The sequence below is a fragment of the Chitinophaga rhizophila genome (assembly GCF_019492185.1).
GTDB classification, from domain to species: domain Bacteria; phylum Bacteroidota; class Bacteroidia; order Chitinophagales; family Chitinophagaceae; genus Chitinophaga; species Chitinophaga rhizophila.
Genome location: NZ_JAICCF010000003.1, coordinates 807,403 through 1,038,088 on the forward strand (window position 1 = coordinate 807,403; position 230,686 = coordinate 1,038,088).

General features: G+C 44.0%; 195 protein-coding genes (2 of these 195 running past the window's edge). 109 read left to right on the plus strand and 86 right to left on the minus strand.

What is annotated here, in order from left to right:
• The 3 genes from rpoN to recA form a co-directional block, all read left to right on the plus strand.
• A protein-coding gene (gene rpoN / locus K1Y79_RS17830) for an RNA polymerase factor sigma-54 (protein ID WP_220251519.1) crosses the window boundary here: on the plus strand, positions 1-1,208 show its 3' portion. 283 nt of this gene lie to the left of the window's left edge; 1,208 of the gene's 1,491 nt are visible here — the last part of the coding sequence; its start codon lies beyond the left edge, outside the window; the stop codon is at positions 1,206-1,208.
• A 45-nt stretch (positions 1,209-1,253) separates the two neighbouring features.
• Entirely contained in the window at positions 1,254-1,946 is a 693-nt protein-coding gene (locus tag K1Y79_RS17835) for a hypothetical protein (protein WP_220251520.1), read from the plus strand.
• A gap of 277 nt (positions 1,947-2,223) precedes the next feature.
• Positions 2,224-3,234, plus strand: a complete 1,011-nt coding sequence (recA, locus tag K1Y79_RS17840; protein WP_220251521.1) for a recombinase RecA — start codon at positions 2,224-2,226, stop codon at positions 3,232-3,234.
• A gap of 497 nt (positions 3,235-3,731) precedes the next feature.
• On the opposite strand, the gene K1Y79_RS17845 is transcribed toward recA, so the two are convergent.
• From K1Y79_RS17845 to rlmD, 8 genes are all read right to left on the minus strand, one after another.
• Positions 3,732-4,349, minus strand: coding sequence for a DNA-3-methyladenine glycosylase family protein (locus K1Y79_RS17845; RefSeq protein ID WP_220251522.1), 618 nt, complete (start codon positions 4,347-4,349; stop codon positions 3,732-3,734).
• 93 nt (positions 4,350-4,442) lie between these two features.
• The gene (locus tag K1Y79_RS17850) at positions 4,443-5,420 is read right to left on the minus strand and encodes a M28 family peptidase (RefSeq protein ID WP_220251523.1); all 978 of its coding nucleotides are present in this window, start codon (positions 5,418-5,420) and stop codon (positions 4,443-4,445) included.
• Positions 5,421-5,460: 40 nt separating this feature from the next.
• The gene (gene cysS / locus K1Y79_RS17855; protein ID WP_220251524.1) at positions 5,461-6,960 is read right to left on the minus strand and encodes a cysteine--tRNA ligase; all 1,500 of its coding nucleotides are present in this window, start codon (positions 6,958-6,960) and stop codon (positions 5,461-5,463) included.
• Between the two features lie 77 nt (positions 6,961-7,037).
• Complete coding sequence (locus K1Y79_RS17860) at positions 7,038-8,111, minus strand: endonuclease/exonuclease/phosphatase family protein (protein WP_220251525.1); 1,074 nt, start codon at positions 8,109-8,111, stop codon at positions 7,038-7,040.
• 93 nt (positions 8,112-8,204) lie between these two features.
• Positions 8,205-9,314 (minus strand): endonuclease/exonuclease/phosphatase family protein, encoded by a 1,110-nt coding sequence (locus K1Y79_RS17865; RefSeq protein WP_220251526.1) that lies wholly within the window; start codon positions 9,312-9,314, stop codon positions 8,205-8,207.
• A gap of 100 nt (positions 9,315-9,414) precedes the next feature.
• Entirely contained in the window at positions 9,415-10,167 is a 753-nt protein-coding gene (locus K1Y79_RS17870) for a rhomboid family intramembrane serine protease (RefSeq protein ID WP_220251527.1), read from the minus strand.
• 19 nt (positions 10,168-10,186) lie between these two features.
• Positions 10,187-11,020, minus strand: coding sequence for a rhomboid family intramembrane serine protease (locus K1Y79_RS17875; RefSeq protein ID WP_220251528.1), 834 nt, complete (start codon positions 11,018-11,020; stop codon positions 10,187-10,189).
• A 13-nt stretch (positions 11,021-11,033) separates the two neighbouring features.
• Positions 11,034-12,452, minus strand: coding sequence for a 23S rRNA (uracil(1939)-C(5))-methyltransferase RlmD (rlmD, locus tag K1Y79_RS17880; RefSeq protein WP_220251529.1), 1,419 nt, complete (start codon positions 12,450-12,452; stop codon positions 11,034-11,036).
• A gap of 81 nt (positions 12,453-12,533) precedes the next feature.
• Between rlmD and K1Y79_RS17885 the strand changes: the two genes are divergently transcribed.
• The 4 genes from K1Y79_RS17885 to K1Y79_RS17900 all read left to right on the plus strand — a co-directional run bounded on the left by K1Y79_RS17885 (position 12,534) and on the right by K1Y79_RS17900 (position 16,733).
• Positions 12,534-13,937 carry a redoxin domain-containing protein gene (locus K1Y79_RS17885; RefSeq protein ID WP_220251530.1) on the plus strand — a complete coding sequence of 468 codons (1,404 nt, stop codon included), beginning with the start codon at positions 12,534-12,536 and terminating at the stop codon, positions 13,935-13,937.
• A 408-nt stretch (positions 13,938-14,345) separates the two neighbouring features.
• Positions 14,346-15,044 (plus strand): porin family protein, encoded by a 699-nt coding sequence (locus tag K1Y79_RS17890; RefSeq protein ID WP_220251531.1) that lies wholly within the window; start codon positions 14,346-14,348, stop codon positions 15,042-15,044.
• A gap of 125 nt (positions 15,045-15,169) precedes the next feature.
• Complete coding sequence (locus tag K1Y79_RS17895; protein WP_220251532.1) at positions 15,170-15,799, plus strand: porin family protein; 630 nt, start codon at positions 15,170-15,172, stop codon at positions 15,797-15,799.
• A 232-nt stretch (positions 15,800-16,031) separates the two neighbouring features.
• Entirely contained in the window at positions 16,032-16,733 is a 702-nt protein-coding gene (locus K1Y79_RS17900; protein WP_220251533.1) for an outer membrane beta-barrel protein, read from the plus strand.
• A gap of 279 nt (positions 16,734-17,012) precedes the next feature.
• Here K1Y79_RS17900 and K1Y79_RS17905 read toward each other — a convergent pair whose 3' ends face one another.
• The gene (locus K1Y79_RS17905; RefSeq protein WP_220251534.1) at positions 17,013-17,966 is read right to left on the minus strand and encodes a methylenetetrahydrofolate reductase; all 954 of its coding nucleotides are present in this window, start codon (positions 17,964-17,966) and stop codon (positions 17,013-17,015) included.
• A gap of 212 nt (positions 17,967-18,178) precedes the next feature.
• Between K1Y79_RS17905 and lptB the strand changes: the two genes are divergently transcribed.
• The 3 genes from lptB to fabG are packed head-to-tail and all read left to right on the plus strand — an operon-like array spanning position 18,179 to position 21,288.
• Entirely contained in the window at positions 18,179-18,943 is a 765-nt protein-coding gene (lptB, locus tag K1Y79_RS17910) for an LPS export ABC transporter ATP-binding protein (protein ID WP_220251535.1), read from the plus strand.
• 23 nt (positions 18,944-18,966) lie between these two features.
• Positions 18,967-20,499 carry a GH3 auxin-responsive promoter family protein gene (locus K1Y79_RS17915; RefSeq protein ID WP_220251536.1) on the plus strand — a complete coding sequence of 511 codons (1,533 nt, stop codon included), beginning with the start codon at positions 18,967-18,969 and terminating at the stop codon, positions 20,497-20,499.
• A 39-nt stretch (positions 20,500-20,538) separates the two neighbouring features.
• Positions 20,539-21,288 (plus strand): 3-oxoacyl-[acyl-carrier-protein] reductase, encoded by a 750-nt coding sequence (gene fabG / locus K1Y79_RS17920; protein ID WP_220251537.1) that lies wholly within the window; start codon positions 20,539-20,541, stop codon positions 21,286-21,288.
• 78 nt (positions 21,289-21,366) lie between these two features.
• Here fabG and K1Y79_RS17925 read toward each other — a convergent pair whose 3' ends face one another.
• On the minus strand, positions 21,367-22,257 hold the full coding sequence (locus K1Y79_RS17925; RefSeq protein ID WP_220251538.1) for an SMP-30/gluconolactonase/LRE family protein: 891 nt from the start codon (positions 22,255-22,257) through the stop codon (positions 21,367-21,369).
• Between the two features lie 184 nt (positions 22,258-22,441).
• Here K1Y79_RS17925 and K1Y79_RS17930 point away from each other — a divergent pair, with 184 nt between their 5' ends.
• Both K1Y79_RS17930 and K1Y79_RS17935 read left to right on the plus strand, forming a co-directional pair.
• The gene (locus K1Y79_RS17930; RefSeq protein ID WP_220251539.1) at positions 22,442-23,914 is read left to right on the plus strand and encodes a hypothetical protein; all 1,473 of its coding nucleotides are present in this window, start codon (positions 22,442-22,444) and stop codon (positions 23,912-23,914) included.
• A 22-nt stretch (positions 23,915-23,936) separates the two neighbouring features.
• Positions 23,937-24,989 carry a nucleoid-associated protein gene (locus tag K1Y79_RS17935; protein ID WP_220251540.1) on the plus strand — a complete coding sequence of 351 codons (1,053 nt, stop codon included), beginning with the start codon at positions 23,937-23,939 and terminating at the stop codon, positions 24,987-24,989.
• 587 nt (positions 24,990-25,576) lie between these two features.
• Here K1Y79_RS17935 and K1Y79_RS17940 read toward each other — a convergent pair.
• The 5 genes from K1Y79_RS17940 to radA form a co-directional block, all read right to left on the minus strand.
• Complete coding sequence (locus tag K1Y79_RS17940) at positions 25,577-27,025, minus strand: PSP1 domain-containing protein (RefSeq protein WP_220251541.1); 1,449 nt, start codon at positions 27,023-27,025, stop codon at positions 25,577-25,579.
• A 127-nt stretch (positions 27,026-27,152) separates the two neighbouring features.
• The gene (locus tag K1Y79_RS17945) at positions 27,153-28,292 is read right to left on the minus strand and encodes a DNA polymerase III subunit (protein WP_220251542.1); all 1,140 of its coding nucleotides are present in this window, start codon (positions 28,290-28,292) and stop codon (positions 27,153-27,155) included.
• 9 nt (positions 28,293-28,301) lie between these two features.
• On the minus strand, positions 28,302-28,835 hold the full coding sequence (locus K1Y79_RS17950; protein WP_220251543.1) for a glutathione peroxidase: 534 nt from the start codon (positions 28,833-28,835) through the stop codon (positions 28,302-28,304).
• Positions 28,836-28,937: 102 nt separating this feature from the next.
• Entirely contained in the window at positions 28,938-29,654 is a 717-nt protein-coding gene (locus tag K1Y79_RS17955; protein WP_220251544.1) for a ComF family protein, read from the minus strand.
• 33 nt (positions 29,655-29,687) lie between these two features.
• Positions 29,688-31,058, minus strand: a complete 1,371-nt coding sequence (gene radA / locus K1Y79_RS17960; protein WP_220251545.1) for a DNA repair protein RadA — start codon at positions 31,056-31,058, stop codon at positions 29,688-29,690.
• A gap of 703 nt (positions 31,059-31,761) precedes the next feature.
• Between radA and K1Y79_RS17965 the strand changes: the two genes are divergently transcribed.
• The 6 genes from K1Y79_RS17965 (at position 31,762) to pyrH (ending at position 36,629) form a co-directional block, all read left to right on the plus strand.
• Entirely contained in the window at positions 31,762-32,451 is a 690-nt protein-coding gene (locus K1Y79_RS17965; RefSeq protein ID WP_220251546.1) for a zinc metallopeptidase, read from the plus strand.
• Between the two features lie 398 nt (positions 32,452-32,849).
• Complete coding sequence (rplM, locus tag K1Y79_RS17970) at positions 32,850-33,293, plus strand: 50S ribosomal protein L13 (protein WP_220251547.1); 444 nt, start codon at positions 32,850-32,852, stop codon at positions 33,291-33,293.
• Positions 33,294-33,307: 14 nt separating this feature from the next.
• Entirely contained in the window at positions 33,308-33,697 is a 390-nt protein-coding gene (gene rpsI, locus K1Y79_RS17975) for a 30S ribosomal protein S9 (RefSeq protein ID WP_220251548.1), read from the plus strand.
• Positions 33,698-33,771: 74 nt separating this feature from the next.
• Positions 33,772-34,785 carry a 30S ribosomal protein S2 gene (rpsB, locus tag K1Y79_RS17980; protein ID WP_220251549.1) on the plus strand — a complete coding sequence of 338 codons (1,014 nt, stop codon included), beginning with the start codon at positions 33,772-33,774 and terminating at the stop codon, positions 34,783-34,785.
• Positions 34,786-34,910: 125 nt separating this feature from the next.
• Positions 34,911-35,738 carry a translation elongation factor Ts gene (gene tsf, locus K1Y79_RS17985; protein WP_220251550.1) on the plus strand — a complete coding sequence of 276 codons (828 nt, stop codon included), beginning with the start codon at positions 34,911-34,913 and terminating at the stop codon, positions 35,736-35,738.
• A gap of 177 nt (positions 35,739-35,915) precedes the next feature.
• A complete protein-coding gene (pyrH, locus tag K1Y79_RS17990) occupies positions 35,916-36,629 on the plus strand; it encodes a UMP kinase (protein ID WP_146303196.1) in 714 nt (237 codons plus the stop codon).
• Between the two features lie 159 nt (positions 36,630-36,788).
• On the opposite strand, the gene K1Y79_RS17995 is transcribed toward pyrH, so the two are convergent.
• Complete coding sequence (locus K1Y79_RS17995) at positions 36,789-37,874, minus strand: DUF3298 and DUF4163 domain-containing protein (protein WP_220251551.1); 1,086 nt, start codon at positions 37,872-37,874, stop codon at positions 36,789-36,791.
• Between the two features lie 128 nt (positions 37,875-38,002).
• On the opposite strand from K1Y79_RS17995, the gene pdxH reads away from it, so the two are divergent.
• Complete coding sequence (pdxH, locus tag K1Y79_RS18000; RefSeq protein WP_220251552.1) at positions 38,003-38,647, plus strand: pyridoxamine 5'-phosphate oxidase; 645 nt, start codon at positions 38,003-38,005, stop codon at positions 38,645-38,647.
• 152 nt (positions 38,648-38,799) lie between these two features.
• On the opposite strand, the gene K1Y79_RS18005 is transcribed toward pdxH, so the two are convergent.
• The 6 genes from K1Y79_RS18005 to K1Y79_RS18030 form a co-directional block, all read right to left on the minus strand.
• Positions 38,800-38,916 (minus strand): 30S ribosomal protein THX, encoded by a 117-nt coding sequence (locus K1Y79_RS18005; protein WP_220251553.1) that lies wholly within the window; start codon positions 38,914-38,916, stop codon positions 38,800-38,802.
• A 154-nt stretch (positions 38,917-39,070) separates the two neighbouring features.
• A complete protein-coding gene (locus tag K1Y79_RS18010; RefSeq protein WP_012788562.1) occupies positions 39,071-39,340 on the minus strand; it encodes an HU family DNA-binding protein in 270 nt (89 codons plus the stop codon).
• A 306-nt stretch (positions 39,341-39,646) separates the two neighbouring features.
• Complete coding sequence (locus K1Y79_RS18015; protein WP_220251554.1) at positions 39,647-39,949, minus strand: DUF4286 family protein; 303 nt, start codon at positions 39,947-39,949, stop codon at positions 39,647-39,649.
• A gap of 13 nt (positions 39,950-39,962) precedes the next feature.
• Positions 39,963-40,727 (minus strand): exodeoxyribonuclease III, encoded by a 765-nt coding sequence (locus tag K1Y79_RS18020; RefSeq protein ID WP_220251555.1) that lies wholly within the window; start codon positions 40,725-40,727, stop codon positions 39,963-39,965.
• Positions 40,728-40,822: 95 nt separating this feature from the next.
• Positions 40,823-43,579 (minus strand): methionine synthase, encoded by a 2,757-nt coding sequence (gene metH, locus K1Y79_RS18025; protein ID WP_220251556.1) that lies wholly within the window; start codon positions 43,577-43,579, stop codon positions 40,823-40,825.
• 44 nt (positions 43,580-43,623) lie between these two features.
• A complete protein-coding gene (locus K1Y79_RS18030) occupies positions 43,624-44,640 on the minus strand; it encodes a homocysteine S-methyltransferase family protein (protein ID WP_220251557.1) in 1,017 nt (338 codons plus the stop codon).
• A gap of 520 nt (positions 44,641-45,160) precedes the next feature.
• Here K1Y79_RS18030 and K1Y79_RS18035 point away from each other — a divergent pair.
• Complete coding sequence (locus K1Y79_RS18035; RefSeq protein WP_220251558.1) at positions 45,161-45,358, plus strand: hypothetical protein; 198 nt, start codon at positions 45,161-45,163, stop codon at positions 45,356-45,358.
• Positions 45,359-45,651: 293 nt separating this feature from the next.
• On the opposite strand, the gene recR is transcribed toward K1Y79_RS18035, so the two are convergent.
• The 3 genes from recR to K1Y79_RS18050 form a co-directional block, all read right to left on the minus strand.
• Positions 45,652-46,269: a recombination mediator RecR gene (gene recR / locus K1Y79_RS18040; RefSeq protein ID WP_220251559.1), complete on the minus strand. Its 618-nt coding sequence runs from the start codon at positions 46,267-46,269 to the stop codon at positions 45,652-45,654.
• 70 nt (positions 46,270-46,339) lie between these two features.
• Positions 46,340-47,827 (minus strand): Ig-like domain-containing protein, encoded by a 1,488-nt coding sequence (locus K1Y79_RS18045; protein ID WP_220251560.1) that lies wholly within the window; start codon positions 47,825-47,827, stop codon positions 46,340-46,342.
• 117 nt (positions 47,828-47,944) lie between these two features.
• Positions 47,945-51,148: an ATP-dependent helicase gene (locus tag K1Y79_RS18050; protein WP_220251561.1), complete on the minus strand. Its 3,204-nt coding sequence runs from the start codon at positions 51,146-51,148 to the stop codon at positions 47,945-47,947.
• 51 nt (positions 51,149-51,199) lie between these two features.
• On the opposite strand from K1Y79_RS18050, the gene K1Y79_RS18055 reads away from it, so the two are divergent.
• The 5 genes from K1Y79_RS18055 to K1Y79_RS18075 all read left to right on the plus strand — a co-directional run bounded on the left by K1Y79_RS18055 (position 51,200) and on the right by K1Y79_RS18075 (position 54,003).
• Positions 51,200-51,670: an SRPBCC family protein gene (locus tag K1Y79_RS18055; protein WP_220251562.1), complete on the plus strand. Its 471-nt coding sequence runs from the start codon at positions 51,200-51,202 to the stop codon at positions 51,668-51,670.
• 76 nt (positions 51,671-51,746) lie between these two features.
• Positions 51,747-52,253 (plus strand): RNA polymerase sigma factor, encoded by a 507-nt coding sequence (locus K1Y79_RS18060; protein ID WP_220251563.1) that lies wholly within the window; start codon positions 51,747-51,749, stop codon positions 52,251-52,253.
• Positions 52,254-52,724 (plus strand): hypothetical protein, encoded by a 471-nt coding sequence (locus K1Y79_RS18065; protein ID WP_220251564.1) that lies wholly within the window; start codon positions 52,254-52,256, stop codon positions 52,722-52,724.
• Positions 52,725-52,888: 164 nt separating this feature from the next.
• Positions 52,889-53,413, plus strand: coding sequence for a hypothetical protein (locus tag K1Y79_RS18070; RefSeq protein ID WP_220251565.1), 525 nt, complete (start codon positions 52,889-52,891; stop codon positions 53,411-53,413).
• Positions 53,414-53,502: 89 nt separating this feature from the next.
• Positions 53,503-54,003 carry a lipocalin family protein gene (locus K1Y79_RS18075; RefSeq protein WP_220251566.1) on the plus strand — a complete coding sequence of 167 codons (501 nt, stop codon included), beginning with the start codon at positions 53,503-53,505 and terminating at the stop codon, positions 54,001-54,003.
• 107 nt (positions 54,004-54,110) lie between these two features.
• Here K1Y79_RS18075 and K1Y79_RS18080 read toward each other — a convergent pair whose 3' ends face one another.
• The 8 genes from K1Y79_RS18080 to kbl all read right to left on the minus strand — a co-directional run bounded on the left by K1Y79_RS18080 (position 54,111) and on the right by kbl (position 63,050).
• Complete coding sequence (locus tag K1Y79_RS18080; RefSeq protein WP_220251567.1) at positions 54,111-55,025, minus strand: LysR substrate-binding domain-containing protein; 915 nt, start codon at positions 55,023-55,025, stop codon at positions 54,111-54,113.
• Positions 55,026-55,103: 78 nt separating this feature from the next.
• Complete coding sequence (locus tag K1Y79_RS18085; RefSeq protein WP_220251568.1) at positions 55,104-55,493, minus strand: hypothetical protein; 390 nt, start codon at positions 55,491-55,493, stop codon at positions 55,104-55,106.
• 379 nt (positions 55,494-55,872) lie between these two features.
• Complete coding sequence (gene ispG, locus K1Y79_RS18090; protein WP_220251569.1) at positions 55,873-57,813, minus strand: (E)-4-hydroxy-3-methylbut-2-enyl-diphosphate synthase; 1,941 nt, start codon at positions 57,811-57,813, stop codon at positions 55,873-55,875.
• A 50-nt stretch (positions 57,814-57,863) separates the two neighbouring features.
• Complete coding sequence (gene def, locus K1Y79_RS18095; protein ID WP_220251570.1) at positions 57,864-58,406, minus strand: peptide deformylase; 543 nt, start codon at positions 58,404-58,406, stop codon at positions 57,864-57,866.
• Positions 58,407-58,624: 218 nt separating this feature from the next.
• Positions 58,625-59,386 (minus strand): tetratricopeptide repeat protein, encoded by a 762-nt coding sequence (locus K1Y79_RS18100; RefSeq protein WP_220251571.1) that lies wholly within the window; start codon positions 59,384-59,386, stop codon positions 58,625-58,627.
• Positions 59,383-60,420 carry a VWA domain-containing protein gene (locus tag K1Y79_RS18105; RefSeq protein WP_220251572.1) on the minus strand — a complete coding sequence of 346 codons (1,038 nt, stop codon included), beginning with the start codon at positions 60,418-60,420 and terminating at the stop codon, positions 59,383-59,385. Before K1Y79_RS18105 ends, K1Y79_RS18100 begins: the two co-directional genes overlap by 4 nt.
• Positions 60,421-60,954: 534 nt before the next feature.
• Positions 60,955-61,758, minus strand: a complete 804-nt coding sequence (gene blaOXA / locus K1Y79_RS18110; protein ID WP_220251573.1) for a class D beta-lactamase — start codon at positions 61,756-61,758, stop codon at positions 60,955-60,957.
• Positions 61,759-61,862: 104 nt separating this feature from the next.
• Positions 61,863-63,050: a glycine C-acetyltransferase gene (gene kbl, locus K1Y79_RS18115; protein WP_220251574.1), complete on the minus strand. Its 1,188-nt coding sequence runs from the start codon at positions 63,048-63,050 to the stop codon at positions 61,863-61,865.
• 372 nt (positions 63,051-63,422) lie between these two features.
• Between kbl and K1Y79_RS18120 the strand changes: the two genes are divergently transcribed.
• From K1Y79_RS18120 to K1Y79_RS18145, 6 genes are all read left to right on the plus strand, one after another.
• The gene (locus K1Y79_RS18120; RefSeq protein ID WP_220251575.1) at positions 63,423-63,908 is read left to right on the plus strand and encodes an RNA polymerase sigma factor; all 486 of its coding nucleotides are present in this window, start codon (positions 63,423-63,425) and stop codon (positions 63,906-63,908) included.
• 50 nt (positions 63,909-63,958) lie between these two features.
• Complete coding sequence (locus K1Y79_RS18125; protein WP_220251576.1) at positions 63,959-65,107, plus strand: anti-sigma factor; 1,149 nt, start codon at positions 63,959-63,961, stop codon at positions 65,105-65,107.
• Positions 65,108-65,134: 27 nt separating this feature from the next.
• Positions 65,135-66,052: an outer membrane beta-barrel protein gene (locus tag K1Y79_RS18130; RefSeq protein ID WP_220251577.1), complete on the plus strand. Its 918-nt coding sequence runs from the start codon at positions 65,135-65,137 to the stop codon at positions 66,050-66,052.
• Between the two features lie 30 nt (positions 66,053-66,082).
• Entirely contained in the window at positions 66,083-66,337 is a 255-nt protein-coding gene (locus tag K1Y79_RS18135; RefSeq protein ID WP_220251578.1) for a hypothetical protein, read from the plus strand.
• A 108-nt stretch (positions 66,338-66,445) separates the two neighbouring features.
• Positions 66,446-69,394: a M16 family metallopeptidase gene (locus K1Y79_RS18140; RefSeq protein ID WP_220251579.1), complete on the plus strand. Its 2,949-nt coding sequence runs from the start codon at positions 66,446-66,448 to the stop codon at positions 69,392-69,394.
• A gap of 163 nt (positions 69,395-69,557) precedes the next feature.
• Complete coding sequence (locus K1Y79_RS18145) at positions 69,558-70,127, plus strand: L,D-transpeptidase family protein (RefSeq protein WP_220251580.1); 570 nt, start codon at positions 69,558-69,560, stop codon at positions 70,125-70,127.
• A 226-nt stretch (positions 70,128-70,353) separates the two neighbouring features.
• Here K1Y79_RS18145 and K1Y79_RS18150 read toward each other — a convergent pair whose 3' ends face one another.
• The 3 genes from K1Y79_RS18150 to K1Y79_RS18160 form a co-directional block, all read right to left on the minus strand.
• Positions 70,354-71,298, minus strand: coding sequence for an alpha/beta hydrolase (locus K1Y79_RS18150; protein ID WP_220251581.1), 945 nt, complete (start codon positions 71,296-71,298; stop codon positions 70,354-70,356).
• A 191-nt stretch (positions 71,299-71,489) separates the two neighbouring features.
• Positions 71,490-73,403 (minus strand): acetate--CoA ligase, encoded by a 1,914-nt coding sequence (acs, locus tag K1Y79_RS18155; protein WP_220251582.1) that lies wholly within the window; start codon positions 73,401-73,403, stop codon positions 71,490-71,492.
• Positions 73,404-73,609: 206 nt separating this feature from the next.
• Positions 73,610-73,909, minus strand: coding sequence for a hypothetical protein (locus K1Y79_RS18160; RefSeq protein WP_220251583.1), 300 nt, complete (start codon positions 73,907-73,909; stop codon positions 73,610-73,612).
• A 395-nt stretch (positions 73,910-74,304) separates the two neighbouring features.
• Here K1Y79_RS18160 and K1Y79_RS18165 point away from each other — a divergent pair, with 395 nt between their 5' ends.
• Both K1Y79_RS18165 and K1Y79_RS18170 read left to right on the plus strand, forming a co-directional pair.
• Positions 74,305-74,928 (plus strand): helix-turn-helix transcriptional regulator, encoded by a 624-nt coding sequence (locus K1Y79_RS18165; protein WP_220251584.1) that lies wholly within the window; start codon positions 74,305-74,307, stop codon positions 74,926-74,928.
• Between the two features lie 165 nt (positions 74,929-75,093).
• Positions 75,094-75,540 carry a hypothetical protein gene (locus K1Y79_RS18170; protein WP_220251585.1) on the plus strand — a complete coding sequence of 149 codons (447 nt, stop codon included), beginning with the start codon at positions 75,094-75,096 and terminating at the stop codon, positions 75,538-75,540.
• Here the strand turns inward: K1Y79_RS18170 and K1Y79_RS18175 are convergent.
• Positions 75,535-76,056 (minus strand): 5' nucleotidase, NT5C type, encoded by a 522-nt coding sequence (locus tag K1Y79_RS18175; RefSeq protein ID WP_220251586.1) that lies wholly within the window; start codon positions 76,054-76,056, stop codon positions 75,535-75,537. The two genes, K1Y79_RS18170 and K1Y79_RS18175, sit on opposite strands and share 6 nt — an antisense overlap.
• Positions 76,057-76,150: 94 nt before the next feature.
• On the opposite strand from K1Y79_RS18175, the gene K1Y79_RS18180 reads away from it, so the two are divergent.
• Both K1Y79_RS18180 and K1Y79_RS18185 read left to right on the plus strand, forming a co-directional pair.
• Positions 76,151-76,897, plus strand: coding sequence for a DeoR/GlpR family DNA-binding transcription regulator (locus K1Y79_RS18180; protein ID WP_220251587.1), 747 nt, complete (start codon positions 76,151-76,153; stop codon positions 76,895-76,897).
• A 43-nt stretch (positions 76,898-76,940) separates the two neighbouring features.
• Positions 76,941-78,098: an MFS transporter gene (locus K1Y79_RS18185; protein ID WP_220251588.1), complete on the plus strand. Its 1,158-nt coding sequence runs from the start codon at positions 76,941-76,943 to the stop codon at positions 78,096-78,098.
• Positions 78,099-78,188: 90 nt separating this feature from the next.
• Here the strand turns inward: K1Y79_RS18185 and K1Y79_RS18190 are convergent, their stop codons facing one another.
• Positions 78,189-79,259: a hypothetical protein gene (locus K1Y79_RS18190; protein ID WP_220251589.1), complete on the minus strand. Its 1,071-nt coding sequence runs from the start codon at positions 79,257-79,259 to the stop codon at positions 78,189-78,191.
• Between the two features lie 615 nt (positions 79,260-79,874).
• Here K1Y79_RS18190 and carB point away from each other — a divergent pair.
• On the plus strand, positions 79,875-82,694 hold the full coding sequence (carB, locus tag K1Y79_RS18195) for a carbamoyl-phosphate synthase large subunit (RefSeq protein WP_220251590.1): 2,820 nt from the start codon (positions 79,875-79,877) through the stop codon (positions 82,692-82,694).
• Positions 82,695-82,793: 99 nt separating this feature from the next.
• Here the strand turns inward: carB and K1Y79_RS18200 are convergent, their stop codons facing one another.
• Positions 82,794-85,994 (minus strand): S41 family peptidase, encoded by a 3,201-nt coding sequence (locus tag K1Y79_RS18200; protein ID WP_220251591.1) that lies wholly within the window; start codon positions 85,992-85,994, stop codon positions 82,794-82,796.
• 502 nt (positions 85,995-86,496) lie between these two features.
• Here K1Y79_RS18200 and K1Y79_RS18205 point away from each other — a divergent pair.
• The 5 genes from K1Y79_RS18205 (at position 86,497) to K1Y79_RS18225 (ending at position 92,640) form a co-directional block, all read left to right on the plus strand.
• Positions 86,497-86,640: a hypothetical protein gene (locus K1Y79_RS18205; RefSeq protein WP_220251592.1), complete on the plus strand. Its 144-nt coding sequence runs from the start codon at positions 86,497-86,499 to the stop codon at positions 86,638-86,640.
• Between the two features lie 360 nt (positions 86,641-87,000).
• A complete protein-coding gene (locus K1Y79_RS18210) occupies positions 87,001-89,094 on the plus strand; it encodes a ComEC/Rec2 family competence protein (RefSeq protein ID WP_236059689.1) in 2,094 nt (697 codons plus the stop codon).
• 12 nt (positions 89,095-89,106) lie between these two features.
• Positions 89,107-90,621 carry a bifunctional phosphoribosylaminoimidazolecarboxamide formyltransferase/IMP cyclohydrolase gene (purH, locus tag K1Y79_RS18215; RefSeq protein WP_220251594.1) on the plus strand — a complete coding sequence of 505 codons (1,515 nt, stop codon included), beginning with the start codon at positions 89,107-89,109 and terminating at the stop codon, positions 90,619-90,621.
• A gap of 92 nt (positions 90,622-90,713) precedes the next feature.
• On the plus strand, positions 90,714-91,292 hold the full coding sequence (locus tag K1Y79_RS18220) for an RNA polymerase sigma factor (protein ID WP_220251595.1): 579 nt from the start codon (positions 90,714-90,716) through the stop codon (positions 91,290-91,292).
• Between the two features lie 13 nt (positions 91,293-91,305).
• Positions 91,306-92,640: a TonB family protein gene (locus K1Y79_RS18225; protein WP_220251596.1), complete on the plus strand. Its 1,335-nt coding sequence runs from the start codon at positions 91,306-91,308 to the stop codon at positions 92,638-92,640.
• Position 92,641: 1 nt separating this feature from the next.
• Here K1Y79_RS18225 and K1Y79_RS18230 read toward each other — a convergent pair whose 3' ends face one another.
• The 7 genes from K1Y79_RS18230 to mutY form a co-directional block, all read right to left on the minus strand.
• Complete coding sequence (locus tag K1Y79_RS18230) at positions 92,642-92,842, minus strand: YqaE/Pmp3 family membrane protein (RefSeq protein WP_220251597.1); 201 nt, start codon at positions 92,840-92,842, stop codon at positions 92,642-92,644.
• A 12-nt stretch (positions 92,843-92,854) separates the two neighbouring features.
• Positions 92,855-94,231 carry a LutB/LldF family L-lactate oxidation iron-sulfur protein gene (locus K1Y79_RS18235; RefSeq protein WP_220251598.1) on the minus strand — a complete coding sequence of 459 codons (1,377 nt, stop codon included), beginning with the start codon at positions 94,229-94,231 and terminating at the stop codon, positions 92,855-92,857.
• A 135-nt stretch (positions 94,232-94,366) separates the two neighbouring features.
• A complete protein-coding gene (locus K1Y79_RS18240) occupies positions 94,367-94,978 on the minus strand; it encodes a DUF3109 family protein (RefSeq protein ID WP_236059690.1) in 612 nt (203 codons plus the stop codon).
• 54 nt (positions 94,979-95,032) lie between these two features.
• Positions 95,033-95,629: a gliding motility lipoprotein GldD gene (gene gldD / locus K1Y79_RS18245; RefSeq protein WP_220251599.1), complete on the minus strand. Its 597-nt coding sequence runs from the start codon at positions 95,627-95,629 to the stop codon at positions 95,033-95,035.
• Between the two features lie 27 nt (positions 95,630-95,656).
• Positions 95,657-97,018: a gliding motility-associated protein GldE gene (gene gldE, locus K1Y79_RS18250; RefSeq protein WP_236059692.1), complete on the minus strand. Its 1,362-nt coding sequence runs from the start codon at positions 97,016-97,018 to the stop codon at positions 95,657-95,659.
• 167 nt (positions 97,019-97,185) lie between these two features.
• Positions 97,186-97,641, minus strand: a complete 456-nt coding sequence (locus K1Y79_RS18255; protein WP_162333509.1) for a single-stranded DNA-binding protein — start codon at positions 97,639-97,641, stop codon at positions 97,186-97,188.
• A 181-nt stretch (positions 97,642-97,822) separates the two neighbouring features.
• The gene (gene mutY / locus K1Y79_RS18260; protein WP_220251600.1) at positions 97,823-98,887 is read right to left on the minus strand and encodes an A/G-specific adenine glycosylase; all 1,065 of its coding nucleotides are present in this window, start codon (positions 98,885-98,887) and stop codon (positions 97,823-97,825) included.
• 571 nt (positions 98,888-99,458) lie between these two features.
• On the opposite strand from mutY, the gene K1Y79_RS18265 reads away from it, so the two are divergent.
• The 4 genes from K1Y79_RS18265 to K1Y79_RS18280 all read left to right on the plus strand — a co-directional run bounded on the left by K1Y79_RS18265 (position 99,459) and on the right by K1Y79_RS18280 (position 104,400).
• Positions 99,459-99,746: an HU family DNA-binding protein gene (locus K1Y79_RS18265; RefSeq protein ID WP_073084475.1), complete on the plus strand. Its 288-nt coding sequence runs from the start codon at positions 99,459-99,461 to the stop codon at positions 99,744-99,746.
• 23 nt (positions 99,747-99,769) lie between these two features.
• On the plus strand, positions 99,770-100,612 hold the full coding sequence (locus K1Y79_RS29425; protein ID WP_220251601.1) for a tetratricopeptide repeat protein: 843 nt from the start codon (positions 99,770-99,772) through the stop codon (positions 100,610-100,612).
• Positions 100,613-101,047: 435 nt separating this feature from the next.
• Positions 101,048-102,598 (plus strand): Rne/Rng family ribonuclease, encoded by a 1,551-nt coding sequence (locus K1Y79_RS18275; protein ID WP_220251602.1) that lies wholly within the window; start codon positions 101,048-101,050, stop codon positions 102,596-102,598.
• A 152-nt stretch (positions 102,599-102,750) separates the two neighbouring features.
• Positions 102,751-104,400: a L,D-transpeptidase family protein gene (locus tag K1Y79_RS18280; RefSeq protein ID WP_220251603.1), complete on the plus strand. Its 1,650-nt coding sequence runs from the start codon at positions 102,751-102,753 to the stop codon at positions 104,398-104,400.
• A gap of 40 nt (positions 104,401-104,440) precedes the next feature.
• Here K1Y79_RS18280 and K1Y79_RS18285 read toward each other — a convergent pair whose 3' ends face one another.
• Entirely contained in the window at positions 104,441-104,821 is a 381-nt protein-coding gene (locus K1Y79_RS18285; protein WP_220251604.1) for a RidA family protein, read from the minus strand.
• Positions 104,822-104,882: 61 nt separating this feature from the next.
• Here K1Y79_RS18285 and K1Y79_RS18290 point away from each other — a divergent pair, with 61 nt between their 5' ends.
• The 6 genes from K1Y79_RS18290 (at position 104,883) to K1Y79_RS18315 (ending at position 109,865) form a co-directional block, all read left to right on the plus strand.
• Entirely contained in the window at positions 104,883-105,560 is a 678-nt protein-coding gene (locus tag K1Y79_RS18290) for a 3-hydroxyacyl-CoA dehydrogenase family protein (RefSeq protein ID WP_220251605.1), read from the plus strand.
• Positions 105,561-105,580: 20 nt separating this feature from the next.
• Positions 105,581-106,258 carry a tRNA (adenosine(37)-N6)-threonylcarbamoyltransferase complex dimerization subunit type 1 TsaB gene (gene tsaB / locus K1Y79_RS18295; protein ID WP_220251606.1) on the plus strand — a complete coding sequence of 226 codons (678 nt, stop codon included), beginning with the start codon at positions 105,581-105,583 and terminating at the stop codon, positions 106,256-106,258.
• Between the two features lie 293 nt (positions 106,259-106,551).
• On the plus strand, positions 106,552-106,911 hold the full coding sequence (locus tag K1Y79_RS18300; RefSeq protein ID WP_012788619.1) for an ArsR/SmtB family transcription factor: 360 nt from the start codon (positions 106,552-106,554) through the stop codon (positions 106,909-106,911).
• A gap of 241 nt (positions 106,912-107,152) precedes the next feature.
• The gene (locus K1Y79_RS18305; RefSeq protein ID WP_220251607.1) at positions 107,153-108,556 is read left to right on the plus strand and encodes an MBL fold metallo-hydrolase; all 1,404 of its coding nucleotides are present in this window, start codon (positions 107,153-107,155) and stop codon (positions 108,554-108,556) included.
• Positions 108,557-108,652: 96 nt separating this feature from the next.
• Positions 108,653-109,462, plus strand: coding sequence for an SDR family oxidoreductase (locus K1Y79_RS18310; RefSeq protein WP_220251608.1), 810 nt, complete (start codon positions 108,653-108,655; stop codon positions 109,460-109,462).
• Positions 109,463-109,535: 73 nt separating this feature from the next.
• A complete protein-coding gene (locus tag K1Y79_RS18315; RefSeq protein WP_220251609.1) occupies positions 109,536-109,865 on the plus strand; it encodes a BON domain-containing protein in 330 nt (109 codons plus the stop codon).
• A 58-nt stretch (positions 109,866-109,923) separates the two neighbouring features.
• Here the strand turns inward: K1Y79_RS18315 and K1Y79_RS18320 are convergent, their stop codons facing one another.
• The 5 genes from K1Y79_RS18320 to K1Y79_RS18340 form a co-directional block, all read right to left on the minus strand.
• Positions 109,924-110,781, minus strand: a complete 858-nt coding sequence (locus K1Y79_RS18320) for a lysophospholipid acyltransferase family protein (RefSeq protein WP_220251610.1) — start codon at positions 110,779-110,781, stop codon at positions 109,924-109,926.
• Positions 110,782-110,792: 11 nt separating this feature from the next.
• On the minus strand, positions 110,793-112,391 hold the full coding sequence (gene nadB, locus K1Y79_RS18325; RefSeq protein WP_220251611.1) for an L-aspartate oxidase: 1,599 nt from the start codon (positions 112,389-112,391) through the stop codon (positions 110,793-110,795).
• Positions 112,392-112,453: 62 nt separating this feature from the next.
• Positions 112,454-113,152 (minus strand): lysoplasmalogenase, encoded by a 699-nt coding sequence (locus K1Y79_RS18330; protein WP_220251612.1) that lies wholly within the window; start codon positions 113,150-113,152, stop codon positions 112,454-112,456.
• A gap of 47 nt (positions 113,153-113,199) precedes the next feature.
• The gene (locus K1Y79_RS18335; protein WP_220251613.1) at positions 113,200-114,537 is read right to left on the minus strand and encodes a sensor histidine kinase; all 1,338 of its coding nucleotides are present in this window, start codon (positions 114,535-114,537) and stop codon (positions 113,200-113,202) included.
• Positions 114,538-114,547: 10 nt separating this feature from the next.
• On the minus strand, positions 114,548-115,900 hold the full coding sequence (locus tag K1Y79_RS18340; protein ID WP_220251614.1) for a sigma-54-dependent transcriptional regulator: 1,353 nt from the start codon (positions 115,898-115,900) through the stop codon (positions 114,548-114,550).
• A 286-nt stretch (positions 115,901-116,186) separates the two neighbouring features.
• Between K1Y79_RS18340 and K1Y79_RS18345 the strand changes: the two genes are divergently transcribed.
• The 8 genes from K1Y79_RS18345 (at position 116,187) to K1Y79_RS18380 (ending at position 128,053) form a co-directional block, all read left to right on the plus strand.
• Positions 116,187-117,434: an efflux RND transporter periplasmic adaptor subunit gene (locus tag K1Y79_RS18345; protein ID WP_220251615.1), complete on the plus strand. Its 1,248-nt coding sequence runs from the start codon at positions 116,187-116,189 to the stop codon at positions 117,432-117,434.
• A gap of 92 nt (positions 117,435-117,526) precedes the next feature.
• Entirely contained in the window at positions 117,527-119,926 is a 2,400-nt protein-coding gene (locus K1Y79_RS18350; RefSeq protein WP_220251616.1) for an ABC transporter permease, read from the plus strand.
• Positions 119,927-119,961: 35 nt separating this feature from the next.
• Positions 119,962-120,651: an ABC transporter ATP-binding protein gene (locus tag K1Y79_RS18355; protein WP_220251617.1), complete on the plus strand. Its 690-nt coding sequence runs from the start codon at positions 119,962-119,964 to the stop codon at positions 120,649-120,651.
• A gap of 738 nt (positions 120,652-121,389) precedes the next feature.
• A complete protein-coding gene (locus K1Y79_RS18360; protein ID WP_220251618.1) occupies positions 121,390-123,780 on the plus strand; it encodes an ABC transporter permease in 2,391 nt (796 codons plus the stop codon).
• Positions 123,781-123,875: 95 nt separating this feature from the next.
• Positions 123,876-124,400: a hypothetical protein gene (locus K1Y79_RS18365; protein WP_220251619.1), complete on the plus strand. Its 525-nt coding sequence runs from the start codon at positions 123,876-123,878 to the stop codon at positions 124,398-124,400.
• A gap of 78 nt (positions 124,401-124,478) precedes the next feature.
• The gene (locus K1Y79_RS18370) at positions 124,479-125,141 is read left to right on the plus strand and encodes an ABC transporter ATP-binding protein (RefSeq protein WP_220251620.1); all 663 of its coding nucleotides are present in this window, start codon (positions 124,479-124,481) and stop codon (positions 125,139-125,141) included.
• Positions 125,142-125,309: 168 nt separating this feature from the next.
• Positions 125,310-126,665: a TolC family protein gene (locus K1Y79_RS18375; RefSeq protein WP_220251621.1), complete on the plus strand. Its 1,356-nt coding sequence runs from the start codon at positions 125,310-125,312 to the stop codon at positions 126,663-126,665.
• 32 nt (positions 126,666-126,697) lie between these two features.
• Positions 126,698-128,053 (plus strand): efflux RND transporter periplasmic adaptor subunit, encoded by a 1,356-nt coding sequence (locus K1Y79_RS18380; RefSeq protein ID WP_220251622.1) that lies wholly within the window; start codon positions 126,698-126,700, stop codon positions 128,051-128,053.
• 71 nt (positions 128,054-128,124) lie between these two features.
• On the opposite strand, the gene K1Y79_RS18385 is transcribed toward K1Y79_RS18380, so the two are convergent.
• From K1Y79_RS18385 to K1Y79_RS18400, 4 genes are all read right to left on the minus strand, one after another.
• Positions 128,125-129,699, minus strand: a complete 1,575-nt coding sequence (locus K1Y79_RS18385) for a RagB/SusD family nutrient uptake outer membrane protein (protein WP_220251623.1) — start codon at positions 129,697-129,699, stop codon at positions 128,125-128,127.
• Positions 129,700-129,727: 28 nt separating this feature from the next.
• Entirely contained in the window at positions 129,728-132,952 is a 3,225-nt protein-coding gene (locus tag K1Y79_RS18390) for a TonB-dependent receptor (protein ID WP_220251624.1), read from the minus strand.
• 37 nt (positions 132,953-132,989) lie between these two features.
• Positions 132,990-133,934 (minus strand): FecR family protein, encoded by a 945-nt coding sequence (locus tag K1Y79_RS18395; RefSeq protein ID WP_220251625.1) that lies wholly within the window; start codon positions 133,932-133,934, stop codon positions 132,990-132,992.
• 83 nt (positions 133,935-134,017) lie between these two features.
• Positions 134,018-134,572: an RNA polymerase sigma factor gene (locus K1Y79_RS18400; RefSeq protein WP_220251626.1), complete on the minus strand. Its 555-nt coding sequence runs from the start codon at positions 134,570-134,572 to the stop codon at positions 134,018-134,020.
• Positions 134,573-134,869: 297 nt separating this feature from the next.
• On the opposite strand from K1Y79_RS18400, the gene K1Y79_RS18405 reads away from it, so the two are divergent.
• The 5 genes from K1Y79_RS18405 (at position 134,870) to K1Y79_RS18425 (ending at position 143,540) form a co-directional block, all read left to right on the plus strand.
• Positions 134,870-135,175, plus strand: a complete 306-nt coding sequence (locus tag K1Y79_RS18405) for a hypothetical protein (RefSeq protein WP_220251627.1) — start codon at positions 134,870-134,872, stop codon at positions 135,173-135,175.
• A 121-nt stretch (positions 135,176-135,296) separates the two neighbouring features.
• Positions 135,297-137,339 (plus strand): GH92 family glycosyl hydrolase, encoded by a 2,043-nt coding sequence (locus tag K1Y79_RS18410; RefSeq protein ID WP_220251628.1) that lies wholly within the window; start codon positions 135,297-135,299, stop codon positions 137,337-137,339.
• Positions 137,340-137,630: 291 nt separating this feature from the next.
• Positions 137,631-138,632 (plus strand): NAD(P)H-dependent glycerol-3-phosphate dehydrogenase, encoded by a 1,002-nt coding sequence (locus K1Y79_RS18415; protein WP_220251629.1) that lies wholly within the window; start codon positions 137,631-137,633, stop codon positions 138,630-138,632.
• Positions 138,633-138,723: 91 nt separating this feature from the next.
• Positions 138,724-142,005: a SusC/RagA family TonB-linked outer membrane protein gene (locus K1Y79_RS18420; protein ID WP_220251630.1), complete on the plus strand. Its 3,282-nt coding sequence runs from the start codon at positions 138,724-138,726 to the stop codon at positions 142,003-142,005.
• Between the two features lie 20 nt (positions 142,006-142,025).
• A complete protein-coding gene (locus K1Y79_RS18425; RefSeq protein ID WP_220251631.1) occupies positions 142,026-143,540 on the plus strand; it encodes a SusD/RagB family nutrient-binding outer membrane lipoprotein in 1,515 nt (504 codons plus the stop codon).
• Between the two features lie 53 nt (positions 143,541-143,593).
• On the opposite strand, the gene K1Y79_RS18430 is transcribed toward K1Y79_RS18425, so the two are convergent.
• The 4 genes from K1Y79_RS18430 to K1Y79_RS18445 form a co-directional block, all read right to left on the minus strand.
• Positions 143,594-143,923 (minus strand): DoxX family protein, encoded by a 330-nt coding sequence (locus K1Y79_RS18430; RefSeq protein WP_236059693.1) that lies wholly within the window; start codon positions 143,921-143,923, stop codon positions 143,594-143,596.
• A gap of 58 nt (positions 143,924-143,981) precedes the next feature.
• Positions 143,982-145,292, minus strand: a complete 1,311-nt coding sequence (locus tag K1Y79_RS18435) for a DEAD/DEAH box helicase (protein ID WP_220251633.1) — start codon at positions 145,290-145,292, stop codon at positions 143,982-143,984.
• A gap of 35 nt (positions 145,293-145,327) precedes the next feature.
• Positions 145,328-146,467, minus strand: coding sequence for a FecR domain-containing protein (locus tag K1Y79_RS18440; protein WP_220251634.1), 1,140 nt, complete (start codon positions 146,465-146,467; stop codon positions 145,328-145,330).
• A 66-nt stretch (positions 146,468-146,533) separates the two neighbouring features.
• On the minus strand, positions 146,534-147,082 hold the full coding sequence (locus K1Y79_RS18445; protein ID WP_220251635.1) for an RNA polymerase sigma factor: 549 nt from the start codon (positions 147,080-147,082) through the stop codon (positions 146,534-146,536).
• Positions 147,083-147,508: 426 nt separating this feature from the next.
• Between K1Y79_RS18445 and K1Y79_RS18450 the strand changes: the two genes are divergently transcribed.
• The 7 genes from K1Y79_RS18450 to K1Y79_RS18480 all read left to right on the plus strand — a co-directional run bounded on the left by K1Y79_RS18450 (position 147,509) and on the right by K1Y79_RS18480 (position 159,865).
• Complete coding sequence (locus K1Y79_RS18450; protein ID WP_220251636.1) at positions 147,509-150,859, plus strand: SusC/RagA family TonB-linked outer membrane protein; 3,351 nt, start codon at positions 147,509-147,511, stop codon at positions 150,857-150,859.
• Positions 150,860-150,877: 18 nt separating this feature from the next.
• Positions 150,878-152,350 (plus strand): RagB/SusD family nutrient uptake outer membrane protein, encoded by a 1,473-nt coding sequence (locus K1Y79_RS18455; protein ID WP_220251637.1) that lies wholly within the window; start codon positions 150,878-150,880, stop codon positions 152,348-152,350.
• Between the two features lie 15 nt (positions 152,351-152,365).
• Complete coding sequence (locus K1Y79_RS18460; RefSeq protein ID WP_220251638.1) at positions 152,366-154,966, plus strand: thioredoxin-like domain-containing protein; 2,601 nt, start codon at positions 152,366-152,368, stop codon at positions 154,964-154,966.
• A gap of 184 nt (positions 154,967-155,150) precedes the next feature.
• Positions 155,151-155,435: a hypothetical protein gene (locus tag K1Y79_RS18465; protein ID WP_220251639.1), complete on the plus strand. Its 285-nt coding sequence runs from the start codon at positions 155,151-155,153 to the stop codon at positions 155,433-155,435.
• 425 nt (positions 155,436-155,860) lie between these two features.
• Positions 155,861-157,018, plus strand: a complete 1,158-nt coding sequence (locus tag K1Y79_RS18470) for a DUF4221 family protein (RefSeq protein ID WP_220251640.1) — start codon at positions 155,861-155,863, stop codon at positions 157,016-157,018.
• A gap of 556 nt (positions 157,019-157,574) precedes the next feature.
• On the plus strand, positions 157,575-158,921 hold the full coding sequence (locus K1Y79_RS18475; protein ID WP_220251641.1) for a serine/threonine protein kinase: 1,347 nt from the start codon (positions 157,575-157,577) through the stop codon (positions 158,919-158,921).
• Between the two features lie 17 nt (positions 158,922-158,938).
• Positions 158,939-159,865: a metallophosphoesterase family protein gene (locus tag K1Y79_RS18480; RefSeq protein WP_220251642.1), complete on the plus strand. Its 927-nt coding sequence runs from the start codon at positions 158,939-158,941 to the stop codon at positions 159,863-159,865.
• Here the strand turns inward: K1Y79_RS18480 and K1Y79_RS18485 are convergent.
• The 4 genes from K1Y79_RS18485 to K1Y79_RS18500 all read right to left on the minus strand — a co-directional run bounded on the left by K1Y79_RS18485 (position 159,858) and on the right by K1Y79_RS18500 (position 164,519).
• A complete protein-coding gene (locus tag K1Y79_RS18485) occupies positions 159,858-160,637 on the minus strand; it encodes a hypothetical protein (protein ID WP_220251643.1) in 780 nt (259 codons plus the stop codon). The two genes, K1Y79_RS18480 and K1Y79_RS18485, sit on opposite strands and share 8 nt — an antisense overlap.
• Positions 160,634-162,820, minus strand: coding sequence for a lanthionine synthetase LanC family protein (locus K1Y79_RS18490; protein WP_220251644.1), 2,187 nt, complete (start codon positions 162,818-162,820; stop codon positions 160,634-160,636). Before K1Y79_RS18490 ends, K1Y79_RS18485 begins: the two co-directional genes overlap by 4 nt.
• 14 nt (positions 162,821-162,834) lie before the next feature.
• Positions 162,835-163,089, minus strand: coding sequence for a helix-turn-helix domain-containing protein (locus K1Y79_RS18495; protein WP_220251645.1), 255 nt, complete (start codon positions 163,087-163,089; stop codon positions 162,835-162,837).
• 446 nt (positions 163,090-163,535) lie between these two features.
• Positions 163,536-164,519, minus strand: a complete 984-nt coding sequence (locus tag K1Y79_RS18500) for a helix-turn-helix transcriptional regulator (protein ID WP_220251646.1) — start codon at positions 164,517-164,519, stop codon at positions 163,536-163,538.
• Between the two features lie 652 nt (positions 164,520-165,171).
• Between K1Y79_RS18500 and K1Y79_RS18505 the strand changes: the two genes are divergently transcribed.
• The 3 genes from K1Y79_RS18505 (at position 165,172) to K1Y79_RS18515 (ending at position 167,731) form a co-directional block, all read left to right on the plus strand.
• Positions 165,172-165,603, plus strand: a complete 432-nt coding sequence (locus K1Y79_RS18505) for a response regulator transcription factor (protein ID WP_146306333.1) — start codon at positions 165,172-165,174, stop codon at positions 165,601-165,603.
• Positions 165,604-165,662: 59 nt separating this feature from the next.
• Entirely contained in the window at positions 165,663-167,129 is a 1,467-nt protein-coding gene (locus K1Y79_RS18510) for a sigma-54-dependent transcriptional regulator (RefSeq protein WP_220251647.1), read from the plus strand.
• A gap of 119 nt (positions 167,130-167,248) precedes the next feature.
• The gene (locus tag K1Y79_RS18515; RefSeq protein WP_220251648.1) at positions 167,249-167,731 is read left to right on the plus strand and encodes a low affinity iron permease family protein; all 483 of its coding nucleotides are present in this window, start codon (positions 167,249-167,251) and stop codon (positions 167,729-167,731) included.
• A 92-nt stretch (positions 167,732-167,823) separates the two neighbouring features.
• Here the strand turns inward: K1Y79_RS18515 and K1Y79_RS18520 are convergent, their stop codons facing one another.
• Genes K1Y79_RS18520 through K1Y79_RS18530 form a run of 3 tightly spaced genes read right to left on the minus strand, consistent with a single transcriptional unit; the run spans position 167,824 to position 171,097 of the window.
• The gene (locus K1Y79_RS18520; protein WP_220251649.1) at positions 167,824-169,257 is read right to left on the minus strand and encodes a hybrid sensor histidine kinase/response regulator; all 1,434 of its coding nucleotides are present in this window, start codon (positions 169,255-169,257) and stop codon (positions 167,824-167,826) included.
• A gap of 3 nt (positions 169,258-169,260) precedes the next feature.
• The gene (locus K1Y79_RS18525; RefSeq protein WP_220251650.1) at positions 169,261-169,716 is read right to left on the minus strand and encodes a response regulator; all 456 of its coding nucleotides are present in this window, start codon (positions 169,714-169,716) and stop codon (positions 169,261-169,263) included.
• Positions 169,709-171,097 carry a sensor histidine kinase gene (locus K1Y79_RS18530; RefSeq protein ID WP_220251651.1) on the minus strand — a complete coding sequence of 463 codons (1,389 nt, stop codon included), beginning with the start codon at positions 171,095-171,097 and terminating at the stop codon, positions 169,709-169,711. The genes K1Y79_RS18525 and K1Y79_RS18530 overlap by 8 nt, the downstream gene beginning before the upstream one ends.
• A 451-nt stretch (positions 171,098-171,548) precedes the next feature.
• On the opposite strand from K1Y79_RS18530, the gene K1Y79_RS18535 reads away from it, so the two are divergent.
• The 4 genes from K1Y79_RS18535 to K1Y79_RS18550 all read left to right on the plus strand — a co-directional run bounded on the left by K1Y79_RS18535 (position 171,549) and on the right by K1Y79_RS18550 (position 174,624).
• The gene (locus K1Y79_RS18535) at positions 171,549-171,905 is read left to right on the plus strand and encodes a hypothetical protein (RefSeq protein WP_220251652.1); all 357 of its coding nucleotides are present in this window, start codon (positions 171,549-171,551) and stop codon (positions 171,903-171,905) included.
• A 31-nt stretch (positions 171,906-171,936) separates the two neighbouring features.
• Positions 171,937-172,590 carry a YciE/YciF ferroxidase family protein gene (locus tag K1Y79_RS18540; protein WP_220251653.1) on the plus strand — a complete coding sequence of 218 codons (654 nt, stop codon included), beginning with the start codon at positions 171,937-171,939 and terminating at the stop codon, positions 172,588-172,590.
• 74 nt (positions 172,591-172,664) lie between these two features.
• Complete coding sequence (locus K1Y79_RS18545) at positions 172,665-173,531, plus strand: SDR family oxidoreductase (RefSeq protein ID WP_220251654.1); 867 nt, start codon at positions 172,665-172,667, stop codon at positions 173,529-173,531.
• Between the two features lie 19 nt (positions 173,532-173,550).
• Positions 173,551-174,624, plus strand: coding sequence for a DNA topoisomerase IB (locus K1Y79_RS18550; protein WP_220251655.1), 1,074 nt, complete (start codon positions 173,551-173,553; stop codon positions 174,622-174,624).
• Positions 174,625-174,791: 167 nt separating this feature from the next.
• Here the strand turns inward: K1Y79_RS18550 and K1Y79_RS18555 are convergent, their stop codons facing one another.
• On the minus strand, positions 174,792-175,139 hold the full coding sequence (locus tag K1Y79_RS18555; RefSeq protein ID WP_220251656.1) for a hypothetical protein: 348 nt from the start codon (positions 175,137-175,139) through the stop codon (positions 174,792-174,794).
• Between the two features lie 93 nt (positions 175,140-175,232).
• Here K1Y79_RS18555 and ku point away from each other — a divergent pair, with 93 nt between their 5' ends.
• Genes ku through K1Y79_RS18570 form a run of 3 tightly spaced genes read left to right on the plus strand, consistent with a single transcriptional unit; the run spans position 175,233 to position 179,110 of the window.
• The gene (gene ku, locus K1Y79_RS18560) at positions 175,233-176,015 is read left to right on the plus strand and encodes a non-homologous end joining protein Ku (RefSeq protein WP_220251657.1); all 783 of its coding nucleotides are present in this window, start codon (positions 175,233-175,235) and stop codon (positions 176,013-176,015) included.
• Positions 176,012-178,615, plus strand: coding sequence for a DNA ligase D (ligD, locus tag K1Y79_RS18565; RefSeq protein ID WP_220251658.1), 2,604 nt, complete (start codon positions 176,012-176,014; stop codon positions 178,613-178,615). The genes ku and ligD overlap by 4 nt, the downstream gene beginning before the upstream one ends.
• Before the next feature lie 54 nt (positions 178,616-178,669).
• On the plus strand, positions 178,670-179,110 hold the full coding sequence (locus K1Y79_RS18570; protein ID WP_220251659.1) for a hypothetical protein: 441 nt from the start codon (positions 178,670-178,672) through the stop codon (positions 179,108-179,110).
• A gap of 4 nt (positions 179,111-179,114) precedes the next feature.
• On the opposite strand, the gene chrA is transcribed toward K1Y79_RS18570, so the two are convergent.
• Entirely contained in the window at positions 179,115-180,269 is a 1,155-nt protein-coding gene (chrA, locus tag K1Y79_RS18575; RefSeq protein ID WP_236059694.1) for a chromate efflux transporter, read from the minus strand.
• 259 nt (positions 180,270-180,528) lie between these two features.
• Between chrA and K1Y79_RS18580 the strand changes: the two genes are divergently transcribed.
• Positions 180,529-181,569 (plus strand): alpha/beta hydrolase, encoded by a 1,041-nt coding sequence (locus tag K1Y79_RS18580; protein WP_220251661.1) that lies wholly within the window; start codon positions 180,529-180,531, stop codon positions 181,567-181,569.
• Positions 181,570-181,635: 66 nt separating this feature from the next.
• Here the strand turns inward: K1Y79_RS18580 and K1Y79_RS18585 are convergent, their stop codons facing one another.
• The 3 genes from K1Y79_RS18585 to asnS all read right to left on the minus strand — a co-directional run bounded on the left by K1Y79_RS18585 (position 181,636) and on the right by asnS (position 184,932).
• A complete protein-coding gene (locus K1Y79_RS18585; RefSeq protein ID WP_220251662.1) occupies positions 181,636-182,592 on the minus strand; it encodes an isopenicillin N synthase family dioxygenase in 957 nt (318 codons plus the stop codon).
• A gap of 152 nt (positions 182,593-182,744) precedes the next feature.
• On the minus strand, positions 182,745-183,278 hold the full coding sequence (locus tag K1Y79_RS18590) for an ExbD/TolR family protein (RefSeq protein ID WP_220251663.1): 534 nt from the start codon (positions 183,276-183,278) through the stop codon (positions 182,745-182,747).
• Between the two features lie 214 nt (positions 183,279-183,492).
• On the minus strand, positions 183,493-184,932 hold the full coding sequence (asnS, locus tag K1Y79_RS18595) for an asparagine--tRNA ligase (protein WP_220251664.1): 1,440 nt from the start codon (positions 184,930-184,932) through the stop codon (positions 183,493-183,495).
• A 477-nt stretch (positions 184,933-185,409) separates the two neighbouring features.
• Between asnS and rho the strand changes: the two genes are divergently transcribed.
• Positions 185,410-187,122: a transcription termination factor Rho gene (gene rho, locus K1Y79_RS18600; RefSeq protein WP_220251994.1), complete on the plus strand. Its 1,713-nt coding sequence runs from the start codon at positions 185,410-185,412 to the stop codon at positions 187,120-187,122.
• A gap of 83 nt (positions 187,123-187,205) precedes the next feature.
• Here rho and K1Y79_RS18605 read toward each other — a convergent pair whose 3' ends face one another.
• From K1Y79_RS18605 to trmB, 7 genes are all read right to left on the minus strand, one after another.
• Positions 187,206-187,961 (minus strand): LytR/AlgR family response regulator transcription factor, encoded by a 756-nt coding sequence (locus tag K1Y79_RS18605; RefSeq protein ID WP_220251665.1) that lies wholly within the window; start codon positions 187,959-187,961, stop codon positions 187,206-187,208.
• 21 nt (positions 187,962-187,982) lie between these two features.
• Positions 187,983-190,067: a histidine kinase gene (locus K1Y79_RS18610; RefSeq protein ID WP_220251666.1), complete on the minus strand. Its 2,085-nt coding sequence runs from the start codon at positions 190,065-190,067 to the stop codon at positions 187,983-187,985.
• Positions 190,068-190,084: 17 nt separating this feature from the next.
• A complete protein-coding gene (locus tag K1Y79_RS18615) occupies positions 190,085-190,315 on the minus strand; it encodes a 4a-hydroxytetrahydrobiopterin dehydratase (protein WP_220251667.1) in 231 nt (76 codons plus the stop codon).
• Between the two features lie 73 nt (positions 190,316-190,388).
• Positions 190,389-190,832, minus strand: coding sequence for an IPExxxVDY family protein (locus K1Y79_RS18620; RefSeq protein WP_220251668.1), 444 nt, complete (start codon positions 190,830-190,832; stop codon positions 190,389-190,391).
• A 31-nt stretch (positions 190,833-190,863) separates the two neighbouring features.
• Complete coding sequence (locus K1Y79_RS18625; RefSeq protein ID WP_220251669.1) at positions 190,864-191,265, minus strand: MGMT family protein; 402 nt, start codon at positions 191,263-191,265, stop codon at positions 190,864-190,866.
• Complete coding sequence (locus K1Y79_RS18630) at positions 191,195-191,395, minus strand: DUF5522 domain-containing protein (protein ID WP_220251670.1); 201 nt, start codon at positions 191,393-191,395, stop codon at positions 191,195-191,197. The genes K1Y79_RS18625 and K1Y79_RS18630 overlap by 71 nt, the downstream gene beginning before the upstream one ends.
• On the minus strand, positions 191,367-192,074 hold the full coding sequence (gene trmB, locus K1Y79_RS18635; RefSeq protein WP_220251671.1) for a tRNA (guanosine(46)-N7)-methyltransferase TrmB: 708 nt from the start codon (positions 192,072-192,074) through the stop codon (positions 191,367-191,369). Before trmB ends, K1Y79_RS18630 begins: the two co-directional genes overlap by 29 nt.
• Positions 192,075-193,169: 1,095 nt before the next feature.
• Here trmB and K1Y79_RS18640 point away from each other — a divergent pair.
• The 15 genes from K1Y79_RS18640 (at position 193,170) to K1Y79_RS18710 (ending at position 209,446) form a co-directional block, all read left to right on the plus strand.
• On the plus strand, positions 193,170-193,637 hold the full coding sequence (locus K1Y79_RS18640; RefSeq protein ID WP_110053192.1) for an Lrp/AsnC ligand binding domain-containing protein: 468 nt from the start codon (positions 193,170-193,172) through the stop codon (positions 193,635-193,637).
• Positions 193,638-193,726: 89 nt separating this feature from the next.
• On the plus strand, positions 193,727-194,653 hold the full coding sequence (locus K1Y79_RS18645; RefSeq protein WP_220251672.1) for a tryptophan 2,3-dioxygenase family protein: 927 nt from the start codon (positions 193,727-193,729) through the stop codon (positions 194,651-194,653).
• A gap of 177 nt (positions 194,654-194,830) precedes the next feature.
• Positions 194,831-195,553: a DUF4290 domain-containing protein gene (locus tag K1Y79_RS18650; protein WP_220251673.1), complete on the plus strand. Its 723-nt coding sequence runs from the start codon at positions 194,831-194,833 to the stop codon at positions 195,551-195,553.
• Complete coding sequence (gene murA, locus K1Y79_RS18655) at positions 195,550-196,863, plus strand: UDP-N-acetylglucosamine 1-carboxyvinyltransferase (RefSeq protein ID WP_220251674.1); 1,314 nt, start codon at positions 195,550-195,552, stop codon at positions 196,861-196,863. Before K1Y79_RS18650 ends, murA begins: the two co-directional genes overlap by 4 nt.
• Positions 196,864-196,992: 129 nt before the next feature.
• Complete coding sequence (gmk, locus tag K1Y79_RS18660) at positions 196,993-197,559, plus strand: guanylate kinase (RefSeq protein ID WP_220251675.1); 567 nt, start codon at positions 196,993-196,995, stop codon at positions 197,557-197,559.
• A gap of 81 nt (positions 197,560-197,640) precedes the next feature.
• Positions 197,641-198,906, plus strand: coding sequence for a hemolysin family protein (locus K1Y79_RS18665; protein ID WP_220251676.1), 1,266 nt, complete (start codon positions 197,641-197,643; stop codon positions 198,904-198,906).
• Positions 198,907-199,648: 742 nt separating this feature from the next.
• Positions 199,649-200,500 carry a twin-arginine translocase subunit TatC gene (tatC, locus tag K1Y79_RS18670; protein ID WP_220251677.1) on the plus strand — a complete coding sequence of 284 codons (852 nt, stop codon included), beginning with the start codon at positions 199,649-199,651 and terminating at the stop codon, positions 200,498-200,500.
• A 109-nt stretch (positions 200,501-200,609) separates the two neighbouring features.
• Positions 200,610-201,071 (plus strand): ribose 5-phosphate isomerase B, encoded by a 462-nt coding sequence (gene rpiB, locus K1Y79_RS18675; RefSeq protein ID WP_220251678.1) that lies wholly within the window; start codon positions 200,610-200,612, stop codon positions 201,069-201,071.
• Between the two features lie 712 nt (positions 201,072-201,783).
• Positions 201,784-202,284, plus strand: a complete 501-nt coding sequence (locus K1Y79_RS18680) for an RNA polymerase sigma factor (RefSeq protein WP_012788694.1) — start codon at positions 201,784-201,786, stop codon at positions 202,282-202,284.
• Positions 202,285-202,420: 136 nt separating this feature from the next.
• Positions 202,421-204,769: an ATP-dependent helicase gene (locus K1Y79_RS18685; RefSeq protein ID WP_220251679.1), complete on the plus strand. Its 2,349-nt coding sequence runs from the start codon at positions 202,421-202,423 to the stop codon at positions 204,767-204,769.
• Positions 204,770-204,837: 68 nt separating this feature from the next.
• On the plus strand, positions 204,838-205,296 hold the full coding sequence (locus K1Y79_RS18690) for a regulatory protein RecX (RefSeq protein ID WP_236059696.1): 459 nt from the start codon (positions 204,838-204,840) through the stop codon (positions 205,294-205,296).
• A 93-nt stretch (positions 205,297-205,389) separates the two neighbouring features.
• On the plus strand, positions 205,390-206,184 hold the full coding sequence (locus K1Y79_RS18695) for an amidohydrolase (RefSeq protein ID WP_220251680.1): 795 nt from the start codon (positions 205,390-205,392) through the stop codon (positions 206,182-206,184).
• Complete coding sequence (gene gloA2 / locus K1Y79_RS18700) at positions 206,184-206,567, plus strand: SMU1112c/YaeR family gloxylase I-like metalloprotein (RefSeq protein ID WP_220251681.1); 384 nt, start codon at positions 206,184-206,186, stop codon at positions 206,565-206,567. Before K1Y79_RS18695 ends, gloA2 begins: the two co-directional genes overlap by 1 nt.
• Positions 206,568-206,638: 71 nt before the next feature.
• Complete coding sequence (gene nagA, locus K1Y79_RS18705; RefSeq protein ID WP_220251682.1) at positions 206,639-207,745, plus strand: N-acetylglucosamine-6-phosphate deacetylase; 1,107 nt, start codon at positions 206,639-206,641, stop codon at positions 207,743-207,745.
• Between the two features lie 21 nt (positions 207,746-207,766).
• Positions 207,767-209,446 (plus strand): ArnT family glycosyltransferase, encoded by a 1,680-nt coding sequence (locus tag K1Y79_RS18710; protein ID WP_220251683.1) that lies wholly within the window; start codon positions 207,767-207,769, stop codon positions 209,444-209,446.
• 174 nt (positions 209,447-209,620) lie between these two features.
• On the opposite strand, the gene thiL is transcribed toward K1Y79_RS18710, so the two are convergent.
• Positions 209,621-210,658 carry a thiamine-phosphate kinase gene (gene thiL / locus K1Y79_RS18715; protein ID WP_220251684.1) on the minus strand — a complete coding sequence of 346 codons (1,038 nt, stop codon included), beginning with the start codon at positions 210,656-210,658 and terminating at the stop codon, positions 209,621-209,623.
• Between the two features lie 16 nt (positions 210,659-210,674).
• Entirely contained in the window at positions 210,675-211,448 is a 774-nt protein-coding gene (locus tag K1Y79_RS18720) for an inositol monophosphatase family protein (protein WP_220251685.1), read from the minus strand.
• A gap of 157 nt (positions 211,449-211,605) precedes the next feature.
• Between K1Y79_RS18720 and K1Y79_RS18725 the strand changes: the two genes are divergently transcribed.
• The gene (locus K1Y79_RS18725; RefSeq protein ID WP_220251686.1) at positions 211,606-213,138 is read left to right on the plus strand and encodes a GH3 family domain-containing protein; all 1,533 of its coding nucleotides are present in this window, start codon (positions 211,606-211,608) and stop codon (positions 213,136-213,138) included.
• A 110-nt stretch (positions 213,139-213,248) separates the two neighbouring features.
• Positions 213,249-213,890 carry a LysE family translocator gene (locus K1Y79_RS18730; RefSeq protein WP_220251687.1) on the plus strand — a complete coding sequence of 214 codons (642 nt, stop codon included), beginning with the start codon at positions 213,249-213,251 and terminating at the stop codon, positions 213,888-213,890.
• Positions 213,891-213,966: 76 nt separating this feature from the next.
• Here K1Y79_RS18730 and K1Y79_RS18735 read toward each other — a convergent pair whose 3' ends face one another.
• Positions 213,967-215,001 (minus strand): 2-oxoacid:ferredoxin oxidoreductase subunit beta, encoded by a 1,035-nt coding sequence (locus tag K1Y79_RS18735; RefSeq protein WP_220251688.1) that lies wholly within the window; start codon positions 214,999-215,001, stop codon positions 213,967-213,969.
• A 98-nt stretch (positions 215,002-215,099) separates the two neighbouring features.
• Positions 215,100-215,453 (minus strand): carboxymuconolactone decarboxylase family protein, encoded by a 354-nt coding sequence (locus K1Y79_RS18740; protein WP_012788706.1) that lies wholly within the window; start codon positions 215,451-215,453, stop codon positions 215,100-215,102.
• A 280-nt stretch (positions 215,454-215,733) separates the two neighbouring features.
• Between K1Y79_RS18740 and K1Y79_RS18745 the strand changes: the two genes are divergently transcribed.
• The 6 genes from K1Y79_RS18745 to K1Y79_RS18770 all read left to right on the plus strand — a co-directional run bounded on the left by K1Y79_RS18745 (position 215,734) and on the right by K1Y79_RS18770 (position 224,869).
• Positions 215,734-217,371 carry a tetratricopeptide repeat protein gene (locus K1Y79_RS18745; protein ID WP_220251689.1) on the plus strand — a complete coding sequence of 546 codons (1,638 nt, stop codon included), beginning with the start codon at positions 215,734-215,736 and terminating at the stop codon, positions 217,369-217,371.
• Positions 217,372-217,971: 600 nt separating this feature from the next.
• Positions 217,972-220,788 carry a TonB-dependent receptor gene (locus K1Y79_RS18750; RefSeq protein WP_220251690.1) on the plus strand — a complete coding sequence of 939 codons (2,817 nt, stop codon included), beginning with the start codon at positions 217,972-217,974 and terminating at the stop codon, positions 220,786-220,788.
• A 30-nt stretch (positions 220,789-220,818) separates the two neighbouring features.
• Positions 220,819-221,871 (plus strand): phytase, encoded by a 1,053-nt coding sequence (locus tag K1Y79_RS18755; protein ID WP_220251691.1) that lies wholly within the window; start codon positions 220,819-220,821, stop codon positions 221,869-221,871.
• Between the two features lie 274 nt (positions 221,872-222,145).
• Positions 222,146-222,742, plus strand: a complete 597-nt coding sequence (locus tag K1Y79_RS18760) for a hypothetical protein (RefSeq protein ID WP_220251692.1) — start codon at positions 222,146-222,148, stop codon at positions 222,740-222,742.
• Between the two features lie 27 nt (positions 222,743-222,769).
• Positions 222,770-222,946, plus strand: a complete 177-nt coding sequence (locus K1Y79_RS18765) for a hypothetical protein (protein ID WP_220251693.1) — start codon at positions 222,770-222,772, stop codon at positions 222,944-222,946.
• Positions 222,947-223,075: 129 nt separating this feature from the next.
• The gene (locus tag K1Y79_RS18770; RefSeq protein WP_220251694.1) at positions 223,076-224,869 is read left to right on the plus strand and encodes an O-antigen ligase family protein; all 1,794 of its coding nucleotides are present in this window, start codon (positions 223,076-223,078) and stop codon (positions 224,867-224,869) included.
• Here the strand turns inward: K1Y79_RS18770 and K1Y79_RS18775 are convergent.
• Positions 224,861-225,193 carry an SdpI family protein gene (locus tag K1Y79_RS18775; RefSeq protein ID WP_220251695.1) on the minus strand — a complete coding sequence of 111 codons (333 nt, stop codon included), beginning with the start codon at positions 225,191-225,193 and terminating at the stop codon, positions 224,861-224,863. The two genes, K1Y79_RS18770 and K1Y79_RS18775, sit on opposite strands and share 9 nt — an antisense overlap.
• Positions 225,194-225,283: 90 nt before the next feature.
• Here K1Y79_RS18775 and K1Y79_RS18780 point away from each other — a divergent pair, with 90 nt between their 5' ends.
• Together K1Y79_RS18780 and K1Y79_RS18785 are read left to right on the plus strand one after the other, a co-directional pair.
• Positions 225,284-225,850 (plus strand): SdpA family antimicrobial peptide system protein, encoded by a 567-nt coding sequence (locus K1Y79_RS18780; RefSeq protein ID WP_220251696.1) that lies wholly within the window; start codon positions 225,284-225,286, stop codon positions 225,848-225,850.
• Entirely contained in the window at positions 225,822-226,871 is a 1,050-nt protein-coding gene (locus K1Y79_RS18785) for a sporulation-delaying protein SdpB family protein (RefSeq protein WP_220251697.1), read from the plus strand. Before K1Y79_RS18780 ends, K1Y79_RS18785 begins: the two co-directional genes overlap by 29 nt.
• Here K1Y79_RS18785 and K1Y79_RS18790 read toward each other — a convergent pair.
• Both K1Y79_RS18790 and K1Y79_RS18795 read right to left on the minus strand, forming a co-directional pair.
• Positions 226,762-228,498 (minus strand): N-acetylmuramoyl-L-alanine amidase, encoded by a 1,737-nt coding sequence (locus K1Y79_RS18790; RefSeq protein ID WP_220251698.1) that lies wholly within the window; start codon positions 228,496-228,498, stop codon positions 226,762-226,764. The genes K1Y79_RS18785 and K1Y79_RS18790 overlap by 110 nt on opposite strands.
• Positions 228,499-228,584: 86 nt before the next feature.
• Positions 228,585-230,378, minus strand: a complete 1,794-nt coding sequence (locus K1Y79_RS18795) for an acyl-CoA dehydrogenase family protein (RefSeq protein WP_220251699.1) — start codon at positions 230,376-230,378, stop codon at positions 228,585-228,587.
• A 72-nt stretch (positions 230,379-230,450) separates the two neighbouring features.
• Between K1Y79_RS18795 and K1Y79_RS18800 the strand changes: the two genes are divergently transcribed.
• Positions 230,451-230,686: the beginning of an alpha/beta fold hydrolase gene (locus tag K1Y79_RS18800; protein WP_220251700.1), read on the plus strand. It continues 568 nt past the right edge of the window; the window shows 236 of its 804 coding nt (coding positions 1-236); the start codon lies at positions 230,451-230,453; its stop codon lies beyond the right edge, outside the window.

Here is a 230,686-nt window from a genome sequence, read left to right on the forward strand (position 1 = left end):
GAGATGATGACATCGCTGACTATAAGCTCAGGGATGACAACTATCCTGATCAGGATGAAAATAAGACCATTCCTGTCAGGGTGGAAACTTCTTTTCATGAGCACCTGCTCGAGCAATTGGGCATGTTGGAACTGGATGAGCGGCAGAATGCAATTGCCGAGCAGATCATAGGCAGCATTGACGATGACGGATATCTTCGCAGAGAAGTGACCGCTATCGTGGATGACCTGTCATTTTCCCAGAATGTGGCGACAGACGAGGATGAAATTAAAGAACTGATTCGCATGATTCAGGAATTTGATCCGCCGGGAATCTGTGCAACAGATCTGAAAGAATGCCTGTTATTGCAGTTGAAACGTAAACCGCAGGATGATCCGGGCGTGTTGGGCGCATACCTGATACTGGAGAATTACTTTGACGAATTTACGAAGAAGCACTACGAGAAGATCCAGAAAGGGTTGAATATGAATGACGAAGTGCTGAAAGAGGCAATTAGTCAGATTATCAGGCTTACGCCAAAACCGGGTGGCAATTTTGCCACGCTGAATAAGGCGGAGAGCTATGTAGTGCCGGATTTCTTTATTCTGAATAATAACGGTAAACTGGAGCTGACGCTGAACTCTAAAAATGCACCGGACCTGCGTATATCGGAAGGATACCGGGACATGCTGAAGGAGTACGACAGAGGGGATAAGAAGGATAAACGCCAGAAAGAGGCCGTGTTGTTTATCAAGCAGAAGATTGATGCAGCGAAGTGGTTTATTGATGCTATCAAGCAGCGTCAACATACCCTGTTATCTACCATGGAGTCTATTATGGGATATCAGCGGGAGTTTTTCCTTACCGGGGATGAAACTACTATGCGTCCGATGATCCTGAAAGATATTGCGGATATTACTCAACTGGATATTTCTACTGTAAGCCGAGTGGCGAATAGTAAGTATGTACAGACAGAGTTCGGTACCTTTAAGCTGAAATTCTTTTTCAGTGAGTCATTGTCAACAGATAGTGGGGAAGAGGTATCTACCCGTGAGGTGAAGAAGATCCTTTCAGACCTGATAGAGGGAGAAAATAAGCGTAAACCACTGAGCGACGAAAACCTGACCAAGATGCTGCAGGACAAGGGGTATAACATTGCCCGCCGTACTGTGGCGAAATACCGTGAGCAGTTAAATATTCCGGTAGCGAGGTTAAGGAAGGAGCTTTAATGAATGGGGCGTCCGTTCCGCCTTAAATGAGACGGAAATCTGTGAATGGAACAAGTTACTATACCCACAACTGATAATTCCCGGCAGGAGAAGCCGGTGTTTTCAAATGCTTTACGCAGTATTGCGGAGGCTATTTCGTATGCGTCACATCCGCTGTTTCTGCCGTTTCTGGTAACGGTATTTTTGGTGAATGCATTGCCTGAGTACTTTGTATGGTTTAAGGAGGATAGTATTCGCTATCCGTTTGACCTGTTGTATATCAGGGTATTGTTTACGACCCTGTTTCTGCCTGTTTTTGTGGTAATGCTTTGCAGGGCGCTGGGTTTTGTTACGTCTTTCCAATTGCGGTCACAGAAGGACCGCATTATTCCTTATATAGCCTGCACTATTTTCTATTTCTGGACTTATTTTGCCTTCAAACGTCAGGGCGTAGCGCCACCTTTCTTTAATGCATTCTTTCTAGGAGTATTTATTGCCATTGTCATGGGCATGGTAGCGAATACTTATGTGAAGATCAGTATGCATACGATAGGTTGGGGCGGCGTGTTAGGTTTTCTGCTGATGCTGATGCTGGGTATGAACATGAACATCAGTCTGGTACTGATGGTATGTATGTTGATGGCTGGTATTGTAGCAACAGCGCGTCTGATTCTGGGCGCGCATACGCCGGCAGAGGTCTATATCGGTTTCGCGATGGGGATATTGGCACAGCTGATCGCATATGCAATTGTAGGATAATCACGGTTTCAAAAAATCTTTTTTTGCTACGCACATCCAGTGCGTAAAGCCGTGTCATCTTTGTAGTGTTATTTGAACATTGACATTGATATATGCATCTGTTGTGCGTTAGCCCCTAAATTTATTATTTATAACAATAACAATAAGCGTGACAGGTTGATCCTATTTACTACACTATTTAGCATTGTATGGCCAAAATGCTAAAATTTTTAGGATAATAGGAAATTAGATCATAACTTAGCACACACCGTTAAATTTGCAAAAAACACTAACTAATATGTCTACAGCCAATACTGACAAACTCAAGGCGCTTCGCCTTACGATGGACAAGATTGAGAAAGATTTCGGAAAGGGATCTGTGATGATGATGGGTGAGAAAGGCACAGAACCGATGGAGGTAATATCAACCGGTTCTCTGGGTCTGGATATTGCGCTTGGTATCGGTGGCTTCCCTAAAGGAAGGATCATCGAGATATATGGACCAGAATCTTCCGGTAAAACTACCGTTGCTATTCATACAATTGCAGAAGCCCAGAAAAAGGGTGGTATCTGCGCAATCATAGATGCGGAGCACGCATTTGACAGTGCTTATGCTCAGCGACTGGGCGTAGATGTGGATGCATTGCTGATTTCCCAGCCAGACCATGGTGAGCAGGCGCTGGAAATCGCTGACCGTCTGATCCTTTCAGGTGCAGTTGACGTGGTGGTAATTGACTCCGTTGCGGCGCTGGTGCCAAAAGGTGAGCTGGAAGGTGAAATGGGAGAAAGCAAAATGGGTTTACAGGCTCGTCTGATGTCTCAGGCACTGCGTAAACTGACTGCCACCATATCAAAAACAAATTGCTGCTGCATATTTATTAACCAGCTGCGTGAAAAGATCGGAGTGATGTTTGGTAATCCGGAGACTACAACCGGTGGTAACGCGCTCAAATTCTACGCTTCTGTACGTCTGGACATCCGTCGTATGACACAGCTGAAAGATGGCGATGAAGCTGTTGGTAACCGCGTTAAAGTAAAAGTAGTTAAAAACAAAGTTGCACCTCCCTTCCGCCAGGCTGAATTCGATATCATCTTCGGACTTGGTATTTCCAAGATGGGTGAGATTATCGATATGGGTGTTGAATACGGCGTTATTCAGAAAAGCGGCAGCTGGTTCAGTTATGAATCAAACAAGCTGGGCCAGGGCCGCGATGCCGTGAAACAGTTATTGAATGACAACCCTGAGGTAGCTATAGAAATAGAAGGAAAGATCAAAGCGAAGTTGGCTGAACAACAGGCATCCGCTTAAGCTTCTTTATCAGAGAAAGTTTTCATATCAGTGACCGTAACAGGTCACTGATAATATACACCAGTACCGCAGCTGATAAATACTGGTATTGCAGGTAGTACTGACTGGTACCGCAGGTAATATACACAGGTACCGCAAAAAATACACACTAGAAAATAAGTATCATTTATGCAGTATTAAATGATTATTGAGATAGCACTAATGTTGTTATCCTGGTGTTCCTATGCTGTTATCCAAACGGCGTTACAGCTGAGTGCTGTTTGACAATGTGCAGTCCTAAATAATGTGATAGATAAGGTCAAACAGACAGCTACAACCGGTAGCATGCCTCAATAAGGCCGCTGCCAATTACAGTTAATAAGTTGTTTTAGTTTTAGATATAAGCATTGGGTTAGTTAGTATTAACGTACATCCCTGCCTTTTCCAGGCGGGGATTAACTTTTTATATACTGTATATCCCGGCAGTTCCTTTTCTGCTCATGTCGGGCACATTTGCGCTATTCCTGTTTAGTATCTTTCCACGCCCATAGATACCTGCTTGCATAGGACCGGTAGGGAGCCCATTTCTTTGACAGCTTTAGCAGCTTTTCCCTGAAAGCTTTCTTATCCGTATTATCCAATTTATATAACCTCATCATGGCCTGTTGTAACCCCAGGTCATCAACCGCAAACACGTCTTCCCGGCACAGGTCAAACATCAGCAACATTTCAACCGTCCAGCGGCCAACACCCTTGATCTGCGTAAGGTATCTGATCACTTCTTCATCATCCATCTTAATAAGCTTCTTATCTGTCAGTTTTTCGTCTACTGTAAAGCGTGCCACATTGTGCACATAACCCACTTTCGCATTGGATAATCCGATACTGCGTAGCGTAGCGGCAGGTGTATCCAGGATTTGTTGGGCAGTAGGTTGTTTGCCATCGTATAGGGCAAGGAAACGGGTATAAATAACAGTGGCAACTTTTACGCTTAACTGCTGACTCATAATAGAGCCAATCAGCTTAAGCGCTATATTCTTTTGTATAGCGAGGGTCGGTAATGGGTTTGTCATAATGCCCGCCAGCTTCTTGTCTTTACTGAGGTGTAACAGGTGAGGTTCGGGTGATTGTCTCATACAATAGGATTAAACGAAAAATGCTCCTGGTACGGCAATGTATCAAATTTTGCCTGACCAGGAGCATTCTCCTTAAGGTTCTTCCGGTAATATTTAGTACTCGAAAGGTTGCCTGTATATAACTTCCAGGAGCGTCTGACCTACCACTTGTAAAGTGCGTTTGTCAATTACACTCATGTTATCATTGGTAGTATGCCAGTGAGGAACGAAGTTTCCGTTCTGTTGCAGCGCAATGATGTCAAATGTTGGGATATGCGCCATTGTATTCACATACACGTGATCGTCAGTGATGCTGGTACCGATATTCTCATAGCGGAAGTAGTCAGAGTAACCGAGGCGGTTGGCTACATCCCAGAACATCTTCATCGGTCCGTAAGCATATTGCTGAGAACCACCTTCCATAAAGAAGCGAGATCCTCTTCCGCCTACCATGTCCAGCAGGATGCCATAGTTAGCTTTGTAGCCCCTTATATGTGGGTTTTTAGCCCAGTACTGCGTACCCAGGCAATAGCTGTTTTCTTCTTCACTTACGCCATAATCTTCCACGTCAGTCAGCAGAATATCGATACCGGCAGTAGGCTTCTGCGCATGCAGCTGACGCGCTACTTCGAGTAATACGCCTACGCCGCTTGCTCCGTCGTCAGCGCCGTCCAGCTGTTTAGTTCTGTTAAAGGCATCCTGATCGGCCGTAGGGCGTGTATCCCAGTGGGAGAGCAGCAGGATACGCTGCGTTGCTGCCGGATTAAAGGCTGCTATGATATTTATACAAGGCAGTGACACATTCTTAGGACCAATTACAGTAGTACGTTGTATGTATACAGTATCGGCAAGTGGCTTCAGCTGAGCGATAAGCCAGGCGGCACATTTCTCCTGAGCCGGCGTCTTTGGTATACGCGGACCGAAGCTTACCTGTTTAGCGGTATAATTGTAAGCACTGTCAGCCTGAAACACAGGCACATTCACGTTCTGGACGGTGGTCTTCGGCGTGCTGGACTCTTCCGGCTGATTGGTTTTTGTTGATGGCTGACAGGCACTTATGCAAAGTGCAACACCTGCAGCTATAGCTAGCATTTTATACATATTAACAAATGGCTGTTTGGTCATAATGGCGTTACTGTATGGAGTAGGTCATACTACCATCTTTCTCGTCTTTCAATTGAATACCTACTGCTAACAGCTGGTTGCGGATTTTATCAGAGGCAGCATAATCTTTGCGGCTCTTCGCTTCTTTACGCATTTCCATCAGCAGCTTTATCACACCATCCAGTTTACTGTCGTCTGTTATCAAGGTTTCCGGTTCCAGGCCCAGTATTTCAATCAGGTATGTCTTCCAGGTTTTCTGCAGGAGGGCAAATGTGTCTTCGCTGATTTCATGCATTTTCACCTGACCACCCTTGATAGAGTTGATAACCGGAGTTAGCTCGAACAGGTTAGCCAGCACTTTGGCAGTATTGAAGTCATCGTTGATGAACTCCTGGCATTCTTCACACAACTGTCTTACTTGTTTGTCCAGCTCTTCATTCAGTGGCTGGCCGTCGTTGGTGTAGGTCAGTTTTTGTAACAGTTCGTAAGCTGCCCAAAGGCGTTGCAGGCCTTTTTCAGCAGCTTGCAGGGCCTCGTTAGAGAAATCCAGCGTACTACGGTAGTGGGTCTGTAAGATGAAGAAACGGATGGTCATCGGGCTGTAGGCTTTTTCCAGCAGGTGGTGGTTGCCGGAGAAGAGTTCCGTCAGCTTAATGGTATTGTTATAGGCCTTACCCATTTTACGGCCATTGATCGTAATCATGTTGTTGTGCATCCAGTAGCGGGCCATCAGTTCACCATGTGCAATTTCGCTTTGAGCGATCTCACATTCGTGGTGAGGGAACTGCAGGTCCATACCGCCGCCATGGATATCAAACTGTTTACCAAGGTATTTGCTACTCATGGCAGAACATTCGATATGCCATCCCGGGAAGCCTTCTCCCCATGGACTAGGCCAGCGCATAATATGTTCCGGAGGTGCATTTTTCCACAGGGCAAAGTCTACATTGTTGATCTTTTCGTCCTGGTTTTCCAGTTCGCGGTTGGATGCATCTAGCATATCTTCCAGCACACGTCCGCTGAGTATGCCATAGTCATGCGACTCAGCATATTTCTTTACATCAAAATATACAGAGCCGTTTCTTTCGTAGGCATAGCCTTTTTCGATGATCGTTTTGATCATTTCGATCTGCTCAACAATGTGTCCCGTAGCAGTAGGTTCTATACTTGGCTCCAGGCAATTAAAGCGCAGGAATGCCCAATGAAAGAGGTTAGTATATTTTTGAACCAGTTCCATAGGCTCCAGCTTTTCCAGCTGGGCGCGTTTGGCAATTTTATCTTCTGCTTCACGGCCTTCTTCTTCAAAGTGACCTGCGTCTGTGATGTTCCTTACATAGCGGACTTTGTACCCCAGGGACTGGAGATATCTGTATACTACGTCAAACGTGATATAAGGTCGGGCGTGGCCAAGGTGCGACTCACCAGAAACGGTTGGGCCGCATACATACATACCAACATGTCCGGGATAGAGAGATGTGAATACTTCCTTTTGCCGATGTAGCGAATTGTATATTTTAAGCTCAGACATATCAGATATTTTCAGAGAGTGTAAGCTACTCTTAGTTTGTTTGGATTGCAAAGATAGTTATTGTTTTGTGAGTGGCCTTACCGTACAGCACTAAGATTGGCTATTACCGGGTAGTGGTCAGAGAGGCCAGAGTTGATCTTGCGGTATGAGTTGACTTTGAATGTTTTATCCGCAAATATATAGTCTATCCGCAGGGTAGGTGCCAGGCCGGCATAGGTCCTGCCGATGCCACTGCCTTTTTGCAGGAAAGCGTCCTGCAGGTTACCCCGGATAGTAAAATAGGTGTATGATGCGGGGGTATCATTAAAGTCTCCACATACGATAACCGGGTATGGGCTGGTGCTGATAAATGAAGCCACAATATCCGCCTGTTTACTGCGGCCGACATAGGCGTCGCGCATTTTGTCAACAATATTGCGGGTAGCTACCAGCCCCGTATCTTCCTGTTTCTTAATTTTCTCAATAGAGCGGTAATCCCTTTCGTTGAACCGGTAGGAGGCCAGGTGCATATTAACAATACGGATAGTGTCGCTGCCTTTCAGGATATCCACATAGATCAGGCTTTCACTGCGCGGACCGATGGACATTTTCAGTTTGTCTGACTTGATAATAGGGTAGCGGGAATAGATAATAGAACCCCAGTGCTGCATACCATCACGGTTGAAGTCACTAGAGAAAAACCGGTAGGGCAGTTTCATTTCGCGGGATATATCTTCCCTGTTATTGAAATCGTTCTTTTTCTCGGATGTATAGAAGTCCTGCATACAAACGATATCCAGCTCCTGCTTTTTGATCAGGGCAAACATTGCCTCGCGGTTATATTTGCTGTCTTTCTCACGGTACAGGCCGAACTGGGCAACGTTATAGCTCATGACATTGAGGCTGCCTGGCGGATCAGCAAACTGTCTTCCGGCAGTAGGATAGTTGAATGCTATAAAAGCGGAAATAGATTTCCAGCCTATAACTATGGGTAGCATAGGTAGCAGGCAGTACTTGTAGTCAAACAACAGCCAGCAAATGAAGAATAACACCAATGCCAGCAGTAATAACGGGAACAACAGTGTGATAAAACTAATAGGCCACCATCGCTCAGGAGATACATATGGTGCCAGGCAAGCCACCATGAACAGCAGGACGACAATGGTGTTCACCGTTAAAAAGAAACCTTTTGTGAATAACCTCAGAAATCTCAACGCCTATCGCTTTTAGGTTAAAGATAGGAGAAATGATGAACTCATGCATGATTATAATGATAAGCTGGTCATGACCGGCACATGTTGAAAACCCTCTTTATAGAACGTATTGTAGCTACGAATCTTTATGGGTCGCTGTGCAAGGATGTAGTCAATCCGCAGCGTAGGAGCCAGGAAAGAAAGTGTACGGCCAATACCGCGTCCTTTGTGCAAAAATGCGTCCTGCATATTCATGCTGATCGTATTATAGGTATACGAAACAGGAGTATCATTAAAATCGCCGCAGACGATCACCTTGTAAGGACTTTGGGTAATAAGGCCGGCCAGCTGTTGCGATTGGGCAGCCCGTTTATGAATAGTATGTTTCATTTTAGCTGCCAGTGAGCGGATAGCAGAAAAAGAGCCATTTCCCTTTTCCAGCAGGTCGTAATCGCGGCCTTTAAACATATAGGACTTGAGCTGTACTGTAATCACCCGCACCGTGTCTCCGGCTACTAACAGATCGGCCTGTAGAAAGCTGCTACCGCTGCCGGCTGAGCTATAGCCACAAGGTATCCTGCTGGCCCTCAGTATGGGGAGCCGGGAAAAGAGAATGATGCCATATTGCCAATAATCCCAGTGGCCCATATCGTTGGTAAAGAAGTGATATGGATAATGCAGGGTATTTCTGATGGAATCAATATGATTAGTGAAACCAGGACCTTTATTGGTATAAAATTCCTGCATGCAGAGAATATCCGGCGAGGCTTCCTGTAGCATCTGATAGATAGCTCCCTGAAGGAAAGGGTTTTCCTGGTAGTCGTCCAGCCCCATATTACTGGCATTAAAAGTCATGAGGGTGAACTGCTTATCTGTTTTGCCTTCCGGCAGTGGCGTGCTGCGCAGGTTAGTACCTATGCTGGTATACAGCGCATTGAGCGAAAATAGGATGCCTGCCAAAGATATGAAGGCATACCGCCTCCTGTTTTTGAGTACTAGCCAAAGGATGAGGAAGGCCAGATTGATACCCCAGCAAATGAGAAAGGTCAGGCCGGCGAAGCCGCTGAGCCAGTATTGTTGCGGATTGAGGTAGGGTAACCAGGCAGAAAGCAACAGACTGATGGTAATCAGCACGTTGCCGAATATGAGCAATCGGGGTAAGAATTTGGAGACAAACAGCACAATATAGGGGTTTGTCTAAAAATAGCTATAAATGCGGGAAACAAAAAGCCCTCCGGAGTATATTACGCTGGAGGGCTGGTAAGTTATAAATATCTATGTCCTATTTGACCACGTGCAGGTGGGATTTAGGATGAAACATGTGCGTGATGCGGTAAACGACCTTGTTGAAGCCTGCGCCAAGGTCATTGCCTTTTTTCCATTGCTGCATGTAGAAGAAGCCGGTAAGACCGCCACCGATCAGGGCAGGTACCGTGGTCAGGTCATGGCTGTTAACAATGTGCGTAACAACGTTAACAATCAGGAATACCAGGGTGATGATCCAGAAGGGGATAGGCAAGTTAGGCAGCAGCCTATAGCCAGGGGCTACCACTGTTGCACCTATAGCCATTGCCATTATACTAGCGGATGCACCAGTCATGGTGGCATATGGCTGTAACGCCTGGAAGGCCGGTATGAAATGCATGCCGAGCATATAGCAAACAGCGCCTACAACGCCACTCAGTAAATACAGGGGCAGGATGCGATCACGGCCTGCATGATTTTGCAGCATAGTACCAAAGCAGGTCAGCCATATCATGTTGCTGGTGATCAGCCAGAAGCTGTCATGTGTAAACATGCTGCTGAAGAGCGTCCATGGATTTTTAAGCAGTCCGTCAAATGTTGAAGGCAGCAGTACATGTGAGAGTACGTCGCCTTTGAACCTTGCCGGCGGATTACCTTCAATGCCATAGATAATTTCAGTAAAAAACAACAGAATGAATACGGTAATATTGATCAGCAGCAGCTGTGTAACCATATTCTTTTCTTCTCCCAGGGATAGCGGAGTTTTATTTCTTTCCTCAACGTACATCATGTCACAATATCTTTTTAGTTTAATAAAAATGACCGCGGTTTTTTCTGTTCCACAGCTTGAGCAGCAGGTAGCTAAAGAGTACCCCGCCAAGGTGGGCAAAGTGCGCTACATTGTCGCCGGCAGAGTTCTGGATACCTGATATCAGTTCCAGTACTATGAGAAAGCCGACAAAGTATTTTGCTTTAAGCGGAAACAGGAAGTAAAGGTAAATGAGATTATTGGGAAACAGGTATCCGAATGCGAACAGCAGGCCGAATACAGCGCCGGAAGCACCTAGCGTTGCTGAATCAGGATAATCCTGGGCGAATTGGCTGATGAATGCCCGGGCCGCGTTGACAGCATCCGGATGTTCAGGAGCAGAATAGAACAGGTTTCTGATACCATCAGCCATAAAGCGGCCTGAGTCCAGGTCATAGCGGTCGTCCAGTATGCGGAAGTTAGCCAGTGATGGCGTATTCAGGAACTGTTGTGCATCGTGTGCCAGCCGTACATTCTCATATGTTAGTACCCCCATATGGCAGAATGCAGCGCCAAGGCCGCAGACCATATAGAATATCAGGAAACGTTTAGGACCCCAGACATTTTCCAGAGTAGCGCCAAACATCCAGAGGGTGAACATATTCATGAACAGATGCCCGAGGGTAGCATGCATGAACAGATGGGTGACTAGCTGGTGAGGTTTGAAGAGATCCGACCCCCAGTAATGCAATGCGAATGTATCTTCTATAAACCTCGGATTACCGAGAAATCCTCCAAGCGTATTTTGTGCTAGGAACACCAATCCATTGATGATCAGTAGGTTTTTGATCACCATAGGAAGTATCTCAAATCTGCCGGGCCTAAATTCGCTCATTTCTACCTATTCTTTAATGATTAATTCTTTTCTCCAATAATACCACATTCTCAATATGATGAGTGTGGGGGAACATATCCACTGGTTGTATCCTTTTCACACTATACATTACATCCAGCAGCGCCAGGTCTCTTGCCTGGGTAGCAGGGTTACAGCTTACGTAAACTATACGGGGAGCAGCGATTTCCAGCAGCTTGTTCACCAGTTTTTCGTGCATACCTGCCCTGGGTGGGTCAGTGATGACTACATCCGGTTGCCCGTGATGGGCAAAGAAAGCGTCGTTACAGATATCAACTACATCTCCGGCAAAGAATTGCGCATTGTTCACATTATTGCGGGCGGCATTTTCAATCGCATCGTCAATTGCCTCTTTTATCAGCTCAATTCCCACAACTTTACCTGCCTGCCGGGATACAAAAATACCAATACTGCCTGTACCACAATATAGGTCATAAACAATTTCTGTTCCTGTTAATCCTGCAAATTCTCTGGTAACCTGGTACAATGCCTCACCCTGGTAGGTATTAGTCTGAAAAAAGGACTTCGGACCTATTTTAAAGGTGAAGTCTTCCAGTTTTTCCTCCACGTAACCTTTACCAAAATAGGTTTTCGGTTCCAGGTCAAAGATGGTATCATTCAGCTTAGGATTGATTGTATACAATACGGAAGTGATGCCAGGTACAGTAGCCAGGAGGTGATCCAGCAGGGCCTCTCTGTCTTTTTTGTTTTCGTGATGAATAACAAGATTGACCATTACTTCGCCAGTAGTACAGATCCTGATGACCAGGTTACGCAGCCAGCCTTCTTTAGCACGGATATCGTAAAAAGAGAGGTTATTAGCCAGCGCATAGGCACGAATGGTGTTGCGGATTGCGTTCACCGGTTCTGCCTGCAAGTAACAGGTATTGATGTCCAGTACTTTATCAAACAGCTTAGGAACGTGGAAACCAAGGGCGTTTTTACGGGCTATATTGCCGTCTTCATCCAGTTCCATCTCGTCCGCCGGAAGATATGCCTTGTTACTGAAGGTAAATTCAAGCTTATTGCGGTAGTGAGTAATATACCGGGAGCCCATAATAGGCTGCATAGGCGGAAGCTCCAGTTTACCGATACGCTGGAGGTTGTCGGCGACCTGTTGTTGTTTATATGCAAGTTGCTGTTCATATGGCAGCATCTGCCACTTACAGCCTCCACAGTTACCGAAATGTTCACAGAAGGGCTCTACGCGGTCAGCGGAATAAGAGTGGAAATGAACAGCTTTACCTTCAGCCCAGTCTTTTTTGTTCTTGCCAAGGCGAACGTCCACAACATCGCCGGGAACTACGCCCCCTTCTATAAAGATCACTTTGCCGTCAATCCGGGCCAGTGCTTTTCCCTCTGCGGCATAAGCGCTTACAGGGACTTTTTCAAGAATAACATTTTTTTTCCTCACGGGTGCAAAGGTAGGATTTTAGCTGATCACTGATTTTTGAAATTCCCTTTTCCTTGCTACTTTTACAGGAACCGATATCCTATGCGTAAACTGATGATATTACTGGCCTGTATTTTATGCCATTGGCAGTTACAGGCACAGGGCTACGAGCTTACCTTCCAGTTAAAACAATACACAGGAGGGCAACTTGCGCTCGCTCATTATATGGGGAAAAGCTTTTACATGGCTGATTCCGCACAGATCAATGCACAGGGCATGGCGGTTATGAAGAACAAAGAAGCTTTGCCCGGCGGGATCTATATTGTATTGCTACCCGGTAGACAGCGTTACTTTGAGATGCTGCTGGATAATAAAGATCAGCAGTTTTCTATCTCAATAGACACGACAGATCTTATCAATAAGACTGTTTTCAAGACTTCCAAAGAAAACGAGATCTTCCAGTCATATAATAAATTTCTGCAAAAAGAGGTTGCTATTCCTGATAAGCAACTCAGCACCCTGTTTACTAAACGCACAGCAGCAGACAGTGCAACTGCCCGGACTATGCAGCAGGAACTGGGTAAAAAGCTACAGAACTTCCGTAATGGTATAGTGGTTAACCATCCTAAAAGCCTGTTGTCCAGTATATTCAGGGCTATGAAAGAACCTGAAGTGCCGGCCATACCTGCAGGAGAAGACTCAACCTTCCCTTACCGGTACTACAAGGCGCACTATTGGGATAGTATTGACCTTACTGACGGCAGGTTGGTAAGAACAGACATTATCGATAAAAAGCTGAACAGATACTTTACCCAGCTGGTAGCTATGGATCCGGATTCCATTATTGTGGAAGCTGACAAGATCATTGCAAAAACCAGGAAAGATAAAGAGATGTTCAAGTTTGTGGTGTGGTGGCTGACATATACCTACGAAACTTCCAAGTACATGGGCATGGACGCTGTATTCGTGCACATGGTTGAGAAGTATTACGTATCAGGAGATGCTTACTGGCTGAAAGAAGAACAACTGAATAAAATCATTTCAAGGGCATACTCTATGGCCCCTAACCTGATAGGACAACAGGCCCCCCCGCTGGAGGTAAAAGATTCCTCATTGAAACCTGTATCACTCTATACTACGAAAGGAAAATATACCGTCCTGGTTTTCTGGGACCCCACCTGTGGGCACTGTAAGGTTGAATTGCCCCGACTTGATTCTGCCTATAACGCAAGTTGGAAAAATAAGGGGGTAACAATGATCGGTTTTAAAACCGAAGGTACCCAGGAAGAATGGAAAAACTTCATCAAAGAACACCACATGAAAGGCTGGATACATGCCTGGGATCCGGATGCACAAAGTAACTTCAGACGCCTATACGACGTATACAGTACTCCGGTAGTATATCTCCTGGATGAAAAGAAAAAGATTCTTGCCAAAAGACTAGGTGTTGACCAGTTAAGCGAGTTTCTTGAAAAGGTAGAAATGAGGAGCAGCGCCAAAAACTAAATATCATTTATTGTAAAGTAGCTATTGACGTGCGGCAGATGGCTTGCATGAATGTGCAACGTGTGCAATAGTGTGGAATTATGCGGTATGATATGGTGTGGATGTGTGTTGAAAATCTTCAGCGTAGAAGTACTGTGTAGATGTATTTCGTATACTAATATTGTGGAGGAGAAGTGACGATTTTTACCATGTATATAGTATGGTTTATTCTTGTGAAGTACTACGTGAACTGATCAAGCTTCATAGATTACTATCAATGATCGATGTGAATGGTTGGTTCGCGCATGCTTTAGAGATATAGTTTTTATTTTATGTTGTAACTCACTTACTTGCAGTCAGATAAGGTTGCTGCATATACCTTTGGCATAGTCTTTGGAATTTCGTAGTCAAAATCAAAACTCTACGGTTATGACTAAGAAGATTATCCTTTCGTTTGCTGCCCTGGCAATTTCTTTTGGAGCGATGTCTCAGGTGCGGGTAGGTATTAAAGGTGGCTGGAACCTCTCCACTATTTCAGTTGACAATGACGGTGATGTAGACAAAGATCAGTCATTATCAGGTTATCACATTGGTGCTATCGTTGACTTCCCATTGGTGCCAAAGATCCTGTCTTTCCAACCAGGAGTATTTTACACCACAAAAGGTGCAAAGCTGGAATCAGGTGATAAGGACAACAGCACAACAGCACCTTATGTCAAATACACAACCAGACCTCAGTACATTGAAGTTCCTTTGAACTTTATCGGTAAGATTCCTGTGGGTACAAACTCCCGTCTGTTTGCAGGTGTGGGTCCATACTTCGCGTTTGGTGTTGCCGGTAAAAATAAGGTAAGCTCTACACTGGCAGGTGTTACTACCAGTACAGACTCGAATATCAAATGGGATGACGATACCCCATTTAACGATGGCGATCCTGACAGAGGTTTAAACAAATACAAAAGATTTGATTGGGGTGGTAACCTGCAGGTAGGTGCTGAAATTCACAACTTCCTGATTTCTGCACAGTATGGTCTTGGTTTAGGTAAGATCAACTCCGGTGGTGATGATAGCAGAAACGAGAAAAACAAGAACCGTGTATTTGCAGTATCTGTAGGTTATTTGTTCTAATCTGGAATTTATGTTTAAAACAGGGCATAAACAGGCCATGCTCCACTAATAACAACAATAGCTATGAAAAAGGTATAGTATCCGCAATGCCTGTTGGATACTATACCGAAAATTAAAACACCTATATGAAAAAGGTATTATTATCTGTTGCTGCACTGATGATTGCAGGTATTACTTTCGGCCAGACAAAATTCGGTATTGTGGCAGGTCCAAACTTCTCTAGTGCAACCGTAAAAGGAGCTAATGATAGCAAGGAAACCGGTGACCTCCTGGTAGGTGTAAGGGCTGGTTTCACCGCTGATCTGCAGCTCGCTGACGAATTTTACATTGGTACCGGTCTGCTATACGCTGGTAAAGGAACCAAGCATAAAGACAACAACAATTTCAAAACTACCCTGTCTTACCTGCAGGTACCTGTTAACTTCCTGTTCAAACCAGAAGTTGGTTCAGGTAAATTGAATCTGGGTGTAGGCCCATACTTAGCTTATGGTGTAGCAGGTAAACACAAAGGTACACTTGATTTGCCAGGCGGTAACATCAATAGCGAGCTTAAAGCATTTGATGATGAAGCAGAGCTGTGGCAGCTGAAACGCTTTGACGCAGGCTTAGGTGTAGTAATTGGCTACGAAATGGCCCAGGGTTTATATTTCGGCCTGAATGCTGATCTGGGTCTGATAAACGCTTATAATAATACTGACAATGACCGTAGCTGGAGAAACACCTCCTTCGGTGTGTCTTTAGGTTATAAATTCTAAGGCAAGCAATATTTATCGGAAGGTCCCCTTCGCCGCTGGCGGAGGGGACTTTTTCTTTGTATAATCCCCGGGTTTAAATTTTTGATATGAAAACAAAAATTTAAAACCAATAAGTGTACAATTACGTTATTTTTATGCCCGTATTTCATTCGGGATAATTCCCGCATTGTTGCCCTAGATTACCCTATGAAGAAGGACAATACCGCACACATTACAACACAACATGTAACGCATGATGAAAACTTTTACACTTATCTCTTTAGTGTTTCTAGCATCCCTTTCACCGCTGCATGCACAGGTGAGTATAGGTATCAGAGGTGGTTATACCTTATCCGCAACGCAGATTAAAAATGCGCAGGGATATAAGAGTAACAGCATTGGTACCAGTAGCCAGTTAAAAAATCTGCATGCAGACCTGATGATTAATGTACCCGTGTACAAAGCCATTTATTTTCAGCCCCTGGTAAGGTACATTACCAAGGGTGCCTATCTTCGCCCGCTGCCTACCAAACCAGGCACACTTGTGGAATCAGCCAATCAGCTGACATTACGTTACCTGGAAGTGCCCATGAACCTGGTAGTTAAGTTTCCCCTGCGAATGGGTAAAATCGTAGCAGGTATGGGCCCTTATGTAGCATATGGTCTGGGTGGTTCTTATGACCTGGATCTGATGTACAATGGCGACGTACTCAGTACTAATTCCCACAGTGTGAAATTCAATTACAAAGACAGAGGTATTGCGCCGGGCACCCAGTTAAACAGGTTTGATGCCGGCGCTAATATCAGTCTGGGCATTGAGTTCAACAATACGATGGTATTGGGGGCAAATTTAAGCAGGGGGTTCGCCAATCTGGACCGTACCTCTTCTGCGAAGATTACCAATAGTTATTTTTCTGTCAGCCTGGGTTTCCTGTTTGACAGAGAAGACTACTAAAAGCACATACAAACGCGTTATTGTCAAGGGAGTTCCTGTCCGGGGACTCCCTAAATTTTTTTTAGGGGGTTATAGGGGTGCGGCCCCTGGCATCCGTCTTAGAGGTAACAATCCCATAGAAGTATCTATATACAGACAAAACAAAAAGTGTGACAGTTATTCGGACATGCCACGACGTTTCCACGTGTTGGCATTTTAATCAGTAAAAACGGTTACCATCTAATAAAAAGCGGTCTCGTCTTAGACGGGACCGCTTCATTTATAGCACATTATATAAGATTATACCACCGCTGATACTGCTTTGCGTATTACCTGAGGCTTGCCTAAGGTGTAGTAATGCAGTACTGGTACACCAAATGCTTTCAGCTCTCTGGACTGCTGGATCAGCCACTCAGTACCAACTTCTTCAACTTCCTTATCCGTCTTACACTTAATAATCTCATTAGCCAGATCCAGCGGAATATCCACATGAAAGGTACGTGGCAGCACCGTAAGCTGCTTACGCGTTGTGATAGGCTTCAGTCCTGGAATGATGGGTACTGTAATGCCTGCCTCGCGGCATTTACCAACAAAGTCAATAAATTTCTGATTATCGAAGAACATCTGGGTAACAATATAATCAGCGCCATTTTCCACCTTCTTTTTCAGATAGGTCATGTCGGTCTGCATGTTCGGTGCTTCAAAGTGCTTCTCAGGGTAACCGGCCACTCCGATACAGAACTTGGTTTTTACACCGCCCTGCAGGTCTTCTTCCAGATAAATACCATTATTCATGTGGACCACCTGTTGCAGCAGTTCATCCGCAAATCGGTGACCATTAGGCTCAGGTTCAAAAAATGTTTCATTCTTTGGAGCATCTCCACGTAATACCAGCACATTGTCTACCCCAAGGAAATTCAGGTCTATCAGCGCGTTTTCTGTTTCCTCCCTGGTAAAGCCTCCGCAGATCAGATGGGGTACTGCGTCAACATTGTAATGGTTCATCAGCGCGGCACATATTGCTACTGTACCAGGGCGCTTACGGATCTCTACCTTCTCGAAAGAACCGTCTGCACGCTTTTTGAACATATGCTCACTTCTGTGATAAGTTACATTGATGAACGCTGGCTTAAATTCCATCAAAGGATCCAGGTGATCATATATTGACTCAATACTTTTACCTTTAAGAGGTGGCAGAATCTCAAAAGAGATCAGGGTATCTTTCGCCTGCGCGATGTGTTCTGTAACTTTCATGGTAAAATAGAAGTGGGCTTAAGTTAGTGACGGGCAAAAATAAGACATCTGTCAGTATTATCATCTGTTTTTTGACGAAAAGACCGAATATTTTAATAGATTGTACTCTGTTTTATAGATAAAATTCCAGCGGGAAGACAGAAAGTACGTGAGTGCCAACAGTTAACCGTTGAATGCTAAATGAAAAGTGTATTTTTGCTAAGTTTGAACATATGGCATTAAAAATACATACAGATCAGCTGGTAAAGCGCTATGGTAACAGAACCGTAGCCAACCATGTATCTGTAGAAGTGACACAAGGGGAGATCGTAGGTTTACTTGGACCTAACGGTGCCGGTAAGACAACCACATTCTACATGGTAGTGGGCCTTATCAAGCCCGATGAAGGACAGGTATACCTGGACGAGATCAATATCACCAAACTGCCAATGTATAAAAGGGCCAAGATGGGGATCGGTTATCTGCCACAGGAGGCTTCCGTATTTCGTAAGCTGAGCGTGGAAGATAATATTTCCGCTATACTGGAGATGACGGGACTAAAGAAAGCAGCGCAGAAAGAAAAGCTCGAAAGCCTGCTCGAAGAATTTCGGCTTACCCACGTACGTAAAAGCCCAGGTGATGTATTGAGTGGCGGAGAACGCAGGCGTACCGAAATAGCCCGTGCTCTTGCGGTAGATCCTAAGTTTATCCTCCTGGACGAACCATTCGCGGGTATTGATCCTATTGCCGTAGAAGACATACAGTCAATTGTTGCCCGCCTCAAATACAAAAACATCGGGATCCTCATAACAGACCATAACGTACAGGAAACACTTTCCATCACCGACCGGGCCTACCTGCTTTTTGAAGGTAAAATCCTGAAAGCCGGTACTGCGGAAGAGTTGGCCGAAGACGAACAGGTTAGAAAAGTGTATCTTGGCCAGAATTTCATTTTACGTCGTAAAAATTACCTGGACGAAGCAGCTAAGCAACAATAAACTACTACGTTCCTGATCCTATTATGAGAATATTAAGTCCTGCAATATCACAGTTGGCGCGTCTGCGCATGGGGCGTATAGAATACTTCATGCAATACCCCGTGCAGGTGCAGCAACAGGTGTTCCAGAACCTTATCAGTGCCGCTCAGTATACTGAGTTCGGCAAGCAGTACGGCTTTTCAGACATTTATAAGATAGAGGAATTTAAGCAGCGGGTACCCATTCATAATTATGATACCCTCAAGCCCTACATCCAGCGTCTGATGGAAGGACAACAGAATATTCTGTGGAACACGCCAATCAAATGGTTTGCTAAATCCAGCGGTACGACCGCCGATAAAAGCAAATTCATACCCGTATCTGTAGAAAGCCTGGACGAATGCCACTACCGCGCCGGTCGCGACGTACTATCACTCTACTATAATAACTTTCCAGACTCCCGCCTGCTGACAGGAAAAGCCCTCGTCATCGGTGGTAGCCACCAGGTTAATAAACTCGACGCAGAAAGTGATTCCTACTTTGGTGACCTCAGTGCCGTAATGCTGCAAAACATGCCATTCTACGGTAACATGATGCGTACTCCAGATCTTTCCATCGCCCTCATGGACGAATGGGAAGAGAAAATAGAGCGTATGGCAAATGTTGTCATACACGAAAACGTTACCTCTATTGCTGGTGTACCCACCTGGACACTCGTCCTCATCAAACGTATCTTCGAGATCACCGGGAAAGATAATCTGGCGGATGTATGGCCTAATCTGGAACTCTATATGCACGGTGGCGTTAGCTTTACCCCATACCGTGAACAGTTTAAAAAACTGATCCGTAAGCCGGATATGTACTACCAGGAAACCTACAATGCCTCCGAAGGTTTCTTCGCCGCACAGGATATTGTCGGACAGGAAGGCCTGCTCTTATTCCTTAATCATGGCATCTTCTATGAATTTATGCCTATGGAGGAATATGGTAAGGAATCCCCACAGACACTACAGCTCCAGGACGTAGAAATGGGTAAAAACTACGCACTCATAATAAGCACCAACGGTGGGCTGTGGCGCTACCTCGTAGGCGATACCATTCAGTTCACTTCCCTGGCTCCCTACAGAGTTAGAGTAAGCGGTCGTACTAAATCCTTCATCAATGCATTCGGTGAAGAACTGATTGTTGAGAACTCAGATATCGCCATAGCAAAAGCATGTGAAGTAACAGGCGCTGTTATGAATGATTATACTGCTGCTCCAATCTACTTCAGCGATAACGAAGCCGGCGGACATGAATGGTTACTGGACTTTGATAAAGCTCCTGAAAATATCAATCAGTTCATCGACATACTCGATACTACTCTCAAAGCCATCAACTCAGACTACGAAGCCAAAAGGCATAAAGATATGGCCCTCCGCCGCCCGGTTGTACATGTACTGCCTAAAGGTACCTTTACCGAATGGCTAAAAAGTAAAGGCAAACTCGGAGGACAGCATAAAGTGCCCCGTCTCAATAACGAACGGCAACATGTAGAAGAAATCCTTAAATTCACCGGTATCACCGGGAAAATCTAACCTGATTCAATTATTTAAACTAACAACTATTACGTCTATATGAAATTACTGGAGAACAAAGTAGCTATTGTAACAGGCGCCAGCAGAGGTATAGGTGAAGCTATTGCAATCAAATTTGCAGAAGAAGGTGCACACGTTGCATTCACATATCTCAGCTCTGACGAGAAAGCCAAAGCGCTGGAACAAAAGTTACAGGCAATGGGTGTAAAGGCTAAAGCCTATAAATCCAATGCCGGTGTTTACGAAGAAACCGAAGCGCTGGTAAACGACGTGCTGAAAGAATTTGGTAGCATCGATATCTGCGTGAACAACGCTGGTATTTCTAAAGATAATCTGTTACTGCGTATGAGCCCAGACCAATGGGACGATGTAATGGATATTAACCTGAAAAGTGTATATAACATGACTAAACAGGTTATTCGCCCCATGATGAAAGCAAAGACAGGTTCTATCATAAACATGAGCTCTATCATAGGTATGAAAGGTAACGCCGGTCAGAGTAGCTATGCTGCTTCTAAAGCGGGTATCATCGGTTTCACCAAATCCATCGCTGCAGAACTGGGTAGCCGCAACATCCGTGTAAATGCGGTAGCTCCGGGCTTTGTGGAAACTGATATGACCCACTACCTGAAAGATGGTGATGGCGCTAAGTCTTACATGGAGAAAATTCCTTTAGGCCGTTTCGGTAGCCCTGAAGATATCGCTAACGTATGCGTATTCCTTGCTTCCGGTATGAGTAACTACGTAACCGGTCAGGTAATCAGCGCCTGCGGTGGTCTCAATATGTAAGTTCGACCAACAATAACTAACTATAATAAAGCAGATCGGGCGTTTCATTTGAAACGCCCGATCTGCTTTTATCTTCAGCTATCTGCCCTTGCCAGGTACTTCCACCCGGAACATCTCCATACATTTCCTGTCCTGTAACGTTACAAAAACGGTCTTCCCATCCTTGCCTCCGAAAGTCAGGTTACTGCAATGTTTGCCCTTCAGCGGAATCTCCCTGATCTCTTTGCCTTCAGGAGATAAAACCACAATAGTGCCTTTTCCCCAGCGGGCAATATATAGGTTGCCGGCTCTGTCGCATTTCATGCCATCAAAACCATGATCGGGGAAAGATGCAAAAAGTGTCTTATTACTGATATTGCCATCTTTATCCACATCGTACTTCCAGACATTGCGCTGCACACTCTCATTGACATACAGCGTTCCTTCATCCGGACTAAGCTCTATCCCGTTTGTCGTACCCATATTGGCTTCCAGCAGTACTGCCTTACCACCTTTGTCTATCCGCCATAACTGACCGCCTGAGTTTTTCCAGTCAGGATCTGATGCAAATAGCTGATCCTTTTTATTGATACAGAGATCGTTAGGCTGGAACATCTTATCAGAATGCACATATACACTCACCTTACGGGTTTTCATGTTGACTTCCAACACATTATGACCCTTGAAATCGGGCAGATACATGTTGCCATGACTGTTAAACCGGATACTATTGGCAACACTGCTGTCAGGCAATGTGACAAATACCTCTCCACTGCCATCCCTGGTATTGATCTTACCAATAGTCCCATCTTTCTGAAAATTTACCACATACAGATTGCCTGCTTTGTCTACATTCGGCCCCTCAATATTGACAGAGAACATGTTCTCTTTCGTAAGATCCTGCGCCTGATATAATTCCGTGGATTTTTGCTGGGCTATCACCGTGGAACCGGTAGCCATGGCCAGCAATAAGCAGATCTGCTGTTTCATTATAACATATTTACGTTGAAGTCTTAAGTTAAGAAAGATTACTGGTAATCAATGCATATGCCTTACTACACGTCAAATACCGACACCGGGACTCAGGTTCAAAAATTTGGTAATCAAACTATTAATATATTAGAGAAGTACTTATATATTTGTAGCGTTATTAGTCCTGTGTAAATGTCCTATTATGTTCAGAGCTATACCTATTGTGTGCCTCATATGGCTGACCTTCAACTCATCGTGTAACAATAGTCCGAAACCCGCTGTTGTTAAAGAAACTAAAAGTATTAACATAGGGCCTATTGTACCGGATAGCGTCATGCAATTCTATGACTTCATCAATGGGCTGGCACAATTGAAACTGCCCTATCCGAATGCTTATGAACTGAAAGAGGTAAAAGATTATGCACATTACCTGGGGAATGTAACCTATCAGCAGGTAAAGGCAGGACGCTTCTCCACAACAAATGGTATTACGCCAGTCATCTATGAATGTGAGATCAGTAACTATGAAAAACGCACCTGGTTGGTCATGTACAATGATAACGCGCAGGAAGTGTCCAGGTTACAGATAGCCGCTGATGTACGCCCTGCGCCTGGACAGGCAGATGCCGACAGGTCAACTGCTGTAAAAGATACTACCTCGACACAGTTTACCAGCCAGTGGTATGCTATCAGTCAGGATTCACTGATAGAAGTTAAGGGTCGCCATTCTACCTATGTTGCAACCAGTCAGCAGGTAAGTACAACCATCCACTTTTATAGAATAGGTGCAACCGGTGAGATAAAGGAAGTGTCACGCGAGAAGGAATCTTTTGAAACATATGCCGGCCATTTCCCGGAAAAGAAATTACCAGCCACTATAGATACGGTTAATATCCTTGAGCTGACGGCCATCTCTCACCAGACGCCTTACTACGATTTCAGGTCAGAAAGCCAGGACCCGCTGTATGCAATGGCTCGACTGGAAATTCCCGGTAGGGCTACCGCATTATTGTACGCCAGAGATACGATCTACCTGGACGAAGGGCTGAACTATCCGGAAGTAAAACTGATTACCTATAAGAAAGACAAGGAAGTAGACAAAATGGTCATCTACGGAGGTACACTGGGAGATCATAAGGAAACAGTATACCGCAAGTGTACGGTGGAGAAGGATGCCAGTATTAACTTGCAGGAGGAAGATAATAGGGTAGTAGACAAAAACTTCCGATTCAGGACCGTCTATAATATGCAATACGAGATTTTGCCAGGAGGAAAGATCGTGGGGCGTCAGGCTACATCTATCGTACACAGCTCAAAACTGTACAACGAGAAGGCACTGATGAAATACTTTAAGGCAAAGCGTAGTGGTCATCATTATATTTCGTTGTTCAACATACGTGCAAAAGCCAACATACTTGTCGGCTTACATGCATTCACTAAAGGGGAGGAGAGCTTTCTTGAGTTTGTTACAGTAAATAAGGACAACAAAATTATTGACAGGCATACAGTATACGATCATCTCAAGAAACAGAAGACTGCAGATATCAAGGCTAAGAAGATGGAAAATACAGAAGCGGACTATAATGACAGGAGAGGCCGGCTGACATGCGACGCTATTATCAAACTGACAGGCAGGGAACTGCACATTACACCGGGTGGTAAGTTTGTGAAATAGTTTTCACTATTTTCGCCTGGCCATGATACATGTTTCAGAATTTAAAGATTTAGAGCGCCTTTCCATCCATAAAGTGGGGAATGCCTCACAGGAGGAAGCATTGATATGTTCTCAGGAACCACTGGAATTGAAGGATGAAGCGATCAGCCAACTGCTGCTGACATACTTTATACAGCCCTTTACAAACAGTGCAGAATACTTCCGTTTCTTTCACGAAGCAGAGCTCCAATTAAATGAGATATTTCAATATTGCCGCCGTATCTTTGAAAACAGGGACAATTTTCACGAGCAATCAGTCAATATTGCCAAACATCTGTACAAGCATTCCACTCATCCGAAGATCAAGGGAGGAGAACTGTATATAGCCTACTTTAGTAAGTGCCAGGTTGATGGAGAGGACGTCGAGGCAATCGGTATTTTTAAATCAGAAAGCAGGGATACCTATCTTAAAGTTTTCCTGGCCAACGACAACTATCATGTGGATTATGAAGATGGCATCAATATCAACAAGCTTGATAAGGGATGCCTGGTCTTCAACACAGAAGAAGAGAACGGGTACAAAGTCAGCATCATAGATAGCATCAGCAAACAGAATGAAGCAGTTTACTGGAAAGACGCTTTCCTGCAGGTACAACGCCGTGAGGACAGTTATCACCAGACAGAACTGGCAGTGAACATGTGTAAGAAGTTTATCCATGATAAACTCCCTGATCAATATGAGATCAGCAGAGTGGATCAGGTGGACTTACTCAATAAGTCGGCTGCTTATTTTAAAGAAAAAGAGCAGTTTGACATGGAGGAGTTTGCCCAGGAGGTATTAGGGCATCCCGACGCTATTCAGTCATTTAAGGAATATAAAGATGAGTTCCAGCAGGAGTTCCATCAAGAATTTCCTGATGAGTTTGATATATCCTCTCCAGCAGTTAAGAAGCAACAAAAGGTCTTTAAGACTGTACTGAAGCTGGATAAGAATTTTCATATTTACATACATGGTAACAGAGAGATGATTGAGCGGGGATTTGACGAATCGACCAATCTGTCTTATTATAAGCTCATGTTTGAGAACGAAACCTGATTAAACTTTTTTTCATAAGCAAAAACCAATTGTTAAACAAAGGCTGTTCTTCCGGGCGGCCTTTTATCATTTCAGGACGTTTCTCTGTTTTCACTCCCTCATTTCTTAAGTTGTTCATTTTCAATCAATTTATTTTGATGCACCGGTGCTGTATGTGCTGGGGGTGAATGCCGGTTCTCCAATTTTCCCTGGTTAAAATTGCGGGTGCGGATCCGGGTACTCTGCCAGATTCGTTTACTAATGTTCGACTAATGTTTCATATTATTCCTGCACCAAAAGGGCACTAAAAGGTCACCTCAATATCCCCGGGATATTGAGGTGACCTTTTGGTGCCCTTTTGGAACCGGGAGGAAGTAAGACATTAAGCGGCTTCAGGTAGCACATTTAACTACCATTATTCTATGCCAATAATCATTTTAGCAACCTGCAGGCTGCCGGCAACCGGGTAGGGCAGGGCTGGTTAACAAGGCTTCAATGCCGGAAGAGGTGAGTTATTGCAGTCAGAAGGCGCGGGGGGTAGGGTAAATGCATAAAAAAAGGGTACATCCTGTTACAGATGTACCCTTTGAATGGTATTTAACTGATGATTATTTCTGCTTTTCGCGCGGCTTTGGCGGCTTGTTTTGTCCACCGCCACCAGGCTGTTTAGGCGTATTCTGAGGATTACGCTCTTGCTGCTGAGGCTTAGGTCCCTGAGCTGGCTGGCGTTGCTCTTGCTTCTGCTTAGGCTGCTGTTGCTGACGCTGTTCCTGCTTGGGTTTGTTTTGTTGCGGACGGCCTTCCTGCGCTTTCTGCGGGCGGTTTTCCTGCTGCTTTTGTTGCTGAGGAGGGCGGTTTTCCTGTTTAGGTTCCGCTTTTTTACCTGCCGGCTGTTGTTGCGTTTGTTCCTTCTGCTGTTTATGTTTTTGTTTCTCCTTGTCTTTATGTTTACGCTTCTGAGAAGTTTTCTCCAGTGAGCGCAGGCTTATCTGGCCTACTACATCTGCAAAGCCAAGGTCTGTTTCTTTAGGTTTGGCAGCTACAACTTCTACAGCTTTCAGATCATCAGGTCTGATATTCTGTTTATTGAGCTGGCGTATTTCCTTCACGCGTAAGATGGTGAGAGGATATTGTTTGTTACTGTCGCCATAGGAGTACCACATCAGGTTTTTGAAGATATCTCTTTTCTGAAGGGTTGCTACGCCATTGGCGGTCTCTATGGTATCTGCATCTTCTGGGAACTCCTTGAGTGCATCCAGGTAAGTATCCAGTTCATAGTTCAGGCAGCATTTCAGGCGGCCACATTGGCCGGAGAGTTTTGCCTGATTGATGGACAGGTTCTGGTAACGGGCAGCGGTGGTATTCACGCTTTTGAAGTCAGTCAACCAGGTAGAGCAGCAAAGTTCTCTTCCGCAGCTACCGATACCGCCTACTTTTCCGGCTTCCTGGCGGGCACCTATCTGGCGCATTTCCACCTTAACGCGAAATTCGCCGGCGTAGAGTTTAATCAGTTCACGGAAATCCACCCTATCGTCAGCTGTATAAAAGAAGGTGGCTTTACGGCCATCAGCCTGGATTTCTACTTCTGCAAGTTTCATTTCCAGACCTATACTGCGGGCAATTGCTCTTGCTTTGATGAGGGCATCCTTTTCACGGGCTTTATTATCCTGCATCCTTGCAAGGTCTTCGTTAGTGGCGCGGCGAAGTACTTTCTTTACTTCAGGAGTATCTTCCACGCGTCTTTTCTTCATCTGTAATTTAACCAGTTCGCCGGTAAGGCTGATCTGTCCGATGTCGAAACCACTTACACCCTCTACAGTTACCATTTCTCCTTTATCCAGGATCTGTTTGGTGGTGTTACGGTAAAAATCCTTTCTGCTACCGTTATTGAAGCTAACTTCTATAATATCAAATGGTGCTAAGCTATCACTTAAGGGAATATTGGCCAGCCAGTCAAATACGTTCAGCCTGTTACAGCCTCCGCTACTGCATCCTCCATTACTCTTACATCCTGACGGCTTTCCCTCTGCACCTGTACCACATCCGGCACAAGCCATATAAATCGGTTTAAATTATTAAATGAAACACACCCGGGCATTGGTCCGGGCGCTTAAATATATATAAAAGCCCTTATTCCGTAAGGGCCGGAATAAACAAAGATAACGGAAAATGCCCTTGTTCGCGTCACACGGCTGGAATAGGCCGCTTTTTAAAGATATACTGCAGTTTTAAAGAAAGTGCGTGGAACAATAGTTTTGCATTCGCATTACGTTCAATGTAGTAACAGGCATTGTCCAGTTCCTGCATGATCTGCTCCATCTGCTGAAGGTCTGCGAGTTTTTGCAGTTTGAAGGCAAAGTCTGATTCCTCTTCTGAGAACGCCAGCAGTGATTTGTCTATGTACTTGAGTCTCAGGGTATGTTCCAGCAGGTTGATAAAATACCGGAGGAATTGCTTTTGGTTTTCGCGTCCCATTTTGGCGCTGGCAATACCTTCTACCCATCCCTGAAGCGCTACGCGGTTAGACGTAAATATATAGTTGAGCCAGTTGCGGAGCAGTTCGTGATAGTCATCATCCGAGTGCTGGAGCATGTACAGGGCTTCCCTGTAATTGCCGGCAGCGATAGTTGCCGCTTGTCTTGCTTTGGCTGCGGGTATATGCGCCCGGTTTACCAGTGCATCTACCACCACTTCTTTTGGTAGCGGATTTACTTTGATAAGATGTGTACGAGACAGGATAGTGGCCAGGATCTGTTCCTGGTTTTCGGCCACGAGCAGAAAAATGGTATTGTCTGGCGGTTCCTCTATCAATTTCAGCAGCCTGTTTCCCTCATTGCCGAGGTATTCAGGCATCCACATCAATAATATCTTGTAACTGCTTTCAAAGCTTTTAAGACTCAGCTTACGGATAATGTCCTGACACTCCATCGCTGTAATATTACCCTGTTTATTCTCTGCACCAATAAACTGCAGCCAGTCATATGCGTTGCCATAAGGGTGCGTGTCTACAAACTCGCGCCATTCGGCGGCATAGTCAGCGCTGATAGGCTTATCTCCCGGCTTGCGGGGAATAACGGGATAAGAGAAATGTATATCAGGGTGTATATATTTACCTGCTTTGGTACAGGCCTGACATTGCCCGCAGGCACCATCAGGCTGTTTATTCTCGCAGACCAGGTATTGTGCAAATGCAAGACCTAACGGCAGTCCTCCTGTACCTTCAGGTGCCAGTATGATGTTGGCATGGCCTAGCCGGTTTTGTTCTGCAGATCTGATTAATTGTTGCCGTATATCTTCCTGACCTATGACATTCGAAAAAAGCATGGGCGCAAATTAGTATTTCTTTTCTATCGCCGCCGTTACTTCAGGGGAAAGAGGTTGTGTCTTCGGAGAGAATACTGCCACCAGGTTACCTTTTTCGTCCAGCAGGTATTTCTGGAAGTTCCATTGTACTTCTGCAGGTTCAAAGTGTTTTGTTTTGCTTTCGTCAGCCAGCCATTTGTAGATAGGGTGGATGTCAGCACCTTTAACAGATACTTTGGCAGCCATCGGGAAGGTTACTGCATATTTTTTAGTACAAAATTCTTTGATCTCTGCATTGGAACCAGGTTCCTGCTGACCGAAGTTATTAGCCGGGAAACCGATGATTACCAGGTTCTTTTCATATTTCTTGTACAGTTTTTCCAGTTCAGCGTACTGAGGGGTATTGCCGCACATAGAAGCTGTATTTACGATAAGGATCTTCTTTCCTTTATAATCGGCGAAGTTGATCTTACCGCCATCAACTGATTCTACTTTGTAGTCGTATATAGCGCCTCCTTTCATAAATAAGAGCATTGAAATTAATAGTGTCTTGAGCATCGTCATATCAATAAATTTAAATGTACTGTGATTGTAAATGTGTGAGCAAATAAAATTAAGTAAAATATTGTATATAAGGTGTTAATGATGGACGGGGCAGTATCACTTTCAATGGCGCGCAATAGCCAGTGTACATACACTTACCCTGGCACCGGCACTGATCAGCAGCTGGCTGCATGCTTCGATAGTAGCGCCGGTGGTAATAACATCATCTATCAGCAGCAGGTGTCTGCCTTCCAGGTTTGGCCGTTGCAGCAGTGCAAAGCTTTCTGATACATTCTGCCAGCGCAGGAGGCGGCCTTTCCGTGTTTGCGAAGCCGCCTGATTATTGCGCACAATAATATCTGTAAGCAGCGGTTTACCGGTAACCGCTGCTACGCCTGTGGCGAGTACCACTGCCTGATTGTAACCGCGTTTGCGTATCCTGTCGGGATGCATGGGGATAGCCAGAAGGCCATCTGTTTCGTATAGCCAGCTGCTTTGTGAAAGTGCGAGTCCCATTTGCCGCCCGAGATGCCCGGCAATATCTTCCCGTTGGTTGTATTTGAACTGGTAAATAAGTTGTTGCAGTAAGGAGCCTTTCCTATAGTAACAGGTTGCCATGGCATGCCGTATATCGACCCTTCCCCAGAAGAGTTTTTCCACAGGATTGTTGGAGATATGTTGGAAGCCGGTAAATGGCAGCCGCCTATGGCAGCGCAGGCAGAGAATCTTTTCAGCTGGTGATAGCTCCATCCCGCAGCCATCGCAGGCATGTGGATAGAATAAATGGAGCAGGGAGGATAACAGGCTTTTCATTATCAGCAATGGATGATCAGTTTTCATCCTGAAAATAATGAAAAGCCTGTGATGGAAAAGTTAAAAGAGGCCGCGGTATACTTCATCAACCCTGCCTACGGGTACTACCTCTATATTGAACTTGGCAATATCGGTACCTTTCTTATTGTAGCGGCTGATGAATATCTTTTCAAAGCCGAGTTTTTCTGCTTCAGCTACGCGTTGCTCAATACGGTTTACCGCGCGTATTTCTCCGCTCAGGCCTACTTCACCCGCAAAACAGATTTTACTGCTGATAGGGATGTCTTCGTAAGACGATAGCAGGGCGCATAATACTGCCAGGTCAATGGAAGGATCTTCGACACGTATGCCACCCGCGATGTTGAGGAATACATCTTTAACGCCGAAATGGAAGCCGCCACGTTTTTCAAGTACAGCAAGTAATAGCTGAAGACGGCGAAGGTCAAAGCCGGTAGCTGTACGTTGCGGAGTGCCATAAACAGATTGTGTTACCAGCGCCTGTACTTCTACCAACATAGGTCGCATGCCCTCGATAGTGGCAGCGATGGCTACGCCGCTTAGCTGATCTTCCCGTTGGGAGATGAGTATTTCTGAAGGATTGGTTACCTGCCGTAATCCACCGCCGGTCATCTCATAGATGCCCAGTTCCGCAGTAGAGCCAAAGCGGTTTTTGATAGTACGGAGGATGCGGTAGGCGTAGTGCTGGTCGCCTTCAAATTGCAGTACTGTGTCAACCATATGTTCCAGTATTTTCGGACCGGCGATAGCACCATCTTTAGTGATATGACCGATGAGGAATACGGGCGTATGGCTTTCTTTGGCAAAGCGTTGCAGTTCAGCAGTTGTTTCTCTTATCTGGGATACGCTACCGGGAGCAGATTCTATAAAAGGAGATTGCAGTGTTTGAATAGAGTCAACGATGACTAGTTGCGGACGAAGCTTTTTTATTTCCTGAAAGATGGTTTGAGTAGATGTTTCAGTCAGCAGATAGAAGAGGTCATTTTTAACCTGTAATCTGTCTGCTCTCATTTTTATTTGTTGAGCGCTTTCTTCACCACTGATATAAAGTGTAGTGATGTCTTTGAGTTGCAATGCATTCTGCAGGAATAGCGTGCTTTTACCAATACCAGGTTCACCGCCTACAAGTACCAGGGATCCTGGTACGATACCACCGCCTAATACACGGTTCAGCTCTGCATCAGGAGTGAGTAATCGTTCTTCAGCAATGCCGCTTATTTCTGAGAGGTTAACGATATTGTCTGATCTTCCGCTTTCTTTTTCAGGTGTCCAGTTTGTATTACGCAGAGGAATATCTTTTTGTACTTTTTCCTCGACGAATGTATTCCATTGACCACAACTAGGACATTTACCAGTCCATTTAGCTGATTCATATCCACAATTCTGACAGAAGAAGGCAGTTTTAATTTTCATGCAGCAAATTTAAAACGGAAATATCGGGCTTAATAAAATGAAAGATAAATATGAAAGAGCGATAAGTAGTTGAAAAGATAAAATTGAAAAGATGATCATCGATGATTTTATGGAGATGATGTATAAAATGATTTCGTGTAATGATGAAAAAGTTGGAAGTGGGGACGATGTAAACGTTAAAATTTTGGAAGAAACAGGTGGAGTCAAAAGGTATTAAAAAGAAAAGAGCCAACAGAAAATTCTGCTGACTCTTTCTACTTACTAACCCATTAAATTCACGTCTAAATTACTAAATGGCTACAGAATAAAAAAGTTTATTTAATTGATGTGAATAACTTTTGATGACTTTTCATAATGTGACAGATCTGCCACCATAGCACGTTCCAGCCGGTGCAGGCATTCAATTATACTTTCATTAAAAGGGTGTAAAAGGTTGATAAATAGGAATGATGCCGTCATAATTTATATATGAATTTCGGATCATAAAATGATTAATTGCACCTGACATATAGTCCGATTATAACATATGAAAAGACTTGTGACGCCATATTGACAGTGTTAAATTTCTTAATTGGCAGGTAATGGCAGGTAGTTGGGCGGTCAATTCTTAAGGAAATCCTAAATCGATGTACCTGGGGTGATTTGGAAGGCAATTTGATGGATAGTAACAGTAATTTTGTACTGATTAAACTACAATTTGATTATGACACCTGGCTTTTTTCTTATATCGCTAATCTTCGTTGGGATTAGCCTTTTGGTAAGCTGGAGACTGAGGAGCAAGTTTTCGGAGTATAGCGCAGTACCGACCACATCGGGGCTGACGGGCAAGCAGATTGCCGAGAAGATGTTGAAAGACAATGGAATATATGATGTGCAGGTCGTTTCAGTGGATGGTTTCTTATCCGACCACTATGATCCGACTAATAAGACGGTAAATCTTAGTCCGGAGGTATATTCAGGGGCAAATGTAGCTGCTGCGGCTGTGGCAGCCCATGAGTGCGGCCATGCGGTACAGCACGCCCGCTCTTACCAGTGGCTCACTTTGCGTTCAAAATTGGTACCGGCGGTACAATTTAGTTCTAATCTTGTGCAGTGGGTGCTGATAGGGGGTATATTATTAATTAAGGTCTTTCCGACCCTCTTACTGGCAGGTGTGATACTGTTTGGTGTGACTACAGTGTTTTCGCTGGTAACCTTACCGGTGGAGTTTGACGCTTCCCGCAGGGCGCTGGCGTGGCTGGATAATACCAGCCTGATGAGGAAGGAGGAACATGATAAAGCGAAGAATGCATTGTGGTGGGCAGCAATGACTTATGTAGTTGCCGCTGTATCTTCTGTGGTGACGTTGTTGCATTATCTGATGATATACATGGGGGCCAGTCGCCGGGATTAACGAATGTATCTGTTAATAGATATAGAAGGTCGGAAGGGTTTCTTCCGGCCTTCTTTTTTTGAAGTTAGCCATTGGAAGGCGGGAGATTGTGATATGGAGGTTATGGGTAAGGGTGGGAGAGCGTTTAAAGGAATAGAGCAGGCTATATGATTAATAGTTAGAAATACATATTCATATATAATTGATTAACAGCTGAATTATAGTCAGGCTTTAATTACGGCTGCGCATGTTAATAACTATTAGTCAAAATTATTATTGAAAATCAGTTAGTTGCAAAGGTGTCTCTCAAAAAAAGCCATGAAATGTATTGTTATTTGAAATAAGAGATTTAGTTTTGCACTCCCAATTTGTTTGGGATGTTATATCAAGACCTAAAACTTTTATTATAATATACTATAATGAATACTTTAAGCTTCAAGACTAAATCGGCCAACGACGCTACAGTTACGCGTGAGTGGCACATTGTAGACGCCACTAACCTGACTTTAGGAAGAATGAGCGCGAAGATTGCGGCCATCTTAAGAGGCAAAAACAAGCCTTATTATACTCCTCATACAGATTGTGGTGATTTCATCATCGTTATCAATGCTGAGAAGATTCAGTTCACTGGTAACAAGTGGAATGACAAAGAATATCTGACATTCTCTGGTTATCCGGGTGGTCAGAAAGCAGAGGTAGCTAAGGATCTGGTTCGTCGCAGACCAGAACTGATCATAGAAAGAGCTGTAAAAGGTATGCTGCCTAAAAACCGTCTGGGTCGCGCTATGTACAAAAAATTGTTTGTATATGCTGGCGCTGAGCATCCTCATGCTGCGCAGAAACCGAAAACATTAACTTTCTAATTTTTCTCTGATACATGGAAAAGCAAAAAAACACTATTGGTCGTCGTAAGGAAGCCGTTGCCCGTGTTTACATCAGCAAGGGTACAGGTAACATCGTAATCAACGACAAAGACTATAAAGAATACTTCACACTGGTTTACCTGCAGAATCAGGTAGAACTGTCCCTGAAGACTATCGACGCTACAGACAAATTCGATATAAAGGTAAATGCTGCTGGTGGTGGTATCAAAGGTCAGGCAGAAGCTGTAAAGCTGGGTATTGCACGTGCACTTTGCGAAGTGAACATAGAATACCGTCCGGCGTTGAAAGCTGCTGGTCTCCTGAAACGTGATCCAAGAGGCGTTGAACGTAAGAAACCAGGTAAAGCTAAAGCTAGAAGAAGCTTCCAGTTCTCTAAACGCTAATCGTGATGAATGCGTACTACTATATGTGTTGCGCAGATTATTAACATTGACCTTTTATAACAGAGTATAATAACATGGAAAATAATACCTCATTACAGCAGCAGTTACTGGAGGCAGGTGTACACTTCGGTCACCTGAAGAAAAAATGGAACCCGAAGATGCTGCCATACATCTTCGCAGAAAAGAAAGGTATTCACATCATTGATCTGAACAAAACCGTAGAAGGTTTACAGGAAGCGGCAGCTGCCCTGAAATCTATCGCTAAGAGCGGTAAGAAGATCATGTTCGTAGCCACTAAAAAGCAGGCTAAGGAAATCGTAGCAGAAGCTGCAAAACGCGTAAACATGCCTTTCGTAACTGAAAGATGGTTAGGTGGTATGCTGACAAACTTCGCTACTATCCGTAAGAGCGTTAAGAAAATGCAGAGCATTGAGAAGATGCTGACTGATGGTACTTTCGACAGTATCACCAAGAAAGAGCGTCTGACTTTGACTCGTGATAAAGATAAAATGGAGAAAGTACTGGGTGGTATCTCTCAGCTGGCTCGTGTTCCTGCTGCGCTGTTCCTGGTTGACATCAGCCATGAGCACATTGCACTGGCAGAAGCTCGTCGTCTGGGTATCTCCACTTTCGGTATGGTTGATACCAACTCCGATCCTACTAAAGTTGACTTCGCAGTTCCTGCGAACGATGACGCTACTAAGTCAATCGCAATCATCACTAACTATATCGCTGCTGCAATCGCAGAAGGTCTGGCAGAGAGAGCTAACGAGAAAACTGACGATGTAGTTGAAGAAGAAGAAGACGATAACAAGTCTCTGAAGTTCGAGCTGGAAGGCGGTGAAGATCGTGAAAGAGGTCGCAGACAAGGCGGCGGCGGTCGTGGCCAGGGTGGTCAGAACGCTGGCGGTCGTGGTCAGGGTGGCGGCAACCGTCCTGGTGGCGGTGGTAACCGTCCTGGTGGCGGTGGTGGCAACCGTCCTGGTGGCGGTGGTAACCGTCCGGGTGGTAACCGTCCAGGTGGCGGTGGCGGCGGACAGCGTCGTCCTGCTGGTTCCGGCGGTCCTAAACCAGGTGGCAACAGATAATTTCTGTTTAAACAACATAAATCAATTGCGAATTGTGGAACAGACTTAATGCTCCATGGTTCGCAATTGAGCGTTAATACTTGATAAAGAATAAACATTAATCTATAATAAACTCATTATAAGTTATGGCAGCAACAATTACAGCAGCTGATGTTAACAAACTGCGTCAGCAAACTGGTGCAGGTATGATGGATTGCAGAAAAGCATTGGTAGAAAGTGATGGCGATTTCGAGAAAGCAGTAGACTACCTGCGTAAAAAAGGACAGAAAGTAGCAGCGCTGCGTTCTGACCGTGAAACCAAAGAAGGTGTAATTATCGCTAAAACTAACGCAGAAGGTAATTCAGGCGTTGTTGTAGCACTGGGTTGCGAAACTGACTTCGTTGCTAAAAACGAAGACTTCGTAAAATTCGCACAGTCTATCGTTGATCTGGCGCTGAGCAGCGGTGTTAATACCGTAGAAGAACTGGGTGCTGCTACCCTGGATGGTGCAAGCGTTAATGATAAAGTAAACGACCAGGTTGCTAAGATTGGTGAGAAAATCACCCTGGCTAAATTTGAAAGAATTTCTGCCGCTTCTGTAACTGCTTATATCCACGGTAACTACCGTATGGGTGTACTGGTAGGTTTCTCTGCAGCTACTTCTGAAGAAGTAGGTAAAGATATCGCTATGCAGATCGCAGCTATGAACCCAATCGCAGTTGACGCTGATGGCGTTTCTCCTGAACTGATTGCTCGTGAGAAAGCTATCGCTATTGAGCAGATCGCTGCTGAAGGTAAAACTGGCGATATGGCTGAGAAAATCGCTGCTGGTAAAGTGAACAAATTCTTCAAAGAAAATACACTGTTACCTCAGGCTTTCGTAAAAGACAACAACAAATCTGTTGCAGATTACCTGAAGTCTGTAAGCGCTGATCTGAAAGTAACAGGATTCACAAGAATCGCATTAGGCTAATTAAATTGCCTGTCGAAAAGGGAGAGAATAATCATTCTCTCCTTTTTTTTGCGCTTTTGTAAGTGAATGCTCCAGGTGTACGTAAACTGGTAAAATACCCCGTTCGGCATTTTTTTATATATTCGGGGACTGTAAACTATTTACTAACTAACATTTTCATATCATTTTTCATAAGTCATGTTGCCAAAGTATAAGCGTATTTTACTCAAATTGAGCGGTGAATCCCTGATGGGAGAAGGTAATTATGGTATCGATCACAGAGTGATCACGCAGTATGCGTACGATATTAAAGCTGTGACCGACCTCGGAGTGCAGGTAGCCGTAGTAATTGGAGGTGGTAACATTTACCGTGGTATGAACGAAGCTGAAACCGGCATTGAAAGAGCCCAGGGTGACTATATGGGTATGCTGGCAACAGTGATCAACGGTATGGCCATGCAAAGTGGTCTGGAGAAAGTAGGCTTATATACCCGCCTCCAGTCTGCTATTAAAATGGAGCAGATCGCAGAACCTTACATCCGCCGCCGTGCTATACGTCACCTTGAAAAAGGCCGTGTAGTGATCTTCGGAGCCGGTACTGGTAACCCGTATTTCACAACAGATACTGCGGCTTCCCTGCGTGCTATCGAAATCCAGGCTGATGTGATCCTGAAAGGCACCCGTGTTGACGGTATCTACACTGCTGATCCTGAAAAAGATCCGACTGCTACCCGCTTTGAATCTATTACTTTTACCGAGGTATACCAGAAGTCTCTGAATGTAATGGATATGACCGCATTCACGCTCTGCCAGGAAAACAAACTGCCGATCATTGTATTCGACATGAATAAAGCAGGTAACCTGATGCAGGTAATTATGGGTAAGAATGTAGGTACGCTGGTAAAAGGATAATTCCAGTTGTAAACCCTACCCGGATGTGAAAGAGAGAAAAGAGGGGAACAGCACAATTTATTAAAACAGCTTTTTCGATTCATATATCAGGAATCCGAATAAGACAGGGAATGAATGTATCTGCATGCATTCCCTGTCTGTTATTCTGGTTCCTGATTTTTATTTCAGCAGCTTTTTAATATCCTTAAAAGGTATGAACAGGGTAATCTGCCCCATTGCATATGGCCCGATTTCATACGGGGTATAGCTGAAACCGATACCTTTATCTGTTACCAGGAAGTTGTCGTTAGGTTCAATTTCCTTTACCAGCAGCATTGTTTCAAGTCTGCGACCTGGTTCTATATTATAGATCTTCCGGATAGATTTCTCCAGTTCCGGTATCAGTGCTTCTTTGTATTCAGGTTTGAGTATATCTTCCGGCTTCAGCACTTTCTTCTTCTCAAGATCGAGTACCTGGTAGTGCGCGCCATAGTTACCATGGGCACCGCCGGTAAATTCATAGCTGAAGTACTCAAGTACCAATAGCGGATAATTATTCCATACCACTTTCATATCGGCGTCAGCGCCCCAGCTGGCAGCCGCAGGGATACCTTCAGCAGTGTCCAGATCTTTGCCGGTCACTTTATAAGTAGCCAGGAATGAGTCTATATCTCTTTTGAGGAATTTAACCGGATCTGTGATCGGCTTACCGTCAGTGATATTCTTACGTATAAAGTCTGCAACGCTTGCATCTGTACTTGCAGCGGGCCATAAAATGCAATTAGTTGCCTGTCCTATGGGGGTGTTAGGATTACCCGGGTACAGGGGGAGGGAATCAGACCCATACAGTACATCCAGGGAAACCGCATTTTCAAGGCTTGGTTTGAGCTCAAACGGATAGGAGGTACCCTTGCCCCTCCAGGTACCTTTAAAGCCTCCCAAGCTATCCAGTTTGCCCGAAAATAACCTTTCTTCATTTGGGTCTGTATTTTCTGATACAATCACCTTATCACCTTCAGGAGTTCCCCATATCATGATTGGCTCGCCGATCTTATCATAACTATAATAGCCGCGGAATACCCAAGGACCAGCTTTTATCAGATCCATGGTGATAGGTTCTGTGCCTATCTTCCCTTTCAGATGCAGATAGTAAAAAGGTGTTTTCGTAGGGTCCGGTGCTTTTGCCGCCTGGGATGACTGCTTTGTTTTGGTGCTGCATGACACCAGCACACAACAGGTAATAGCGAATAATAGTATGGTTCTCATGCAATAAAAGTAATAAATATTTGATTCGGTAAATGGCTGGTCATGCCTGGCACTGACTATGATCATAGCACCCTCGTCCGCTAGATCCTTTGTTTATAAGTATCTTTGCGTCAGTTAAAAACAGGACCATGTTGAATAAAGAAGTAGCAGATCTGCGCAAAGACTATCGCCTTGCTTCACTTGATGAGCAGGATGTGGCACCGGACCCATTACAACAATTTGAACGTTGGTGGAAGGATGCCACCACAGGACAGCTGGAAGAGCCTAATGCGATGACCCTGGCTACCAGTACACCTGATGGTTTTCCGTCTGCGCGTATTGTATTGCTGAAAAGTTTCGATGAAGAAGGCTTTGTATTCTTCACCAACTACGAAAGTCAGAAGGCACAGGATATTGCCGCTAATCCCAATGTATCATTATTATTCTTCTGGAAAGAGCTGGAAAGGCAGGTGCGTATATACGGAACAGTTAGCAGAACCTCCTCTGAAATTAGCGATGAATACTATAATAGCAGGCCTATGGGTAGCCGCGTTGGAGCAATTGCTTCTCCGCAGAGCCGTATCATACCGGGGCGTGCCTTTCTGGAAGATAGTGTAAGAATTGTTGCAGAAAGATATGTGTTGGAAGACCCTAAACGTCCTGTATACTGGGGTGGTTATGTGGTTAAACCAGTAAAGGTTGAATTTTGGCAGGGGCGTAGTAGCCGTCTGCATGACAGGATATTATACTCACAGGAGGGTGGAAAGTGGATTATTGACAGACTTGCGCCATGAGATAAGGGCAAAAAATAGGAGATAAGAATTAGGAATTAGGAATTTCAGTTGTGACAAATGCTGTTTCGCCTGAATTAAGCCAGGAAAATAAGAAGAGGATTTTAATACCCGCGTCTCTATTCCTGATTCTTAATTCCTAATTCCTAATTGAGTTAGGCTTTCTTTTCAGCCTTAGCAGCAACGGCTTTCTTTGGTTTTGCTGGTCTTGACTTACCGAAAGAACCGTTAGAAATCTTGCCTTTTTTGGTTTTGATATCACCTCTACCCATTGTGAACAGTTTGAAGTTTTATAGTTTGATGTTTGTTAACTGAGGATATTACACCCCGCTAATTAAGCCGCAAATTACGTAATAGCCGGGGTTAAATGCAAAAAAAAAGCAAGAAACAGTGCTGTTCCTTGCTTGAATAAGTTAAGCTAACAGATTAAAGCTTGTCGGACAGAGCCTTACCAGCCTTGAATTTAGCAACTTTCTTAGCTTTGATCTTGATGATCTGGCCAGTCTGTGGGTTTCTACCGTTACGAGCAGCACGTTTAGAAACAGAGAAAGTACCGAAACCTACTAAGGTTACTTTACCACCTTTTTTCAGGGTATCTGCAACAGCTTTAGTGAAAGAATCCAGTGCTTCGTTAGCTTGGGTTTTAGTGATACCGGCATCTTTTGCCAGCTTGTCGATTAATTCGGCTTTGTTCATAGCTAGTAAGATTTAACTAGTGAATAAAATGTTTGATGTGAGCAAATATAGCGCGTTTTATCAGATTACCAAATTTTTTGAATCTTTTTTAACCAAAAAAACATCGGCTGAAAGCGCCTACAGGTAACGGTTACAGCAGATTGGCACTTCTCGGGGCATCGTTAGGAAAGACGCCTCGTTTTGATGAAAACCGCTATGATAGCATGTTTGCTGTTGTATTTACTATAAACGCATCAACGTTCCAAGTATTGTACCAAAGTCTGAACCCCCGATGATCAGTGGATTTCCTGTGGATAAGTTTAACATCTACACTATCTGCATCACTGTATTGAAAGATACAAACTGATTGCTGAAAACCTCGTAGCTGCGCTGTCTTAGCTGAGGTGCATGTTCTGCAAGAAACGTCTGATAATTCTCCAGTGTATCTGTAAAGTACTGAGCTGAGTAGGTAGGACCATCCTCATCATCCTGCTCAAGTAGTCTGCAGATACGGTAATCATGAAAAAGCCCAGTAGCCATTATCGCAGGGATATGTTCTTCTTTCATCCATTGCAGCCACCGCTCATTAATGGAGTGAGTTACCTTAGTTGTTACGTTGTAAATAAGCATGTATAATATGGCTTTAGGATTCCAGTTGAAGATATATAGGGCAATGGTCTGAATGCTTTATATCCTGCCAGATCTGCGCGTCTTTCAGCCTTGTCTGCAAAGATGTAGTAACACTGATATAGTCGATACGCCAGCCCTTGTTATTGTTCCTTGCATTAGCACGGAAGCTCCACCAGCTGTATTGATGCGGCTCCGGATGATAGTGCCGGAAAGTATCTGTAAAGCCGCTGGCAAACAATTTGTCCAGCCATGCACGTTCTTCCGGCAGAAAGCCTGAAGAGTTCTTATTACCTACGGGATCATGGATGTCTATTGGCTTATGGCAGATATTATAATCACCGCAGATTATCACATTCTGACGCGTTGTTTTAAGCTGCTCTACATAGCCATAAAACTCATCCAGCCACTGGTATTTATAGGTCTGCCTTTCATCTCCACTGGTACCTGATGGCATGTAGGTATTGATCAATGTAATATCACCAAAGTCAAGGCGGATAACGCGTCCCTCAGCATCACTCTGCATGAAGCCGTTACCATATTGTACATAATCAGGCTTTATTCTGGTCAGTACGGCAACGCCGCTGTAACCTTTCTTTTGTGCAGGATACCAGTAATGTTCATAACCCAGCGCCTCAAACTGCTGATAGTCTACATTGTCTTTATGCGCCTTGATCTCTTGCAGGCAGATAATATCGGCAGGATCTGTTTTCAGCCATTCGGTAAAACCCTTAGTCATGGCAGAACGCAGTCCGTTTACATTATAAGAAACAATTCTCATGGTGTGGTAAGTCAATTATCCACGGAAATCGGGATAATAGTGTTGGTTATAAAAAAAAGCCGGCAGCCCTGAGACTACCGGCTCTATCGAATCATTTACATGTCGTATTCCAGTACGGGGCGAAGCCATTTTTCAGCTTCTTCTATTGTCCATCCCTTACGTGCTGCATAATCTTCTACCTGGTCTTTTTCGATCTTACCAAGGCCGAAGTACTTAGCTTCAGGATGGGCAAAATACCAGCCGCTAACGCTTGAAGCAGGATACATTGCCAGAGACTCTGTAAGAGTAATACCGGTATTTTCGGTTGCATTCAGCATGTCAAACAGCTTGTATTTCTCTGTGTGTTCAGGACACGCCGGGTAACCAGGAGCTGGGCGTATACCTGAATATTCCTCGCGGATCAGCTCATCATTGCTTAATTGCTCATTGTTGGCATACCCCCAGAACTCTTTTCTTACCCGCTTGTGCATCAGTTCTGCGAAGGCCTCTACAAGTCTATCTGCAAGTGCTTTTAACATGATGCTGCTATAGTCGTCAAGGTCTGTCTTGAATTGTTCCAGCCACTTCTCGATGTCACCGCCAGTTGTTACCGCAAATGCCCCCATATAATCCTGGATGCCTGATTCAACCGGCGCAATGAAATCGGCCAGTGAGAAGTTCGGCTGTCCTGGTGCTTTCTTTAGCTGCTGGCGCAAACATTCCAGCTGCACTGCGCCTTGTCCTGGTTGAGGGGATTGTACCGTGATGGTATCATCTGCTGTACGCTGTGCAGGGAACAGGCCGATTACGCCATTTGCAGTTAGCCATTTTTCTTCTACAATACGCTTCAGCATTACTTTGGCGTCTTCATACAGGCGGCTTGCTTCTACACCCACGATCTCGTCTGTAAGGATCTGAGGGAATTTCCCGTGCAGTTCCCAGGATATAAAGAATGGCTGCCAGTCAATATATTCTGCTATTTCAGCCAGGTCGTAATTGTGGAACGCCTTTACGCCCAGTTGTTTAGGTACTACTGGCTTATAGTTGCTCCAATCTTTGATAGCCTTGTGCTGGCGTGCTTCTGCAATAGGCAGATATTGTTTTACCGGTTTCTTATTCCGGAAATTTTCATTTAGTTTCTGGTATTCCAGTTTAACATCGTCCAGGAAGGTCTTTTTTAGTGCCTTGTTTAACAGGCTTCCTGTAACTGTTACGCTACGTGATGCATCCAGTACATGGATTACGCCATGTTCGTACTCCGGAGCGATTTTAACAGCTGTATGGGTACGGGAAGTAGTTGCTCCACCAATGATGAGTGGTACTTCAAACTGCTGACGTTTCATTTCCCTGGCTACATGTACCATTTCATCGAGGCTAGGTGTAATCAGACCACTCAGGCCAATGATATCTACCTGTTCCTCGCGTGCTTTCTGAAGGATCTTTTCCGCAGGTACCATTACACCCATGTCTACTATGTCATAGCCATTACAGCCAAGCACTACGCCCACAATATTCTTACCGATATCATGTACGTCGCCTTTCACGGTAGCCAGCAGAATCTTACCAGCAGATTTCACCACACCACCATTCTCAGCTACCAATCGTTGCTTCTCTTCCTCGATATATGGGGTGAGTACAGCTACTGATTTCTTCATCACACGGGCGCTTTTCACTACCTGTGGTAAGAACATTTTACCACTGCCAAACAGGTCACCCACTATATTCATACCGTCCATCAGCGGTCCTTCGATCACATCGAGCGGACGTGGATACTTCTGACGGGCTTCTTCTGTATCGGCATCAATGTAATCGGTAATACCGTTCACCAATGCATGACTAAGTCTTTCTTCTACAGTGCCATGACGCCAGGACTCATCTTTTTCGATGACTTTACCTTTACTTTTTACTGTTTCAGCAAAAGCAATCAGTCGTTCTGTTGCATCTTCGCGGCGGTTCAGAATAGCATCATCACACAGTTCACGCAATTCAGGCTCTATCTCATCATATATCTGAAGCATGCCGGCATTGACAATACCCATATTCATGCCCGCCTTAATCGCATAGTATAGAAATGCGGAGTGCATTGCTTCACGTACTACGTCGTTACCACGGAATGAGAAAGAGATATTACTAACCCCGCCGCTTACGCTGGTCAGAGGCATCAGTTCTTTAATACGGCGGGTGGCATTGATAAAGTCCACCGCATAGTTATTATGCTCTTCTATACCCGTTGCAATTGCAAAGATGTTCGGGTCAAAGATGATGTCCTGTGGATCAAAACCTACTTTTTCCGTAAGTATCTTGTAGGAGCGGTGGCAGAAGGCGACTTTTTTCTCTTCAGTATCTGCCTGGCCATATTCATCAAAAGCCATTACTACCACAGCAGCACCAAATGCTTTGCATATGCGGGCCTGTTCAATGAATTTAGCTTCTCCTTCCTTCAGGCTGATTGAGTTTACAATACACTTACCCTGCAGGCATTTAAGGCCTGCCTCGATGATGGAGAATTTACTGGAGTCAATCATCACCGGTATCTTGGAGATATCCGGTTCTGCAGCCAGCAGGTTAAGGAAAGTAGTCATTGCTTTTTCGCCATCGAGCAGGGCGTCATCCATATTCACATCCAGCACCTGGGCCCCATTTTCTACCTGCTGACGGGCTACGGAAAGCGCTTCTTCATAAAGGCCTTCCCTGATCAGGCGGGCGAATTTCTTGGAGCCGGTAACGTTGGTACGTTCCCCGATATTGATAAAGTTAGTCTCAGGCCTTACCACCAGTGGTTCCAGACCGCTCAGGCGGAGGAAGGGTTTAATGGTGCGGTTAGCAGGCGCTTCAGCTTGTATGGTATCTGTAGAAGTGATTGTATCGCTCATTTGTGTTACTGTAGTAATTGTAGGAATACCCTGTTTATATGGATTTATGCCAGTGTTTCCTCCTGTACAGGAAGGGGTCTTGGACGCATTGTCTTAACATGTTGTGCAATATGACGAATATGGTCCGGCGTTGTTCCGCAGCAACCACCCACAATATTCACAAATCCCTCCCGCGCAAAATCTTCGATGATATGTGCCGTTTGGTCAGGTGTTTCGTCATATTCGCCAAACGCATTTGGCAATCCGGCATTAGGATAACAGCTGACATTGCAGGCTGCAATCTGAGACAGTTCCTCAATATAAGGACGCATCTGATTGCCTCCCAGTGCACAGTTCAGGCCCACTGAGAATGGTTTTGCGTGCATTACAGATATGTAGAATGCCTCCAGGGTCTGACCACTCAGGGTTCTGCCAGAAGCATCGGTAATAGTACCGGATATCATTACAGGCAGTTCTGGCTGTGCTATGTCGCTGAAGTATTTCTTAATAGCAAAGATGGCCGCCTTACTGTTCAACGTATCAAAAATTGTCTCAATCAGCAGGATATCTGCACCACCTTCATGCAATCCCTTCACCTGCTCGTAATAAGCGTCAACTACCTCGTCAAAGCTAACAGAACGGAACCCCGGATTGTTTACATCAGGTGAGAGTGATAATGTTTTATTCAGAGGACCAATGGCACCGGCTACAAACCTGGGCTTATCCGGTGTCTTTGCTGTATACTCCTGGGCCGCTTTCTTAGCAATACGGGCAGCCGCAACATTCATCTCGAAAGCAAACGCCTGCATATCGTAGTCTGCCATCGCAATGGTCGTACTGCTGAAGGTATTAGTCTCAATAATATCAGCGCCGGCTTCAAGGTACTCTTTATGTATAGCTTCGATAATATGAGGCTGTGTAAGACAAAGCAGGTCATTATTGCCTTTTACATCAAGATGATAGTTCTTAAAACGCTCACCTCTGTAGTCGGCTTCTTCCAGCTTATAACGCTGGATCATAGTACCCATGGCCCCATCGATGATCAGAATGCGCTCAGCCGCACATTGGGATAATGATTTCATATTTGTAATACGTTTATTAGTTACAGTTTAATAATGTCTGAGGGTCGAACAATAAACAAATCCACCCGCAGAAACTAATAAACAAATGTACTTAATAATTACCTTATAAAATAGGCTCCGGGCTTGCATTTAAGCGTCCTGACACTAGTCATGCCGCCGCCTTCATAGAATCAGGATAACCTGACAATGCGGCGACCTGTCAGCTATTAGTTTATACAAAAACTATTTATAGCCATGGGCGCGGCTTTCAGGCTTATATACCACGTCCGTTCCGGACAGGAAAGAGAAAAAATTTGTTTTGATTTATAAAGTCTACTATATTTGTAGGGTAATAGGGAGTTCTGCTTCCATAATGAGAATTACGATGCAAAAAGAGGTTCAACAATCACCAGGGCTATTCATGCCCCTGCACACGCTTCTTCTGAACAACAGCTGTCATCACCAGCGCTGTTGTTGCTAACCGGCACATTACCACCATTGACCGCTTAGTTTCTTAACCTGCATTTAAATCATTATTGATATGAGTATTGCTGAGCATGTAAACAGCCTGCAGCAACACCTGGCACAGTATGGACTGTACCCGGTACCTGCTGACGCTGACCGACAGGGGTCAGAAGTATTTAAGATCTGCTTTCTAAACAAGTATGAGATGCAACGCTGGAAAGAATTGAGGGAAAATGAGCCGGCAGCAGAAGAGCCGAAGAAAGAAAAGCGTTGACCTGTTGCCGCTGAATAACACTCAGTAGCGCAATAACAAAGATATAACATGGGTGAATACCCGTCAATATACTGGGCAGTATGCAGCCAATCCACTGTGAGCCTGCCCCTAAAAGACGAAACCAACCATCACCTTTTTTCATAACGTGGAATTACAGGTTAAACACACACGGGTGTTATTCAGCACTCGTATCTTTTTAAGCAAAACGCTGAACACGAAATGGACATCCATTCTGTGTTCAGCGTTTTGCTTATCAGTGTATGCTGTAAAACGTTTAGTATACAGCCTGTATATTATTTCTGTACGTAGCTCTCTAATGGCAGCCTGTTGGAAATAGATCTGGCCAGCGTCATCTCATCCGCATACTCCAGTTCACCGCCAAAAGCAATACCCCGAGCTATTGTTGTGATCTTAACCGGAAACTCCTTCAGCTTCTTTGAAAGATAGTAGATGGTCGTATCACCCTCAATTGTAGGACTGAGTGCCATAATGATCTCCTCAATTCCCTGCTGTTGCACCCGCTCCACTAGTGAATAAATATTCAGCTGGTCCGGCCCGACGCCATCAATAGGAGAGATGATCCCGCCCAATACATGGTACACCCCATTGAATTGCTGGGTATTCTCAATCGCCATCACATCTCGGATGTTCTCTACCACGCATACCAATGCCTTATTACGTGACGGACTACTGCATATACTGCATACTTCCTGGTCAGATACGTTATGGCATACCTTGCAGAATTTAATCTGCTCCCGCATACGGGTTATAACCTCACCAAACAGTTTTACCTGTCCGGGGTCCTGCTTCAGCAGGTGCAGGACAAGACGTAACGCTGTTTTCTTGCCTATGCCCGGCAACCGCGCAAACTCATTAACTGCATTCTCTATCAGGGCGGAGGAAAATATCATACTGTAAAATTAACTCAATTACGGATGATGCGTACGAATTGTTATCCGGGAGGTTCCTACCATCAAGTGGCTAAATATTGACCCTTATCTTGACGCCCCAGTTGGCCTTTATATTCTCCTTCTTAGGAAAGCTGACTACCCGTTCCGGCTGTTTCTTTGGGGTGCCGTAATAAACGCCCCGATCCCATTTGCCATTATTATTTTCATCCAGCAGGATATATACTTCATACTCTGCCGGCGTAATACGCTTCTGTATCCACGTACCATTCACCACCTTTCCAGCGTACTTAATCTCTTTATTCACGACGAGCTGTGCTACATAGTGCATCGTATCGCTGATATTTGCCTTGGCACTATCGCTTAGCACGAGGGTCAGCATAGCTTTACCATAGTCAGACTCTTTCTTGGCGGCAAAGCTGATCGTATCTGACTTGGTAGGCTGCAACCCGGTAGTATCAGCTACTGACTCCTTTGGTATGATCAATCTGTAAGGTTTACCTTCCTTCCAGTCATAATTCACATATAGCTTCGTCCTGGTGGAATCCATAGATGTGGTAAACTCCACTGGGGTGAACAGCGTATCCTGTGTGAGGGTGAAGGCTGTACTATCAAACGTTTTAAGCGGTGCACTAAATGTCACCAGCAATGGCTTTCCCAGTTCCTGTCTGTTATCTGCCAGGTCTGGCGATATATTCAGAATACGTCTTTTCTTTTTATCTTTTTCCTTCTCTTTCTCTTCTTCCCGCTTATCTGCCTCTTCCTGTGCAACCTCCGCATCTGTTTGCATGTCGTCCGGCTTCTTCAACGTGCTATCCTGCTCTGTGAACAGCAGCATGGTGATATCGCTCAGGTTTTGCTCGCGCAGGTGTAACAGGCTATCATTAAAAGCAATCATTTCCTTCGGCTGATTATACTGCAGGTCCCGGTCTTCTTCCTTAAGCGCAAATAGCTTATAGTCGCCGGGTGCCATATTCCTGAACCAGAACGAGCCATTACCTTTGGAACGGGCAAAATATACAGGCTTTTCCTTCGACACTACGGAGTCAACATCACTGCGGTAGATCATTACAGATACATTACTGTCAGGTCTGCCGGTCTGTGCATCTATGATAAAGCCTCTTACCTGTAACGAATCCAGGTAATCGCCGGTAGATACCACATATTGAAAGTCCTGAATAGGATTACTTTCATTATTGTCACGCACTGCATCACTGAAGTTGAATGTATAAGTGGTATTCTCCTGCAGGGTATCCTTAATCTCCATTGTTACTGTACGTAACTTGTAGGTTACGGTAGGTGTGCGTTTTAGCGTAGGAGAGACGATGAGCTTCTCAAATACATTGTCTACCTGCACAAATTCATTGAATGTGAAGTATACCTTTTTACTATTGAAATGAAGGGTTGAATCCGCCGGACTGATATTCACTACTCTTGGTGCCAGAGTATCCTTCGGGCCACCACTTGGAGGAACGATATTGGCACAGCCCGGAATCAGATAAATACAGGCGCTTATCACTAACAGCCAGACAGCCCAGCAACGGAAATTATGAGTCATCATTTAATTGTGTTATTCCAAAAACCGGTTCCAAAGATCAAACTCCAATCAGTAATATCCAAATCTGCCACTCAGGGCAGATATTGGTGGTGCTGTATGGCTTGACGGAGTACAGTCACTTCAACTGTCAGGTAATGATTGTTGTTGTAGCAACTGTCCGGGCAGATAGGGGCGCTGATACTCCTCTTCGTCGCTGACGTCATGCAATGCTACATGTAGTTTATTGTCTTTCACGAAGTTACACCAGGCGCACTCTTTTTTGCCGCAGCCGGTATAAAACTCCCTGTTCTGTATTTTGGTCCAGGTAGACACTATCTGCGCAGTAACCAGCCGCACATCTTCAGGCGATATGACCACCTTTTCCCGGTGGTAGCGTTGTTGTTTATTAGGCTCAATAAAGTCAAATTCAGTACTGATCACCTGCCAGTTCTTCTGCCGGTAGTTGTCCAGCAATATCTTGTAAAACACCGCCTGTCGCCAATAGTCGCCTCCATTAGGGTGCTGCTGATCAGGTCTGTTAAATTTCTGGTAATCTTTGATAGCCTTCTCATAATCACCGGTTTTGTAGTCCACAACATTCACCAGATTACCGTCAAATTCAAGTTTATCGATCTTCCCCTTCAAGGGTACACCGCTAACCACCACACTGCGGATGTTCCTTTCTACGCTGACAACTTTATTCCAATGAGGCAGCCAGGTGTTATAATATTGATCAAGGATGACCTTTCCATATTCCAGCCGTCTCTCAAATGATTCCCTGGTAAAGCTCTCCCGGTTACGTAACATACTCCACGTAAAATCCCGGATGAACTCTTCCTTCGGTGGAAATTGATAATTACCGCTCTCCTGCATTTTCTGAAACAGCTTTTCCAGGGCATAGTGTACCGCGGAGCCAAATTCGGTATTCTCAGAGCGGCCCAATGGTACCCGAATGACGTTTTTATAGTAAAAGCCCAGGGGGCAATCAAGATAGTTATTCAGCGCAGTTACATTCATCACAAAACCAGCCAGCAGGGTATCAATGAAAGGTTGGTCGTTGCGGGCTATTTCCGGGGCGATGCCTCGCGTATATTGCAAGGCTTCAAACTTCAGCCTTACCTCCTCGGGGATCATGATCTTCTCCACTCCCGAGGGGTGGTGCGCAAGTATTTCTGTAACAAAAAGGCTTGGCTCCAGCGGCTTGCCATCGGTCCGGTATTCAGGATAACTGATATATAATCGTCGTTCCGCACGGGTCATAGCCACATAAAACAACCGCCTCAGTTCCTGCTCATCAGAGCTGGTAAGGGTGGTAGTGAACAGTGTATCCGGGAAAGAGAAGCCGGCATTACTCCTGACCTTATTTTCCCAAAGATGGGCATTCGCGCCTGCGATAAATACATATTCAAACTCCAGCCCCTTAGCTCCGTGAGCCGTCAGCAGATTAATGCCTGTCTCATTGCCCGACACTTGTACTACCGGTATGGTAATTCCATTATGCTGCATCAGATCAACCATGTCCATAAAAGGCACGAGTGACAGATCTGGATTGCGATGCGTTTCCGCTTTTATAAAGTCGAAGATGGCCTGCAATACCTTCATCAGCCAGGGGCTATCCGGCGCTTTCATTACGTAAGACAGTATACCGCATTCATTAATGATAGCGGCAAACAGCTGTTGCAATGGCAGGTTATGTGCATCTTTCACCAGCTTTTCCATGGTACGGGAAAAGTCTACTAATGCCTCTTCAGGCGCTGCTGTAAAGAGTGTCAGGTTACGGGTATGCGCCCATTCCTGTAGATATTGCCGGATGGAAGATTTCTCACGGTATCCTTTCTCCGCAGCACGGATGCTGATCTTAGCAACTTCAATGGCCGGTATATCGTAAAAATCATAATGTAGTATGGAAAACAGCAGGTCATCGCCACTGTAAGGTGTATCTACCTCACAGGCCAGGTAACGGAGTATGCTCAGCACCTTACGCGCAAAGGGAAGCTCAAATAAATTGATGCTGCGTTTGGAATAGAAGGGCAGTTGCTGTAACCGGCAGTATCTGGCCAGTTCCTCACCATACCTATTCTCCCGGTATATTACGGCAATTCTACCTGGTAGTATGCCGCTATCCAGTAAACCGGCAATCTGTTGTGTGATGCCTGCCATTTCATCGCCGGGGGTGCTGTAACTGTTGATCACGGGTGGCAATGATGGCTGATCTGTCACTTTTGCTGATACAAGTGTTTTGTCCAGTCCGGGTAACTGATTTACCAGCCGGGCATCGCCGTTACTCTCTATCAGCGACATGGCGGCATCCAGTATTGGCTGGTCAGACCTGTAATTGTCGGTCAGTACTATAGTACGAAGGGTATCGGCAAAAGTGTCTGCAAATGTGGCCATATTCTCAATACTGGCCCCCTGAAAGCGATATATGGATTGGTCGTCGTCCCCTACTACAAAGATATTGGGCTGTGACTGACCGCCTATCAGCTGGTAGATAAGTTTGTTTTGGATACCACTGGTATCCTGGTATTCGTCAACAAGTATATACTGGTACTTCTCCTGGTAGTCAGCCAATAGATCAGGATGGCTGTCAAAAGCGCCGGTTACCCAGTTGATCATGTCGTCAAAATCATAGCGGCCAGCGGCATGCAGTAAGGCATTGTATACAGGAAACTGCTCCACAGCTGCCTGCAGCCGGACCATCTTCTCCCTCTCCCTTGCTATTTTGTCAGTGCGTACCTCACCCCGGGTGTATACGCCGGTAGCTTTCCTGGCTATAAAGTCCTCCCGTTGGGGAAGACCTTCTATATAGTCGGTAATAGCGGTTGTTATAAATTCCACAGTCCAGCCTTCCCTTTTCATGGTAGAAAAAAGGTGGGCAAGATGTTTCATATCGAAATATACATCTCCTCTATACCGTTTCAGCGGATTGTCTTTCGTGAAGCCGTCTATCAGCCTCTTGAGCAGCTGGATCTTTTCAAGTTCGGAGGCCGGGTCGAGGCTATGTTTGTCAAATAGCCGCAGATTGTCCTGAATAACCTCATTACAGAAGGAGTGGAAGGTATGAATATTGACACGATAAGCGTCAGGACCAATGAAGTCGGTCAGGCGTTTGCGCATCGCTACGGTGCCGGCATCCGTATATGTAAGACAGAGAATGTTCTGTGGCAGGTAATCGGTATCCTGCAGTATCTTACCAATGCGGGAAGCCAGGATCTGTGTTTTACCGGTACCTGGTCCGGCTATGACCATAACAGGACCCTCCGTCTGATCAACGGCGTCACGCTGCTGCCTGTTCAGGCGGGCATACATTTCCCTGAAATGATGTTGGTACTGATCTTTGGACATTACTATATTTGAAGCTGGCTCTCCGGGCCTTACAAAATAGACTATGAAGTTATGGCAAAAATCTATCGTTTACAGTATGAACAGGTACTAAACACCAATATGGAAGAAGCCTGGAAGTTCTTTTCAAGGGCTGAAAATCTTGAAAAGATTACGCCTGCTTATATGCGGTTTGACATTACATCTCCGCAGACAGACAAGCCGGTGTATGCAGGGCAGATCATTACCTACATTATCCGCCCGGTGCTGAGCATTCCTATACGCTGGATGACAGAAATCACTCATGTGGTGGAAGGGAAGTACTTTATTGATGAACAGCGGGAAGGGCCCTACCGTATGTGGCACCACCAGCATCATTTTGAGGCTGTGCCGGAAGGGGTCAAGATGACTGATATTGTGCATTACTCACTGCCTTTCGGCGTATTAGGTACAGCGGCCCATGCGCTTTTTGTGCAGCGGCAGCTGAGGGATATCTTTCTGTTCAGGAAGGAAGCCGTGGAACGTATGTTTGCCAGCCGGACATAACAAGAATATGTTATAACAAGAAATTGATCGTTACTGATTAATAGTTTATCTTAGTTTCCTCTTAAACCTATAACATTTGCAGCAGACAGCTGTCCATATCGACGAGTTTATCATCACAGAACGCTTAATAGCTGGAGATCCCGGTGCGCAGGAGCTGGTTTATGACCACTATGGTCCGGCATTGTACAGCATTATTTTACAGGTAGTGGGGGATACCCGCAAAGCTGAAGAAGTGCTCACCAAGACGTTCGTGAAGGTTTTCAAGAACATCCATAACTATAAGGAATCCGGTAATACTACGCTATTCGGCTGGCTGATGCGAATGGCCAGGGAAATGGCAGTACTGGAAGCGGTTTACAAGGATGAGAATGAACCAGGTACAGAAATGGTCAGGCCTGACAGCAGCCTGCTACAACGGTTTTCTAATAAATTGCCGGCCCAGAGGAGAACTATTTTTCATTTATGTTACTATAAGGGACTACCAAAAGAGGCTGTAGCTCGTATATTAGGTATACAACCAGAGGAAGTAATGTCCCAGCTAAGGGAAACAATGGTTGAGTTCAGAAAATTTTTAGGGGAATAATTGGATCTTAATCATTACATACAAAGCGGCATCATCGAGAGTTACGTGCTCGGTATCGCCACTGCCAGTGAAGTGGAAGAACTGCATCATATGCGGCGGATATACCCTGCATTGAACCTGGAGATTATGGCGGTAGAACGTCGAATAGAACGAACCGCCCTCAAAGAAGCCGTATTACCCTCGCCCTATCTCAAAGAAAGAATCTTCCAGCGCATCAACTGGCGCGATGAAATACCCCCTCCTCCGGGTGATGATCACTCCAGATACACTTTCATTAATATTCAGTCTAAAGATGGACAGCACATCACTGTACACAGATGGTGGCGTCTGTTCTTTATCATCACCTTCCTACTTTCCAAGGTGTGCCTCTTCTTCGCTATCTACTACTTCCTGAAATACCAGCAGGCACAGGAGAAAAAAGAAGAAGAAAAACAAAGATTGCACACTGAACAAGTCTCTTCTCTAAAATAAATCGGATATTTGTGGTAAAATGGGTAGCAGCACCTATGCCGTTTAAAATAACCGGCTCATTATCAATTTAATGTGCCTTTCGTGCAGCCTCCAGCGTGATTTTAATTTGGAAAAGAATTAGGTTATTTTGACATTTGAAGGCTGTATCGCCTTAGAAGACACGTTTGACCAAGATAATCGCAGACCATAACCATTCACCTAATACTGGCCTTTTGGACCTTCATGACTACATAGAAAGTGGCATTATTGAGAGTTACCTGCTCGGATTGGCATCTGCCGACGAGGCAGCACTGTTTGAACGCATGCGTAATTTATACCCTGAACTAAATACAGAAATAGTAGCTGCAGAGTATAAACTACAGAAACTCATGCAGGAAGATGGTGTGACGCCACCCGCTAAAGTATGGAACAAGATCTCTGAAAGGCTGACCCCCCATCATCACGAAAGTTACTACTCCCGGGCGGGCAAACAAGATACTGCCGCAGACCCATTCACTTACGTACTGCAACCACGCAATAATACCATTACCGTCAGTATCTGGTGGCGTTGTGCATTCATCGCCCTCGTTGTTGTCATAATGGCACTGATAGCCAGTACCGTATACTTCTATCAGCAGTTCCGTACGGTCGAAGAACGCTTAATGCACTTACATCCAGCCTCAACTCAACAGCCAGCCCGGACACACTAACAGCGATTTGGTACGTTTCTTGTTTTTTCCCACCTTGCGTCCCGTAATGCACTGCATTACCGACAATTTAAACATAAAATTATTTAAACATGAAACACCTTACACTTGCAGTATTATGCCTGGTCGCATCTGTATTTGCCATATCCTGTAAAACACAGTCAGGCGCAGCAACCAACACAGAAAAAAGCGCCAGTGAAAGCTCCGTGAAAGGAAACTGGGTTATAACAGATATCACGTTTGATGGTATTCCAAGAGGCTCTAAGGTGACAGTTTTCGACGAAGCCTCCGTTAACTGCTTTAAGGGCAGCCAGTGGATACTGCCTTCCAACAACAACGGTTCCTACACCCTGTCCTCTACCGAAGATGGCTGCAGCACTGCTACGCAGTCTATCGTATGGTCTCTCTACAAACAAGGCGGTGTTAACATGTTCCAGTTTAAAAAAGTAGGTACTGGTCTGAAGGCTAAAAACGTTACCGAAGGTTACCGCGTGGAAGTATCTTCGCTCACCAATACAACAATGGTTTGGAGAGCCACCGTTAACTTTGAAAACAAAACCGCTTATATCGTATATACCCTGCAACGTACTTAGTAGGTAACGGAATATACGCTCTTATAAAACGAAACGCTTAACATGTTATATCGCCAATGAGCCTGTAACATGTTAAGCGTTCATATTTTCAAGTGTATCAACCCCGCTTATCTGATTCCGGTATCTCCCGTTTGCTCGCCTGCATGCTGTTTGGCATAACGCATAAATAGCTGGGCAAGTTTGTCCTGTTGCCCCTGCAGGTATATAAAATGAAACTTCCTGACCAGCCTGAAGTTCTTTACCGGCAATATTTTAAACTCTCCTGCTTCCAGCTCCCTTTTTACTGCATGCAGGGATAGGAAAGCCGCACATGGCGCATGATGCAGATAAGACTTTATACTCTCCGTACTTCCCATGTACATGGCTATCTGCAGATCGGTTAGTTTCAGCTTCAGCCTTTTAAGCTCGTCAGTGATAACCTCCAACGTACCTGAACCTTGTTCCCGCATCAGCAGGGGAATAGACTTCAGTTCGTTTGCGCCCAGCGGCCCATCTCCATAGTTATGCTTTACATTACCAATCAGCGCAATCTCATCCTTCGCAAATTCAACATACTTCAACACCGGGTTTTTAGAACGGCCTTCTATTAATCCAAGCTGTATCGTTTTGTCCAGAATTGCCTGCTCTATCTGTTCTGTATTGCCTGATATCAGCGAGGAAGCTACTTCCGGATAGCGCTGATTGAACTGGGCCAGCAAAGGGGGAATGAAGTATTGTGCTATCGTACTGCTGGCTCCCAGCGACAGTAAGCCTCCCTGTTCATGTTTCAGTTGATTAATCTCATATTCCAGGTTGCGGTAGCTGGTAAAAATATCATCTGCATGTTTCAGCATAATCTGCCCGGCCCGGGTAATCTTGATCTTATTACCAATACGCTCAAACAGCGCCATACCCAATTGCTGCTCAAGTTCATGTATATGCTTGGTAACAGCAGGTTGAGAGATGAATAATTCCTCTGCAGCTTTAGTAAAACTAAGACGCCTGGCTACTGTGTAGAATACTTTTAACCTGAAATCCAACATTGGCTAAATGTACGAATAAATAAAGCGGTTATCCTACCTGGGTAAGATAACCGCCTATCAAAAGTGTATAGCCGCTAATTAAGCTTTTTTATCTGCTGCAGGCTTCTCTTTATTTTCTTTGAAACGTTTGTCCGGAGTACCATCCTTCTTCTGCGGACCTTCCGGCTTAGCTTCCTTAGTCTCCTTGTTGCCCTTGAAACGCTTGTCCGGCGTTCCGTCCTTTTTCATTGGCCCCTGTGCTTTCTCATTTTTGTTCTCCTGGTTGTCCTTAAAACGCTTGTCCGGAGTACCATCTTTTTTCATTGGTCTGCCACTGCTGTCTAACGCAGGTTTCTGGGATTTCTGCCCTGGTTTTTCAGCTCTGTGTGCTGCTTTTTGTTTGTCCTGGCTGGAGGATGCCGGCGTTTGTGCAATAGCAATGCTTGCACACATCAGAAATGCCAATACGCCTGTAACGATCTTTTTCATCTTAAATGTTTGGTTCAGAATTAGACCGAGAAATTAATAAAATGTTTAATAAGTAGCTGCAGACATCAATAATATTTATTCCAATGTATTAACGTAGTGATTTGCAGTTTATTGAAACGTATTTCCCGCAACATATTGCGTATTGATACGCTTGACAAACCATCCCTCATCATAGTACCTTTGTGTCACCTGACAAAGTACAGTTAACCCCGAAAGTTTGATAACCCCATAAATCATTGAAGTGGATAAAGAGTGAGGAGGTAAGGAAACGTATGATTCGATTGTCTGACTAACATACAGTAACCCCCTTTATTGATTTCTAAGTCATCCTGTTAACCTCAAGTAAAAAGGTCTCGCAAACTGCGAGACCTTTTCGATATTAGTTAGCTTCTACCCACATGCCGTTATCCTTGATCAGCGAGATGAGTTCATCAACAGCTACGTCACTATTGAGGCCTCGTTTTACAACCTCCTTACCTCTGTAAAGGGTTATCTTACCAACGCCGCTGCCAACATACCCGAAGTCAGCATCTGCCATTTCTCCGGGACCATTTACAATACAGCCCATGATAGCGATCTTAACGCCTTTCAGATGATTGGTCACCGCCCTGATCTTAGCCGTGGTCTCCTGCAGGTCAAATAACGTACGACCGCAGGATGGGCATGAGATATATTCAGTTTTCGAGATACGGGTCCTGGTGGCCTGTAATATTCCGAACGCAATATTATTTAATAGTGCATGCCCCGGCGCTTCTGCCCCGGTAGCATTACTTACTACCCACATACCGTCTCCGAAGCCATCCAGCAATAATGCACCAGTCTCCGTAGCATAATGTATCAGATGTTCATCTGGTGTATTGGCTGCCGCAAAACACTTCAGTATCACCGGCTGCTGTATCTGCCTGTCCAGCAATGTTACAAAGGTGCGTCTTACTTCCGGCATAGCATGCGTGTTGGAAGAATGCAGGCAAAGTACCGCTGTTTGGTCACCGGTCAGTTGTGCCAGTAATGCTTCCGGCAACTCAGTACCAGTATTATGATCGACGAAGTTGATAAAAGAAGACTTCTCTGAGGCAGTAAGATACGTCTCCGCATTGAACAGCGGCATGTACTTTTCCTTATCAGTTGCATCTTTCCAGATATTATAAGGAACAATCACTTTCAGTGTGCCCGGCAAAGCGAAGTCCAGCAGTTCATTACTGAAAATGTAATCTGCCGCAGCATCTGCAATGTTCCATTTATCAGTATCTGCATTGTAATTATAACCGGCAGGCAATAGCTGTGCAGGTGTGATACCGCTGGTGGTGCTGAAATCTGCCACAACAACCGGTACCTGTTTGCCGCCAATATTATTTACCGCCATACTTTCACGGCGTTTATATTCAAAAGGAGAGTAGGGGGCCAGGCTGATAGGCTGAATAGGTGTATGACCTGCACGATGTTGATAACGTTTTACCAGATCACGGCATACCGGCAGTTCAAATTCAGGGTCTTCTGTCAGTGATACACGGATTGTATCTCCTATACCGTCTTCCAGCAGTGTGCCGATACCTACGGCGGATTTGATACGGCCGTCTTCTCCGTCACCGGCTTCTGTTACTCCCAGGTGCAGCGGGTAGCAATGGCCCAGCTGGTCCTGCATGGTATGCACCAGCAGGCGGTAAGCCTGCACCATTACCTGCGGATTGCTGGATTTCATACTCAGCACAATATTCCTGAAATTCAGGTCTTCTGCAATACGGAGAAATTCCATGGCGCTTTCCACCATTCCCATTGGCGTATCGCCATAGCGACTCATAATACGGTCACTCAGGGAACCATGGTTAGTACCAATACGCATAGCAGTACCATGCTCCTGGCATATCTTAACCAGCGGCGTGAATTGCTTGCGGATGCGGTCTATCTCTTCCTCGTATTCAGCATCGGTATATGTAAGTGTTTCAAACTTCTTTTTGTCCACATAGTTGCCGGGATTGATACGTACCTTCTCTACAATGCGTGCAGCAATTTCGGCTGCATTCGGAGTAAAATGTATATCGGCAACGAGCGGAGTTGTATATCCTCTTTTGCGCAGCTCATTACGAATAGGCAGCAGGTTTTCTGCCTCCTTCCTACTGGGAGCGGTAATACGTACCAGCTCAGCGCCCGCTTCGATACAACGGATGGCCTGTTCCACGGTACCTAATGTATTCATGGTATCTGTAGTGGTCATCGTTTGAATACGTATCGGATTGTTATTTCCAATCAGCAGGTCTCCAACCTTTACTTCCAAAGTGGCCAGTCGCTTATATTCCGTCAGTGAATTAGTATATAGCTGCATAAATTAATTCCAAATATGAGGCAAAGGTAATGAATAGAACGGCGAATGGATCAACTACGGAGCGGGAATTGCATGGGGTATCCGGGCCGGAATCTGCCTTTGCTGACTGCCCGGAGTTTGTGCTTAAGCAAAGTGCGGCTGAGCGGGGAGAGCAGGTCTGTATACAAACGTCCCTCTATATGGTCATATTCATGCTGTATAATACGCGCGTCCATACCGCTGAATGTCCTGGTATGCTCCTGGAATGACGCGTCCTCGTACCGGATGGTGATCGTCTCTGGGCGGGTTACCATTGCTGTCAGCCCGGGAATGCTGAGGCAACCTTCCTCGTCGGTACTGACGGCGGCACTACGCATGATAATCAATGGGTTCAGAAAAGCCTGCCTCAAAGGCGCATCTTCCAGCCGGTTATCTACCAGGAATAACCTAACCGGCACGTTTACCTGCGGGGCTGCCAGTCCTACGCCGCCGGCATTATCCAGCGTATGCCACATATCGGCAATAAGCTGCGCCAGTCCAGGCGTGTCACGGCTAATCTGCTGTGTAGCTTCCCGCAAAACGGGCGATCCGTATGCGATGATAGGTCTGATCATGCGTTTTTGTGCAAAGAAAGGCCCTGCCGCAAAACAAGAATAGTAGGTTTTAGACATATACCTGCCATACGCCCGGAATAAGACACTTTTATCTGCTTATCAGGGGATGCTGAAAATAGCAATGGGTCTGACCGGAATAATACCTAAAGGTAGTTATTACGTTCAGACCCATTTTATCGTAGATGACAGCAACGATACCGGGCATGCGCCCTTTTATATTACCAGTCTTTATCTACAGGAACAACCTGGCCTTTAGCCTTCTTCATTTTGTCCTGCAGTTTATTTTCTTCCTGCCCCAGTGCCTGCAGTAACCGTTCTGCTTCCTGTTTACTCATCTTGCTTGGCTGTGGTTCAGGCTTCTGGTCCTGCTGTTCTTTATTCTTATTCTTATCTTCTTTGTCTTTGTTTTCGTCCTGTTTGTTCTTCTGCTGATCTTTATTCTGCTGGTCCTTGTTTTGCTGGTCCTGCTGCTGCTTGTCTTTATTCTTGTCCTTGTTATCCTTCTTATCCTTATTGTCGCCGCCGCCGCCCTGGTCTTTCTTCAGCATGGCCTGGGCATAAGCCAGGTTATAACGTGCCTGTTCGTCAGTCGGATTAAGCTTCAGCGCTTCTTTATATGCCTTGATACTCTCTTCCCACTTCTTATTCTGCATAAAGGTATTGCCGATGTTATAACTGGCATCTGCCTTTCCTTCGCGGCTGGGCGCTACTTTAAAAGTGTTGGCATACTGAGTGCGCGCATCATCATAACGCTTTTGTTCATATAGCGAATTACCCAGGTTGTAGCGGCCTTCAACAGACTGCTGGTTTACCTCCAGCGCTTTCTTATAGTTTGCTTCAGCATCAGTATACTGCTTTGCCTTATACAGCTCATTCCCTTTACGGATGAACTTATTGCCCGTCTGGGCAAAGGTTTGCTGGCCAAGGCAGATCAATAGCCCGGCCATGAGTGCCCGATATGTGAATGTTAATTTTGTCATGGTTTTTCTGTAGCGGTAACAACAACATCAGCGCGTTTGCGGCGTCTGATCTCAGGAATAAAAAATTCTGCCACCAGCAATATCAGGCTGATAGCCAGGAAATACTGGAAATAGCTGTTATAATCGGTAAAGATGTTCTCTCCAAATTCTTTCTGCTCCATACTGTCAATCTTCTGCGTCAGCGAGTTCACCACTTCTTCTGTATTATTATCCAGGTGTTCGTAGATGCCCTTACCAGCAGCTGCGATAGACTTTAACGCGTTTTCGTTCAGCTTGGAAATAACGATATTTCCTTCCTTATCTTTTTTGTTAGTCCCTGTTTCCGGATCTGGCAGGGGGGAACCTGTCGGAGAACCAATACCGATGGTATTAATTACAACCCCATCCTCAAATGCAGCGCGGGCACTTGATACTGCGGCTTCATCATGGTCTTCACCATCAGAAATAATGATCAGGGATTTATGTTTTCTCTCTTTCTTATTAAATGCCTCGTTAGCAACCTTGATAGCCTGGCCGATAGCAGTACCCTGTGTAGGGATCATTTCTGGTCCTACGGTAGTGAGGTACATCTTTGCGGCAGAATAATCAATCGTCAGCGGCATCTGGAGATAAGCATTACCGGCAAATACTACCATACCGATACGGTCATTGTCCAGTTTGTCAGACAATTTCAGGATCAGCTGTTTTGCCCTGGTGAGGCGGTCTGGCTTAACGTCGCCCGCCAGCATACTTTTACTCACATCCAAAGCAATGACCACATCTACCCCCTTGCGGGTGATCTTTTCCATCCGGCTGCCTTTCTGAATGTTTGCCAGGCCTATCACACCAAACAGGAAGGCAAGGAATACAAGCAGGAAGCGGAAGGTAAAGCGGCGACGGGAATAACCGGTGAAGAGCTTTTCTACCAGTACAGGGTCTCCAAGTTTACGAACGGAACGTCGTTTCCACCAGGAGATACTGAGGAATGCAAGCTGCAATACCAGCAGTAATACCAGTGCCCATAAATATTCGCTGTGTTGAAAACGTAACATCATTCAATAAAGATTTCTTACGCCGGACTGACAGGAGACCGGACACGAGGATCAAATATAATTTTTTTAGTACGTTTTACACCATTTGCTGATGTCGATTTAGGAGTTTTTTAACGCTGTTGCGGGATATTTTGTTGATTTCCGGCCTTTCGGCGTCAGGGGACGGGAGCAAGTGCAATAGCTTATTAGGTAGTCCAAGGGTAGTCCAAGGGTAGTCTTAGCGTAGTCCAAGCATAGTCCAAGCATAGTCCAAGCATAATTGAAGCGTGATCCGACGGGTAGATCTACAGTAAACCTGATCCCATATTTCTTTGCATTGTAAATCAATCCGGATGAGGGATTGAGTATGTTTTACAAGATGTGGTAACTGCCGTTTATTTTTACCATTTGCTGGTCGTTTCCGGAGTCAGCCAGGGCCAATATTTCAACTATATAAAAAGAAAGACCATAGTTGAACAGGTGGAAAACCGCCGCAACTATGGTCTTTGCTTTTTATTACTTATGAGTATTAACAGTCATCATTCATGACTGCATCATTTATTTCAGCCCTTTGAAATAACCCGCATCAGCAAGGATATTTCTAAGGATTTTCATGCGTACGTCAGGTACATTCAGTGATGAATTTTCGGTTTCCAGGTTCAGTACAAAGAAAGTAGGGTGACCTGCTTCCTCAATCCAGCCGGTAATCCAGGCGATGGTTTTGCGGCCTACTACGCCCATGCCGGTTTTATAGCTCAGTTCGTACTCAGGCTTGGTCTCCATGCGCATTATCTGACGCACGTTCTGCATAGTAACTTTGTGGAATGGCAGCTGGTCAAAGTAGAGTTTCTTCACAAAGCCTAGTTGCTCATCCGGAGAAATCTGTAATGAATTATCCAGCCAGAAGGTATCTATCTTGCTGATTTTCATATTACCATATTTAATGGTATCCAGCCATTGCTGCATCACAGGTTTGGTAACACGACGTGCCACTTCCTGGAAATAAGGTACAGAAGACAGGCGGAAAGCTTGCTGCATGCTCAGGTTCTGGTTCCAATCCGATATAGAACGGGTTACGCCATCCCATGGAATAACATAAGAAGTATCTTTAATAACACCGGTTTCCAGTCCTACCAGCGCATTAAAGATTTTGAAGGTAGAAGCAGGCAGGAAGCGTTCCTGTGCACGTTCCAGGTTGTATACTTTAAAGGTACCCTGGCTGTTGTTAAACAGCATGAAGCATCCTTCAACCTTATATTCGGCAAAGTATTTTTCCCAGCTCTTTTCGTTTTCAACATTATTCGGTGAGCAGGCGTTCGCCAAAAAGGCGATCAGCAGAAGTATCCAGCCAGACTGTTTCATTATGCATTCTTGTTTAGTGCTGCAAAAGTAGATATTTAGTGGTACAGGACGAAATGACGGGAGGATGCCATTGGCATCCTCCCGTATATCATATATAAAATCTCTTATTTTATTACACCAAGTTCCTTACCCACTTTAGTGAAAGCGGTGATAGCTTTGTCCAGGTGCTCCTGTTCGTGTGCGGCGCTGAGCTGTACACGGATGCGGGCTTGTCCTTTCGGTACTACCGGGAAGAAGAAACCGATAACATATACGCCTTCCTGCAGCAGTTTATCGGCAAACTGGGCGCTGAGTACTGCATCATACAGCATTACCGGAACAATCGGGTGATCGCCTGGTTTGATATCGAAACCGGCTTCTGTCATTTTAGTACGGAAGTAGCGGGTGTTGTATTCCAGTTTATCGCGGAGGGCGGTGGTAGCGCTCAGCATATCCAGTACGGAGATGGAGGCACCTACGATGCTTGGCGCGACAGAGTTGGAGAAGAGATAAGGACGGCTACGCTGGCGCAGCATGTCAATTATTTCTTTTTTACCGCTGGTGAAACCGCCGGAAGCACCACCTAAGGCTTTACCCAGGGTACCGGTGATGATATCGATGCGGCCCATTACATTACGATATTCATGTGTACCACGACCGGTTTTACCCAGGAAACCGGAAGAGTGGCTCTCATCGATCATGACAATAGCATCATACTTGTCTGCCAGGTCGCAGATTTTATCCAGCTGGGCAATAGTACCATCCATGCTGAAAGATCCGTCAGTTACGATAATACGGCTGCGGAGGTGAGCTGACTCCTGGAGTTTTGCTTCCAGATCGGCCATATTATTATGTTCGTAACGGTAGCGTTGTGCTTTACAGAGGCGTACACCATCAATAATAGAGGCGTGGTTCAGTGCGTCAGAGATGATGGCATCCTGCTCATTGAACAGCGGCTCAAATACACCGCCATTGGCGTCAAAAGCAGCAGCGTAGAGGATGGTATCTTCTGTACCGAGGAAGGAAGCGAGTTTCAGTTCCAGTTCCCTGTGAATATCCTGCGTACCGCAGATGAAGCGTACACTGCTCATACCATATCCATGGGTGTCAATAGCCGCTTTGGCAGCCTTTATCACGTCAGGGTGACTGGAGAGGCCAAGGTAGTTGTTAGCGCAGAAGTTAACAACCGTCTTGCCGCCTACCTGTATTTCGGCACCTTGTTCAGACGTAATCACTCTTTCATTCTTAAAAAGGCCGGCGGAGCGTATTTCATCCAGTTCGTTTTGGATCCGGGCAATGAATTTCTGGTTCATAAGTAGCAGATTTTTGTAACCTGGTCAAAGTTATAGGTTTAAAAGTATTACGATTCGTGGAGCTATACCGGCATTTGTCAGATGAAATGAAAAAGTTTGACCAGGGTGTAACATTTGGGGACTGCTCTGCGTCATAGTAATGTCTGCACCCAGATCCTGATATCAGCAGTAAAGTTGTGAAGGGAACCGGACAAGGGCTGATTTTCCGCGCTACTGAAAAGGATGGCTGAGGCTTTGCGGGAACTCGCTGTCCGGGAGAGCAAGACGAATAGAACTGTAACGTACAGGTAAATAGTGGGTTAGGAGAGAAGATGAGGAGTAGCGTATATTAATAATTGTCGGACATTAGCACTAAAATCCCGCAACACCCGGATGACGGAAAAGGAGTATAATCAATGCGTGGATCTGTACGCGGACAATCTCTTCCGGTTTATTGTTAAAAATTTAGACCATACTGAGGATGCCAGAGATGTTGTACAGAATGCGTTTGAAATATTGTGGAAGCACTGTAAAGACGTGCCTTTTGAAAAAGGTAAGTCATACCTGTTTACTGTGGCCTACCACAATATGATAGACCATGTCCGTAAAGTGAAGCGCATAACGCTGGTGGAAGACTTTAAGGAAGAGACAAGAGTTTCCGAACAACGGATCCATGACGCCAAGAAAGTGCTGGAGAAAGCATTGGATCGACTGACAGATGTGCAGCGTTCATTGATATTATTGAAAGATTACGAAGGTTACAGCTATGAGGAGATAGGTGATATCATGCAACTCAACCCTTCCCAGGTAAAGGTTTACCTGCACCGGGCCCGGTTACATCTCAAGCAGTACCTGGTTAAGATGGAAAATGTAATCTAGCACAGGTGGATCGAATCAAGTAATATTGCATTTTAATAATATGTCCTGAATTGGCAGTAAATATCAACATATCGAACTACGAGGAATTTCTGCTCAGCGCCATAGATGGTGAGCTGACAGGAGAGGAGATGGCTGCGCTTGATAGTTTCCTGGAGCAGTACCCGGATATCCGCAAGGAGTTTGCACTACTACAGTCTGTTAAACTCAGCCCGGATACAGATCTGAAGTTCGACGCCAAAGATACCCTCTACCGCAGGGCAGATGTATTATCAGCAGATAACTACGAACGTTTCCTGCTTGATTATGTTGATAATGAGCTAAGTGCGTCTGACAGGCACACATTGGAATCATTGGTCAGCCAGCATCCGCACATACAGCAAGAACTCATGCTTTTACAGGCGGCCAGGCTGACGCCTGACCTGTCTGTAACATTTGAGAATAAAGCATCGCTATACAGGAAAGAACGTACCCGGATACGCCCGTTGTGGTGGTGGAGTGCCGCCGCTGCGGTTGTGGCAGGCCTTTCTTTCTGGTTGATTCCGGCCCAACGTTCAGCGTCTCCTGAACAAGTGGCTGTTAATCAGCCGAAACAGGCAGGGACTTCGACTTCCAGTCAGCAATCAGTAGCACCTGTGGTTCCTGCTCCTCAGCCGGTAGCCCCTGAAGCAGCAGACAATGATGTGGCTGTTACAGCAACAAATAAAGCTGTTTCGCCAGGTATACAAACACCAGCTGATCAGTCAGCAGATGTAGCTACCCCTTCAGGCAGGAATGCTGCCCTGGCAGCTAACACGCCGGCACGTAGTGCAACAGGAAATGCTACTGCTGTCAAAGCTGAGCAGGCCGAACAAACACGGAAGCAGGAAGAGCAGGCCGTGCATGCGGCCGATAGCCGTGCTATTGCACTTACAAAACTGCCTCAGCCAGCATCTACCTCCGGAGAAGTGGTGCAACAATTACAGCAAAAGAGTCAGCAACAGGAAAAAATACTGGCAGAGAATGCTGCTGCCATTACAGATCAATCAGCAGCAATGGCCAATGCCATAAAGATTAATCATACTACCGCTACCGAAACAGCCAGCGCAGCGCCGGCCAATGTTAAAGGTGAACTGGTAGTAGCAGTCACGATGAACGGAGATAGTAAACTGCTGAATGGGGTAGCTAATGTAGCCCGGTTCCTGTCCCGTAAAAAGAAGTAATCCACTGTAGGAATGAATTTTTTTGATATGAAGTGTAAAGCTTTACGCTATTTATTGTTACTGCTTATTGTAAGTGTTGGTGCACAAGCCCAGACTGCCGATAGTCTTGTTGAGACGTTCCAGGTAAAGGGACTGATCATCATGAAGGGAAAAGATGCAAAAGGCAAACGTATCTTCAGGGTGTATAATGACACCGCTTACGCGAGAGAGCGGTTGAAGAAGAACCTTCAGACCAGATGGTTTGTGGTGGATGTAGGCTTCAACAACTACATAGACCGTAGCGATTACGGTGGAGCAGTTGCATTATCCTATTATGCAGCACCTAACGGAATATCAGATAGTTATAATAAATCCTATACCTATTCTGCAGCCGGGTTAAACACCCTGGCACCACGTGGAGGAAGTGCTCCGCTCACACCGTCAGAGTTCAAGCTAATTACCGGAAAGTCCATTAATCTTAACATCTGGCTGTTCCAGCAGAGGCTGAATGTCTACAAGCACAAAATAAACCTGATCTATGCACTCGGTGTAGAAATGAACAATTACCGTTTTGCGAGAAATATTACTTACGCGCCAGGATACCCTACCGAGATCGTACGTGATAACGTGAATTTCTCAAAGAACAAGCTGTTCGCACAATATCTGAGTGTACCATTAATGCTGAATTTCAATAGCAATCCTGCTAAGCCTTCCAGGGCCTTTAAAATGGGCGTAGGCGTAATGGGTGGTTATCTGGCTAAGGCCAGAACAAAGCAGATCAGCCGTGAACGTGGAAAGGAGAAAAAAGTAGATGAATTTAACCTCAATAAGTGGAAACTTAGCTTAACAGGCGATGTTGGTTACGGACCTCTCAAACTTTATGGTAATTTCGCGCTGACTCCGCTACATGATTATGGGCTGGAGCAGTATCCTTTCTCAATAGGGATACGTTTTAATAGCTTTTAGCATTTTTTGGGGGATCAAAATCTAAGATGTATGCGTTCTTTTATTGCCTTTCTGGCCTGTACCGGATTTATTGTATGGGCCCATTCATGTGAGAAGAGAATTGTGGGAGTAAAAATTTATGCGCAGGAACCTGGGCCAGACGAAGATGAGAACAGTCATTTTTCGTCGAACACCTATACCGATAATCATAGGTTACTGTTAGCCAATGTACACGAACCCGTTGCGCTGGATGCGCTGTTTGTTGACATTCAATACGGAATAACCCCTGAGCTGGATTGGGAGTAAATCGTCCACTGCTCATTTTTTAGTTCCATTTAACAAGTTCCTGCCCGGGCACATCCGGACAATACCATTATATTTGGTATTGTTTATTTTATTTTCAAAAACCAATTCATGAACCTCATTAAGAAAGCAATCTGTTCATTGCTGCTTGCCTGTACTATGTCTTCTTTAGCAGGCGCACAACAGAAAAAGTACGAATGGAAGGAGGGCACATCGGGCGGATATACCTATAAGTATATCTCCAACGATCCGATGAAGGCACGCTTCTACACGTTGAAAAACGGACTTACTGTTATTCTTTCAGTCAACAAAAAAGATCCTCGTATCCAGACACTTATCGGTACCCGTGCCGGTAGTAATAATGACCCATCCGACCACACTGGTCTGGCGCATTACCTGGAACATCTCTTGTTTAAAGGTACCCAGCGTTATGGCTCCCTGGACTGGTCGAAGGAAAAGCCTTACCTGGATCAGATCGAAAGTCTGTATGATACCTACAATCGTACAGCTGATGCCACTGCCCGTCAGGCAGTTTACCACAGCATTGACAGCGTCTCCGGCCTGGCCGCTAAGTACGCTATCGCCAATGAGTATGACAAAATGATGTCAGGCATGGGCGCTCAGGGTACCAATGCACACACCTGGGTAGAAGAAACCATCTACGAAGAAGATATTCCTTCTAATGTAGTGGACAAATTCCTGGCTGTGCAGGCAGAAAGATTCAAAGACCCGGTTTTCCGCCTGTTTCATACAGAGCTCGAGGCCGTGTATGAAGAAAAGAACAGAGGGCTGGACAACGACGGCCGTAAAACTTACGAGCTGATGCTGGCTACCCTGTTCCCTACGCATAACTATGGTCAGCAAAGCACCATCGGTACAATTGAACACCTGAAGAATCCTTCACTGAAAGCAATCCGCGATTTCTACAACACCTACTATGTTCCAGGAAATATGGCTGTAGTAATGGCCGGCGACCTGGATCCTGATCAGGTGATCAAACAGATAGACCAGGCATTTGCTTACATGCAGCCTAAACCTGTTAAAGAGTATAAAGCTCCTGTAGAAAAACCTATCTCTGCACCGATAGTGAAAGAGGTGTTCGGCCCTGACGCTGAAAATGTTATGATTGCCTTTCGTATGCCAGGTGCGCTGGATGTGAAATCAGCCGTTCTACAGTCAGTAATTTCTGAAGTATTGAACAATGGTAAAGCCGGTTTACTGGATCTGAATATCAATAAGCAACAGAAAGTGCTGAAAGCCAGTGCAGGTGTAATGGGATGGAAAGATTACTCCGTCTTCACTATGAGCGGTTCTCCTAAAGAAGGACAGACGCTGGAGCAGGTTAAAGATCTGTTACTTGGTCAGCTGGAGATTCTGAAGAAAGGCGAATTTGACGAAACAATGGTGAAAGCTATTGTTAACAATGCAAAACTCGCTGAACTGGTAGGTGTGGAAAGCAATAAGAACCGTGCTACCTCCATGATGGATGGCTTTATCAAGCACAGAGGAAAGAACTGGCAGACAGATGTATCTTTTGTGGATGATATGTCGAAAGTTACCAAAAAGGAAATCGTTGACTTCGCAAATAAGTACTTCTCTAACAACTACGTATTGTTATACAAACGTAAAGGTGAAGACAAGAATCTCCAGAAGGTAGATAAACCTGCGATCACGCCGGTAGAAGTAAACCGTGAAGCACAATCAGCCTTCCTGAAACAGGTTAACGAAATGCCTGCTAACAGTATTAAACCACTCTGGCTGGACTTCGACAAAGACATTCAGAAAGGTAAACTTGGTACTGCGGATGTATTGTACGTACAGAATAAAGACAACGGTCTCTTCCGCCTGTACTACCGTTTCGATATGGGTAGCTGGAACAATAAACTGCTTCCGCTGGCAGCGCAATATCTTCAGTTCCTGGGTACAGATAAATATACTACAGAACAGATCAGTAAGGAGTTCTATAACATCGCTTGTAACTTCAACGTTTCAACCGGTACTGACGCTACTACTCTTACCGTAAGTGGCCTGCAGGAGAACTTTGACAAGGCAGTTGCCCTGTTCGAGCATGTTCTTAGAAACTGTAAGCCGGATGAGCAGGCACTCGCCGCCTTCAAAGGCCGTATAGCTAAAGGCCGTGCAGATTCCAAGCTGAATAAGTCGAATATCCTGAAAGGACTTACCAACTATGGTATGTATGGTCCTAAGAATCCGTTCAATAACCAGCTGAGCCAGTCTGAACTGGATGCAGTTACCGGTCAGCAACTGGTTGATATTCTGCATTCTTTGCCTGAATATCAGCACATGGTTATTTATTACGGCCCGCAGACGCTGGACGCTGCTATTGCCGCTATTGGCAAACAGCACCAGGTACCAGCTACGCCTAAAACAATACCAGCGCCGCTGAAATTTGAGAAGATCTCCCAGGATAAGAACCAGGTATTGTTCACCAACTACGATATGGTACAGTCAGAAGTAAACTGGATCAGGAATGCGGGCAACTATACTCCTGATAACACCACCCTGATCAGTGTGTTCAATGGCTACTTCGGAGGTAACATGGGATCTATTGTATTCCAGACTATCCGGGAATCTAAAGCGCTGGCATATTCTACTTACGCTTATTATGCATCTCCTGAGAAAAAAGACGGCCGCTATTCTGTAGTAGCGTACGTTGGCAGCCAGGCAGATAAAATGGGCGAGGCTATCAATGGTATGAACGAATTACTGAATGATATGCCTCGTTCGGAGAAAGGTTTTATGACTGCAAAGCAGAGCATGAAACAGGATATCGAAACAGAACGTATCACACAGGACGGTATCATTTTCACCTACCTGGGATCAAAGAAACTAGGTCTGGATACTGATTACCGTAAGACAGTGTATTCACAGATTGATGGTATCACCTATGATGATGTGAAGAAGTTCCATGATGAGAACATTGCAAATAAGCCTTATACTTATTGCATTATGGCATCTGACAAAAAGGTAAATCCAGAAGATCTGAAGAAGTTTGGCGACGTGAAAGTCGTTTCTTTGGAAGAGATTTTCGGTTACTAATATCATAACGGTTCAGCCGTATTTATAAGAACCATCCGGGTCTGTTTGCCATTATGGTGAACGGAAATTCCGGATGGTTCTTTATTTTTGCCATCTATTTTTTGGAAAGCTGCAATAATGAATTGACAGTCAACGTTAACTTAAGTGCAAAATCCCTGTGAAAATGAACCGCTATTGCTTGTTGATGCTTCTGATGCTGACAGTGACCGTATCAGGATTTACGAATAAAGGTGAAGAAGACAAATTGTATACAGTGAAATTACAGCCTGGAGATATCGATCCCAACAAGATATTCCTGCTGGTGGACAAGAGTGACTACAGAATGTACTTATACGAAGACGTTACATTAAGGAAGATATACAAAGTGACTTTCGGCAACCGCGACCAGTCTGACAAACGTCAGGAGGGAGATCGTTTGACTCCTGAAGGCACATTTCATATATTAAGTAAAAGAGTGGACAAACTCTGGAACCGCTTCATGTTACTGGACTATCCTAATGAGGATTCCTGGAATAAATTCTATGACCTGCAGGATGCAGGTAAGTTACCCAAGAATGCCTCACCTGGCGGGGGCATCGGTATCCACGGTGTAGAGTGGAACTCCGGCATACGTGACAACTATGTTGAAGGACGTATTAACTGGACGCTCGGCTGCGTGAGTATGAAGAACAGTGACGTAAGTGAACTATATGACCTCATTAAAGTAGGTACACCCGTTGTCATCAGACGATAATGCCTGTATTGCACATTGCAGTGTGCAGAGTTACCTTTATTATAAGAAACGCATTTGAAGATCTTACATGCTATTCATGATGAAGAGCAGTGCCGCTATGGCCGTTAGCCGGAAGCATTGTAGTGACGTCAGGCGATGTGTCTGGCCTCATGATTTATCATAAAGGCGGGTATTGGTCTTGTGAAGCACACTTCATTCGGGTGGAGTGTGCTTTTTGCATGATAGGCTACTCCAGGAATGTTTTTACCGCATTCTTCCACTTTTCTCCCTCATTTCTGCAGAAAGACTGGTGTCCGGATTTTTCATAGATAACCAGCCGCTTATTAGCTGAGCCCATGTTTTGGTATATCTGTTTTGTTTCCTGCCGGGTCACCCTCGGGTCGTGTTTTCCCCAGGATATCAGCGCAGGCATATGGATGCTTTTGGCATATTCAGCCGGATTATGGCTGAAGCCCCAAAAGCCATTCTCTACACCACCCCAGAAAGTAAGTAGCTGTGATAGGGGAGAGCCAGGTAGATGGACAGCCCGCATCCTGCTTTTTACTGCATCAGTCAATGTTGCAAAAGAGCATTCCAGCATGACCTTATCCGGTTGAAGATGGTAGGTTGGTATTGCCCTCATTATGGCAGCAGCGCCCATGCTAACACCCCAGAGTAGAATGTGCTTTTCTCCTTTCTGCTGCACAAAATTGTAGGCCAGCATAACGTCTTCTGCTTCCTTGTACCCTACAGTGCATACATTGCCCTGGCTGTTGCCATGTGCACGGAAGTCCATTAGTAGTGTGTTATAGCCCAGCTGCCGGAAATAGGTAGCCTCAGATATAGGGCCGTCTTTCGCGCCATTATAGCCATGGAAGAGTATCACTGTACCTTTTGCATTCGGGCGTGGCATCCACCAGCCTTCCAGTCGCAGACCGTTGGCTGTTTCCAGGTAGATAGTTTCGTATGGAGCCTGCGGTTGATTTCTGAGCGTTGATTTGGACAGGCGTACGCCAAACAGTACCATCTTCATCTTTTCACCTGCACGCATTTGTTCCGGGCGCTGATGTTTATTCTTGAAAGCGCCCGCATTATAGAAATGAGTGAATTTCCAGGCATGGAAGGCAGCTACAACATTCAGCAGAAGGAAGAGTACTAAAAGGATGCGAAGGATACGTTTGACAAACTTCATGCGGTAAAATTATAAAAAGAGTGTATTCGTTTGCTTGTAGGGTGGGGTTTTTATCGTGCTGAGTGGTTGGTAGGAAGTAGGTGACTGGTAGTATAGGTCAGGCCGGGTGGTATACCAGGGTATATGGTACGGGAGGAAAATAAAAAAGGGCTGCACATGTCAGCCCTTTTATAATACGGATGTTAATACTGTTAAAGTCTGCCGCGTTTGATGTCTTCTACTACAGCAGGATCGAGCAGGGTAGAAGTATCGCCCAGGTTATCCAGCTCGCCTTCCGCGATTTTGCGGAGGATACGGCGCATAATTTTACCGGAGCGGGTTTTAGGCAGTCCGCTTACGAACTGTATTTTGTCTGGCTTAGCTATCGGTCCGATGATACGGGACACAGTCTGAAGGATGTCTCTTTTAACAAGTTCAGCTTCGTGAGACTGCTTTTCGGTGATAACGTAGGCATAGATACCCTGCCCTTTGATATCATGCGGATATCCTACAACAGCGCTTTCTACTACGCCGGCGTGCATGTTAATGGCGTTTTCCACTTCAGCAGTACCAATACGGTGGCCGCTTACATTGAGTACATCATCTACACGACCGGTGATGCGGTAGTAGCCATCTTCATCTCTGAGGCAGCCATCGCCGGTAAAGTAAAGGTTGTCGTAGGTAGCAAAGTAGGTAGTACGGCAGCGTTCATGATCGCCATAGGTGGTACGCAGCATACCAGGCCATGGGAATTTGATACAGAGGTTGCCATTGACGTTATTGCCTGTTATTTCCTTGCCGGTTTCGTCTACCAGTATCGGTTGGATACCCGGCAGGGGCAGTGTGGCGTATCCTGGCTTTTCTTTGGTGATACCGGCAATAGGCGTGATCATGATGCCACCGGTTTCAGTTTGCCACCAGGTGTCTACAATCGGACAACGTCCTTTACCGATATGGTCTTTAAACCAGTGCCATGCTTCTTCGTTGATCGGTTCACCAACGCTGCCTAGTTTTTTAAGAGAGCTGAGATCTTTATGATTTACAGGCCCTAATCCATATCCCATCAGGCTGCGGATAGCGGTAGGAGCTGTATATAAAGTGTTTACACGGAACTTATCTACAATAGACCATAGGCGGCCAGCGTCAGGGTAGGTAGGTACCCCTTCAAACATCAGGGTAGTTGCGCCTGCACTGAGTGGCCCGTATATGATGTAGCTATGACCAGTGATCCAGCCTATGTCGGCAGTACAGAAGTAGACTTCTCCCGGCTGATACTGGAAGGTGTTTACGAAGGTATAGTTTGCATATACCATGTAACCGCCACAGGTATGTACCACTCCTTTGGGTTTTCCGGTAGAGCCGGATGTGTAGAGGATGAAGAGCATATCTTCTGCATCCATTTCTTCGGCTGGGCAGGGGGGATTTCCCATGGTTTCCACCTGTTTGATCTCGTCTTCCCACCAAAGATCACGGCCTTTTATCATGCTGACAGGCGTGCGGGTGCGGGTACATACGATGACTTTCTTAACTGACGGGCAGCCGATCAGGGCATCATCAATAACAGATTTGAGCGGAATATCCTTATTACCACGGAATGCGCCGTCGCAGGTAATTACCAGGCTGGCTTGTGCATCCTGGATCCTGTCGGCAATAGATTGGGCACTGAAGCCTCCGAATACTACAGAGTGAATGGCACCGATACGGGCACAGGCAAGTACTGCAATAGCCAGTTCGGGGATCATTCCCATGTAGATACATACGCGGTCGCCTTTCTTTACGCCGTTGTTCTTCAACACATTAGCGAATTGGCATACTTTGTTATATAGGTCGCGGTAGGTAATAACGCGGTGGCGTTCTTCAGGATCGTTAGGTTCCCAGATAATAGCAGGAGTATTACCGAGGGTTCCCAGGTGACGGTCAAGGCAGTTTTCAGTAATATTCAGCTTGCCGCCGGTGAACCATTTGACATCCGGATCTTTGAAATTCCATTCCAGTACCTTATCCCATTTGCGCCTCCAGTAGAAGTGATCTGCTACATTGGCCCAGAATCCTTCCGGGTCTATGACACTCTGCTGGTAGTTCTGTTGATACTCTTCTAAGCTCTTGATCTGATACGGATAAGCCATAGCTGCAATCAGTTTTGTTGGTCAATGTAAATAACGTGTTAGCAATCTGCAGCTTAAATTTAGTAAAAATGGGCAATAGTCAATAACAAACCTGTATATGTCCTGGATAGTGGCAGATGGGGCCGGGAATAATGGTTTCAGTTGGTCTGATCGGGGATTCCGGGTTAGCATCTAAAGGGCATAGGTTATGAGTTTAATAGAATGACTTAATCTTTAGCTGGCTTTCTCCTGTATTTCTCACAGTAATCCCAGAAACCCTGGAAAACTTCATCGAGAACTGCAATGATCTTTTCTTTTTCTGCATTGCTCAGATTTGGTGTAATCCGTTCTTTATCGAGACTTCCCGGTTTTACGGCGCTACGCATTTTACGATAAAATGTAGGGATACTCCATGAACATTCCTCACACACACGCTCACGGAAGTAAATAGGAAGATTGATCATTCTGGAATGCACATCCTGTAACAAATTGATAGGTTGTGATGTGGAAGGCATTGTTTTTTTCATGCTGAAAGTTTTTGGATTAATGTGATAATGATTAATTGAGAGTTTCTTACCACTGTAATAATATTGATTGCGATGTAAGCAAATCTATTTATAAATATTTTATTGTAACAATTTTTGCACAACTAATTTTTACCTCCATTAGCATGCTTCTAAATGATTGTTAAATAACTATTTATATCAAATATTTTGAAGGCATATTGTGACGATGTTGTCATTCTTCATTGAAACACAATGTATACTGAATTGTAATACATCAAAATAGCTTTACTGATATTATCATGCTGATAACTATATTGTCTATATGAATTTCCAATTATGTCAATGAAAAGGAAATTATTATTATATTGTATGAATTGCACACCAGCGCAAACCACTGTTAGTAAAATATAGCATACATGTCCAGGTTAATCCACATGGGCCAGCGCCTTAAACAAGTATTAAAGCAGAAGAAAATTAAGATAGTTGACTTCGCAGACATGGCGGGTTTCACCAACCAGATTGCACATTATCATTTACGGAAAAGTGATATGAAGCGAAGTACACTTGAAAAATTCTGTGAGATTATCGGTATCACTGCCGAAGAGTTTTACGAATGGAATAGTGTTCCCTCTGCCAACGGAGAAAAGGGAAAGGAAAGTACTGTGTTACATCACGGTGATAGATTGATGGAGTTGATAGGTGAACGGGGCCTGAATAAAACCAGATTGGCCAAACGTCTCGGTATGAGCCGCCGCACTATGTACAATCTCTTTGAAAAAGAAGTCTTTAGCGCAGATGAATTGGACAGAGTAGTCAGGTCTCTCGAAATGACAAGCACCAGCTTTCTCCACCCTGGCGCACTTGAAGATGCCCGCCAGGCAGAAAATGATGAAATGCTTGCACTCAGAGAAAAGTATTACAAGTTGCTGGAAGAGCATAACGTGTTACTGAAAAGCTATTCCTCTCTTAAAGAAGGACTCGAAACAGCAAAAAAAGATATTCTACAGCTACGCAAACAAGCCCGTTCAAAAAAAGGCTGATACTAAGAGAACGAACTGACTGAAAAGACACCATAACAATATTCCACAAAATCCTAGCCCATTGTATCCAACAGCAATCCTCCAGGTTTTTTAATGAATAACAAAATTGTTATAGTTTTACGTACAATACTATTATGATAATGCTGTTATCATAAATCTCGTTCAATGAACTATCTGCCAAATGCGTTTGATCCTCCCGTATGGTATCTTGTAATGCCCATCTGTGGTGCAGAAGAAGAAGTGTTTACCCGTAAACGGTTGGCCGACATTGTTGCCGCAAAACTGAATAATGATCAGCGCCACGCACTGATCACTGTAGAAGATTATACCTTTCTGCCAATGTCCATCCATCTGATGGTGCGTGAAAATGCACTAACCCTTGATCTGTGGTGGCAGCCATTTATGGATGCTATTCTCAGAGATATTGCCAGGCTGCAAACAGGCAATACCTTGTCATGGTGCAACTACACCTCCGAGCGTATCATTGATGCTGCGGCATTCGAACACAGGGCATACGAGCTGCTTTTCCTGCCCGTATGGAAAGGTCTTGCCACAGATCCGCAAGGATATGCATACAATAGTGTTAATAACAAGGCTGGAATAGACTTATAATAACAGTCCGGCTACATCCTGCCAGGTATCCACTCTCTTGAAATCTGTCACATTCACATTATGCGGCGCTGTAAACATTAACCCCTGACCTTTAAAAGGTTGCAAGTTCTTCACATGATCATCGATCATATAGTCTGCCTGGATGATCGTCTTTGAACCACAGAAAACTATATTCTGCCAGGATATAAATGGAAAGTGCTCTGCCAGCCAGTCTACCTTTTCCGGCAGAGATGGTGTAAACTCCATGGCTGCTGATACAATAAACACCTCATATTTGTCCTGCAACGCCCGGATTACCTCCTGACTGTCCTTTATCACAGGCTTTGTCCTGAAAAAGCCGGGTTCAAACAAAAACTTCCTGATCACTTCCTTCTCATGTGGGAATCCTGTCGTTTCAGGAATGCCGTATAGCGTCGCCTTGTCAACTTGTACCCCATAGCGGTTAGCATACCAGTCAATCATTTGCTGGGTTGTGTCTGCCATTACGCCGTCCATGTCAATCGCAATTCTTGCCATATTCTGCTGTTTTTTGCAAATTTATGCATTTTGCACAAAAGTGTTAGCTGTATTCTGCAAGCTGTTTCTTAATTTTGCAGGAAATTGCAACAACATGCTTAAAGAAGAGCGCTTCGATTATATTCTCAGGAAGTTGCAGGCTGACCACAAAGTACTGCACACGGAACTGAGTAATGATCTGCAGGTGTCGGAAGATACCGTCAGGCGCGACCTGGAAGTGCTGGCTCAGAATGGTCTGCTGATCAAAGTAAGGGGCGGCGCTATTCCTCACTCTCCACAACCGTATACTTTTAACGAACGTATTGGCATCCACGAGGATGACAAAAGAGCAATTGCCACCAAGGCGCTATCCTTCCTGCATAATGGCCAGACTATTATCATGGACGGTGGTACCTCCACCTATGCCCTCGTTAAACTGTTTCCGCCTTCTTTACAGCTCACCGTAGTAACACCCAGCATCCCTATCGCCATGCAGCTGATGGAGCATCCGGGAGTAGAAGTCATCCTTACAGGTGGCCGCATATTTAAAAGTTCCCAGGTTACCGCCGGTATTGACACAATCCGGATGATAGAAAAGATGCGTGCAGATATCTGCTTCATGGGGGTATGCAGCCTGCATACTGAGGTAGGTGTAACAGGCCCCGATATGGACGAAGCTGCCGTGAAAAATGTCATGGTACAAGCTGCCAACAGGGTCATCGCTCTTGTAACCGGCGATAAAATGGGTACAGCAGAACCTTATAAGGTTTGTAACATCACAGCAATGGACACAATTATAACAGATGATGCCGGATTATCGCTGGCTTTACCTTACCAACAGCTCGGAATAAATGTTATCTGAAAAGAACAGTGATTTTTTTCTTATTTCAAAGTAATCTACTTACATGCTACAGGAGTTAACACTTAGTTATCCGCCTAAAAGACTCACGCGCATTGCGGTGAGCACCTTATTTTTCCTTACAGGACTGTCTTTTTCCAGCTGGGCATCAAGAATACCAGCTATTCAACACACGCTTAATCTTTCCGAAGGAGAGCTGGGTGGTATGCTGCTGGCATTACCCATCGGCTCCATCTTATCTATGCCGCTGGCAGGAATACTGGTCAGCAGGTATGGTAGCCGCAACGTACTCATGCTCGCCGGCTCTTTGTATGTAGTTATTCTGCCTACTCTCGGATTAACCACCACAGCCTGGCAACTCTTTACCTGCCTGATATTATTCGGTTTCTGTGGTAATCTGGCCAATATAGCAGTAAATACGCAGGCGGTACTTGTTGAAGCAACCTATGGCCGCTCTATTATGGCCTCTTTCCATGGACTATGGAGCCTGGGTGGTTTTACCGGGGCATCTATCGGGTCAGGTATGTCTGCACTGGGTATTGTACCTTACCAGCATTTCCTGTTTATCATGGTGCTGGGGCTAATCCTGATCGGTGTCTCAATACGTTATGTAGCCACACATACTCCTCCTGAAACAGGGGAGAAGCCGCCACTATTTGCCATGCCTGACAAGGTATTAATGATACTGGGTATTATTGCCTTTTGTTCAATGATCTGCGAAGGAACTATGTTTGACTGGAGTGGTGTATACTTTAAGAAAGTAATTGAAGCGCCTGAACAGACTGCCGGACTTGGGTATACTGCCTTTATGAGCACAATGGCTGCAATGCGCTTTATTGCCGACTGGCTAACCACCCGCTTCGGTTTTAAAAGAATGCTGCAGATAAGTGGTGCGCTTACTGCTGGTGGTCTACTTATCGCTGTGTTATTACCTTATTTCCTGACTGCCATGTTTGGCTTTCTGCTGGTAGGCGCAGGTGTATCTGCTGTTGTTCCGCTGGTATACAGTGCTGCCGGCCGTAGCAAAACATTATCTCCTGGTATGGCGCTGGCTGCCGTATCCACTATTGGTTACCTGGGTTTTCTGGCCGGCCCGCCGCTGATAGGTTTTGTAGCTCAGGCTACCAGCCTTCGTATATCGTTCTCTATTATCGCACTGATGGGCGTGTGTATTGCCATCATGAGTACCAGGGCGAAAGAATAGTATCATCACAATTGCACAGTGTTTTAGAAAATAGAGGGGCTGATCGTTTACGATCAGCCCCTCGCCATTTATAGTTAAATAAAGAGATGATTATTTTTTAACTAGTTCAATCTGGTAAGTGGTGTTCGCTGTATTTACAATAGTGATCATCTGAGGTGTCATTTCGAGGATCTTAACAGAGTAGGAGTAGAACTCTGAGCGTTCCAGGCCATTATTATCCACCACAATAGTCAGTATCTTATTGTCCGGACTGAATGACCATCCGCCTTTCTCCAGCCTGGTCTGTATCTGTGTACCATAGTTCAGTTTCTCACAGGTAGAACTTTCCAGTATCACACGGGAAGCGCTTGCCGAGAATAGTTCCCCAAATTCATTCTGATCAGTGAAGATCATGTCATACTTCGTCACACCGGATACAGCGGCTATGCCTTCAAAGCAGTCACTGTTAGAATTAATACAATACTTCACTTTATCGCCTTCGCAGGTGAAGCTGGTGTATGAAGTGTCTGGTATATAATAGTTCTGCCACTGGCCATTCTTATCGGTCTTCCGGTTTACCCGCCAGCTGCCCACAAAGTCCTGATAGTCAGCGATAGCGTTCTGGCTATGCACCCGCACCAGTGCCTTTACATGATTACTAACGTGATCCAGCGAGTCATACGCAGCATAGGTAAGGGAAAGTGTGTCTCCCTGTATGTGCGGAGGCAATTTGATGATGATAGAAGAGTCCACATAGTCACCCTCACGGCCCAATACATCCGGCAGTCCCGCTTGTCTGGCAAATCCACGGTTAGCAGTATAGTCAACTTTGAAGTAAGAGCTACTACCATTGATAGACACATAGTAGCCTTTGATGGTAGACTCGTAATAGTCAAATTCCGGTGTTACTACAATGTAACGGCCACTGATGGCATTTACAATGTTTTTGTTTTCTACTAAAGTCGGGGTCCCGCTTAAGTCAGTGGCTTTTGGCATTTCGCCTTTGGAATAGATGCCAAATGCAACTTTGACCTTCGTGGCCAGCATTGTTCTGTCTGTAAGATGAATCGTATCAATCTTTTCTGGTTGGTCGTCCTCTTCTCCAACCTGGTTGTCGTCTTTTTTGCACGCGTAAAAAGCGACTGCACAGGTGAGTGCGCCGAATAATAGCAGCTTTTTCATTGGTATCAGGGTTTGTTAAGTTGTTAAGATCAAATAGTTATAGTTATATACTCATGTTGTGATAAGCCCGCGTCTCTCTGCCGGATCTTTATTGAATGAATGCTGATTGATTGTCCCTAATCACTTAAAGTATGTTTCTCATATTACGAACGAAGCATATTATATACGTATTTCTCTTTATCTGAGATTTGCCCTGCTATAAATATGTTCACCTTATTTTAACGTATTGATAATTAATCTGCTGTTTTCATATCGGGATCACTTGGCAACTATTCGAGGACTAAAGTATATGTTTTTTCTGATATGTGATATTGCCTTCACAGGCGTTTTTCATGCTGCTGATCATAATTCCTGGATATTCAGCAGATGTGTATCTAATATTTATTTAGCCAGGGCACAGTATATCCTCGCACATCAACTTCAGAAAATATGTTTATTAATATTATTCGTCCCCCTAATGTCCTATCTATAAAGGATTTAAAACCGTACGCCAGATTTTGTATCAAATTTAATTACCACAATAAACTTTGAAACACTTAATTTTGCACGATTTTTTTGTCTGGTGAATGGTATTAAAATCAGTTAGGTTTTAAAATTTTCAATTAGAATACGCAAATGCCGAAAGATTCCTCTATCAAATCTGTTCTTATTATTGGTTCTGGTCCTATTATTATTGGCCAGGCTTGTGAATTTGACTATTCCGGCTCCCAGGCAGCACGTTCGCTGCGTGAGGAAGGTATCAGAGTAGTACTGATCAATTCCAATCCGGCTACTATCATGACTGACCCTATGATGGCCGACAAGGTGTACCTGTTGCCACTGACAGTAGAAAGTATAGAACAGATACTGGAGGAGCAGCAAATTGACGCCGTACTGCCTACCATGGGTGGTCAGACAGCCCTTAACCTCTGTAAAGAGGTAGACGAGCTGGGAATATGGCAGAAACACAACGTGCGTCTGATAGGCGTGGATATTAAAGCCATTGATAAGGCCGAAGACCGTGAACAGTTCCGCCAGTGGATGATTCAACTGGGCGTACCGGTCGCCCCTGCTAAAACCGCTAACTCCTTCCTGGAAGGTAAAGAGTTTGCACAGGAAATCGGATTCCCATTGGTTATCCGTCCTTCCTTTACCCTCGGTGGTACCGGTGGTGGTTTTGTGCACGGTAAGGAAGACCTGGATGAAGCGCTTCAGCGTGGTCTGCAGGCGTCTCCTATCCACGAAGTACTGGTAGAAAAAGCTGTACTTGGATGGAAAGAGTTCGAACTGGAACTGCTGCGCGATAGCAAAGACAACGTAGTAATCATCTGTACTGTGGAAAACCTCGATCCAATGGGTGTCCACACAGGTGACTCAATCACCGTAGCGCCTGCAATGACCCTGAGCGATACCGCTTTCCAGGACATGCGTAACAAGGCAATGATGATGATGCGCGACCTCGGTAACTTCGCAGGTGGTTGTAACGTACAGTTCTCCCTCAATCCTGAAAATGAAGAACTGATCGCTATCGAAATCAACCCTCGTGTGAGCCGTTCTTCTGCCCTCGCTTCCAAAGCTACAGGTTACCCGATCGCTAAGATCGCTGCTAAACTGGCTATCGGTTACACACTGGATGAACTGGAAAACCAGATCACCAGAACTACTTCCGCATTCTTTGAACCAGCACTGGATTACGTGATCGTAAAAATGCCTCGCTGGAACTTCGATAAATTTAAAGGTGCTGATCAGACTCTCGGTCTGCAGATGAAGTCTGTAGGTGAAGTAATGTCCATCGGACGTACTTTCACTGAGGCTATTCAGAAAGCCTGCCAGAGTCTGGAAAATGATGCACTGGGCCTCGGTTACTATGGTAAGTCTGCTATGAAGAGTGAGCAGCTGCTGGAAAGACTGAAGACGCCTACCTGGGACCGTATATTCCGTATCAAAGATGCCCTGATGGAAGGTGTTTCCGTGAAACACATCCACCAGATGACCTACATTGATAAATGGTTCCTTAACCAGATCAATGACATCGTAATGATGGAAAAGCAATTGGCTGAACACGATCTGGACTCTATCCCGAAAGAGATGCTGAGCGATGCCAAGAAGATGGGCTTCTCTGATATGCAGCTGGTACATCTGTTCGGTAACTGCGAAGAACATGAAGTTTACGAAAAACGTAAATCTCTCGGTATCACCCGTACCTATAAAATGGTTGATACCTGCAGCGCCGAATTTGAAGCAGTTACTCCTTACTTCTACTCTACATTCGATACTGTAAACGAAAGCAAACCTTCTGACAAGAAGAAAGTGATCGTACTGGGCTCCGGCCCGAACCGTATCGGTCAGGGTATCGAGTTCGACTACTGTTGTACGCACGGCTTACAGGCTATCCAGGAATGCGGCTATGACGCTATCATGGTCAACTGTAACCCTGAGACAGTATCTACCGACTTTGATATGGCTAACAAGCTATACTTTGAACCGGTATTCTGGGAGCACCTGTGGGAAATCATCGAACTGGAGAAACCAGTAGGTGTGATTGTACAGCTGGGTGGACAGACTGCGCTGAAACTGGCTAAACGTCTGGAAGAAAAAGGTATCCGTATCATCGGTACATCCTTCGATAACATGGATATTGCCGAAGACCGTGGCCGCTTCTCTGATCTCCTGAAAGAACTGAACATTCCGTTCCCTAAATATGGTACTGCATATAACACAGACGATGCAATCGAAGTGGCTAAAGAAGTAGGTTATCCTGTACTGGTGCGCCCTTCTTATGTACTCGGTGGTCAGCGTATGCGTATCGTGATTAACGAAGAAGAACTGGAAGCATCTGTACTCAGCCTGCTGAGACACCTGCCAGGTAATAAGATCCTGATTGACCACTTCCTGGATCGTTGCCAGGAGGCTGAGATCGACGGTATCTTTGACGGCGAAAACTTCCACGTAATGGGTGTAATGGAGCATATCGAACCTGCCGGTATCCACAGTGGCGACAGTAACGCGGTATTGCCTGCGTTCAACCTGAGCCCTATGGAAGTAACCACCATGGAATACTATGCTGAAAAGATCGCTCGTGCACTGGATATCCGTGGTCTGATCAACATCCAGTTTGCTATCAAAGGCGGACAGGTATATGTGATCGAAGCTAACCCACGTGCTTCCCGTACCACTCCGTTCATCGCAAAAGCATACCAGGTGCCTTACCTGAACATCGCTACCAAAGTGATGCTCGGCGCTAACAAACTGACTGATTTCACTATCGAGAAGAAATTAGACGGTTTTGCCATCAAGGAACCAGTATTCTCCTTCAACAAATTCCCGGGCGTGAACAAAGAACTCGGCCCTGAAATGAAATCTACCGGTGAAGCTATCCGCTTCATCAAAGATCTCAGGGACCCTTACTTCAGGACCCTGTACAAGGAGAAGAGCATGTACCTGAGCAACAAATAAGATCAACAGTAACACTGCCGTTACAGGCAATGTGCTGATAATAAAACAGCGGCTGTATCCCTGGGGATGCAGCCGCTGCTGTTTTATACCTGTAGCAGTTTACTCTGCTCTGACAGGTCCCGCTGGTTTCTTTACCGCAGGTATCTCCTTAATTTCCTTCATCAGCAGCTCCACCGCTTTCTCCAGCTGAGGGTCTTTACCTGCAATAACCTCCTGTGGCGTCATCTCGATTTCCACATCTGGCGCTACTCCCTCATTTTCAATAATCCACTTGCCATCTTTACTGAAGATGCCCAATCGCGGTGCTGTCACAGTACCTCCGTCCATCAGCTCCGGATAGTTATATATACCAACTAGTATCCCCATCGTTGTAGTACCTACCAAGGGGCCCAGTTTCTTTTCACGGAACATAAATGGCATCAGATCTCCGCCCGAACCGGCATAACCGTTTGTGATCATTGCTTTCGGACCAAAGATTGCATTACCCGGCGTAGTCATAGGCAGCCCCTCGCGCGTGCCCCAGTAGTTTAAGAGATCACGGTTCAATAGGTCTATAACATAGTCGGCTGCAGAACCGCCTCCATTGAAGCGCTCATCAATGATCACGCCTTGTTTATCCAGTTGTGAAAAGTAGTAACGATTGAAATAGGTATAACCATCTCCGCCGGTATTAGGCATGTACACATAGGCCAGCTTACCCTTACTCAGCTGATCTACTTTTTTACGGTTACCTTCTACCCAGTCCATATTGCGCAAGGCTGTTTCAGTGCTTACGGGTATAACGGTATACTCCCTGGCACCGCTGGCGTCTGGTTGCTGGCTTACCTGTATAAGTACCTGCTTTCCGGCAGTGCCCTGAAAGAGGCTATAAATCTCTGTATTGCTATCAACAGGTACTCCATTCACAGCAATCAGGTAGTCGCCTTCCTTTATATGAACACCCGGTTGGGTAAGCGGGGCCTGGAACTGTGGATTCCAGTTCAATCCGGAATAGATCTTTTTGAAGCGATACTTACCTTTTTCTATACTATAATCTGCGCCCAGCAATCCTACTGATTCGCTGACTGGCTTAGGAGCGTCGCCCCGGCTAACATAATTATGGCCTATTACCAGTTCACTCATCATTTCGTTAAACAGGTAGTTCAGATCTTCTCTATGACCTACAAATGGCAGGAAGCGCTGGTACTTTTTCTTCACCGCTTTCCAATCTGCGCCATGCATATTTTCCACATAAAAAAAGTCTCTTTCAATACGCCACACTTCATCAAACATCTGTGACCATTCAGCTGCAGGATCAACCAGCGTGCGTATATTGCTGAGGTTCAATACGCCTTCTCCTGCATTGGCTTTGCTGCCTGTGCCAACAATCCCGCAGGTGGTATTGGTCGTATATAACAGCTTTTCTCCATTATAGCTTACGGTATATCCATTGATACCATTCATCAGCACATCGCTTTTCCGCTTGGTGATATCGTAGCTGTAGAGTGTATTGCCGGAACGATATAACAGTTTGTTGTTAACAGATCCGTTCAGCTGGGAATACTCTTCAGCAGGCAATGGCAGTGAAATAATACGCTGGTCAATATTCTCAAGATCTATTCGCGTTGTTTTAGACGTGTCTTTCGGTGCATCTTCTTTCTTTTCCTGCTCTTCATCACTTTCAGGTGCAAGAGGAGAGGATGCATTCGCAGAAAGTACTACTGCATAAATGTTACTGCGTATCTCCCGCTCATATGCTGACATATCCAGCCAGCCGGTATTCTGGGCAAAGTTGGTGCTGGCAGCAAAGAAAAGATATTTGCCATTCTTGCTGAATACTGGCTCTCTTGCTTCACTACGCCCGTCTGTTACCTGATAGTTCCTTTTATCTGCAATATTATACAGGAAAATGGCCTGCAGACTGTTATTCAGGCGTCTGTTGTAAGTAATCCAACGGGAATCCGGACTCCAATTGGCATTGAACTGCTGATCCGGCCGGTCATAGCTATCTTCATCAATCTGCGTAACCTTCTTACTCTCTATGTCTACGTAGTAAAGACGTAAACGTTTATCAAAGTAGAGTATCTTTTTACTATCGGGCGACCATACTGTTCCTCCATAAAAACTTGGCTCGCCTAAAGGAATAATGACCGCAGGCTTCTCTGCTTTCTGGTCACGTATATGAAGTGCATATTCTCCGCCGGCATCAGAGAAATACGCTATAGACTTTCCATCAGGAGACCATGCCGGTGAACGTTCATGCGCCCCGGGAGTAGCGGTGATGCTACGTACATCGCCTTTATCTGCCGGTATTGTCAGTATGTTTCCTCGGAATTGTACTACGGCGCGTATACCTGTAGGAGACAGACTGATGCCGCTGATGGAAGGCAACGATGCATTAATATAGTGAGGCCTTTTGTATGGCAGATCGGCCTGGAGACTGATGTTCAGCGTAGTACCTTTTCCAGCAGCAGCATCCCATTTATTAATCCTTCCAGCCTGTTCATATACCAGTGTTTTACCGTCTGAAAACAGGGTTTTAACGTCGAAGTCTTTATGCTGGGTGATCTGTGTGACAGTCTTACCGGAAATGGAATAACGGAAGATATTAACAATGCCGTTACGGTCGCTGAGGAAGTACACATCATTCCCTAACCATACCGGGCGGGTATTATTGGAATGTGCGTCGGGTACTTCTATGATAGTGTTTGTCTGGTTGTTGAATATCCAGACTTTCGGCATATTACCTCCTCTGTAATGCTGGAAAGGTCTGTAGGTAGACGCCCTTTCTGAAGGATCGGGGTTTTTGATATAGGCAGTGTACAATCCATCAGGAGAGACATTTCCCTGATGCGCTTCGGGCATCTTCAGTTTCACAGGCATGCCACCATTTATATTCACTTCAAACAGCTGTTGAAAACGGCTGGTAAAAGAGGCACGTGTAGAAGCAAATACAATCCTGTCATTGCCATGCCATCCACGTACAATATCAGCATCGGGATGATGCGTAATCCGGCGCGGAGTACCTCCATTTACAGGTACAACATAGATGTCTACATTACCTTCATAGTTACCGCTAAAGGCGATCCATTTTCCGTCAGGAGATAACATAGGGTCAAGTTCCACATCCGGATTAACGGTGATCCGCTGGGGATGCTGCCCGTTTTCATCAGTCGTCCAGATATCTCCGGCATAGTTAAAGGCAATCTGATGCTGACTGATGGAAGGGGAACGCAGTAAGAGCGTCTCATTCGACTGAGCTGACGTTGTAGCGCAGACAATGGTCGATAGTAAAAGCAGGGTAATGGGTTTGTGTAACATGTGGTCGTGGTTAAGCAGTTGAAGAGTATCTCCCAATTTATAATTTTTATTATAAGCGAACGAGACAAATTGCAAATTACCGCCTGCAGTTATCGGCTCGATAAATATGCTGGCGGTTGAAACTACGTGCTTGTTGCTGAGATTGGATTGCCTGCCGTTGATTGATCCAAAATCGCCCTGTAATCTTCCTTTGGTCCTTCATATGGTTTCGGTCAATGTCTTATTCTATACCGTTACCAAAAGGTCACTTAAAGGGCACCTCAATATCCCAGGGATATCGAAGTGCCCTTTAAGTGACCTTTTGGTGCCCCGATGGAGTGAAACATTAACCCAGATATAAGGAAGCATTGTACTGAAGCTGTTCTATCTTCTACAACAAGCATTTAAAGCTGCTGTGAAAAATGTTATAATCCTGCAACCAGCGCAAGGTCATGCGTTTCTGAGAACCAGGCGACGGGAACATAACATGCAGATAATCATGCTATAAACAGGCTCTTAGCTGGTGGAAGCGCCTATAGCGGAAGGTCTGGAAGCCGGATGTAAGAGGGTGCGTCACATGGTATACATGCGCCAGGTGATGGCATATCAGGTGAAAAAAGCGGGTGAGAGCGGCGAAATGCCTGAAAGAAGTATTGGTACGTGTTAAAATAATCAGAGCCTGATGAAGATCAGGCTCTTTCTTTTCCCTCAAAATAACCATTAAAGACACGACTATTTATGTGAATAAATAGCGTGACCGGTAATGCAGTTTACTATAAATATTAAATATTAAAAAGATGTTAACTAATCAATAACAGATGTCACTATGTATAATCTTTATAAAGCTGATAAATAGTTATTTAGTAATTTTTAGAAATGTCTATATGTAAAATGAGGTGGATTCGGGAAAAACTTTTCTTCGTATAAACTTATCAAGTAGGTGGATTTTTGTCATGCCTTAAAAACATATTTCATGCGTGAAAGATTTACATTCATTACTTGAATTGGTTAACCTTATACTTAAATCATGTTTGTTAGCTTTATTAAGCGTGCGCCATTTCTGCGCCCGATTTTCTGCTTATCCGCAGGTATATCTATTGCATTATTTTGCCCTATAAGCCTTCCGGCAGTATTATATGCTGCTTGTGTGGCGGCATTAGCGATTACTGTTCTATCTTATCTGTCAACATCTGTCAGGTACAGATTCGGCTGGTTACAAGGCTTAGCGTTACAGCTACTGGTGGTATGCGCAGGGTTTTTATTAGTGTACCTTACAGATGTACGGCATCACAGGCATTATTTTGAACAATGGATAAAACCAGGAGATCTTTTACTGGTGAGTATTGCAGAGCCGGTACAGCAAAAGGGCAGGCGGCTGAAAACAACTGCTTCTGTACGATATATTATACGTGGTAACACGCGTATGGCAGTACAGGGTAAGCTACTAGTTTACCTGGCTGCAGATAGTGCCGCGATGCGCTTACAGGAGGGTAGTCAGTTGCTGATAGATAGTCGTCCGGACATAATAGCGCGAAGTGGTAATCCCGGCGCTTTTGATTACCGGCAGTACTGTTATCTGCAGCAGATATACCGGCAGGTATATGTATCAGCGGGGTATTGGTGGTTACTACAACCGGATGATAGCAACCGCCTGAAGAAGTGGTTAATACAGAGCCGTGGGTATTGTCTACAGGTATTACAACAATACATTGGTGGCCGCGAATATGGGCTGGCAGCGGCATTGCTGATTGGCTACAGATATGATCTGGACAGGGAACTGGTGCAGGATTATACCAATACAGGCATTGTACACATTATTGCCGTTTCTGGGATGCACCTTGCACTGATATATGGTGCATTGCTCTGGATACTTGGCTGGTGGCCGGCGCACCGCTATGCAACCATTATAAAAGGATTACTCATTATTGTTTTGTTATGGGCCTTTACACTACTAACCGGTAGCACTGCATCCGTATTGCGTGCAACCGTTATGTTTACCTTCCTGACTATTGGTAGATTCATACTATACCGGCATACGAATGTGTATAATACCCTTGCTGCTTCAGCTTTCCTGCTATTGTGTTATGAACCAAGACTATTGGCAGATGTAGGATTTCAGCTTTCCTATCTGGCGGTAGCAGGCATTGTTGTGTGTTATAAATGGCTATATATTCAGTTACAATTTAAACGTAGATGGCTGGACAGGCTGTGGGATATGACCGCGCTGACCCTGGCCGCACAGGTTTTTACGTTGCCTGTTTGTCTCTATTATTTCCATCAGTTTCCCATCTATTTTCTACCAGCTAATATGATTGCGGTGCCATTATCCACCGTTGTGCTATATGGAGAAATAGGGCTGTTGCTGTCAGCAACCATACCTTTTATTGCGAAGGTAACCGGCACCTGTCTGAAGTTGATGATGCTGGGTATGAATAAAGTGACGGCCCTGATCGGTGATATGCCAGGTGCTTTGCTAACTGGCATAGATATCCATCTTTTCAGCGTATTGTGTCTCTATGTATGTATCAGCGCATTACTGTTATGGCGTATGCATGAGTGGCGGCAGGGACTGTTGGTCTTCTTTGCTGGCTGTGCCTGTTGGAGTGCGGGTAGTATGTACCTGCGGTTAACTGAACAACATCAACACAAGATGGTTGTTTATAATATACCTGGAAACACGGTAATAGATGTCATTCAGGGTAAAGTGGTGCTGAAGCTGGCTGGGCAGCGGTTGAAAGATTCGTTATATGAAAGGCATCTGCTCCCTGCTTATCGTCAGTATGGCGTAAGCAGTGTTCGTACATCCGGGAGTGAGGCAGGAGGTGCGTTGGCTTTTCCGGGATTCCGGGTTTTTATGGTAGGAGGTAAGCGGTTAGTGGTGGTGGATAGTATGATACAGCAGGTATATCCGAAGAAAAAATTCCGTACAGATTATCTTTTACTTTCACATAATCCGCGTGTGGATATCAGACAATTGGAGCGGATATTCACTGTGGGTGAATACATTTTTGACGCTTCCAGCTCCCTGCGGAACATTCAACGGTGGAAAAGTGATTGTTACATGCTAACTTTGCGCTTCTTTTCGGTTCCGGATCAGGGAGCCTATGTTGTAAATTTCTAATGATTTCCATACATGCAAAAGCAAATTAAATCTGCATTGATCTCCGTTTTCTATAAAGATAACCTGGAGAACATTGTTAAAAAGTTAGGTGAACAGGGAGTAACTATTTATTCTACTGGTGGTACTCAGCAATTCATTGAGGACCTTGGCGTGAAGTGTGTGGCGGTGGAAGAGCTGACAGCTTATCCTTCTATTCTGGGCGGACGTGTGAAAACGTTGCACCCGAAAGTATTTGGTGGTATCCTGGCGCGCAGGGACAACCCACAGGATCTGGAGCAGCTGGAACAGTATGCTATTCCGGAACTGGACCTGGTGATTGTTGATCTGTATCCATTTGAGGAGACAGTAAAGAGCACCAATGTGGAGCAGACTATCATCGAGAAAATTGATATCGGCGGCGTATCCCTGATCAGGGCAGCAGCCAAGAACTTCAAAGACGTTGTAATTGTTGCTTCCAAAGATCAGTATGGTGACCTGGAGCAGGTACTGACCAGCAACGCAGGTGCTACTACCGTTGAAGAACGCAGGGCTTTTGCTGCGAAGGCATTTGAAGTTTGCGCTAATTATGATGTGGCTATTTCCCAGTATTTCCTGAATAATGAGCCTGCTGCATATTTCCAGGTTTCTGCGCCACAGGGTCAGATCATGCGTTACGGAGAGAACCCTCATCAGAAAGGAGTGTTCTATGGTAACCTGTCTGAGATTTTCAATAAACTGCATGGTAAGGAGTTATCATATAACAATCTGGTAGACGTTGATGCAGCTTGTCAGCTGATACAGGAGTTTACAGCAACTACTTTTGCTGTGATCAAACATACCAACGTATGTGGTATAGCTAGTCGTCCGACGCTGAAAGCAGCCTGGGATGCTGCGCTTGCTGGCGATAAGGAGAGTGCATTTGGCGGCGTGCTGGTTACCAACGTTGTGATTGACAAAGCTACTGCAGAATCTATCAGTGAGATCTTCTTTGAAATTCTGATTGCTCCTGGCTTTGATGCAGATGCGCTTACGGTGCTTCAGGCTAAGAAGAACCGTATACTGTTACAGCAGCTGCAGCCGGTGAAAGCACCTTATGTATATAAGAATGTACTGAATGGCGTATTGCTGCAGGAAAATGATAAAGGAAACTTCCAGGAGTGGAAAGAAGCTGGCGCAAGACCGGCTACAGAAGCAGAGAAAGCAGACCTGGAGTTTGCTAACCTGGTATGTAAGCACCTGAAATCCAATGCTATTGCGCTGGTTAAAGACCAGCAGCTGATTGGTAAAGGTTGCGGACAGACTTCCCGCATTGATTCACTGCGTCATGCAATTGCAAAAGCTGCTCAGTTCAATTTTGACCTGAAAGGCGCTGCTATGGCATCAGATGCTTTCTTCCCATTTGATGATTGTGTACGTATTGCCCATGAAGCCGGCATTACTACTGTTATTCAGCCGGGTGGTTCAGTAAGGGACAATGACTCAGTAGAATTTTGTAAGCAGAACGATATGGTGATGGTTATGACGGGTACCCGCCATTTCAGACACTAAGGCGTTCTTACTGCATAAAGATATACTTAAAAAGCACTGGCATATGCCAGTGCTTTTTTGCTAAAAATTCTTTACTATTGTCCATCTAATCTATGGCCTTTTTACACCAGAATATCATGAAAGATGCTGATGATGCCACGTTGATACAGGAGTTTAAACGCTCCGGTCAACTGGATTATCTGGCAGCGCTATACCAGCGCTATATGAATCTGGTATATGGTGTATGCCTGCGTTATTTTGATGAGGAGACCAGTAAAGATGTAGTAATGCAGATTTTTGAAGAGCTGATCCTGAAGTTACAACAGCATGAGGTACAGAACTTTAAGAGCTGGCTGCATGTGTTGACAAGGAACCATTGTCTGATGAAACTGCGGGCTATGAAAAACCGGGAGGGGAGAGAAATATCTCTGGATGGGATGCCCGTTATGGAAAATGAGTCTTTGGGGCATCATGAGAACGGAGTAAGTATAGAGGTGCATTTACAGGGGATGGAGAAGTGCCTGGAAGCTTTGCCAGAAGAGCAAAAGCGGAGTGTGGACCTGTTTTATCTCAAAGAGAAAAGTTACCGCGAGGTAGCGGATATAACCGGGTATGATATGAAGAAAGTGAAGAGCTACATCCAGAATGGTAAGCGTAACCTGAAAATCTGTATGGAACAACAAGATGCCTGACAATCACAGTCATATGAATCAAGGCGTTGATCCGGAGCTGATCCGCAAATATCTGGCAGGACAGCTGGATAATAAAGCGATGCATGCTTTGGAGAAACAAGCCCTGGACGATCCGTTTCTGGCGGATGCTCTGGAAGGGTTTGCTGAGCGCAAACCTGATCAGCGCTTGCATCTTGCAGACCTGAGCAGGCGGTTGGATACCCGTGTGAAGGGCGAAAGCGGAGAGAAAGGTGGGGCGATCTTCAAACTTGATATGCGCTGGATGGCAGCTGCCGGTGTACTCTTGGTAGTAGTAGCAGGCTTGTTGTGGATGTGGCAGTATAATGCCCGGGATCAGGCAATGGCTTATAAGGAAGCGAATGTTTCTGACAGCTCTATTACTGATACCCTTCAATATTATAACCAGGAGGAACCCAAAGCCTGGACTAATAATGTTACTCCGGAGCATACTCCGGCTATGACGTTATCAGCAGATACTATTAATACTATTATCAATCGTAAAATCCGTGGGGTAGGAAAGCCACTTGCGGGTATCGTGGAAAAAGCTACATCAGATACTGTTGCACTGGAAGTAGCACCCACACCGGCGGCAGTAGCCGCTGCAGCGCCTATGCTGGCAGAGAAATATGAAAAGACAGATACTATTGTTACCAAGATACTGGACCTGGCTGCAGTCACCCAGGCAAAAGAAGTGGCAGATAACGCGCCGGCAAAAGCCCGTCAGGTCTTTGCTGCAGCTAAGCCTGTTATGGCTACCCGTGTGATTGAAGGTAAGGTAAAAGATGGCAGCGATGGGATACCTGGCAGTGTGGTAAGGGTAGAAGGTACAAACATTGGAGCGTCAACTGATGTGGATGGGCGCTTCTCGTTACGGATTGCAGACACCGCAAAAGAAGTAAGCCTGGTAGCCACGGCACTTGGCTTCAATAGTAAACGGTTGAACATCACCGATAAAGATAAAAACTTAGATATAGTATTGCAGCCTAGTTCCTCTAATCTGAATGATGTGATTGTAACAAATCCGAGCCGTAAGAAAATGGGGGGTAAGTATGGCGATTACTATCAGGCGCCACTGCCAGCTGAAGGGTATGACAAATACAAGCAGTATTTGTCTAAGTATACGCAGTACCCTGCGTCTGCAGCAGCTGGAGATGTAAAAGGAAGAGTAAAGGTTTCTTTCAGAGTGATGCCTGATGGTACACTTGAAGACTTCAAAATAACCAGGCGTTTGCAGCCGGACTGTGATGCTGAAGCGCTAAGGGTAATCAAGGAAGGTCCGGCCTGGACACCCGCTTCTGACGGCACAGCTACCCGTGTACAGATAGATGTGTATTTCCCTGCTAAATAGACTATCTGCTTTCTCTGATAGCTTTAACAATCCTTCTTGTCCTGCGATCTTCCCGCGCATTCTGTAATGAGTACACCGCCCATATTGCTGCGGGGATCCAGCCTATTAACGTAAGTTGTAAGATCAGGCATAGGAGGCCTGTTAAAATCCGGCCTCTTAGTATGAAAGATAGCCATGGCAATAAAACAGCAATCAGTATCATATCAAAAAGATACTATTTTTTCCGTTCTTTCCATAGCTGATTGAAGGACTTGGGAGCAAAAACGGGTAGGTCTCTATCATCGCCCCAGGCTCCGGCGAAGAACCTTTTCATGAAGAAGTTTTTGGTATTTCCCCCCACCAGGTTCATCATCCTGCGGCTTAGACTGGCTTGTTTCCAGCCGAACCAGGACATTTTTTCACCTCCTGAAGTATGATTCTCCTCTACAGCTTTATGACGGTTATGGAGCAGTAACTCATGAACATTGATTCTTACCGGGCACACCTCTGTACAGTTTCCACATAGGGAAGACGCATAGCTAAGATGCATGAATGACTCCATTCCCTGAAGATGTGGAGTAATAACTGATCCGATAGGGCCACTGTAGGTAGTACCGTAGCTATGGCCGCCAATATTTTTATATACAGGGCAGGCATTAAGGCACGAACCGCAGCGGATACAATAGAGGCTTTCCCTGGCTTCGGTATCCTGCAGGATATTGGTACGGCCGTTATCCATGAGGATGACATACATCTCTTCCGGACCATCCGTTTCATGTTCCTGACGGGGGCCACTGAAGATGGAGTTATAGACAGTAACCTGCTGCCCGGTACCATAAGTAGCAAGTAGTGGCCAGAACAAAGCCAGGTCATTGATGGAAGGCAGCATCTTTTCGATACCTACCAGTACAATATGTGTTTTAGGGAATGCTGTGCTTAGCCGGGCATTACCTTCATTTTCAGTAACAGCTACACCGCCAATATCGGCAATGATAAAATTTGCCCCGGTAATACCTATTTCTGCATCCAGGTATTTCTGACGTAGTTTTTCCCTGGCAATGAGTGTCATTTCCTGGGGAGTCAGATCCGGAGGTGTACCTAGCTTTTCAGCAAAGAGTTTAGCAACATCCTCCTTGCTCTTATGCATGGCGGGTGTTACGATGTGGTAGGGCGGTTCATTATCCAGTTGCTGGATATATTCTCCCAGATCCGTTTCCACACATTCGATATCATGTTTGGCCAGGAAGTGGTTAAGATGTACTTCTTCCGTAGCCATAGATTTACTCTTAACGATGCTTTTGCATTGTTTGGCTTTGCAGATGGCCAGTATTTCATCCAGTACCTGCTGGGAGTTTTCAGCCCAGATCACTTTTCCACCTCTGCGGGTAAAGTTGCTTTCAAACTCTTCCAGGTGTTTATCCAGGTGCTCCAGTGCCCTCCACTTGATGTTCTTCGCCCGTTCACGCGCAGTATTCAGATCGGTAAACTGTTGTTTACCAGCCTTCACGGCAGTATTATACTTACCAATATTGAAGTTGATAGTCTGGCGATGTATGAGGTTTGTCGCTTTCTTCTCACTATTATCAAGAAAAGTGGAGGCGTTCTGATGCATAAGTTGTTGAGATTGCTGATCCTGGAATTACAAAACCCATACCGGTTTACGGTTCCCTGGGAATGAATGAAATACAACGGTTAGTTAGTACCAGTAAAGATAGGGGAAATGCAGGGATTGCGTCAGCAGCAGACGTTACTCTGCCTTATATTGTTTCCGTGCGATTTTGTCGAGCACCTGATAAAATTCTTCTCCGTATTTACGAACAAGTGCATCTTTCAGAAAGCGGTATACCGGCACACGCAAGCTTTTACCATTTTTACAGGCTGGCTTACAGATATCCCAGCGGTCGTAATTCAGCGCTTCAAAAGATTCATATTTGGTTACTCTGATAGGGTAGAGGTGGCAGGAGATAGGCTTTTTATAGTCTACCACACCATCATTATATGCTCTTTCAATAGCACAGCCTACAACACCATACTCATCAATGTGAGCATAGGCGCATATACCTTTATTAACGATGGGGGTGACATAGCCATACTCATCATCTGTGGTGTGAGTACCAGTTTTCTCTATTTCGGCGATGCCATCGGGGCGGAGGTATGACTTGATCTTCGGATAGATCTTCTTCAGTTTCTTCACTTCCTCTTTATCGAGCGGCGCTCCGCAATCACCCGCAACACAGCAGGCACCTTTACAGGCTCCCAGGTTGCAGACGAACTGTTCCTCAATAACTTCGTCGCTGATATACTTATCGTCAATGATGATCATAAATAATTGATAGTCGTTAGTCCGCAGCGTTGGCATGGCATAACGGACGGGTATTTCTTAAAACTGCAAAGTTAAGAAATAGTATCAGGACTATCGCCATTTGAGCGTTTCTACCATATGCCACATATCTTCCTGAAGGAATTGCTGTACAGGAGCGAGTGAATCGGCATTTGGTGCAGCGTCAAAGTAGAGTGCGCCACGCAGGAAATGGTCTATAGAGTCAGTAGCATAGAACTGTTTAGCGGAGGCGGCATTACCGCCTACATCATAAAAGGAGCCACTGACATGGTAGGGAGTATTGATAGTTTTCTCTTCAATATATTCCGCCTTATAGGTGTGTTTGTAGGTCATCTTAAAGGCATCATTGATCAGTTGCTGAAAGCTGTTCTTTCCGTTTTTACCTATTTCCTTGTAGCTCATGTAGATCTTTCCGTTAAGACCAGGAAATTCGACATTGATCCAGTAGGGATTTTCGGTTTTCTCACCAAAGAACAGGCTGTCTTTTACGATGTTGGCATATACCGGGTACTCGAAAGTGTATGGATATCCGGGAACGTCAAACACGCGGTATTCCCGTTCAGGAAAGTTGATGTGAAAATAGCCGCGTGGTTTGGGAGTATAAGATTGTTCGCATGCTGCAAAAGCGAGCAGCAGCAAAATACAGAGAATGTTCCCGGTTAATTTCATAGTTGCTGGTGGTTAGGTGTATAGCACTTAGTTCAGGTCTTCGACATTTTGTCTAACGGTGACCTGTACTTTCTGGATACGCATTTTAGTTACTTCCAATACGGTAAAGTCGTAACCATCATGAGATATCATGCTGTTTTCTTCAGGGAATTTGCCAGCCAGTTCGAGTATTAGTCCGCCGATGGAATCACTTTCTCCTTTTACTACTTCAAAAGTATCGGGAGGGATGTTCATGATGCGGCATACGTCATTCAGCATGGTTTTACCTTCAAAAACGTAGGTGTTGTTATCAACTTTACTATAATTAAATTCTTCTTCGTCAAATTCGTCTTTGATATCGCCGATTACTTCCTCAACGATGTCTTCGAGGGTAACGATACCGGAGGTACCTCCAAATTCGTCTACGACTACGGCGAAATGCATACGTCTGTTTTGAAACTCGGACAGCAGGTCTTCGATCAGTTTATGGCCATGTACGAAGAATGGTTGGCGCATAACAGTGTGCCAATCAAAGTTTTTGCCTTTATCCAGGTGGGGAAGTAGGTCTTTGGTATGTATTACGCCGACGATGTTATCGAGATTGCCTTTGTATACGGGGAGGCGGGAGTAGTGAAGATCAGCTACACGTTTCACCACAGTGTCAAAGTCGTCGTTATGTTCGATACCTGATACATCGAGGCGGGTGTGCATGATTTGCTTAACGGTGATATTCCCGAATTTAAGAATGCCTTTGAGGATATTCTTTTCTTCCTGGGAGGCGGTAGGGTCTACGCTCATTTCGATGGCTTCGTCTATCTCCTGATAGTTAACGGCACCGCTGCCTCTGTGGAAGAAGCGGGCTTCTATGCTTTCGCTGAGGCCTACGTAAAAGTCACTTACGGGTTCCAGGGTAGCATGTATCAGGCTAACGAACCATGCGAAATAGGTAGCGAACCGGATATTGTTCTGAGCTGCCCATACCCTGGGTAGTACCTGTCCACAGAATAGCAATACGAATATAATTATGGCTATACGTACGACGAATGACACGACCGGTACGGTCTGTAGGTCTTCCATCTGGGTGATGAGGTAGCTGGTGACCATGATAAAGGCGAGGGAAAGCAGTACTCCGGCTATCTGGAGGGAGGCCAGCAGGGAGCGGGGCTTTTCCAATAGTTTGGTAATCAGTTTTCCGCTGGTGTTTTGCCTTGTTTTCAGGGCATTTAGATCTTTATAGTTCAGGGAGAAGAAAGCTACTTCTGCGCCAGACACGATAAAGGCCATGAGAAGGAGGACGAATATCACAAGCAGATAGATAACCACGTTAGGAGTGGCGATGGGCGCCGCTGCTTGTAACAGGGTGAGCTTACCTGGTAAGATGCTTGCCGGATAGGTGTACAAAATGTTCAACTTTGACGTGATAAATATGGAACCCCGAGCATATAGCAAAGTAAGTTCCAAAAAAATGGGAAAGTAATTCAGGTCTTAAATTGAATCGCTTTCCCTATATGCAAATATAAGTATATGTCCCATAAAGGGATTGTAAATCAAAAGAATTAATATTTTTTGCTGGATAGTTAAAAAGGAAGATCGTCCGCTGTATCGTTCAGTTGGGGGGGTATCTCCATATTGGGGAAATTATCACCGGTGTTGCTGCCTGTGTTGCTGTGGTGTATGGCATGTTCTGCGTTGTTAAGGTCCATACGTTTATCCAGCATGACGAGGTTATCACCTACTACTTCAGTGGCAAATTTCTTATTACCCTCCTTATCTTCCCAGCTACGGGTGCGGAGGCGTCCTTCAATATATACAAGACTACCTTTGTGGAGGTATTTCTGGGCTAATTCAGCCAGTCCGCGCCATAATACCACCGTATGCCATTCTGTTTGGGAAATCAGCTTACCAGCTCTGTCCTTGAATGTTTCTGTAGTAGCCAGCGAAAACTTAGCTACTGCTATATTACCTTCTAAAAACTGTACATCTGGATCTCTACCCAAGTTGCCAATCAGGATTACTTTATTAACACCTCTCATTGTTGCAGGTTTTAATCTATTGATTTTAAACTATTGAAAATATACGCTTCTTATAAATGAACAACCTTTCTAAAGTTAATGTTTTTTTCAAATCGACAGTGAAAATTTTACCGTATTGTTTTTAGCTCAAATACCTTGCCGTAGCAAGTTGAGCGCTGTTGACAGGCAGTAAGTTTTCGTATCAGAACAGGGTAAGTTCCCTGTTCTTCAGAAAGTCGGTAATTGTTTTAGGAAAGGCGTAATGATCCAGTTGTTCCTTTGGAACTGCCGTATATCCGGGTAGTTCAGGCTTTTCGTTAACAGAAAGCAGGAGAAACTGGCTATAAATAGTCTGGTGAGTAAGTTGTTGCTTTAAGGGCGCAGAGGTACCATCTATGTTGTAACGTATATCTTTCATGATGTCTTTGAAAGCCGTGGAAGCTTGCAGTGTTGCTGGATCTTCGGGTGCGGTAGTTTCTAAAAGAATGAACTCGTGCAGGTTTTGCCAGATATCATTTTCAGTACGTTTCCGGATGTATATGTTGTCTTGATGTTGAACGACCAGGTAGTAGAAGTAGCGTTTCCTGATAACTAGTTTTTTGGATTTAACAGGCAGCAGGGAGGTAAGTCCCTGTTGGTAGGCTTTACATTTTTTAGACAGCGGGCAGCTTTTGCAGGCAGGTTGTTGTGGTTTGCACACAACGGCACCAAAGTCCATAATGGACTGGTTATACGAAGCAGATTGTCCGTGAGGCAAGAGTTCCTGGGCCAGTTGGGTAAATTGTTTTTTACCAGCGGTAGTATCTATTGGCGTATCGATATCAAAGAAGCGCGAGAGGACACGGAACACATTGCCATCGAGAACGGCATGTGGCAGGTTAAAGGCAAATGAAGCGATGGCCGCAGATGTATAGGGGCCGATACCTTTCAGCGACTGAATAGCGTCATAGGTATTTGGGAAGTGCCCATGATGCATGGATACAATCTGTTTGGCAGCAGCCAGCATATTCTTGCAGCGGGCGTAGTAGCCCAGTCCCTGCCAGAGGCGGAATACAGCTTCTTCAGGAGCAGCGGCCAAATCCTGAACGGTCGGATAGTTTAAGATAAATTTTTCGTAGTAAGTCCATCCTTGTTCCACACGTGTTTGCTGTAAAATAATTTCAGACAGCCATATACGATAGGGGTCTTTTTCACCTTTCCATGGCATGGAACGAGTGTTTTCATTATTGTTCCAATCCAGGAGGGTCTCAGTAAAAAACTTGTTCATTACTGCAAAGATAATGGGATGGAAGTGAACACAAATGGAGATGGTATGCAAGGGATTTTGGCGGTGAGGGAGGAGTATTCAGAATACGGGAAGGAAGAAGAGATTAAAAATATCACGCATGAGAATTATTTTTTATAATATTCTGATGAGAGGAAGTAGCAGTTATTTGGAACAGAAGTTGTTGAGATATAGACGAATATGTTGAAAAATGCGTTATAATAGGCAAAGAGTGATTATTTATTAACGGTTGATCCGGAGAGAACTTTTTTCACTACACCAAGAAAAAAAAGGCCAAATGAATATTATTTTTTGTATATTCGTTAATGAGTGGTTTAGTGAAATATTATGACTTACCCTAATGAATGTGTACTTGTACTGGCCTAACGTATGGAATCTTTCTCTTTTTTGGTTACCCGTTAATAGCTTGTTTTAAGTACTAATGAATTGGTTTGCAGAGGAATATATTATAGAATTGGCTGGTATAAGAAAAAAACATAAAATTTATTTGCTTAAAATTCAGCAATTAAAAAAAATTAAATAATTTTGGGACAAGTAATCCTTCGCTTCAATTATGAGAAAAGCTGACTTAATTAACAATATTGCTGAAAAAACCGGCATACCTAAAGTAGATGTGTTAGTAACACTAGAGGCCATGTTTAAGGAGGTCAAGGAAGCGTTGGCTAATGGCGAGCATATCTATATCAGAGGCTTTGGTAGCTTCATTACGAAAAAGAGAGCTGCGAAAATTGGCCGTAACATCAAGAAAAACGTTGCCGTTGAGATTCCGGAGCATTTTATTCCGGCCTTTAAGCCTTCTAAAGAATTTGTTGCAGAAGTAAAGAAGCTTAAAAGTTCGTAATTTTGCAGCCTAATATTTAAGGCGTGCAAAAATCACAAATTCTCTTGGTCGGTGCCGCAGCGACATTACTAGTAGTATTAGTCGCCTTCGGCCGCACCGTGCCTCATTCGGATAAAAAAGCGATGCCAACTGCCGCTCATTCACATGACGGACAGGAGGAAGAACCTATTGCCTTTGATGACTTGCTGGCTTCTGCCAAGCAAAAAATCCCTGCAGACAAACTCGTTTCGATCACTGCCCTTGAAAACAGGACGGTGCGAGGCGACGTTAAGAACCAGCAAATAGACGCTTACAGACAGTTATATGCCTCCTGGGACAGCCTAAACCAGCTGCCCATAGCTGCGTATTATCTTGGCGAATCTGCCAAGTTGGAAAATTCCGAAAAAAGCCTCACCTTTGCAGCCAATTTATTTTTAGAACATCTGGAACATGCAGAGGACCCTGCTATTGCCAAATGGGAAAGCCAACAGGCTATCAGTCTGTTAGATAAAGCTATTCAGCTGAATCCGGCTAATGATTCCCTGAAAATTAAACAGGCGCTTTTGTATATGAATACAGGAGAACCTATGGTAGGTGTCCAGAAACTAAGGGATGTGGTGGCAGCCAATCCTGATAACGCAGAAGCTCAGATAACGTTGGCAAATCTCGCTATTCAGTCAAATCAGTTTGATAAAGCCATAGAAAGGATGGAGACGTTCACACAGAAACATCCTCAGGAGGCTAAGGCTGTATTTGTATTAGCAGAAGCTTATCGCGGCAAAGGTGATATTAAAAAGGCAGTTGAATTACTGGAACACTGTAAGACACTCCTAGACGATCAATCACTGAAGGCGGAAATAGATAATTATATTAAGAGTATTAAATAATATTCATTTTTTTAAACATTTTAAAACTTATTAGCGTATGCCTTGCGGTAAGAAAAGAAAAAGACATAAAATAGCCACTCACAAACGTAAAAAAAGACTGAGAAAGAACCGGCATAAGAAGAATAAGAAATAAATTTCTCCTGTTTCCCGCCATTTATACTAACCAGGTTTTATTTACGGCGCGGTGATTGGATAAAATTTTTTATATATCCTGCATGATTTTAGCGATTATTGTTAAATTGCTGAAGTCATGCAGGTTTTTCCACAAATCCCGCTTAAAATTCCGGATATTACCTGCTGATCGCTAAACCCTTAAGCAATCCATCATCACGTATGCTGGCCTTCCGCCAGCTGTAATCTGGTATGCAGTACGCTGTTATTAAATAGCCGTGCATAACTCAAAGGTGAAGTTATAATGGTTAAAATTTTGGACGCTTGAACAAGGAACTTATTATAAATGCGGCACCGACTGGTGTGGAAATAGCGTTGCTGGAAGATAAGAAACTGGTGGAATTGCATCATGAGAGCGGCAATCCCAACTTTTCTGTAGGGGATTTATACCTGGGGCGGGTGAAAAAATTGATTCCCGGCCTTAATGCGGCTTTTGTTGATGTGGGTTTTGAGAAAGATGCCTTTTTACATTACACTGACCTTAGCCCATATATACGTTCTATACTTAAATTTACCCAGCAGGCTATTTCAGATAAAACCCCCGAGGGGTTTGACTTTACAAAGTTTAAGAATGAGCCGGAAATTGTAAAAACCGGCAAAATCACAGATGTGCTGGGCGGAAAGCCTAACATCCTGGTGCAGATATTAAAAGAACCAATTTCTTCTAAAGGTCCCCGTCTTAGTTGCGAAATTTCTCTTCCAGGAAGATTCATCGTGTTAACACCCTTTAATGACATTGTCGCAGTATCTAAAAAGATACACTCTTCCGAAGAAAGAAAAAGACTACAGAAAATAGTCGAAGCGATCAAAACACCCAACTTTGGTGTAATCGTGCGCACGGCGGCTGAAGGAAAGAAAACGGCGGAACTGCATGAGGACCTGACTACACTTGTAGAAACCTGGAAAAACATACAGGCTAACCTGCGTGGCTCACAGCCTCCGCAGAAAATCCTGAGTGAACAGGCTAAAACTACCAGCATATTACGTGACCTTCTTAACGAGAGCTTTAACCGTATTGTGATCAATGATCGCAACATGTACGCTGATACTAGGGCCTATATTCAGAAAATAGCCCCTGAAAAACAGGACATTGTTCAGCATTATCATAACGGAGCTCCTATCTTCGATCACTACGGTGTAACCCGTCAGGTAAAAGCTTCCTTCGGGAAAACTGTTAACCTGGATAGTGGAGTATATCTGATCATTGAAGCTACAGAAGCGTTACATGTCATAGACGTGAACAGCGGCTATAAAAGCTCCAGCAATAACCAGGAACAGAATGCGCTTGCATCCAACCTGGAAGCTGCAGCAGAAATTGCCCGCCAGCTACGCCTCCGTGATCTGGGCGGTATAATTATCATTGACTTCATTGATATGAAGTTGCCCGAAAACAAGAAAGTAGTATATGAAGCCATGGAGAAATTCATGGCCCAGGATAGGGCTAAACATACTATCCTGCCTATTTCTAAGTTTGGGCTGATGCAGATTACCCGTCAGCGCGTAAAACCTGAAGTCACAATCTCTGTAGCAGAAGATTGCCCTACTTGTCATGGTACCGGTAAAATCGGCGCTTCTGTATTGATCATTGATGAAATCGAGAAGAACCTGCAATACCTGATTAACCATCAGCATAAAGGTCTTACAATCAGGGTACACCCTATATTTTATGCCTACCTGGCTAAAGGATTTCTTACTTCCCGCCGGTGGAAATGGTATTTTCAGTACAAGAAATGGGTCAGAATCAAAGCTGATTCCAACTATCATCTGACAGAATATCGCTTCTTTGATGCCAACGAAGAAGAGATTAAATTATAATCCATCCCAACTGCTTTGTCCAAAACGCTTAACACTAATTGTGTTAAGCGTTTTACATTTGTAGCGTCAAACAATTCAATAACAACTACTGTTGTTTTGAGCATCAAACACCCAAAGGGGACTTCTGAATCATTTAAACTCCTGTTACGTTTATGTTTTTACGCTGCGCATACCTGTTACTATCCTTAATGATCATATTCTCTTCCTGTGGTGGTGGGCTTAGCAAAAAGAAAGGCCTTGTACGAGATACCAGCCACTACACCAGGCAGGATTACATCGATCTTACACTGGACAGTAATGCTGTAAATTCCTTCCTGCAAGCGGATACAGCATATGCTGATTATATCCGGGATTTCTATCGGCAGCGGAACTTCCACTATGCGTGGATAGGAGATGATGGTCAGCTGACCGAGCAGGCGGGTAACTTTATTAACATGATGAAAGCAGATGCAGACTTTGGCCTGCATGACAGTACAATCATAAGCAAACCGCTCAGGGAAATGTATGATACATTGCTGCTGGAAGGAGAAAAACTCCGTCCGGGTGATAAGGCGATTCCTAAGGCAGAGTTACTGCTCACAGCGCAATTCTTTGCCTATGGTAATAAAGTATGGAGTGGACTGACGTCAGATAGTGCCAAATCCCTCGAATGGTTCATCCCACGTAAGAAGATTAATATGGAAAGTCTGCTGGATTCGATGGTCAGTAAGCCAGCTGATGCATTTGAAGAGCCGGTTAACAGGCAGTATAAGCTGCTAAGAGACCAGTTAAAAAAACTGGCAGCATTGGAGAAAAAGCCATGGGATTCTTTAAAAGCCAGCAGGAAGATATACAAGACAGGAGAGCAGGATCCTCTTATTGCCGGGGTGAAGCAAAGGCTGCATATGCTTGGCGATCTTGTTGCTGCAGATACTTCACAAATATTTACGCCTGCCCTTGATTCAGCTATCCGCAATTTTCAGGACAGAACAGGTCTGAAAACTGATGGAACTATACAGCAGCCATTGCTGAACGCGTTAAATATTACTCCGAATCAGCGTATAAGGCAGATATTGATTAATATGGAAAGGATCCGCTGGGTACCTGCAGAACCACCTGCTGAATACCTGCTTGTTAATATACCTGCTTTTAAACTATATGTCTACGCTGATAATAAGCTTGACTGGACTTGTAATGTTGTAGTGGGTAGGCCTGGCACCAATACAGTAATATTCAGTAACGAGATAAAGTTCGTAGTTTTTGCTCCATACTGGAATGTGCCTCCAGGTATCTTGGTACATGAAGTCCTTCCAGCTATGCGGAAGAACAGCGGTTATCTTGCAAGACAGAATATGGAAGTGGTGACGGGAACGGGCAGTCCAGTGAACGCAGCTTCACTTAATTGGAGCAAGTATTCCGGTGGTAATTTTCCTTATATCATCCGTCAGAAACCAGGCGGACGTAACGCATTAGGTAAGGTAAAGTTTCTATTCCCCAATGAGTATAATATCTATTTACATGATACACCATCCAAAGGTTTGTTTGGGGAGAACAGACGGACGTTCAGTCATGGTTGTATCCGTGTATCGGAACCGCAGCACCTGGCAGAATGGTTATTACGTAATGACTCCATGTGGACGACAAAGAAGATCGTCGAAGCGATGAACGGAAGTAAGGAAAAATATGTTACGCTGAAGGAAAAGGTACCTGTCTATATAGGTTACTTCACTGCATTTGTAGATAGTGATGGACGGTTGAATTTCCGTGAAGATGTGTATGGCCATGACGCTAAATTATCAGCCACTTTGTTTGGTGGGAAATAAATGAAGAAGCCTTTTGGGGCCTCTTCATTTATTTAGGTAATTATTTGCTGGCAATTACTGATATTTCTACATTAACACCTTTAGGTAATGCAGCTACCTGTACAGTTTCACGAGCAGGGTACTCACCTGAAAAGTAGGAACCATATACTTCATTGATTTGTGCAAAATCATTCATATTCATAATGAAGATGGTAGTTTTTAGCACATTGCTGAAGTCAATTCCCGCAGCTGTAAGTATGGCTTGCAGGTTTTTCATTACCTGATGTGTTTCAGTTTTGATATCATCCATTACCAACTGGTTGGTTTCCGGATTGAGTGCTATCTGTCCGGATACAAACAGCAGATTACCTGATTGTACCGCCTGGTTGTACGGGCCGATAGGAGCAGGCGCATTATTCGTATTGATGATCTGTTTTTCCATAGGCATAAAAATAGCGTCTTATTATTAGTTATTAATTAATAGGTTTGCGAAAATTTTGCACATGAATATACTCATCATTGGAGAGGAGCCACACTATGCAGCTTTTCTTGAAAAAGGTGGTTTGAGTGGGCACCGGGTGCAGCATGTAACATCGCTGGATCGGATAGGTACACTGACTGAATATGAGTTGGTGATAGACCTGAATTTTGATGAACATACAGAGCGGGCTGGCTTTTATGCAAAAAATCCAGTTGTACCAGTATTGGCAAATATTGTAGAAACTTCACTGTCTGAATTAATGGGAAACTATGCATTTGAACAGGGATTCAGTATTGTAGGATGCAATTGGCTACCTGGATTCACAGTAATGCCGGTTACTGAGGTATCACTGATGGAAGAAGAACAGAAATCCGTACTTGCGCGGATTATGAATGAGTTGGGATGGGAGTATGCTATTGTGGAAGATAGGGTAGGATTGGTAACTCCAAGGGTAGTGTGCATGATTATTAATGAAGCATATATGGCAGCAGAGGAAGGTACAGCGTCAAGAGATGATATTAATACTGCTATGCGTCTTGGTACTAATTACCCTATGGGGCCCTTTGAGTGGTGTGGGAAAATCGGGATTAGAAGGGTATGCCGTGTATTGGATGCAGTGTACAAGGCTACAGGGAATGAACGTTATAAAGTGAGTGCATTGCTGGCGAGAGAAGCTGGTATGAACGTGACTGTCATGTGAAACAATTAAATCGAAGAGCATTGTCATTAATACTACACATAGATACAGCTACATCTGTAGGTTCTGTTTGTTTGTCAAAGAACGGGCAGGTGCTACAAACATTAGTGAATGAGAAGCAGCAGGATCATGCTGCAAGTATGACGTTATTTATTAAAGAAGTCATGCAGCAGCAGGGGATTGTACCGGGTGACCTGGATGCAGTTGCTGTAAGTGCAGGTCCTGGTTCATATACAGGTCTAAGAGTGGGTGTAGCTACAGCAAAGGGATTGTGTTATACATGGGAAAAACCATTGATAGCAGTATCAACTCTACAGATGATGGCACAGGGAGTACTGACACAAACGCAGGATAATAATGCGCTGTATTGTCCCATGTTGGATGCGAGAAGGATGGAAGTGTATACAGCAATTTATGACGGTGGGTTAAATGTTATCGTGGATCCTCATGCGTTAATACTCACTCCTGACGCGTTTGGTGAACAGATATCAAAACAGAAAATATACTTTTTCGGAAACGGTAGTGATAAGTGGCAGCAACTTATGACGCCGAATGAGCACGCGTTATTCATCCCCTATATATTAAATGCAGCGGATATGGTACCGCTGGCTACAGCAGCTTATGAGCATAAATCGTTTGAAGATGTGGCTTATTTCAGTCCATTTTACCTCAAACCATTTCATTCTACTATAAAAAAATAGGTCATTTAGGATATAAAATTATTCCACATTAGCGTGATTGAAGGCTTTTTATGTCTTATTAAGAAGCGTAATCCCTACACTTATGTCAATTTGTGTCATGGGAATGTCAAATTAGGTTTATTTGGCAAGTAATGGGCAGGCATATATTAAAAAATATGGTATAGAAGTTTTTTTTATTACGACTAATATTATATTTTTGTATAAATCGATACCCGGTTATTGTTGTCTAACAAGTTATGGGTTTACTGTCCGTTGATCCCTTTCATTTCATCATTTTTTAAAACTATTATGCGATGGAAAAAACATTATTAACGACCTCTTCTAATACTCTTATTATTTCTAGAGGTACCAATGAAAAAGACCAAATTAAATTGGATTACATTGCCGTTAAGAAGGCAGCTATGGTTCTCAGAGCGATTAACCATAAGTTGCGCCAGCAGATGATTAAGCTGTTGGAAGATCACAAGAAAATGACAGTAACTGAAATCTACGTTAAGCTGCGTCTTGAGCAGTCAGTAGCTTCACAGCATCTGGCTATTCTGCGCCGTGCCGGCATTGTGATAACCGAAAGAGATGGTAAATTCATTCACTATACGATCAACAAGCAGCGTATAGCGGAAGTTGCCAAATTCGTAGAGGAGCTGGTAGGCTAATCTGGTTTTGGAGTACTGGTCATTCAGACTGCAGAAAAAAATAATTCGAGCCTAACTAAGAGTAATAAAAAGACTTTTAGTTAGGCTCTGATTTTTTTACCATTGTGCGTCTCCTTACGGAACGTACCAGATAAAATTGTGGATATTCCGGTTATGTTAATAACTGGCGGGGTGTTTTTTGCCTGATCTTATTGCACGGATTTAAATCCGTAAATTTGCAGAAAATCAGAAATCAACAACCATGTTCGTCAAGCAACTTTATACCAATTGCTTATCAGAAGCCGCCTACTTTATTGAGTCAGAAGGAGAAGCTGTTGTGATAGATCCCCTTAGGGATATTGACGCTTACCTTGATTTAGCTAGAGAGCGTAATGCCACCATCAAGTACATATTTGAGACACACTTTCATGCCGATTTTGTATCAGGTCACCTCGATCTGGCAGCGGCTACAAAAGCTCCTATTGTATATGGTCCTGAGGCAGTTACAAACTTTCCGATATACCTCGCCAAAGATGGTGAGAAGTTTTCTGTCGGCAAACTGACTATTGAAGTTTTGCATACACCAGGTCATACACTGGAGTCTACCTGTTATTTATTAAGGGACGAGTCCGGCCTGCCTAATAGCTTGTTTACAGGAGATACGTTATTTGTAGGCGATGTTGGTCGTCCAGATCTTTTCAGTGGCAATCTTACCAAAGAGGAGCTGGCTGGTTACCTGTATGACTCACTGAATGATAAAATCAAGGTATTGCCGGATAACGTGACCGTATATCCTGCACACGGCCCCGGATCTTCCTGTGGTAAGAACCTTGGCCCACACACCTACAGTACACTAGGGGATGAAAAGGCGTCTAATTATGCCCTGAAAGCAGTAGACAAAGATGCATTCATTAAGGAGGTGACCTCGGGACTCAGCACTCCACCTTCCTACTTCCCAATTAATGCTCGTATTAATAAAGAAGGATATGATGCTTTGCAGGCAGTAATGGAAAAGAGTAATCGTCCACTTTCTGTAGCTGAGGTGAAAGAGAAATTGAAACAGGAAGTACTTGTTTTGGACACTCGTCCTGCAACGGAATTTGCTGAAGGATTTGTGCCTGGCTCGATTAGTATTGGACTGGAAGGCCGTTTTGCTGAATGGGCAGGTAGCCTCTTACCTTTTGGTGAGGAAATAGTGCTTGTTACCAGTCCTGGTAAGGAGGAAGAAACAATTGTAAGGCTGGCACGGGTAGGATTCGATCATGTTGCCGGATATCTGAAAGGGGGTTACGACGCCTGGGTTGCTGCAGGAGAAACCCGTGATCTGATCATTACCGTGGAGCCGGATGAATTGGCTATGGACCTTCCGCATGACAATAACCTTGTTATAGTGGATGTACGTAAGCCTGCGGAATTTGCAGATGGACATATTGATGGTGCAATGAACCTGTCGCTCAGCGACATGACGGACCTGGGAAATCTGGCTGATTTTGATGATAACCATAATCTGTACGTCCATTGCCAGGGAGGTTACCGTAGTATTATAGCTTGTTCTATTATGAAGCGGGAGGGTATTCACAATCTGCGTAATGTGGAGGGGGGCTTTAATGCAATGAAGACGCAGAAAGGGCTAAAAGTAGTACAGGAGAAAAATGTACTGAATTAAGATAAGGTATTGAATATTAAAGCTCCGCAGGTCTAATGCGGAGCTTTTCTGTTTTTACAGGTATGCTTTTTGGACCCCATTGGAAAAAACCTTGCAATGGGAAAACTATTAGAAGGACAGATTGCGCTTGTTACCGGTAGCAGCAGTGGCATAGGAGCTGCTATAGCAGTTGCTTTCGGAGAGGCTGGCGCAACCGTGGTAGTAAACCACCACAGCGACAAAAGTCTGAAAGCAGCTGAAGACGTATTAGCTAAAATTAAAGCTGCAGGAGGCGATGGCTTTGTTCAGCAGGCTGATACCAGCAGCGAAGAAGAAGTCAAAGCAATGTTTGCGGAAATCTTTTCCCGCTTTGGGACCATCGATATAGTGGTGGCTAATGCTGGTATCCAGCAGGACGCATCTCTGATCGATATGACCCTGGAACAGTGGAATAAAGTAATTGATACCAATCTTACAGGTCAATTCCTTTGCGCCCGAGAAGCAGCTCGAGAATTTAAACGTCGGGGTGTCGTAGAAAGCCGTTCCCGGGCAGCCGGAAAGATTATCTGTATGAGTAGTGTACATGAAGTCATCCCATGGGCAGGGCATGTAAATTATGCTGCCAGTAAGGGAGGCGTTAAGTTATTGATGCAGTCTATGGCACAGGAACTCGCTGCTGACCGTATCAGGGTTAACGGAATTGCTCCGGGAGCGATTAAAACTCGAATTAATGAAGACGCCTGGGATACCCCCGAAGATGAGAAAAAGCTGCTGGAACTCATTCCATATGGGAGGGTCGGTGTGCCTGAGGATGTAGCCAAAGCTGCAGTGTGGCTGGCTAGTGATGAAAGTGATTATGTAACAGGAACGACTCTTTTTGTGGATGGTGGTATGATGCTCTATCCTGGATTTGAAGATAATGGTTGATTAACAATTGTTTGCAATCAAACAAATCGGTGGTTTAGCATGTTATTTGTTTTACTTAGTTAAACTTTTAACCATGAAATGTAAAACTTTTCTGATGGCAGGAATGATGTTCTTCGCCGTATGCTTATCTGCTTGTTCGCCTAGCGACTCCAGCGTTCAGCAATCTGTCAATGAGAAACTCACAGCCTCTCCCGGTGTAACAGCTGAAGTCAAAGAGGGCGTTGTAACACTTAACGGTGAAGTAGCTGACGATGCTGCTAAAACAGCAGCTGAAGATGCTGTTAAAGGCGTAAGTGGAGTAAAATCTGTGACTAATAACATTATGGTGCAGGCGGCAGTACCTCCACCACCCCCACCAGCAGCTGATACTTCTATGCGAGTAGACACTGCTATGACGAAATAGATTTGAGGCTGAACCGATCAGTCATTGCATCATGCATATTGTTCGGTTCAGCTTTATTTTAGTCTCTATACTCGTGTTTCCACCTTCTGTGACTCCAGACCCATACCTCCGGTTGTTCCCTGATATTACCTTCCAGATACTTTACAAATTCGGCTGTAATAGTTCCTTCCGGCACAAGAGCAGGTTCTTCAAACGCCAATTTTAAGGAGGCATGATAGTAGCCTCTTTTCACTTTACGTATATCGACAAATACAATAGGAATGTTATTTCTCCTTGCAGTCATCTCGGGGCCCTTATAAAACGCAGTCATTCGATTAAGAAAAGGCAGCCAATAACTTCGCCTTGGGTTTCCCGGATTTTGATCAGCTACCAGCGCAATAAGATATTGTTTATTCTGCCATGGCTGCATACTGCTCTTAATATCATTTGCTGGTAACAGTGTACTGCCAGACTTTTCACGGAAATGCCTGAACATACGGTCGCCGGCTTTGCTGGTGAGTGGCATATATACTACCAGGAAAGGAAATCTAACGCCCTGCATGCAAAACACATTTGCCCATTCCCAGTTAAAATTATGTCCCAGGTGCATCTGGCAGCTTTTGCCCTGTGCATATAGCTCATGCAATACTGTCAAATCGCATATGAACCGGCGCTCCAGCTGCTCTTTACTCATAGTCAGCAGTTTGACGGTTTCCACCATCATATCTGTGAGATTGAGGTAATATCTCTTAGCAAGCCGAGTTATTTCTTTTTCTGTTTTATCAGGAAAAGCCTGTTTAAGGTTCTCAAATACAACTGATTTGCGGTAACCAACAACGTAGTAAATGATCAGGTATAAAACATCACTTATGCGATATAATAACCATAACGGCAGTAATGAGAAGCCGTACATAAATGCCAGTAACAAATAATACATGTCATCAATTTCTATAACACAATATTCTGTACAAGGGCGCTTTTCTGAGGATAGTCTGTATTAAAATGCAAGCCGCGGCTTTCTTTGCGAAAAGATGCTCCTTTCACAATCAGATAACCAACAGTGATCAGGTTTCTGAGTTCGCATAATTGAGGTGAAACTTCCGTTCTTTCGTACAACTGTTCAGTTTCTTCATGCAGAATGTCTAGCCTTCGGCTGGCTCTCTGCATACGTTCATTAGTACGTACGATACCGAGGTAGTCGCTCATAATCTGCTTCAGCTCTTTGAGGCTTTGGGTAATGAGGATCATTTCCTTGGGAGCTATAGTACCTGCTGTATTCCAGTCTGGTACACTTACATTGTGTATTATGGTATTTATTCTTTCTATTCCATCCAGGTAACAACGATGTGCAAATACCATTGCTTCGAGGAGGGAATTGGAGGCAAGTCTGTTAGCACCATGAAGTCCTGTACTGGAACATTCACCGCATGCATACAGATTATTGATGGACGTGCGCCCATACTCGTTCACTTTAATACCGCCGCAACTATAATGTGCTGCCGGCGCTACAGGTATCATATCCTTCTTCACATCTATGCCGGATGCGAGGCATTTTTCATAAATGTTAGGAAAGTGATGAATAAACTTTTCCTGATCCATATGCCGGCAATCCAGATAGACATACTCAGTACCAGTGATCTTCATCTCACTGTCAATTGCTCTGGCTACAATGTCACGGGGTGCCAGGGAAAGCCGGGGATCATACTTATGCATGAAATCCTCACCGTGTATATTACGTAAAATACCACCATCGCCACGCACGGCTTCGGTGATCAGGAAGGCATTGTTCACTCCTGGCTGATACAAGGCCGTAGGATGGAATTGAATAAATTCCATATTTTCAATCCTCCCTTTTGCACGATAGACCATTGCCACACCATCGCCTGTAGCAATGGTAGGATTGGTTGTACTGCGATATACCTGTCCATTACCACCAGTGGCAAGTACAGTAATTCGGCTTAGAACTTTTTCTATCTTATTGGTCAGAAGGTTTAGGACGTATACGCCATAACATTCTATATCAGGAGTAGATTTTGTGACCAGGTAACCCAGGTGGTGCTGGGTAATGAGATCCACTACAAAGCAATGTGTTACAAGCTGAATATTTGGTTGCTTATGTACAGCATCCAGCAGAGCCCGTTCTATTTCTTTACCTGTAACATCTTTATAGTGAATGACGCGGAACTCTGAGTGGCCGCCTTCTTTACCCAGGGAAAAGTCTCCTGCGGCATTTTTGTCAAAGTTTGCCCCCCATTCTACAATCTCGTTGACACGTTCAGGGCCTTCTTTAACAACGATTTCCACAATGTCTTCATTACAAAGACCATCGCCGGCAATCAGTGTATCTTCAATATGCTTTTCAAAGCTGTCGTTTTCAAGATCGTTTACTACGGCTACTCCACCCTGTGCGTATTTGGTATTGGTCTCGTCTTCACGCGTTTTGGTGATGATGGTAATTTTCTTGTCAGGACATGCTGCTGCAACTTTTAGTGCATAGGTTAATCCTGCTATACCGGAACCAATTACTAAGAAATCTGTTTGTTCCATAAGCTGTTCTCATCAAGCAAGAACCAAATGTACGGTTTCTGTATGGTTTAACACATACTGATTTACTGAACCGCATATCCGCGACGCATACGCAGGTAAAGTAATCCACCGTTTACCAGTCCCCATTGTGCCAGTCCGTATGTCAGCATAATCAGGAACGATCCCATCGGAATCCGATAACAGAAGTGATGTATGGCTATAAGTGCGCAGGATAGGATATATAAACCGGCACCACCCAAGGCATACCACCCCGAAGGCTGATCTTTTAAGCGGAAGGCATGCTTGACTGCCTGCAGCATTACAGATGCAACAATTGCGAAAATAATAACGGGTATAGTCATCTGGCCCAGATACGGTATTACCAGGTAGATAAAAGTGATGATAGCTGCCTGTGCGCTGAACATAAACGCCCACTGGCAACGGGGTAATGGGTAATTGGAGTACCTGATTTTCAGGAAAAAGCCAATATATGCCAGTAGTGATAACGCAAAAGTGGCCAGTCCAAAAGTAAAAAAGAACGGACTTTGATCGGAAAACAGTAGGAAAATGTCTCCAAAGCCTGTAAGGAATAATGCCGCCAGCATAGAGATACGGAAAACCGGAGGTATACCCTCCGTGCCGAGTACAAACTGTACTACCAACACAAAGGAAAGCAGGAATTTTGAGGCATATCCTGTGATATCCAGATGAAATACAATTGCCAGCAGGTGAACAAATAATGTGACAGCGTACAATATGTTAAAGAAACTTCTCCCTTGCATATGAACAGAATAATGTCTTAAAGTACGACTTCTTTGCCTAAATGGTTTCAGGTAACGGGAAGTAATACTGAAAAGGTTGTGCCATTATTTCCGGAACGGCTGACTTTCAATTGTCCTCCATGAGATTGTATAATTTGCTGGGATAAGCTCAGGCCAATTCCGCTGCCCTTTTTCTTAGTAGTGTAGAATGGAATAAATATCTTATTCATCGCTTCTATATCAATACCTGGTCCATTATCAGTAATTTCAATGTGAACCTGACTAGGGCTGGCCATGCTGGCCCTTACTTCAATAGAAGGGGTAGGAGTCTGCTCCAGGGCATCCATTGCATTTTTAATAAGGTTAATCATTACCATTTGAAGCTGGGCAACGTCAGCATGTATTTCGGTACTGGCGCTTTCTATCTCATAGTGATAAAAAATGCCAGCTTGTTTTAACTCTGGTTGTAGCAGGCTGCTTACACCGCTAAGTAGTTCTTTTACATTGACATGCGTAAATTGTGGTTTGGGCAGAGTAGTATAGTCACGATAAGCATTGACAAAGTTCATAATGCCTCTGCTTCGGCTTTTGATTGTCTCTAAAGCTTCCTGAAGGTCAGCAATGGCCTCCTTCTGTGCTGCATCCGGAGATATATCCTGCTCGACAATATCCTGCATGGTACCGATCAATGACACAATCGGAGTAACTGAGTTCATAATCTCATGCCGTAATATTTTGGTCAGATTCTGCCAGGCCTCAAGTTCTTTTTGCTGAAGTTCGGAGTGAATGTTCTGCAAAGAGATCAATTTGACTAGTCGCCCCTGTAGTCTTACACTTGCTGCATGTATTGACAGCTGTTGCTCCTGGCGGGTACGGTATAATAATTTACTGCCGGACTTTATTTCCATCAGATACTCTGGTAGGCCTGGATGTACATTTTTAAGTTCAGACAGGTTACGCAATCTGTATATACCTAATAACCGGAAGGCCGCAGGATTGATCAGTTCTATACGTCCTTCTGTGTCAAATGATAGTACCCCTATACTGATATGTTGCACAATCGTATCAATATATTTCAGATTGGCTTCTTTTTCTGCCCTTGTTTGCCGGAAGGCCTCGAGAACCTCATTAAACTGATGGTTCAAGGCCTGAAAGCTCTTACCTAATTTGTTGTCCGCGCTGAAGCGGATAGAGAAGTCTTCATATCGGATAGACTCAAGAAACAGGGTTAGTTTTCTGTTAACCCGGTTTATATAGTAGTACATGCCATATATCTGCATACATATCAGGGCTGCCATAGCAATACCCGGAAATATGCCTAAAACCGTCCACACCCATACACTTGTTATGGTGCTGGCGGTAAGCAGAATGATACGCAATAAGATATTGACACTGAATCTGTTCATTATAAGTCCCCTAGATGTTATATTTCTCCAGTCTCCGGTAAAGCGCAGCTCTGCTTAGGCCTAATTCTTTAGCTGCCTCGGTAATATTGCCGTTGCATTTTTTCATGGCCTGGGTTATAATATTTCTTTCCATTTCTTCCAGGTTGTAGCCAGTATTAAGTGTTTCTTCCTGCACAGCGTTCTTCATAAACACGTCTTTGGGCAGAAGTACTTTCCCCTGTGAAAGTATTACTGCTCTTTCCATAGCATGCTGTAGCTCCCGGATGTTGCCCGGCCAGTCATACTGACGAAGTTGCTGTAAAAGTGATTCGTGTAAAGCTGTTACATTGCGTTTATATTTAGTAGCATACTTCTCAAGGAAGTATTCGGCTAATGGCGCTATATCTTCCTGTCTTTCACGTAACGGGGGGAGCTGTATCTCAATTGTGTTAATCCGATAGAGTAGATCCTGCCGGAACTGGTACTCCGCTGCCATCTTCTGGATGTTTCTGTTAGTGGCTGTAATAAGCCGTACGTCTATTGGGGTTGTTTTATTACTGCCTACCCGGGTAACAGATCTGTTTTGTAATACGGTAAGTAATTTAGCCTGTAATGGCAGCGAGATATTGCCCAGCTCATCCAGAAAAATAGTTCCTCCATTTGCTTCCTCAAAACGGCCGGTCCGATCTTCACGGGCATCAGTAAAAGCGCCTTTTACGTGACCAAACAGCTCACTCTCGAAGAGTGTTTCACTGATAGCGCCAAGGTCTACACTCACAAATGCCTGTTTATTACGCATTGATAGTGCATGAATATGTCTGGCCAGCAGATCTTTACCTGTTCCATTTTCTCCTAATATCAGTACATTGGCATCTGTACCGGCGACTCTGGCCGCTGTGTCCAGCACTTCGACCATCGCCTGGCTACTGCCGATAATATTAACATCTGATTGTGGCATTGTTAAGGGCGCGGTACTTTTCTCCCTGTTACCGTGCTTTTTATTATAGGCAGCCTGCATGGTGGCCAGGAGTTTATCATTTTCCCAGGGTTTTAACACGAAGTCAACAGCACCTGCCTTGATTGCTCTAACTGCCATTTCCACATCCCCATAGGCAGTAAACAGTACTACTGCTACTTCGGGCCTTATATCCAGAATACGGTCCAGCCATTCGAATCCTTCCTTACCACTGCTAAGATCGCGGGTGAAGTTCATATCCAGGAGAATAACGTCATATTCGAAGTTAGTAACCAGATATGGTATCTTTTGGGGATTCCGCTCAAAGTCTACTTGTTGAAAGTGTCGCTTTAATAGTAAACGGGCGGCACGTAATACATCCATGTCATCATCTACAATAAGGATTTTGCCGGGCAACGGTGTAGTCATAAATTAACGTATCTGTTGTTATTGCTGTGCTGAACCCGCAAACAGCATTCCTGATCAGGTTATGAAATGCCTTCCCGTGGCGGATACGGCCACTGGCAATATTATAAAAAGATTTCGGTTTTTACAGGTCATTTGTAGTAGTCTCCGCATTTGTCCGGAATCGGACGTCCGGTGTGCGCATAAGGACGTTCAGTGAGATATGCGTTTGCCTGAAATGAGCCACAGTATTGAATCTTCGCCTTTGGCATGCGCGTTGCCTTACCGGGTTAGGAAAGTTAGATAACCTATGGACAGAAAAATAGAAAAGAAGTATTGGTCTAAAAAAAGGATCACCCTGATAAGCGGAGGCGCTGTCGTGGCATTATTGCTTCTATACAATCTCATATTTGCAGATCATCGTTCCAAGCTGAATGTTGAGAAAGATAAGATCACTATTTCAACCGTCAGCAAAGGCACTTTTGACCAGTATATAGCAGTTACCGCTGTTGTAGCTCCCCTTAAGACAATACGTCTGGATGCTATTGTTGGCGGATATGTAAGCCAGAAATACCTTGAAGGTGGTAGCATGGTAAAAAAGGGTGACAGCATTTTACGGTTGGAGAATCAGAACCTCATGATGGACTTTGTTAATCATGAAACTGAGATCTATCGTCTGATCAATGAATTACAGAATACCCGACAGACTCTGAAACAAAACCGATTCACTATGCAGCAGACTGTGGCTAATCTGGATTATCAAATTGAACAGGCAAAAGACCTTTATGACCGTACAAAGCAACTGGTTGATGAGAAGATTGTATCTCGTCAGGAGTTTAATAAAAATAAGATTGATTACGAACGTCTTGTGAAGCAAAGGCAAATCGAAGTTGAAAGTCAACGATTCCAGGAAGAAAATGCTAAAATCCAGATAGAACGTCTCGAATCTACTATTCTCCGCACACAGCGTAACCTCCAGATGATGAAAGACAATCTTAGCAATCTGGTGTTGCGGGCACCTATAGACGGGCAGCTGTCTTCTGTTGATGCCGAAATAGGAGGAAGTATAACTGTTGGCCAGAACATTGGTCAGATAGACGACCTGGATGGATTTAAAATGCGTGCGGAAGTTGATGAACATTACATTTCACGAGTATTCCCTGGCTTAAAAGCAACTTTCGAGTTCAACAATAAGATGTATGCTTTATCTATTATCAAAGTATACCCAGAAGTAAAAAACGGACGTTTTAATGTGGATATGAAGTTCGATAAGGAGACGCCGGAAGGTATCCGCCGCGGACAATCATCGCCAATTCGTTTGGAACTAGGCAAATCATCTGCTGCTGTTCTACTGCCTGTAGGAGGATTCTTTTCTGACACAGGAGGCAACTGGGTCTATGTGGTAGACAAAGGTGGAAACAGGGCGGTAAAGCGTAAGATTTCCCTAGGACAGAAAAATCCACAGTATTTCGAGGTTCTTGAAGGACTTCAGGAAGGAGAGCAGGTCATTACCTCTTCTTATGAAAATTTTGGAGACAAGGAGGTTTTAGTATTTTAATACCGGCAATTACAGTTGTTTTAGTTCTGGTGCCAGCCTCTGCTTAATGCGAAGGCGGTTTTCCGGACAATCACCTGAAAATCAATATGCAGATGATCAGCATGTACATCACAATCGCATTGAGGCACCTTGCCAAGCGAAAACTATTTTCCTTTATTAATATTGCAGGCCTTGCTATTGGGATGACCTTTTCGCTATTGATTGCAGTATATATATGGGAAGAAAGGCAAGTCAATGCAGATTTGAAAAATCTTCCACAACAGTATTATCTGCAATCTGCCTGGAAGGTCGATAATATGTACATGCCATTAATTACGCCAGCACCGCTCGCAAAAGCACTGCACGATCAATATCCTTCATTAATAGCAAACTATTACCGCACATTCCCCTGTTCCGCTAATGCCTCATATAAAGACAGGCATTTTAGAGTTGGTATGCAGCCGGGAGATACGACTGTAATTTCAGCGTACGGACTAACCATGCTATATGGTGATCCCACTAACGCCTTCCGTGATAATAATTCTATTGTTATTACAGAAGAAACAGCAATGAAGTTTTTTGGTAAACCTGATGCACTTGATGAAGTATTAACAATAGATACCAGAAAAGATGGTAAGAAAAGCTATACGGTTACAGGCGTGTTAAAGAATGAAGTTCGTGAAAACAGCGTAACAACTATCAACGGATTTAAGAATGACATCCTTCTGCCAATACAGAGCGTCGATTACTTTCTAGGCCCAGATGCAGATAAAGACTGGAACAATGTATGCATGGCCTCATATGTTCAACTACAACCAGGCGTTGCGCCTCAGCAGCTGCAGGCTGCAATTAATAATCTCATATCTGTTAACTGCAATCAGCAGTTGAAAGATAATATGAGTATCCAGTTAATTGGTCTCGACACTTTTTATCTTGATACCAACGATGGACTCGTAAGAAAAATGATCTATATACTGGCCATCATTGCAGGCTTTGTACTACTGATGGCTGTGATTAATTATGTGAATATCAGCGTAGGTACTTCTATGTACCGGTTGAAGGAAATCGGATTGCGTAAGGTGTTTGGCGGTAAACGTCAACAGCTGATCACCCAATTTCTTGCTGAATCAATAGTACTTACCGGTATAGCGGCCTTTCTTTCCATTGCCTTGTATGAATTGCTCCGTCCTATATTCGGACAGATCTTCAACAAGTCGTTACCCCATGTATCGTCTTTTTCCGGAATGATGGTATTGTTTTATCTTCTGCTGGTGGCAGGCGTTGGATTGATAGCCGGTATTTATCCCGCGTTTGTACTAACTGCCAGCAACCTCCTCAAAGTACTAAAAGGTAAAATTGCTATTGGCAGGGGAGAGCTTTTGTTCAGAAAGCTGTCACTCGTCCTACAATTCTCTCTGGCGATTCTGGTATTCGTCTGTACGCTATTTATTTCGCGTCAGATTAATTACTTCTTTAAACGTGAATTAGGTTACAACAAAGAGCAGCTAGTGGTAATCTCTTCTGTACCTCGCCAGTGGGACTCCACCGGGTTAAAACGGCTGGAACTGATCAGGGATGAGATTTCACAAAATACCGGGGTGGCAAGCGCTAGTATTTCTTATGAGGTACCTGATGGTATGAATGGCGGAAGTATGCCCTTGTTGCCAGATGGTGCTACTGATGCTTCACCTGTTAATGTTGAAAGACTAGTTACAGACGGTAATTATGCAAACACTTTTGGGCTACAACTTGCTGCCGGCCGGTTCTTCACAGATACCGATAATCCTGCTGATGTAGTACTAAATGAGGCTGCTGTTAAGGCTTTACGGCTGAAGCAGGGAATAGGACAGGAAATAATAATGCCTGACAGCGACGTCAAACTCACAGTAAGAGGAATTGTGAAAGATTTCCATTTTACTCACATCGGGAAGAAGATTGCTCCGATGATATTTATTAACCAGGAAGCCAACCCAATGTACCGGTTCTTAAGCATCAGATTAAAGTCTTCTGATATAAGAAAAAGTCTTGCAGGTATTGAATCTGTCTGGAAGGCGAGATATCCTGATTCTCCATTTGACTATTTCTTTATGGATGAAAAGTTCCAGGCCATGTACTTCAGTGAAACTCGCCTAAGCAAGGCGGCTGATGTAGCTACAGGTTTAAACTTTATTATCATATTGCTAGGGGCAGTAGGGGTTATTGCTTTCAGTCTGACCCGCCGGGCCAAAGAAGTAGGAGTCAGGAAGGTGTTAGGCGCTAATACCGCTAGTATAATCTATTTGTTCCTGAAAGAGTATACCATTGTGATCATGTTGGCCAATCTGCTTGCATGGCCTGCGGCATATATTATTGCCAATAAATGGCTGGATGGATATGCGTACCGGACGAGTATGAGTATTACGCCATTCCTGATTGCAGGCATTATTACCTTCGGGTTGACATACCTGTTAATTGCATTACAAAGTCTTCGTACTGCAAGCGCTAATCCTACAGGATTATTGAGAAATGAATAGTAGAACCCTAATTTAAAAAAACATAAACCGAAGTCATGATACGTACAGTCAATCTGCAAAAGATTTTTACAACAGAAGAGATAGAAACTTCCGCCCTGAACGGTATTAATATGGAAATAAAGGATGGTGAGTTTGTAGCTATCATGGGGCCGTCCGGTTGCGGTAAGTCTACACTGTTGAACATTCTTGGGTTACTGGATAATCCTAGTGGCGGTGAATATCATTTCTGGGAGCATGAAGTCGCCAGCATGAGTGAACGTCAGCGTGCACAGCTCAGAAAAGGATCTATCGGATTCGTTTTCCAGAGTTTTAACCTCATTGACGAACTAACTGTGTATGAAAATGTGGAATTACCACTCCTATACCTGAAGGTGCCTGCCAGCGAAAGAAAGGAAAAGGTTGAAAAAGTGCTGGAACGCATGAATATTATGCACCGCCGTAACCACTTCCCGCAGCAGTTATCCGGAGGTCAGCAACAACGTGTGGCTATTGCCCGTGCGGTAGTAGCTAATCCTAAGATGATATTGGCGGATGAGCCTACCGGTAACCTAGACTCCACCAATGGTGAAGAAGTAATGAAATTGCTACAGGAATTAAATGAAGCAGGTACTACAATGATCATGGTTACCCATAGTCCGTATGATGCCGGCTTTGCACACCGTGTTATTAACTTGTTTGATGGACGGGTTGTAACTGAAAATATCAAGGAGCAATTCCATGTATAATTCAAACGTCTGATATTACCTGACCAACTACCCATCGCAAACTAACTCATATGCTTAATAACTATCTGCGAATAGGCTGGCGCAATCTCTGGTGATATAAAATGTATAGCAGCATTAATATAGGTGGACTTGCGCTTGGCCTGGCAGTTGGTGTTCTGTTATTTGTTTGGGTGCAGGGTGAATTAAGCTATGACAGGTTTCATGAAAAAGGAGAAAATATCTACGGCACATCTGTGACCTTTGTATCTGGTAACGATGGTAGGTAAACGTTTAAAGCTATGGAGTTATCTTTCATAGACGACAGACTGGACATGCAGTATCAGATGGATGGTCGTACGGGTAAGCTATTTGACTATTTTGCCGGTATTGCCATCTTTATTAGTTGTTTGTAGTTGTTTGGACTGGTAACATTTCCTACCGGACAACGTCTCAAGGAAATAGGCGTAAGAAAGGTGTGTGGCTTCTGTTACTAATATATTGACGCTTTAACCAGCGACTTCCTGAAAATTATTACAATCTCGATAGTACTAGCTATACCTGCGGCATGATATATCATGAACAGGTGACTGGATGACTATGCATACCGTATAAGCATCAGTTAGTGGATGTTTGCTGCTGCAGGAGGATTAGCCATTGTAGTAGCGGTATTTACAGTAAGCTTCCAGGCTATAAAAGCAGCATTGAGTAATCCTGTCCGCTCTTTAAGATCAGAATAATATACATCATTAAAATGGGGGTATGTTCAAGAATTATCTAAAAATGGCCTGGAGGAATATCAGGAAACAGAAGTTTTATTCCTTCATTAATATACTGGGTCTGACTACAGGTATGACCTGTTGCTTCCTGATCTTTATGTACGTTAGGTTTGAACTAAGTTATGACTCCTTTCATGAAAGGAAGCAGCAGATCTATCGGCTAACGACAGATGTAGAGACACCTACAGAAAAGATCGAGGCTGCGATTACTTCTATGCCTATGGGGCCTGCCCTGAAGCAGGATTTTCCGGAAGTCAAAGAAGCTGTACGTATTAATCTGTCTAATATGCTTGTTCTTGTTGGAAACAACAAATATCAGGAAGACGAAGTAGCTGTAGCGGACTCTAATTTCTTTCACGTATTTACATTTCCGCTCGTTAGTGGTAATGAACATACTGTGCTGTCAGAACCTTTCAGTGTAGTACTCTCCGAAAGTGCAGCCAGGAAGTATTTCGGTACTGCTAATGCAATTGGTAGATCTATCCAGATAGGAGGCCGCGAGCATACCGTAAAGGTCACTGGTGTAATGAAAGATGTGCCTGAAAATTCACAGCTGGCTTTCAATATGGTATTTTCTCTTGCTACTTATAAGGCACTTGGGGAAACTTTTGAGAACTGGGGTAGCTTCGGAGTAGTTACCTACCTCTTATTAGAGAGCAATGTTGATCCTTATAAACTAGAGCAGAAGTTTCCGCCTTTCCTGGAGCATCATGTGGGCATGATGATGAAGGAGTCAAAAATGCGGTACACCTTACACCTTGAGAATATCAGCGATGTATACCTGCATTCCAAGCGGGAGGGAAGCCAGGTGTTGAAGGGTAGTATGCCAAATGTGTATATATTCTCCTTCGTAGCAGTATTCATTTTGTTGATTGCTATAATCAATTTTGTTAATCTGGCTACAGCCAGGGCTACGGAAAGAGCCAGGGAAGTTGGTGTACGTAAGTCAGTAGGTGCCTATGAATCACAATTGACTTTCCAGTTCCTGAGTGAGACCTTGATGCTTAGCTTGTTTGCATTTGTGTTGTCTGTTACCTGCTGCCAGTTGCTTCTTCCTGCGTTTAATCTGCTAACCGGGAAAGAAATAGCCAATAACATATTCCAGACCGGTACTGTTGGTATATTTATCTTAATGGCTATAGCGATCGGCTTACTTGCGGGGGTATACCCTGCAATAGTCTTAGCTTCTTATAAGCCTGTTGTAGTATTGAAAGGGGCATTCAGTAGTAGTCATAAGGGGTTGCTGTTAAGGAGGGGATTGGTAGTTTTCCAATTCGTCATTACGATAGTGCTGGTTGCCGGGGTAATCATCGTATATAACCAATTGCTGTATATGCAGTCCCGTGATCTTGGCTTTAAGAAAGACCAGCAACTGGTGGTGGAGTTTTCTGGCATTGACCCTATAAAGGATAAATGGAAGGAAATAAAACAACAGGTTTCTTCCATCCAGGGGGTGAAGGGGTGTGCTTTTTCTTCAGCAATACCCAGCAAATCTCATAGTTCTGCTTATAGTAATATGGAGCTGAAGAGTGGAGATATGCAGGCAAGTAATCTGAACCTGTACTTTGTAGATTATGACTTTCTGCAACTGTATGATATTCAATTAGTAGCAGGGCGAGGCTTTTCTGAAGCAATGGGGACTGACAGTACGCAGGCAATGGTAGTCAACGAAGCTACTGTAGCCAGCCTGGGTTATAGCAAGCCGGAAGAAATAATCGGTAGAAAGTATAGTCAATGGGGAAGCGAAGGGAAAGTGATAGGCGTAATCAAAGATTTCAATTATCATTCCTTAAGAGACAAGGTGGAGCCACTGACCATGCGTGTTGCCCCGGCTGGTTTTATGCCGATGACCATTACAGTAAATCCAGCCAACATAAAAAAGACACTTGCAGCAGTAGAAGCCATTTATAACAGGTATGCACCTGACGGACGTTTTAATTACTTCTTTGTAGATGATTCATTTGACAAACAGTACAGGGGGGAATACCGCTTTGGCAGGTTGGTATTGACCTTTACTATACTGGCTATTTTCCTTGCCACTTTAGGATTGTTGGGGCTGATCTCCTTCATTGTTATCCAGCGGACCAAAGAAATTGGTATACGAAAGGTGCTTGGAGCTTCAGTTGGTAGTATACTGTTCCTGTTGTCGGGCGATTTTCTTAAACTGGTGCTTATTGCTTTGCTGGTAGCGACGCCGCTTGCCTGGTACCTGATGTACCAATGGCTGAGTGACTTTGCTTACCGGATAGATATACAGTGGTGGGTGTTTGTGCTGGCCGGTGGTATTGCTGTTATACTATCTCTTGCAACGGTATATGTGCAGACAATAAAAACGGCGCTGACCAGCCCTGTTAAATCATTGAGAACTGAATAGTTTCTTTAGTAGTTACGTTTAAATATGACAAGTGAATATGTACCATGGGCAGGTCTCTACCAGCCCATATTTTACTCTCATGTAAAAGAAGTGCGATGCTCAGAAATTATCCAAATAAAACGGCGCTTGCCGGTTGCATACAGCTGATCATGCAGGCCAGACTACAGTTATTCCTGCCGGGAGGTATTGCGTTGATTACCGGAATTATGGTTTGTGGATATTTACAGCCTGACTTTAGCTTACTGTTCAGTAGTCCTATTATCCTTTCAGTCTTAGCAGTTGCTGATGGTACAATGCCTGAATTTGCCAACGAATGTCTGCACGCTGCCCTTATAACTGGCTGTATTGCCAGATACAGCAGAATACCTATAAATCCGGGTATTGAGGCGGAATCTGGTCGGAAAGATCTGTCACAAGGTGACCCTACTGCTTCAGGTAGGATCTTTAAAGTAATACTAATGAAGAACATTAACTTTTATTCCACAAAGGGAGTATCCGGCCTAACAGGTCCTTCGCCGGTACCAGGAATGAATCCAGTATATATTTTTGTAAGAAGGGCGTTTGCTGACCATGCACCAGCCGTAAACGAGTCTTATCGCAATGGCTTTGACGGTTATTAACAGGTTAGGAGTCAATACCTATGTTAATCAGGACAGCCTGAAAGCACCCGGTTCAATCACACAAAACAGCGTAAATCAATGATACAATTAAGACATATCTCCAAGTATTATCCAGTTGGATTTGGTAAGAATGAAATATTAAAAGATATTGATCTCAGAATTTTTGAAGGAGAATTTGTATCTATCATGGGTCCTTCCGGATCTGGCAAGTCTACCCTGTTACATATAATGGGGCTGCTGGAAGAGCCTTCCCAGGGAGAATACCTGTTTGAGGGGGAGTCCGTGCATAAGATGAATGAAAAGAAAAGAACCCAGTTACACCGGGGCGCTATTGGATTTGTGTTTCAGGCTTACCACCTGATTGACGAGCTCACGGTATATGAGAATATAGAGACACCACTGCTGTATAAGAATGTCCCTTCTGCTGAACGTAAGAGCCGTGTGGCTGATATCCTGGACCGTTTCAATATAGTAGCTAAAAAGGACCTATTTCCCAATCAGTTGTCTGGCGGACAGCAACAGTTGGTGGGTATAGCACGTGCGCTTGTAGGACAACCAAAGGTCATCCTGGCTGACGAGCCAACCGGTAATCTCCATTCAGATCAGGCAAAGGAGATTATGGAATTGTTTAAACAACTTAATGAAAAAGATAAGATTACGATTGTACAGGTAACGCATTCCGAAATAAATGCAACTTATGGTCACAGGATCATACAGATCCGTGACGGGAAAATCGCATAATTCAGACAGGCCATTCCCGACATCCGGTAATCTTATCAAGTTGTAGCCTGCTGGCACTGCTCCTGGTAAGGTATCTGATGTCGGGATTTGTTTATCTGAGACCATTTTAAGCCATTCATAAAGAATTTGTTTATGTTATCATCACAATTATTATATTTTTGGAACGTCATGAAATTATCCAAGATCCCGGGATGTCTCCTGGCACTGTGTATTTTGTTTGCTAACTCTGCCGCCTTAAAGGCGCAGGATACCTGGACACTGCAACGCTCCGTAGATTATGCGCTTCAAAACAACATATCTATTAAGCAACAGGACGTACAGAAACGTTATGCAGCACTGACACTGAAGCAAAGCCAGTTAGCACAACTCCCATCCGTAGGAGCAGGTATACAGGGTACGATAGGTTCCGGTCGTAACATTGACCCTTATACCAACGTGTTTGTTACACAGTCTTATTTTAACCTTGCCGGTGGATTAAACACCAATGTTGAGCTGTTCAACTGGTTCTATAAGCGTAACACCATAGCTGCCAATAAATACGAAACACAGGCACAAAGCAGGTTTCTGGAAAAAGCCAGGAATGATGTTGCTTTTAACATCGCCAGCACATTCCTCCAGATACTGATGAATATAGAGCAGGTACATGTCAGCGAACTACAGGTGAAGCTGACCAGTTCCCAGCTGGAAAACACCAAGAAACTGGTGGTTGCCGGTTCAGTGCCGGAAAGTAATCAGGCTGACCTTGAAACGAAGCTGGCCAGTGACAGTGTTACCCTAGTAAATGCTCAGAATCAGGTAATACTTACTACCCTGCAAATGAAGGCACTGCTCAACCTGAGTTTTGATCAGCCTTATGTACCGCAGACGCCTGAGAAGTTGTCTGAGATACCCCTGCCAAGATTGGACGAGGTAGACCCCGAAATGGTGTACAGCGCAGCTCAGAATACTAACCCGCTGATCAAAGGTGACGATCTGCAGATAAAGTCAAGGCAAAAGGCATATGCTGCCCAACGAGGTCTGTTATATCCCAGCCTGGCGGCCAATGGTACTATTAACACTAGTTATACCGACGTGGCAAAAGGGGTGACTGGTAAGACCATCCCATTTGGCGATCAGTTCAGCAATAACTTCCGCCAGTCTGCCGGCCTTTCTCTTAACATTCCTATCCTGAACGCTTGGCAGCAACGAGCGGCTGTTAACAGGGCCAAACTCGACATCGAGAATCAGGAACTGACCAAAGCCAAAGACCTTCAGCAGTTGCGTCAGGACATCTATACTGCCCATGCTAATGCGGTAGCTGCAATCCAGAAATATTCAGCCGCTTCCAAAGGAGTAGAAGCTTCCCAGCGGGCATATGATTTTGCTACCAAACGGTACAATCTGGGTTTAATGAATACTATTGACTATATTACTACGCAAACTAACCTATTCAGAGCGCAGATAGACAAGGTATCCGCGCAATACGATTTCATATTTAGAATGAAACTACTGGAGTTTTACAGGGATCAGAAGATCACGCTGTAGCAGCTCCCTCCCTTTTGAAATAACGCCGTTTTATGAAGAGAAAGACACTATTCTGGATCCTGGGGATCATTGTTGTGCTGGTTGTCATTGTTGCCGTCAGCAAAGCGGGCAAGGATGACAGCATCAAAGTCGCTGTCGATAAGGCTGAAGACAAAAACATTATTGAAGTTGTATCTGCCAGTGGCAAGATCTACCCGGAGACAGAAGTAAAAATTAGCTCCGACGTATCCGGTGAAATAGTTGACCTTCCTGTACTGGAAGGCGACTCTGTAAAGAAAGGCCAGGTACTGGCCCGTATTTATGCCGATGTATATGGCTCCGTAAGGGATAAAGCTACCGCTTCCCTCAGCCAGGCACAGGCACAGCTGGCAAATACTGCCGCGTCTCTCAACGCATTTAAGGCTAAACTGGAACAAAGCAAAGCTGCTTATGACCGTAACAAGGAACTACTGGCTCAGAAAGTAGTATCCCGCAGTGAGTTTGAGACAGCCGAAGCTACATACCGCTCCGCACTGGCCGACTATAATGCCGCTTCTGAACAGGTAAACAGTAACCGTTACGCCGTACAGAGCGCGAAAGCCGGACTGACAGAAGCTAACACCAATCTGAAACGTACGACTATCGTAGCGTCTATGGACGGTGTGGTATCCCTGCTGCCAGTTAAAAAAGGTGAACGTGTGGTAGGTACAGGCCAGATGAGCGGTACTGAAATTATGCGTATCGCCGACCTGAATATCATGGAAGTACAGGTGGATGTCGGTGAAAATGATATCCCCAGGGTAAAATATAACGATACGGCAGTCGTAGAGGTAGACGCCTACAGCGACCGTAAGTTCAAAGGTATTGTTACACAGATTGCCAGTTCCAGTAAAGGGGCTGCTACTGCAACTAATGCCACTACTTCTTCAGCAGAACAGGTAACCAGCTACATTGTACACATCCGCATACTGCCTGAAAGCTATGCTGACCTGCTGGACCCATCACATCCTAAAAACTTTCCTTTCCGTCCGGGTATGAGCGCAAGCGTAGATATCCAGACCCGTAGGAAGAATAGTGTGCTGGCAGTGCCTATCAATGCAGTCACTACCCGTGATAACATCGATACTACTAAAGCCGCCGGCTCCCGGAAAGAAGATCTTGCAGCAGCAAAAGAAGTAGATAAGAACAAAAAAGAGGTGGTATTTATACTACAGCCTGACAATACCGTTCGCGCAGCAACAGTAACTACCGGTGTGCAGGATGACGCCAATATTGAGATCATAAGCGGATTAAAGCCGGGAGAAAGTGTAATCAGCGCTCCTTATTCTGCTGTATCCAAGGACCTTGAACATGGCAAAAAGGTGAAAGTAGTACCAAAGAAGGAATTATTTGAAGGAACAGGCAAATAAACTGATCCTCTATAAAAGAAAAGCGGTCCCGTGTAAACAGGACCGCTTTTTTTGTGTCTTCTTATGTGTAATTAGTAACCCTGGTTTTGTTCCAGGCTTGGGTTAAGTGTACGTTCACTTGTAGGTATAGGGTAAATACGCTTATTGGGATCTGTATCGTTTTTGAAGCCCCAGGAGCCTTCAAATGCTCCAAAGCGGATCAGGTCATTTCTGCGCCATGCCTCCCAGGCAAGTTCCCTGCCTCTTTCGTCAAGCAGTTCTTCCAGGGTAATGGTGCTAACTTCTGGTGCCTTCGCTCTTCTGCGAATCTCAGATACCAGGGCCGCCGCTGCAACACCGTCATTATTATCGCGCAGGATAGCTTCTGCCTTCATCAGGATAATATCTGCCAGACGGAATACTGGTACGTCATTGTTAGAAAAACGGGTGTCCGGATTGGTATTTCTGTCAGGATAGTACTTGATAGAACGAACGCCTCTTGCTTTACCCAATTCATCATTACCCACATCCATCTGGTCTACGTTCTTCAGCGGCATTTCAGGGGAAAACTCAAGGTGCCAGTTAATTTTATCATTAGGGTTAGGACCTGAATAAGAAGCATCCACACCTTTATTCGTACTAGGAATCAGTATAGGCGATCCGTCACTGTTATACTGTTTGCCGGCCAGCCAGGTAGTATTTCTTACGTCGCCGGCCAGGTTGAATTTCTCATAGAAATCAGCAATAGTACTTAACGCTATACTGGGACGGAAGGGCAGGCTGAATTTGGTTTGCAAACCTGTATGCAGGCCGAAACGGGAGAACTGGCAGCCAGGAATTTTATTGGCATCATAAGGTATAGCGAAGATGGTCTCAGTGATCTGCGGACCATTCTCCGGCATAAAGATGGAAATAAAGTCTGCGTCCAACTTATAAGGGCCTTTTGAAATGATGCTATCGGTCATTGCAATACATTCCTTATTCATCTCGGTACCGGTATACACCTTTGCATTGATATACAGCTTGGCAAGTAAAGCAAACGCCATCCATTTGGTAGGGCGACCATAAGTCACAGCGCCACTTGCTGTATTCAGATCCGGGAGGGATTCTTTCAGTTCCTTTTCAATGAAAGCAAATACCTCGGGCCGTGTTTTCTGGGCGGGCGCGGTAGTACTACCAAAAGTCGTCACAATAGGAATATTTGCATACAGGTCCATCATAAAGAAGTGGTACAAGGCACGCATTGTACGCATCTCAGCAATAGCCTGGCGCTTTTCCTTCGTATCTGCTGTTGATTCAAACAGGCTGATGATACGGTTGCAGGTATTAATACCACCAAAGCCCCATTCCCATACACCACGCACCGTCGGGTGGTCAGGAGACCAGGTATGTTTATGCAGGAAACGGTACTGACCATTGTCATTGTAGTTACCATCGCGGGCAGGAATGATAGCCTCGTCTGTACTCAGCTCCTGCATACGCCAGTAGTCTACAGCATACCTTGTAGCCAGCTGTGTATAAGCAGGCCCTGTAGCGGCTACATAGGCGTCGGTGGTGTTAGGGAAGTTACCATCAGTATACTCTGATTCAATGGGAACATCCAGTTTTGTGCAGGCACCCAGTAACAGGCCTGCGGCAATTGCACTATATGCTATAATATGTTTCATAATAATCTTATTCATTAGTGTTGAACAATCAGAAATTAACGTTTACGCCAAACAGGAAGGAACGTGTCTTAGGGTAGAAGTTGTTATTATCTACGCCCGGTGTAAGTCCGCCCATATTAATTTCCGGATCTATACCTCTATAGCTGGTGATTACGAAAAGGTTGGTGGCTGTGGCATGGAAACGCAGGCTGCTGATATACTTGCTACGTACCGGTACATTGTAACCCAGGGTCGCATTGTCCAGGCGCAGGTAGGAGCCGTTTTCGATAAATCTGTCTGTTCTCAGGTGAGCATTGATGTCATTGATAGATTCGCCTTCCGTAAATTTGGCAATATTGGTCATAGCTGCTTCTGTCGGATTGTTCAGGCCAGCCAGGGTAGCATTCATAATCTTGTTACCGGTTACGCCACGAACGAATACGTTCAGGTCAAAATTGCCATAAGAGAAGTTGTTGTTCCAGCCGTAGATCAGCTTAGGCTGTGCGTTGCCACTGTAGAAGAAGTTGTCTGTTGACACTTCTGTAGTAACGGTACCATCTTTTTTCAGCATCTGGGTAATGCCATCTTTGTCCTTACCCATGTATTTCCAGGTATAGAAAGCACCTAATGGCTGGCCTTCTACTACCTGCTGTGACCAGATGCCGGATTGACCTTTACCACCCAGTTCTGCCGTATTAATAGACGTCAGTTTGAAGATGTCATTAGAAAGAGAAGACACTACGTTCTTATTATAAGCCAGGTTCACACTTGTACGCCAGCTGAATTTAGGCAGCTGAACAGGGATAGCATTGATCTGTACCTCTATACCTTTGTTGCTGATCTCTCCTGCATTTGCAGTCAGTGTATTTACGAAATACTGCGTAGTAGGCACATTATATGTCCAGATCAGGTCTGATGTACGTTTATCATATACATCCACAGAACCTCCTAAACGTCCACCCAGGAAGGAGAAGTCTGCTCCGATATTAGCCATGCCTGTACTTTCCCATTTCAGATTACGGTTAGCATTCTGCGACGGGCCGATGGCAGTAACAATGTTACCGTTGTAGTAGAACAGGCCGGTAGAAGTATAACGAAGGATAGCGATGAATGAGTTAAATCCAAGGGCGTTTCCGCTCACACCATAACCGGCACGCAGTTTCAGATCGTCCAGCCAGGATACATTCTTCAGGAAGGACTCTTCCTTCATACGCCATGCGGCGGATACTGCCGGGAACAGGCCCCAACGATTGTTGGTACCAAATACTGAAGAACCATCACGACGGGCAGATACCTGTAACAGGTACTTGTTGGCATAGGTATAGTTAGCACGGCCGTAGAAGGAAATAAAGCGGTATATATCTATGCTGGTATTCCCATAATTAGGAATATCGCCGGCAGGCAGTGTACCGAGTGCCAGGTTGTTGTAGGCCAATGCATCGGATACGAAGCCTTTATTGGATGCCTGGAAGCCGTCATTACGGCGATCTTCCTGCCAGGAATAACCTGCCAGTAATCTCAGGTCATGTGCGCCGAAGGTCTTACCATAATTAACATATGTTTCGAGAATCTTCTTATTGTTGGTAAAGGCGCTACGGATAGCCTGACCGTTCGTCTTCTGGGAAAGACCGGAAGCACGTCCGTAATAGATATCCCTGTTGATTTGCTCGTCCTGCATAGACACGTTGAGGGTATACGTCAATCCTGGCAGGATGTCCAGGTCGGCACGTATATTACCCAACATAATCTTGTTTTTCTGACGATCCTCGTTCGTTTCTATCAGCGCTACCGGGTTCAGGTAGTTACGGGTACGGGAGAAGTCCTCTTTAAAAGAACCATCCTCATTCCTGATATTCACAGTTGGCAGGTAGGTCAACATATTCTGGAATACCAGCAGCGGGATGCGGTATTGTGTACCCATAATATTACTGAGGGAGAAGTTCAGCTTGAGCTTCTCATTGAAGGCTTTCTGTTCCAGGTTGGCACGGATGTTCACACGCTCCATAGAAGAACCTTTCATGATACCATCATTCTTCAGATAGTTAATACTGGCATTGTAACTGGTATTATTATGACCGCCGCCGAGTGACAGGTTATGGTTGTGTGACACGCCGGTGCGGGTTACTTCCTTCTGCCAGTTGGTATTAGCGCCATCATCGTCGGATGGGGCAAAGGATTTACCATTGTCATTTACATATTTGCGCAGTTCATCGCCTGACAGCATTTCGATACTGTTAGATACCTGTTCTGTAGCTACGTAGGAGTTATAATTGATCCAATTCTGACCGGCTTTAGCCCTACGTGTGGTTACCATGATTACACCATTGGCAGCACGTGCACCATAGATGGCGGTAGATGCCGCATCTTTCAGTACGGTCATAGATTCTATATCCTGTGGAGCTACCAGCTGTATAGAAGCGCCGGGAACACCATCTATCACATAGAAAGGTTCCTGTGCTTCACCGCTACGCAGGGTGGAAGGACCACGTAAAATTACCGCTGCTGTGGCGTTAGGGTCGCCGCTACGTGTAATATTCAGGCCGGGTACTTTACCTTGCAGTAATTGATCGGGGGAACTAACTACTCCAACGTTAAAGTCTTTGCTGGATATATGGTTAATAGCACCTGTTACATCTCCTTTCTTACTTTCTCCATAACCTACTACTACCACGCTGCTCAGCATGTTAGCATCAGCTTTCAGCTGTACGGTCACTTCTTTTCTCCCATTGAGGGCGGTACGGATGCTTTTGTATCCGACATAGCTCAGTAATAAGGTATCATGCGCCGGATCTGCACTCAGTGTGAACTGACCGGTTGCGTTGGTAACGGAACCAGCTACCGGATTGCGTACCTGTACACTCACGCCTGGAAGCGGAGCCCCGGTTTCTGCATCTGTAACAGTACCATTAACAGGAATGCGGTTTTTGTTACTCGCTTTAATAACAATCACACCGTCTTTCTCTGAGAACTGCAGATTGGTAGAAGCCAACAGGTCAGAGAGAATGGCGGTAACTGACTGATTACTGTAATCGTGCTGGCTTACCTTGTAAGTATTCAGCGCAGTAGCATCATATACAATGCTGATACCGGATTGTTGCTGCAGTTCCCTGATCGCGTTAGCCAGTGATCCAGGCTTTACCTGCAGCTGTTGTACTACAGGCAGCTGTTTCTGTGCTGCAACTTCCTGTACGCCGCCGGTAAGTCCCCAGGCTAGTACAGCTATGTATGCAGAACGACTGAGCTTACCCGTACGGAATGTAGAAATTCTGTTCATATAGTATAGCTTTTTTTTGAGCGTGAGTAATGTTGTGTCATTGTACGGTATAACTGTTGTTTGATTGTTTTTTGAAAGTAATGGTGTGACTGGTAAGTTCTTCAAGTGCAGCAATTACCTGTTCTATTGTGAGGGAAGTATTCAGTACGCCACTGATCAGCAGTGGTTCCTGTTGTTGCAGGATAAAATGTACATTATAGTAGTTCTCAAGCATTGGTAATGCTTCCTGCAATGGTATATTATCAAATAAAATACGCTCATGCATCCATGCCCCTTTGGATGGTATTGTAACCGTAATACGCTCAGTATGATAATCAGCCTTGTTAATATTTATTTGTTCGCCGGCGGTCAGCTGTCCCATCTGTACCTCATTCCGGCTGATGCTTATCCTGCCACTGCTGACAGTAATCTGTGTGTTGCGCTGCTGTGGATATGCTTTAATATTAAAAGAGGTACCTAATACTTTCACCAGGATACTATCTGATAAGACGGTGAAGTGATGATTAGCATCAGGCGTTACGTCGAAGAAGGCCTCTCCTGATACCAGTTGTATGTCCCTTTGCTCCGGATAAGTAGCCGGATATTCCAGTGTTGTATTCGGTGCCAGCCAGATGCGTGTACTATCTGGCAGTGTAATAATCTTCTTTTCGCCTACCGCCGTATGCACAGCTACGTATGCAGGGGGCGTGCTGGTAGTATAGAACCTAAGCAGCAGATAGCCTGCAAACAGTACGGATAGTATTGCTGCTGCTATACCTGTACGCATCCAAAGTATTTTACGGGGTGATGATTGCCCGGTATTGCGACGAATATTCTGCAACAGCCTTTTGCGTAGCTGCTCCTTCTCCTTATCAGATAGTGCGTGCCCGGGCATAGGCGATGTACTTAGTTCATCCAGCCAGCCGGACAGCTTCTCTTCGTCTTCCGGAGTGGCCTTGCCTGTCAGGTAATTATTAATTAAATGCTGTAAACGTTCACGCATTACGATGGCGATTTTAGGAAAGGTTCCATAACCCGACCGTTTTAACCATCAGCAAAAACGAGTTAACGATTTGGTAATATAGGCTAGAGTAAAAAGAGTAGTTTGTTCATCAGGCCCTGTGCTTTTCGGTAAGCACTGTTCAGCTGATTACGTACGGTTTGTTCGGCCGTACCGTTCTTCTGGGCTATCTCCCGTATACTTAATTCGTCGAAGTGGTACCACCGGAATACCTGCCTTTCCTTTTCAGGTAACAGGTTTAAATCATCGTGTAGTTGGGTGATAATGTCTTTATGGATGATCGTGGTCATCGTCAATTCTGACCGCAGATCTTCGTACTGGACGAATTTCTCCAGGTGTTTTTCTTTAAGACCGTCGTCCCGGAATTTCCGCAGTATCATCTTGCGCGCAGCGCTGAACAGGTAATGGCGGATGTGTGTAGTGATGTGCAGGGTTTCTCTGCGTTCCCATATATCGGTGAACAGGTCCTGGATAAGGTCCTGCGCATCTGCCTCACTGCCTGTTACCCGGGCTGCATACTGATACAATGCTTCCCAGTAAGTATTAAACAGTGTTTCAAACGCAGGAAATTCTCCATTGCGGATGCGATCCAGTAATATGTCAGGTTGAGTCGTTGCCATTATCAGAATCGTGGTTTAAAGGTAGGGGATCGGGCAGGTTAGGGAAAGAGGCAATACAAATTATCATGAAGGCTTAACATTGGAACAGCATGGTATGTGGCGTTAGCATTCTATAACACTAGTATATATATACTTTTTAAAGAAGACGTCTTTATTCGTTTAACGGTCTGATCAATGCGAATGGTGCCTTAACCGGCACATTCTGAGTTTCTTACGGGGTCATCAAAAACTTAACATTGCCCAATGTTAATTTAAGATTAAATTTATGTTATCACATCAAACAACGTTTTATAAGTTATGTCAAGCACAGATACTGCGAAGCCAGCCAAGACTTCTAAACCTGCCAAATCATCCCGAAAAGATGCCCGCAACACTATAGAGCAGAAACTCGATCTCCTGTTGGTAGACCTCAAAAAGGAGCTGGGAGAAACAAAGTTCCGGAACAGGATTAAGAAAGCAGCTAAGTTGCTGAGCAAAGGGTTGGATAAGCCAAAGAAGACTGCCGTTGTAAAGAAGAAAGCTGCTAAGAAAGCAGCTGTGACAGTAAAACCGGCAAAAGCAAAAGCAAAAACAACAAAAAAAGTAGCAGCGAAGGCTGAATAATAACTATCCCTTGCGGTATACGCAGCAGATAGATTACTTATCGGTAATAAATAATTAACGGTCCACGGGTAACAGATAACTGTTATTTGTGGGCCGTCTGCCATATATTTAGGGCTTTTGTATGAAAAAGTCGCTAATATATCTACTGAGCCTGCTATCCCTTTCGGCAGTTGCTCAGCAAACAAGTCAGGTGAATGTGTTCCTGGGATCTTCCGGGGATAACGGGCAAATGTCGCCCGCGGCATCTTACCCTTTCAGTATGTTAAGTATTGGTCCGGAAACCTATCCCTCCACTCATACCGGGTATGAATACTACGCCAAGGAATTTCTCGGGTTTACGCATAACCGTATGGAAGGTGTAGGCTGCCAGGGCTGTGGTGGTAACCTGCTGGTGCGCCCATTCCTGGGTGATGGTCCGGTAAAGGCTGATCTTATTAAATATGAAGAACAGGCATCTCCTGGTTATTATCATGTAGGCTTCACTAATGGTATCAAAGCCTCATTTACTGTATACAAAAACGGGGGCTTACACCAATACACTTTTCCGGAAGGTAAAAAGGGATTGTTGCTGGACCTGGCCTATGCCCATGTTGGCCGTTTTGTAGCAGAAGAACATACAATTGAAGGTAATGCAGTAAGTGGCTGGGTAGAATCCAGGACAACCTGCAGCGCCGGCATCTACAGGATATATTATTATGTAGAAACTGATCGTCCTGTAAAATGGACTTCTACTAAGGCCCACGAGCTGGTGGCTAACGTAACTGATGGTCAACTGGGATTCAGGATCGGGCTATCATCAGTGGGTACTTCCTATGCTAAAGCCGCCATTACGAAAGATGGATTTGAGGCAGTAAAAGCGCAAAGCTCCCGCGAATGGAATAACATGCTTGGCCATATTAAGGTAAAAGGCGACCCTGAAAGAGAGAAGCTGTTTTATTCTTTATTCTACAGATCTATACAGTCTCCTTATGTAGTATCTGAGCCAGATGGCGCATATGCGGCTACCAATGGCACCCTGCAGCATACCAAAAGCAAAGTATATAATGGCTGGGCTATATGGGATAATTACCGTGCACAGTTGCCGTTATTGTCTATTGCATACCCGCAGGAATACCAGGATATGATGCATTCAATAGCTGGTTTGTACAAGCATGGCAAGAAGGACTTTGCCACATTGCACGAGCCCTCGATCACTGTTAGAACAGAACATGCGATCGTAGTGCTGCTGGACGCCCTTAAAAAAGGGTATAAACTTGATTTTAAGGCTATCGCAGACTCCGTAGAAAAGGAAATCAAAACATTAGATTACGCCCATCCGGATAAAGCGCTGGAGTCTTCTTATGATGCCTGGGCATTGTCAGAGATCTACTATGCAGAGAAAGATAAAGCCCGCGGCGATCAATATAAAAAGCAGGCGGCAGACTATAAAAAATATTGGCAGAAAGACTTCCAGGATCTGACCAAACATGACGTAGACCGTATGCAGGCGAGAGGTTTATACCAGGGTACTATCTGGCAGTATCGCTGGTTTGTACCATTTGATCTGAAAGGACTGATGGAATTGTGCGGTGGCGAGGCTGCGTATGTTTCCCAGCTGGATGAGTTTTTCGGCAATGACTACTATTGCCATGCTAATCAGCCGGACCTCCAGGCACCGTTTATGTATAATGTAACTGACCAGCCCTGGAAATCGCAGGCACTCATTCATAAGATAGCGGTGGATACCATGGTGCAGCACTATTTTAATGATAACAGCCGGGGTATAGGCTCAGAAATAGACCTGATTTATAAAAATCAGCCAAAAGCATATGTAAGAACGATGGATGACGACGCGGGTACTATGTCTTCATGGTTTGTACTGGTATCAACCGGGATATTCCCTGCGTGTATCGGGTCTCCGGTATATTACCTGAATGTGCCGTTATTTGAGTCAGTCGAATGGCAGTGGCCGGGAGCGAAGCCTTTTTCGGTACAGGTAAAGAACTTTGGGCCTAAGAATGTATATATCCAGGAAGTATGGCTCAATGGCAAGAAGGTAGACCGCAACTGGATTACGCATAGTGAAATTGTAAAGGGAGGTAAACTGGAAATTGTAGCTGGTGACAAGCCGAATCTGCAACAGGGGCTGAATAATAAGTGGATTGCTGAACTGAATGGTCAGTAATAGTTGTAGAAAATAGCGCGTCCTACGGATTAGGATCGCCGATGATATATAAGCCATAGATAACCATTGACGCACTTTTGTTGCTGACAATGGGGATCTATGGTTTTTTTGTGTGCGCTTGGCCGTCGCTTGTTCGTCGCTTGGCCGTCGCTTGGAGTAATCAAGTCCACGTCTAGTTCGTCGCTTGTTCGTCCTTTGTTCGTCCAAATAAGGCTGCGTGTAACTGGGGGCGTTAACGATATGGTAATATTAGACGCTAAATTCCTTACTTTGCGGAAAAAAGACAGATAAGTGAAAGCAGGTATCATCGGTAGCGGCAGTTGGGCAACAGCGTTGGCCAAGATTTTAACGGATAATGGTCATCAGATCTCTTGGTGGATCAGAAATGAGGATACAATCCGTTATATGCAGCTGCGTCATCATAACAGGCACTATCTTACTTCGGTGTATTTCGATACGAATCTGGTGAAGTTGAGCAGCAACCTGGAAGAAGTGGTGGCCGCAAGTGATATACTGGTGATAGCGGTACCGTCTGCTTTCCTGGAGGACGTTATGTTGCAGTTATCGCCTGAGTCTTTGAAAGGAAAGAAGGTAGTGAATGCAGTGAAAGGCCTTGTTCCGGGTAGTAATCTGCTGATAAATGACTATCTGGCTGAAATATTTGACCTGCCGCTGGAGCAGTATTATGCAATTACTGGTCCTTGTCATGCGGAAGAAGTAGCCAACGAGAAGCTTTCTTACCTGACATTTTCCGGCTTGCAGGAGACGTCTGCTCAGTCTATTGCAGATATGTTCACCAACAGTTACTTACAAACGATTGTTAATCGTGATGTTATTGGCGTACAGCTGGCGGCAGTTCTGAAGAATATATATGCGCTGGGAGCGGGTATTGCGCACGGCCTGGAGTATGGGGATAACTTCATCAGTGTATACATCACCAATTGTTTCAGAGAAATGCAGCATTTCCTGGAAGCATATGGTAAAGATCATACAGAAGCAGGTACACATAATTATAATGCCAGCGCCTACCTGGGCGATCTGCTGGTAACCTGTTATTCACTGCATAGCCGTAACCGTACTTTCGGTAATATGATCGGCAAAGGATATTCTGTGAAGGCTGCTCAGCTGGAGCTAAATATGATTGCAGAGGGCTATTACGCCAGTAAATGTTTATTTGAAATGAACATGGAAGTAGGTGCTTACATGCCGGTTGCCCAGGCAGTTTACACTATATTATGGCAAAATTTAAATCCTAGAGAGGCTTTCCTGGCACTCGAAAAAGGATTTATTTAACTGATTGTTAATGTCTTGTTAAAACAGAGGTAAAATACGTTTGTAACCTTCGCAGCAGAATTAGTCAACCATTAAAAACTTGTATTCTGCTATGCGTAAAGCTCGTCTATGCCTTCTATCTTTGTCTGCAGGCATGTTTTTTCTCTTGTTTTCCCTGAGCGTGATGGCCCAGCAGGCTATTAGCGGGAAAGTGATATCGGGGGATGATAAACAGCCGTTGCCTGGTGCCACTATCCAGGTAAAAGGGGCATCAAAGAAAACCATTACAGATAATGCCGGCAACTTCACTATTCAGGCCGGCAACAATGATCTGCTGATCATCAGCAGTATTGGCTTTACCACACAGGAGATCAGCGCTGCGCAGGCAGGCAATATCGTGCTGGCCGTTGATACCAGGGGATTGGGTGAAGTCGTTGTTACCGCACTCGGTATTAAAAAAGAACGTAAAAAATTAGGGTATGCCTTGCAGGAAGTGAAAGGGGAAGACCTGACTGTTGCAAGAGAGTCTAACGTCGTGAATCAGCTGGCCGGTAAGGTAGCAGGTGTAACCGTAATCGGAAGCCCATCGGGCGTAGGTGGATCTGCAAGGGTATCTATCCGTGGAGAACGATCTGTTGACCTTAATAAAAACCAGCCCTTGTATGTAGTGGATGGTGTGCCTATCAGCAATGCTATCAACGGCGGATCTGGTAGTAACAACATGGAAGTAGACTTTGGCAACGGCGCAAGCTTCATTAACCCGGATGATATTGAAAGCATGAACGTACTCAAAGGTGCAGCAGCAGCAGCCTTGTATGGTTCCCGTGCTGCTAACGGGGTGGTGATGATCAAAACAAAATCCGGGCGTAAGCAGAAAGGAATAGGTGTGGAAGTTAATAGTAACCTGACACTGGAATCAGCGCTGAAACTGCCCGAGTACCAGAAGGTATACGGACAGGGAAATGCCAGCGGTGGTGACTTTGCCTTCGTCAATGGCGGCGGTGCAGGTATGGCTGACGGTACCGATGAAGGATGGGGACCAGCTTTCCGCGGACAACTCTATCCACAGTTCAACTCACCACGTACGCTTAACGGCGAGGCCATTCCGTTCACAGGGGGAGATATGAATGCACCCGCAGGTAGCGTAATTACCCCCACCGCCTGGGAGCCGGATAATAATAACCTGAAGGACTTCCTGGAGACAGGCCGGACATTTACCAATAACGTTGCCCTGGTAGGAGGGAATGATCACGGCGATTTTCGTTTGAGCTATACTAACCTTAACCAGACAGGTATCGTACCGAATACAGATCTGAAAAGAAATACTACCAGTTTCTCTGCCGGCTATCATCTTACACCGAAGTTCAGTGCAAGAGCGTTTGCCAGCTATATTAAAAGCGAAAGCGACAACCGTCCTTCTATCAGCTACGGTACTGAGAGCATTATGTACCTGTTTAACTGCTGGCTGCCTGCTTCGGTAAGAGTCAGTGACCTGAAGCGCCTGTGGCAGCGTGGCCTGGAAGACAGGCAACAGTATAACTGGAACTATAATTACCATGATAATCCTTACATGACGGTGTATGAGAATACCAATGGTCAGTACTACGATCGCCTGATCGGAAACGTCATTTTAAGATATGATCTTGCCAGCTGGCTCAATCTGCAGGTACGTACAGCGACAGACTGGAGCAGCGAGCGTCGTGAGTACCGTAGGGCTTTCAGTACCCAGCGTTTCCCCTTCGGCGAATATCGTGAGGTGAATATCATCAATGAAGAACGCAATACTGACTTCTTATTCGCAGCAGATAAAGAGATCAATTCTAATTTCTCGTTTAATGCTACACTGGGTGGTAACCAGATGAGACAGACGTCCCGCTTCACAGAAGGTACGGCCGGTCAGTTGAATGTTCCCGGCGTATACCGTCTTACCAATTCAAGAATACCCCTGGTGTCCGGTCAGAACAATGTTGCCAAACGTATCAACAGCTTCTACGGTTCAGCAGGCGTATCTTACAAGAATAAGCTGTTTCTGGATGTAACCGGTCGTAACGACTGGAGCAGTGCCCTGACATTGCCGGAGGATCTGAAGGCTTTCGGAACAGAGCAAAATTCCTATTTCTACTCTTCAGTTGCACTGAGTGCGATTATCAGTGATATGGTCAAGTTGCCGTCGGTGATCAGTTTTGCCAAATTACGAGGAAGTTTTGCGCAGGTGGGAAATGACACAGATCCTTTTGCGTATACCCAGACCTATTTTAGTACAAACCCGTTCGGCGGCTCTCAGGTATATGAAGAGACTGACCGTTTATCCAATCTGAACCTGAAACCAGAGATCAGTACAGCATTTGAATTTGGAGCAGATCTGCGTTTCTGGCAAAACCGGGTGGGCCTGGACGTGACCTACTACCAGGGAAATACTAAAAACCAGATCCTGAATATCCCTTTATCTAATACCAGCGGGTATACCAGCCGTGTGATCAATGCGGGCGCTATACGTAACCATGGTATTGAGGTGATGCTGAATGTCACCCCGATCAAAACGAAGTCTTTTGCCTGGGATGCCTATGTTAACTTCTCGCATAACCGTAGCAAAGTGCTTGAGTTGCGTGATGGTTTGACCAACTATGTGGTAGCAGATAGAAGCGTATCCATAGAGGCAAGAGTAGGAGAGCGTATGGGAGATATGTATGGTATTGGTTTCGCCCGTGTGCAGAACAGCGATCCTAATGCACCTTATTATGACGCAACAGGCGAATATACCGGTCAGATGGTATTCGCAGCGAATGGTCGTCCGGTAGCTACTACTGAGAGAATCAAGCTGGGTAACTACAATCCGGACTGGCTGATGGGAGTGGGTAATACCTTCACTTATAAGGGTATTCGTCTGAGCTGCCTGTTTGACATCCGTCAGGGAGGTAAACTGTATTCCCTGACGCAGACAGTGGGCCGTGAAGGCGGTATTATCAAGGAAACCCTTGAGGGCCGTGCTGACGGATATGATATGAGCAAACCTGGTAATGGTGTAGTTGGCAATGGCGTAGTGCAGCAGGCAGATGGCAAGTTTGCCACCAATACGACCAAGGTAGCGGTACGCGAATGGCACAGTGCCTGGACCGGCGGCCGTAATATTGCCGAAGGAGTTATGTACGACGCTTCTTTTGTGAAGCTACGTGAACTTCAGATCGGGTATACATTCCCAGGAGCATTTAAGAAGGGGCTGATCAAAGGAATGAACATATCACTGGTGGGCCGTAATCTGTTACTGTGGGACAATGTGCCTCACGTAGATCCGGAAGTAATGTCTTATGCCGGAGGTACAGCGCTGCCTGGTATTGAGTATATGAGTTTACCGAGCAGCCGTAGTTATGGTGTGAACCTGAGCTTCAAATTATGATCACCCTTAAAAAGACAAGTATGAAATTCTTAAAGATATTTTTAATAGCCGGCCTTTTATCATCCTGTGCGCGTGACTTCAGCGAGGTTAACACAAATGAGAATAATCCCACCACGGTAACACCTGACCTGCTGCTGAGCGGGGTAATCAGGAATATGATGAATGCTCAGGTGAATACAGCCTGGGGAATTGGTAATATCGTGGTGCAGCATCATGCCAAGATCCAGTTTGTGAACGAGGACCGTTATCTCTGGGGAGAGCAGAATAGTGTATGGGATGAGGTATATAGCAACTACCGTAATCTGCAGAATCTTTTTAACGCAGTAGGTACAGACTCTACCAATCCTTACCTGGGCGTATCGCTTATTTTAAAGTCCTGGATGTTTGCCGTTGCCACAGATACTTACGGAGATATTCCGTATTCAGAAGCTGGCAAGGCGAAACTGGAAGGCAAATACCAGCCTAAATACGATACACAGGAAGAGATATATGCAGGTGTGCTGGCTGATCTGAAGCGGGCAAACAGCTTTCTGGCTATCAGCGGCTCCAACCTTAATGGGGATATTCTGTATGGCGGTGGTGCCAATGCCCTATTGAAATGGCGTAAACTGGCTAACTCGCTGAGGCTGCGCTACCTGATGCGTTTATCCAAACGGAAAGATGTAGGCGCTGAGATGACTGAGATATTATCTAATCCGGCAACCTACCCGATTTTCGAGCGTAATGAGGATAATGCTGAGCTGGAGTATTTTTCTTCAGCACCAAATCAGTGGCCATTATATGGGGCACGTGTCGGTTCATTTGATGAGTTCAGGGTTAGTAAGACCTTAAGCGACCGTCTGACAGCACTGGGAGATCCCCGTTTAAAAGTGTTTGGTCGTCCTTCTCAGCGGTCTGTTACTGCAGGTACACCAAAAATTGAGGGTATTCCAAACGGGCTGAGTGATGTGAATGCACTAGCGTATAATGGCGGTGTACAGGGTGTATCAAGAGTAGGTTATACATTTGCCTGCCTGGTATGTAATGACGCCGGACAGGCAGCGCCGGATCCGGCAGCGCCGAGAGCTTTGCTGATGACCTATGCAGAGTTACAGTTTATACTGGCAGAAGCCAGGGAGCGGAATATGATTACTACAGGAGATGCAGCAACTTACTACAACAATGGTATAACCGCCAATTTCGAGTACTGGAAGAGTATTGTACCGCCTCAATATGGTATAGACGTGACGATGCCGGCTAACTACCTGAGTCAGAGCGGCGTAGCCTATACAGGAGGCCAGGCTGACAAGCTGGGAAAAATTGCTTTACAGAAGTGGGTGGCGTATTATTTTAACGGGTTGGAAGCCTGGTTTGACTGGAGACGTACGCGAATGCCGGCGATAGTGCCGGGCCCGTCCAATCTGAATAACGACCGGGTACCTGTGAGATTTATCTATCCGCAGAAGGAGCAGTCATTGAATGGAGCAAGCAGGAAGGCGGCAGTAGACCGTCAGGGAGTGGATGATATGAATACGCTGATGTGGATTGCGAAGTAAACAGTAGCATGTAGATATAGTCCGGCCATTTCTGTGAAGGGGTGGCCGGATTTTTATTTGGTAAACTTCCAGGCCCACCAGATCAGCAGGAGTTGGAAGGGGAGGCGAACCAATGTCAGCCAGAACATAGAGTGGCCGACTTCATAGTAGTTAATAGCCATCTGGATGTTAGCAGGGAAGACAGCCAGGAGTAAGCCTATCAGCATCCATGCGCCTATGTTACGGGTCGTGGATGGCAGCAGTAATAACCCTCCTGCCACTTCCACACCGCCACTGATGTATACCAGTTCGGTATGAAAGGGCACCCAGGGGGGCATAATACCAGTATAAATATCCGGATTGATGAAGTGATTAATGCCTGCCATCACATAAAAGGCAGCCATAATATAAAGTGAAATTTTACTGCGCATATTCTATTAACCGAATATCCGCATAACTGTTCTACTTAGCTACATCAATCTTTACTTTCTTGTTCTTTATTTTTTCGTTCTGTATGAGGGAGAGTGTGTGAGCAGCTCTGCTTTTCCTGACAGCAACGAAGGAGAAGAAGTCTTTCACTTCGATGAGGCCGACATCTTCTTTTTTCAGCTGTCCTTTGTTGGTGAGGAAGCCGACGATATCGATTTTATTAACCTTATCTTTTTTACCTGCACCGATGAAGAAGGTGGTCCATTTAGGTTTTTCCGGCAGTTCGTATTTGTCTTCCAGGGTAATCAGTTCCGGATCTTCCTGGACATAGTTAGGCATTTTTTCATCCGGGCCAATGAGGAGGATGGCGGTACCACTGGCGTCCATTCTGGCTGTACGGCCATTGCGGTGGGTATAGACATCTTCTGTATGCGGCAGGTGATAGTGAACAATGTACCTGATGTTCGGAATATCGAGTCCGCGGGCCGCCAGGTCAGTTGTGACGAGGATATTGCTGGTACCGTTTCTGAACTTGCATAGCGCAGCGTCCCGGTCGCGTTGTTCCATGGCTCCATGGTAGAACACGCTGGTGAGTCCGCTATCTTTCAGGAAGGAGTTGGTGCGTTCTACAGCTTCACGATGGTTACAGAATACGATAGTAGAACGATTACCGAGGTAGCAGATGAGTCTGAAGAGCGTATCCAGCTTGTCTTTGTCTTCGCTTTCGACGTATTTGATGGCCAGCGCTTCGGGCTTTTCTTCTGTGAGGAAGTTAAGTCTGATAGGATCTGCGATACCTACGAAGTGGGGGATATCGACAGATTCGGTAGCGGAGGTAAGTATCCTTTTGCGGAGGTCAGGCAGTGAATCGATGATAAATTGTATTTCGTCATGGAAGCCTAGTTCCAATGATTTATCAAATTCATCCAGCACCAGGAGTTTAATACCAGCAGTTTTAATATTTTCTCTGCGGATATGGTCACCTAGTCTGCCGGGAGTACCGATAATAAGGGCAGGTGCTTCCAGGAGGTTGTTTTCTTCTGTTTCACGGAGGTGTCCGCCATAGCAGCAGGTTACTTTGAACCCGGTGGTCATGAGTTTCCAGACTTTTTCTATCTGCATGGCCAGTTCACGGGAGGGTGCTATGACCAGGGCCTGGGTACCAGGTGTATTTTTGTCTAGTTGCTCCAGGACAGGGATCAGGAAGCCAAGTGTCTTACCTGAGCCGGTATTAGAGAGGAGAATGACGTTATCAGCCTTTTGATTGGCATCAATGGAAGCGAGCTGCATCTCATTGAGCGCATCGATTTTAAAGGCGGAGAGTAAGGAGGCGTATTTTTGCATCGGGGCAAAAGTACGGATTTCTTTTAGAGCCGTCTTTATCGGATGTGCAGGATACCGTCTTTGTAGTAGGAATCAGCGCCGGTTGTAAGTTTGATAGCATCCAGAAATTCCTGTATAGGTTCTGCTTTCAGGATGGTGCCTGTGAAGCGTTTGGCGGCGGTTTGGGGGTTGTCGATGACCACCTGTACGCCGTACCAGCGGGGAAGAACTTTGGTTATTTCGGTCATAGGCGTATTATCCAGTTTGTATCTTCCTTTGATCCAGAGGAGTTCATTTTCATTTAAAGCAGTGAGTGTTGTGCTCTTATCTTGAATATAGGTAAGTGCTTGTCCGGGTTTGAGCAGTGTTTGTTTTTCGGGGGTGGCGAAGGAGACAGCGCCATCTACGAGGGAGACTTTGACGCGTCCGGAGTCGTAGGAATTGACGTTAAAGGTGGTACCCAGCACCTGTACTGCGCCTTGCGGGGTGTGGAGGATAAAGGGGCGGTTTGGGTCTTTGGCAACCTGTAGGTAGGCTTCGCCATGGATGGTAATTTCGCGGGAATGGCCGGTAAACTGGAAAGGGAATTTGAGGGTAGTGGCGCTATTCAGGAAGACGATGGTGCCGTCGGACAGTGTGATATGGTAATCCATACCGGGGGGGACCCATAGGCTGTTGAGCTGTTGGGTGGTGGTGGCATTGTCTTTAGCGGTATACGTGAGGGCGTTGTTGGTGTTATTAAGTTGCGTGTTGTTGTTAATGGTGATACTATCTTTCCTGGTGGAGAGGTCGATGACATCGCCATTGGACAGTTTAAGTTGCAGGGTATTCTTGGCCAGCACGGGAGATGCCGGCGTATGTTTTTGCTGTGTAGTGGTGAGTGGATAGATAAAGATAATGAGCGCAAGGATTGTAGCTGCTACGAGCAGCATACTGATGGTCAGTCTTTTTCTCTTCTGTGATTTTCTGTGTTGCAGTTCATCTTCGATGTAGGCGAAGGCAGCTTCACTGTTAAGTTCCTGAATAGAGGGTTGTTGGGCCCAAATGGCGTATTCCTGCTGAAGCTGTTCGAATTCGGCTTGTAATTCCGGATACTCTTGTAATGCATTTTGAAGGAGTTGCTCATCTGTTGCGTTAATAACCCCCATCACCTTTTCATTCATCAGTTGATGAATATGATCCCTATCTAATTCCATGAAGTATTATTAATTCAAGTATAAGAGTATCGAGCCCTGAAAATGGGTGATATAATTATATGTTTATTATGACAATTTCTCGCGCAGTGTTTTAATTGCTGTGGCAAGGTGTGTTTTGACGGTGTTATCGCTAAGGCCCATGATGTTGGCTACTTCTTTTCTCTTCAGGCCTTGCAGGACGTAGAGTTGGAATGCTTTGCTTCTTTGTGCCGGCATGTATTTAAGTAGTTCGTTCACTTTATTATCTATGTAATCACTTACGGTTGATTCTTGTTCTTCTTCCAGGTGAACGGTAGGTTCTTCCTGTGAGGAGTAGTATTCCTGTTGAGATTTTTGCAGGCTCTTCTGTCTTTTGAGGATGAGCATGCAATTGTACCGGATGGAGATATACAGGTAACCTTTCAGGTTGGTGTGGATGCTGTTGTATCTCTTTTTCTCGAAGAAGTCGATGAAGAAGTCCTGTACTACATCTTTTGCTTCTTCGATATTCCCTAAAAGCCGGCTTGCTTCAAATAAAAGCAATTTCTCAAAACGCATGTACATGGTTTTGTAAGCCTTTATGTCTCCGGATTTCAGTTCTTGTAGCAGCAGATCGTCATTCACGTCGGTGTGCATGCTGATAGATTCAGGTATGAATGATTGTAGATGAAAAGCACGTGTAAACTTATGGACCTTTAAGTTGAAATCATAGTTTTTCCTATTAATTTATTGTTGTGAGTTGTGTGGTATCTACCATTAATTTACGCAGTTTCCCCCGAACTTTTTCTTAATAATGAGTTAACATAGCCTGAAATGCCCGTTTTTATTGGGGTTGACGGGACGGGTGAGTGACGGGTACATTTTTTTTCAATAAAGCAATCACCCATATTCTGCTACTTCTACTCTTAAGGTATGAAAGGCATAACGATGTCTGTCTAGCTAAATTCTAAATTCATTACAGCTAATTCAAGGTGTCAGGTGACTGTCATTAACTAACCATTTAGTCTTGTCCTTATGCATCGAAATTTTACTCACTGCTGCGCGCGGCGTAGCATAATGGCTATGCTTTGGCTATTACTTCCCTGTATTTATTCTTTTGCGCAGAAGAGTGCGCAACCAGGTAGAAATGTGACGCTGACAAGCAGCAGGATTTCACTGGGTGATGTCTTTAATATCATTGAGAAGCAGACCGGCGTTTTACTATTCTTTGGAGACCTTAATACTGATCAGCTGGTAGGTGTAAAATTTGTAGCGACCCCTGTTGAAGAGGCGCTGGGCGAAGTATTGCCGCCTATAGGGCTGACCTATGAGTACGTCAAAGGGAATAAAGACAAGATCTACATTAAATCCATCAAGCCATCGCCTAAAGATACCGTCATGATGAAAAGCATCAGCGGTATAGTGACAGATGAAAAAGGGCAGCCATTGCCCGGAGCGACGGTCCGTGTGAAAGGGAGTATGCGGGGAACATCCACTCAGGAGAACGGCGCTTTTGTCTTACACCACTCCGGTGAAAAGGACATCCTGCAGATCAGCTTTACCGGCTTTGATATGGCAGAAGTACCAGTAGCAGGAAAGGCTAACCTGAAAGTAAGATTGAAACCAGGAGATAACAGTCTGAATGAGCAGGTAGTGACGGCCTATGGTAAAATGGATAAAAGATCTATTACAGGCGCAATCACAGTAGTAAAAGGTGAGCAGATACAGAATCTCCCGAACAGGAGTTTTGATAAGAGTTTACAGGGGTTAGTGCCAGGTTTATTAGTAACGCAGGGTACCGGGCAACCAGGCGGAGGACTCGGCAACTTCGTATTACGTGGTATTTCAACAGGCGGTAGTATAGATAACGGTGCGACGGTGAGGAATCCGCTAATAATCATTGACGGTGTTCCTGTGCAGCAGGACCAGGCGCAAGCTAGTACTAGTACAGTAAGTATTAATAACCCCATGGCGCAATTGAATCCCTCGGACATTGAATCTATCAGCGTTTTAAAAGACGCCGGCGCTATCGCACTATACGGTTCTAAAGCGAGTAATGGTGTTATCCTGATCACCACAAAAAGAGGAAAAGCTGGTAAGACCAGATTTAACTTCCGTCATCAGACTGACTTTGCGTCCAGGTTAAATAATGGAGCGCGAATGTTGAATCAGCAGGAATACCTTGAACTACTATACGAAACATATAGAAACACTGATCCTGCATACTGGACAGATAGTCGAATCAAATCGGACCTCATCAGCAAATTCCCGCACAAAGTAAATGCCCCCGGCGATACTAGTTTCTATCCGGCCCCTGACTGGCAGCGTGAGCTATTCAACAAAAATGCAATGACCTTATCTAATGAGTTGTCGTTATCAGGAGGGAATGATAAGAGTACATTTTATGTTAATCTGGAATATACTAAGCAGGATGGTGTAGAGAAAAATACAGGGTATGATAGAAAGTCACTGCGAATCAACTATGAGAATCTACCAGCCAAGTGGTTGAAAGTAGGGTTGAATACGACATTGTCTTATAGTACGCAGAAGTTTAGTTATCCGGGGGCGTCTGAACGTTTGGTAGCTGCCATATCTCCATTGAATGCAATAAGAGATGATAAAGGAGAGTATATATACAATTATTCCTGGGGACTGGCAACACCGTCGGACTTGACATCACTGACGAGTATGTCGCCAAATCCATTAGCGGCCGCAGAGTTGAATATTAATAAGAATGTTTCATATCGTGGGGTGAGTAATCTGTATATAGATTTTCATCCTATCAAGAACGTTTCCTTTACGTCGAATATTGGAACGAATTTTATGTTGACCGAGGCGAAGGAGAAGGTGCATCCGAAGTTGGCTGCGTCAAGTCTTAATGCTGGTATTGGGAGAATTAATGAAAGAGATATAAGAAATGCGAATTTTATCACAACTAATATTATCCGGTATAATACATCTATATCTGATCGACATAATTTGAATTTTCTTATAGGTCATGAAGCACAGATACTTACGCAAAAGAACATTTTTGTGATAAGGGAGAACATTACATCAAACCCATTAGCTGATCAAGCTAATATTGGTACTATAAGGAGTGCTGGAGGACTTTCTAGTAAGCAAACCTTACTTTCTTATTTCGGCCAACTTAATTATGATTTTAGCGAGAAGTACCTCCTTTCAGGTAGCCTGCGCACGGATGGATCGTCACTATTTGGAACAAATAAAAGATTTGGAACGCACTGGTCTGCAGCCGGAGGTTGGATAGTAACTAATGAACCATTTATGAAGAATCTAGCGATGCGCTTAAACTATCTCAAAATAAGAGGAAGTTTAGGATCTGCAGGCAACTCTTCGGCTATAAGTAATGCTTTGCGATATGACAATGTTATGTTATTGAGGTATTTAAATGCGCCAGCAGTAATGCCGAATACTTCGTTGCCGCCAGGAAATCCAAATATTCAGTGGGAAAAAACTTTTAATTGGGACATAGGAATAGAAATGCGATTATTTGATAATAGAATATCTTTTACAGGAGATATTTATAGAAAGTTTACATCAAAATTGATTGGTCGTATTGATATTCCAACAACCACTGGGTTTCTAAACATCCAAAGTAACATTGGTGATTTGAGTAATAAGGGGATTGAATTATCTGTATCTATAGATATGATCAGGCGTAAGGACTTTTTTTGGAATGTAAATGCAAACTGGAGCAAAAATAAGAATGTTCTAACAAAATCCTTTTTCCAATTAGAGAGAGTTGCTGGTGGATCCATTATTTCAAATGGTGCTGGAGAAAACTACAATTCTTTCTACATGCCAGTCTGGGGAGGTGTCAACAGAATGGATGGGAAGCCTCAATGGGTAGATTCAATGGGTAAGGTCACAAGTGACTACAATGCAGCACCAAGAAAATTTGTGGGTAAGCCGCAGCCTGATGGATTTGGTGCAATTACCAATACTGTATCCTACAAGGGGATAGAGTTTTCTGCTATGATTTATTATCAGTACGGGGCTGAGATTTTTAAAACAGATAATATTGTCAATGATGGAACTGATCCTTTCATAAATCAAGATCGAAATGCTTTAGACCGTTGGCAGAAAGATGGTGATGTTGTTACAAACCCTAGGCGTTTGCTATTTGGACAATATCAAGGAAATGATGATGGTGGCACTATGACTTCTACAAGATACTTATTTAATGGCGACTTTATAAGACTGTCTAACTTAACGTTAGCATATAAGCTTCGAGAGTCGCTAATTAGAAGTTTTGATGTTCAAATGTTACGATTTTATCTTCAATGCCATAACGTGGCAACAATAAGCAAATATTCTGGTCAAGATCCAGAATTAACCAGCGCACTTGGGCAGGGAATGTCCAGTTACCCTCTGCAGCGCACATACTCATTTGGCATGAATGTAATATTCTAAATCACAATTATCGAATTAATGAAAACATTAATAAAATATAATAAGTTGATATCCTTAACTGTAGCATTTCTGCTATTATTTGGGTGTAAAAAGGACTTTTTGGAGATTGATGATAATACATCATTATATCGTCAGACATATGTTAAAGACCTAAGCACGATGCAAGATTTTCTGAGAGGTATCTATTTTAGATATGCGGTAAATTTTGAGCTGTCAACAAGTCAAGCCTATCCTGAAGTGGTAGCAGACAATATGAAACCAGTTGCGCAATTTGGATGCTTTTTAACCACTCATTATTCCTGGACGCAAAAGGCAGAATTAGGCGATGGAGTAGATTATCCCGGACTGAGTTTAGAAGCTACAGCCATGAATTCGTTATGGAAAGTAGGTTATCAGATTGCCAATGCTTGTAGTTTCGTGATTAGCGAAACAGATCGGTACCGGAGCGAAAACCCCCATTTGGCTGACGATATTAAAGGACAAGCATATGCAATTAGAGCGTTGACGCACTTTAAGCTTGTCAATGTATTTGCACAGCCTATTAGTTTTAGTGCTGAGGGCAATCATCCGGGAATACCCTATATAACAAGCCACGATATTTCTAAACCTGTTATTAGGTTAGGGGTGTCTGATGTTTATCAAAACATTATTCAAGATTACCAGCGTTCTATAATGCTGTTTACTAATCCCAACACAGATCCTAAGGTCATGAATGTTTATGCGGCGAAGGCATTGTTAGCTCGGACTTATCTCTTCAAAGGTGATTTTACAAATGCCCTGAATCTTGCAGCGGAAGTTGCCTCGAATTACCCGCTAATGACTATTGCGCAAGGATACCCTGATAAAATATTTCATTCTGTCAAATCGTCTGAAACAGAAACTTTGTATCAACTAGCTCCTTATGGAACTGTGAATATCCCATTTTCGTTTTTGGGGTTTATGGTTAATGGATTCTCCATGGGTTTTTCAGCTACAAAGGATATTGCTAACATTCTTATCGAAAATCCGGCAGATGTTAGAGCTAAATGGGTTAAATATGATCAGGGAGATTGGCAGATCGTAAAATTCCCTCAAGACGCTGCTCCAGAAATAAATCCAGCTGTAAATGATCCTAAAAGTGCTTACTATCCACCAGTTATACGCTCCTCTGAAATGTATCTCACAGTATCAGAAGCTGCTGCTAAACTAGGAGATAGAAGTACTGCTTTGAAATATTTAAACGCAATTAGAAAACGCGCAAATCCTGATGTTATGGATATAGAGGCATCGGGAAAGGCGCTACTAGATTCGATTTACAAGGAACGTAGAAAAGAATTAGCATTTGAAGGGCTAAGAATGTTCGATTTGCAAAGAAATCAGCAGGGCGTTTTTAGGGAGGATGCAATTTTTCAGTATGCAAAGGCCTTACCATTTCCGAGTAATATGGCGATTGCTCCTATTCCGTTAAAGGATGTCCAACTATCGAGTATGTCACAAAATGATGGTTATTAAGTTAAATAATAGAGTATGAGATTTCTTTCAATGATCATCGTCGGAATGATTTTTTTTTATATATCTGGTACGCCTCTATCCGCAATGACTTCTTCAACATTGAGAATATTGCGTCAGGATTCTTCCATTACTGTAACTTATCAATCTGAGTCGGATTGTAGTTTCCAATCTTCCTTTATCAAGGTTTTACCAGTAGATGTTCTGCATGTATCGGATAGATCTTGGAGGGTATTATCGGGCAAATGCGAGTCAGGATTACTCAAATGGGAAATAAAAGCAAAGGAGCCAATTTACGTAGTACTGGACGATATCATCAAATCCAAAGTTAAGCATAAAACTATACTCGAGCCCGGAGATAGTGTCTTTATAATTGGTAAAACTAATGGACATATTTTAGTCTCGGGAAAAGGGTCTAACAATATAATTTTGCCATTGCAAATTGATTCTGTGCTATCTCTTTTAAAAAAACCATCAAATCCGAAAGATATCATAACCGTCTCTTTACATGATTATTTTGAATGGAATAATTACCTAAATAATCAATTGGAAAAAGGACTAAAAATATTTGATTCATTCAAGGGAAAATTATCTGACTATGCTTATAGTCGTATTAAAGCGGAGTTCTTAGATCAGAACTTGGATGACAGATCAGATAAGTTCGGATCTTTTTTGTCCATGTGTACCCGAAAAGCTGACATCCCTAAAAAGGACATATGTGAAATATATGATACGACATATTTTCCAGTTGCTTCAAAATACTATCCTATGATTTCAAGGGAAGTATTTGGTACTTGGAAGCCTATTATGTTTGAGGCAATCCGGAAATACTCGTTTGATTTCGATGACGCGTCTATTAATACAAAGACAAAAAGACATCTTCTGTACTACGGCTCAGGAACGGCAAAGCTCAAGGATAAAGTTAGGGAGCTGTTCATTCAGGAGCTGATTACAAAATATTTCATCAGTGATTTAGGATTTACGGCTGAAACAGAAGAGGTTTTAGCGAATTATTATAAAGAGCCAGGGTATCCGGAATACAAAAGATGGTTAAAGCAATTCGAATTAAATAGGCGAGAATTGTTAAATCAGAAGAGCGCAATTGATTTTAGACTTGTAAATAAAGATGGGAAAGTTTTTACTAAAGAAGACTTCAAGGGAAAAGTTTCAATTTTTGATTTTTGGTTTACTGGATGTGAGGGTTGTCTGCAGATGGTACCGGCGATGAAGGCCATTGAAAAACGGTTTCAATTAGATTCTAATATTGTTTTTGTAAATGTTTCGATTGATCGAGATAAAACAAAATGGCTTGAAAGTATACGAAATGCTAAATATACTACGGGCTCTGGTCTTAACCTCTATACTGCTGGCGAAGGTGATAGTAATGAGATGATACGAAATTACGGGATACATGGATATCCGTCGCTATTATTATTAGATCCATGGGGTAAAATGATTAACTCACATCCTAAACCGGATCCACGATCAGATAGCGGAAAGTCGCTAATTAACATTTTGGAAAGTTATAAGGGATATATGAACGATGGACCATATCTATTATATGAAAACGACTCGGCGTTTGAATATGTGGTAGTCGGAAATAAGATTTTAAAAACCGCTATTCAATCTCGGAAGACTAGACAAATTTTAGTGAAACCTGGCATCAATGATAAGTTTATTGTGAGGATAAAAGACTCTTTGCCGAACGAACCTTGCATATTCTCTACACCCGGAAAGATGCTTATCTTATCTGATATAGAAGGGGAATATGATGCACTCAAAAAGTTATTGATTGCTAATCGGGTGATTGATCAGAATTATAATTGGATATTTGAAGATGGACATTTGGTTTTCAATGGAGATATGTTTGACAGAGGTAAACAGGTTTCCGAATGTCTTTGGTTAATCTACTCACTTGAGCAAAAGGCAAAATCTGCGGGAGGATATGTACACTTTATATTGGGTAATCACGAAATCATGAATCTTCGTGGTGATGATAGATATTCACATGTCAAATATGCCGTAAATCGTACAATATTAAATAAAAGTCAAAGGCAACTATATAGTAAAGATAGTGAATTAGGTAGGTGGCTTAGAACGAAGAATATAATGGAGAAAATTGGCAACATTATGTTCGTTCACGGAGGGATAGGTAAAGAATTTACAGATTCAGTACCATTGCCAATCGAAGAGGTAAATAATTTATTTAGAGAAAATATTGACGTTATCCAGCCTAAAGGAACATACGCGCGTATGATATTTTCCCCATATTATTCGCCTTTTTGGTTTCGTTTATATTATGACGATAAAGACAAACACCTGACCATTCATGGGGATACGGTGAATATATATGTTCAACACCCTACGGATCATGAGTTGTCCAATATACTTACAAAATGGAATGTAGATAAGATTATCACAGGACATACAATCGTGAATGATACCGTAAGCTCACATTATAATGGTAGAGTAATCAACACAGACACGAGACATGCACACGGCCAGAGCGAAGCGCTTCTCGTAGAAGGATCTGAGTATTTACGGGTTAATCAAAAAGGGGATAAGAGATATCTATTTAAATCTAGTTTTTCGGAACGAAAAGTTTTTTCCGGGAAGTAATGTATATATCAGACTTTAAATCCAACATCATTCGAGATGTTGGATTTTTCTTTTAATAAAGTGCGACATAGTATTTAGGAATTTTCATGAGTGTAAAAAACATGCACTCTGGCATGTTAAATTTGAAATGTTGTTAATGGCCATTAGCAATTTGTAAATCATTATTCACACAAAATAGATTAACATGAAACAAATATCATGGCGTAGAATGTCAGTACTAGGTATCGTACTGATGGGAGCCTCTGCCGTTACTGCTGCAGTATTACCTAATAAAACTGAGGCAAGAGATTCTGTAGGATCATTAACTCAAAGTACAGCAAATGGTCTCGCAATAAGCTGTACTGTTACTGGTTCAGTGGGAGCTGCTTGTAATGTTACCGCAGGAACATTGACTACTGTTGGTACAGGCGCTGATGCTGAGAGTATAGCACAGACTCCACAGACGGCAAACAATACAACTACATTCTAAACTTATTGTTTGTTGTTTGTCGTTAATAGAGTATTAATGAAATTCTTAGCTATTAATGATCAGACTGTCTAAGGAAGTAGTTTGTCTCTTTATGAGGGAAACTATTTCCTTAGATCTCTTGGTTATCAAAGAATGAATTAATTATGATAGTAATGAAATGTGTTTCACATATTTTATTGTCTTTTTTATTTTCTGCAACACCAGTTGTTATCTCATTTTTAAAATGACAAGTAACTGGATACACTATGCTATATCCATTGAACAGTGTAGGAACTGGATTTTTCTATTAGTTACGATAATTTTCTTGCTTTATATTTTGGGGCTTGCAGTAAATATTGGATGATTAAGTTATGGCTTGATGTTCTACAATGGTAAGAATATGTAATTAAGAATAGTTGCGTATTCAATAATAAAATCGATAGTCCATGAAAAGTGGTATTTCAAAGTTAATTACATTCATTTCTATAGTGATTTTTTTTATTGCCTGCATTAAAGTCAAGCGAATTGATATTCCAGAAAGTACATTTATTCGCATTGCTCCAGTACATGGCAATGTTACTTTATTTCCGTTACGAGATACACTCACTTTCCAATTGGATTTAAAAACCTTTAATACTGTAAAATCAGTAACATCCTTCGTGATGGATGGGCGTGGGTATATTTCCTTTTTAGATGCGCGCTCCCGAACTATAAACATCTATAATGTGGAGCACAAAAATTTGGTGATGAAAATGGCATTGGACAAATATTTTGAAAGAACCGAGTTGAAGGGGTTAACAGTTTTTGTTCAAAATTTTGATAGTATTTATATTGCTAACAAGGAGGCTGTTTACTTGCTAGACACAACAGCGAGGATAAAATTAAAGCTAAAATATGATGATGCAAATGCAGGTACTGCTTTTTTTGACATTTTTTCTCCGCCAGTTATCATGAATAAGCGATTGTATGTAGGTATCAGATCGCATATAGATGACTTGTCCTTTGAACAAATATCAAAATCTCCAGTAATTTATGCTTTTAATCCGATCGATAAAAGTCAGGAGTTAGTATATCGATTCCCTCAAATATACCAGGACAAAATTCTAGGAGATCATTTCATTAAGGCAAATTTTTGTGTTAATGATAAGGGATATTTTGTTTTTAGTTTCCCCGCAGATACAAATATTTATGAAACCAACTTTGTACAGTATCATAATTCCTATTTGGCCAAAAGCCAATTGCAGTCTGATACTTTAACCCCGGTTCCAAAAATAGAAATAGAGCGAGACAATGGGTTTAAGCAATACGCAATTAGAGACGCATATGGTCCAATTTATTATGACCAGTTTAATAAACGCTATTTACGAGTATTTAAGCAAAGAATGTCAGATTCTGCCTATGAATCGAATAGAATAAAAAGAAAGTATTCTTTCGTTATACTGGATCAAAACTTTAGGATTATTGGCGAAGGAGATTTACCAGAAGATGTTTCTTACTCATCAGTCTTCTTTTTAAAGGACCAAATATACGCGCGAACTAATTTTAATGACGAATATGCTTTACACTTTGTAAAATTATCTTACACTCGGAAGGATTCGATCTAAATAAAAAAAATAGTTAGTTTATGAGATTCTCCAATATTTTTTGCATATCACTAATGCTACTAGCCTGTGGTATAAAGAGAAGTGAAATTACGAGTGAAACCTTAATAACATCAGCTTCTCAACAAGATTCTCTGTTCAATAGTCTCATGGAGATATCTCATTACTCAGTCCCAGAGGAGAGGCGTAGTGATTCGTTGGCTTTCCTTATCTTACCTGTTCAAGCTAGTTGTCCGAGCTGCCGTTCAAAGGTGATTGACAGCATAGTTAAACACATTGCGGATATCAAAGAGAATAGATATATAATTATCTCTGCTAACGGCGGAGTTAAATTGATAGGTAGCTTTTTTAATGACGAACATGCAGAGTTGCCAACTAATAGGAACTGGCTAATTCTTGATAGTCTCAATCATGCGCATGTACTTAAGCTATACGATGAAAATCCGACCATTTATTATACTCATAATAGAAGGGCCTACAAGATGGTTTCCAGTATCCCAATGACAGTGAAAAAGGATCTGAATAATTTCTTTTCAGCCACATCTTTTTAGTAGTGCACATGATTGCGTTAAATCCATATGAAGATATTATCGCGTATGAAACGGAACTTCTGGCGTACAAATTAGATGTAAAAACAAGAGGTGTGTGGCTTGAATGTGGTAAGTTGATTAGAAAGAGGGGTATAGCTATAGTTATCAGTGTTGTGAAGTTACATATGAAGCCTCTGTTGGACCGTATACTACCTGTACTGAGTGCGCAAAGGGTACCTTTTGTGATGGTGAAAGATTCTTTAATTCACCATTACACTAATATGGGTGGGTATGGAGGGCGGATGGTAGGGCATATATTCACTTTTTATACAGATAATAATGATGATCTGATACTATTATTAAAGCATATAGTGTCGTTGACAGTTGATTTGAAAGGACCAGTTGTCAGAGATGCATTGCAGCTTAGTCAATCAGTGTTCGTTTTCAAATATGAATTGATAAGAGACAAGAACGGGCAAAGGCATAAACAACTATCTCGCCCGGCCGAGATGCCTATGCTCGAAGAGCTGCGCATAAAGCAGCCACTCAAATATATTCCTCAGAAAGCTTTTGTGAGGAAGCTGTATTTTAATGTAAGAACAATTAAATCATCGCCAAAGGGCAACATTTATAGCGTACGTAGTCTGATGCACTTAGGCAGGAAGTTAATCATAAAACAGGGTAACCTGAATATGGTTGATGATTACGATGGCCGCACGATTCGCGACCGCCTACTATGGCAAAAAAGAGTGCTGTCAGATTTGCATGGTAAATTAAGCCTACCAAAACCGATTGACTTTTTTGAGATTTCCGGAGATAGTTATCTGGTATTATCTTTTATAAATGCAGAATGCCTGGATTACAGGATAAAAAATGTTTACAAGAAGGGAGGGTGGAACACTCTGTCTTCAGATGCTAAACAAATAATACTTAATTACTTTGTTAAAGTGTTGAAACAGATCGCTCTACTTCATGATAACGGTTATGTCCACCGGGATATAAAACATGATAATCTCATGATTACTGTAGCTGATGAGCCAGTGCTACTGGATTTTGAACTTTCCTGGTCACTAAGAGATAAATACCCTAATCCTCCATTTTTAGTAAAAAGTCCGGGGTACCAGGCTCCAGAGCAGCTACAATTGAGGGAGCCATCCGTAAAAGAGGATGTATATTCCTGCGGAGCATTACTATTTTACTTACTATCCGGGGAACATCCTAAATGTATCAATGAGCAGCGAGATATTGGTAATCTTTTCAATATAGGTGTTGCTCCTGAATTTACTAAGCTTATTAAGGAATGTATGTCTGCAGACCCTAATGATCGACCAGAGATCAAGCAGATATTACATCGAATAAACATCCATCAGTTGTAATTCTCAAATATATCTTTATGAGACAGAGCTTTAGAGTGGCACTACAAATCCCCGAAAATGAAAGGAAATATTTTTCTTTCAGATTGCATCAGCAAGTGAATGACGCAGTTACAGAATGTAAGCAATCAAAAAAGTTGTTGGTCATTTCTGGTATTGATGGGCATTTTAAGACCTTTTCAGACCTGCTTATTAAAAGTGAAGTATTAGATGAAGGTCTTAATTGGAACTTTGGTAATAATCACCTCGTAATACTCGGTAATTGTATACGAGAGCAGGAAGAATCAGTGGAGTTTCTATGGTTTATATATTCTCTTGAGGAAAGAGCTGAGTTGGCTGGTGGGGCCGTTCATTTCATATTGGGTACTCACGAATTAATGAACATTAATGCTCCGTGGAGTCGCAAACAACCCTTATATGCAAAGAGGAAAAGCGCTTCAAGAGGAGCAGCTACTGCGCTCTACGACGGGAACAGTGAGATCAGACGTTGGCTACTTACTAAGAATATAGTAGAAAAGATAGGTAGTACCCTATTTATTCATGGAGGTATAGCCCGCGAAATATTAGAGATGAAGCTTTCAATTCGCGAAATAAATGCTGTCTGTAAGCAAGGATATACTCAGCTTGAAAACTTTTTCAACCCTTTGATGCAGAAATTGCTTATCGATCCCTACAACCTTGTAAATTATGGGTATAGCCGTTCTTCTGCCAATATCGAATTAATCAACGAGACGCTACAGTTCTATGATGCTGAAACTATTGTAACAGGTAATAAGACAGAACAAGACTTGGAATCATATTTTGATCACAAGGTTATCAATGTTTGTAGTAATTACTCAGAAGGACATCCAGAAGCCTTATTTGTCAAACGAGATCGCTTTTATCGATTAAATATGAGAGGAAAGCTTAGCCGTATAAAACAGGTTGGTTTGGGAAAAGCTAACTGATAATACTACCTGTGCACCAGTCCACCAATATTAACTGATACTCTGATAAAATATTGACTAGTTCGTCATTTACATAATCAAGTTGTTGAAGTGCTAGCTGTCTGATTTTACCCTCAGTGTCCAACGAACCATAATACACATAACTATCTGAAGATATCACAAATCCATTTTCTATATAACCGCTATTATCCCATTGAATACTTCCGGGCGAGGGGTTACTAAGATATTTTACGAAATTATTCAAATTGATCTGGAGACTGCCGCCTTCGAGTTGTTCTCTGTTTAAGACGGTATTATATCCTGCTAATGGATTAGTCCTCGCATTATCTATAATGGTGAGTACTTCGTCTGTCATTTCCTGAATTTTTGGTAAATCATAAAGCGGATAGAAGGATAATTGTAACCAATTGTCTGCATCAGTACTAAATAGTTGAGTGTTAGCCAGTGGGGAGCTATTCGGAACCAGCTTCGGACATGTCGCCTGGCTGGGTACAGCGTATTTGATCGCTGCTGTGGAATGTTCTGCCTCAATAATATAAAGTTTGATCCGTTTCTTTCCAAAGTAGCTCGTACTTTCCCTCACTTCAGCTTTCATCACACGCCATTTGTTACCATTGATGGTAATGAGAGTTGGCCGATCGAACGAATCAGGGAGTATGACCTTTTTAGGATTATATTGCAAAATGGCATCTGACAATGCATGTATAAATATAATATCCACCTTTTGAGGGAATAACGAGAATATAGAGTCTACTGCAGTTAATATTTTCATTTGGAATAGCTGTGTATTGAACGAATACGTGACGCCGTCAAATTAACTTCTTTACGAGGAAGCATAGGAAAAGACACTTTTTCTGGGTGTAGATATCTTATTAGAAAATGTAGAACGCCGCCTAGCCCAGCTCCAAAAGTAGCAAACGGCTGACGTTCGTGTTGAGTTATCCAATATGCACCGTGTAGCGGATGAATATTTTTGAGATGTAGTATATGCTGGGCGATCCAATCTGCACGTTGCCACCAGATATTATCACCTAATATTTGATGTGCCTCTAGGTAAACTTCTCCCAACCCGGCAAGTCCGTTTGAATGACTTAAATTACCGTTCACTATTTGGCCTGGCTGACTTAATAATGCGCCAGTGGCATAATGCTTATAATCTGAAATTCCTGTTACCTCGTACCCTTTGATGAAGGCCATTGCAATTCCAACGGGGCCATGTTCCAGGAATGCAGAAAGCTCTTTACCGGTGCTGGAACGCCATGTGTATGCCTCTTTCTCCCTAATTGCTTTTCTCATCAGCCATTGTAGTCCTTTTTCAGCCCCATTGAGAGCTGCCTTGTTTCCTGAATGTTCATAAACGCACAACAGAAAATACGTAATACCTGCAATCCCTTTTGTGAATCCTGGGATAGCCTTTTTCTTGTTCTTTTGTCCGTTGAATAGCCATGAACCGTCTTTTTGTTGTTCCGAGAGCACCTGGTTGAGGTATTCGGATAATTGCTTGTCTAGCTCTTGATTATCACGAAGAGAAGAACACATAATAGCACCGATTCCTATCCCTGATATACCGTTTGCTATATTTAGCTGTAAATTGCTGTCTGTACTTAACAGCTTATTTATTTTTGCCTTTAAGTCATTGTCAAATGTAATGTTATTGTTAGCTTCCGTTAGTGAAGCTGCTATGCCTGCCGCGCCTGTATAAAGTGACGAACTGGGGTGATCAATAAGAATGTATTTGTTATAGATCAACTCAATCCCCTTTTCTATAAATGGTAAGTTTTTGTCAATATCAAATCCCATTCTTTTTGCTCTGCTTAACAAAAGTATCACTCCTGCGGCCCCCCTCGTAAAGCTTGCATACCATGACTTATTAATTTGCTTCTTATCAGCGATATCTGGTCCTTTTTTCGATTCAGTAAACCATCCTTGTTCTGGATCTGCAAGAAGAGCAGTGCTAAGTGTATTAATTACATCCTGAATAATATTGTGTATCTGCTTTGGGTCATAGTGATATGATGGAGATGTCTCGCGGTTTGATGCTTTCGACGTATTTTTATACTGCCTTATTGTGTTCCTTATAACTTGAAGGCTCGGCCGCTCGCCAGGCTGTGGATGCATACATTTTATAGCTACATCCGCTAGGCTACGGTCAGGTATAAAGAAATGGAGCCGCTTTTGTAAATCTTCAAAAGAGGTATCGTTCATTTTACTGGGGGATATACATGTCCATATCTGGGCTATTATGGCACCAAGAGCAAAAATATCTTCCTGCTTGGTTGGTTGAAGCGTTTGTAATTGCTGAGGTGACATATATCCATGTGTACCCAATTGATAAGGATGCTGAGGTTGTTGCCGGCTGATCGAATAGCTTAATTCCATATCTATCAACGCCAGTTTGCCACCTGGCATAATCATGAAGTTATTGGCGGTAGCGTCCCGATGAACAACCTGTTCATTATGCAGTTTTTCCAATAGATCTATAATTCTCAACAGGTAATCCAGGAATTTCTTTCCCGTTTTGCTGCGATTGAGTATAGCTTCTCTTAGTTGCCCCTTGTCTCTTTTCAAAAGTTGCGACAAGGAGCTGCCTTTGATTCTTTCAATAACCAGGTAATAGTTGCCATTTTCTTCAAAGCTATCAATATAACGTGGAATGCGCACTTTATCCTGAAGCTGCTGGTGAAGTTCCTTTTGCCAGAGTAACCTGTCTTTTATATCTCTTCCATAGCTGTCTTTGCTCTCACCATGGCATCCCTCTTTAATGACGCATGCACCGATATTAAACAGACCTTTTATATAGAAACACCTCATTACATCATTTTTCCTGCTTTCTTTCAAGCTTTTGGTAATAATGTAATAATATCCAACGCGCTGGCCGTTTTTCTTAGCAATTTTCCCTGTCTCTTTTTTCTCTACTCCATTGTCAGAAAGCGAAGAGCTGTTTTCTTCTTGCATAAATCTGATTTTAATTAAATACTGATTTCTGTACCTTCTTCTTTAAACTTGCAGAGGGCCATGAAGCGCCCCTCTGTTTCGTAGTAGTAGCTTTGCCGCTGTGAGCAATATTTTATAGGCGCACCATATTCTTTCATTAGATTGAGGTAATCAAAAAGACTTCTTCTTGATATGCCTAATCTATGCGCCAGTTGATCAGGTGTACCTGTGCCTTTAATCCGTATCAGATTATCAATGTGTTTCAGCTTATATAAGATATCGATCGTCATATTAATATTGGAATTATGATGAAAGTTGCATGTGAATCTTGTATAGGATAAAAGGCGTACATTATCGCCAATACAGGCAATACTGCTTCGTATCGATCTTCTTTCAGAAGCGATATGTCTAAGGGTTAACCGCAGTATGGTTACAGATAAATCAACGGTTAAATTAACGGTGCTAACTTGCTAGAAGGCTCACTCTCGGTGAAGCCAATGCATGATAGTCATAGCTGTTTTTTTAATTTGGGTATAACAGAGTTGATGGTGCCGATAACAGGGTTATAGTTCTTCAATTGGACAATGGCTTTGGCTATAGGCTGAGATCAAATATCGTCGCAATATTAAAGTTAGGTTAATAAAACTAGCATAAATTATCCGGGGCGGCATATTTACTTATCCTATATGCGCATTTTCGCAGTTAGTTTGGGTGGATTCATTAAATATACTGGTTTTCATTCACTGCTCCTACTACGTCTGGTCTCACTCGGTGTTTCTCCATAATAGTTCTTATATACTTTGGTGAGGGCTGATGGGTTTTTGTATCCGACAATGTATGCAATGTGTGCAATGCTGACATCCCTGTCTATACATAAAGATCTCGCTCTTTCCAATCTTACTTTAAGTTGGTAGTCGGAAAACGACATACCACAGTATTTAATAAAGCTCTGCCGTAACTTAGAAGCGCTGATAAAATATGTAGAAGCAAGTTGGGAAATGCTCAGCTCTTTATCCAGGTTATTACTTATGAATGCTTTGATAGTGTTAAAAGTCACATCCTGTGATGAGGGGATAATACTTGAATCCTGTTGTTCAAGAACAAGTATAAGTAATTCCTGAAGCTTTCCTGCCAGCCATGTTCGTCGCAAGGGAGTGTTTACTATACAAAATTTCAACTCACGGTTCAGATGATGCATGCCTTCCCAGATAATTCCCGGGGTAGGAGTTAGATGTGCAGGCATACCCATATCTATTTTATAGACCCAGTTACTGGCGAGTTTGGAATGATTGGAATGGTAAGCCAGCAGGTCTCGGCTGAATTGGTAATATTGTACCTCATAAACGCCGGGCACAAATAAAGTTGGCTGTTGGGGACCTGTCACGTGAAAGCAATTATATTGCCCTTGAAGTAGCGGTATTGTTGTCAGGTTTGCGTAGGACATATTAATACTCCCCTGTATCATGCAGCACAACGTACTTAAAGGGTCCTTGGCTTTTGGTAGCAGCTGTACCGGCTCCTTTACTACAAATACATTATTAGTTAAGCTGCATCCATTTGCTACTGCCGTATGATAGATAATATCTACAGCAGGAGAGGTCATGAGTATAGGCTCTGAAAAATCACAGCGATATGCCGCATACTGTGGGGGAAGCTGATGTGTCACTTTAATATGGTGCTCGGGCACGCCGACGATACCATATTCTATAGTCACGTTCATATTGTTGTATTTGCTTTGAGGGATGTTGGCGTAGATTTTAGGTCAACGAGACTGGGTTAGAGTCGTAAGTAATATTCGTCACAAAGGGGGGGAGTACAAAAAAAAAGAGGTTAAGAAATCATTAAGAATAGGAGCCAGGCTAAACAACCTGGCTCTTTACTTAAAACAAGAAAACAACCTGTTAAAATATTTGACACCGGCGGGAATACGCAGGTGTGGATTAAACATTTATTGGATAATCAAAAGTAGATGCTGGAAAATATAAATCTGTGAATGAGATGTTAATGAAATAAAATTGTCCCGGGCGCTTGACCCGGGACAATAACTAAAACAACAGCTATGAATGAAAATCGGTAATTCTGCCATAAAAAGTTCAATTACCATACCATCTGCCATATTGCCGGTCTGCGTTGTATATCTCAGTTCAAACAGTGGAGTGTCTACAAATATTGTGGAAATATTTCTACATATTTGTGTGGTAAAATGCTTTTCTCCCTATGGAAGACATCGGTTTGGTAATGGATTGATATTTGTCAGATAATGTTTTGAGTATTTGCGAAGGATAGGGTGGAAAATGTGTAAGAGATAGGCTTTCTATATGAATATATCTACAAGTATTTGACAATCAATTTTTAATGGAACAAGTGAAAGCATGGCACAGCATATAAAAACGGATGTGGACCACCCGTCCGATAAAATATTGACTACTGAGGGGAAAAAAGGATCGTTTATTCTGATCATTGATGATGAACCAGATATCTGTAAATTACTGCAATTAAGTCTTGTTAAACACGGCTATAAAGTGAAATACGTACATGCACTGACAGAAGGAATGCAGTATCTCCAACAACAACAACCTGACTTACTTTTCCTTGATATACATCTCCCTGATGGTTCCGGCCTGGAAGCATTGCCTGCCATCAAAAAGAAATGTCCAGCATTGCCTGTTATAACTATCAGTGCATATGATAATGGGATGGAGAAGCAGAAGGCCCTCAATGCAGGTGCCAGTTACTTTATGGCAAAGCCATTTAACGTAACTAACCTGGATGAATTAATGAGTAATATGTTAAGCCAGAAATAAGTGGGTGATAATTTTTGTAAATTTAAAAACGCTGTTGTCTAACACCACATATAAATATTATGAGAAATATTCTGATAATTGACGATGAGATCAATATTTGTACGTTACTGAGCAAGTTTTTAGGTAAACATGGCTTCAAGGTAGATACTACCATGAGTGGTGCGACTGCCCTGAAGATGATGAAAGAAAAAACTTTTGACCTGGTGTTATGCGACTACCGGTTAAAAGATACTGATGGTGCACAGTTACTGCAGGATATACTGCTGATCAACCCGCGTACTATTGTTATCATCATCACTGGGTACACAGATGTTAGAGTAGCTGTTGATATGGTGAAGAACGGAGCTTACGATTATCTGTCAAAACCGCTTTATCCGGATGAAATATTGAACCTGGTACACAAAGCATTTGCACACATGGATGCAGAACGTGAGCGTGAATCGTCCATGCCAATGCGCACTGTTACAGCAGCTCCTGCTGCCAATGGTGCAATACAGGCTGCTGATGATGGTGCAGATGGGGAAATGCTTGACAAAAACCACAAATACGTTTACGGTGAGAGTAACGGAGCTAAGGAGCTGTTCCGCCAGATAAAACTGGTGGCACCAACCGATTATAGTGTCATCATCTTCGGAGAGACAGGTACCGGTAAGGAGTCCGTGGCTCATCTCATTCATCAGCATAGCAAAAGACACAATCAGCCCTTTGTAGCCTTGGACTGTGGTAGCCTTTCTAAAGAACTGGCAGCAAGTGAACTGTTTGGCCATGAAAAAGGTGCGTTTACAGGCGCTATTAATACGAAAATTGGTGCTTTTGAACAGGCCCATGGCGGTACCCTTTTTCTTGACGAGGTTGCTAACCTTTCTTATGATATACAAGTGGCATTGCTACGTGTAATTCAAGAAAAGGTAATCCGCAGGGTAGGTAACCTGAAAGAAATTCCAATTGACGTACGTATCATAGTAGCATCTAACGAGAAACTTTCCGAATCTGTATCCAAAGGTCGTTTCCGTGAGGATCTATTCCACAGGTTTAATGAATTTACTATCTACATTCCACCATTACGAGAAAGAGTAGAGGATTTACCGCTCTTTATCAATGCGTTCATGCGCCAGGTGGAAAGAGAGTTGCAGAAAAATTGTGGTAAAATCACCAATGAGGTATGGGAGTGCTTCAACCGCTATAACTGGCCTGGTAACATCCGTGAACTTAAAAACGTTATTCGCCGTGCATGCCTCCTTACTCCGGAACATGAAGACATCACATTGTCTACATTACCACTGGAAATGAAAGAGTCATTCGCGCAACAACCATATGAGGAAGATCATCAGGTTAACATGTCAGGTGAACTGATCTCTATCACAAACGAAAACGATCTTAAAACAGTTGCATTGCAGGCTGAGTACAATAAAATAATTAACGTACTCAAAGAAGTGAAGTATAATAAGACGAAAGCAGCGCAACTGCTTAACATTGACCGTAAGACCTTATACAACAAGTTAAGGTTACTTAACATCAATTATTAGCGATATCAATATAATGTTTGTTTAATATTCAATCAGAATGGGCTTGTTTTCTAACAGGCCCTTTTTCATTCTACACGGTATGTTATTTGCACTTTTAAGGAAATATAAAATCGTGCATTATGGCTTCCCACAATAACTCTCACCAATCAGCAAAAGATGAAAAGAAAGGTGCGAATTTCTTTGAGCGGTTCGCAAGTAGAGTAGCACAGGCAACAGGATCTGCCTGGGCATTCTTTGTCGCAATGCTTGCAATTATTGTTTGGGCAGTAACGGGGCCCATTTTTCATTACTCAGACACGTGGCAGCTTGTAATTAATACAGGTACAACGATTATTACCTTCTTAATGGTATTTGTGATTCAGAAATCACAAAATAAAGACTCCAAATCTGTACAATTGAAACTTAACGAATTGATCGCAGCTAATAAACTGGCCAGCAATCGCCTCATTGTAGTGGAAGATTTGTCGGAAAACGAATTAGATACCCTCCATAATTACTATTGCAGATTGGCAGAAGAGACAAAGAAAAGAATGGACATGAAAGAGTCTCACTCTGTAGAAGAGGCCATTGAAAATACTGAGGAAAAAATGAAAGAAGTATGATAAAAAAATAGTCATCTTTAAAGATTCCAGTACTGAAACATGGAATACATTAAGATGACTATTTAATAGTTTGATACTATGCCTGACTACATTTAGTTGGTAGGCAATACAATCGTAAATACACTTCCTTCCCCAATCTCACTTTCGACGTGTACAGTGCCCTTGTGATTCATAATAATATTCTGTGTGCTGGTTAATCCCAGACCTGTCCCCTTAGGTTTGTTCGTAAAGAACGGATCAAACAATCTGCTTTTCGTTTCTTCAGGAATACCTGGGCCATTATCTCCAATGGTAATAATGGCTTTGTCGCGCTGTTTGGTTGTTTGTAATGTCAACAGTCCCTTACCCGGCGTCATCGCCTCAACTGCATTAATAATAATATTCAACAACGCAATTATCACCTTATCTTCATCCGCAGGAATCATTACATCCTGTTTCAGATAGTCTTTCTTCACATTAATCTCGTTGAGCTGCAAACGGTCCTGTGCCAAGGCAAGTGCTTTGTCTGTCAGCTCATTAACGCCGTGTGCATGAATATTTAGCTCTATCATTCTTGTGGAATGAAGCAACTCTGTGATCAGCTGGTTGATACGGGTACAGTTACGCTCAATTATATCGACGTATACCTGACTGTCTTCCATACTAACCGGCTCGCCTTTGAACTGACTCACGGCCAGCAGGATGTTTGTCAGTGGATTCCTAACTTCATGTGCAATTACACGGGCTATACGTCCTGTTACTACAAACTTTTGCTGTTGCTGCTTCTCCAGCTCCTCACGTTTCCGCTCAGTAATATCCTGAACTACGCAAAGAAATATCTGTTCTGTCTCATCCAGCATGACCGCGCTGACCATTACGTCCAGCTTTTTGCCATGTTTTGTGACGAAGTTATATTCTGTTCGCAGGCTCGACTCATCTCCGCAGATGTGATCGAAAAAATGTTTGCACTGATCTTCCTGAAAAAATAGCTGTTTCAGATTTAACTCCAGCATCTCTTCTTTGCTGTACTGCAATGTTCTGATGGCTGAAGGATTGGCGTCAATTACATTTTTGTCACAATCGGCAAGGATGATAAGGTCATGTGCTTTTTCAAATACGCCGAAGTATTTCTTCTCATTTTCCTCGATAATCCGCAGATGGCGCGCCTCATCCAAGGCATAACGAATTGACCTTTCCAGCAGGTCGGCGCTGATCTCGCCTTTTACCAGATAATCGGAGGCTCCTGCCTGCATGGCTTCCTTATCTATTGTATAGTCGCCCTTACCGGTCAGCATGATAACTGGAGCTTTGTAGTCCAGTTGCTGAAAATGGTGCAGAATGTCTATACCTGTATAAGGCCCCAACCGGTAATCTGCCAGGTAGATATCATGTATCTTTCTGTCAATTTCTTCTACCGCTTTGGAGTAAGTAGGGGCCCAGTCCAGCTGGTACTGCCCTGGTGAGATGTCCTGTAACAACTGGCTGACAAGGTAAAAATCGTCCTCATCATCGTCGATCATCAATATGTGTACGGGTTGATCTGTCATTCTCTAAACATTTGGCAGTTCTGCTATTTCGAACCAATATTGTCCTAATACGCGGGTAAATTCCACGAGGTCCGAATAGGTCACTGGTTTTATGATAAAGCTGTTTACACCCAGCTCATAACTTTTAACAATATCTTTTTCTTCCATGGAAGTAGTTAATATGATAACAGGGATACTCTTATAAACGTTATCTGCCTTTAATTCGCGTAATGCTTCTCTTCCATCTTTTTTAGGCATGTTCAGGTCCAGCAATATAATTTGTGGAAATGGGTGTAGCGTTTCATCCGCATAGTGCCCCTCTCGGTTGAGGTAACGCAGCAGTTCTTCGCCGTTTTCCACAAAGTTGATGTGGTGCTGTGTACTGTTCTCATCAAAAGCTGCCTGGATCAGCTCTCTGTCATCAGCATCATCATCAGCAATAAGGATGCTAATTTTTCCGGCAGTTTTAATTTTATTCATTGTAGAGGGTTTGTGTTAGTGGTAATTCGATTATAAACGTGGCCCCTTTGCCTGGTGATCCCAAAGCGGTTATGTGTCCGTGGTGGCTATCAACGATTTTTTTGCAAATAGCCAGGCCGATGCCGGTACCGGAATATTCGCTCATGCCGTGCAATCTTTGGAATAATAAAAAGATGCGTTCGGCATATGCCGGGTCAAAACCTATACCATTATCTTCTACATAGATCCGACACTGACTGTTCTCTTGTTCCGATCTGATGTTGATCACCAGCTGCCGCTCCGGATGTGCAAATTTAATGGCATTAGCAATGATATTCTGGAATAACTGATGAAAGGAAGTAGGATTACCCTCTATAACCGGTACTGGTGAAATGTTGACTAGTGCTTTTTTCTCCTGTAAACTTACCTCCAGATCCCCAATTACGTCTTGGAGTAATTGCGTCATCTCAACTTTGGCAATGTTCTCAGGAGCGATCCGTCCGGCTCTTGAGAACAACAGCAGGTCATTGATTAGTACCCGCATCCTTCCGACAGCGCCTACCATTCTAACAATAAGATCGGCCGCTTCGGGTGGTAGCTGATCTCCATATTTCGTCTGTAGGCGGTCACTAAAAGTTGAAATCTTTCTTAAAGGTTCCTGCAGGTCGTGCGAGGCTACATAGGCAAATTGCTCAAGTTCCTCGTTAGATTTGTTCAATAACTTAATATTTTGTTGCAGGTCGTGCTGGTATGACTTAAGCCGGGATTCTATATGTAGCTGCAGCCGGAACTCCCGGGTAAGTGTCACATATGAGTAGATTCCTATTAATATAGCCATCAGTGAAGATATGAAGATAACAGGAATCCAAATGGCAGAGAAAAACTCCTGTAGCCGCGATTTTTGGTGCAGTTTGGCATTTTCAATCCGCAACATGTCCTGTACTTTCACATCTATCCGATCCATCCATTTTTCTCCCTCCTGCACGACAGAGGTGTCTGTTTGCTGGTTTGACAACCTGACTTCACCAGAGATCAGCTGCTGATATTTCTTTTCCAACAGCTTTTTTAAGGTATCCAGGTGCAATTGCTGCCGCTTACTGTCAGCAGTAATTCGGCGCAGCAGCATATATTCTTCTTCTATTTTAACACTACGCTCATGCATGGTGGGGCGCAGAAATGTAGTATCATGGGTAAGCTTATAGCCTCTTAGCGCTGATTCCGCATCTTTCAGTTGTTTGGTGATCACTTCCAGACTTTTGGAAATCTCTATTGTCTGATTCATCCAGCGGGCATTGTCCAGCAACGTCTTGGTCACAAGAAAGGAGCATATCGATGCGACAATGATCACAGTAAATGCGACAAAGAATCCCAATCTGATCTTCTTTTGTACAGGTATATGCATTTTTCCCGTTGATTGTGGTAGCTTTCTAATTTACGTCAAATACGTGAAAATCGTTTGTCCTCAACACGACCTTTGTCTCAGGAAGAGAAGAACGTATATCCAGTAATTTGTCACCATATGTATACAAATATTGTGCTATGTATCTTTTCAAGGACTAATTAACGCCTATACTACTATCCATCAATTTCCACATTGTGAAATGCATATTCTACAGGCTTTGCAGTCGTGGCTGCTGAAGTGCTTCATATATACTTTACAGTAGGGTAGGAATGCCTGTAATCCTCTGCAGTAGAGGGTTATAAAGGAAAATGAAATAGGGTGAAATAAGCCAAATATGGTACAGGGCGGGCACTGGAATGAACTTTGTCTTTTTACCTTACAGAATACGTTGAAAAACATCAGGATACAACTGCGCACAGTAAAACGAATCGTTCACCCAAAAATAATTCATATGCAATACTATCATACGGTAATGGCGGGAAGTCCGAACCCGACACCAAATCCGGGAGGGGTGCCTGAAAAACAGCCCATTCCACAGGAAGAGCCGCCAAAGCCTAATAACCCGGAAATAACGCCTCCTCCTCCGCCACAAGGTCCGCCACCTTCTGTGCCTAACGAGATCCCGGATCATGATATTAAACGTTCACCACCTGATCCGAAAGCTGAAAATGAAAGGATGGAACTCGTAGCAGAACAGGATAGGGAAGATGTACAGGAAAGATCTCCTAATCTATACCCAGATAGTACGATTATGGAGACAGGACATAGCTACGATGAAGAGGATGCGAAAGTAATCCCGGAAGAATAAACTTGTTAATCACTATTAAACTCCAAATAAAATGGCAACAAAAACCCAAACTAAGTCTAAAACAACCAGCCAGTCAAGAACTGCTGGTAGAAGTTCAGCCGGCAGCAAATCTGCAGCTGGATCTCGTACTGCTCCAAAATCCTCAGGATCTTCCCGCGCAAAGAGCAGTAAGAGTAAGAGTGAAGATATGCCAAACTCCAAGTTTCATGAACTGTTTGTTGACCAGCTGAAAGATATCTACTGGGCCGAAAAGAACCTTGTTAAGGCTTTAGGTAAAATGCAGAAGGCTGCAACTTCAGAGGAATTGGCAGATGCAATTGCTACCCACCAGGAACAAACCCGTGGACAGGTAAGCAGGATCGAGCAGGTATTTGAGTCCATCGGACAGACCGCAAAGGCCAAAAAATGCCCTGCAATGGAAGGACTCATCGCTGAGGGACAGGAAGTAATTGAAGATACTGAAGAAGATAGCGCAGTACGCGATGCAGGTCTGATCATCTGCTGTCAGAAAATTGAGCACTATGAAATTGCCTCATATGGTAGCCTGCGTACGCTGGCAGCCAGAATGGGACATGAAGAAGCTGTTCAATTGTTAGAACAGACTCTGAATGAAGAAAAAGAAACAGACGTATTACTCACACAGTTGGCTGAGTCATCTGTAAATGAAGAAGCAGCAGCTGAGTAGTATATGAACTCATAATGAGAACCCTAAGGCCTCTGCATGAAAGCATGCATGAGGCCTTTCTTAAATCAAAACTTATGCAGCAATCAGAAGAAAAGAAGCCGTTAAGGCCGGAACAGGAACAGCAGCGCCAACCGGGACTGGAAACGGAAATGGATCCAAAACCAGTGTTTGAAAGAAAAGAAGGACCGGTTGGTAAATTAATGGACAGAGTAGCTATCATTACTGGTGGTGATAGTGGTATCGGACGTGCAGTGGCTATTGCATTCGCCCGGGAAGGCGCGGATGTGGTTATCGGTTATTTTGATGAACATGAAGATGCAGCGCTGACGCAGAAGCATGTAGAAGAATATGGCCGTAAAGCAGTATTGGTTCCTGGAGACCTCACTGATGAGAAACACAGCGCTGAACTGGTAAACAAAGCAATTGACACTTTTGGCCGTTTGGACATTGTTGTTAACAACGCGGCTGTACAGTATCCACAAAAAAGTCTGGAAGATATCACAGCAGAACAGCTGCAAAAGACTTTCGCAACAAATATTTTTGCTCAGTTCTACCTGTCGAAGGCTGCCTTGCCTCACCTGAAAGAAGGGGCTTCTATTATTAATACAACCTCTGTTACCGCTTATAGGGGCAGTAGTCATCTATTAGACTATTCAAGTACAAAAGGTGCTATTGTCAGCTTCACCCGCTCTTTGTCTGCGTCTCTTGCAGAAAAGAAAATACGTGTAAATGCGGTTGCTCCAGGCCCGATATGGACACCCCTGATTCCTGCAACATTTGACGCTGAACAGGTTAAAACTTTCGGATCAGATGTACCATTGAAACGTGCTGGTGAGCCGGTGGAGGTAGCTAGCTGTTATGTGTTTCTCGCTAGTGATGATGGTAGCTATATGACCGGGCAGGTGTTGCATCCGAATGGCGGTGAAGTGGTAAATGGTTAGTTTTTAAAAACTTAAAACTATGGATTTACTTGCTGAAGCAATGGCTACTGCCAAAGCTGTCAAATTACGTTATGTGAAGTCAGGAACCAAAGGGTTCAGTAGAGAGAAAACTAAAGGCGGCTTTCAGTACCGTGATCAGCATGGAGATGTGATAAAGGATGAAGAGGTGCTAAAGAGAATCCGTGGACTGGTACTGCCTCCTGCCTGGGAAGACGTATGGATCTCTCCGTATGCAAACGCCCATTTGCAGGCAACTGGTATTGATGCCGCTGGCAGAAGGCAGTACCGTTACCACTCCACCTGGGCTAAAGTACGTAATGAAACTAAGTACGACCGCCTGCTACATTTTGGGGAGAAACTACCGCAGCTACGTGAGCATATCACAGCTGCTTTACGTAAAAGAACTCTTGATAAAGAGAAGGTTACAGCAATAGCGCTCAGCGTGATGCAAGAGACCTTGATTAGGGTAGGAAATATATCTTACGAGAAGCTATATGGCTCTTATGGATTGACTACCCTGCATTCACAGCATGTGAAAATTGACGGCAATACTGCGTTTTTCAAGTTTAAAGGTAAAAAGGGCGTTATGCATAAAATAACGCTCAAACATGCTCAATTAGCCAAGCTGTTATATAAAGTAAGAGAGATTCCAGGACAGGAACTATTTCAATATTACGAGGGAGATGATCATAAAAGTCTGGATTCAGGAGATATCAATGAATATCTGAAGCTGTGGACGGGCGATGACTTTACCTGTAAAGACTTCCGCACCTGGTCTGGTACTGTAAATGCGCTGAACCTGCTGGCTGATCTTACGCCATTTGCTTCTGCCCATGAATGCAAGCAAAACCTGGTTAATATCATTGATAGTGTAGCGGGAAAGCTTGGGAATACCAGGGCAGTCTGCAAGAAATATTACATCCATCCTAAGATACTTGAGGCATATGAGCAATGTGAATTGGAGCCTTACCTGGAACAACTCAGGGCCGGTAGGATGAGCGCCTCAGAAGATGGGTTACGCAATGACGAAAAGGTACTGCTGAAATTCATGAAAGAGCAGAAAAAGCATGTCATTGAAAAAATAAAGAAGTAAGCCTTTGGCTGGCGTACTATAATAGGAAAGGGTGTATTGATGATCAATACACCCTTTCCTATTTTGAGATAATAAATTGTCTTAGCTGTTGATTCGCTACAGTCTTCTATACGTTTGGTCTAAGTACAATCATTCGTGGTTCTTCAGTGATCTGCTACGTAAGCTAACTACGCGAAAATCAACTGGTCGTCCCTGTCTTCTACCGGGATTTTCTGGATAAATTCATCAAATCCGGATTCTTCGTGAGTACTATATGTTCCGTAGGCATCCAACACATAACCAATTTCTCCTTCCTTATCTTCAATAAGGTATAATACGGACATATCTCCCGGATCAGATTCTCCTTCAAACCGGTAGGTTTTAATGATCTTCAATTCATCAGGATTGTAGATCTTTTGCTTTTCCTTATTCTGCATTCTGCCATGATCACTCATCTTCAACTCGTGGTCAAGGCCTTTATCGTGCAATTTTTGCATCACCCGGCTAAGGGTGGTCATTTCGCCTGGCTTTTCCATAAACAAAGGTTTTTGTTACTGGTTAAAATCCAAAACACGTGCCATGGCATACCGTTTGGTTTTCACTATATATCACTACTAAATTATTTTTTTATGAGAGCTGTTTGGTCAGGAACAATCGGTTTTGGGTTAGTAAATATACCCATCAAATTGTATAGCGCTGTACAGGATAGCAGGCTGAACCTGGATATGCTGGACCGTAAAGATCACGCCCATATTAAATACAAAAGGGTGAATGAAGATACAGGTAAAGAAGTGCCATGGGACCAGATTGTAAAGGGATATTTATACAATGATGAATACATCATTCTGGAAGATGAAGACTTTCAGGAAGCAAGTCCCGAAAAGAGTAAAATGATTACTATTGAGTCATTCGTAGGGCTGGCTGAAATTGACGACATCTATTTCGAGACTCCCTACTACATTGAACCCGATAAAGCTGGTGTAAAAGCATATGAATTACTGCTAAAAACATTACAGAAAACAGGTAAGGCTGGTCTGGGGCGTTTTGTACTCAGAACGAGTGAACATCTGGCCATTATACGTCCACGGGAAGATTACCTCATGTTGCAACAATTAAGATTTGAACAGGAGATCCGTTCACCGGAAGAGTTGTCCTTGCCATCTGCGGCTAAGCTGACCAAAAAAGAGCTTGATATGGCTGTGCAGCTAGTAGAGAGCTATACTACTGAATTTGACATCAGTCAGTTTAAAGATACTTATCATGAAGACCTCATGAAAATAATCAAGGCTAAAGCTACCGGCAAGCGTCGTACTGTCAAGAAAATGAAAGTAGTACATACTAAAAGCAGTGACCTGTTCAGTCAGCTGAAAGCGAGTCTTAACAGTGGCAGTAATAAAAAGCGTGCATCATGAGCAGCCTGAAATCATACGACCAGAAACGTAATTTTAAACAGACGGCTGAGCCTAAAGGTGATAAACGCAAAACTGCAGGTAAAGAACATATCTTCGTTATACAGCGACATCACGCGTCGCGCCTGCACTATGATTTCCGCCTGGAAGTAGATGGTGTCCTGAAAAGCTGGGCCGTACCCAAAGGTCCATCCATGAATCCTGCAGATAAGCGACTCGCCATGCAGGTAGAAGACCACCCTTATGATTATAAAGACTTTGAAGGCGTAATTCCAGAAGGGAATTATGGAGCCGGCTTCGTCTATGTATGGGACAAGGGTAAATACGAACTACTTCATCAGGATGGGAGGAGCTTTGATAAAGAAGCAGATAAGGAGATACGTGAGGGTAACCTCAAAATACGTTTGAAGGGTCGAAAAGTTAAAGGTGAGTTTGCCCTGGTTAAAATGAAAAACTCTGATGAGAATGCATGGCTGCTGCTCAAACATAAAGACGACTATGCTGTAAAGGAAGCTTATGATAGTGAAAATTACACCCCTCAGCGTATAAAGGATAAGGGAGTCAGAGAAAAGGAGAAAATGAAAGGGGCTGGCAAAAAGAAAAGCCGTGAGGTAAAACGTGAGACAAAAACAGCAAAGGATAAGTCCGCACCAGTAAAGAAAAATTCCAGAAGCTCAAAGGCACAACGTGAATTATTCACTCCAATGATGGCTACACTGGTTGACGCGCCTTTTAGCCGTGATGGATGGATATTTGAAACTAAATGGGATGGATACAGGGCGATTGCTGATGTGCAAAAGGGGAAAGTGGAACTATATTCACGTAATCACCTGCCTTTTAATGATGATTATCCGGACATTGTGACTGCGCTGAAAGAATTTGAACATAATGTTGTTCTGGATGGCGAAATTGTTATTCTCAAAAAGGACGGATCTTCAGACTTTCAATCCCTGCAGAACTATAAAAATTCAGCTGCTGGTAATCTTGTTTATGTAGTTTTTGACATGCTGGAACTGGATGGTCAGGATCTTAAAGCGCTACCGCTCATTCAGCGTAAGGAACTACTGAAAGATGTCATCTTGCAATTGAATAACAAGGCCATCCTTTATTCAGACCATGTGCAGAATAATAGTGACAAAATTTATACTAAGGCAAAACAGAAGGGATGGGAAGGCATTATAGCAAAAGAAGCAGATAGTCTTTACGCAGAAGGGCGTAGATCTATGTCGTGGCTGAAAATTAAGATTGTTGACGAGCAGGAAGCTGTAATATGTGGCTATACCGAACCAAAGGGTAGCAGAAAGAAAATAGGCTCGCTGGTGCTTGGCCTTTACGATGAAAATAAGGAATTGACATATGTAGGTAACTGTGGGGGCGGACTTGATGGAACTCTTATAGATGAACTGTATCAAAAGATGCAGCCACTTAAACAGAAGGCTTCCCCGTTTAAGAACAAAGTGAAAACAAACACGCCTGTCACCTGGGTTAAGCCTCAGTTGGTGTGTCAGGTAAAGTTTGCATCCTGGACAACTGACAAACGTCTCAGGCAACCAGTATTTCTCGGTTTAAGAAAAGATAAACCTGCCACAGAAGTATATCAGGAAGTAGCAAAGTCTGCCAAAGCTGCTACAAAAGCAGTATCCAAATCTGCTTCCGTTGCAAAGCCTAAGCGCGATAAAGATCCTCTGGTAACATTGAATGGCAAAAAAGTACAGCTAACTAATCAGCACAAATTATACTGGCCAGACGAGAAAATTACTAAAGGTGATCTTTTGGATTACTACATGGATATGGCAGATTACGTTTTGCCCTATCTGAAAGACAGACCTTTGAGCCTGCATCGCTTTCCTAACGGTATTAAAGACCCTGGTTTTTATCAAAAGGATGTAGATATTGAGGCAGCTCCTGATTGGGTAAAAACAATCTCTCTTCACGCTGCTTCAGCATCGAGGGATGTGGACTACCTGGTGTGTAATAATGCCGCTACATTAGCTTACATGGCAAATCTGGGCTGTATTGAGATGAATCCATGGTTATCGCGTATTCAGAAACTAGATAACCCGGATTTTCTTGTATTGGATCTTGACCCAGAGAATATTGCTTTCAAATATGTTGTTCAGACTGCACTTGCTATCAAAGAGCTGCTGGATCAACTTGATGTTAAAGCCTTCTGTAAAACCTCAGGTGCTTCCGGATTACATATATATGTTCCTACGGGTGGTAAGTACAACTATGAAACTTGCCGCTTATTTGCAGAGTATGTAGCGAAACAGGTACAACAAGAACTACCGGATATTACTAGTGTAATCCGTACTAAATCAAAGCGTAATAAGAAAGTATATATTGATTACATGCAGAACAGCAAAGGACAAACCATTGCTTCGCCTTACTCCGTACGTCCAAAACCAGGGGCTACAGTATCTGCGCCACTACGCTGGGAGGAATTGACAGACGATCTCGCTATCAGTGATTTTACTATTGGCAATATGGCCGAGAGAGTACAAAAGCTAGGTGATCTATGGGAAGGAATCAGTAAGACAAAGAATGATCTGCGCAAAGCTATTGACAAGATCGAAGCCCTGGCACAGTCGGATGTGGAATAATAATTGTCTTATAATGGCTAACAGTTAATTTTTGGACCCTAAAAATGAACCGTTATGCAAACAGCAAATCATCATCATTATGTGAACCTGGCTCCTGTATATGGAATCATAATATCCGTGGTTTCCGTAGTATTTACCATCATTTTCTACTTTACAAATATGTCTGGTAACCTGTGGACAGGCTACTTCGGTAATCTGCTGATGTTCCTGGGTGTTTTGTTCTCAGTTATCCATTATAACAGCCAGCATCATGAAAAGACCTCTTCACTAGCTCTATTTGCGATGGGTTTCCGTACTACAATGTGGGCAATAGTGATCATTTCCTTTTTTACAATCATTATGCACTTTATCGCCTCTTCGCAAACAGACAATCCTAATTTCTGGATATACCTGGCCGGTAATGTGTTCTTCACAAATGGCGTTTTAGGATTACTGGCCGCTGCACTGGCGGCTATGGTGTTTAAGAAGAATCAGAAATCGACCAGGCCGCAATAAAGGCCTACATTAACCAGCCTAGCAACAGGCAGGCTAATACTATAAATGGAGATGGTACACGGGACGTGAAGAGTATAGATAATGTACCCACGGTAATTGCAATATTGTACCAGGTATGTGGGATGGCCAGGAATAAGATAATCGTGGCTGCCCACATAATTCCAACCACTGTAGCATTAATCCCTTCTAATGCACGGTAGATAACTACGTATTTCTTCAGGTTATGCCAGATCGGGAAAAAGAATAATACAAGCAATAAGCTGGGCAGGAAAATAGCAACCGGTGCCAATACACATCCTAATAACTGGTAGCCCGGTCCCAGACTGTGCATCACCATTCCTCCCACATAAGCTGTTATTGAGAATGTAGGTCCTGGTAATGCCCGCATAATGCCTGCTCCTGTCAATAGCTCCTCCGCGTTCATAAACTGCGTTTTTTCACGCGATACATACTGTTCGAGCATCATAGCTATCAATATATCTCCTCCTCCAAATACCAGGCTACCAAAACGATAGAAGTTCTCGAACAGGTTAAACGGGCGGCGGGTGATCCAGTCATGTGTACGCGCAAGCTCTGACAGAAATCCAGCCAGTATAAACAGGGTAGCAAATAGCCAGATATTTGTCCAACGAATCTTTTTGGGCTTATCCTGGAAGTCAGGAATGCGCTTATCACTGAAATTAGATACAATGCCTCCCAGTATGATCAGACAAGGGAATGTCCACGGAGATTTAAAGAAATAGGCTGTCAGTAAAGACACGACCATGATAACAGCTGTTGCCAGATTACGAATACTGATACGGAATGCCCGCATACTTCCATAGATCAAGAAACCAACCGCCATCGGTTGTACGTATTTAAATATATCTGTATGAAGGACTTTCTGGTCAAAATACTGCAACAGAAAACTTAATGACCCCATCAATATACATGCTGGGGCTATCCATATAAACAGTGTGGCTATTGCCAGTGTAATACCGCCACGTTTATAACCAATAAGGGTAAGTGTCTGAGAGGAAGAAGCGCCGGGTAGCAACTGGCAGAATGCATTGTATTCCATCAATTCCTTTTCTGTCACATCCCTTCGTTGGTGCACAAATGTCTTCAACATCATCGCCAGATGGCCCTGAGGTCCACCATATGCTGTGATGCTGTGCATAAAAACAGCCCTAAGAAAAGGAATATGACGAAGAAACACGGTTAGTTATGGTTTCGGCTGCCCGAATTTCAATAATTTCCAGACAATAACAAACAATAATGCGACAAACTGTTGATTTTCTTCGGTTAGTGCCATTAGCGGCAGGCATAATACTTGATATAGTTCCTGTATACTTTGCAGGATATTAAATACCTCCCACCTTCTATCTGATACCCTGTTATTGACTGGTAATGAATATCTTAATTATAGAAACAGTATTATGAAGCGATTCCTCGTACTCCTATGCATAACATTCTCACTGAGCGCCCAGGCCCAGTTATCGTTTTACAATAGCGATGCTTATTGGGCCAATTTCTGCTTTCAGTCAGATTGTGTAAAACCTGATTTGTCAGATACTTGCCTGGTTTTCGTAAGCAACCGGCATTTTTATAAGGATAGCCTGCGTTTCGTAGATGAATATGTAGATACTGCCGGGTTAAAATACTTTTTCCTCCAGAAAAGAGCAGGGAAGTGGAATGTATATCAGACGCCTACATTGGCAGACGCTATGCATATGTTGCCTGAAAAAAGAGATATCGTTGTATATGCGGAGGGAATGGGTAAAATCTTTACTACTAATGTCGAAAGGGGCCTATTAATGAGATCTCAGTATAATGTGAATGTGGTTATGTTCGACTACGCCAGTATTAATACTACTTATAGGCCGGCCCGTAATTTCAAGTTTGCCCGAAACAATGCAAAGTTATCTGCCCCGCATTACTTCAAATTACTGCGTATCATACAGCAGGCGCGTAGGGAACAGGAAGACTGGATGCAACAAGTAAAGGTTTCTACATTTTATCATAGTATGGGCAATATTATTCTGATGGAAATGATGAAAGGTGAAGATTATAAGCAATTAAATGAGGAGCCTTTTATAGAGAATGTTGTGATCAATGCTGCCTGTGTACCATCTAAAGGACATAAAGAATGGGTGGAAAATATCGGTTTTGCCAATAAGATATACATTCATTACAACAGGGCCGACTGGCAATTGAAAGGCGCACATCTGCTTACAATGACCCCGCAGCTGGGAGAGAAGCAGAAGGGTATGCTGGCAGAAAATGCTAACTATATCAACTTCAGAGATCAGGTAGGCAGTCAGCATAGTTACTTTCTCAACTTTCCACAAAATGAATATCGTATGACCAGTGAAATGAGAGCTTACTTTAGTCAGTTATTTACTGGTAATGTCGCTGTACTGGAAGAGGAAAAGACCCTGGCTAAAAAGCAGGTCAATAGTGTAGGTGCTGTTAATTAGTAGTAGTTTGAACCCATATAAGAAAGAAAAAACGCTCCGGTAATGGAGCGTTTTTCTTTTTGATAATTATTTCTTCAGTCCTATCTCTCTCAGCCTTTCATCCAGATATTCACCAGCTGTAATAGGTTCATATGCCAGCGGATTACTGGATGTTATACAGCTATCAAGTGCGTTCAGCGGCATCTCTGATTTAGGATGCAGGAAGAACGGTATAGAGTACCGGCTGGTATGCCACATATCCCGCGGAGGATTAACCACCCGGTGTGTTGTGGATTTCAGACGGTTATTTGTCAATCTTTGCAGCATATCGCCAACATTCACAACGATCTGTTCAGGCAATGATGTTACAGGTACCCAGTTACCTTGCTTGTCCAGTATCTGTAATCCATCTGCGGATGCACCTACCAGCAGGGTGATCAGGTTGATATCTTCATGCTGTTCTGCACGGATAGCTGAAGATGGCTCTTCCGTAATAGGCGGATAATGTATCGCTCTCAGGATAGAATTGCCGTTATGAATAAATTGATCAAAGTATTGTTCATCCAGTCCCAGGTATATTGCAATAGCCTGTAACAATGCTTTGCCGGATTTTTCAAAAGCCCGGTATGCATCAAAAAATGTCGGTGTAAATGCCGGTATCTCTTTCACTACAACATTCGGCGGATATTCATCACCAATAGGATCTTTGTCTTCTACTGTTTGTCCAAACTGAAAAAATTCTTTCAGATCGGGTGCATCGTATCCTTTTGCATGCTCTTTACCAAAAGAGGTATAACCACGCTGTCCCGCCAGTTCAGGTATCTCGTAAGACCGTTTGATTTCAGGTGGAAGTGTGAAGAACAGTTGTACATACTTGTACAATTTAGCAATCAAATCATCAGATATACCATGATTTTTTACCGCTACAAAGCCAACTTCTTCGTAAGCTTTTCCAAGCTTTTCAACGAAGGCTGCTTTACTTGCGGCGTCGCCCGAGGTAAAGGCGGCGAGGTCCACAACCGGAATGGAATGAGTTATTTCCATAGTATTGATTTTTACTAAAGATAAATAGTAATTGGGAATTAGGGATTAGGGTCTGGTAAAAAAGAAAAGTCTGACATCATACAGTCAGACTTTCTCTGCGGTCCGGATTGCTAACTAACACAACCGCAATATCATTGGAAAAGATGGGTGTATTATCGATTTAAGAATGATTGGTCTTCCGGTGTAATGTCTACTACGGCATATCGTTGCACATGGTTGATGAGCATTTCATCCATGATATCCACTACATTTTTGTAATTAGCATTCTTATCTGCTTTTATCAATACCATCAGATCATCTGCTTGATGGCGCTCTATTACCTGCGCACGTTTATTAATTATAACGTCGCGTATGCCATGATTATTAGCAAATGATGATTGTCTTACTACAGGTGGATGTTCAGGATCATTGCCCATGCCTTCGTAGTAGCTTACCTTGTTATCAGCGCCTAACAGAATAGTTAATGACTTGCTGTCAGCCAGTAGGGTTGGATGTTCTTTATCTTCAGCAGGCATTAACAGGTCTGTTGTTCTATGCTTAAACATTGTGGTAGTCAGCATGAAAAAGGTGATGAGCAGGAAGCCCAGATCAACCATAGGTGTCATATCAACACGGGTGCTTAATTTCTTTGAACGGGTGCCTCTTTTACAACCGCGCTCAGAGCTATTGGTATTCATTTCAGCCATAGCAAATGATTTTTCGGTAAGGAAATAGAATGACTGAAAGCGCTTTCATAGATAAAGATGCAGGGCGGTTAAAATTCCATACAGTAACTCAGATTATTGAAAAAGAGAAAGGTCTGACTCGAAGGAGTCAGACCTTATAATTTAAGTCTTATATACACACAGTATGCTGTGTAGTTCTTTAGTGCAGATGAAGGGCATTAAGCCCACTTCCTTCTTAGAACTCCGCGTTTTTCGGTGTTCTTGGGAAAGGAATTACGTCTCTGATATTACCCATACCAGAAACAAACAATACCAGTCTTTCAAAGCCCAGACCGAAGCCAGCATGTGGTGCAGATCCAAAGCGGCGTGTATCCAGGTACCAGCTCATTTCTTCTACTGGCAGGTGCATTTCCTCCATACGGGCAACCAGCTTATTGTAGTTTTCCTCACGTTGTGAGCCGCCTACTATCTCACCGATACCAGGGAATAGAATATCCATTGCTCTAACAGTTTTGCCGTCTTCGTTCTGCTTCATGTAGAACGCTTTGATAGCTTTAGGATAGTCAGTCAGGATAACTGGTTTCTTGAAGTGTTTTTCTACCAGATAGCGTTCGTGTTCACTCTGCAGGTCAGCACCCCACTCTTCTATCAGGTAGGAGAATTTCTTGTTTTTGTTAGGCTTGCTGTTCTTCAGAATGTCGATAGCTTCGGTATATGTAATACGTACAAACTCGTTATTGAGTACAAACTCCAGCTTCTCTATCAGACCCATTTCGCTACGTTCCTGCTGAGGTTTCTGTTTTTCCTCTTCCTGCAGGCGTTGTGCCAGAAATTCAAGGTCTTCCCTGTTATTTTCCAGTGCGTAGCCAATAACGTATTTGATAAAGGCTTCTGCCAGGTTCATATTGTCATCGAGGTCATAGAATGCCATTTCTGGTTCGATCATCCAAAATTCAGCCAGGTGACGGGCGGTATTAGAGTTTTCTGCACGGAAGGTTGGACCAAAGGTGTAGATATCACCAAAGGCCATTGCACCAAGTTCACCTTCCAGCTGGCCGGATACGGTCAGATTGGTAGCGCGGCCAAAGAAATCTTCTTTATAATCAATTTCACCACTTTCAGTCAGTGGAGGATTCTTGATGTCGAAAGAGGTCACATGGAACATTTCACCAGCGCCTTCTGCGTCAGATGCTGTGATAATAGGCGTGTGCAGATATACAAACCCCTTTTCGTTGAAGAACTTGTGTACTGCAAAAGCCAGTGCATGGCGCAGACGGAAAATAGCGCCAAACGTGTTGGTACGGAAACGCAGGTGAGCTATCTCACGCAGGTATTCCAGACTTGGACGGTTTTTGAGCTGAAGCGGATATTTCTCCGGATCACAATCTCCCAGTATTTCAAGTTCAACTGCTTTCAATTCTACGCGCTGGCCTTTACCCAGGGAAGGAATTACCTGCCCCGATACGCTGATAGCAGCCCCGGTTGTAAGGCGTTTTATCAGTTCCGGGGTTACAGATTCTGCGTCCAGTACTACCTGGAGATTATTATTGGTAGAGCCATCGTTCAAAGCTATAAACTGATTGTTACGGAAAGACCGTATCCAACCCTTAACCACTACGTTGTAGTCTGTTTTTTCGTCCTGCAGTATCTGCTTGACTTTTACTCTTTGGCTCATATAGATATATATTTTAGGATTGCAAATTTAAGTGATAGTAAGCATTCTGCATAGGATATTAGGCCTCATCCCACGACCCGAACCAAATAAAATGTTAAATTAATTACAGCCCAATGCCAGGCGGTTTGGCAGGAATGTTGATGGAGATTCCCGAACCAATACCATAGACAGGCTGTGGGACAGGGTTTTCCAGGGGGGTAGAACGCACGGAAGCTTATCTGGCTGCTGTTGTAACAGGTTGGAGCAGTGCTTTTTTTTTGGATAATAGCGAAACTTGTTTTAATCTTGCGTTACAAACCTGCCTGATAAAGTTCTAAATTTCCATCTTCGTCGGCAGTCCTAAACTCAACATTCCCTATCAGATTTAATAACCAGATTAAATTTATTGGACTCAAAAAACAATTATTTGTAATTGGTGTATGTTGGTATGTAGTGGTACCCACCTCACAACACTTTTAAATTTGACAACACACGATGATGTACGACATCTTACAATTGAACGACATGCTCGTTCCTGAGCTGCTTGACATTGCAGAGAAACTGGATGTGCCAAACGCCAAAAAACTGAGCAAACAGGATCTTATCTATAAAATACTCGATAAGCAGGCAGTAATGGCCTCTGAAGGTAACCCGGCAAATGGTGAAGAGAAAAAAACACGTAAACGTAAGACAAAGAAGGAAGAAGAAGCTGAAGAAATACCTGTAGCAGAGACTACATCTGCAGATGAAAAACCTAAACGTGGCAGAAAACCAGCTGCTAACGGCGCCAAAACCAAAGACACCGAATTGGACGAACCAAAGAAACAGGAAACCAAACCTAAAAAGAACTTCGATATAGATCTTGACATCCCCTCTCTTACATTCGATGATGATGATGATGTGATCATTCCGCAATTCACTGAGGATATTGAGGAAGAAGAGGAAGAAGTTGTCACTCCCGCTCCACTCGCTGCTGAAGCAGATGAGGAAGAAGAAGAGGATGAAGAGGATGATTTTGTAATGCCGGAAGAGCCGGTACTGGCGCAGAAACAGCGTCCCGCTTCAAATAAGAAAGAACCTGCTTTTAATATAGAATTTGATGGTATAATTATCAGTGAAGGCGTACTCGAAATGATGCCCGATGGCTACGGTTTCCTGCGCTCTTCCGACTATAACTACCTCAGTTCACCAGATGATATCTACGTATCTCCTTCACAGATCAAATTATTCGGACTGAAAACCGGCGACACCGTCAAGGGTTCCGTACGTCCCCCTAAAGAAGGTGAGAAATACTTCGCACTGCTGAAAGTAGAAACTATCAATGGTAAGTCTCCTGAAGAAGTACGTGACCGCGTACCTTTCGACTATCTGACTCCATTGTTCCCTTTTGAGAAATTACGCCTTACTACTACTTCAAATAACTACTCAACACGTATCATGGACCTCTTTACTCCAATAGGTAAAGGTCAGCGTGGTTTGATCGTGGCGCAACCTAAAGTGGGTAAAACCATGTTGCTGAAAGAAGTAGCTAACGCAATCGCTACAAACCATCCTGAAGTATACCTCATGGTAGTACTGATCGATGAGCGTCCGGAAGAGGTAACTGATATGGAACGTAGTGTTAAAGCAGAAGTTATCGCTTCTACTTTCGACGAACCGGCAGAAAAACACGTAAAAGTATCCGCTATCGCTTTGCAGAAAGCAAAACGCCTGGTAGAATGCGGCCATGACGTTGTTATCCTCCTCGATTCCATCACCCGTCTCGCCCGTGCACATAATACCGTTGCTCCGGCTTCCGGTAAAGTACTGAGTGGTGGTGTGGAAGCTAACGCAATGCAGAAACCAAAACAATTCTTCGGCGCTGCCCGTAAAATTGAAAACGGTGGCTCCCTGACTATACTCGCTACTGCACTGATAGATACAGGTTCTAAAATGGATGAGGTAATCTTTGAAGAATTTAAAGGTACCGGTAACATGGAATTACAACTTGACCGTAAACTGGCTAACAGACGTATCTTCCCTGCTATCGACGTATCAGCATCTTCTACCCGCCGTGATGACCTGCTGCTGGAAAAAGATATCCTGAAACGTATACATATCCTGCGTAATCACCTCGCAGACATGAATACAGAGGAATCAATGCACTTTATGCTTCAACACATGAGAGGTACCAAGAACAATGAAGAGTTCCTGATCTCCATGAATGGATAAAAAGACAAAAAGGGCTGACAATCGTCAGCCCTTTTTATTTAATATCGTTAATCAGTAACCCTACTACTCTTACTCACTAATACTCACTTATACTGCTTCCAGTGGCTGATCAGCTCCTTTCTCCTTCTATCCGCAACCTCCAGCCGTTCCCCATTCTTAAGCACCACTCTTCCTCCATCGCCTTCAATGCCATTAATCTGGGACAATTGTACCATCTGATGATTATTAATCTGATAGAATCTTAAAGTGCTGAACAGATCTGTGTAATACCTGAATGACCTTTCCGCTATAATCTGCTGCTGATCAGATAAATGAATGATACATTTCTCAGCAGATGCCTCCAGATAGCTAACTGTATGCAGCCCGATGATCTTATCTTCATGTTGTGTAACAGGAATTACCATGTCCATGTTGATATTGCGGCCGTTATTAAAGTTTTCAAGCAGCACCCGGTAACGCGTTGTGCTTGCATTAGCACGTATGCGATCCGTAATTTTAGCCACTGCATTCATTAGACTTTCCCTGTCAATAGGCTTGAGAATAATTTCTACTTCACTGAAACGAATAGTATGCAGGAACTTCTTCTCAAATGCAGTTACGAATACTGCCTCAAAAGGAGCTACTTCCCTGGTGCCCAATAATACATCAAAGCCGGTGCCGTCAGGCATTTCAAGGTCAAGAAATACCAGTTGCGGCTGATGCTCCTGTATAGTAGCAATACCATCTGCACAGTCTGAGGCCGTTGCCGCCACCTGTACATCCGGACAGTATTTTTCCAGCATCAGTGATATGATGTCCCGGCTGTTGCGCTCATCGTCAATTATAACCGCCTTTATCATGATGTTACATCTTGTAATGGACTAAAGTTGGGGGATCAGAATCCTTACAATAGTGCCGCTTTCTGAATTATTGTTTTCTGATTTGTCTATGATGTCAATATGGATCCCTGTATTGTACATCTTATTCAGCAGCTCCGCCCGGTTAAAGCTGATCTCCATACCAGAAGACTGATGATGTTTGGGTAGTGTACGTAAGGTCCGGGACCGTATAATGCCAATACCATTGTCTTCTATCAGGCATTCCAGCATGTCAGGGGCTATCTGGTTAAACTGTATCAGCAATTTACCAATGGGGTAGTTACTGTTTGTCATACCATACTTGACTGCATTTTCCACATAGGGTTGCAGTAACATGGCAGGTACTTCCAGTTCTGATGTGGCGATAACGGGATCAACATAAATTTCATACTCCATCTTATGCTCAAATCGCATCTTCTCTAACCCAAGATAAGTATTCAGATAGGCAATTTCATCTGAAAGTGAAATAAAATTCCGCCGGGAGAAATCCAGTGTTTTCCGTATCAGAAAGGAGAAATCTGACAAGTATTTCTGTGCATACTCAAAATCCCTTTGCATCACAAACAACTGAATGGAGTTCAGACAGTTGAAAATGAAATGCGGATTGATCTGAGCCCGGATCGCTTTTAGCTCTATTTCTGTCAGTTTCTTATCAAATTCCGTTTCCAGGTGTGCCTTCCGCTGTTCCTCCAGCTCCTGTTTCTTTCGTAATATCTCTGTCGTTTGCTCTTTAACCAGCTCTTCCAGCTGTTCATTGAGCTTGCGTTGCAGCTCTTTATTCTTATTTAATTGCTTGATAAGCAACTCTTGTGTACGTGTTCGCTCATGATGCACCAGCTTATTCCGGTAACTCAGGCCTGCCAGGAAAAACATAGATTGTAACAGTACGCCGGCTACAATAAGCAAGGACGGAGCAGAGATTTCTCCCAACGCATTGATCAGTCCCAGGGGCCTGATCAGCATAAGGAAGGAGCCAAAGCTGGCCATATAAAAGCATAATGAACCAAACAGGAAGAACCTTACCAACGGATGGTGACGGGACCGCCTGGCCAGTGCTATGAATACAACCAGGAACGGTAGGAGGGTGGAAATATAGACATAGCTATAGATCATTACCGGTACCTGGTATTGTTCCAGGGCAATGCAATAAAAGCAGATGATAATAATACCCCCGATAATCGCTGCTACGGATGTAAATAGCTTTTCCATGAACGGATACCGTTCCTGGAGATTAAGAAATGTATTGCCAAAAGCCAGGTACATCAGATAAAAGCAGAATAGCAATGCCGGTATATCCCAGTAATATTTCATCATCGGCCATCGGAAGAATACTGATAGCTGATAAGGCTGACTCTCCAGTCGTAATGTGAAAAAGAGGATCAATCCCAGCATGTATGCTGCAAAGTACATGTAGGATTTGTCAGGTAGCTGAATATAGTTGATGACTGCAATGGCGAGGCATACCAGCAACATGCCGAGTAAAACATGTATAAGAATGGTTTCTTTCCGGTAATATTCCAGTTGTGCATTACGGAATTGGCCGTATTGCAGGTCATTGAACAGTGTGGGCATCAGCCCGTTTTCATTGTAATACTTGTTGTTGATATGGAGGAAGTAGGTACGTTTGCTGCCGGGAGGAACGTTGACTTTAAAGCCATAATGTTCCCAACGCTGTACATTACTGCGATCCCGCATCAAGCCTGTATGCATGAGTAGCCGGAGCTGATGACTGGCACTGTCTTGTATGTACCAGCTCATATCATCATGCCAGCCGGCAAAGAGAGTAAGCGTGGAATCTTGTTGGCCTGTGTTGCTGACATGCAGTTTCATCCAGCAATTATTTCCTTTTCCAATATGTCTTTTTTCTGCATGGAACAGGTGATAGCTGTGAGTGAAAGATGCTGATGCCACCTGTTGCGGTGTTAATAATCCCCCTTTATCTACAAGGCTCAGTATATACGGGCGCAGGTCGATAGCAGCAGGCAGATCGTCAAAATCTGCTACCAATGTATCTTTTGCGGGTATGTCAGCCTTTGTAACAATGAAGCAACAGCACAACAACAGGAAAAGTAGATAGATACGGATCACTGCGTGTTTATAAAAATTTATAACAACCCATCGATGGCGTCTGCCAGTTTATGGTCTTTTTCGGTGATCACATCTCCCGCATCGTGTGTATTCAGGTATATTTCTACCTTGTTATAAACATTTGTCCAATTGGGGTGATGGTCCATCTTTTCAGCAATAAGGGCCACTTTTGTCATAAATGCAAACGCTTCTTTAAAATCCTTGAACTCAAAGGAACGATATAGCTGGTTGTTTTTTTCTTCCCACATAACAAAAGTCTTTTATCATGAATCAATGTCTTGTTCACGGGTGGATTCGGTGAAGGAAAGCCGGGGGCTCCGGTTAGAAGATGAGGTTCATCTTATTTTTAATGTCTCTAATATCCAATAAAGATACTAATTGTACAAGCTCTACGTGGCGTAAATATTCTATTAATTTTTTGATATCGGCGCGCTGGTAGAAGTCACCTTTGACCATCCACAGGTAGTCGATATTCTTTAGCTCAGGCAGCAGATACTCTGCCTGACAGTGGTTGTTATAAAAATAGTGAACAGATGACTTGATCGGCTCCTCAAACTCAAAAACGCTGAAATAGAACGCTCTGTTGTTTTTGGAGAGATTGATTTCCAATGAATTATTAATCCGGAAATCAAGGTGCATGTGTTTGTTGATCTGCCAGCAAAGTTGATAGTCACGAGCGGAGGAAACAATACCGATAACATGAGTAGATTCAAAGAAATCCTCCAGTAACTGATCCTGATCCAGCTTGAGCTTAAGTACTGACATATGAGAATTTGTAATATCCTGTTCAGTCTGACTATTTTCCTGCTTTAGGCTTTCCTGGTAACCAAAGTACATCGTTAAAGTTTAAAATCTTATCGTCTTTTATCTTAATTCCTTCCTGTTCCAACAGTTCCTGCATCAGTGTAGGGGTGGCAAATTGGTGTTTGGCACTGAGTAGTCCTACTCTGTTCACGACCCTGTGTGCGGGTACTTTAGGTTTAGCTTTTCCGGCATTATTGAGTGCCCAGCCAACCATGCGGGCAGAAAGACGGATACCGGCTGCTTCGGCAATGGCACCATAGGTCGTAACCCGGCCTCTGGGTACCAGCCTTACCAGTTCAAATACTCTGTCATAGAAAGATACGTCACTTTTCTTTGTTTCCGTCCTTTCTGTTGGCAAGGAGGGAAGTTCGTTTGGGTTCCGGTACTTTTTCATATGCGTATGGACAGTGTTTGCAGCCGTTTCCGCAGCAGTAACCCCGTTGCAGGTGATAATGTTCAGTGAATACCATGTATCCCTGTTCATTATAATAAAAATCAATCTTCTCCCTCAACGGTGGCTTCATCAGAAGGGAGTTTTATAGCACGCCAGTCAAGTGGTGTTTCCGGCAATCTGAATTTCAGATACCTGATAGTACGGCCATCTTCCAGGTGCATTCCTTCATAATAGGTACGTATCTGCAATAAAGGAGGCACTTCCGTCATAGCATAGATATCTGGGATATCTTCTATAAGGGTACAACCAGCTGCTGCAATCACTTCCTGTGTGAAAGCATATAATTGGGGAGAGTCAGTTTTCAGATTGATCGTACCGTCTTTTGCCAGCAGCGGTTGATAAAGCTGCAGGAATTTCGGGTGCGTCAAGCGCTTTTTAGACTTTGAATTACGGAGAAATGGATCAGGGAAGGTAATCCAGATCTCTGAAATTTCTCCGGGAGCAAAGTAATTCGCCAGTTTATCTATCTGGGTACGGAGAAAGCCTGCATTAGGAAGCGGTTCTTCCAATGCTGTTTTCGCCCCACGCCAGATGCGGTTGCCTTTCAGATCTACTCCAAGAAAGTTCTTTTCAGGGTAGCGGCGGGCCAGACCAAGTGTATAATCTCCTTTTCCACAAGCCAGCTCAAGCGTCAGCGGATGATCGTTTTTAAAGAATGTATGCCATTGACCCGGCATGCCTTCCGGATATATCAATACGTTCGGAAAGGTTTCAATTTCTGCAAAGCGTTGTAGTTTCTTTTGTCCCATCGATGCAAAAATAATGTTTTTCCCGTGCGGGTAAATTTAAACCGGCTGAATCCGTCGAAATAGCTGTCTCAGCATGTATGTCGCTGCATCAGGTGGTAAACAACCGGGTTATGTAATAACAGGTTGATAATCTGTAGGTAATGTTCAATGGATGGACGAACACTCCTGAAAACTGCTGTCCATTATAATATGCCTGTGCCATCGCCCGCCAATAATTTGCTGTTCATTATATGAAGTCATTCCAAGTGGTCCCGTTTAATGTTTCATATTATCGGGGTGTCAACAGGTCATCTAAAGGGCACTTCGATATCCCGGGGATATTGAGGTGCCCTTTAGGTGACCTATTGGTGAGGCAATGGTATAAGACATTAGTAAAAGGCATAAGCAGGATAGTGCCACGCCACTACAAGGATTTTTACATGTTTTGGAATGCAACTTTCAGTTTGTCTGGAGGGATATATAAGGTAACCCGGAAATGCGGACAGATTATATAGCAGTCTCTGCGATACAGGTGAAGGGGCTTGTTATATGAAAGGCATACAGCCAGAAGATGTAAGCAGGGGTGTAAGCAGCGCCATGGCCTTGTTAAGGTGACAGGCCGATGTTCATGCCTGGATCTGGAGGCATTATGAGGAAGTTTGCTGATATGTTGTGTAGGAAAAGGTGTTTAGGCAGGCGGATAGGGGAGAAACAAAAAAGCCTGCTTCGTACTACGAAGCAGGCTTTTATTAGCTGTAGGGGAAGGAGTCGAACCTCCACGAGGCAGTTAGCCGCAGCACAAATAAGATTAGTGGTCAACCCATTATGCTGTGTTTATCCTGTGATCCCCACCCCCGAGACAAGAGGGCATGTCTGCCAGTTTCATCACCCCACAATTTAAAGAGCTAGTTATTCAATAATTTGCGCTATTTTTTCAAATCTGTTCAGTATTTAAACTAACTATTTGTTGAACAATCGCCGTTTGATTAACTATTATGATGCAAATCTAAAGACATCGTCCTTTTCTTGCAAATTTTTTAAGAAAAATTTTTGAATTTTCGATATTTTTCAAATATTTGCATATAAGTTTAATACATTCAAAAACAAATTGTAAAAATGAGCCACAATTTGAATATTGACAAACTAGATTTGCAGATCATCAGTGAAATGATGCATAATGCTGAAATCTCCTACGCTGACCTCGGGAAGAAGTTGTTCGTTTCCGGTGGCACGATCCACGTTAGAATGAAGAAATTGCAAGAACTGGGTATCGTTAAAGGTACAAAATTGCATGTAGATTTAAAAATGATTGGCTATGACGTGATTGCCTTCATTGGTATTTATTTAGAAAAGAGTTCCATGTATGATACTGTTGCGAAAGAACTGCGCAAGATCCCCGAAATGGTACGCCTGAATTACACCACAGGTAGCTATAGCATGTTTGCAGAGATTATCTGCAAGGATATTTCCCAGCTGAGAAGAATCCTCCACGACGAACTGCAGAAGATTAAAGGGATTGAAAGGACTGAAACACTGATATCATTGGAAGAAAGTTTTTACCGCACCATTAACGTGGTGGAATAAGGGAATCATCCCGTAACCCTTCCTTGTCAGCTTATATATTATACCTGCGCATAAGTGACCGGGAAGGGTTTCTTTTAATTCTTATTACTATGGTTACAACTGAAATCGCCGAGAAAATCAAGCGGCTTGAAGAGAAGTATGCTGCTATGGGTCAGGATCTTTCTTCATATCTTGACGGACTGCTGTATGCAGATTACCTTACCTACTGGGATTATATTCAATTGGATGTATTGTTAAACCTGCAGCATCCGCGTACCCCCATACCAGATGAAAACATCTTTATTATCTATCATCAGATCACCGAACTGTATTTCAAGCTGACCCTGCAGGCTATTGAGCAGGTATGCCAGGCCCCCGTACTGACTGCCGACCTATTTAAGACACAGCTGAAACGGATCAATAACTATTTCCGTAACCTGATCAACTCTTTTGAGATTATGGTAGAGGGGATGGATAAACAGCAATTCCTGCAATTCAGGATGGCCTTGTTACCCGCAAGCGGATTTCAGAGCGGTCAGTTCCGGAAGATAGAGATCTGTTCTACCGGGCTGGTGAACCTGGTCTATGAGCCACAGCGGGAGGGGCTGAAAGGGAAGGAGTTGCCGGAAGTGCTGGATAATATCTATTGGCGCAGTGGGGCCACGGAACTGGCTACAGGCAAGAAAACACTGACTTTGCGTCAGTTTGAGCAGAAATACATGCATGAGTTCCTGTTTCTGGCAGAACGGTACCAGCAGAATAACATGCAGCTGCGTTATAAGCAATTGTCACCTGAGGTACAGGAAGAAGTAATGCCTTTACTGAAGGAGTATGATCTGAATATTAATGTGAAATGGCCGCTGATGCATTATAAGTCTGCCGTAAGATACCTGAACCGGAAGCCGGAAGATATTGCGGCCACGGGTGGAACGAACTGGCAGCAGTATCTGCCTCCCCGTCATAAGCGTATTGTATTTTTTCCGGAAATCTGGACAGAAGAAGAATTGGACAATTGGGGTAAACTGGCGTTTGAATAAATAATTGAACTATTTTTCATAAGTTTGCAAGGAACGGTAGCTTTCACATTAAAAGTCATTCCGTCCTGGCACTAGTACCAGGTACAAAAATGTTCTCCAATCAGCTTTTGTTGCTTTGTGAATGCGCAAGCAGATCTTACCTTTCAAATTTACACAGACATTATTTTTAGTAGCGATATGGAATACAATACAACCCGTAACCATTTGATAATGAAGGAGTACGGACGAAATATCCAAAAGATGATCGAGTATGTACTCGGCATTGAGGATAGGGAGCACCGTCAACGTAATGCGATGTCACTGATTGAGCTGATGGGTACGCTGAATCCTCACCTGCGTAACGTAGAGGATTTCAGACATAAGCTATGGGACCATTTGTTTCTGATATCCGACTTCAAACTCGATGTTGAATCTCCATACCCTATTCCAACCAGGGAAACATTGAGAGCGAGACCCGAACGCCTGGAATATCCTAAAAAATACCCGCGTAACCGCCATTTCGGTAAAAACCTGGAGATGGTGATTGACAAGGCTATCAACGAGACTAATCCGGAAAAGAAGGAAGGATTTACACAATGCGTTGGTAACTATATGAAACTGGCTTATAGCAACTGGCACAAGGAAAGTGTGCATGATGATGCTATCAGGGCTGAGTTGAATGGTATTACTGAAGGCAGACTGGATTATCAGACTGGTCATTCACCTGCGCCAAGTATTGCAGCAAGCACTAACACGCCTAACTTTAATACGAATGCTGAGTTCCAGCCACGTTCCTCTAATAACAGCGGCAGTGGTGGCAGCAAACGTAATAAGAACTTCCAGCAGAAGTTCAAGAACAATAACCAGAAGAACAGCAACAAGCACAATAACAACAAATACAATAAAAACAGGAACAAGTGAGTAGTGCTTTCGAAGTAAGAGGCGGCAACCGTCTTAAGGGGGAAATTGTGCCCCAGGGTGCCAAAAACGAAGCCTTACAGATTATCAGCGCAGTTTTGCTAACAGCTGATAAAGTTACTATCAGTAATATCCCGGATATCCTCGATGTAAACCTGCTTATAGAGTTGCTGGGTGATATGGGTGTAAAGTTGAACAGGGTAAGCCGTGATACGTGTGAGTTTCAGGCTGATCAGATCAATCTTCCATATCTGGAAAGTGCAGAATTTAAGAAAAAATCCGGACGTCTCAGAGGTTCAGTAATGATTGCTGGTCCGCTGCTGGCACGCTTTGGTAAGGCATATATACCTAAACCTGGTGGAGACAAAATTGGTCGCCGCAGGCTGGATACGCACATCATTGGTTTTGAGAAACTAGGCGTACAGTTCGTATATGATAATGATGATAACTACTTCCGCCTGGAAGCCGGCGACGGTGGACTGAAAGGAGCTTATATGCTGCTGGACGAGCCATCTGTAACCGGTACTGCCAATATTGTCATGGCAGCTGTTATGGCCAGCGGTACAACAACTATTTATAATGCAGCATGTGAACCTTACCTGCAGCAGTTGTGCAAAATGCTGAATAGCATGGGCGCAAATATCAGCGGTATTGGTTCTAACCTGTTGACCATCCAGGGCGTATCTTCCCTGAAAGGTTGCAGTCATGCCATGCTGCCGGATATGATCGAAATAGGTTCCTTTATCGGACTGGCAGCAATGACCCAGTCAGAGATCACCATCAGGAATGCAGGCGTACAACATCTCGGTATCATCCCTGAGAAGTTCCGCCAGCTAGGTATCAATCTTGAAATCAGAGATAACGATATCTATATCCCTGCGCAGGATTCCTATGAGATTCAGACTTTCCTGGACGGTTCCATCCTCACTATATCAGACCATCCATGGCCAGGCTTCACACCTGACCTGCTGAGTATCGTACTGGTAGTAGCTACTCAGGCAAAAGGCAGTGTGATGATTCACCAGAAGATGTTTGAAAGCAGATTGTTCTTTGTAGATAAGCTGATTGACATGGGCGCGCAGATCGTATTATGCGATCCTCACCGTGCAGTGGTGATCGGTCTGGGCAGACAGCACGCACTGAGAGGTATAACAATGTCTTCTCCGGATATACGTGCCGGTGTATCTCTCCTGATTGCAGCGTTGAGCGCAGAAGGAAAGAGCACTATCCAGAATATCGAACAGATTGACCGTGGGTATCAATATATCGATGAACGATTGAGAAACCTGGGTGCAGACATCAGAAGAGTATAAGCAATTATAAGGTATACAACAGGCTGCAAGAGATTGGCGCGAACGATCATATTCTAATATGGTAAAAGCCCGCACCAATCGCTTGCAGCCTGTGATTTATAGCGGAACCAGGAATAATCAGATCAGAACATGAGCAATAAGATTATTATTATTACTGCCCCTTCAGGAGCAGGGAAAACCACCATTGTAAAAAAGCTGTTGTCAGAATTGCCACAACTGTCTTTTTCTATTTCAGCTACTACACGTACAGCCAGGGAAACCGAAGTACATGGCAGGGACTATTATTTCCTGTCACTGGATGATTTCCATCAGAAAATTGATGACAATGCCTTTGCAGAATACGAGATGGTATATGCTGGTAAGTACTATGGTACGCTGAAGACAGAGCTGCAACGCATATGGGATGATGGTAAGGTACCAATGGTAGATATCGATGTGAAAGGGGCCCTTTCTATAAAAGAGAAGTACCACACAGGGGTATTGACAATATTTATTGCACCGCCTACCCTGGATACCTTACGGGTACGCCTGAGTGAACGGGGTACAGAAACACAGGCCTCGCTGGAAGAAAGACTGGGGAAAGCCCGTTATGAACTGTCATTCTCGCATGAATTTGATGAAATAGTAGTGAATGACGACCTGGAGACGGCTTACACAGCAGTAAAAACACTGGTAACCGGGTTCCTGGCACAGTAACATAATGTTCCGGTTCAATCTTTGCATATGGATTGACCGTACCTATTATGTGGAATCTATAATTCCTTACTTTTGAACTCTATGGACACTTATACACTCCTGATCCTGGCTATACTGGTATTGCTGGCAGGTTTCTTTGCCGGACTTGAAACGGCCTTCGCCAATGTAAACAAGTTAAGCATTGAGCTGAAAAAGAAGCAGGGGCGCGCTACCGGTAAAATACTGGCCAGCTTTAATGACAACCCTTCACGTTTTCTGGCTACCAGCCTGTTAGGATTAACTATTGTTGTGGTGATATATGGTATTCTGTTTGCCGGCTTCTTTCAGCCGATCTGGAACCAGGTATTACCTCCCCAGCAGAATACAAATCTGCAACCTGTGTTACTCTTTATTGATGTAATACTTGCTACACTTATAGTGCTTTCCTTTGGGTTCTTTATACCCCGAGCTATTTTCCGCTCCCGTCCGGAAGCATTACTGAGTTTCTTTGCACTACCCATTTCTGTGATATCCAAGCCACTGTATGTAATAGGCAGTTTACTGGTATCTATTTCTGAATGGATATTGAAGTACCTGTTCAACGTGCGTATTATTGAGACAAGTACTTCCTTCCCAAGGGTGGATGTTGAGCATTTTATCAGGCAGTCGCAGCAGCATATGACAGAAAATCAGGAGCTTAATACAGAGCTGTTTGAAAATGCGCTGTCACTTGCACATGTAAAGATCCGTGGTTGTCTTATTCCCCGTAAGGAGATAGAGGCTTTGGAGATTAATAGTCCGATTGCTGCTGCACAGCAGAAGTTTATGGAGACTAAACTTTCCAAGATCATTATTTATGAAAGCAGCATCGATAATATTCTGGGATATATTCATCAGCTGGATATGTTTAAAAGTCCTTCGGATATACCTTCTATATTGCACCCGATACAGGCTGTTCCGGAAACGATGAGTGCTATTGACCTGCTAAGCAAATTCAACAAGGAACGCAGGAGTATTGCCTGGGTAGTGGATGAATTTGGTGGTACAGCCGGTATTGTTACGATTGAGGATGTACTGGAAGAGATATTCGGAGAGATCAAGGATGAGCATGATGTAGAAGAGTTTGTCGAGAAGCAGATTGCGGATAAGGAATACATTTTCTCTGGAAGGCTGGAGCTGGATTATCTGAATGAGAAATACGGTTTTGATTTCCCTGAAGATGAAAGTGAAACATTATCGGGTTATATCATTAATCACCATGAGAAGATTCCTCGTTTGAAAGAGCGCATCATTATTGATGATTATGAGTTTGACGTATTAAATGTTACTGAAACCAGGATCGAAATGGTGAAAATAAAGGTACTTTAAAGAGATAATAGATAATCTGACTTTTTTATATAAAAAATTGAAAGTTTAGTTGCTTATCTTTCAGGTGTTTAGGAGAGCTTACTAGTTTTTTATAAAAGAAAAGAAATCAGTAGTTGATATTGTGATTATTTTTTTAATATATTTGCAGCGTGAAGGAACATCGCCCCGCTAAAACGATTTAAAAAAGTAGTAGGGAATTAACACTAATTTTATACATTTGCTGCAGATGATGTAACACAATGATTTGATTTTTGTTAAAAGGATGTAAAAAAAATTGTTACAACATTGATAATAACATATTTATTTCTATTTTTGTGATAGAAATTTAAAAGTAACCAGAAACACGAACATCTTGAAAGCTTGCCATCAATCGGATGCAATGTGAATCTGGAAACAAAGACATTCTCGAATTCAACTTTTTTGGGGTTAACAAACAATGGATGAAAGGCCGGCTCTTGATTCTTCTCGGGCTGGCTCTTTTTTTATACCTACCTCAAAGCTCATTATATATCTTCTTTCTTTCTGTTTACTGCCGGTTAACGATGATCTGTTAACAAAATGTCGGGTAAGACTGACATACGGCAGGCGGGTAAACAGGCATATGGGCGGCACAGGCTTTTCTCTGGCACCTTTAAATTCGCTTAAATCTTTCTACTTATACTGTTACTTCTTCTGTTTTGTTGGGAGCAACCGCTATATTTGTGCTCCTTAGATTTTAATATTCATAGTCTGACTAACTGATATGTTCAAGAAAATTTTTGCGAATAACGGGGAAAAGGCAGAGATGTCTTTCTTTGACCACCTGGAAGACCTCCGCTGGCATATTGTGCGCTCGATCATTGCGTTGATTGTGGTGAGCATTTTCGGCTTCGTCTACACTAAAGAGATACTTGATGACGTGATATTCGGCCCGACGAATGCTAATTTCCCATCTTATGTGGCACTATGTAAGCTAAGTAACTTGGTAGGGCTGGGTGACAAACTTTGTATTACGCCGGTGCCTATTACTTTCCAGAACCACATACTGGTAGGTCAGGTCATGTTGCAGTTCAAACTGGCATTCATATTTGGCCTGGTAGTCGCATTCCCTTATATCTTCTGGGAATTTTGGCGGTTTATCAAGCCTGCCTTAAAGGAAAGGGAATTAAGAGGTGCAAAGGGCATTATTTTCTGGGTATCCTTCCAGTTTTTCCTGGGTATTGCTTTCAGCTATTTTCTGATGGCTCCTTTTACGATCAACTTCCTGGCTGGTTATACTGTTACAGATAAGGCGGTGAATCAGTTTTTCATAGACGATTATTTCGGACTGATGTCACAGATCGTATTGGGTATGGGTGTACTGTTTGAAATGCCTATTTTGGTATTCTTCCTTACCAAGATCGGGTTTCTTTCTCCGGAATTTCTTCGTGCATACCGCAGGCATGCAATTGTAGTAATACTGGTATTAGCAGCGGTAATTACACCACCTGACGTAATAGACCAGCTGATAGTATTCACGCCGTTGTATCTGTTATATGAGATCAGTATATATATTTCGGCCAGAGCGATGAAAGGAATGGAAAAAGCAGAGAAAGAAGCAGAAGAGTGGTCCTGATCTGACGCTGATATAAAATAAAGTCCAACGCGGAATATCCCTTGTTTACACTGGATATTCCGCGTTGTAGTTTTGTGAACCTTTACTTTACTACTTAAATTTTAGTTTTATGGCATCACAACCCTTATTTAATCTTACGTTACCGATAGCGATAGGCTCAGATCATGCAGGATTTGAGTATAAAGAAGAGATTATATCTTATCTGGAAGGCAAAGGACTGAAAGTAAAAGATGTAGGTGCACACTCTCAGGATTCTGCGGATTACCCTGATTTTGCACATCCGGTGGCTACACTGGTAGAGAGAGAGCAGGCTGCCTTTGGGATATTGGTATGTGGCAGTGGTAATGGTGTAGCTATTACGGCAAACAAACACCAGGGCATCCGTGCCGCCATATGCTGGGGAGAGGAGTTGTCCCGCCTGGCACGTGCGCATAATAATGCGAATGTGTTGTGCATACCGGCCCGTTTTGTGGATAATGCAGTTGCTGAGCAGATGGTAGATGTGTTTATAGAGACGCCATTTGAAGGTGGACGTCATGAAAACAGGGTAAGGAAGATCGCTTGTTTGTAGCTTATTATTGCTAAAATTTACCAGGCATAGCAAACGCTGGTTATCACAGGTTAAGCAAGTGATAATCAGCGTTTATTATTTAAATGTTATCCCATCTTCTTTTTTTGGTAAATACAATAGGTTTTGTTAAATTGTGTTAAGAGTCAGTCAGTTGAATGTTAGTTCGTATTGTATTTTAGCATATCAGATGTGTATGTGTTTTTGTATCTGATGGACCCAATAAATGAAAAACTAAGAGAACGCTTGTATCGAATTATACGCGTCAGATACTTAAACAGCCAGGATCAGAAAACAATCGTCGAGAAAATAAGAAAACATTTAAGGAACCGTAAGAGAAAGTAGTATAGCGTACCCCAGTACTAATAACCAGATTTATGATGCATGAAGACACCGCTTACGGCAAGGTGGCGCAATCCGGACTTTCAGCTAAAGTCATGGATGATCTTTGCCCTGAAGCGAGCACGGGGTAATGATACGTGCGAGTGTAAGTGAACGATGTGATAGGATGTTGTAGTTCGAGAAGCAGCCTTTAATGTTTATTCCCCATTATCATCAGAATGTTCATACTTATCTGCAAATGACTGACATAACCATTTAAGTTTATTAATACCCTTACATATGATAATCAACATTTACAAAAACGACTGTTTCCCTTAAAGCAGGTTTATCAGCTGAATCAACAATTATTTCAGATGTTTAAACGATCACCATTATGTCATCCTCAGATTTCAACACCCTGCTGCTTGGCAATGCAGATTTCCTCAGGCCATATGCAGTTACACTGACTAAAGACTCTGAATCAGCGAAAGACCTGTATCAGGAAACGCTATTCCGCGCATTGGCAAACCGCGATAAATACCTTGCTGGTACAAACATCAGGGCGTGGTTATATACCATTATGCGTAATATCTTTATCAATAACTACAGGCGTGGTAACAGGCAGTTCCGCCTGCTTGATAACTCAGCAGGAGAGTTCCTCTTACATCAGCAGCAGCCAAGTATAGGTAACGCAGCCGAAACAAACCTGCGTATCAAAGATGTACATATGGCAGTTTACAACCTGCCGGTAATATTCAAACAACCCTTTATGCTTTATTTTGAAGGGTATAAATATTACGAAATAGCAGCGATGCTGAACGAGCCATTAGGTACTGTAAAAAGCCGTATCCATTTTGCCCGTAAAATGCTCAAATCGCGTATTGCCAGATATTAGTCGCCTCCGGAAAGAAAAGGATAAAGTGCCTCCTTTTTCCTTTTCTCCCTTTCTGCATTCTTTCGTACTTTTATGCCTTCCCTTTTAAATATTTAACATCATTTCCTGTATCAGATACGGGATTTTTATAAAGAGAATGAAGGCAAATTATTTAGATGAACTGAATGAGCGGCAGCGCCAGGCAGTAGAGCATATTAATGGTCCGCTGATGATTGTCGCTGGCGCAGGCTCCGGTAAAACGAAAGTATTGACTACCCGTATCGCACACCTGATGCGTCATGGAGTAGACGCGTTCAATATACTTTCGCTGACATTTACCAACAAGGCCGCCCGCGAAATGAAGGAACGTGTTGAGAGAATCCTTGGTGGTACAGAAGCGCGTAATCTTTATATAGGAACGTTTCACTCCGTATTTGCCCGACTGCTCAGGTCTGAAGCACACCGTCTGGGCTATCCTAATGATTTTACCATCTATGATTCTGATGACGCTAAAAGCGTACTCAAGACAATCATCAATGAGCAGAACCTGGATGATAAGCACTATAAGCCCAACCTGGTATATAACCGCATCTCTGCGGCTAAGAACAGCCTGATGGGGCCTGAAGAGTATCAGCATGACTATGCGGTTCAGCAGGAAGATATGCGTGCTAACAGGCCGCTAACCGGTAAGCTGTATGATATGTATGCCAAACGCTGCTTCAAGAACGGCGCTATGGACTTTGACGACCTGCTCTTCAAGATGTACCAGCTGCTTAAGAACTTTCCGGAAGTATTACACAAATACCAGCATAAGTTTAAATACATTATGATCGATGAGTACCAGGATACCAACCCTGCTCAGTACGAGATCATTAAACTGCTGGGTGCAGCACATGAGAATATTTGTGTTGTAGGTGATGACGCACAAAGTATCTATTCTTTCCGGGGGGCTACTATACAGAACATCCTCCAGTTTGAAAAAGACTACGATGATGCGAAAGTGGTGAAACTGGAACAGAATTACCGCTCTACAAAATCTATCCTTAACGTAGCAAACGAAGTAATTGCCAATAACAAGGGGCAGATTGAAAAAAACCTCTGGACAGATAATGCTGACGGCGAGAAGATCAAGCTCGTTCGTACCATGACCGATAACGAAGAAGGTAAGTTTGTAGCAGATACAATTGCTGAGCAGAAGCTGCGCAATCATTATGCTAACAGAGACTTTGCCATCCTTTATCGTACTAATGCCCAGAGCCGTGCATTTGAAGAGAACCTGCGCCGTAAGGCAATCCCTTATCGCATCTTCGGGGGCTTATCCTTCTACCAGCGTAAAGAGATCAAAGACTTTATCGCTTACCTGCGTATTGTTACCAACCCACAGGAAGAAGAGAGTCTGAAACGTATTATTAACTATCCGATACGTGGTATAGGTAAAACAACTGTTGACAAATGCGCTGTATTTGCTAACGACCATAACATCACTTTCTGGAATGTGCTGGAAAGAGCAAGAGAGTTTGGGTTTAAGAGCGGTACCCTGGAGGCGATTGAAAACTTCGTGATTATGGTACGCAGTTTTCAGGCAATGCTGGGTAAACACAATGCATATGACATTGCTTTACAGGTTGGCAAATCTACCAACATTGTAAAGGAACTGTTTAATGATAAAACAACAGAAGGTCTGGCTCGTTATGAGAACATCCAGGAGTTACTGAACTCAATCAAAGAGTTTACAGAAACCCCTACAGAAGATGGAGAACTGCTGGAATCCGAGAAATCTCTGGGTAGCTACCTGCAGCAGATTACACTGCTTACGGATGCTGACAAGGGTAATGATGAAGACAGCGACGTAGTTAAACTCATGACGATACATGCCGCCAAAGGACTGGAGTTTCCGGTGGTATTCTCTGTAGGATTGGAAGAGAACCTGTTCCCGAGCAGCTTATCTATTAATTCCAGGGAAGAGCTGGAGGAAGAACGCCGCCTGTTCTATGTGGTGATCACCCGTGCAAAATCACGTCTGTTCCTGACATATGCTAATAGCCGTTATCGTTTCGGCCAGCTGGTTAACAATGAATCCAGCCGTTTCCTGGAAGAAATGCCGGAGAAATACATCGACCGTAGCTATGCAGGAGGCAGTGGCGTAAACCGTAGTCCGCTTAACAATGGAGGCGGTCTGTGGGGAAATAGCGGCAGCAATATGTTTGACCGTATGCAGAAAAAGGCACCGGCTTCTACTCAGCAGCCTGCTGGTCCGCGTCCTACGCCCAGACCTATGCAAAATGCGGCTCCAACTAACCACGTACCTTCTCCTAACTTTACCCCTGATGATCCGGTGACTATGGAGGCAGGTATGGAGGTAGAGCACCAGAAGTTCGGCTTCGGAACAATCATTACCATGGACGGTCCGATGAACAACCGAGTTGCTACTGTTAACTTTCCGAAAGCAGGTGGTGAGAAGAAGATCATGCTGAACTATGCCCGCCTGATGATCGTAAAAAAATAATCGTACTAATATTAGCTGCAGGAGAAGGGGGATACCCCGTCTTCTGCAGTTTTATTTTATACAGGATAATGACTTCTGCGATATTGAAATTGCGCCATTACTGTGCTTACCAGGAACGTTGCCATAGTGAGGTGAAGAGCAAATGTTTTGAGTTGGGACTAAGAGGTGAGGAGATTGACGAGGCTATTGCCGCACTGATAGCAGATAACTTCCTTAATGAGGAACGTTTTGCCAAAGCTTTTGCAGGTGGTAAGTTCCGTACCAAACATTGGGGCCGGAAAAAGATCCTTATGGAGCTTAAACAGCGCCAGGTATCGGCATATTGCATAAAAAAGGGCATGGAAGAGATAGACGCAGAAGATTATGATAAAACCCTGTACACCCTGGCCGAGAAAAAGTATGCCTCGCTGAAAGGAGAGCAATACCTCAAGAGGAAGTACAAAACGATGCAGTACCTGTTACAAAAAGGGTATGAACCTGAGTTTATTCAGGACACTGTTGAACAAATTGCAAAAGGAGGGGAATAGTAGCCCTATAATTTTAATACTTTTTAAACGAAGTCATCGTACTTTGCAACAGTAATTTAATTCTTAGCTCCTAATTCCTAATTGAAAAATTATATGTCAGATCTGAAGGTAACGCTCATACAGACCAACCTGCACTGGGAAAACGTTGAAGAGAATCTTCGCATGTTCGATGATAAGATTAACGCTATCAACGAAAGGACCGAAGTAGTGGTATTGCCTGAGATGTTCAGTACAGGTTTCAGCATGGCGCCCGAAAGGCTGGCACAGACTATGGACGGCTCTGCTGTACAATGGATGAAGAAAAAGGCAGCTGAGAAGAATATTATTCTGACAGGCAGTCTGATCATTGAGGAGAACGGCCAGTACTGGAACCGCCTGATCTGGATGCAACCCAATGGCGTCTATGGCACTTATGATAAAAGGCACCTGTTTGGCTTCGGAGGCGAGCATGAGCATTATCAAACCGGAGATAAACGCCTGATTGCTTCTGTAAAAGGCTGGAAGGTATGTCTTACAATATGTTATGACCTACGTTTCCCTGTCTGGTCAAGAAATACGATCATGCCGGAAACAGGAGCTCCTGCCTATGATGTACTAATCAATGTGGCTAACTGGCCTGAACGCAGAAGCACACCATGGAAGACCCTGATACATGCGCGCGCCATTGAAAATCAATGTTATGCGATAGGTGTAAACCGGGTAGGTAACGATGGTAACAACATTTACCATAGTGGCGATACCAGTCTGATTGATCCATTGGGTGAGATCATCTACAGAAAGTCTCACGATGAGGATGTTTTCACTACTACACTAGATCGCTCACGCCTGGATGAGGCAAGGAAAAACTTCCCTTTCCTGAAAGATGCAGATAAATTCCAGGTATTTTGATGTTAAAAGGGCTACACCATATAGCAATTATTTGCTCTGACTATGAGCGAAGCAAACGTTTTTATACAGAAGTACTCGGACTGAAGATCATTCGTGAGGTGTACCGGCTTGAGCGCCGTTCTTATAAGCTTGATCTGGCTTTAAACGGGTATTATGTAATTGAATTATTCTCTTTTCCCGACCCCCCAGAAAGAGTAAGCGGACCTGAAGCTGCCGGCTTACGGCATCTTGCCTTTGCTGTCAGCAATCTGGAGCAGGCCATAGCTCATCTTAACACATATAACGTAAAACCAGAGCCTGTACGTGTAGATCCTTACACAGGCAGACGGTTTACTTTCTTCACAGATCCCGACGGCCTGCCACTAGAACTATATGAGGCATAATAACGGCTAAGGAGTATACCTGTTGGTATTGACTTTGCCTGTTATTCCCAGATAACCAAAAAACATTGTCAATGCTCAGGGCTTACATCAACACACGTATCTTCACCGGAGATCTATGGCTAGACGGCTATGCGGTAATTACAGAGAACGGTCGTATTCAGCAGGTAGTGCCACAGGCGCAGGTGCCTGAAACAGCAGAACTTACTGATCTGAAAGGCGATATCCTGGCTCCTGCTTTTATTGATCTGCAGATTTATGGCGGCAACGGAAAACTGTTTCCGCTAACCCCCGATGTGGACACGCTGAAGGCCACTTATGACTATTGCGTAGCTGGCGGCGCAGCGTATTTTATGCCTACTATTCCAACACATTCCCCTGAAGTAATCAGCAAGTCAATAGCAGCAGTACGTCAGTACTGGCAGGAGGGTGGAAAGGGCGTACTTGGCCTGCACCTGGAAGGACCTTTTATTAATGCCGAAAAGAAGGGCGCTCACCTGGAGCAGTATATCGTAACACCTACAGCGGCAGATATCGATAAACTGTTGGCAGAGGGAGAAGGCGTTATTAAGATGATGACACTGGCCCCTGAATGTTGTGAACCGGCGCTTGTAAAACGATTACAGCGTGCCGGCATACTGGTATCAGCTGGTCACAGCAACGCAGATTACGCTACTGCCTATAAATCTTTTGATGATGGAATCACTACTACGACTCACCTGTTTAATGCTATGTCACCCTTACATCACCGGGCTCCAGGTATGATAGGTGCTATCTATGATCATCCTTATGTACATGCCAGTATTGTTCCAGATGGCATACATGTGGATTTTGCTGCGTTGCGCGTTAGTCATAAGATGTTGGGAGAACGACTCTTCCTTATTACAGATGCAGTTGTTGAAGCAAAGGAAGGCGATTACATCTATGTAGAAGAAAGTGACCGGTTTGTAAATGCCAACGGTGTGCTGGCAGGATCAAAATTAACCATGCACAAAGGTGTAAAGAACTGTATTGATAAGGCATGTATACTACCAGAAGAGGCATTGCGTATGGCATCATTATACCCCGCGAATGTAGCCGGGCTTTCTGATAAACTGGGTAAAATTGCAGATGGATATTCCACAGCAATGGTTGTATTAAGTACCAACTGGGACTTAAAACAGTTAATTGGGTTATCTTAGCGGTTTCAACCTGTAATACGCATGGCCATCACAGAATACTTCAAGAAGAACCAGTACAGGAACCTTTTCCTCCTGGTATGGCTTTTATTAGCCCTTTTCCAGGCAGGATTTACCGAACTATTGGATGACGAGGCATACTACTGGGTTTATTCCCGCCATCTCAACTGGGGGTATTTTGATCATCCACCGATGGTAGCATTGCTTATTAAAGCAGGATATGCGCTCTTTCATAATGAATTTGGAGTACGGCTAGGCATGGTTATTCTAAACCTGTTAACGCTGATCATCACAGATAAGCTGATCCCCCGAAGAGATAACAGGTTGTTCTATCTGCTGCTTTGTGTGATGGGAACAATGCAGTTAGGGGGGATGCTCACCGTACCAGATATACCACTTATATTTTTCACTTCGCTGTTTTTTCTGATCTATCGTAACTTCCTGGAGCAGCAAAGCTGGAAGAATACATTGCTACTGGCATTGAGTATGGCACTAATGTTCTACAGCAAATATCATGGTATTCTGATTGTAGCCTTCACTGTTATCTCTAACTTGAACCTGCTGCGCGTATTTAAGTTCTATGTAGCATGTATCGTTACTACCATATTGTTCATGCCACATTTATACTGGCAGTTTGCACATCACTTCCCGTCATTGCAATACCACCTGGTGGAAAGAAATGCAAGCACTTACCGGCTGACTTTTACCAATGAATATATTCTCGGACAGGTACTGTTATTTGGCCCTATAGCTGGGTGGCTTATATTATACTGCGCCTTTGTATGTCCCATTCAGAATACTTTTGAAAGGGCCTTAAAGTTTTGTGTAATAGGCGTGCTCAGTTTCTTTCTGCTCAGTACTATCAAAGGAAGAGTAGAAGCCAACTGGACGGTGATGATCTTTACACCTGCCATGATATTAGCCCATCAGGCTATACGCCGGAAACGTTCCTTAAAATGGTCCTTAAAGATATTGCCTTACCTGGCGGTAATCACAGTGATTATTGTTACGGTTGTCAGAGTATATATGGTATGGGATTTCATGCCTGGCGTAGAGATCCGTCCTGAAATCCATCATAATAAGCAATGGGCAGAGGACATGAAAAAGCAGGCTGCCGGCAGGCCAGTCGTTTTCATCAATAGCTATCAGTGGCCTTCCAAATATATGTTCTATAGCGGTGAACCTGCTTATGTAATCAATAGCCGTTATAGTCGCAGAAGCCAATATAACTATTGGGATACAGAAAAACAGCTGTGGGGTAAACCAGTAATGATCGCTTTCACACCTGAAAATAAACTCCCCGTAACAGATAGCTTCAGCACTGCCAAAGGTCATTGGAAAGCATATAGTGCAAATCCTTACTATTCTTACTCCCTGATTACACTGGAGCCGGCTATGCAAAAAGTAACTGTAAAAAGGGGGGAGCACATGCCTTTTATTCTTCATCTGAATAATGGATACAATATGCAGGTACCAGTAGACAAGGAGAATGAAGCGGTAGTAGGATATGCTTTTGAAGAGGCCCTTGTTGGTGTGAAATCTGACCTGTCTGTTAGCAGGGCTATCGATAGACAATTAATACGCATGGAGGTGATTATGCCGGAGAAACCAGGCACATATCACCTGAAATTCTGCGTATTTTCCGGCATCTTGCCTCCAACCCATAATAGCCAGACGGTTACCGTGGTAGTAAAGGATTACTAAATGGTTGGTGTAATTTATAATTAGGACGGCGCTTCATTAATGAAGCGCCGTCTTAATTTATGTCTGAATTTATTCAGCGCTGTCTGCATAAGAATGCTTGTCTTTGAACCACTATAAGTTCTTGTCGCTAATGTAGTCAAAGACTCAGATTCTCATTGTTTCTTCTTGATTGTACTATTCCTGCTGGAATGCATTCCAGCCTTGTGAAACCAGCTTAAACTTATTGCCTCCCTTTGTAAATATATGAGCACCTTCACTTACATCTTCCATATATCCAATTACACTGATTTGTTCTGACAGAACGATCTTATCGTAATCTTCCTGTTTGATAGTGAACAGTAACTCGTAATCTTCTCCTCCGCTAAGTGCAGCAGCTGTAGGATCCAGGCTGAATTTCAATGCCTGCTCTTTAGTTTCCTGTGCAATAGGGATTTTCTCTTCATACAGTTTTACACCAAGATTGCTTTGTTTGCAGATGTGCAGTATTTCTGAGCTAAGTCCATCACTTACGTCCATCATGGAGGTAGGCTGTATATCTTGTTGCTGCAGGAACTCAATGATATCGCGGCGTGCTTCAGGTTTAAGCAAACGACCAATGATATAGGTTTGATTCTCCAAGTCTGGTTGAAGCTGCGGACTTTCCATATAGATCTTCTTCTCCCTTTCCAGGATAGTAAGGCCTAGGTATGCAGCTCCAAGATCTCCGGATACGCAAAGGAGATCACCTTTCTGTGCAGTAGAGCGTTTAACAAATTTGTCAGGAGCTACTTCTCCGATAGCAGTAACGCTGATGATAAAGCCTTTTTGAGAAGAGCAGGTATCGCCACCTACTAAGTCTACGCCGTATTTCTCGCATGCTGCGTATACGCCTTCATAAAATTCGCTCAGGGCGTCTACAGAAAAGCGGTTACTGAATGCGATACTCACTGTAATCTGAGTAGGAGTTGCATTCATGGCGTAGATGTCAGACAGGTTAACAACGACAGATTTGTACCCCAGGTGTTTCAGCGGAGTATACATCAGGTCGAAGTGAATACCTTCTACCAGCATGTCAGTAGACACGACCGTCTGACGGCCAAAATGGTCAATAATAGCTGCGTCATCACCTACACCAAGTATAGTGCTGGCCTGTTGTATTTCTATATTCTTGGTAAGCAATTCTATCAGTCCGAACTCCCCAAGGGAGTTAATCTCGGTTCTTTCTTCACTCATGGTATATGATGTTAGATCAGTATTTACCGTTAACGATATCTATCAGCGGCTCATGGATAAGGCCGTTGGTAGCAATCAGTGTACGCTGGTAGGGGGAGTAGCGGTTGCCCTTGAAGTCGGTCACCTTTCCACCTGCTTCCTCTACTATCAGGAAGCCGGCAGCAGCGTCCCATGCATTCAGGCTATGTTCGTAATAACCATCGAAGCGGCCACAGGCTACCCAGCATAGGTCTATGGCGGCAGAGCCAAGGCGGCGTACCGGCTGTCCCTGCTTCACAAAGTATTCAAATATTTCGATCGGGCTATGGGTATATTCGCCCCATGTATAAGGAAAACCTGTCACCATGCAGGCTTTATGCATTTCTGACTTTGTTGATACCTGTATACGTTGGTCATTCAGGTAAGCACCCTGACCTTTTTCTGCAAAGAAAAACTCGTTCAGGAAGGGGTTATACACAGCTCCCATAATCATCTCGCCATCCTGTTCCACGCCAATTGATACACAACAGATGGGAATGCCATGTGCAAAGTTGACAGTACCATCCAGCGGGTCAATGATCCATTTGACATTAGAGTCCGCACTAAGCTCTCCGGATTCTTCGCTGAGGATAAAGTGTTGGGGGAAGTTTTCCCTGATCACATTAAAAATAGCCGTCTCTGCATTCTTATCGGCTTCTGTAACGAGGTCGTTCACTGAGCTCTTGCTCGTAACCTGGAAAGAGCCGTTAAAGTAGTGCTGTAGAACATCTCCGCCGGCTTTTGTTGCTTTAAGTAGGGTGGCTTTTAACATGGGACAAAGGTACGCGGGAATTTTTTTTATAACCATATCGTTTTTGTTAATATGTTTGTGATAGATTGCCAGCGGTCAGATACTTATAATTCAAATTCCGATCGTCGCAATCCGAAAACGGCGTATTTTTGCAGCTAATAAATGAGAAGGAAAATTAATGGCCATTTTAGGTAATCTTATATCCAGGTCACTACGCATCAGGAAGAAATTCACATTTAAGTTAGGGACACCTCGACAATACCAGCTTCAGGTATTACGCAGGCTGCTGGGAAAAGCGAAGGATACACAGTTTGGACAGCATTATAAATTCCAGGAAATCCTGAATAGTCCAAATATGATGGCACAGTACCGTGCAACCATACCAGTGCATAACTATAACAAGATGCATGCAGAGTGGTGGCACAAGTGTCTCGACGGACAAGCCAATGTGAGCTGGCCTGAGAAGATCAAATATTTCGCGCTGAGTTCCGGCACATCGGAGTCAGCCAGTAAGCATATTCCGGTAACCAAGGACATGTTGAAGAACGTCAAGAAAGTAGGCGTTAAGCAGGTGTATTCCATGGCTAACTTCAACATACCTCCCAAGTCGTTTACCAAAGGAATACTGATGTTGGGCGGTACTACCGCTCTCTACGAGAAAGGCGGCTACTATGAGGGTGACATGAGCGGTATTCAGGCTAAAAACATTCCCCGTTGGTTCAGACGCTTCTATAAGCCAGGAGGTAACATCTCTCAGAAGCCTAACTGGGAACAGCGTATCAAGCTGATCGTACGCAAGGCAAAACAATGGGACGTAGGTACTGTATGCGGCGTACCTGCCTGGGTACAGATCGTACTTGCCGAGATCATCAAATACCACGGTGTAAAGAACATTCACGAAATATGGCCGAACCTGGCTGTATATATTCATGGTGGCGTTTCCTTTGAGCCTTACCGTGACAGTTTTCAGAAACTGCTGGGTAAACCTATTAACTTCATCGAAACCTATATGGCCTCCGAAGGTTCCTTCGGTTTTCAGGCCAGACCAGGCGTAAGGGGTATCAAACTGGTACTTAATACCGGCATCTTCTACGAATTTATTCCATTTAACGAAGAGAATTTTACCTCTGACGGAGAAGTGAAGCCTAATCCAAAGGCTTACATGATTCACGAAGTGGTAGAAGACGTCGAGTATGCAGTAATGTTGTCTACCTGTGCAGGTGCATGGCGTTATCTGATTGGAGACGTAGTGAAGTTCACTTCCGTAAAAGAGCATGAGATCGTGATTGTAGGTCGCACCAAACAGTTCCTCAGCCTTTGCGGTGAACATATGAGCATCGACAACATGAACAAGGCCATTGACATGGTGCAGAAAAAGATGGGTATTACCATCAAAGAATTTACCGTGGCTGGCTTCCCTTACGAAAACCTGTTCGCACACCGCTGGTATATCGGTACCGACGATGCAAATGTAGACAGTAACCGTGTACGTGAGATCATCGATCAGACGCTCAGCGAGGTGAATGATGACTATGCCGTGGAAAGAACTTCCGCACTGAAAGAACTATTTGTCGAAATACTGCCTAACGAGGTATTCATCGACTATATGAGATCTAAAGGAAAGGAAGGTGCTATGAACAAGTTCCCGCGTGTCATGAAAGGTGACAAGCTAAAAGACTGGGAACAGTTCCTCAGCGTGAAGTCTGTTTAAGAATTTTAACGATTTTATTTATAAAAAGAGGGGTAACTTTCAGCAATAAGAGTTACCCTTTTTTTACTAAGGATAGCCGTAAGAGTAACGGCGACGGAATTTTGTAGCGCATGATAGCAGCACTGGCAGCGGGCATGGTGTTGGGCCTCTTTCTATCGATTTCTGTAGGTCCTGTCATCTTTGCCATTATAAAGTATAGCATAAACAACGGTTTTAAGGCAGGGGTCAGCTTCGCTTTGGGAGTATCGTTCAGTGACATCTTTTTCGTACTGACGGGCAATCTGGCTACGTCGTTTATTACCGGTCTTGAAGAATACAAGCAGTATATCGGCATTGTCGGAGGTATCCTGCTGATAGGGATGGGCGTCTATGGCCTGTTCTTCAAAAAAGTGATGATCAGTACAGGAGATGAACGTCCTGAAATGTTTCGTACGCACGACTACCTGAAGATATGGTTAGCCGGTTTCCTCATGAATACCCTCAATCCTGGTGTAATCATTTTCTGGCTGGGGGTATGTGTGGCTAACAGCTCTACCACTATCGGACATCGAGTAGTGATGTATCTGACCTGCCTCGTATGGGTATTATCCACTGATGTACTAAAGGTATTTGTAGCTGATAAGATCAGACATAAGTTAACACTGAGTAATGTGGTATGGCTCAATAGAATAGCAGGTGTAAGCCTGATAGTGTTTGGTGTTATACTACTTTATAAAGTACTATTTGATCCTGCGGGTATAACCGGACATTGATCCTGAAAACATTACTATAAAAGAAAAGCCATTCATTCCGAATGGCTTTTGCTTTTTATTGGTGGTGATAATTATCTTATTTGATAGTCCAGGTTTCTCTTCCTGCCAGTAGCTTATCCAGATCACCAGGGCCTTTCTTGGCCAGTGCGTCTTCTGTCTGGAAGTTCAGCTGATCTTCGTAGGTAGGACGAAATGCCTGATAGAACACACCGAAAGGACGTGGCAGATGACCTTCAATACGAGGATCATCAAACATGCGCGTCAGGATCTGTGCTTTATAAAAGTCTTTCTCATCATGTATCCACAGGTCGTCAGCACTGTATTCCCCACCCAGTTCCACTACTACAGGCTTTAAACCATCCAGGCGGATACCCTTGTTCTTCTGTGCTCCAAAAATAAGCGGCTGACCCTGCTCTGCGAAAAGAGTTTCTTCCAGCTTGCTGCCCTTCTCTGTAAATACCTCGAATGCACCATCATTAAAGATGTTACAGTTCTGGTAGATTTCAAGGAAGGAAGCGCCTTTATGTGCATGACTGCGTTTCAGCATCTCCTGCAAATGTTTAGGATCACGGTCCATACTACGGGCAATGAAAGTCGCATCTGCTCCCAGCGCCAGTGCCAGCGGATTGAACGGATGATCAATACTGCCGAATGGAGTGGATTTGGTCACCTTATTCTCCTCAGAAGTAGGAGAGTACTGCCCTTTGGTCAAACCGTAGATCTGGTTGTTAAACAGCATCACGTTGATGTCAAAGTTGCGGCGCAGGAGGTGGATGGTATGGTTACCCCCGATCGATAGACCGTCGCCATCACCGGTTACTACCCATACGCTCAGTTCAGGACGTACAGCCTTTAAACCTGAAGCAATAGCAGTAGCACGACCATGGATCGAGTGCATACCATAAGTATTCATATAATAAGGAAAGCGCGAAGAGCAGCCGATACCGGATACAATTACGATGTTTTCCTTTGGAATGCCCAGTCCGGGCATAATAGTCTGTACTTGTTTTAATATAGAGTAGTCTCCGCAACCCGGGCACCAGCGTACTTCCTGGTCTGTTGCAAAATCCTTCGCCGTTAACGTCTGCGGAGCTATAGTAGCTGTTGACATCTGAATATTTTAAAGAAAAAGAAAAAAACGGTGGGCAAAGTTACGAATTGTTCCCCTACGCGGTTTACGCAATAAGGAATACTTCTGTTCCCCCCTGATTATGCCTGTTCCTGTTGCTGTAACGCTTCCCAGTACTCGGCCGCTCTCCTGGTATGTGGTATTACGATTGTACCGCCAACAATGTTGGCTACAGCAAAGATCTCATACATTTCTTCTGTAGTAATACCCTGTTCGTGGCATTTCCCCAAATGATACTTAATACAATCATCGCAGCGCAGCACCATCGACGAAACCAATCCCAGCATCTCCTTCACTTTGGTACTTAATGCCCCCTCGGCGTAAGTATTCGTATCAAGATTAAATAAACGATTAATGACCTTGTTCTGTTTTCCCAGAATTACCTCGTTCATCTTGGCGCGGTAATCATTGAATGCTTGTATCTCGTCTGCCATTTTGTTGCTTGTTTACACACCTTAAAGCTATGAAAGGATTTGCAAATATAAATCAATCTACTTGCTCAGTAGACTATACGCCTGCCGGATTAAAGTTATAGATTAGTTAATGTTTGTAAATGAACTAGTTATGTACGACCGAATAACTGCTGGTTATTGGTCATAACAAGAAGTGATCTGTCATACTCCCCCGAAGATTATTTCCAGCATACCCGAAAACCTTTGACCCTTAACAATAAGATAACATTGATGCCGTTTCTTTGCGCTTTATCTGCTGATTATGTTCGTGATGCGTTTCTTATTACTGCTGATTTTATGTGGGCTGATGTCCAGCCAGGCACCTGCCCAAAGTGACAGGCTGTCCAAGATGCAGCAATTCGATAACGATGATTACGAGCAGATTGCCCCTGATTCCACCTTTCTAAAGCTGAAAAACGCTTATAACCGGGCTGTTGAAAAAAAGGATCAGCTGGCGGCTGCCAACTGCCTTTCCCAGATGGCACAGGTTTGTTTCCACCTGGGACACCTGCCACAGGCACTGGACTACCATCTTCAGGCCATCAATATCTTCCGGAAAGAAAATGCCTATTTACCCCTTGCCAGCAATCTTACCGATGTAGGCATGTTGTATTATTATAATAAGCAACCCGACCTTTCCCGTAACCAGTACGAGCAGGCGCTTGAAATATACCGCTCCCTGCACAATAGTGCCGGCATCGCCCTTACTTACGGCATGATCGGTCACCTGCACGAAAAGCAACAGGATTATGACAGCGCCTTCTATTACCAGCGCCGCGCGCTTACTACCTACATACTGGCCGACGATAAGAAGGGCATGTCCAAGATCTACGAAAACATTGGCAGTATTTACGAAGACCTGGCTGTTTACGACTCTGCCTCCTGGTATTTTAACCGGGCATTGGACCTGAATATGCAAACCGGCGAAAAGCTGGCCCGCATCGAGATCTATAATAACCTGGGGGATGTATCCCGCAAAACAGGACATTATCCGGAGGCGCTGGTTCAAACCCGCCGCGCACTGCTGCTGGCACTTGACCTGCATGAACAACACCAGCTGGCGGGTGCATATCGCGACCTGGCAAAAGCTCATCACCTGGCAGGCAATAATGATAGTGCCTTCTACTACCTCGAACTGAGCCGGCAATTCCTGTTGAAGACATACTCCGACGAAAACAGCAAGCAGGTCGCCCTGTTGCAGTCTGTCTACGATATTGAAAAGAAGAACAATGAGATAGAAAGACTACAAAATGCGCGTAAAACCAATCGCATTATGACAGTAGCCATTGTTATTGTTGTGCTGCTGCTGGTAGTAATGAGTATCCTGATCATCAGCCGGCAAAGGCTGAAATTGCGTAATGAACAGATTCTCAGTATGCAACACCGGCAAATATTTGAAACAGAAAAGGAGCTGATGGAAGCAGCCTTGCAGAACAAACAGCTTCAGGAAGGGAAACTGAAAGAAGAACTGGAAGTGCGTTCCCGTGAGCTCACCACACATACCTTACACCTGATCCAGAAAAACCAGCTGCTGGAAGAACTGCGCGTACGACTGGACGAGATGGTAAAAGACGAGAAACGTGATCAGAAAAAACAGCTGAAACAATTGCTGGCCCAAATCAATCACAGCTTTAACCATGACCAGTATTGGGTAGATTTCCGGAATATCTTTGAACAGGTGCATCAGACCTTCTTCGATAACCTCAAAAAATACTGTGACAGCCTTACGTCTAATGACCTCCGACTGGTTGCCCTGCTAAAAATGAACCTGGAGTCTACGGATATTGCCACCCTGCTGGGTATATCCACTGATAGTCTGCGTGTTGTACGGTATCGTCTCAGAAAGAAACTAAACCTGCAGCAGGGCGAAAGCCTGACGGCGTTTATACAAAGTCTGTAATGCTGATATTCAATCACTTGCGTAAAAGCCTGGCTAACCAGCTTGTTACCAGCAGGCCGTAAGATCATTTACTCTCCTTTCTGCATTTAAAGGTTGCCAGCGGCGGCTGATTAATTCAATCTATTATCAGCGACAACCCAGAAGCTCTATTATATATAATGTTCACATCGAGGTGATGTCTCTCCCGACCGAAAAAGGCGCAAACAATAGCTCCAGACAGCTGTAATGGGCTGCCTCTATTATCTATCCCGAATTAACCGCTAATAACCCTCCGATTCCTGCCTGCTTACGGTCATACAACACCATTATTACCCAGTTTTGGTTCAATTAATCACTCGTCTTAAAAATACCTCTACCGTGACAATTACCCTCAAAAACACGTGTTAACATTGGCTTAATGTTACGGTAATAATTCCTTAACAGGCGTTTTGTTACGCTGGTTGATATTGATTGTCAATAGTTTATAGGGTGTTTGTTTCGGTTGTTGCCTCCTTGTTCACGCCTTTTGTAACGCTGTAGCCTTTTTGTATACCCCGTTAATTTGCCTTTAGACTTTTACAAATGCACCTTTGCACCCGTAAAGAATAACTCTCTACCGCTATGCAGAAATTTCTATTCACCCTTCTTTTTTCCTGGATGAGCATGATATGCTTCGGACAGTCCGCCGGCCTGGTGACCGGTAACATCGTCGATAAAAACCAGCAATTATCATTGCCTGGTGCGACGCTTAAATTAAAACCCGGCAACCATTACACGGTTTCCAACCAACAAGGAAAATTTGAGTTCCTGGGTGTACCTGCTGGTACCTATACACTGGAAGTAACTTATATCGGTTATCAGGCGCTCTCTATGGAAGTTGCTGTAAATGCCGGAAAGACAACTGAACTGCATCTGAAAATGGAAGCCGGTGGTATCGCTGGTAAAGAAGTACTGGTAGTAGGCGATCGCCTCCGTGGACAGGCAAAAGCCCTCAACCAGCAGAGAAACAATCCAAATATTACCAATATCGTATCCGCTGACCAGATAGGTCGTTTCCCGGATGCTAACGTAGGTGATGCGATCAAACGTATCCCGGGTATCACCATGCAGAATGACCAGGGTGAAGCTCGTAATATCATCATCCGTGGTCTGGCTCCTGAACTGAACTCTGTTACGCTCAATGGTGACCGTATCCCTTCTGCTGAAGGCGACAACCGCCGTGTTCAGATGGACCTGATCCCTTCCGATATGGTTCAGACCATAGAAGTTAACAAAACCCTCACCCCCGATATGGATGCTGACGCCATCGGTGGTTCTGTTAACCTCGTAACCCGCGCAGCCCCCAATGGCTTCCGCGTATCTGCTACTGCTTCCGGCGGTGTAAACCCAATCCGTGGTAAAGCTTTATATACCGGTGGACTGGTACTCGCTAACCGCTTTGCAAAAAGTAAACTGGGCGCTGTAGTAAGTGCTTCCTATAATAATAATGACTACGGTTCTGATGACGTAGAAGCTACCTGGAGCAAAGATGACTTCGGAAATGCCTACATTTCAGAATCGGAGATCCGTAAATATGATGTACAGCGTATCCGCAGAAGCGTATCTACTGCACTGGATTATAAGATCAATGCAAAAAATACCCTCTACGCTACCGCAATGTACAACTGGCGCGATGACAGGGAAAACCGTTACCGCCTCCGCCTGACGGGTATCGAACCTGAATACGACGGTAATGATGCTATTACTGGTTACACCGGTTCCGTACGTCGTGAGACAAAAGGTGGTATCGATAATGGCCGTAACAAAAACCGCCGTCTGGAAGATCAGCGCGTGCAGAACTACTCATTACGTGGTGAACACCTGCTGGGTAGCAAAATAGACCTGGATTGGTCTGCCAGCTATTCCAGAGCAAGTGAAGACAGACCTAACGAACGTTACGTTGAATTTCGTGCTCCGTCAAGCGCTATCAACATGGATATCGCTGACCCACGCTTCCCGCTGGCTACCGCTCCTTCTCTGAGAGACGAAGATTTTGCTTTCAGATCTATGAGCGAAAACCATGACTTTACCAAAGAAGACGAATTTGGCTTCAAACTGAACCTCCGCTTCCCACTCAGCGTAGTGCCAGGCCAGAAAGGTCGTCTCCGTGTAGGTTCCCGCCTGCGTCTGAAAGACAAAGAAAGACTGAATAATTACTTCGAGTACGAACCACTGACTGATATCGGTAACCTTGCCCAGATCGCTAACCTTCACGTAGATGGTAAAGGCTATCAGCCAGGCGATAAATATGTACCAGGTACTTTTGCTACAAACAGATTCCTGGGTGGCCAGCAGCTGAATGATGCTTCTAAATTTGAAAAAAGTGACGTCCCTGCAGAATACCTGGCCGTTAACTTTAACGCGAAAGAAAGAATCTCTGCCGGTTACATCCGCTGGGATCAGGATATCACCAGACAATTATCTGTAATTGCAGGTGTGCGCGTTGAAAATACCCACATCGAATATGAGGGTAACATTGTAGCGGAGGAAGAAGAACTGGAAGGTAAACGTTCTGTTACAAACAGCTATACAAACGTATTGCCTGGCGTTACATTCAAATACAATGTGAATAACGACCTCGTACTGCGTGCTGCAGCAACTACTTCAATTGCTCGTCCTAATTATTACGATATCGCTCCTTACGTAAGCAGCCTTGCTGATGATGCAGAGCTGAGCGCAGGTAACCCTCAGCTGAAAGCTGCATATGCCTGGAACTTTGACCTGATGGCAGAACAATACTTCAAATCTGTAGGTATCTTGTCTGGTGGCCTGTTCTACAAGAGCATCAGCAACTTTATCTACACTTACAGAGACAATACTTACACCAGAGAGAAGTTTGCGAACGATTACAAAGACGTAACAACCAACCCTATCCCTGCGGGTGAAGAGTGGGTATACAAACAGGCACGTAACGGTGACAACGTAAGAGTATACGGTTTTGAAGTTGCCCTGCAACGCCAGCTGGACTTCCTGCCAGGTTTCCTCAAAGGCTTCGGTGTGTATGTAAACTATACTTATACCAAGTCTAAAGCAGACGGTATTTTCAACGCAGACGGAGACAAACGTGCCGACGTAACATTGCCAGGTACTGCACCACACATGTTTAACGCGTCACTGTCTTACGAAAACCCTCGTTTCACAGCAAGATTGTCTGGTAACTATGCGGCTTCTTACCTGGATGAACTGGGTGGCGACAGCTTCGACGATCGTTTCTATGATAAGCAGTTTTTCCTGGATCTGAACGCGTCTTTCAAACTGACTAAAACACTGCGCGTATTCGGTGAAGCAAATAACCTGACCAATCAGCCACTGCGCTACTATCAGGGTATCTCTTCCAGAACTATGCAGGCTGAATACTATCGTCCGAGATACAACTTCGGTATCAAGTTCGACCTGTAGTTTGTTGTTGTTTAAATTAGATAAGACATAATGTTAAAGAATATCTTAGCGCCTTTAAGCGGTCTCTTAATCTTCAGTGCATGTCAGGTAAATTCAGCGAAGACCGTGGTAAGGGAAGATGGTATAAAGCCTGCTGTTGTTACACAGGAAACCGGTCACGATACCGACGATCCCGCCATCTGGATCAATAAAACAGATACGTTGAAAAGCCTCATCATAGGCACAGACAAGGATAGTGATGGTGGATTATATGCCTTTGACCTTGAGGGGAAAATCGTCAACAAAGTACTGGGCCTGAAACGCCCTAACAATGTGGACATCGCTTACGGCTTTAAATTGAATGGTCAGCTCATTGATATTGCTGTGCTGACTGAACGCGAAACAAACAGTATCCGCATATTCCGCCTTCCTGATCTCGCACCAATAGATAATGGCGGCATCCAGGTCTTTACCGGAGAAAAAGAGCGTGCACCAATGGGCATCTCTTTGTACACACGGCCTGAAGACAAAGCCATCTTTGCTGTGGTAGGCCGTAAAAGTGGTCCTGCTGAAGGCTACCTCTGGCAGTACCGCCTACTAGATGTGAATGGTGTGGTTAAAGCAAGTTTGGTAAGGAAGTTTGGCGCTTACAGTGGTAAAAAGGAAATCGAATCTATCGCTGTGGATAACCAACTTGGATACATTTATTACTCTGATGAAACTGTCGGTGTACGTAAGTACATAGCCGATCCTGCCAAATGGGATAATAAAGAACGCGCGCTGTTTGCAACAGAAGGATTCGTGTCCGATCATGAAGGTATCTCTATTTACCCTACATCCGATTCTACAGGATATGTACTGGTATCCAATCAGCAGAACAATTCATTCATGGTGTACAGAAGAGAAGGAGAGAATGGTGCCGCGGATGAACATAAGCTGATCGCTGAAATACCAGTATCCACACTGGAAAGTGATGGCTCTGACGTAACAGCTGTACCGCTGGGAAGCAAATTCCCAAAAGGGATGTTTGTTGCGATGAGCAATGGGAAAGTATTCCATTATTATTCCTGGGAAGATATACTAGCGAAGATCAAGGACAAATAGAAGGGAGTTATACAATAGCATCAAGGCGTCTCAATCGGGACGCCTTTTGCTTTTACAGCATGCCTGATATGTTCAGTGCTGATACTTTGCGGATGTCCGCAATAACGTCAGTTGCCCCTGATTATTATCATCTGTGAAGGGAAAAAAAGTATATAATCATACTTTTTTTAGGTTATATTTGTTTGTATACCATTAGACATAACATATACCATTCACACGCCACGAGGACCCATTATGATGAACTAGTCGCTTTGTTCACTTTTAATAAAATACCATGAAGCTCAGTTTAACCCGTAGACCCCTGATGGTCTTTACAATTGTCCTTGCCTGCACAGGCATTGGTTTGGCTTACAATCATCACGCTACAGCCAAAAAGATTACCAAAAAAGACTATTCAGGCGAGGCCCTGTTTGCTGGAATCCTCTTTATGAAAGGGGAAGTGGCCAGTAAAATTCCTATGTGTGTAGACATGCAGCAGATTCTCTCCAAACACCCGGAAATAGGAGAGTCTGATGAGTCAGTAACCCGTCTGATGAACGTCCTGAAACAGGAAGACGCTCATTACTTCGAGCACTTTAAGTCAGTCATTACCAGCGGTGATGTTGCTGCTATTGATCAGGAGCTTGTAGCTGCCGCTAAACTGGTAGAAACAAAGCGCAATGAACTGCAGTTGAAAGCAATATCCAAGGCTGATACCCGCTCAGAAGATCTGGGCATCGACCTGGTGCCAACCAGAGACTTCGACCTTGGCCCTAATGGTGGAAGTGTAAGAGAAGTAGTATTCTCAACCAAGAGTAACGCTCACACTGGCAACCAGTTACACCGGGAAATTCTGGCCTCTCAGATTGCCGAGAATTTTAGCCTCCTGTAACAGGAATACCAATTTCTATCACTCTTTATGATCAGGACGACTTATCTGTCAGCATCGCTGTTGCTGCCAACAGGCACTGCTTTGCCTGTATATGATTGGCCGCCCCCTAATGGCTATTGCCGGAAGCAGTACCGGGTGCTGTCTTCCGGTGATGGTCATGATTACTATATTGCTGTAGTCCCCCAGACTACGCGATATGCATAACTTATACAGTATTATGCCAGGATCATTACCAGCAAATAAAAGCGGCGTTATCCTAGTACGCTGCCATCGACTAAAGCACTGTGCTCACTGCATGCTGCCTTTACGTATTATCCGCAAAGCAGCATTGCCATGGTGGTGAAAACAATTACAATTCTATCTTGCTGCTGCCTCGCTCTTATGCCGTTGGTAGCCTATTATCCGTTACCATTCGTAACTGCCGGAACAGAAGGGCTCATCCTGCTTTTATACTCGTGTATAGTAAGTATCACAGCTGCCTTGTCAGGCAATGCCCGTCCATTATCCCTGTCGCCTGCCATACCGATCTGTGGCCTGATATTATGTGCTTATCTGTTATTGCGTACCGATGTTACCACAGGCTCTCAGCCCGACAAGGCGCTGGTGATGATACCTGCGTTTGCCGGCTTGCTATTTGCCCTTCCTATACTTATCAATCAGACAAATACCAGGCGTCTGCTGATCAACATCATTACGTTGATCACCCTCTTTGAGTCCATTCTCGGACTGCTTCAATTTGCACACTTTGTTGACTACAAGAATACCGACTTTATCGCTGGTGGCTCTATGATGAACCCCGCTGTATATGGTAACTTCCTGTCGTTAGTAATTCCTTTTTTATTTGCTGTACTACTGCTGCGCAAACAGGCAAAGACTACCTCTTTTGTGAGCGCATTATTGACAATTACCCTGCTGTCAGGTATGGCCGCAGTTATGATATCTTCTGCCCGCACTTCCTGGATAGCGATTGCTGCGGGTATAACGGTTGTCCTATTATATCATTACCGGCAGCTGTTATGTCAGCACATACTACATTCCCGAAAACTGACATTGATAACAGCTATGTCATTCATTACTATTGTGGCGATGTTGATGATGTGGTTATTACAGTATAAGTCTGCCTCTACATCCGGCAGGATGTTTATCTACAGACAAAGCCTCAGTCCATTGGCAGCAAATCCGATTACAGGTGTAGGACTTAATAAGTTTGGGGTAGCTTATAATCTGGCACAGGCGGAATACTTCAAACAGTCTACCAGCGATAAAGCAGAAATACTACATGCCGACAATATCAATATAGCACCCGGAGAATGGTTACAACTAAGTGTTGAAGCAGGCCTCATTGGCGTGATACTGGGTCTGCTAGCCTTTGCAGTATTATTATTCATACTGATAAAACAGTTGCGTAGTGCAGATGAGGCGATGATACCACTATATATCGGTGGAATAGGTACGCTTGTAGCGCTATTTTACTGCATGTTGTTTTCCTACCCATTACATACTTATCCTGTCGTTGCCATACTACTGCTGATATTGTCTGTACCACTTAGTGATACAACCGCCATCCGGCAATATCCTGCTGGAGTTTATAGACAATGGATAGCTAAAGGTGTATTAGTAGCTGTATGTAGTGTAGCCCTCAACTGGCAGTTGCGTATTGGCAATGCGGAGCGGAAGTGGCTACACCTGCAGCATAGTACCTTCTGGTTGAACTATAAGGCAATAAAGCCAGAATATGAACAGCTGCTGCACCTGCTTGATAGCAATTTTGAATTTCTGTCAGATTATGCGTCGCTGGCTTATCAAAATGGCGACTACCAGACTTCTCTGCGGGTATTGAATAAGGGCAAAAGATTGTTCAGCAGTTACCTGGCATATATGTATGCCGCATGCTGCTATCAGCAATTGAAAGATACAGATAAGGCATTCACTCAATTCAACATCGCCTGTAATATGGCACCTAACAGATTTCTTCCGAAGTATCGCTTTTTTCTTTTTCTGGTCGAACAAAAGCGATTCAGAGAAGCGGCCATACTCCGGCAGGAAATCAATTCCCTGCCCGTAAAAGTGCCGGGAAAAGAAGTCAGTTTTATAAAAGATAAAGTAAATGAAGTCGTGTTATTGTAAACGCTTTTCCGTACGCAGGAAAATAACCAATACCGCAATGATGACTGATACAGGTGTAAGTATGGATAACAGCAATGTGTTATTCACCAGTAATGCCACTGTTGCACCCGCTACCATCAGTATGATGCCGGAGATTAACAGCAGCTGTGTGGAGTAAGCATTAGCTGTCTTCCAGTTCTGGTCACTCCGCATGGATTTGGTTGTTCTGTAACCGTAAACAGGATTGATATGTGCTGGTGGAAAACGCTTCGTAATAATTGCTGCAACTACGAATATCAGGCCGGGCAAAAATGGAGACATTAACAGCGCTTCGATTAATGGCATACACGTGGGTTTTACTATCTAAAAATAACTGTATTTATCCAATTATGAGACAATATATACTGCTGTTACCAGGTAAAAATGATCTTTCCCATGAATGAAACAAACAGGTTAAGAGCTTTGCTGCTCGTTATTGCGGCAGTTGCTGCGGCCATAATAGTGATGATCGCTATTAACGCTCTGCCGGAAAGCGCTATCAACAGAAATGAAACTTCCCGGGTAAATATGGTCTCGCTTGCACCACAGGGCTGGGCTTTCTTCACCCGTAATGCACGGGAGGAAAAGTATTTTATCTACCAGCAACAACCTGACAGCTCGTGGCAACTGGCCAGTGTACCCGGTGCAAGCCTGCGCTATCTGTTTGGTCTGAACAGGAAGGGGCGTGCATCCTCACTGGAATTGAAAGGATTGGTAGGCCAGACTACGGATAGCATGTGGGTTAATACCAATAAAAAAATTGAGGCCTTTTTTAGTGCTACTGCTACTCCTCTTCCTGTATATGCTGTTAAAAACCGTTGTCCTGACCCGGTATTCACTGGTAATATCCTTATTCAGAAAAGGCAGCTGGTGCCCTGGGCATGGGCGAACCTGAACCGTGAAGTTATTATGTCATCCAAAGTAGTAAAATTGTATGTTCAACATGTTCCTGCAAAGCATTGATAAGGTGGCTGCCCGGCTGGCGGCTACCAGTGTACACACCAATACGCTGGGATTGGCAAGAAGCATCATTGCGGCCAGCTTACTGTTAACGCTGCTCTTTAACACGCCCGAGACGCTGTTTCGTCCTGCCGGCGTTGCTAACGAAATACTCTCCCAGACAGATACGCTCTACTTTAATAAAATCAACTTCTTTAACCTGTTGCCGTTTGCCTGGTTCAACTGGCTCCGGGCGGTAGCAATCATTGTTCTCATTGTTGTCATTGCCGGCTGGCGGCCTAAATACACCTGCATCTTACATGCCTGGATCGCTATCAGTTTTACCAATGCCGCCATTATTATCGAAGGCGGCGACCAGATAGCTGCTAACCTCTCACTGCTGCTGGTGCCTATCTGCCTTACTGACAACCGCTCTTCACATTGGGATACTACTCCTGCGGAGGGTACCTTCAGAAAGGAAAAGAACCTGGTCGCTACTTTTTTCTACTGGCTGATCCGGCTGCAGGTAGCGCTGATCTATTTCCATGCTGCTATTGGGAAAATGCCGATGGCAGAGTGGGCCAATGGCACGGCTGTATATTACTGGTTTAACGATCCTGTATTTGGTATGACGCCGCTGATACGTACTGTGCTGGATCCTGTGTTAAAGAATGCTGTTGGTGTAGTATTAATTACCTGGGGAGTACTCTTGCTGGAGATATTGCTGTTTATGACGCTTGTTATGAGTAAAAAGCACTGGAAACCATTCCTGGTGGCGGGCATTTTCTTTCATCTGTCCATCATTGTGGTGCATGGACTGTTTTCCTTCTTCCTGTCTATGGCTGGCGCATTGATCCTGCTGGTGGGCAGGGTAGATACCAACTTTACGCCATGGCGGCTCTCATGGCGTAAAGCGGTAGCTTATAAGTTTAAATTTACTTCGCAGCGTCCTGCAGAAAATCCTTCAGTCCCTGCACTATCTTATCCGCCAGCACCAAACGGAACTGCTCATCAAGAATACGCATCTCATCTTCCGGAGAACTGAGAAATAACGTTTCTATCAGGGCAGATGGCATTTCGGTGGGCATGTTCAGAATGAAGTTGAAGTTCGCGTTATTCTTGAAGTCTGCCAGACCTGTTTCCAGCAGGCGGTTATGTATAAAGCGGTTCAGCGGCTCGCAGAACGGATACTTGTAGTAGTTGGCCGTTCCTTTTATATCCACCGGATTCACTGAAGAGTTCATATGTATACTCAGCAGCAGGTCTGGTGCAAGTTGCCTGTAGTTGTATAACCTTGCCTGGTTATCTACAAACATATCGCTCATACGGGTGGTAATAACACGTGCGCCCTCTTTTTCCAGCGCGGCTTTTACCAGCAGACTAAGGTTCAGTGCCAGCTGTTTTTCAGCAATGCCCATTGCCCCGGCAGTGCCTACATTGCCGCCGCCATGACCGGCATCCAGCCCGATAGTCATGCCTTTTAGCTGCAGATTGGCCGGCTGATGCCTGATGCGTATGGTAAGACGGTTACTGTCGGCATAATATATCTTGTAACCCCATGGTTGTTTGTTAACCAGTGATACCGCCACCCGGAATACATCCGGACTAACCTGCTGCCAGTCTATCCGGCTGATCTCTCCCGTGCTTTGTGTAGTTGGGAGAAAGCCGGGTTCCGATATAGCGCCGTGAATATCTACCGTAATCTTACCAGGATTTACTTCCTGGGTAGAGAGATAAGGTAGCTTTTCTGCCAGTCCTACCGAGATATAGTCATATTGTTTGTCGCTCCATACCCGTACATCGTCAGCAATACTTTGTGGTACCTGTTCTGTCAGGGTCATGGTATCTACCAGGGCCTCAGGTATGTAGGCAAACTGGCTTTTGCTCAGCTTTACCCGGTAGTGACTACCTTCTTTTCCTGTAATATGCAGCAGTACATCCCGGTCAAGGTACCCTATCTTTTCAGGTCCCAGGCGGTCGCCGTCAGGAGAGATGGTCAGATAGGTCATGTCGTCTATGGTGCGCCCTACCAGTTGTGTGTTACGCTGATAAGTGTAGCGGAAGTTGCCTGGTAAAACTGCCGTTTGTCCCCTGTCTTTCAGGTATACATTGACCTTGCCGTTCAGCAGGGAATCTGCTTCTGTCAATACATAGTAACCGGCATAGAAGCCGGGTATACCGCCTGACTGTCCTGCAGGTAGTTCTGGTATAGATCTTCCGTTAAACCAGCTGGCCTGTCCTCCCGGATACCCTTTCATCCTGACCCGCAAGGTATCGCCTGCAGAGAGGATGGTATTGGTCTTAGGTGATATATTGACGTAGTCTATCCGGAAGGATGGTGTCACCCTTACCGGTGGTGGCGAAGTGAAATAAACATTGTAGGTACGTGATACAAATTTGCCTGTGCTGTCTGTAGATGATAGCACAAAAAGGTTCTTACCTGGTTTAAGCTCACGTTTGATAGCGAAAACGCCGTTGGGATATACACGGATGCTGTCATTGTTGAGCAGCACTTTGCACCCTGTACAGGTGCGTCCGGACCAATAGTGCTTTGAACTGCCGGTATTAATTTCTGTTCTGAGTGGCTGGGCCATCTTCAGAAATGCTTGTGCATGTAGTTGCAGACCTGTATATGCTGTTTGTAACAGTAGTAGTAATGCGAATCTCCTCATAATCCCGCGACGATATAAACAAAAAAAAGTGCCATCCGCTCTTACGGATGGCACGTCGAAAGTATTGAAAAATTGCGATGGTCTGATTACCAGGCGTATTTATTTTCTGCGATTAATTTGTCGGCTATACGGCGTCGGGCATCTCTGGTGTTAAACGGCGCTACTTTCGTAAAGCGTTTTACTCCCAGCAGCATCATTCTTTGCTCGTCGCCGCTACCAAATGAATTAATAGCATCTTTTGCATACTTGTTAATACGGTCTGCGGCATCGTTGATGTAGGTACGTACGATGTCTGCCTGTAGTGCGTTAGCCTCTTCACCTTCCAGTTCCACACGTTTCAGAAGGCGCAGCAATGCACTTTCCGCCTCGAATGTAGCAATGGCCATATCTGCGATGTTCATCAGGATCTCCTGTTCCTGCTGGATCTCCTGCATCAGTTTCTGTACTGCGCCACCTGCTACCAGCAGTATTGCTTTTTTGAAATTCTGTAGCACTTTCTTTTCCGCAGCAAATGGCGTTTCATCATCATTGCCGAAATCGGGAATACTCATGAGTTCTTTCATGACGTTCATCGCTGGATTCATAAGGTCCAGGCGTCCTTTCAGGGCACGTTTCAGCGTCATATCCAGCGCCAGCAGACGGTTAATCTCGTTGGTGCCTTCAAAAATACGGTTGATACGGCTGTCCCGGTAGGCTTTGGAAATAACATATTCATCACTGAATCCGTTACCGCCATGTATCTGTACGCCTTCGTCCACGGCAAAATCCAGCGCTTCTGAGCCTGATACCTTCAGAATTGCGCACTCCACTGCATATTCTTCTGCAGCTCCCAGGAGGGCTTCTGCGAATGGTTTGCCTGCAGCCAGCAATTCTTTCTCTTTATCATCAATGAGTTGTGCGGTGCGGTACAACGCTGATTCAGACACCCAGTTCCTGATCACCATTTCGCCCAGCTTGTGCTTGATAGCGCCGAAATTGGCAATTGGCTGCTTGAACTGCTCGCGGGTATTTGCATACTGCACCGTGATGGTCGTCACGTTTTTGGCTGCACCTACTGCCGCTGCACAAAGTTTCAGACGGCCGATGTTCAGGATATTGAAGGCGATAAGATGACCTTTGCCGATTTCGCCCAGCACATTTTCAACAGGCACCTGCGCATCCTGGAAATAGATCTGCCTGGTGGACGATCCTTTGATACCCATTTTATGCTCCTCTGCACCTAAGGTAAAGCCGGGAGTGTCTTTATCTACAATGAACGCGGTAAATTGTTCCCCGTCTATTTTGGCAAATACGGTAAACACATCTGCGAATCCCGAGTTGGTAATCCAGCATTTCTGTCCGTTCAATATATAGAATTTGCCATCGTCAGACAGCTTTGCAGTCGTTTTTGCACTCAGCGCATCCGAGCCGGAGTTAGGCTCCGTCAGTGCGTAAGCCCCTTTCATTTGTCCGCTACCCAGTGCAGGGATGTATTTCTGTTTCTGGGCTTCTGTGCCAAAGTACAGGATAGGCAGGGAACCAATACCTGTATGGGCCGCCATCGCTACGGAGAAGGAATGGCCTGCGCCCAGCGCTTCGTTGATCAATGTGGCGGTTACAAAATCTTTCCCCAGCCCACCGTATTCCTCCGGAAATGCCGCGCCCAGCAGGCCCAGTTCCCCGGCTTTATCCAGCAGGGAAGGCATCAGCCCTTCCTCCAGTTTATCAATACGGTCCAGTACGGGAGAAACTTCTTTGGTTACAAACTGTTCTGCCATCTCTTTGATCATCCGTTGCTCCTCATTGAAGTCTTCGGGTGTAAAAACTTCGCTGGCAGGGGTTTCTTTAACGAGGAATTCCACGCCTTTCAAGGCATGTTTGTTATCAACTGTAGCGTCCATCCTGAATTTTTTTTGGTCCTATTGTAATTTACTTGTTTTAGGGCAAATGACAAAAGTTGATACATTTGTAACATGTCTTCCTTTTTTCTGCCATATCTGAAAAGCCATTTTCATACTATTCGTCATGGAACAGGAGAAGAATTGCTCATTTGTCTGCATGGTTTTGGAGAGAATGCTACGAGTTTCAGCAGGTTACAACATTCGCTCGGTGTCCACTTCACCATTGTGTCACTGGACCTCCCGCTGCATGGACAGACAGAATGGAGAGAAGAAAGGCCCTTTACAATGGAAGATCTGAAAGCAGTAAT

Coding starts and splice junctions, on each gene's coding strand:
- K1Y79_RS18780 (WP_220251696.1), top strand. CDS start 225,284: ATGAATGAAACAAACAGGTTAAGAGCTTTGCTGCTCGTTATTGCGGCA.
- K1Y79_RS18430 (WP_236059693.1), bottom strand. CDS start 143,923: ATGGCTGCCTTTTATGTGATGGCAGGCATTAATCACTTCATCAATCCG.
- K1Y79_RS18390 (WP_220251624.1), bottom strand. CDS start 132,952: ATGAACAGAATTTCTACATTCCGTACGGGTAAGCTCAGTCGTTCTGCA.
- nagA (WP_220251682.1), top strand. CDS start 206,639: ATGCTCAGGGCTTACATCAACACACGTATCTTCACCGGAGATCTATGG.
- K1Y79_RS18790 (WP_220251698.1), bottom strand. CDS start 228,498: ATGAGGAGATTCGCATTACTACTACTGTTACAAACAGCATATACAGGT.
- K1Y79_RS18175 (WP_220251586.1), bottom strand. CDS start 76,056: ATGGCAAGAATTGCGATTGACATGGACGGCGTAATGGCAGACACAACC.
- K1Y79_RS18630 (WP_220251670.1), bottom strand. CDS start 191,395: ATGAAGCCACCGTTGAGGGAGAAGATTGATTTTTATTATAATGAACAG.
- K1Y79_RS18015 (WP_220251554.1), bottom strand. CDS start 39,949: ATGCTTATTTACAACGTAACAACTAAGGTAACTCACTCCATTAATGAG.
- K1Y79_RS18740 (WP_012788706.1), bottom strand. CDS start 215,453: ATGGCAGACGAGATACAAGCATTCAATGATTACCGCGCCAAGATGAAC.
- K1Y79_RS18645 (WP_220251672.1), top strand. CDS start 193,727: ATGGTTACAACTGAAATCGCCGAGAAAATCAAGCGGCTTGAAGAGAAG.
- K1Y79_RS18400 (WP_220251626.1), bottom strand. CDS start 134,572: ATGGCAACGACTCAACCTGACATATTACTGGATCGCATCCGCAATGGA.
- K1Y79_RS18300 (WP_012788619.1), top strand. CDS start 106,552: ATGGAAAAAACATTATTAACGACCTCTTCTAATACTCTTATTATTTCT.
- K1Y79_RS18545 (WP_220251654.1), top strand. CDS start 172,665: ATGCAGCAATCAGAAGAAAAGAAGCCGTTAAGGCCGGAACAGGAACAG.
- K1Y79_RS18225 (WP_220251596.1), top strand. CDS start 91,306: ATGAATCAAGGCGTTGATCCGGAGCTGATCCGCAAATATCTGGCAGGA.
- K1Y79_RS18440 (WP_220251634.1), bottom strand. CDS start 146,467: ATGGAATTAGATAGGGATCATATTCATCAACTGATGAATGAAAAGGTG.
- K1Y79_RS17915 (WP_220251536.1), top strand. CDS start 18,967: ATGAGAATATTAAGTCCTGCAATATCACAGTTGGCGCGTCTGCGCATG.
- K1Y79_RS18745 (WP_220251689.1), top strand. CDS start 215,734: ATGTTCGTGATGCGTTTCTTATTACTGCTGATTTTATGTGGGCTGATG.
- gmk (WP_220251675.1), top strand. CDS start 196,993: ATGAGCAATAAGATTATTATTATTACTGCCCCTTCAGGAGCAGGGAAA.
- K1Y79_RS18725 (WP_220251686.1), top strand. CDS start 211,606: ATGGCCATTTTAGGTAATCTTATATCCAGGTCACTACGCATCAGGAAG.
- thiL (WP_220251684.1), bottom strand. CDS start 210,658: ATGAGTGAAGAAAGAACCGAGATTAACTCCCTTGGGGAGTTCGGACTG.
- pdxH (WP_220251552.1), top strand. CDS start 38,003: ATGTTGAATAAAGAAGTAGCAGATCTGCGCAAAGACTATCGCCTTGCT.
- K1Y79_RS18550 (WP_220251655.1), top strand. CDS start 173,551: ATGGATTTACTTGCTGAAGCAATGGCTACTGCCAAAGCTGTCAAATTA.
- K1Y79_RS18765 (WP_220251693.1), top strand. CDS start 222,770: ATGATCAGGACGACTTATCTGTCAGCATCGCTGTTGCTGCCAACAGGC.
- K1Y79_RS18405 (WP_220251627.1), top strand. CDS start 134,870: ATGTCAAGCACAGATACTGCGAAGCCAGCCAAGACTTCTAAACCTGCC.
- K1Y79_RS18615 (WP_220251667.1), bottom strand. CDS start 190,315: ATGTGGGAAGAAAAAAACAACCAGCTATATCGTTCCTTTGAGTTCAAG.
- K1Y79_RS18305 (WP_220251607.1), top strand. CDS start 107,153: ATGTTCGTCAAGCAACTTTATACCAATTGCTTATCAGAAGCCGCCTAC.
- K1Y79_RS18345 (WP_220251615.1), top strand. CDS start 116,187: ATGGACAGAAAAATAGAAAAGAAGTATTGGTCTAAAAAAAGGATCACC.
- K1Y79_RS18370 (WP_220251620.1), top strand. CDS start 124,479: ATGATACAATTAAGACATATCTCCAAGTATTATCCAGTTGGATTTGGT.
- K1Y79_RS18220 (WP_220251595.1), top strand. CDS start 90,714: ATGGCCTTTTTACACCAGAATATCATGAAAGATGCTGATGATGCCACG.
- K1Y79_RS18590 (WP_220251663.1), bottom strand. CDS start 183,278: ATGGCTGAAATGAATACCAATAGCTCTGAGCGCGGTTGTAAAAGAGGC.
- K1Y79_RS18730 (WP_220251687.1), top strand. CDS start 213,249: ATGATAGCAGCACTGGCAGCGGGCATGGTGTTGGGCCTCTTTCTATCG.
- K1Y79_RS18490 (WP_220251644.1), bottom strand. CDS start 162,820: ATGCAAGAAGAAAACAGCTCTTCGCTTTCTGACAATGGAGTAGAGAAA.
- K1Y79_RS18625 (WP_220251669.1), bottom strand. CDS start 191,265: ATGAAAAAGTACCGGAACCCAAACGAACTTCCCTCCTTGCCAACAGAA.
- K1Y79_RS18105 (WP_220251572.1), bottom strand. CDS start 60,420: ATGATGTTACGTTTTCAACACAGCGAATATTTATGGGCACTGGTATTA.
- K1Y79_RS18150 (WP_220251581.1), bottom strand. CDS start 71,298: ATGAAGTTTGTCAAACGTATCCTTCGCATCCTTTTAGTACTCTTCCTT.
- K1Y79_RS18455 (WP_220251637.1), top strand. CDS start 150,878: ATGAAAACATTAATAAAATATAATAAGTTGATATCCTTAACTGTAGCA.
- lptB (WP_220251535.1), top strand. CDS start 18,179: ATGGCATTAAAAATACATACAGATCAGCTGGTAAAGCGCTATGGTAAC.
- K1Y79_RS18380 (WP_220251622.1), top strand. CDS start 126,698: ATGAAGAGAAAGACACTATTCTGGATCCTGGGGATCATTGTTGTGCTG.
- K1Y79_RS18535 (WP_220251652.1), top strand. CDS start 171,549: ATGCAATACTATCATACGGTAATGGCGGGAAGTCCGAACCCGACACCA.
- K1Y79_RS18410 (WP_220251628.1), top strand. CDS start 135,297: ATGAAAAAGTCGCTAATATATCTACTGAGCCTGCTATCCCTTTCGGCA.
- K1Y79_RS18320 (WP_220251610.1), bottom strand. CDS start 110,781: ATGTATTATTTGTTACTGGCATTTATGTACGGCTTCTCATTACTGCCG.
- rplM (WP_220251547.1), top strand. CDS start 32,850: ATGAATACTTTAAGCTTCAAGACTAAATCGGCCAACGACGCTACAGTT.
- K1Y79_RS18510 (WP_220251647.1), top strand. CDS start 165,663: ATGAGAAATATTCTGATAATTGACGATGAGATCAATATTTGTACGTTA.
- K1Y79_RS18170 (WP_220251585.1), top strand. CDS start 75,094: ATGAACTATCTGCCAAATGCGTTTGATCCTCCCGTATGGTATCTTGTA.
- K1Y79_RS18515 (WP_220251648.1), top strand. CDS start 167,249: ATGGCTTCCCACAATAACTCTCACCAATCAGCAAAAGATGAAAAGAAA.
- K1Y79_RS18760 (WP_220251692.1), top strand. CDS start 222,146: ATGAAGCTCAGTTTAACCCGTAGACCCCTGATGGTCTTTACAATTGTC.
- K1Y79_RS18010 (WP_012788562.1), bottom strand. CDS start 39,340: ATGAACAAAGCCGAATTAATCGACAAGCTGGCAAAAGATGCCGGTATC.
- blaOXA (WP_220251573.1), bottom strand. CDS start 61,758: ATGAAACAGTCTGGCTGGATACTTCTGCTGATCGCCTTTTTGGCGAAC.
- nadB (WP_220251611.1), bottom strand. CDS start 112,391: ATGGAACAAACAGATTTCTTAGTAATTGGTTCCGGTATAGCAGGATTA.
- K1Y79_RS18795 (WP_220251699.1), bottom strand. CDS start 230,378: ATGGACGCTACAGTTGATAACAAACATGCCTTGAAAGGCGTGGAATTC.
- chrA (WP_236059694.1), bottom strand. CDS start 180,269: ATGCACAGCATCACAGCATATGGTGGACCTCAGGGCCATCTGGCGATG.
- radA (WP_220251545.1), bottom strand. CDS start 31,058: ATGAAAATTAAAACTGCCTTCTTCTGTCAGAATTGTGGATATGAATCA.
- K1Y79_RS18200 (WP_220251591.1), bottom strand. CDS start 85,994: ATGTTACACAAACCCATTACCCTGCTTTTACTATCGACCATTGTCTGC.
- recA (WP_220251521.1), top strand. CDS start 2,224: ATGTCTACAGCCAATACTGACAAACTCAAGGCGCTTCGCCTTACGATG.
- kbl (WP_220251574.1), bottom strand. CDS start 63,050: ATGAACCAGAAATTCATTGCCCGGATCCAAAACGAACTGGATGAAATA.
- K1Y79_RS18450 (WP_220251636.1), top strand. CDS start 147,509: ATGCTTTGGCTATTACTTCCCTGTATTTATTCTTTTGCGCAGAAGAGT.
- K1Y79_RS18135 (WP_220251578.1), top strand. CDS start 66,083: ATGCGTTCTTTTATTGCCTTTCTGGCCTGTACCGGATTTATTGTATGG.
- K1Y79_RS18310 (WP_220251608.1), top strand. CDS start 108,653: ATGGGAAAACTATTAGAAGGACAGATTGCGCTTGTTACCGGTAGCAGC.
- K1Y79_RS18355 (WP_220251617.1), top strand. CDS start 119,962: ATGATACGTACAGTCAATCTGCAAAAGATTTTTACAACAGAAGAGATA.
- K1Y79_RS18240 (WP_236059690.1), bottom strand. CDS start 94,978: ATGCCAACGCTGCGGACTAACGACTATCAATTATTTATGATCATCATT.
- K1Y79_RS17995 (WP_220251551.1), bottom strand. CDS start 37,874: ATGAGAACCATACTATTATTCGCTATTACCTGTTGTGTGCTGGTGTCA.
- K1Y79_RS18785 (WP_220251697.1), top strand. CDS start 225,822: ATGTTCAACATGTTCCTGCAAAGCATTGATAAGGTGGCTGCCCGGCTG.
- K1Y79_RS18085 (WP_220251568.1), bottom strand. CDS start 55,493: ATGAAAAAGATCGTTACAGGCGTATTGGCATTTCTGATGTGTGCAAGC.
- K1Y79_RS18460 (WP_220251638.1), top strand. CDS start 152,366: ATGAGATTTCTTTCAATGATCATCGTCGGAATGATTTTTTTTTATATA.
- K1Y79_RS17965 (WP_220251546.1), top strand. CDS start 31,762: ATGACACCTGGCTTTTTTCTTATATCGCTAATCTTCGTTGGGATTAGC.
- K1Y79_RS17900 (WP_220251533.1), top strand. CDS start 16,032: ATGATGAAAACTTTTACACTTATCTCTTTAGTGTTTCTAGCATCCCTT.
- K1Y79_RS18255 (WP_162333509.1), bottom strand. CDS start 97,641: ATGAGAGGTGTTAATAAAGTAATCCTGATTGGCAACTTGGGTAGAGAT.
- K1Y79_RS18360 (WP_220251618.1), top strand. CDS start 121,390: ATGTTCAAGAATTATCTAAAAATGGCCTGGAGGAATATCAGGAAACAG.
- K1Y79_RS18330 (WP_220251612.1), bottom strand. CDS start 113,152: ATGCAAGGGAGAAGTTTCTTTAACATATTGTACGCTGTCACATTATTT.
- K1Y79_RS18100 (WP_220251571.1), bottom strand. CDS start 59,386: ATGACAAAATTAACATTCACATATCGGGCACTCATGGCCGGGCTATTG.
- K1Y79_RS18640 (WP_110053192.1), top strand. CDS start 193,170: ATGAGCCACAATTTGAATATTGACAAACTAGATTTGCAGATCATCAGT.
- K1Y79_RS18685 (WP_220251679.1), top strand. CDS start 202,421: ATGAAGGCAAATTATTTAGATGAACTGAATGAGCGGCAGCGCCAGGCA.
- rpsB (WP_220251549.1), top strand. CDS start 33,772: ATGGAAAATAATACCTCATTACAGCAGCAGTTACTGGAGGCAGGTGTA.
- K1Y79_RS18420 (WP_220251630.1), top strand. CDS start 138,724: ATGCGTAAAGCTCGTCTATGCCTTCTATCTTTGTCTGCAGGCATGTTT.
- K1Y79_RS18680 (WP_012788694.1), top strand. CDS start 201,784: ATGTCATCCTCAGATTTCAACACCCTGCTGCTTGGCAATGCAGATTTC.
- ligD (WP_220251658.1), top strand. CDS start 176,012: ATGAGCAGCCTGAAATCATACGACCAGAAACGTAATTTTAAACAGACG.
- K1Y79_RS18020 (WP_220251555.1), bottom strand. CDS start 40,727: ATGAGAATTGTTTCTTATAATGTAAACGGACTGCGTTCTGCCATGACT.
- K1Y79_RS18190 (WP_220251589.1), bottom strand. CDS start 79,259: ATGAAAAAGCTGCTATTATTCGGCGCACTCACCTGTGCAGTCGCTTTT.
- K1Y79_RS17875 (WP_220251528.1), bottom strand. CDS start 11,020: ATGAGCGAATTTAGGCCCGGCAGATTTGAGATACTTCCTATGGTGATC.
- K1Y79_RS18620 (WP_220251668.1), bottom strand. CDS start 190,832: ATGTCAGTACTTAAGCTCAAGCTGGATCAGGATCAGTTACTGGAGGAT.
- K1Y79_RS18425 (WP_220251631.1), top strand. CDS start 142,026: ATGAAATTCTTAAAGATATTTTTAATAGCCGGCCTTTTATCATCCTGT.
- K1Y79_RS18520 (WP_220251649.1), bottom strand. CDS start 169,257: ATGACAGATCAACCCGTACACATATTGATGATCGACGATGATGAGGAC.
- K1Y79_RS18580 (WP_220251661.1), top strand. CDS start 180,529: ATGAAGCGATTCCTCGTACTCCTATGCATAACATTCTCACTGAGCGCC.
- K1Y79_RS17925 (WP_220251538.1), bottom strand. CDS start 22,257: ATGAAACAGCAGATCTGCTTATTGCTGGCCATGGCTACCGGTTCCACG.
- K1Y79_RS18470 (WP_220251640.1), top strand. CDS start 155,861: ATGAAAAGTGGTATTTCAAAGTTAATTACATTCATTTCTATAGTGATT.
- fabG (WP_220251537.1), top strand. CDS start 20,539: ATGAAATTACTGGAGAACAAAGTAGCTATTGTAACAGGCGCCAGCAGA.
- K1Y79_RS17885 (WP_220251530.1), top strand. CDS start 12,534: ATGCGTAAACTGATGATATTACTGGCCTGTATTTTATGCCATTGGCAG.
- K1Y79_RS18495 (WP_220251645.1), bottom strand. CDS start 163,089: ATGACGATCGATATCTTATATAAGCTGAAACACATTGATAATCTGATA.
- K1Y79_RS18735 (WP_220251688.1), bottom strand. CDS start 215,001: ATGTCAACAGCTACTATAGCTCCGCAGACGTTAACGGCGAAGGATTTT.
- K1Y79_RS18055 (WP_220251562.1), top strand. CDS start 51,200: ATGGCAAAAATCTATCGTTTACAGTATGAACAGGTACTAAACACCAAT.
- K1Y79_RS18030 (WP_220251557.1), bottom strand. CDS start 44,640: ATGAAATCATTATCCCAATGTGCGGCTGAGCGCATTCTGATCATCGAT.
- K1Y79_RS17930 (WP_220251539.1), top strand. CDS start 22,442: ATGTTCAGAGCTATACCTATTGTGTGCCTCATATGGCTGACCTTCAAC.
- K1Y79_RS18235 (WP_220251598.1), bottom strand. CDS start 94,231: ATGCATCAGAACGCCTCCACTTTTCTTGATAATAGTGAGAAGAAAGCG.
- K1Y79_RS18480 (WP_220251642.1), top strand. CDS start 158,939: ATGAGACAGAGCTTTAGAGTGGCACTACAAATCCCCGAAAATGAAAGG.
- K1Y79_RS17935 (WP_220251540.1), top strand. CDS start 23,937: ATGATACATGTTTCAGAATTTAAAGATTTAGAGCGCCTTTCCATCCAT.
- pyrH (WP_146303196.1), top strand. CDS start 35,916: ATGTTGCCAAAGTATAAGCGTATTTTACTCAAATTGAGCGGTGAATCC.
- K1Y79_RS18005 (WP_220251553.1), bottom strand. CDS start 38,916: ATGGGTAGAGGTGATATCAAAACCAAAAAAGGCAAGATTTCTAACGGT.
- K1Y79_RS18710 (WP_220251683.1), top strand. CDS start 207,767: ATGGCCATCACAGAATACTTCAAGAAGAACCAGTACAGGAACCTTTTC.
- K1Y79_RS18210 (WP_236059689.1), top strand. CDS start 87,001: ATGTTTGTTAGCTTTATTAAGCGTGCGCCATTTCTGCGCCCGATTTTC.
- K1Y79_RS17835 (WP_220251520.1), top strand. CDS start 1,254: ATGGAACAAGTTACTATACCCACAACTGATAATTCCCGGCAGGAGAAG.
- K1Y79_RS18695 (WP_220251680.1), top strand. CDS start 205,390: ATGTCAGATCTGAAGGTAACGCTCATACAGACCAACCTGCACTGGGAA.
- K1Y79_RS18160 (WP_220251583.1), bottom strand. CDS start 73,909: ATGAAAAAAACAATGCCTTCCACATCACAACCTATCAATTTGTTACAG.
- K1Y79_RS18145 (WP_220251580.1), top strand. CDS start 69,558: ATGAACCGCTATTGCTTGTTGATGCTTCTGATGCTGACAGTGACCGTA.
- K1Y79_RS18035 (WP_220251558.1), top strand. CDS start 45,161: ATGAGTATTGCTGAGCATGTAAACAGCCTGCAGCAACACCTGGCACAG.
- K1Y79_RS17955 (WP_220251544.1), bottom strand. CDS start 29,654: ATGAAAACTGATCATCCATTGCTGATAATGAAAAGCCTGTTATCCTCC.
- K1Y79_RS18505 (WP_146306333.1), top strand. CDS start 165,172: ATGGCACAGCATATAAAAACGGATGTGGACCACCCGTCCGATAAAATA.
- asnS (WP_220251664.1), bottom strand. CDS start 184,932: ATGAGCCAAAGAGTAAAAGTCAAGCAGATACTGCAGGACGAAAAAACA.
- K1Y79_RS17950 (WP_220251543.1), bottom strand. CDS start 28,835: ATGACGATGCTCAAGACACTATTAATTTCAATGCTCTTATTTATGAAA.
- mutY (WP_220251600.1), bottom strand. CDS start 98,887: ATGAACAAGTTTTTTACTGAGACCCTCCTGGATTGGAACAATAATGAA.
- K1Y79_RS18165 (WP_220251584.1), top strand. CDS start 74,305: ATGTCCAGGTTAATCCACATGGGCCAGCGCCTTAAACAAGTATTAAAG.
- K1Y79_RS18395 (WP_220251625.1), bottom strand. CDS start 133,934: ATGCGTGAACGTTTACAGCATTTAATTAATAATTACCTGACAGGCAAG.
- rpiB (WP_220251678.1), top strand. CDS start 200,610: ATGGCATCACAACCCTTATTTAATCTTACGTTACCGATAGCGATAGGC.
- K1Y79_RS18265 (WP_073084475.1), top strand. CDS start 99,459: ATGAGAAAAGCTGACTTAATTAACAATATTGCTGAAAAAACCGGCATA.
- K1Y79_RS18050 (WP_220251561.1), bottom strand. CDS start 51,148: ATGTCCAAAGATCAGTACCAACATCATTTCAGGGAAATGTATGCCCGC.
- K1Y79_RS18185 (WP_220251588.1), top strand. CDS start 76,941: ATGCTACAGGAGTTAACACTTAGTTATCCGCCTAAAAGACTCACGCGC.
- K1Y79_RS18140 (WP_220251579.1), top strand. CDS start 66,446: ATGAACCTCATTAAGAAAGCAATCTGTTCATTGCTGCTTGCCTGTACT.
- K1Y79_RS18230 (WP_220251597.1), bottom strand. CDS start 92,842: ATGATACTGATTGCTGTTTTATTGCCATGGCTATCTTTCATACTAAGA.
- ispG (WP_220251569.1), bottom strand. CDS start 57,813: ATGCAGCTATATACTAATTCACTGACGGAATATAAGCGACTGGCCACT.
- K1Y79_RS18335 (WP_220251613.1), bottom strand. CDS start 114,537: ATGAACAGATTCAGTGTCAATATCTTATTGCGTATCATTCTGCTTACC.
- recR (WP_220251559.1), bottom strand. CDS start 46,269: ATGATATTTTCCTCCGCCCTGATAGAGAATGCAGTTAATGAGTTTGCG.
- K1Y79_RS17850 (WP_220251523.1), bottom strand. CDS start 5,420: ATGCTAGCTATAGCTGCAGGTGTTGCACTTTGCATAAGTGCCTGTCAG.
- K1Y79_RS18570 (WP_220251659.1), top strand. CDS start 178,670: ATGCAAACAGCAAATCATCATCATTATGTGAACCTGGCTCCTGTATAT.
- K1Y79_RS18540 (WP_220251653.1), top strand. CDS start 171,937: ATGGCAACAAAAACCCAAACTAAGTCTAAAACAACCAGCCAGTCAAGA.
- acs (WP_220251582.1), bottom strand. CDS start 73,403: ATGGCTTATCCGTATCAGATCAAGAGCTTAGAAGAGTATCAACAGAAC.
- K1Y79_RS18475 (WP_220251641.1), top strand. CDS start 157,575: ATGATTGCGTTAAATCCATATGAAGATATTATCGCGTATGAAACGGAA.
- K1Y79_RS18280 (WP_220251603.1), top strand. CDS start 102,751: ATGTTTTTACGCTGCGCATACCTGTTACTATCCTTAATGATCATATTC.
- K1Y79_RS18375 (WP_220251621.1), top strand. CDS start 125,310: ATGAAATTATCCAAGATCCCGGGATGTCTCCTGGCACTGTGTATTTTG.
- K1Y79_RS18465 (WP_220251639.1), top strand. CDS start 155,151: ATGAAACAAATATCATGGCGTAGAATGTCAGTACTAGGTATCGTACTG.
- K1Y79_RS18485 (WP_220251643.1), bottom strand. CDS start 160,637: ATGAAAATATTAACTGCAGTAGACTCTATATTCTCGTTATTCCCTCAA.
- K1Y79_RS18350 (WP_220251616.1), top strand. CDS start 117,527: ATGATCAGCATGTACATCACAATCGCATTGAGGCACCTTGCCAAGCGA.
- K1Y79_RS18180 (WP_220251587.1), top strand. CDS start 76,151: ATGCTTAAAGAAGAGCGCTTCGATTATATTCTCAGGAAGTTGCAGGCT.
- gloA2 (WP_220251681.1), top strand. CDS start 206,184: ATGTTAAAAGGGCTACACCATATAGCAATTATTTGCTCTGACTATGAG.
- def (WP_220251570.1), bottom strand. CDS start 58,406: ATGATCAGACCTATCATCGCATACGGATCGCCCGTTTTGCGGGAAGCT.
- K1Y79_RS18080 (WP_220251567.1), bottom strand. CDS start 55,025: ATGTTGGATTTCAGGTTAAAAGTATTCTACACAGTAGCCAGGCGTCTT.
- K1Y79_RS18525 (WP_220251650.1), bottom strand. CDS start 169,716: ATGAATAAAATTAAAACTGCCGGAAAAATTAGCATCCTTATTGCTGAT.
- K1Y79_RS17870 (WP_220251527.1), bottom strand. CDS start 10,167: ATGATGTACGTTGAGGAAAGAAATAAAACTCCGCTATCCCTGGGAGAA.
- K1Y79_RS18605 (WP_220251665.1), bottom strand. CDS start 187,961: ATGATAAAGGCGGTTATAATTGACGATGAGCGCAACAGCCGGGACATC.
- K1Y79_RS18750 (WP_220251690.1), top strand. CDS start 217,972: ATGCAGAAATTTCTATTCACCCTTCTTTTTTCCTGGATGAGCATGATA.
- K1Y79_RS18500 (WP_220251646.1), bottom strand. CDS start 164,519: ATGAACGTGACTATAGAATATGGTATCGTCGGCGTGCCCGAGCACCAT.
- K1Y79_RS18045 (WP_220251560.1), bottom strand. CDS start 47,827: ATGATGACTCATAATTTCCGTTGCTGGGCTGTCTGGCTGTTAGTGATA.
- K1Y79_RS18530 (WP_220251651.1), bottom strand. CDS start 171,097: ATGCATATACCTGTACAAAAGAAGATCAGATTGGGATTCTTTGTCGCA.
- K1Y79_RS18285 (WP_220251604.1), bottom strand. CDS start 104,821: ATGGAAAAACAGATCATCAATACGAATAATGCGCCTGCTCCTATCGGC.
- rho (WP_220251994.1), top strand. CDS start 185,410: ATGTACGACATCTTACAATTGAACGACATGCTCGTTCCTGAGCTGCTT.
- K1Y79_RS17845 (WP_220251522.1), bottom strand. CDS start 4,349: ATGAGACAATCACCCGAACCTCACCTGTTACACCTCAGTAAAGACAAG.
- K1Y79_RS18720 (WP_220251685.1), bottom strand. CDS start 211,448: ATGTTAAAAGCCACCCTACTTAAAGCAACAAAAGCCGGCGGAGATGTT.
- K1Y79_RS18315 (WP_220251609.1), top strand. CDS start 109,536: ATGAAATGTAAAACTTTTCTGATGGCAGGAATGATGTTCTTCGCCGTA.
- K1Y79_RS17940 (WP_220251541.1), bottom strand. CDS start 27,025: ATGGCTTGTGCCGGATGTGGTACAGGTGCAGAGGGAAAGCCGTCAGGA.
- K1Y79_RS18585 (WP_220251662.1), bottom strand. CDS start 182,592: ATGGAAATAACTCATTCCATTCCGGTTGTGGACCTCGCCGCCTTTACC.
- K1Y79_RS18770 (WP_220251694.1), top strand. CDS start 223,076: ATGGTGGTGAAAACAATTACAATTCTATCTTGCTGCTGCCTCGCTCTT.
- K1Y79_RS17945 (WP_220251542.1), bottom strand. CDS start 28,292: ATGCTTTTTTCGAATGTCATAGGTCAGGAAGATATACGGCAACAATTA.
- ku (WP_220251657.1), top strand. CDS start 175,233: ATGAGAGCTGTTTGGTCAGGAACAATCGGTTTTGGGTTAGTAAATATA.
- carB (WP_220251590.1), top strand. CDS start 79,875: ATGCCGAAAGATTCCTCTATCAAATCTGTTCTTATTATTGGTTCTGGT.
- K1Y79_RS18075 (WP_220251566.1), top strand. CDS start 53,503: ATGAAACACCTTACACTTGCAGTATTATGCCTGGTCGCATCTGTATTT.
- K1Y79_RS18435 (WP_220251633.1), bottom strand. CDS start 145,292: ATGCAAAAATACGCCTCCTTACTCTCCGCCTTTAAAATCGATGCGCTC.
- metH (WP_220251556.1), bottom strand. CDS start 43,579: ATGAGCGATACAATCACTTCTACAGATACCATACAAGCTGAAGCGCCT.
- K1Y79_RS17895 (WP_220251532.1), top strand. CDS start 15,170: ATGAAAAAGGTATTATTATCTGTTGCTGCACTGATGATTGCAGGTATT.
- K1Y79_RS18365 (WP_220251619.1), top strand. CDS start 123,876: ATGCTCAGAAATTATCCAAATAAAACGGCGCTTGCCGGTTGCATACAG.
- K1Y79_RS18665 (WP_220251676.1), top strand. CDS start 197,641: ATGGACACTTATACACTCCTGATCCTGGCTATACTGGTATTGCTGGCA.
- tsf (WP_220251550.1), top strand. CDS start 34,911: ATGGCAGCAACAATTACAGCAGCTGATGTTAACAAACTGCGTCAGCAA.
- K1Y79_RS18340 (WP_220251614.1), bottom strand. CDS start 115,900: ATGACTACACCGTTGCCCGGCAAAATCCTTATTGTAGATGATGACATG.
- K1Y79_RS18775 (WP_220251695.1), bottom strand. CDS start 225,193: ATGCCATTAATCGAAGCGCTGTTAATGTCTCCATTTTTGCCCGGCCTG.
- K1Y79_RS18755 (WP_220251691.1), top strand. CDS start 220,819: ATGTTAAAGAATATCTTAGCGCCTTTAAGCGGTCTCTTAATCTTCAGT.
- purH (WP_220251594.1), top strand. CDS start 89,107: ATGCAAAAGCAAATTAAATCTGCATTGATCTCCGTTTTCTATAAAGAT.
- trmB (WP_220251671.1), bottom strand. CDS start 192,074: ATGGGACAAAAGAAACTACAACGCTTTGCAGAAATTGAAACCTTTCCG.
- K1Y79_RS18445 (WP_220251635.1), bottom strand. CDS start 147,082: ATGCACACCGACGTGAATGACGATCTGCTGCTACAAGAACTGAAATCC.
- K1Y79_RS18130 (WP_220251577.1), top strand. CDS start 65,135: ATGAAGTGTAAAGCTTTACGCTATTTATTGTTACTGCTTATTGTAAGT.
- K1Y79_RS18650 (WP_220251673.1), top strand. CDS start 194,831: ATGGAATACAATACAACCCGTAACCATTTGATAATGAAGGAGTACGGA.
- K1Y79_RS18385 (WP_220251623.1), bottom strand. CDS start 129,699: ATGAAACATATTATAGCATATAGTGCAATTGCCGCAGGCCTGTTACTG.
- K1Y79_RS18555 (WP_220251656.1), bottom strand. CDS start 175,139: ATGGAAAAGCCAGGCGAAATGACCACCCTTAGCCGGGTGATGCAAAAA.
- gldD (WP_220251599.1), bottom strand. CDS start 95,629: ATGAAATTAACCGGGAACATTCTCTGTATTTTGCTGCTGCTCGCTTTT.
- K1Y79_RS18120 (WP_220251575.1), top strand. CDS start 63,423: ATGACGGAAAAGGAGTATAATCAATGCGTGGATCTGTACGCGGACAAT.
- K1Y79_RS17890 (WP_220251531.1), top strand. CDS start 14,346: ATGACTAAGAAGATTATCCTTTCGTTTGCTGCCCTGGCAATTTCTTTT.
- K1Y79_RS17905 (WP_220251534.1), bottom strand. CDS start 17,966: ATGAAAGTTACAGAACACATCGCGCAGGCGAAAGATACCCTGATCTCT.
- tatC (WP_220251677.1), top strand. CDS start 199,649: ATGTTCAAGAAAATTTTTGCGAATAACGGGGAAAAGGCAGAGATGTCT.
- K1Y79_RS18290 (WP_220251605.1), top strand. CDS start 104,883: ATGAATATACTCATCATTGGAGAGGAGCCACACTATGCAGCTTTTCTT.
- cysS (WP_220251524.1), bottom strand. CDS start 6,960: ATGTCTGAGCTTAAAATATACAATTCGCTACATCGGCAAAAGGAAGTA.
- rpsI (WP_220251548.1), top strand. CDS start 33,308: ATGGAAAAGCAAAAAAACACTATTGGTCGTCGTAAGGAAGCCGTTGCC.
- K1Y79_RS18690 (WP_236059696.1), top strand. CDS start 204,838: ATGACTTCTGCGATATTGAAATTGCGCCATTACTGTGCTTACCAGGAA.